This window comes from Ruegeria sp. AL3, assembly GCF_056536065.1.
In genome coordinates this window covers 775,001-999,815 of the sequence record NZ_JBQFJG010000001.1, presented here as the reverse complement: position 1 = coordinate 999,815, position 224,815 = coordinate 775,001, and the positions used below count along the sequence as shown (strand labels likewise).

The 224,815-nt window shown below is 56.9% G+C and carries 220 protein-coding genes, 4 tRNA genes and 1 pseudogene (1 of these 225 only partly in view); 104 read left to right on the top strand and 121 right to left on the bottom strand.

The window, feature by feature from the left end; genetic code table 11:
* Together ACR3E6_RS05035 and ACR3E6_RS05030 are read right to left on the bottom strand one after the other, a co-directional pair.
* Window positions 1–591: the beginning of a winged helix-turn-helix domain-containing protein gene (locus tag ACR3E6_RS05035; RefSeq protein ID WP_480486119.1), read on the bottom strand. It extends 630 nt beyond the left edge of the window; the window shows 591 of its 1,221 coding nt (coding positions 1–591); the start codon lies at window positions 589–591; the stop codon falls past the left edge of the window.
* Complete coding sequence (locus ACR3E6_RS05030) at window positions 588–1,613, bottom strand: LacI family DNA-binding transcriptional regulator (RefSeq protein WP_171635491.1); 1,026 nt, start codon at window positions 1,611–1,613, stop codon at window positions 588–590. The genes ACR3E6_RS05035 and ACR3E6_RS05030 overlap by 4 nt, the downstream gene beginning before the upstream one ends.
* Window positions 1,614–1,728: 115 nt before the next feature.
* Between ACR3E6_RS05030 and ACR3E6_RS05025 the strand changes: the two genes are divergently transcribed.
* The 3 genes and pseudogenes from ACR3E6_RS05025 to ACR3E6_RS05015 all read left to right on the top strand — a co-directional run.
* Window positions 1,729–1,805: transfer RNA gene (locus ACR3E6_RS05025), tRNA-Arg, on the top strand.
* Between the two features lie 308 nt (window positions 1,806–2,113).
* On the top strand, window positions 2,114–3,184 hold the full coding sequence (locus tag ACR3E6_RS05020) for an AAA family ATPase (protein ID WP_480486117.1): 1,071 nt from the start codon (window positions 2,114–2,116) through the stop codon (window positions 3,182–3,184).
* Window positions 3,129–3,639: pseudogene (locus ACR3E6_RS05015) on the top strand (integrase core domain-containing protein); the annotation flags it as partial. The gene ACR3E6_RS05020 and the pseudogene ACR3E6_RS05015, both read left to right, overlap by 56 nt.
* 62 nt (window positions 3,640–3,701) lie before the next feature.
* Here the strand turns inward: ACR3E6_RS05015 and ACR3E6_RS05010 are convergent.
* The 4 genes from ACR3E6_RS05010 to ACR3E6_RS04995 all read right to left on the bottom strand — a co-directional run bounded on the left by ACR3E6_RS05010 (window position 3,702) and on the right by ACR3E6_RS04995 (window position 6,610).
* Complete coding sequence (locus ACR3E6_RS05010) at window positions 3,702–4,076, bottom strand: YidH family protein (protein WP_171635494.1); 375 nt, start codon at window positions 4,074–4,076, stop codon at window positions 3,702–3,704.
* 124 nt (window positions 4,077–4,200) lie between these two features.
* Window positions 4,201–4,701 (bottom strand): Dps family protein, encoded by a 501-nt coding sequence (locus tag ACR3E6_RS05005; RefSeq protein WP_171724066.1) that lies wholly within the window; start codon window positions 4,699–4,701, stop codon window positions 4,201–4,203.
* Window positions 4,702–4,771: 70 nt separating this feature from the next.
* The gene (locus tag ACR3E6_RS05000; RefSeq protein ID WP_480486115.1) at window positions 4,772–6,397 is read right to left on the bottom strand and encodes an acetolactate synthase large subunit; all 1,626 of its coding nucleotides are present in this window, start codon (window positions 6,395–6,397) and stop codon (window positions 4,772–4,774) included.
* A gap of 51 nt (window positions 6,398–6,448) precedes the next feature.
* Window positions 6,449–6,610 carry a DUF1328 domain-containing protein gene (locus ACR3E6_RS04995; RefSeq protein ID WP_093961673.1) on the bottom strand — a complete coding sequence of 54 codons (162 nt, stop codon included), beginning with the start codon at window positions 6,608–6,610 and terminating at the stop codon, window positions 6,449–6,451.
* Between the two features lie 123 nt (window positions 6,611–6,733).
* On the opposite strand from ACR3E6_RS04995, the gene ACR3E6_RS04990 reads away from it, so the two are divergent.
* The gene (locus ACR3E6_RS04990) at window positions 6,734–7,018 is read left to right on the top strand and encodes a hypothetical protein (RefSeq protein WP_171635497.1); all 285 of its coding nucleotides are present in this window, start codon (window positions 6,734–6,736) and stop codon (window positions 7,016–7,018) included.
* A gap of 166 nt (window positions 7,019–7,184) precedes the next feature.
* Here ACR3E6_RS04990 and ACR3E6_RS04985 read toward each other — a convergent pair whose 3' ends face one another.
* Window positions 7,185–8,039, bottom strand: a complete 855-nt coding sequence (locus ACR3E6_RS04985; RefSeq protein ID WP_171724068.1) for a formate/nitrite transporter family protein — start codon at window positions 8,037–8,039, stop codon at window positions 7,185–7,187.
* Window positions 8,040–8,226: 187 nt separating this feature from the next.
* Here ACR3E6_RS04985 and ACR3E6_RS04980 point away from each other — a divergent pair, with 187 nt between their 5' ends.
* Window positions 8,227–8,418 carry a PLDc N-terminal domain-containing protein gene (locus ACR3E6_RS04980; RefSeq protein ID WP_171172676.1) on the top strand — a complete coding sequence of 64 codons (192 nt, stop codon included), beginning with the start codon at window positions 8,227–8,229 and terminating at the stop codon, window positions 8,416–8,418.
* A 93-nt stretch (window positions 8,419–8,511) separates the two neighbouring features.
* Here ACR3E6_RS04980 and ACR3E6_RS04975 read toward each other — a convergent pair whose 3' ends face one another.
* Window positions 8,512–8,910 carry a hypothetical protein gene (locus ACR3E6_RS04975; protein ID WP_171724069.1) on the bottom strand — a complete coding sequence of 133 codons (399 nt, stop codon included), beginning with the start codon at window positions 8,908–8,910 and terminating at the stop codon, window positions 8,512–8,514.
* A 63-nt stretch (window positions 8,911–8,973) separates the two neighbouring features.
* On the opposite strand from ACR3E6_RS04975, the gene ACR3E6_RS04970 reads away from it, so the two are divergent.
* Complete coding sequence (locus ACR3E6_RS04970) at window positions 8,974–9,723, top strand: Crp/Fnr family transcriptional regulator (protein WP_171635504.1); 750 nt, start codon at window positions 8,974–8,976, stop codon at window positions 9,721–9,723.
* Between the two features lie 87 nt (window positions 9,724–9,810).
* On the opposite strand, the gene ACR3E6_RS04965 is transcribed toward ACR3E6_RS04970, so the two are convergent.
* The 3 genes from ACR3E6_RS04965 to ACR3E6_RS04955 form a co-directional block, all read right to left on the bottom strand.
* Entirely contained in the window at window positions 9,811–10,380 is a 570-nt protein-coding gene (locus ACR3E6_RS04965) for a PRC-barrel domain-containing protein (RefSeq protein WP_171635506.1), read from the bottom strand.
* Window positions 10,381–10,535: 155 nt separating this feature from the next.
* Window positions 10,536–11,156 carry a PRC-barrel domain-containing protein gene (locus ACR3E6_RS04960; protein ID WP_480486112.1) on the bottom strand — a complete coding sequence of 207 codons (621 nt, stop codon included), beginning with the start codon at window positions 11,154–11,156 and terminating at the stop codon, window positions 10,536–10,538.
* Between the two features lie 94 nt (window positions 11,157–11,250).
* A complete protein-coding gene (locus ACR3E6_RS04955) occupies window positions 11,251–11,448 on the bottom strand; it encodes a CsbD family protein (protein WP_171116905.1) in 198 nt (65 codons plus the stop codon).
* Between the two features lie 211 nt (window positions 11,449–11,659).
* Here ACR3E6_RS04955 and ACR3E6_RS04950 point away from each other — a divergent pair, with 211 nt between their 5' ends.
* The 4 genes from ACR3E6_RS04950 to ACR3E6_RS04935 are packed head-to-tail and all read left to right on the top strand — an operon-like array spanning window position 11,660 to window position 14,325.
* The gene (locus ACR3E6_RS04950; protein ID WP_480486110.1) at window positions 11,660–12,169 is read left to right on the top strand and encodes a hypothetical protein; all 510 of its coding nucleotides are present in this window, start codon (window positions 11,660–11,662) and stop codon (window positions 12,167–12,169) included.
* Window positions 12,162–12,560 (top strand): phage holin family protein, encoded by a 399-nt coding sequence (locus ACR3E6_RS04945; protein WP_171724072.1) that lies wholly within the window; start codon window positions 12,162–12,164, stop codon window positions 12,558–12,560. Before ACR3E6_RS04950 ends, ACR3E6_RS04945 begins: the two co-directional genes overlap by 8 nt.
* Window positions 12,553–13,314 (top strand): hypothetical protein, encoded by a 762-nt coding sequence (locus ACR3E6_RS04940; RefSeq protein WP_480486108.1) that lies wholly within the window; start codon window positions 12,553–12,555, stop codon window positions 13,312–13,314. Before ACR3E6_RS04945 ends, ACR3E6_RS04940 begins: the two co-directional genes overlap by 8 nt.
* A 9-nt stretch (window positions 13,315–13,323) precedes the next feature.
* Window positions 13,324–14,325 (top strand): AI-2E family transporter, encoded by a 1,002-nt coding sequence (locus tag ACR3E6_RS04935; RefSeq protein ID WP_480486106.1) that lies wholly within the window; start codon window positions 13,324–13,326, stop codon window positions 14,323–14,325.
* On the opposite strand, the gene ACR3E6_RS04930 is transcribed toward ACR3E6_RS04935, so the two are convergent.
* The 4 genes from ACR3E6_RS04930 to ACR3E6_RS04915 are packed head-to-tail and all read right to left on the bottom strand — an operon-like array spanning window position 14,322 to window position 18,325.
* The gene (locus tag ACR3E6_RS04930; RefSeq protein WP_480486104.1) at window positions 14,322–15,818 is read right to left on the bottom strand and encodes a phospholipase D family protein; all 1,497 of its coding nucleotides are present in this window, start codon (window positions 15,816–15,818) and stop codon (window positions 14,322–14,324) included. The two genes, ACR3E6_RS04935 and ACR3E6_RS04930, sit on opposite strands and share 4 nt — an antisense overlap.
* A complete protein-coding gene (locus tag ACR3E6_RS04925) occupies window positions 15,796–17,556 on the bottom strand; it encodes a sensor histidine kinase (protein WP_480486102.1) in 1,761 nt (586 codons plus the stop codon). The genes ACR3E6_RS04930 and ACR3E6_RS04925 overlap by 23 nt, the downstream gene beginning before the upstream one ends.
* A gap of 6 nt (window positions 17,557–17,562) precedes the next feature.
* Window positions 17,563–18,108 carry an RNA polymerase sigma factor gene (locus ACR3E6_RS04920; protein WP_171635524.1) on the bottom strand — a complete coding sequence of 182 codons (546 nt, stop codon included), beginning with the start codon at window positions 18,106–18,108 and terminating at the stop codon, window positions 17,563–17,565.
* On the bottom strand, window positions 18,101–18,325 hold the full coding sequence (locus tag ACR3E6_RS04915; protein WP_245218085.1) for a NepR family anti-sigma factor: 225 nt from the start codon (window positions 18,323–18,325) through the stop codon (window positions 18,101–18,103). Before ACR3E6_RS04915 ends, ACR3E6_RS04920 begins: the two co-directional genes overlap by 8 nt.
* Window positions 18,326–18,382: 57 nt before the next feature.
* Between ACR3E6_RS04915 and ACR3E6_RS04910 the strand changes: the two genes are divergently transcribed.
* Entirely contained in the window at window positions 18,383–19,198 is an 816-nt protein-coding gene (locus tag ACR3E6_RS04910; RefSeq protein ID WP_171635526.1) for a response regulator, read from the top strand.
* A 55-nt stretch (window positions 19,199–19,253) separates the two neighbouring features.
* Window positions 19,254–20,189, top strand: a complete 936-nt coding sequence (locus ACR3E6_RS04905; RefSeq protein ID WP_480486100.1) for a mechanosensitive ion channel family protein — start codon at window positions 19,254–19,256, stop codon at window positions 20,187–20,189.
* Between the two features lie 849 nt (window positions 20,190–21,038).
* On the opposite strand, the gene ACR3E6_RS04900 is transcribed toward ACR3E6_RS04905, so the two are convergent.
* Genes ACR3E6_RS04900 through ACR3E6_RS04880 form a run of 5 tightly spaced genes read right to left on the bottom strand, consistent with a single transcriptional unit; the run spans window position 21,039 to window position 26,802 of the window.
* Entirely contained in the window at window positions 21,039–22,055 is a 1,017-nt protein-coding gene (locus tag ACR3E6_RS04900) for an Ldh family oxidoreductase (RefSeq protein WP_171724076.1), read from the bottom strand.
* An 11-nt stretch (window positions 22,056–22,066) separates the two neighbouring features.
* The gene (locus ACR3E6_RS04895; RefSeq protein WP_210093179.1) at window positions 22,067–22,696 is read right to left on the bottom strand and encodes a DUF3726 domain-containing protein; all 630 of its coding nucleotides are present in this window, start codon (window positions 22,694–22,696) and stop codon (window positions 22,067–22,069) included.
* Complete coding sequence (locus tag ACR3E6_RS04890) at window positions 22,693–24,381, bottom strand: hypothetical protein (RefSeq protein ID WP_171635534.1); 1,689 nt, start codon at window positions 24,379–24,381, stop codon at window positions 22,693–22,695. The genes ACR3E6_RS04895 and ACR3E6_RS04890 overlap by 4 nt, the downstream gene beginning before the upstream one ends.
* Window positions 24,382–24,385: 4 nt before the next feature.
* Window positions 24,386–25,360 (bottom strand): membrane dipeptidase, encoded by a 975-nt coding sequence (locus tag ACR3E6_RS04885; protein ID WP_480486097.1) that lies wholly within the window; start codon window positions 25,358–25,360, stop codon window positions 24,386–24,388.
* Complete coding sequence (locus ACR3E6_RS04880; protein WP_480486095.1) at window positions 25,360–26,802, bottom strand: aldehyde dehydrogenase family protein; 1,443 nt, start codon at window positions 26,800–26,802, stop codon at window positions 25,360–25,362. The genes ACR3E6_RS04885 and ACR3E6_RS04880 overlap by 1 nt, the downstream gene beginning before the upstream one ends.
* A gap of 103 nt (window positions 26,803–26,905) precedes the next feature.
* On the opposite strand from ACR3E6_RS04880, the gene ACR3E6_RS04875 reads away from it, so the two are divergent.
* The 3 genes from ACR3E6_RS04875 (at window position 26,906) to ACR3E6_RS04865 (ending at window position 32,366) form a co-directional block, all read left to right on the top strand.
* Entirely contained in the window at window positions 26,906–27,790 is an 885-nt protein-coding gene (locus tag ACR3E6_RS04875) for a LysR family transcriptional regulator (protein WP_171635540.1), read from the top strand.
* A 116-nt stretch (window positions 27,791–27,906) separates the two neighbouring features.
* Window positions 27,907–31,182: an adenylate/guanylate cyclase domain-containing protein gene (locus ACR3E6_RS04870; protein WP_480486093.1), complete on the top strand. Its 3,276-nt coding sequence runs from the start codon at window positions 27,907–27,909 to the stop codon at window positions 31,180–31,182.
* Between the two features lie 20 nt (window positions 31,183–31,202).
* On the top strand, window positions 31,203–32,366 hold the full coding sequence (locus tag ACR3E6_RS04865) for a hypothetical protein (RefSeq protein WP_480486091.1): 1,164 nt from the start codon (window positions 31,203–31,205) through the stop codon (window positions 32,364–32,366).
* On the opposite strand, the gene ACR3E6_RS04860 is transcribed toward ACR3E6_RS04865, so the two are convergent.
* Both ACR3E6_RS04860 and ACR3E6_RS04855 read right to left on the bottom strand, forming a co-directional pair.
* Window positions 32,363–35,962 carry a flavoprotein gene (locus tag ACR3E6_RS04860; RefSeq protein WP_210093183.1) on the bottom strand — a complete coding sequence of 1,200 codons (3,600 nt, stop codon included), beginning with the start codon at window positions 35,960–35,962 and terminating at the stop codon, window positions 32,363–32,365. The genes ACR3E6_RS04865 and ACR3E6_RS04860 overlap by 4 nt on opposite strands.
* Window positions 35,963–36,293: 331 nt before the next feature.
* On the bottom strand, window positions 36,294–37,871 hold the full coding sequence (locus ACR3E6_RS04855; RefSeq protein WP_171724082.1) for a DUF5928 domain-containing protein: 1,578 nt from the start codon (window positions 37,869–37,871) through the stop codon (window positions 36,294–36,296).
* 143 nt (window positions 37,872–38,014) lie between these two features.
* On the opposite strand from ACR3E6_RS04855, the gene ACR3E6_RS04850 reads away from it, so the two are divergent.
* Entirely contained in the window at window positions 38,015–38,833 is an 819-nt protein-coding gene (locus ACR3E6_RS04850) for a sulfotransferase family protein (RefSeq protein WP_171233692.1), read from the top strand.
* A 193-nt stretch (window positions 38,834–39,026) separates the two neighbouring features.
* Here ACR3E6_RS04850 and ilvD read toward each other — a convergent pair whose 3' ends face one another.
* A complete protein-coding gene (gene ilvD, locus ACR3E6_RS04845; protein ID WP_171635553.1) occupies window positions 39,027–40,859 on the bottom strand; it encodes a dihydroxy-acid dehydratase in 1,833 nt (610 codons plus the stop codon).
* Between the two features lie 107 nt (window positions 40,860–40,966).
* Here ilvD and ACR3E6_RS04840 point away from each other — a divergent pair, with 107 nt between their 5' ends.
* The 4 genes from ACR3E6_RS04840 (at window position 40,967) to ACR3E6_RS04825 (ending at window position 43,906) form a co-directional block, all read left to right on the top strand.
* Window positions 40,967–41,530 (top strand): helix-turn-helix domain-containing protein, encoded by a 564-nt coding sequence (locus tag ACR3E6_RS04840; protein WP_480486088.1) that lies wholly within the window; start codon window positions 40,967–40,969, stop codon window positions 41,528–41,530.
* Window positions 41,527–41,796, top strand: a complete 270-nt coding sequence (locus tag ACR3E6_RS04835) for a CBU_0592 family membrane protein (RefSeq protein WP_152459709.1) — start codon at window positions 41,527–41,529, stop codon at window positions 41,794–41,796. Before ACR3E6_RS04840 ends, ACR3E6_RS04835 begins: the two co-directional genes overlap by 4 nt.
* Before the next feature lie 71 nt (window positions 41,797–41,867).
* Window positions 41,868–42,722, top strand: a complete 855-nt coding sequence (gene sseA, locus ACR3E6_RS04830) for a 3-mercaptopyruvate sulfurtransferase (RefSeq protein ID WP_480486086.1) — start codon at window positions 41,868–41,870, stop codon at window positions 42,720–42,722.
* Window positions 42,722–43,906 carry an amino acid aminotransferase gene (locus tag ACR3E6_RS04825; RefSeq protein ID WP_480486084.1) on the top strand — a complete coding sequence of 395 codons (1,185 nt, stop codon included), beginning with the start codon at window positions 42,722–42,724 and terminating at the stop codon, window positions 43,904–43,906. The genes sseA and ACR3E6_RS04825 overlap by 1 nt, the downstream gene beginning before the upstream one ends.
* A gap of 70 nt (window positions 43,907–43,976) precedes the next feature.
* Here the strand turns inward: ACR3E6_RS04825 and ACR3E6_RS04820 are convergent, their stop codons facing one another.
* Together ACR3E6_RS04820 and ACR3E6_RS04815 are read right to left on the bottom strand one after the other, a co-directional pair.
* Entirely contained in the window at window positions 43,977–45,305 is a 1,329-nt protein-coding gene (locus ACR3E6_RS04820; RefSeq protein ID WP_171635561.1) for an ammonium transporter, read from the bottom strand.
* 34 nt (window positions 45,306–45,339) lie between these two features.
* The gene (locus ACR3E6_RS04815) at window positions 45,340–45,678 is read right to left on the bottom strand and encodes a P-II family nitrogen regulator (protein ID WP_152459713.1); all 339 of its coding nucleotides are present in this window, start codon (window positions 45,676–45,678) and stop codon (window positions 45,340–45,342) included.
* A gap of 258 nt (window positions 45,679–45,936) precedes the next feature.
* Between ACR3E6_RS04815 and ACR3E6_RS04810 the strand changes: the two genes are divergently transcribed.
* On the top strand, window positions 45,937–48,114 hold the full coding sequence (locus tag ACR3E6_RS04810) for a transglycosylase domain-containing protein (protein ID WP_171724088.1): 2,178 nt from the start codon (window positions 45,937–45,939) through the stop codon (window positions 48,112–48,114).
* 59 nt (window positions 48,115–48,173) lie between these two features.
* Here the strand turns inward: ACR3E6_RS04810 and leuB are convergent, their stop codons facing one another.
* Complete coding sequence (leuB, locus tag ACR3E6_RS04805) at window positions 48,174–49,277, bottom strand: 3-isopropylmalate dehydrogenase (RefSeq protein ID WP_480486082.1); 1,104 nt, start codon at window positions 49,275–49,277, stop codon at window positions 48,174–48,176.
* Window positions 49,278–49,368: 91 nt separating this feature from the next.
* Between leuB and ACR3E6_RS04800 the strand changes: the two genes are divergently transcribed.
* Complete coding sequence (locus ACR3E6_RS04800) at window positions 49,369–49,896, top strand: redoxin domain-containing protein (protein WP_480486080.1); 528 nt, start codon at window positions 49,369–49,371, stop codon at window positions 49,894–49,896.
* A 3-nt stretch (window positions 49,897–49,899) separates the two neighbouring features.
* Here the strand turns inward: ACR3E6_RS04800 and ACR3E6_RS04795 are convergent, their stop codons facing one another.
* Entirely contained in the window at window positions 49,900–50,793 is an 894-nt protein-coding gene (locus ACR3E6_RS04795; RefSeq protein WP_480486078.1) for a LysR family transcriptional regulator, read from the bottom strand.
* Between the two features lie 84 nt (window positions 50,794–50,877).
* Between ACR3E6_RS04795 and ACR3E6_RS04790 the strand changes: the two genes are divergently transcribed.
* Complete coding sequence (locus tag ACR3E6_RS04790; protein WP_480486076.1) at window positions 50,878–51,786, top strand: Rossmann-fold NAD(P)-binding domain-containing protein; 909 nt, start codon at window positions 50,878–50,880, stop codon at window positions 51,784–51,786.
* Here the strand turns inward: ACR3E6_RS04790 and ACR3E6_RS04785 are convergent.
* From ACR3E6_RS04785 to ACR3E6_RS04760, 6 genes are all read right to left on the bottom strand, one after another.
* Window positions 51,778–52,806 (bottom strand): endonuclease/exonuclease/phosphatase family protein, encoded by a 1,029-nt coding sequence (locus tag ACR3E6_RS04785; RefSeq protein WP_480486074.1) that lies wholly within the window; start codon window positions 52,804–52,806, stop codon window positions 51,778–51,780. The genes ACR3E6_RS04790 and ACR3E6_RS04785 overlap by 9 nt on opposite strands.
* Window positions 52,803–53,633 carry a hypothetical protein gene (locus ACR3E6_RS04780; RefSeq protein WP_171635576.1) on the bottom strand — a complete coding sequence of 277 codons (831 nt, stop codon included), beginning with the start codon at window positions 53,631–53,633 and terminating at the stop codon, window positions 52,803–52,805. The genes ACR3E6_RS04785 and ACR3E6_RS04780 overlap by 4 nt, the downstream gene beginning before the upstream one ends.
* 331 nt (window positions 53,634–53,964) lie before the next feature.
* Window positions 53,965–54,570 (bottom strand): 3-isopropylmalate dehydratase small subunit, encoded by a 606-nt coding sequence (leuD, locus tag ACR3E6_RS04775; protein ID WP_480486071.1) that lies wholly within the window; start codon window positions 54,568–54,570, stop codon window positions 53,965–53,967.
* Between the two features lie 41 nt (window positions 54,571–54,611).
* Complete coding sequence (locus ACR3E6_RS04770) at window positions 54,612–55,154, bottom strand: HdeD family acid-resistance protein (protein ID WP_171635581.1); 543 nt, start codon at window positions 55,152–55,154, stop codon at window positions 54,612–54,614.
* A 37-nt stretch (window positions 55,155–55,191) separates the two neighbouring features.
* Window positions 55,192–56,595, bottom strand: coding sequence for a 3-isopropylmalate dehydratase large subunit (gene leuC, locus ACR3E6_RS04765; protein ID WP_171724092.1), 1,404 nt, complete (start codon window positions 56,593–56,595; stop codon window positions 55,192–55,194).
* 43 nt (window positions 56,596–56,638) lie between these two features.
* Window positions 56,639–56,746 (bottom strand): hypothetical protein, encoded by a 108-nt coding sequence (locus ACR3E6_RS04760; RefSeq protein WP_010438763.1) that lies wholly within the window; start codon window positions 56,744–56,746, stop codon window positions 56,639–56,641.
* 103 nt (window positions 56,747–56,849) lie between these two features.
* On the opposite strand from ACR3E6_RS04760, the gene ACR3E6_RS04755 reads away from it, so the two are divergent.
* The 4 genes from ACR3E6_RS04755 to ACR3E6_RS04740 all read left to right on the top strand — a co-directional run bounded on the left by ACR3E6_RS04755 (window position 56,850) and on the right by ACR3E6_RS04740 (window position 59,728).
* Window positions 56,850–58,202, top strand: a complete 1,353-nt coding sequence (locus ACR3E6_RS04755) for a mechanosensitive ion channel family protein (RefSeq protein ID WP_209834233.1) — start codon at window positions 56,850–56,852, stop codon at window positions 58,200–58,202.
* Between the two features lie 164 nt (window positions 58,203–58,366).
* Window positions 58,367–58,726 (top strand): ribosome silencing factor, encoded by a 360-nt coding sequence (gene rsfS / locus ACR3E6_RS04750; RefSeq protein WP_171635591.1) that lies wholly within the window; start codon window positions 58,367–58,369, stop codon window positions 58,724–58,726.
* A gap of 44 nt (window positions 58,727–58,770) precedes the next feature.
* Complete coding sequence (gene rlmH, locus ACR3E6_RS04745) at window positions 58,771–59,241, top strand: 23S rRNA (pseudouridine(1915)-N(3))-methyltransferase RlmH (protein WP_480486069.1); 471 nt, start codon at window positions 58,771–58,773, stop codon at window positions 59,239–59,241.
* A gap of 1 nt (window position 59,242) precedes the next feature.
* Window positions 59,243–59,728: a flavodoxin family protein gene (locus ACR3E6_RS04740; RefSeq protein WP_171724095.1), complete on the top strand. Its 486-nt coding sequence runs from the start codon at window positions 59,243–59,245 to the stop codon at window positions 59,726–59,728.
* A 3-nt stretch (window positions 59,729–59,731) separates the two neighbouring features.
* On the opposite strand, the gene ACR3E6_RS04735 is transcribed toward ACR3E6_RS04740, so the two are convergent.
* On the bottom strand, window positions 59,732–60,079 hold the full coding sequence (locus tag ACR3E6_RS04735) for a hypothetical protein (protein ID WP_171230254.1): 348 nt from the start codon (window positions 60,077–60,079) through the stop codon (window positions 59,732–59,734).
* Window positions 60,080–60,114: 35 nt separating this feature from the next.
* Window positions 60,115–60,825, bottom strand: a complete 711-nt coding sequence (locus ACR3E6_RS04730) for a DUF599 domain-containing protein (RefSeq protein WP_171635598.1) — start codon at window positions 60,823–60,825, stop codon at window positions 60,115–60,117.
* An 88-nt stretch (window positions 60,826–60,913) separates the two neighbouring features.
* Here ACR3E6_RS04730 and ACR3E6_RS04725 point away from each other — a divergent pair, with 88 nt between their 5' ends.
* The 7 genes from ACR3E6_RS04725 to ACR3E6_RS04695 all read left to right on the top strand — a co-directional run bounded on the left by ACR3E6_RS04725 (window position 60,914) and on the right by ACR3E6_RS04695 (window position 69,489).
* Window positions 60,914–62,362, top strand: coding sequence for an FAD-linked oxidase C-terminal domain-containing protein (locus ACR3E6_RS04725; RefSeq protein ID WP_480486066.1), 1,449 nt, complete (start codon window positions 60,914–60,916; stop codon window positions 62,360–62,362).
* A 24-nt stretch (window positions 62,363–62,386) separates the two neighbouring features.
* A complete protein-coding gene (locus tag ACR3E6_RS04720) occupies window positions 62,387–63,487 on the top strand; it encodes an FAD-binding protein (protein WP_480486064.1) in 1,101 nt (366 codons plus the stop codon).
* Window positions 63,488–63,491: 4 nt separating this feature from the next.
* The gene (glcF, locus tag ACR3E6_RS04715; RefSeq protein ID WP_480486062.1) at window positions 63,492–64,805 is read left to right on the top strand and encodes a glycolate oxidase subunit GlcF; all 1,314 of its coding nucleotides are present in this window, start codon (window positions 63,492–63,494) and stop codon (window positions 64,803–64,805) included.
* A gap of 119 nt (window positions 64,806–64,924) precedes the next feature.
* A complete protein-coding gene (locus ACR3E6_RS04710; protein ID WP_171635605.1) occupies window positions 64,925–65,716 on the top strand; it encodes a trypsin-like serine peptidase in 792 nt (263 codons plus the stop codon).
* Window positions 65,713–66,528: a trypsin-like serine peptidase gene (locus tag ACR3E6_RS04705; RefSeq protein WP_209834223.1), complete on the top strand. Its 816-nt coding sequence runs from the start codon at window positions 65,713–65,715 to the stop codon at window positions 66,526–66,528. The genes ACR3E6_RS04710 and ACR3E6_RS04705 overlap by 4 nt, the downstream gene beginning before the upstream one ends.
* Before the next feature lie 123 nt (window positions 66,529–66,651).
* On the top strand, window positions 66,652–67,119 hold the full coding sequence (locus tag ACR3E6_RS04700) for an Hsp20 family protein (protein WP_171635607.1): 468 nt from the start codon (window positions 66,652–66,654) through the stop codon (window positions 67,117–67,119).
* A gap of 144 nt (window positions 67,120–67,263) precedes the next feature.
* Complete coding sequence (locus ACR3E6_RS04695; RefSeq protein WP_480486060.1) at window positions 67,264–69,489, top strand: tetratricopeptide repeat protein; 2,226 nt, start codon at window positions 67,264–67,266, stop codon at window positions 69,487–69,489.
* Between the two features lie 109 nt (window positions 69,490–69,598).
* Here the strand turns inward: ACR3E6_RS04695 and ACR3E6_RS04690 are convergent, their stop codons facing one another.
* Entirely contained in the window at window positions 69,599–71,074 is a 1,476-nt protein-coding gene (locus tag ACR3E6_RS04690) for an NAD-dependent succinate-semialdehyde dehydrogenase (RefSeq protein WP_480486058.1), read from the bottom strand.
* Between the two features lie 284 nt (window positions 71,075–71,358).
* On the opposite strand from ACR3E6_RS04690, the gene ACR3E6_RS04685 reads away from it, so the two are divergent.
* The 6 genes from ACR3E6_RS04685 to ACR3E6_RS04660 all read left to right on the top strand — a co-directional run bounded on the left by ACR3E6_RS04685 (window position 71,359) and on the right by ACR3E6_RS04660 (window position 78,414).
* Window positions 71,359–72,438 carry a coiled-coil domain-containing protein gene (locus ACR3E6_RS04685; protein ID WP_171230262.1) on the top strand — a complete coding sequence of 360 codons (1,080 nt, stop codon included), beginning with the start codon at window positions 71,359–71,361 and terminating at the stop codon, window positions 72,436–72,438.
* A 192-nt stretch (window positions 72,439–72,630) separates the two neighbouring features.
* Window positions 72,631–73,749 carry a hypothetical protein gene (locus ACR3E6_RS04680; RefSeq protein WP_480486056.1) on the top strand — a complete coding sequence of 373 codons (1,119 nt, stop codon included), beginning with the start codon at window positions 72,631–72,633 and terminating at the stop codon, window positions 73,747–73,749.
* A gap of 54 nt (window positions 73,750–73,803) precedes the next feature.
* Window positions 73,804–75,738 (top strand): AAA family ATPase, encoded by a 1,935-nt coding sequence (locus tag ACR3E6_RS04675; protein ID WP_480486054.1) that lies wholly within the window; start codon window positions 73,804–73,806, stop codon window positions 75,736–75,738.
* A 415-nt stretch (window positions 75,739–76,153) separates the two neighbouring features.
* The gene (locus ACR3E6_RS04670) at window positions 76,154–77,491 is read left to right on the top strand and encodes a DUF6638 family protein (protein WP_480486052.1); all 1,338 of its coding nucleotides are present in this window, start codon (window positions 76,154–76,156) and stop codon (window positions 77,489–77,491) included.
* 1 nt (window position 77,492) lies between these two features.
* Window positions 77,493–77,759 (top strand): hypothetical protein, encoded by a 267-nt coding sequence (locus tag ACR3E6_RS04665; RefSeq protein ID WP_171120117.1) that lies wholly within the window; start codon window positions 77,493–77,495, stop codon window positions 77,757–77,759.
* Window positions 77,760–77,769: 10 nt separating this feature from the next.
* On the top strand, window positions 77,770–78,414 hold the full coding sequence (locus ACR3E6_RS04660; RefSeq protein WP_171635623.1) for a DUF1523 family protein: 645 nt from the start codon (window positions 77,770–77,772) through the stop codon (window positions 78,412–78,414).
* A 54-nt stretch (window positions 78,415–78,468) separates the two neighbouring features.
* On the opposite strand, the gene ACR3E6_RS04655 is transcribed toward ACR3E6_RS04660, so the two are convergent.
* The 6 genes from ACR3E6_RS04655 to ACR3E6_RS04630 all read right to left on the bottom strand — a co-directional run bounded on the left by ACR3E6_RS04655 (window position 78,469) and on the right by ACR3E6_RS04630 (window position 85,685).
* Window positions 78,469–79,563, bottom strand: a complete 1,095-nt coding sequence (locus ACR3E6_RS04655; protein WP_209834212.1) for a flagellar basal body P-ring protein FlgI — start codon at window positions 79,561–79,563, stop codon at window positions 78,469–78,471.
* Complete coding sequence (locus tag ACR3E6_RS04650; protein ID WP_209834210.1) at window positions 79,560–80,567, bottom strand: flagellin; 1,008 nt, start codon at window positions 80,565–80,567, stop codon at window positions 79,560–79,562. Before ACR3E6_RS04650 ends, ACR3E6_RS04655 begins: the two co-directional genes overlap by 4 nt.
* A gap of 2 nt (window positions 80,568–80,569) precedes the next feature.
* Window positions 80,570–82,021, bottom strand: a complete 1,452-nt coding sequence (flgK, locus tag ACR3E6_RS04645; protein ID WP_480486050.1) for a flagellar hook-associated protein FlgK — start codon at window positions 82,019–82,021, stop codon at window positions 80,570–80,572.
* A gap of 32 nt (window positions 82,022–82,053) precedes the next feature.
* Window positions 82,054–83,349, bottom strand: coding sequence for a flagellar hook protein FlgE (locus ACR3E6_RS04640; RefSeq protein WP_171635632.1), 1,296 nt, complete (start codon window positions 83,347–83,349; stop codon window positions 82,054–82,056).
* A gap of 91 nt (window positions 83,350–83,440) precedes the next feature.
* A complete protein-coding gene (locus ACR3E6_RS04635; RefSeq protein WP_480486047.1) occupies window positions 83,441–84,280 on the bottom strand; it encodes a flagellar motor protein MotB in 840 nt (279 codons plus the stop codon).
* A gap of 85 nt (window positions 84,281–84,365) precedes the next feature.
* Window positions 84,366–85,685, bottom strand: a complete 1,320-nt coding sequence (locus tag ACR3E6_RS04630; protein WP_480488087.1) for a FliI/YscN family ATPase — start codon at window positions 85,683–85,685, stop codon at window positions 84,366–84,368.
* A gap of 105 nt (window positions 85,686–85,790) precedes the next feature.
* Between ACR3E6_RS04630 and ACR3E6_RS04625 the strand changes: the two genes are divergently transcribed.
* Genes ACR3E6_RS04625 through ACR3E6_RS04585 form a run of 9 tightly spaced genes read left to right on the top strand, consistent with a single transcriptional unit; the run spans window position 85,791 to window position 90,335 of the window.
* A complete protein-coding gene (locus ACR3E6_RS04625) occupies window positions 85,791–86,177 on the top strand; it encodes a FlgB family protein (RefSeq protein WP_171724113.1) in 387 nt (128 codons plus the stop codon).
* A gap of 11 nt (window positions 86,178–86,188) precedes the next feature.
* Window positions 86,189–86,575 (top strand): flagellar basal body rod protein FlgC, encoded by a 387-nt coding sequence (gene flgC / locus ACR3E6_RS04620; protein WP_171724114.1) that lies wholly within the window; start codon window positions 86,189–86,191, stop codon window positions 86,573–86,575.
* A 12-nt stretch (window positions 86,576–86,587) separates the two neighbouring features.
* On the top strand, window positions 86,588–86,878 hold the full coding sequence (gene fliE / locus ACR3E6_RS04615) for a flagellar hook-basal body complex protein FliE (protein ID WP_171230273.1): 291 nt from the start codon (window positions 86,588–86,590) through the stop codon (window positions 86,876–86,878).
* Between the two features lie 4 nt (window positions 86,879–86,882).
* Window positions 86,883–87,155 carry a flagellar biosynthetic protein FliQ gene (locus ACR3E6_RS04610; RefSeq protein WP_152459750.1) on the top strand — a complete coding sequence of 91 codons (273 nt, stop codon included), beginning with the start codon at window positions 86,883–86,885 and terminating at the stop codon, window positions 87,153–87,155.
* Window positions 87,155–87,865: a flagellar hook-basal body complex protein gene (locus tag ACR3E6_RS04605; protein ID WP_171635644.1), complete on the top strand. Its 711-nt coding sequence runs from the start codon at window positions 87,155–87,157 to the stop codon at window positions 87,863–87,865. The genes ACR3E6_RS04610 and ACR3E6_RS04605 overlap by 1 nt, the downstream gene beginning before the upstream one ends.
* A 21-nt stretch (window positions 87,866–87,886) precedes the next feature.
* Window positions 87,887–88,672 (top strand): flagellar basal-body rod protein FlgG, encoded by a 786-nt coding sequence (gene flgG, locus ACR3E6_RS04600; RefSeq protein WP_170345694.1) that lies wholly within the window; start codon window positions 87,887–87,889, stop codon window positions 88,670–88,672.
* Entirely contained in the window at window positions 88,672–89,088 is a 417-nt protein-coding gene (gene flgA, locus ACR3E6_RS04595) for a flagellar basal body P-ring formation chaperone FlgA (protein WP_170345693.1), read from the top strand. Before flgG ends, flgA begins: the two co-directional genes overlap by 1 nt.
* On the top strand, window positions 89,088–89,819 hold the full coding sequence (flgH, locus tag ACR3E6_RS04590; protein ID WP_171635648.1) for a flagellar basal body L-ring protein FlgH: 732 nt from the start codon (window positions 89,088–89,090) through the stop codon (window positions 89,817–89,819). The genes flgA and flgH overlap by 1 nt, the downstream gene beginning before the upstream one ends.
* 9 nt (window positions 89,820–89,828) lie before the next feature.
* The gene (locus ACR3E6_RS04585; protein ID WP_480486044.1) at window positions 89,829–90,335 is read left to right on the top strand and encodes a flagellar basal body-associated protein FliL; all 507 of its coding nucleotides are present in this window, start codon (window positions 89,829–89,831) and stop codon (window positions 90,333–90,335) included.
* A 33-nt stretch (window positions 90,336–90,368) separates the two neighbouring features.
* On the opposite strand, the gene ACR3E6_RS04580 is transcribed toward ACR3E6_RS04585, so the two are convergent.
* The 8 genes from ACR3E6_RS04580 to ACR3E6_RS04545 all read right to left on the bottom strand — a co-directional run bounded on the left by ACR3E6_RS04580 (window position 90,369) and on the right by ACR3E6_RS04545 (window position 97,537).
* Complete coding sequence (locus tag ACR3E6_RS04580) at window positions 90,369–90,755, bottom strand: hypothetical protein (RefSeq protein WP_480486042.1); 387 nt, start codon at window positions 90,753–90,755, stop codon at window positions 90,369–90,371.
* Entirely contained in the window at window positions 90,752–91,840 is a 1,089-nt protein-coding gene (gene flhB, locus ACR3E6_RS04575; protein ID WP_480486040.1) for a flagellar type III secretion system protein FlhB, read from the bottom strand. The genes ACR3E6_RS04580 and flhB overlap by 4 nt, the downstream gene beginning before the upstream one ends.
* The gene (locus ACR3E6_RS04570) at window positions 91,837–92,610 is read right to left on the bottom strand and encodes a flagellar biosynthetic protein FliR (protein WP_480486038.1); all 774 of its coding nucleotides are present in this window, start codon (window positions 92,608–92,610) and stop codon (window positions 91,837–91,839) included. Before ACR3E6_RS04570 ends, flhB begins: the two co-directional genes overlap by 4 nt.
* Entirely contained in the window at window positions 92,607–94,634 is a 2,028-nt protein-coding gene (gene flhA, locus ACR3E6_RS04565; RefSeq protein WP_245218094.1) for a flagellar biosynthesis protein FlhA, read from the bottom strand. Before flhA ends, ACR3E6_RS04570 begins: the two co-directional genes overlap by 4 nt.
* Before the next feature lie 69 nt (window positions 94,635–94,703).
* Window positions 94,704–95,402: a transglycosylase SLT domain-containing protein gene (locus tag ACR3E6_RS04560; RefSeq protein ID WP_371732246.1), complete on the bottom strand. Its 699-nt coding sequence runs from the start codon at window positions 95,400–95,402 to the stop codon at window positions 94,704–94,706.
* A 73-nt stretch (window positions 95,403–95,475) separates the two neighbouring features.
* Complete coding sequence (locus ACR3E6_RS04555) at window positions 95,476–95,904, bottom strand: Lrp/AsnC family transcriptional regulator (RefSeq protein ID WP_152459759.1); 429 nt, start codon at window positions 95,902–95,904, stop codon at window positions 95,476–95,478.
* Between the two features lie 52 nt (window positions 95,905–95,956).
* A complete protein-coding gene (locus ACR3E6_RS04550; RefSeq protein ID WP_171724121.1) occupies window positions 95,957–97,276 on the bottom strand; it encodes an MFS transporter in 1,320 nt (439 codons plus the stop codon).
* Window positions 97,277–97,279: 3 nt separating this feature from the next.
* On the bottom strand, window positions 97,280–97,537 hold the full coding sequence (locus ACR3E6_RS04545) for a metal-sensing transcriptional repressor (RefSeq protein WP_171635661.1): 258 nt from the start codon (window positions 97,535–97,537) through the stop codon (window positions 97,280–97,282).
* Between the two features lie 133 nt (window positions 97,538–97,670).
* Here ACR3E6_RS04545 and ACR3E6_RS04540 point away from each other — a divergent pair, with 133 nt between their 5' ends.
* From ACR3E6_RS04540 to ptsN, 7 genes are all read left to right on the top strand, one after another.
* Window positions 97,671–98,285, top strand: a complete 615-nt coding sequence (locus ACR3E6_RS04540; protein WP_171635664.1) for a ribonuclease D — start codon at window positions 97,671–97,673, stop codon at window positions 98,283–98,285.
* Window positions 98,282–99,250, top strand: a complete 969-nt coding sequence (locus ACR3E6_RS04535) for a KpsF/GutQ family sugar-phosphate isomerase (RefSeq protein WP_480486036.1) — start codon at window positions 98,282–98,284, stop codon at window positions 99,248–99,250. Before ACR3E6_RS04540 ends, ACR3E6_RS04535 begins: the two co-directional genes overlap by 4 nt.
* A gap of 29 nt (window positions 99,251–99,279) precedes the next feature.
* On the top strand, window positions 99,280–99,861 hold the full coding sequence (locus ACR3E6_RS04530) for an LPS export ABC transporter periplasmic protein LptC (protein WP_480486034.1): 582 nt from the start codon (window positions 99,280–99,282) through the stop codon (window positions 99,859–99,861).
* Window positions 99,862–99,864: 3 nt separating this feature from the next.
* Window positions 99,865–100,356 carry an LptA/OstA family protein gene (locus tag ACR3E6_RS04525; protein WP_371732247.1) on the top strand — a complete coding sequence of 164 codons (492 nt, stop codon included), beginning with the start codon at window positions 99,865–99,867 and terminating at the stop codon, window positions 100,354–100,356.
* A complete protein-coding gene (gene lptB / locus ACR3E6_RS04520; RefSeq protein ID WP_480486032.1) occupies window positions 100,356–101,114 on the top strand; it encodes an LPS export ABC transporter ATP-binding protein in 759 nt (252 codons plus the stop codon). Before ACR3E6_RS04525 ends, lptB begins: the two co-directional genes overlap by 1 nt.
* Before the next feature lie 252 nt (window positions 101,115–101,366).
* On the top strand, window positions 101,367–101,930 hold the full coding sequence (gene hpf / locus ACR3E6_RS04515) for a ribosome hibernation-promoting factor, HPF/YfiA family (RefSeq protein WP_117870967.1): 564 nt from the start codon (window positions 101,367–101,369) through the stop codon (window positions 101,928–101,930).
* 59 nt (window positions 101,931–101,989) lie between these two features.
* Entirely contained in the window at window positions 101,990–102,454 is a 465-nt protein-coding gene (gene ptsN, locus ACR3E6_RS04510; protein WP_117872900.1) for a PTS IIA-like nitrogen regulatory protein PtsN, read from the top strand.
* Between the two features lie 55 nt (window positions 102,455–102,509).
* Here the strand turns inward: ptsN and dalA are convergent, their stop codons facing one another.
* Entirely contained in the window at window positions 102,510–103,025 is a 516-nt protein-coding gene (gene dalA, locus ACR3E6_RS04505; RefSeq protein ID WP_171120163.1) for a divisome-associated lipoprotein DalA, read from the bottom strand.
* Between the two features lie 169 nt (window positions 103,026–103,194).
* Here dalA and ACR3E6_RS04500 point away from each other — a divergent pair, with 169 nt between their 5' ends.
* Window positions 103,195–103,794 carry a L,D-transpeptidase gene (locus ACR3E6_RS04500; RefSeq protein WP_171635671.1) on the top strand — a complete coding sequence of 200 codons (600 nt, stop codon included), beginning with the start codon at window positions 103,195–103,197 and terminating at the stop codon, window positions 103,792–103,794.
* Window positions 103,795–103,933: 139 nt separating this feature from the next.
* Window positions 103,934–104,116 (top strand): hypothetical protein, encoded by a 183-nt coding sequence (locus tag ACR3E6_RS04495; RefSeq protein ID WP_117870963.1) that lies wholly within the window; start codon window positions 103,934–103,936, stop codon window positions 104,114–104,116.
* A 72-nt stretch (window positions 104,117–104,188) separates the two neighbouring features.
* Here the strand turns inward: ACR3E6_RS04495 and hemH are convergent, their stop codons facing one another.
* Together hemH and ACR3E6_RS04485 are read right to left on the bottom strand one after the other, a co-directional pair.
* Complete coding sequence (gene hemH, locus ACR3E6_RS04490) at window positions 104,189–105,238, bottom strand: ferrochelatase (protein WP_171635674.1); 1,050 nt, start codon at window positions 105,236–105,238, stop codon at window positions 104,189–104,191.
* A 56-nt stretch (window positions 105,239–105,294) separates the two neighbouring features.
* Window positions 105,295–106,125: a methyltransferase domain-containing protein gene (locus tag ACR3E6_RS04485; protein ID WP_480486029.1), complete on the bottom strand. Its 831-nt coding sequence runs from the start codon at window positions 106,123–106,125 to the stop codon at window positions 105,295–105,297.
* Here ACR3E6_RS04485 and ACR3E6_RS04480 point away from each other — a divergent pair.
* The 4 genes from ACR3E6_RS04480 to ACR3E6_RS04465 are packed head-to-tail and all read left to right on the top strand — an operon-like array spanning window position 106,106 to window position 108,449.
* Window positions 106,106–106,870 carry a double zinc ribbon domain-containing protein gene (locus ACR3E6_RS04480; RefSeq protein WP_480486027.1) on the top strand — a complete coding sequence of 255 codons (765 nt, stop codon included), beginning with the start codon at window positions 106,106–106,108 and terminating at the stop codon, window positions 106,868–106,870. The genes ACR3E6_RS04485 and ACR3E6_RS04480 overlap by 20 nt on opposite strands.
* Window positions 106,871–106,908: 38 nt before the next feature.
* Window positions 106,909–107,166 carry a glutaredoxin 3 gene (grxC, locus tag ACR3E6_RS04475; protein ID WP_152459773.1) on the top strand — a complete coding sequence of 86 codons (258 nt, stop codon included), beginning with the start codon at window positions 106,909–106,911 and terminating at the stop codon, window positions 107,164–107,166.
* The gene (locus tag ACR3E6_RS04470; protein ID WP_209834180.1) at window positions 107,166–107,996 is read left to right on the top strand and encodes a carbon-nitrogen hydrolase family protein; all 831 of its coding nucleotides are present in this window, start codon (window positions 107,166–107,168) and stop codon (window positions 107,994–107,996) included. Before grxC ends, ACR3E6_RS04470 begins: the two co-directional genes overlap by 1 nt.
* A gap of 12 nt (window positions 107,997–108,008) precedes the next feature.
* Window positions 108,009–108,449, top strand: a complete 441-nt coding sequence (locus ACR3E6_RS04465) for a MarR family winged helix-turn-helix transcriptional regulator (RefSeq protein WP_171635682.1) — start codon at window positions 108,009–108,011, stop codon at window positions 108,447–108,449.
* A 100-nt stretch (window positions 108,450–108,549) separates the two neighbouring features.
* On the opposite strand, the gene ACR3E6_RS04460 is transcribed toward ACR3E6_RS04465, so the two are convergent.
* Together ACR3E6_RS04460 and ubiG are read right to left on the bottom strand one after the other, a co-directional pair.
* Window positions 108,550–109,131, bottom strand: a complete 582-nt coding sequence (locus tag ACR3E6_RS04460) for a hypothetical protein (protein ID WP_480486024.1) — start codon at window positions 109,129–109,131, stop codon at window positions 108,550–108,552.
* A 10-nt stretch (window positions 109,132–109,141) separates the two neighbouring features.
* Window positions 109,142–109,888 (bottom strand): bifunctional 2-polyprenyl-6-hydroxyphenol methylase/3-demethylubiquinol 3-O-methyltransferase UbiG, encoded by a 747-nt coding sequence (ubiG, locus tag ACR3E6_RS04455; protein WP_210093226.1) that lies wholly within the window; start codon window positions 109,886–109,888, stop codon window positions 109,142–109,144.
* Between the two features lie 48 nt (window positions 109,889–109,936).
* Here ubiG and pip point away from each other — a divergent pair, with 48 nt between their 5' ends.
* From pip to infB, 6 genes are all read left to right on the top strand, one after another.
* A complete protein-coding gene (gene pip / locus ACR3E6_RS04450) occupies window positions 109,937–110,914 on the top strand; it encodes a prolyl aminopeptidase (RefSeq protein ID WP_171120177.1) in 978 nt (325 codons plus the stop codon).
* On the top strand, window positions 110,911–111,732 hold the full coding sequence (locus tag ACR3E6_RS04445) for an ABC transporter substrate-binding protein (RefSeq protein WP_171635686.1): 822 nt from the start codon (window positions 110,911–110,913) through the stop codon (window positions 111,730–111,732). Before pip ends, ACR3E6_RS04445 begins: the two co-directional genes overlap by 4 nt.
* Window positions 111,733–111,892: 160 nt before the next feature.
* Window positions 111,893–112,483, top strand: a complete 591-nt coding sequence (gene rimP, locus ACR3E6_RS04440) for a ribosome maturation factor RimP (protein WP_152459779.1) — start codon at window positions 111,893–111,895, stop codon at window positions 112,481–112,483.
* A complete protein-coding gene (gene nusA, locus ACR3E6_RS04435) occupies window positions 112,483–114,102 on the top strand; it encodes a transcription termination factor NusA (protein ID WP_171120181.1) in 1,620 nt (539 codons plus the stop codon). Before rimP ends, nusA begins: the two co-directional genes overlap by 1 nt.
* 22 nt (window positions 114,103–114,124) lie before the next feature.
* Entirely contained in the window at window positions 114,125–114,748 is a 624-nt protein-coding gene (locus tag ACR3E6_RS04430; protein WP_171635687.1) for an RNA-binding protein, read from the top strand.
* Window positions 114,749–114,756: 8 nt separating this feature from the next.
* Window positions 114,757–117,231 carry a translation initiation factor IF-2 gene (gene infB, locus ACR3E6_RS04425; RefSeq protein ID WP_171724130.1) on the top strand — a complete coding sequence of 825 codons (2,475 nt, stop codon included), beginning with the start codon at window positions 114,757–114,759 and terminating at the stop codon, window positions 117,229–117,231.
* 72 nt (window positions 117,232–117,303) lie between these two features.
* Here the strand turns inward: infB and ACR3E6_RS04420 are convergent, their stop codons facing one another.
* From ACR3E6_RS04420 to ACR3E6_RS04395, 6 genes are all read right to left on the bottom strand, one after another.
* The gene (locus tag ACR3E6_RS04420; RefSeq protein ID WP_480486021.1) at window positions 117,304–118,128 is read right to left on the bottom strand and encodes an alpha/beta hydrolase; all 825 of its coding nucleotides are present in this window, start codon (window positions 118,126–118,128) and stop codon (window positions 117,304–117,306) included.
* A 3-nt stretch (window positions 118,129–118,131) separates the two neighbouring features.
* Window positions 118,132–119,016, bottom strand: coding sequence for a tryptophan 2,3-dioxygenase (locus ACR3E6_RS04415; protein WP_171233639.1), 885 nt, complete (start codon window positions 119,014–119,016; stop codon window positions 118,132–118,134).
* 64 nt (window positions 119,017–119,080) lie between these two features.
* Entirely contained in the window at window positions 119,081–120,109 is a 1,029-nt protein-coding gene (gene tdh / locus ACR3E6_RS04410; protein ID WP_210093255.1) for an L-threonine 3-dehydrogenase, read from the bottom strand.
* Window positions 120,110–120,128: 19 nt separating this feature from the next.
* On the bottom strand, window positions 120,129–121,079 hold the full coding sequence (locus ACR3E6_RS04405) for a PLP-dependent cysteine synthase family protein (RefSeq protein WP_171635690.1): 951 nt from the start codon (window positions 121,077–121,079) through the stop codon (window positions 120,129–120,131).
* The gene (locus tag ACR3E6_RS04400) at window positions 121,076–122,263 is read right to left on the bottom strand and encodes a glycine C-acetyltransferase (RefSeq protein ID WP_480486018.1); all 1,188 of its coding nucleotides are present in this window, start codon (window positions 122,261–122,263) and stop codon (window positions 121,076–121,078) included. Before ACR3E6_RS04400 ends, ACR3E6_RS04405 begins: the two co-directional genes overlap by 4 nt.
* A gap of 110 nt (window positions 122,264–122,373) precedes the next feature.
* Window positions 122,374–122,937, bottom strand: coding sequence for a helix-turn-helix domain-containing protein (locus ACR3E6_RS04395; protein ID WP_480486016.1), 564 nt, complete (start codon window positions 122,935–122,937; stop codon window positions 122,374–122,376).
* Between the two features lie 116 nt (window positions 122,938–123,053).
* Between ACR3E6_RS04395 and ACR3E6_RS04390 the strand changes: the two genes are divergently transcribed.
* Window positions 123,054–124,229, top strand: a complete 1,176-nt coding sequence (locus ACR3E6_RS04390; RefSeq protein ID WP_171635693.1) for an acetyl-CoA C-acyltransferase family protein — start codon at window positions 123,054–123,056, stop codon at window positions 124,227–124,229.
* Between the two features lie 95 nt (window positions 124,230–124,324).
* Here ACR3E6_RS04390 and ubiB read toward each other — a convergent pair whose 3' ends face one another.
* Complete coding sequence (gene ubiB / locus ACR3E6_RS04385; protein ID WP_480486014.1) at window positions 124,325–125,854, bottom strand: 2-polyprenylphenol 6-hydroxylase; 1,530 nt, start codon at window positions 125,852–125,854, stop codon at window positions 124,325–124,327.
* Between the two features lie 3 nt (window positions 125,855–125,857).
* Window positions 125,858–126,610 carry a bifunctional demethylmenaquinone methyltransferase/2-methoxy-6-polyprenyl-1,4-benzoquinol methylase UbiE gene (gene ubiE / locus ACR3E6_RS04380; RefSeq protein ID WP_480486012.1) on the bottom strand — a complete coding sequence of 251 codons (753 nt, stop codon included), beginning with the start codon at window positions 126,608–126,610 and terminating at the stop codon, window positions 125,858–125,860.
* Window positions 126,611–126,696: 86 nt separating this feature from the next.
* On the opposite strand from ubiE, the gene mutM reads away from it, so the two are divergent.
* The 6 genes from mutM to recF all read left to right on the top strand — a co-directional run bounded on the left by mutM (window position 126,697) and on the right by recF (window position 133,322).
* Window positions 126,697–127,548, top strand: coding sequence for a bifunctional DNA-formamidopyrimidine glycosylase/DNA-(apurinic or apyrimidinic site) lyase (gene mutM / locus ACR3E6_RS04375; RefSeq protein WP_480486010.1), 852 nt, complete (start codon window positions 126,697–126,699; stop codon window positions 127,546–127,548).
* A gap of 66 nt (window positions 127,549–127,614) precedes the next feature.
* Window positions 127,615–128,391 carry an enoyl-CoA hydratase gene (locus tag ACR3E6_RS04370; RefSeq protein WP_117870917.1) on the top strand — a complete coding sequence of 259 codons (777 nt, stop codon included), beginning with the start codon at window positions 127,615–127,617 and terminating at the stop codon, window positions 128,389–128,391.
* Between the two features lie 221 nt (window positions 128,392–128,612).
* The gene (rpsT, locus tag ACR3E6_RS04365; RefSeq protein WP_170345656.1) at window positions 128,613–128,876 is read left to right on the top strand and encodes a 30S ribosomal protein S20; all 264 of its coding nucleotides are present in this window, start codon (window positions 128,613–128,615) and stop codon (window positions 128,874–128,876) included.
* 556 nt (window positions 128,877–129,432) lie between these two features.
* Window positions 129,433–130,818, top strand: a complete 1,386-nt coding sequence (dnaA, locus tag ACR3E6_RS04360; protein WP_480447268.1) for a chromosomal replication initiator protein DnaA — start codon at window positions 129,433–129,435, stop codon at window positions 130,816–130,818.
* A gap of 225 nt (window positions 130,819–131,043) precedes the next feature.
* Window positions 131,044–132,165 carry a DNA polymerase III subunit beta gene (gene dnaN, locus ACR3E6_RS04355; RefSeq protein ID WP_171617360.1) on the top strand — a complete coding sequence of 374 codons (1,122 nt, stop codon included), beginning with the start codon at window positions 131,044–131,046 and terminating at the stop codon, window positions 132,163–132,165.
* A gap of 59 nt (window positions 132,166–132,224) precedes the next feature.
* Window positions 132,225–133,322, top strand: a complete 1,098-nt coding sequence (recF, locus tag ACR3E6_RS04350) for a DNA replication/repair protein RecF (protein ID WP_480486006.1) — start codon at window positions 132,225–132,227, stop codon at window positions 133,320–133,322.
* Here recF and ACR3E6_RS04345 read toward each other — a convergent pair.
* Window positions 133,319–133,885, bottom strand: coding sequence for a carboxymuconolactone decarboxylase family protein (locus tag ACR3E6_RS04345; RefSeq protein WP_210093236.1), 567 nt, complete (start codon window positions 133,883–133,885; stop codon window positions 133,319–133,321). The two genes, recF and ACR3E6_RS04345, sit on opposite strands and share 4 nt — an antisense overlap.
* Window positions 133,886–133,985: 100 nt before the next feature.
* Here ACR3E6_RS04345 and ACR3E6_RS04340 point away from each other — a divergent pair, with 100 nt between their 5' ends.
* Both ACR3E6_RS04340 and gyrB read left to right on the top strand, forming a co-directional pair.
* Window positions 133,986–134,558 carry a TetR/AcrR family transcriptional regulator gene (locus tag ACR3E6_RS04340; protein ID WP_480486004.1) on the top strand — a complete coding sequence of 191 codons (573 nt, stop codon included), beginning with the start codon at window positions 133,986–133,988 and terminating at the stop codon, window positions 134,556–134,558.
* 114 nt (window positions 134,559–134,672) lie between these two features.
* On the top strand, window positions 134,673–137,090 hold the full coding sequence (gene gyrB / locus ACR3E6_RS04335; RefSeq protein ID WP_152456615.1) for a DNA topoisomerase (ATP-hydrolyzing) subunit B: 2,418 nt from the start codon (window positions 134,673–134,675) through the stop codon (window positions 137,088–137,090).
* 401 nt (window positions 137,091–137,491) lie between these two features.
* Here gyrB and ACR3E6_RS04330 read toward each other — a convergent pair whose 3' ends face one another.
* Together ACR3E6_RS04330 and ACR3E6_RS04325 are read right to left on the bottom strand one after the other, a co-directional pair.
* Window positions 137,492–138,940: an argonaute/piwi family protein gene (locus tag ACR3E6_RS04330; protein ID WP_171105907.1), complete on the bottom strand. Its 1,449-nt coding sequence runs from the start codon at window positions 138,938–138,940 to the stop codon at window positions 137,492–137,494.
* A gap of 2 nt (window positions 138,941–138,942) precedes the next feature.
* Window positions 138,943–140,793 (bottom strand): SIR2 family protein, encoded by a 1,851-nt coding sequence (locus tag ACR3E6_RS04325; protein ID WP_217351592.1) that lies wholly within the window; start codon window positions 140,791–140,793, stop codon window positions 138,943–138,945.
* A gap of 171 nt (window positions 140,794–140,964) precedes the next feature.
* Here ACR3E6_RS04325 and ACR3E6_RS04320 point away from each other — a divergent pair, with 171 nt between their 5' ends.
* Together ACR3E6_RS04320 and ACR3E6_RS04315 are read left to right on the top strand one after the other, a co-directional pair.
* Complete coding sequence (locus ACR3E6_RS04320) at window positions 140,965–142,572, top strand: AAA family ATPase (RefSeq protein WP_171105905.1); 1,608 nt, start codon at window positions 140,965–140,967, stop codon at window positions 142,570–142,572.
* A complete protein-coding gene (locus ACR3E6_RS04315) occupies window positions 142,569–143,429 on the top strand; it encodes an HNH endonuclease (RefSeq protein WP_480486001.1) in 861 nt (286 codons plus the stop codon). Before ACR3E6_RS04320 ends, ACR3E6_RS04315 begins: the two co-directional genes overlap by 4 nt.
* 100 nt (window positions 143,430–143,529) lie before the next feature.
* Here ACR3E6_RS04315 and ACR3E6_RS04310 read toward each other — a convergent pair whose 3' ends face one another.
* Both ACR3E6_RS04310 and ACR3E6_RS04305 read right to left on the bottom strand, forming a co-directional pair.
* Complete coding sequence (locus ACR3E6_RS04310; RefSeq protein ID WP_171105901.1) at window positions 143,530–144,135, bottom strand: DUF6308 family protein; 606 nt, start codon at window positions 144,133–144,135, stop codon at window positions 143,530–143,532.
* 182 nt (window positions 144,136–144,317) lie between these two features.
* Window positions 144,318–145,145, bottom strand: coding sequence for a hypothetical protein (locus tag ACR3E6_RS04305; RefSeq protein ID WP_171105899.1), 828 nt, complete (start codon window positions 145,143–145,145; stop codon window positions 144,318–144,320).
* 75 nt (window positions 145,146–145,220) lie between these two features.
* Here ACR3E6_RS04305 and ACR3E6_RS04300 point away from each other — a divergent pair, with 75 nt between their 5' ends.
* From ACR3E6_RS04300 to ACR3E6_RS04285, 4 genes are read left to right on the top strand one after another with little or no spacing between them, the layout of a single operon-like run.
* Window positions 145,221–145,928: a hypothetical protein gene (locus ACR3E6_RS04300; protein WP_171105897.1), complete on the top strand. Its 708-nt coding sequence runs from the start codon at window positions 145,221–145,223 to the stop codon at window positions 145,926–145,928.
* Complete coding sequence (locus tag ACR3E6_RS04295) at window positions 145,925–147,880, top strand: Mu transposase C-terminal domain-containing protein (RefSeq protein ID WP_171105895.1); 1,956 nt, start codon at window positions 145,925–145,927, stop codon at window positions 147,878–147,880. The genes ACR3E6_RS04300 and ACR3E6_RS04295 overlap by 4 nt, the downstream gene beginning before the upstream one ends.
* A complete protein-coding gene (locus ACR3E6_RS04290) occupies window positions 147,880–148,869 on the top strand; it encodes an ATP-binding protein (protein WP_170657933.1) in 990 nt (329 codons plus the stop codon). Before ACR3E6_RS04295 ends, ACR3E6_RS04290 begins: the two co-directional genes overlap by 1 nt.
* Entirely contained in the window at window positions 148,866–150,662 is a 1,797-nt protein-coding gene (locus tag ACR3E6_RS04285; RefSeq protein ID WP_171105893.1) for a TniQ family protein, read from the top strand. Before ACR3E6_RS04290 ends, ACR3E6_RS04285 begins: the two co-directional genes overlap by 4 nt.
* Before the next feature lie 88 nt (window positions 150,663–150,750).
* On the opposite strand, the gene ACR3E6_RS04280 is transcribed toward ACR3E6_RS04285, so the two are convergent.
* The 5 genes from ACR3E6_RS04280 to ACR3E6_RS04260 form a co-directional block, all read right to left on the bottom strand.
* A complete protein-coding gene (locus tag ACR3E6_RS04280; RefSeq protein WP_170657931.1) occupies window positions 150,751–150,954 on the bottom strand; it encodes a hypothetical protein in 204 nt (67 codons plus the stop codon).
* 558 nt (window positions 150,955–151,512) lie between these two features.
* Window positions 151,513–151,893 carry a hypothetical protein gene (locus ACR3E6_RS04275; protein ID WP_171105891.1) on the bottom strand — a complete coding sequence of 127 codons (381 nt, stop codon included), beginning with the start codon at window positions 151,891–151,893 and terminating at the stop codon, window positions 151,513–151,515.
* 114 nt (window positions 151,894–152,007) lie between these two features.
* Window positions 152,008–153,186 carry a carbohydrate porin gene (locus ACR3E6_RS04270; RefSeq protein ID WP_171105889.1) on the bottom strand — a complete coding sequence of 393 codons (1,179 nt, stop codon included), beginning with the start codon at window positions 153,184–153,186 and terminating at the stop codon, window positions 152,008–152,010.
* On the bottom strand, window positions 153,183–153,947 hold the full coding sequence (locus ACR3E6_RS04265; protein WP_170337125.1) for a DUF3299 domain-containing protein: 765 nt from the start codon (window positions 153,945–153,947) through the stop codon (window positions 153,183–153,185). The genes ACR3E6_RS04270 and ACR3E6_RS04265 overlap by 4 nt, the downstream gene beginning before the upstream one ends.
* Before the next feature lie 26 nt (window positions 153,948–153,973).
* On the bottom strand, window positions 153,974–155,386 hold the full coding sequence (locus ACR3E6_RS04260) for an amidohydrolase family protein (RefSeq protein WP_480485998.1): 1,413 nt from the start codon (window positions 155,384–155,386) through the stop codon (window positions 153,974–153,976).
* Window positions 155,387–155,503: 117 nt separating this feature from the next.
* Here ACR3E6_RS04260 and ACR3E6_RS04255 point away from each other — a divergent pair, with 117 nt between their 5' ends.
* Entirely contained in the window at window positions 155,504–156,511 is a 1,008-nt protein-coding gene (locus tag ACR3E6_RS04255; protein ID WP_170755644.1) for an AraC family transcriptional regulator, read from the top strand.
* 617 nt (window positions 156,512–157,128) lie between these two features.
* On the opposite strand, the gene ACR3E6_RS04250 is transcribed toward ACR3E6_RS04255, so the two are convergent.
* The 7 genes from ACR3E6_RS04250 to ACR3E6_RS04220 all read right to left on the bottom strand — a co-directional run bounded on the left by ACR3E6_RS04250 (window position 157,129) and on the right by ACR3E6_RS04220 (window position 161,142).
* Window positions 157,129–157,422, bottom strand: a complete 294-nt coding sequence (locus ACR3E6_RS04250; RefSeq protein WP_171105884.1) for a hypothetical protein — start codon at window positions 157,420–157,422, stop codon at window positions 157,129–157,131.
* A gap of 53 nt (window positions 157,423–157,475) precedes the next feature.
* Window positions 157,476–158,765 carry an AAA family ATPase gene (locus tag ACR3E6_RS04245; protein ID WP_171105882.1) on the bottom strand — a complete coding sequence of 430 codons (1,290 nt, stop codon included), beginning with the start codon at window positions 158,763–158,765 and terminating at the stop codon, window positions 157,476–157,478.
* Between the two features lie 4 nt (window positions 158,766–158,769).
* The gene (locus ACR3E6_RS04240; RefSeq protein WP_171105880.1) at window positions 158,770–159,267 is read right to left on the bottom strand and encodes a hypothetical protein; all 498 of its coding nucleotides are present in this window, start codon (window positions 159,265–159,267) and stop codon (window positions 158,770–158,772) included.
* Window positions 159,260–159,682, bottom strand: a complete 423-nt coding sequence (locus tag ACR3E6_RS04235; RefSeq protein ID WP_171105879.1) for a hypothetical protein — start codon at window positions 159,680–159,682, stop codon at window positions 159,260–159,262. Before ACR3E6_RS04235 ends, ACR3E6_RS04240 begins: the two co-directional genes overlap by 8 nt.
* 17 nt (window positions 159,683–159,699) lie before the next feature.
* A tRNA-Ile gene (locus ACR3E6_RS04230) sits at window positions 159,700–159,793 on the bottom strand.
* A 391-nt stretch (window positions 159,794–160,184) separates the two neighbouring features.
* Entirely contained in the window at window positions 160,185–160,700 is a 516-nt protein-coding gene (locus ACR3E6_RS04225) for a hypothetical protein (RefSeq protein WP_171105878.1), read from the bottom strand.
* 211 nt (window positions 160,701–160,911) lie between these two features.
* Complete coding sequence (locus tag ACR3E6_RS04220; RefSeq protein WP_171105877.1) at window positions 160,912–161,142, bottom strand: DUF1192 family protein; 231 nt, start codon at window positions 161,140–161,142, stop codon at window positions 160,912–160,914.
* Between the two features lie 444 nt (window positions 161,143–161,586).
* On the opposite strand from ACR3E6_RS04220, the gene ACR3E6_RS04215 reads away from it, so the two are divergent.
* Window positions 161,587–162,621: an IS110 family RNA-guided transposase gene (locus ACR3E6_RS04215; protein WP_171105875.1), complete on the top strand. Its 1,035-nt coding sequence runs from the start codon at window positions 161,587–161,589 to the stop codon at window positions 162,619–162,621.
* A gap of 505 nt (window positions 162,622–163,126) precedes the next feature.
* Here ACR3E6_RS04215 and ACR3E6_RS04210 read toward each other — a convergent pair.
* Both ACR3E6_RS04210 and ACR3E6_RS04205 read right to left on the bottom strand, forming a co-directional pair.
* Entirely contained in the window at window positions 163,127–163,615 is a 489-nt protein-coding gene (locus ACR3E6_RS04210; RefSeq protein ID WP_170520075.1) for a RidA family protein, read from the bottom strand.
* A 139-nt stretch (window positions 163,616–163,754) separates the two neighbouring features.
* Window positions 163,755–164,171, bottom strand: coding sequence for a MerR family transcriptional regulator (locus ACR3E6_RS04205; RefSeq protein WP_170520077.1), 417 nt, complete (start codon window positions 164,169–164,171; stop codon window positions 163,755–163,757).
* 74 nt (window positions 164,172–164,245) lie between these two features.
* On the opposite strand from ACR3E6_RS04205, the gene ACR3E6_RS04200 reads away from it, so the two are divergent.
* On the top strand, window positions 164,246–164,890 hold the full coding sequence (locus tag ACR3E6_RS04200; RefSeq protein ID WP_170734126.1) for a cation efflux transmembrane domain-containing protein: 645 nt from the start codon (window positions 164,246–164,248) through the stop codon (window positions 164,888–164,890).
* Window positions 164,891–165,127: 237 nt separating this feature from the next.
* Here the strand turns inward: ACR3E6_RS04200 and ACR3E6_RS04195 are convergent, their stop codons facing one another.
* From ACR3E6_RS04195 to ACR3E6_RS04170, 6 genes are all read right to left on the bottom strand, one after another.
* The gene (locus ACR3E6_RS04195; protein WP_480485994.1) at window positions 165,128–165,904 is read right to left on the bottom strand and encodes a 2-keto-4-pentenoate hydratase; all 777 of its coding nucleotides are present in this window, start codon (window positions 165,902–165,904) and stop codon (window positions 165,128–165,130) included.
* 208 nt (window positions 165,905–166,112) lie between these two features.
* A complete protein-coding gene (locus ACR3E6_RS04190) occupies window positions 166,113–166,733 on the bottom strand; it encodes a cysteine hydrolase family protein (RefSeq protein WP_171106045.1) in 621 nt (206 codons plus the stop codon).
* Window positions 166,734–167,009: 276 nt separating this feature from the next.
* A complete protein-coding gene (locus ACR3E6_RS04185; protein WP_170520090.1) occupies window positions 167,010–167,867 on the bottom strand; it encodes a DUF302 domain-containing protein in 858 nt (285 codons plus the stop codon).
* A gap of 16 nt (window positions 167,868–167,883) precedes the next feature.
* Window positions 167,884–168,258: a DUF4345 domain-containing protein gene (locus tag ACR3E6_RS04180; RefSeq protein ID WP_109311468.1), complete on the bottom strand. Its 375-nt coding sequence runs from the start codon at window positions 168,256–168,258 to the stop codon at window positions 167,884–167,886.
* A 1,465-nt stretch (window positions 168,259–169,723) separates the two neighbouring features.
* Window positions 169,724–171,268: a ShlB/FhaC/HecB family hemolysin secretion/activation protein gene (locus ACR3E6_RS04175; protein WP_171644783.1), complete on the bottom strand. Its 1,545-nt coding sequence runs from the start codon at window positions 171,266–171,268 to the stop codon at window positions 169,724–169,726.
* Window positions 171,269–171,487: 219 nt separating this feature from the next.
* Window positions 171,488–172,417 carry an SdiA-regulated domain-containing protein gene (locus tag ACR3E6_RS04170; RefSeq protein ID WP_480485991.1) on the bottom strand — a complete coding sequence of 310 codons (930 nt, stop codon included), beginning with the start codon at window positions 172,415–172,417 and terminating at the stop codon, window positions 171,488–171,490.
* 182 nt (window positions 172,418–172,599) lie between these two features.
* Here ACR3E6_RS04170 and ACR3E6_RS04165 point away from each other — a divergent pair, with 182 nt between their 5' ends.
* Window positions 172,600–173,358, top strand: coding sequence for a DUF4956 domain-containing protein (locus ACR3E6_RS04165; RefSeq protein ID WP_010443773.1), 759 nt, complete (start codon window positions 172,600–172,602; stop codon window positions 173,356–173,358).
* Here the strand turns inward: ACR3E6_RS04165 and ACR3E6_RS04160 are convergent, their stop codons facing one another.
* The 9 genes from ACR3E6_RS04160 to ACR3E6_RS04120 all read right to left on the bottom strand — a co-directional run bounded on the left by ACR3E6_RS04160 (window position 173,359) and on the right by ACR3E6_RS04120 (window position 178,714).
* Complete coding sequence (locus ACR3E6_RS04160) at window positions 173,359–174,300, bottom strand: metallophosphoesterase family protein (RefSeq protein WP_171096455.1); 942 nt, start codon at window positions 174,298–174,300, stop codon at window positions 173,359–173,361.
* Window positions 174,290–175,723: a hypothetical protein gene (locus ACR3E6_RS04155; RefSeq protein WP_480485989.1), complete on the bottom strand. Its 1,434-nt coding sequence runs from the start codon at window positions 175,721–175,723 to the stop codon at window positions 174,290–174,292. Before ACR3E6_RS04155 ends, ACR3E6_RS04160 begins: the two co-directional genes overlap by 11 nt.
* A gap of 19 nt (window positions 175,724–175,742) precedes the next feature.
* Window positions 175,743–176,387, bottom strand: a complete 645-nt coding sequence (locus ACR3E6_RS04150) for a protein-tyrosine phosphatase family protein (protein ID WP_170418739.1) — start codon at window positions 176,385–176,387, stop codon at window positions 175,743–175,745.
* A gap of 120 nt (window positions 176,388–176,507) precedes the next feature.
* Entirely contained in the window at window positions 176,508–176,681 is a 174-nt protein-coding gene (locus tag ACR3E6_RS04145) for a hypothetical protein (RefSeq protein ID WP_170470490.1), read from the bottom strand.
* A gap of 42 nt (window positions 176,682–176,723) precedes the next feature.
* Window positions 176,724–177,029: a hypothetical protein gene (locus ACR3E6_RS04140; RefSeq protein WP_170470487.1), complete on the bottom strand. Its 306-nt coding sequence runs from the start codon at window positions 177,027–177,029 to the stop codon at window positions 176,724–176,726.
* Between the two features lie 52 nt (window positions 177,030–177,081).
* Entirely contained in the window at window positions 177,082–177,696 is a 615-nt protein-coding gene (locus tag ACR3E6_RS04135) for a hypothetical protein (protein WP_171136251.1), read from the bottom strand.
* Between the two features lie 55 nt (window positions 177,697–177,751).
* The gene (locus tag ACR3E6_RS04130; protein ID WP_171096448.1) at window positions 177,752–178,051 is read right to left on the bottom strand and encodes a hypothetical protein; all 300 of its coding nucleotides are present in this window, start codon (window positions 178,049–178,051) and stop codon (window positions 177,752–177,754) included.
* 59 nt (window positions 178,052–178,110) lie between these two features.
* Window positions 178,111–178,464, bottom strand: a complete 354-nt coding sequence (locus ACR3E6_RS04125) for a hypothetical protein (protein ID WP_171096446.1) — start codon at window positions 178,462–178,464, stop codon at window positions 178,111–178,113.
* Window positions 178,415–178,714 (bottom strand): RFA2 family protein, encoded by a 300-nt coding sequence (locus ACR3E6_RS04120; protein WP_171096445.1) that lies wholly within the window; start codon window positions 178,712–178,714, stop codon window positions 178,415–178,417. The genes ACR3E6_RS04125 and ACR3E6_RS04120 overlap by 50 nt, the downstream gene beginning before the upstream one ends.
* Window positions 178,715–179,274: 560 nt before the next feature.
* Here ACR3E6_RS04120 and ACR3E6_RS04115 point away from each other — a divergent pair.
* The 4 genes from ACR3E6_RS04115 (at window position 179,275) to ACR3E6_RS04100 (ending at window position 184,834) form a co-directional block, all read left to right on the top strand.
* A complete protein-coding gene (locus tag ACR3E6_RS04115; RefSeq protein ID WP_171106052.1) occupies window positions 179,275–179,790 on the top strand; it encodes a DUF805 domain-containing protein in 516 nt (171 codons plus the stop codon).
* Between the two features lie 74 nt (window positions 179,791–179,864).
* Window positions 179,865–180,635, top strand: coding sequence for a hypothetical protein (locus ACR3E6_RS04110; RefSeq protein WP_171096441.1), 771 nt, complete (start codon window positions 179,865–179,867; stop codon window positions 180,633–180,635).
* Complete coding sequence (locus ACR3E6_RS04105) at window positions 180,619–181,155, top strand: hypothetical protein (protein ID WP_171096439.1); 537 nt, start codon at window positions 180,619–180,621, stop codon at window positions 181,153–181,155. Before ACR3E6_RS04110 ends, ACR3E6_RS04105 begins: the two co-directional genes overlap by 17 nt.
* Window positions 181,156–182,065: 910 nt before the next feature.
* On the top strand, window positions 182,066–184,834 hold the full coding sequence (locus tag ACR3E6_RS04100) for an AsmA family protein (RefSeq protein WP_480485985.1): 2,769 nt from the start codon (window positions 182,066–182,068) through the stop codon (window positions 184,832–184,834).
* A gap of 11 nt (window positions 184,835–184,845) precedes the next feature.
* On the opposite strand, the gene ACR3E6_RS04095 is transcribed toward ACR3E6_RS04100, so the two are convergent.
* A complete protein-coding gene (locus ACR3E6_RS04095) occupies window positions 184,846–185,346 on the bottom strand; it encodes a hypothetical protein (RefSeq protein ID WP_480485983.1) in 501 nt (166 codons plus the stop codon).
* A 208-nt stretch (window positions 185,347–185,554) separates the two neighbouring features.
* Window positions 185,555–185,920 carry a hypothetical protein gene (locus tag ACR3E6_RS04090; protein ID WP_480485981.1) on the bottom strand — a complete coding sequence of 122 codons (366 nt, stop codon included), beginning with the start codon at window positions 185,918–185,920 and terminating at the stop codon, window positions 185,555–185,557.
* Window positions 185,921–186,290: 370 nt separating this feature from the next.
* On the opposite strand from ACR3E6_RS04090, the gene ACR3E6_RS04085 reads away from it, so the two are divergent.
* Window positions 186,291–186,551, top strand: a complete 261-nt coding sequence (locus ACR3E6_RS04085; RefSeq protein WP_480485979.1) for a hypothetical protein — start codon at window positions 186,291–186,293, stop codon at window positions 186,549–186,551.
* A 153-nt stretch (window positions 186,552–186,704) separates the two neighbouring features.
* On the opposite strand, the gene ACR3E6_RS04080 is transcribed toward ACR3E6_RS04085, so the two are convergent.
* From ACR3E6_RS04080 to ACR3E6_RS04060, 5 genes are all read right to left on the bottom strand, one after another.
* Entirely contained in the window at window positions 186,705–188,204 is a 1,500-nt protein-coding gene (locus ACR3E6_RS04080) for an AMP-binding protein (RefSeq protein ID WP_480485977.1), read from the bottom strand.
* On the bottom strand, window positions 188,201–189,604 hold the full coding sequence (gene sauS / locus ACR3E6_RS04075) for an acylating sulfoacetaldehyde dehydrogenase (protein ID WP_480485975.1): 1,404 nt from the start codon (window positions 189,602–189,604) through the stop codon (window positions 188,201–188,203). Before sauS ends, ACR3E6_RS04080 begins: the two co-directional genes overlap by 4 nt.
* Before the next feature lie 64 nt (window positions 189,605–189,668).
* Window positions 189,669–190,631, bottom strand: coding sequence for a tripartite tricarboxylate transporter substrate binding protein (locus ACR3E6_RS04070; RefSeq protein WP_171635713.1), 963 nt, complete (start codon window positions 190,629–190,631; stop codon window positions 189,669–189,671).
* A 49-nt stretch (window positions 190,632–190,680) separates the two neighbouring features.
* Window positions 190,681–191,151 (bottom strand): tripartite tricarboxylate transporter TctB family protein, encoded by a 471-nt coding sequence (locus tag ACR3E6_RS04065; protein ID WP_480485973.1) that lies wholly within the window; start codon window positions 191,149–191,151, stop codon window positions 190,681–190,683.
* Entirely contained in the window at window positions 191,148–192,659 is a 1,512-nt protein-coding gene (locus tag ACR3E6_RS04060; protein WP_171635718.1) for a tripartite tricarboxylate transporter permease, read from the bottom strand. The genes ACR3E6_RS04065 and ACR3E6_RS04060 overlap by 4 nt, the downstream gene beginning before the upstream one ends.
* A gap of 114 nt (window positions 192,660–192,773) precedes the next feature.
* Between ACR3E6_RS04060 and ACR3E6_RS04055 the strand changes: the two genes are divergently transcribed.
* Entirely contained in the window at window positions 192,774–193,799 is a 1,026-nt protein-coding gene (locus tag ACR3E6_RS04055; RefSeq protein ID WP_171724145.1) for a LacI family DNA-binding transcriptional regulator, read from the top strand.
* A 1,013-nt stretch (window positions 193,800–194,812) separates the two neighbouring features.
* Here the strand turns inward: ACR3E6_RS04055 and ACR3E6_RS04050 are convergent.
* Window positions 194,813–194,888, bottom strand: a tRNA-Thr gene (locus ACR3E6_RS04050).
* Window positions 194,889–195,033: 145 nt separating this feature from the next.
* On the opposite strand from ACR3E6_RS04050, the gene ACR3E6_RS04045 reads away from it, so the two are divergent.
* Window positions 195,034–195,939 carry a hypothetical protein gene (locus tag ACR3E6_RS04045; RefSeq protein WP_480485971.1) on the top strand — a complete coding sequence of 302 codons (906 nt, stop codon included), beginning with the start codon at window positions 195,034–195,036 and terminating at the stop codon, window positions 195,937–195,939.
* A 268-nt stretch (window positions 195,940–196,207) separates the two neighbouring features.
* On the opposite strand, the gene ACR3E6_RS04040 is transcribed toward ACR3E6_RS04045, so the two are convergent.
* The 4 genes from ACR3E6_RS04040 to ACR3E6_RS04025 form a co-directional block, all read right to left on the bottom strand.
* Window positions 196,208–196,927, bottom strand: a complete 720-nt coding sequence (locus ACR3E6_RS04040; protein ID WP_480485969.1) for an alpha/beta fold hydrolase — start codon at window positions 196,925–196,927, stop codon at window positions 196,208–196,210.
* Window positions 196,924–198,465, bottom strand: a complete 1,542-nt coding sequence (locus tag ACR3E6_RS04035) for an ABC transporter permease (protein ID WP_480485967.1) — start codon at window positions 198,463–198,465, stop codon at window positions 196,924–196,926. Before ACR3E6_RS04035 ends, ACR3E6_RS04040 begins: the two co-directional genes overlap by 4 nt.
* The gene (locus tag ACR3E6_RS04030; RefSeq protein ID WP_209834135.1) at window positions 198,462–199,517 is read right to left on the bottom strand and encodes a quaternary amine ABC transporter ATP-binding protein; all 1,056 of its coding nucleotides are present in this window, start codon (window positions 199,515–199,517) and stop codon (window positions 198,462–198,464) included. Before ACR3E6_RS04030 ends, ACR3E6_RS04035 begins: the two co-directional genes overlap by 4 nt.
* A gap of 67 nt (window positions 199,518–199,584) precedes the next feature.
* Complete coding sequence (locus ACR3E6_RS04025; protein WP_480485964.1) at window positions 199,585–200,550, bottom strand: ABC transporter substrate-binding protein; 966 nt, start codon at window positions 200,548–200,550, stop codon at window positions 199,585–199,587.
* Window positions 200,551–200,791: 241 nt separating this feature from the next.
* Between ACR3E6_RS04025 and ACR3E6_RS04020 the strand changes: the two genes are divergently transcribed.
* The gene (locus tag ACR3E6_RS04020; protein ID WP_480485962.1) at window positions 200,792–201,703 is read left to right on the top strand and encodes a LysR family transcriptional regulator; all 912 of its coding nucleotides are present in this window, start codon (window positions 200,792–200,794) and stop codon (window positions 201,701–201,703) included.
* Between the two features lie 53 nt (window positions 201,704–201,756).
* Here the strand turns inward: ACR3E6_RS04020 and cuyB are convergent, their stop codons facing one another.
* Complete coding sequence (cuyB, locus tag ACR3E6_RS04015) at window positions 201,757–202,464, bottom strand: cysteate racemase (RefSeq protein ID WP_480485960.1); 708 nt, start codon at window positions 202,462–202,464, stop codon at window positions 201,757–201,759.
* A 3-nt stretch (window positions 202,465–202,467) separates the two neighbouring features.
* On the bottom strand, window positions 202,468–203,481 hold the full coding sequence (gene cuyA / locus ACR3E6_RS04010) for a D-cysteate sulfo-lyase (protein WP_171724152.1): 1,014 nt from the start codon (window positions 203,479–203,481) through the stop codon (window positions 202,468–202,470).
* Between the two features lie 122 nt (window positions 203,482–203,603).
* Here cuyA and ACR3E6_RS04005 point away from each other — a divergent pair, with 122 nt between their 5' ends.
* The 3 genes from ACR3E6_RS04005 (at window position 203,604) to ACR3E6_RS03995 (ending at window position 208,966) form a co-directional block, all read left to right on the top strand.
* Complete coding sequence (locus ACR3E6_RS04005) at window positions 203,604–204,527, top strand: LysR family transcriptional regulator (RefSeq protein WP_480485958.1); 924 nt, start codon at window positions 203,604–203,606, stop codon at window positions 204,525–204,527.
* Window positions 204,528–204,653: 126 nt separating this feature from the next.
* The gene (locus tag ACR3E6_RS04000) at window positions 204,654–205,991 is read left to right on the top strand and encodes a serine hydrolase domain-containing protein (protein WP_171724154.1); all 1,338 of its coding nucleotides are present in this window, start codon (window positions 204,654–204,656) and stop codon (window positions 205,989–205,991) included.
* Between the two features lie 182 nt (window positions 205,992–206,173).
* Complete coding sequence (locus tag ACR3E6_RS03995) at window positions 206,174–208,966, top strand: bifunctional aconitate hydratase 2/2-methylisocitrate dehydratase (protein WP_480485955.1); 2,793 nt, start codon at window positions 206,174–206,176, stop codon at window positions 208,964–208,966.
* 193 nt (window positions 208,967–209,159) lie between these two features.
* On the opposite strand, the gene ACR3E6_RS03990 is transcribed toward ACR3E6_RS03995, so the two are convergent.
* The 6 genes from ACR3E6_RS03990 to ACR3E6_RS03965 form a co-directional block, all read right to left on the bottom strand.
* On the bottom strand, window positions 209,160–209,681 hold the full coding sequence (locus ACR3E6_RS03990; protein WP_171635747.1) for a GNAT family N-acetyltransferase: 522 nt from the start codon (window positions 209,679–209,681) through the stop codon (window positions 209,160–209,162).
* Window positions 209,678–210,232, bottom strand: a complete 555-nt coding sequence (locus ACR3E6_RS03985) for a helix-turn-helix domain-containing protein (protein WP_480485953.1) — start codon at window positions 210,230–210,232, stop codon at window positions 209,678–209,680. Before ACR3E6_RS03985 ends, ACR3E6_RS03990 begins: the two co-directional genes overlap by 4 nt.
* A gap of 118 nt (window positions 210,233–210,350) precedes the next feature.
* The gene (locus ACR3E6_RS03980) at window positions 210,351–211,367 is read right to left on the bottom strand and encodes a Fe(3+) ABC transporter substrate-binding protein (protein WP_209834124.1); all 1,017 of its coding nucleotides are present in this window, start codon (window positions 211,365–211,367) and stop codon (window positions 210,351–210,353) included.
* Window positions 211,368–211,563: 196 nt separating this feature from the next.
* Window positions 211,564–212,724, bottom strand: a complete 1,161-nt coding sequence (locus ACR3E6_RS03975; protein WP_480485951.1) for a WD40/YVTN/BNR-like repeat-containing protein — start codon at window positions 212,722–212,724, stop codon at window positions 211,564–211,566.
* Window positions 212,725–212,837: 113 nt separating this feature from the next.
* The gene (ykgO, locus tag ACR3E6_RS03970) at window positions 212,838–212,963 is read right to left on the bottom strand and encodes a type B 50S ribosomal protein L36 (protein WP_005648635.1); all 126 of its coding nucleotides are present in this window, start codon (window positions 212,961–212,963) and stop codon (window positions 212,838–212,840) included.
* Window positions 212,964–213,053: 90 nt separating this feature from the next.
* Window positions 213,054–213,128 (bottom strand) — tRNA-Val (locus tag ACR3E6_RS03965).
* Between the two features lie 148 nt (window positions 213,129–213,276).
* Between ACR3E6_RS03965 and ACR3E6_RS03960 the strand changes: the two genes are divergently transcribed.
* On the top strand, window positions 213,277–214,137 hold the full coding sequence (locus ACR3E6_RS03960) for an N-formylglutamate amidohydrolase (RefSeq protein WP_480485949.1): 861 nt from the start codon (window positions 213,277–213,279) through the stop codon (window positions 214,135–214,137).
* Window positions 214,138–214,139: 2 nt separating this feature from the next.
* Here ACR3E6_RS03960 and ACR3E6_RS03955 read toward each other — a convergent pair whose 3' ends face one another.
* Window positions 214,140–215,393 (bottom strand): DNA polymerase IV, encoded by a 1,254-nt coding sequence (locus ACR3E6_RS03955; RefSeq protein ID WP_480485947.1) that lies wholly within the window; start codon window positions 215,391–215,393, stop codon window positions 214,140–214,142.
* 339 nt (window positions 215,394–215,732) lie between these two features.
* Window positions 215,733–216,443: an orotidine-5'-phosphate decarboxylase gene (gene pyrF / locus ACR3E6_RS03950; RefSeq protein WP_171635758.1), complete on the bottom strand. Its 711-nt coding sequence runs from the start codon at window positions 216,441–216,443 to the stop codon at window positions 215,733–215,735.
* Window positions 216,444–216,530: 87 nt separating this feature from the next.
* Here pyrF and ACR3E6_RS03945 point away from each other — a divergent pair, with 87 nt between their 5' ends.
* The 3 genes from ACR3E6_RS03945 (at window position 216,531) to clpB (ending at window position 220,947) form a co-directional block, all read left to right on the top strand.
* Complete coding sequence (locus ACR3E6_RS03945) at window positions 216,531–217,787, top strand: tetratricopeptide repeat protein (protein ID WP_209834114.1); 1,257 nt, start codon at window positions 216,531–216,533, stop codon at window positions 217,785–217,787.
* Between the two features lie 100 nt (window positions 217,788–217,887).
* Complete coding sequence (locus ACR3E6_RS03940) at window positions 217,888–218,202, top strand: hypothetical protein (protein WP_171635763.1); 315 nt, start codon at window positions 217,888–217,890, stop codon at window positions 218,200–218,202.
* 126 nt (window positions 218,203–218,328) lie between these two features.
* On the top strand, window positions 218,329–220,947 hold the full coding sequence (clpB, locus tag ACR3E6_RS03935) for an ATP-dependent chaperone ClpB (protein ID WP_171635765.1): 2,619 nt from the start codon (window positions 218,329–218,331) through the stop codon (window positions 220,945–220,947).
* 45 nt (window positions 220,948–220,992) lie between these two features.
* On the opposite strand, the gene ACR3E6_RS03930 is transcribed toward clpB, so the two are convergent.
* Both ACR3E6_RS03930 and ACR3E6_RS03925 read right to left on the bottom strand, forming a co-directional pair.
* Window positions 220,993–221,580, bottom strand: a complete 588-nt coding sequence (locus tag ACR3E6_RS03930) for a hypothetical protein (protein WP_480485944.1) — start codon at window positions 221,578–221,580, stop codon at window positions 220,993–220,995.
* Between the two features lie 68 nt (window positions 221,581–221,648).
* On the bottom strand, window positions 221,649–222,464 hold the full coding sequence (locus ACR3E6_RS03925; RefSeq protein WP_171635769.1) for a cyclase family protein: 816 nt from the start codon (window positions 222,462–222,464) through the stop codon (window positions 221,649–221,651).
* Between the two features lie 331 nt (window positions 222,465–222,795).
* On the opposite strand from ACR3E6_RS03925, the gene msrP reads away from it, so the two are divergent.
* Entirely contained in the window at window positions 222,796–223,698 is a 903-nt protein-coding gene (gene msrP / locus ACR3E6_RS03920) for a protein-methionine-sulfoxide reductase catalytic subunit MsrP (RefSeq protein ID WP_171635771.1), read from the top strand.
* 4 nt (window positions 223,699–223,702) lie between these two features.
* Window positions 223,703–224,317 (top strand): protein-methionine-sulfoxide reductase heme-binding subunit MsrQ, encoded by a 615-nt coding sequence (msrQ, locus tag ACR3E6_RS03915; protein ID WP_171635774.1) that lies wholly within the window; start codon window positions 223,703–223,705, stop codon window positions 224,315–224,317.
* Window positions 224,318–224,815: the final 498 nt, after the last annotated feature.

Sequence of the window (224,815 nt, the reverse complement as noted above, 5' to 3'; positions counted from 1 at the left end):
GATCACACGTTCAGTCAGATCATACCGTTTCTGAAACCCGTCGCGGCCCACAACGGTCAGGGCCCCGGAACGCCACAGAAACTCCAATGCGGTTTTTGACGGGTGCCAGTCCCACCAACCGCCCGAGCCTTTCTTTTCATCCTTGCCAACGTCTGACGAACACACGGGCCCGTGGTCGCGGATGTGTTGCAAGACAGTCTCGAACTGTTGCTCGAACCCATCCCGCCGCCAGTTCTTCCAGCGTGCCTTCAACAGATCCGCATCACGCTGAAAGCGCAGATGCCAGTGCGGATAGAACGACATGGGGATTACGGCCGCATCATGTGTCCAGTGTTCGAACAGCGCTTTTTCCCTTTCATAGAGCCTTTTCAGGTTGGCGCTGCGATACGCAGGCCGTCGGGAAAACAGGATCATGTCATGAGCGCGGGCAACGGTGTTGATGCTGTCGAGCTGCACGAACCCCAACCGCTGGACAAGGTCAAGAAGCCCGGCGCACTTGGCCGCGCCCGCAGGCTGTTCGGCCAAAGCATGGCGATCCAGGAAAACGGCGCGGGCCGTCCGGTTGTCGAGCCGCTTCAGGGGCGCATTCATCGTCGTTTCAGAGTGTCGCCATAGCTGATCTTGGGGGTCAGCGTGACCCGTGTCTCGATTTCGGCCTCCGGGTCCTTCAGGCGTTCAGCGATGATCTGCGCGGCCTGACGTCCTATGTCCAGACGACAGGCATCCATCGTCGCCAATTTGCGCGGAAGACCCTGCAAAAGTTCCACGTTGTTGAACCCCGCCAGACCGATCTGCCCCGGGATATCCACGCCTTGCTCCAGCAGGTACAACAGACCACCAGCTCCGATCATGTCGTTGGAATAATACAGGAAATCCAGATCGGGTGACCGATCAAGCATGGCCTGTGTCATCTCGCGCCCTTTGGCCAGGGCAGAGCCACCGGAATAGAACTCGCGATCTTCGATCTCGATCCCGTGTTTGCCCAGCACTTCCGTAAACCCTTCAAAGCGTTTTCGGGCGCGGTGATCCAGCGGCATCTTGGTGCCCATAAAGCCGATATGCTGATACCCGGCCTTCAGGATCGCCTGCGCCATTTCGCGCCCGGCGCGGCGATGCGAGATGCCGACCATCGCGTCGACAGGTTTGCCGTCGGTATCCATGATCTCGACCACCGGAATGCCAGCCGAATCCAGCATGGCGCGCGCCGCGTCGGTGTGTTCCAGCCCTGCAATGATCACGCCCGAGGGTCTCCACGAGAGCATCTCGTACAGCACTTTTTCCTCTTTTTCGGGCAGATAATCCGTCACGCCAACCACGGGTTGCAGTTCGGTATCTTCGAGCACCTGATTGATGCCGGTCATCACCTCGGGAAATACCATGTTCGAAAGTGAGGGGATGATCACCGCGACCAGGTTGACCCGGCTGGATGCCAGGGCGCCCGCGATCTTGTTGGGGACATATCCCAGCTCTTTGGCGGCGGCCAGAACGCGGGTGCGGGTGGCGTCGGACACATCCCCCCGGTTACGCAGAACCCGGCTCACCGTCATCTCTGAGACACCGGAAGCCTCGGACACATCACGAAGGGTAAGCGGGCGTTTGGTTTCACTGTTCACGGGAGGCACCTGCGTTGTTGTTTTGTCCGATGCTAGCGTGAACAGGTCGGTGTGTACAACAATTGTGCAAAGGCGATGACAACCCGGAAAATCCCGGTTACAGAAGGCAGGGCGCGGCCCCGTGGCTCAACTGGATAGAGCAGCCCCCTCCTAAGGGGCAGGTTGCAGGTTCGAATCCTGCCGGGGTCGCCAGTTTTCCCAGATTGACGTTTGACATCCAAAGTCCGTTTTTACGACAAAAAACGGTTTTTTTGAATTGCCCTCGAATCTACCTTCCTTTTAGCGCAGTTCTTTCAACAACTTGTGTGTCGTGGATCGGTTCGTTCATTTCGGCCGGGTTCGATGGCGCAACCCAACCAGGATGCGTTGACACGCAGCACGTTAGTTGTTCCCTAATCGTTTCACAGGTTCCGGAACCTTTCACACCCATCAGTCCCGCCCGCCCCGGCGGTGTGGACAACGGCGCGGCAAGCCCCGTCGCGCCTCGAAAGGATTCTGCGATGCCCCGTGCCACCACCACGAATCCATTTCATGCGCTGCGTTTCGAAGACGACCTGCCGACGCTGCACGAGGTCGAACGGCGCCTGAAAACATTCCTGCGCGGCCTCCGCAGGCAACGCCAGGCGGCGCAGACCGGTGACGATGAAGGCGCCCGCGACAAGATGGACCAGTTCTTCGACTATCTGAATGAGGCCGAGCGGCGGAAGATCCGGCGTCGCGCGCACCGCTACGTGCAACGGCTGGACGCCCTGTCTGGTCTGTCTCACCTCAGCGAGGAAAACCGCGCGAAGCTGACGCCCATTCGTGGCGGACTGCCGGTCACCCGCATCACCACCGAACACGAGGCGGACGAGATCGCGACCGCCTTGCATGCTGAGATGCCCTGGATGGCGCCCGCCACCGAAGCCGTCTGGCACGGGTTGCGGGCCTCGACACGCGAGGGCCTGCCGGGTGTCCGCTTCGCCCCGCTGATCCTGAACGGCCCGCCTGGTATCGGCAAGAGCTTCTGGGCCCGGCGACTGGCCCACCATCTGGAGGTCCCTGCGACCAATATTGATGCAACGGGCAAGCCGGCGTCCTTCGCGCTCACCGGATCCCAGCGCGGCTGGGGCAGCGCCCATGCGGGCAAACTGGTCAACACGGTCCTGAACAACCGGCATGGCGGGCCGCTGGTCATCATCGACGAGATCGAAAAGGCCGACGAGGTCCACTCCAACAAAGGCACGCGGCACACGCTGACTGACGCCCTGCTGCCGCTGCGGGAGCGGATGACGGCGGCGACCTGGGAATGCCCGTTCTTCCAGGTCAAGATGGACATGTCCTGGGTCAACTGGGTGATGACGGCGAACAGCCGGCAGGGCCTGCCAGAACCGTTTCAGAGCCGCTGCGTTGTGCTGGACCTGCCGGACCTGACCACGGGGCAGTTAAGGGACTTCGCCATAAACGAAGCCGCGCGGCGGGGACTCTGGCTGAACCCTCTCGGGACATTGCTGCGCAATGCCCTGCCGGGCAGCAGACGGGTCGTGCGTTCGGCTTCGGCCAGAGCGGCCCAACCACGTCTGGTCCTATGATTACGTCCAAGATCGAACCGCCGATGGGCGGGCCTACCGTACCCTGAACATCATCGACGAATACACCAGTGAGGCGCTGATGATCCGCGTTGATCGCAAGCTCAACTCGACCGACGTGCTGGATGCGCTGACGGACCTTTTCATTCTGCGGGGACCGCCGGAACACATCAGGTCCGACAACGGCCCCGAGTTCATTGCGCAGAAGGTGCAGGACTGGATCGCGGCCGTCGGCGCCAAAACGGCCTACATCGAGCCGGGGTCACCTTGGGAAAACGGCTTCTGCGAAAGCTTCATCGCACGGTTCCGCGATGAACTGCTCAACGGCGAGCTATTCTATAGCCTAAAGGAAGCCAGATTCCTGATCGAGCAATGGCGTGTCCACTACAATACCGTCAGGACACAGTGCACTGGGCTACCGTCCGCCCGCGTCAGAATGCATCGCGCCGGTGGACTAGAGGCCGACGATGAACTAACAATCAGACCGGACCACCCGACGGGGGCACGCCAGGTGCCTTACTTAGACAAGCCACAACACAAGGCAACATGCGATTGATCCGAGGGACAGGCTTCCAACAACCAATTGCAAGTGGAAGCGAGATGCCGGTTGGGCGCTGTGCGCTTCCAATCGGGAATACACGCGGCGGGCGTTCATCCACGCTCCCCAATAGATCAGCAGCGAGATCAACCCAAAAAGAGTGGCTGCGGCTTTCGCCAACCACTCGGGCTCGACGGCGGAAAATACGGCCTTGAGGCCAAGGGCGATGGCCACGCATGCCATCCCGGTTCTCATCCAACCCGCAAACGTGCGCTCATTGGCCAAAATGGTGCGGTCTTCGGCCCAGTCGGTCCGCTCTTCGGCCAAGTTTTGGCTTTTCGTGTTTTTATCAGACATTGCCACCCTTTGGACTGGTCACCAGATCAGAATGTGCAGGCTAGCCTATTTTTCGGCAAGCCTGCACAAGACCTTAAGCGCGCGCAGTTGGATCTCGAAATGCCAAACGCGCCCGGACACCGCGTCAGCTTGATTTCGAGATCGCCCGCAGCATCCAAGCTGCCTGCTCGTGAAATGCCGAACGTTCGGTCGCCAGATCTTCAGTCACGACGTCTTTGCGGCTGCCTGCAAGCTCGGTCAGGGCGTGCAGGCGGTGCGCCACCCGCTCGTGATCAGCAGCCAGATATTCGATCATGCCGGCGGCGGTCAGGTCCCCTTCGCGGTCCTTGATGACCGAGAAATCCAGGATGTCGGACATGCGCGAGGGTGCCAGATGACCCAGCGCGCGGATGCGTTCCGCGATCTCATCAGCAGCGGCGAACATGTTTTCGTACTGTTCTTCGGTCAGCTTGTGGATCGAATAGAACAGCGGGCCTTCCACGTTCCAGTGATACGCATGTGTCTTGAAGGTCAGCCGGTAGGTGTCGGCCAGAACATCAGCCAGACCCTTGGCCAAGGGCGCGGTGTCGCGCACGCCAGTGGAAACGGGGTTTTCGTTCGGGACAACGTTCAATGCGTCGGTCATGACAACTCCTTTTTTCTACTGGGGAAGAAACGCCCAAAGCCTGGCGTTGTTCCACTTTCGACGAAAAAAATCAGGTGACAGTGGGCATTCCGCCGTCAGCCGAATAGTCGACCGATACCCGCAGCAAAGTCGGAACGGCGACGTCGGCAGCCGCCTGCAGCGCAGGAGCAAGTTTGTTGTGGCTTTCGATGTCGTGATAGACCCAGCCAAAGGATCGGGCCAGTGACTCCCAATCGGGGTTGCCGAAGGAAAACTCGCGCGCACCTGGTTGTTTTTCGTCGATCAGACCATAGCCGTTGTCTTCCCAGATCAGAACAGTCACGGGCGCGCACAACCGGGCCGCCGTCTCCATCTCCTGAACGTTCATCAGGAAGTCCCCATCACCGCAAACGGCGATTACCCGACCCTCGTCCAACAGGCGGGCAGCCTCGATCGCTCCGGGCAGCGCAAGGCCCATACCGGCCAGGCCGTTCGGAATGATGATTTGCCCCGCCCGGCGCGCTTGAACCTTGCTGGCTACCCAAAGTTTGTGCAGGCCTACGCCGGACAACAGAACGTCGCCTTCGCGAAGCGTTTCGGAAATCGCCTGACAAATGTCCGACGGCGCGACACAGGCGGCATCGGAAGGTGTTGGCCCACCTTCCAGCGAGGCGTCAATCTTTTGCTGGAGACTTTTGAACCAGCTTTGCGCGGGGCGTTCGGCGGTGGCCTTCGCCAGAACGTCAATGCAGTGCGGAAGATCCCCAGTCAGAGCGGCCTTTACCGGCCAGTCCACATCAACCGCCGAGGCCACGTCCGAGATCTCGAGAACCGGCTTCTTACCGCCCATCGAGATGTTCGAGGTTGGATATTCAACCGGGTCAAACCCGATGGCAATGATCAGATCGCACAGGTCGAAGGCTTCAGACACCAATTCTTTGCCCGGTTGACCGACCGAATGCAGCGAGAGCGGGTGCCCCGGCGGCAAAACTCCTTTGGCCATGAATGTCGTGACGACCGGGGCGGAAAGGCTTTCTGAAAGTGCCCGCACGTCGCTTGCCGTGCCGGATCGGATCACCCCGTGTCCTGCAAGAATCAAGGGCTTTTTCGCCTCGGCCAGCAGGCGCGCTGAACGGATGACCGCATCGGCCGCCGGCCGCACCTCGGCTGTCGGCGGCGCCACGAAAGGTTCGGCCAGAATCGGGACCTCGGCCAGATCCTCGGGCAGGGAAAGATGGACGGCACCGGGCTTGTCGAGCTTGCTCAACCGCACGGCCTCGGCAACGACTTGGGGAATTTCATCCGCGACCATCAGCGTTCGGCTCAACTTGGTGACTGGCGCGAAGAGTGCTTCGAGATCGATGATCTGATGGCTTTCGCGGCCCAGCCTGGACCGCGCACCCTGTCCCGTGAGGGCGATCAGCGGCACATGGTCAAGCGTGGCGTCAGCCACACCGGTGACAAGGTTGGTCGCCCCAGGTCCAAGTGTCGAGAGGCATACCGCAGGGTTCCCCGTCAAACGCCCGTGAACCGATGCCATGAACGCCGCCGATTGCTCGTGCCGGCACAGGACGAAGTCGATGCTCGACTTGTCGATTGCGGCGATCAGATCGGTTGTTTCCTCACCCGGAACACCGAATGCACAGGCCACGCCGTTGGCTTCCAGGCAGGCAACCAGCAATTCGGCGGCGGTTTGGGTATGGACGGCATCTTTCATAGAGCTTTGAACCTCGGGGTACTGTTTCAGGGAATGGGGATGCGCGGGGGCTCACCCACGGATCAGCCGCAAGATCAGCGAACCGATGAACAGGACCAGAAAGATCACGAAAAGGATCTGCGCAATACCGGCCGAGGCCGACGCGATGCCGCCAAACCCGAAGATGCCAGCAACGATAGCAAGTGCGAAAAAGATCAGCGCCCAGGACAACATGGGATTTCCTTTCATTTCTGTGGCTACTGACGGGTTAACGCTTGGAACCCCAGATTGGTTCCGGGTCATTTTGGTGGAACCTTTGACGAGCGCCCGCGTTGGGTCGATGAAAGGAGATCTGACATGACACAGAAAACGGCGAAAAAGGCCCCTCAGGACACTCCGCATGTGGAGATGGCGGCGCGGATCGAAGAAGTGGCCAAGGAGGCCAAATCAGCGTTGGAAGATGGCGTAACCGCAACGCGTGACACGTTGAAGACGGCGCGCGACGAGGCGCAAAAGCAGCTGACACTGACATCCGAGAAAAGTGCCGCATTCGTGCGCGAGAACCCGGGTCTGGCTATGGTCGGAGCGTTGGGCGTGGGTGTCCTGCTGGGCCTCGCGTTGCGCAAGGCGGACCGCGGTTAGAACACGCGATACTTCGCGACCGATATGGGCATCGAGTACGTATTGCCGGCCATGCTCGGCTTGGGTTTGGCCGGTCTACTGATCTGGTTCTTCATCAGGAATCGCTGACAGCGCTATTCGTCACTGCCACGCCAACCAACCCGCCATCCCAAAGGCCCAAAGCGCCTCAGCCGCGCTTTGGGTCTTCTTCTATTTCGGGTTTGATCTGGGCGTAGGCCAGCATCGTGAAGACAGCGGTTCCTCCGATGATGTTGCCGGCCAGAACGGGCAGGAAAAAGCTGAAAACGGCTGCGCCTGGTGGCAACTGCCCCTGAAGCATCAGAACCGCCATTTCCACCGATCCGGCAACGACGTGGGTAAAGTCACCGGCCGCAATCATCCAAGTGAAGATTACGATGACCAGCACCTCGTTGTTCTGTGCCGAAGGCAGCATCCAAACGATCGCCGCAATCAGGATCCCCGCCGGTATTCCGCGCAGAAAGCCAACCCAGGCGCCCATGCCGGTGGCGTGGTGGCTCAGGTCGTTGATGACCGCGACGAGTTGGGGCGACAACACCGGCGTATGGATCAGGAAGGCAGATATCGCAAACGCCCCCAGCACATTGGAACCCAGAACGATTGCCCACAGCCTGGCGGTTTTGGTGAAGCACGCGACGGACGGATTTATCATGGCTGGAACGACGGTCGTTATCGTGTTCTCTGTGAACAACTGCATCCGCCCCAAAATGACCAGGACAAAGCCGAGGGAATAGCCCAGGTTCTCGACCAGGAAGCGCCCGCTGGTTTCGGGCAGATGTGCCCGCAAGATCGCTTCACCCAGCACCGAAAAGCTGATCAGCACTCCAGCGGCAATCCCGGACCAGAACAACGCTTTGGTCGGGCGGTCCAGTTCCTCCTCGCCGTTTTGGCGGATGGTCTCGAATATCAGGCGCGGAGACAGGCCGGACGCTTCTTCGACCGCTTCGCGCTCGCTCTCTTTCTCGACAAGATCTTTTCGCGGCGCGTTGTGTGTATTGGACATTTTGACCCCTTGTATCGACCTTCAAACCCAACGTTCTGCCGGTCGTTTTGGTTCCATTAGGCGCAAAAATCGTCAAGCCTCGTGCGAGAGCTGGGATCACACCCAGATCTTTGTCGGGAACTTTTGGCCACCTATCGCGTTGTGACCTTGTAGGAACAACGACAAGTAACTCGAAAGGAACTTCGGTATGGTGGAAGTGTATGGCATTGGCGGTCTGATCGTCCTGGTTTTGTCGATCTGGGCCATTATCTCGATCATCGGCTCGTCTGCGACGACCGGTGCAAAAATCCTGTGGGTCCTTTTCGTTCTGTTGCTTCCGGTCGTCGGCTTCATCTGCTGGCTGATCTTTGGCCCGAAGGCAGCGCGCAGCGCGATCTGATCAGCGCGGAGATTGTCGGTACAAAAAAGCGCGGCATCGGCCGCGCTTTTTTTGGTTCAAGGATCTGGGGGGCACAATGCACCCTTCGCCGTCTCACCCAGGATCAGAACCGATCTTCAAGCCGTTCCCACTAAAATCAATGGCTGCGATCTTGCGGGCAAGATCTGCGGCCGTAAAAGGCCGTATCAGTGCCGCACATTCAAATTGCGCTTGCACCTCGGGGGACGGGTCCAACAGCAACAGCGCACTGCCGCGCTCGGCCAACAGCCGCGCGACGGCGTCAAATGACGTCTCACTTCTGCGATAGCTCAGAACGCTCAAGGCCGGGGCGAATTTGGGCTCCTGCCAGAAATGCCTGCCCGCGTGCAGCTCGCGGATATGGACAATGCGATCGGTTGGAACTCCGGGGATGGCGTCACTGATGTCCGCTGCTTCGATAAAGTTTTCCGTAACAATCAAAACATCTGCTACGCTGCGGGAAGAGGCTTCCATAAATACCATCCTGAAATCTGTTCGATGCCACCCTAGGGCAATCCCACAGCGCCGCAATAAACTATGACACAGCAACGAAAAAATTCTCTAATCGCATGTGCGGACTGTCCGCTGAGGCAGATGGACGTCTTCCTGCCGTTCTCGGAAGACGACCTGCGATTCATGCAGAGGTTCAAAACCGGCGAGATGCAGGCCGAACCCGGAACGCAACTGTTCATCGAGGGTGCGAAATCCGCGCATCTGTTCACGGTTCTGAGCGGGATGGGCGTTCGTTATAAAACGCTGGAAAATGGTCGCAGGCAGGTCATCGGCTTTGTGCTTCCAGGCGATCTCGTCGGGTTGCAGGCTGGGGTCATGGGCGAGATGCGGCACTCCGTCGAAGCGACAACCGCGATGCGGCTGTGCGTGTTCAATCGCTCGCGGCTGTTCGAATTATATCAGAACCAGCCTGATCGCGCCTTTGACCTGACATTCCTGGCCGCCGTCGAAGAGCATTTTCTGGGCGACGCCCTGACAACCGTTGGCCAGCGCGGCGCGATCGAGAAGATCGCGTGGAGCCTGCACCGGTTTTACACACGGTCGCAGGCCGTCGGATTGGCAAAAGGCTTGCGGTGTCCGCTGCCCTACCGGCAGCAGGATCTTGCGGATGCGTTGGGCTTGTCTCTGGTTCACACGAACAAGACCCTGCGCCGACTGAAGGATCTCGGCTTGGCCGAGTGGTCCAACAATGTGCTGCAGATTAACGACCTTGAGGGTCTGGCCGAGCTTGGCTTGGTCGAAATCACCGAAGCCGTTCCGCGCCCGCTGATCTAAACGTGGCGGATGGACAGGAATTGAAAAACCGCCGACCGAAAAATCGGCCGGCGGCTTGATCACGAGTTTTGCGACTGAAGAGCCGGTTTACGACCCTTCGTAGGCCGGCATATCCTTCAGCATCTCCTTGTCGGCATGAACGAAGGCATAGGTGGTGTCACCATCGATTTCACGCATCAGCGACACGCGCGAGAAATCGATCAGAACATCCTTTTCCCCCAAGCCGAGGAACCCGCCGACGCCAATCACGGCCCCATCAACCGATCCGTCCATGTCGACGACAACCTCTTCGATCTCACCGATCCACTCTTGCGAGACGTCATAGACGCGCATGCCGGTCAGATCTTTGGCCGGGATGGTGCCTTGGGCAACGGGGACATAGCCCGTGATGTCGATGGTGGTTGGATCAACTGCATCGGCCATCTGTCCGGCTTTTTCGCTGATGTACTCACCAGTTGCTTCGGCTGCCTGGTCGACGTCTTCCGCCGTGTTCCGGGCGGCGTTCTTGATGTCCTGCGCGGTATTGGACAGCGCATCACCGGCTGCCTCGGCTGCCTCTTCCAGGTTCTTGCCGACTTCTTCGACATTCGAGCTTTCTGCATAGGCCGATGCCGACATCACCAGAACGATCGAAGTTGTGGTCAGAAAACGTTTCATAGCTCACTCCTTTGGTCTGTTCTGACCGCATTTCCCGCGGTCTTGTTGAACAAACGAATGACGCCGCAACTTGTTCCCAGAAAAGTGCAAAAATATCTGTTTTAAAATGAAAAAAACCGCGCAACTGCGCGGTTTGACAAGCCGTGGTCAGACCTTCAGACCGGGTGCAGCGGATCGGAAGATGTGGACAGAACCATGTAGTGTTCGTCGTCGGGAATATTGCGTAACTCAGCGAACGGAAAACTCAGGATATCTGGTCGCCCGTCGATCAAGAGAAACCGCAGAACCTTGGTGTCAGGGTCGAACTCAATATCCTTTAATTTGCCCAACTCACCAGTAGCGTCAAACACGGGGTTGCCCCGCAACTTCGTAAACCATCGGAAGTTGCTACCAGGTGGCGTGGGTTGCGGGCGTTGGCGGAGAGCGTCATTCAGGACCGCCCCCATCACAACCGGCGCAATCGCGTTGCCGAACGGCCCTACGACCAGGGGCGGCAGGCCTTTGATGTCCACTGCAAGGGGATCTTCGTCTTCTTTGCGCTGGCGAAGGTGATGCAATTGCTGATGGGAAAACGCGCACTCTATCACGCTTGCACCAAGTTCGAGCGTATCGGCGGTGAAAGCCACCGGGTCATTCCCTACGGCCACGCTCAAATTGACCAAGACGTACTCCAACTCGGTCTGCCCAGCGCTAATAGCGATATCGGAAACGCGACCAATCGCGTGGTCGGTCCCAGCTGGGACAACGGGCTTATTGATGAGGTCAGACAGTTTCATGGCGGTGGTGATTACCTTTGGGGTCTATCTTGGGAGTGCGTGGGGCGCCACCGATTTGACGCCACCCCACACAATATGGGCATCCACCTTTGGGCTACATGTCCTTGATCAGGCGATCCACGATTTCCCGAACGTCTTCTTTCGAATCTCCGTATTTCTTTTGGATGATGCCTTCCAGTTGCTCGCGATCGCCGCGGGCTTGCTCGATCTCATCATCGGTCAAATCGCCGAAACGCTCGATCAGCTTGCCTTTGAATTCGGTCCAGCGTCCAAGAATTTGGTCCCAGTTCATCGTAAATTCCTTTCGATTGCTTCGTCGCTGCCAGTGAAACGCACCAAACTCGAACTGGTTCCGGGCACCGGCGATATTTCTGCGTTGGCCCGAAAAATGGGGGTTCGGGCAGATACCGAACTGTGTCTTCAGTGGTTTTCGAACTGGTGTTGGGAACAATCTCGCCTTCCATGCGTTGGGGGACCGACACCTCAACACAGGAGATCGAACCATGCCACGTCGAACCGAGACCGCGGAGAAAGCAAAAGCCCATGCCCAGGATCTGGCCGGCAAGGTCAAGGACACCGTGACCGCCGAGGCCTCGGCCCGGGCCGAATCGCTGAAGAACAGCGCAGCGCAGGAGGTTGAGAGCGCCGCTCATGCAGCCGACGCAGCTGCCGATGAATTTCCCGACCAATCGGTGCAGCATCAGGTCTTGTCGAGGATTGCGGACAACATGGAAGCTGTGGCTGGGCAAGTCCGCTCTGCCGACTTGGCCAGTATGAGCCGAAAGGTGTCTGATTTCGCCCGCGAAAACCCGCTGTTGTTCGTCGGATCGGCTGCCTTGGCCGGGTTTGCTGCAGCCCGTTTCCTGAGCGCGCGCAATACGGGCGCGGCCCAGTCCGCATCTTTTGGGGCAGATCCTTGGGATATTGATCCGTCGCTGCTGCATGGGACCTCGGTCGATACGTCGGGCCACACCAGCGCGCTGGCGCGGATGAATGGTGGCCGCGATGCATAACCCCAACGATCTGCGATCTGCACCGGGGCTTGTGGCAAACGCGCTCAAACATCTGTCGGGTTTGCTTCAGGCTGAGGTAAAGCTTGCCAAGGAGGAATTGTCCCGAAACCTGACGCGAGCGGGCTTAGGGCTGGCCTGCATTGGCATTGCTCTGATCCTGTTGATGATCGCGCTGAACCTCATGGCCACAGCCCTGGTCGCGTATGTCGCCGCCAATGGACTGTCGGTGGGTATGGCCTCGTTGCTCGTTGGCGCGGGTTTCGTTCTGGTTGCTGCGTGCCTGGCGCTTTTTGGCCGGTCCCGCCTGTCCGCCACTGCGCTGGTCCCCGAGCAAACCATGAAAAACCTGCAGCGCGACATCGAAGCGATGAAGGAGTCGACCCATGTCTGACCTGACACCTCTTGAAACGCAGATCGCATACGAACGCAGCGCTCTTGCACGCTCGCTGAATGCTCTGTCGGATACGCTGGCACCGCCACGCCTGGCAGACGAGGCGAAATCGACGCTCGAAGCCTATGGCGGGCAGATCGGTGCGCAACTCTGGTCCACGGCTCAAAAAAATCCGGCCGCCTTTGCTCTGCTCGGTGCAGGAGCAGCCCTTTTGGTTGCGGGTCCCGGGTCTGGCGCAAAAATAACTCAATCCCCGCCCCAAGCCGTACCTCCGCAGCAGGCCTTCGACGGGTTTGACCGGCGTGTCGCCGACGCTGACAGCCGCATGAAACAGGAGATGACAGGAATGACTGAAAACAGCCAATCTGCTAGCGTGTTGTCCGCCGCCTTGGAACGTGGTCTGGACAAGCTCTCACCCCAAGCCCGTGCCCGTGTGATCGAAGCGCGCAAGGCCGCAATCGGTGCGCAGCAAGCGGTCGAGAAGCGTGCGCGGAAGGCGGCGAAGGCCTCGCAGACCTTCGTCCATGATCAGCCGCTGGCGGCCGGCGCATTGGCGCTGGGCGTAGGTATTCTGGCTGGCGCTCTGCTGCCCAACACTCGCAAAGAGGACGAGCTGCTGGGCCATCGGCGCGATCAGCTGATGCGTCACGCCCAAAAGGTTTTGAACGAAGAACTGGACAAGCTGCATGCCGCGGCCAATGTACGGCTGGATGACGCGGCAGATCGGGCCTCTGGCGCTTTGCGCAGTCAGTGAAGCGCGCCCATGCCAACTACTTTCAGCTCTCCATCGGCCTTGCGTGCAATGCTGGCGATCCTGACCGGGATCGCCAGCATCACCGCTTTGTACCTGGCCCGGTCCATCGTCGCTCCGATCACATTCGCTTTGGTTTTGGGGGTCGTGGTCGCCCCGCTTGCCGACAAGCTTGAGAAGGTCGGTTGCCCGCGTGTGATATCCGCCTCGGCACTGCTGTTCGTGACCAGCACCGTCATCGTCGCGGCGTTCCTTCTGCTTGAACCGTTGCTGTCCACGCTGGTCGAACAGTTGCCCGCCATCAAACGCGAGTTGCGCTCTTGGGTCGCCGCGATGTCCGAGTTCATTCGGGGCATCGAAACGCTTGGACGCGAGATCGAGGAAACCGTCGGTGCCGATGGGGCAGCGGAAACGGAGTCCGCCCTTCCGTCAGTGATGGATGCCTTGTGGCTGGCGCCCAATTTCGGATCAAAGATCCTGATTTTCATCGGCACGCTGTTCTTTTTCGTTTTGACCCGGCCCGAGCTCTATGCCGCAGCCGGTCCCCTGAAAGAGCGGCTGTATCTGGCTGACCGCGCGGTCTATCGCTATTTCGCTGCCGTGACGTTGGTCAATATCGGCCTTGGGACTGTTACGGCTGTGGCCTTGGGGCTGATCGGCATCAATGACGCCGTAATCTGGGGGGTGGCCGCCGGCCTTCTGAATTTTGTGCTGTATCTCGGCCCGCTGATGATCCTGACCGGCCTTCTGATCGCCGGTTTAACCCAGTTCGGTGGAGCCGCGGCCCTGTTGCCTCCCCTGGTTTTCCTGGCGATCAATCTTTCTGAAGCACAATTCGTAACACCCGCCTTCGTCGGCCAACGTCTGCAGGTGAATCCGCTGGTCGTGTTCATCGCCATCATCTTTGGGCTTTGGCTTTGGGGGCCGGTCGGCGCCATCGTCGCGCTGCCGATCTTGCTGTGGTTCGGCGTGTTGATGAACCCCAAGGTCATGAGCCCGATCACAACCAGCTAGACGATGTTTTCAGTTACCCCGGGCAGCGGTTGCCGCATGTCGCGCGCAACGTCGGCGTCATGCGGGACGAGGAAGCCGCTGCGCGCTTCGGGGCGCCGCACACCGTTGGCCTGAATCTCTCGCCCCCACCACGCGAACATGGCATCGGGCTCGATCTGTTTGCTCAGATCATCCGAGAACCACCAATGGTCCACCAAGGCTTGCCGCAGAACCGCCACACGCTGCCGGTCGGTGACCCGAAGGGCGACTTCTGTGTCCCACCGCAAAGACCGTCCGTTCAGGTTGGCGGACCCGACCAAGGCATGATTGTCATCCACCACCAGAACTTTGTTGTGAACGTGAATTATCGGAGACCCGCTCAGAACCTCGGCGCGGTCATCGGCCCCGCTTGCGGAAATCGGCTGGACCGGGGTCGAAAGCGATACACGGTCTTGGAACCCCTGCTGGATGATCTCCAGGCATTTGGCTTGAAGGTCCAACCCGAATTGCGCGTCCAGTCCGTCATGCCCGCCAAAGGCCACTTCTTCAGGTAAAGCTGGCAGAACAAGCACCAGTTTCAGGTCCTGCTTGTTAAGGCCCGCCTCAGCCAGAGCCTCGGCCAATCGAGTCGATCTGAAATACTGGGTCTCGATGTGCAGAAGTTGCCGCGCGGCTTGAAAGGCGGCTATGTGCTCATCCTCGATCTCATGCGCGATGGTCTTTGGCGACAGCCGCCAGAACGCAAACCGGCGCGGGCTGGACAGGGTGCGGCGCAGGTGGGTTGCCTGAGGGTCCGGTTGTCCGGTTGCGATTTCATGTTCGAACCGGTCGATATGGCGCGCGGCCTCGGCGGCCTCGGGTCCGCGGACAAGCAACTGAACGTCTGACCAGGTGTTTTTGGCCAGACGATCGTGATCCGGTGTGTCAAAGCGCCTTTCGTTCAAGTCCAATCCGCCGAGGTAGCAGATCTCATTGTCGATCACGGCGACTTTCTGATGGTGCGACACGGTGTGAAGCCGGGGTAACGTGTCCGACCCCAGCCGTACTGCCTGCCGTTCGCGTCGTTCGCGGGACAGCTTCTGAATCCGCTGCGCCTTTTTCCGAAGAACCGCCGGCAACAGCGCGGCCCACGGCAATGCGCCAGCCTGCGCCGGGTGCATGGACACGCGAACGGTCAAGCGCGAGGCGATTTCTGGACCCAGGATTTCCGCCAGCGCAACCGCCTGCCGTTTCGTGCGCCAGCTCAGCTCGTGCAACTCGGTCGCGAAGATCGGATCGAAATCGCTGATGACCAAATGAAACGTTACACCCTTGCGAATGACATGCTCGATCAGGTCAAACCAGGTTTCCCCAATCTGGCGCGCCTCGTCGCTGCGCAGCCGTGTCATGAAATCGAATATCCGAAAACTTGCCTTGATCTGGTGCCGGGCCTCAAGAACCGCTTTTTCCAAGGCGGGCCAGGCTTGCTCGGCCGTGATCAGGACCTCAAAGTCATTCTGCTGCGGCACGGGCATCACCGCTTCTCTCATCCGCAATGGACTGTGGTTCGCTATCCGCTTCTACTTCGGAGATTTCGAACGTCACCTCATACACATAAAGCGATGACGTCTCGGTTATGTCTTCGGAACCGTCCAATTGGCGGAGGAAGGCCTGCATCAGCCGCTGACCGATCCCGCCGCTATGGAACATATCCGCACCGTCGTCCGACTGCCCGCGCGTGTTGGAGATTTTCAGGTGCAGGGTGTTCTCCTCGGGTCGGGTCAATTCCACCGAAATTGTCGGCGGTCCGTTCTGCGGAACGCCTACGTATTTGACCGCGTTCGTCAGTGCCTCGGCCACCAGCATCGACAGCGTGACTGCCTGATCCTGCCCCAGTTCGACAGGCGCGATCCGGCAGTCAACCTCGACCACCTGACCCAGAATTGGCGGTCGATGCGCCAGTTCGGCGACCAAATGTCCGATCAGTGCCTCGGTGTTGATCGTCGTCATCTGCGAGTTCTGGTTCAAGCTCTGGTGCACCATGGCCAGGCCGCGAACCCGACGCTGCAACTGTTCCAGCAAGCGCCGGGCCTCGGTGGTTTCGGCCTTGCGCAAATGCATGTTCATGATCGAAGCGATCAGTTGAAGATTGTTTTTGACGCGATGGTGTACCTCGCGCAACAAGATCGTTTTTTCGACAAGGTCGCGTTCGTGCTGCGCCTCAGCCTCGCGGATCAACAAGACCATGCGGTTGAATGCAGTCTGTATTTGCTGAAACTCCTGCGGGGCGCCTGCGAGGCTTTCAATCGGGTCGCGCTCGCCCAACGCGAAACGACGCACGGCCGAACGCAAGCTGTCGAGATGCCGGATCACCAATCGATGCAGGCCCCACAAGGCAACTCCCAGACCGGTCACCCACATCAGGATCGGAAAAGCAATGGTCAGGGCAGTGCTGCCTGCACCGACAGAGGCCAGCGCCGCCTCGCGTGGCCAACTGCCAATCACGGCGACTTCGCCCGGAATGATGCTGGCAACTGCAAAAACCCGATCCTCTCCGTCGGCCGTTTTAGCCGAAAATGTTTTGCCGGAACTGGACAGAACCAACAGGTTTTCTTTCGCGGGCGGTAGGAATGGTTTGACCTCATCCAAGCCCACATTTGATGACAGCACTTCTCCGGTCGCGTCGAACAGGGCGATGACCACGTCACTACCAATGTTGCCAACATCCATGGGCGTGCGCGCCAGCGCATGAGGTATCGAGATGGAGACGAACCCCATAAGCTCGGTCCTGTTCATGACCGGCTGGGTTACGATGATCACTGATTGCCCTGTCGCCGCCCCGGCACGACTGACAGAAAAAGTAAGCTGCGGATTTTCCGAGATCTGCCCGAAACCGGGCGCGTCCGACAAATCGATGTCCTTCTCGACGGTCGAGCAGGCCATAATCCCATTTGGCTGGATGAATCCGGCAAATACGAACTCGGGCTGGCGTTCAACGAACCGGCGCATGAGGTCCGAACAAGCGGCATTGTCCAGGCTTCCCTCCGCAAGCGCGGCTGTAAGTCCCGAACTGGCACCAACAGCTTTCTGCAGAAGCTCCCGTTCGCGGGTGGCAGCTTCGATCGTGCGCGCCAAAACCGAGGCCCGAGATCTTTCGTCGGCCTCGGTAATCACAGCGCGTGTCTGCAATACCGCAATCAGCCCCAAAGGCAAAAGCGCCAGGGTGACTAGCGCGGCAAGATAGACGGTCAGGCTGCGCGGTTTCGCACCCATCGATCGTCAGGCCGCCGGTTGCGTCTGAACGATCGCCGCCGTCACCGCATCAGTCAACTCGATGGGTTCGTCATCTTCCAAACCCATCAGTTCGGCCAGTTGCGCGCGGGCCCGGTTCACCCGGCTTTTGATCGTTCCAAGGGCGACGCCACACATCTCGGCCGCTTCCTCATAGGAAAACCCTTGTGCACCGACCAGCACCAACGCTTCGCGCTGTTCATCCGTCAGTTGGTCAAATGCAACAGCAAAATCCTTCAACGCCAGCCGTCCGTCATGGTCGGGCTTTTGCGACAGGCTCTCGGCCATGGCGCCATCCACATCCTCGACTTCGCGCTTGCGCTTGCGGTGCAACGAAAAATAGGTGTTCCGGACGATGGTGAACAACCACGCCCGCATGTTGGTGCCTTCCTGGAACGAGTCGATATTGCTCCATGCCTTGATCAATGCGTCCTGCACGATGTCATCGGCAGTGGCGCCGTTTCGGCACAGGCTGATCGCAAAGGCACGCATCGCACCAATATGTTCGACAAGCTCTTCTCGCGGATCAACCATCCGAGCCTCCCGTGTCACCGCTTTTGGGAACACTGGTCTGATTGCGAAGTTTTTCAAGAAGATCGACGAATCGATCCGGAACCGGTTCGTTGGCTACCTCATCGAAAGCCCGCTTGAGGTTCTCGTCGATCCTTTGCTCTATTTCTTGCCGATGGCTTCGGCTTGGCTGTGGTTTTGTCATGGCATCATCAAAAATTTTTACTTTTGCTGGAACCATAACGCCCCAGTATGCGTTTGGTTCCCGAGTTTAGAGAAAAAAATGAGGAAAACATAGATGACCGAGCTGACCGGAGTTTCCGTCGCAGATAAAATTGGCCCGCTCTTGCCGTTTCTGCGCCGTTATGCCCGTGCCCTCACCGGCTCACAGGACAGTGGCGACGCCTACGCCGCTGCATCGCTTGAAGCGATCCTTGCAGATCCCGCCCAGTTCGATGCCGATCTCGCGCCGCGGGTCGCGCTGTTTCGTGTTTTTCACGGTATCTGGTCAACGTCGGGAATGCCCGTTGACGCCGATGGCGGCAGTTCTGACATTCAATCGCGCGCTCACGCCCAGTTGGCACGCCTGACGCCCAATACGCGCGAGGCCTTGCTGCTGCGCACGGTCGAAGAGTTCTCGGTCAGCGATATCGCCGCAATCATGCAGATAGAACCCGCCGAGGCTCAGAAGCTGATCGATATCGCCTACGAGGAAATGGCCCGCCACACTTCTGGGCGCATTTTGATCATCGAAGATGAAGCAATCATCGCGATGGATCTTGAAACGATGGTGACCGACCTGGGCCACCGGGTCACAGGGGTCGCACGCACCGAGACGGCCGCCATTGACTTGGCCGAGCGCGAGCCGTTCGACCTGATCCTGTCGGACATTCAACTGGCGGACAAGTCCAGCGGAATCGATGCCGTGAACCGCATCATTGCCCAGCACGGCGATTGCCCCGTCATTTTCATCACCGCGTTCCCCGAGCGCCTACTGACGGGCAAAGGGCCCGAACCGGCCTTTTTGATTTCCAAACCCTACACCGAAGAACAGGTCAAATCGGCCGTCAGCCAGGCCATGTTCTTTGCCTCTAGCGCCGTGATCGAGGTCTGACGCGGCAGGACCGCGCTGCAAGAAAAAACTCAGGCGATGAAACACGAGGAACACCATGGAAAACGAGATTGCACAGACCGCAGAGACCGTGACGAACACCGTTTGGGCCAAACTGTCACAAGTTCTGAATACCGAGCTGTATGACGGGAAATCGCTGAGCGACCTGCTGACGCTCGAGGCCCTTCTTGGCCTCGTCGCGAACGCGATCGCGGCGCTGATTCTATTGGTTCTTGGGATTGTGATTTCAAGATATGTCGGCCGGAAGATCCGGGGCGTCGGTGAAAACTCGGAACGTCTGGACGACACGCTTTTCAACTTTCTTGGCAATCTGGCGCGCTATACGATCCTGGCGTTTACAGGGCTGTTCATTCTGAACACGTTTGGGGTGCAGACGACGTCGATCATCGCGCTGATCGGTGCCGCGGGTTTGGCCATTGGTCTTGCCCTGCAAGGCACATTGTCCAACGTTGCAGCCGGCGTGATGATCATCCTGTTCCGACCGCTCAAGATCGGCGATTTCGTTGACGTGAATGGCGTGCTCGGAACCGTAAAAGATATCACCCTGAACTACACCGAAATTGCGGATATGGGGAACGTCAAGGTTATCGTTCCCAACGCCGAGGTGTGGGGAAACACCATCAAGAACTATTCCGTCTACGAGACCCGTCGTGCCGAGTGGACGTTCGGCGTTGGATACGGCGTCAACTTGGCGGAGGCCGAGCGCGTCATTCGCGAGACGATCATGTCGGACGCCCGTTCGCTGGCTGATCCCGAACCGTTCATCCAGGTGAACAATCTTGGCAGCAGCAGCGTCGATTTTCTTGTCCGCGTGTGGTGCAAGTCTTCGGACTACTTCCTATACCAGGCGGACATGAAGCGCAAAGTCAAAGAGGCGCTGGACGAAGCCGATATCAATATTCCGTTCCCAACCCGCACGCTGCTGATCGAAGACGTCGAGAGACGGCAAGAGAAGGCGATCGCGGCAGAATAACCTTGACTGTTGAACCTGGGGTCTGAAGCCAGAGCTCATCGGACAGATGTAGCGTTTTGAGCAATTGAGATGCGGTCATCGGCTGGGACGCTGCAATGATTGCAGCGACTGAAATAACAAAATGGGATGGCCATGAACTTACTATGTGAGACTGGATGTATCTGGTGAAAAAACTGCTACTTGCGTGATCGACGAGACCAGGGTCGTTGAGAAGGAACTCTCGTCGCAAAGCCTGTCAATGAGCATTCAATACTGACCGGGTTTTGGAGCGCGCCCCTTTTTGCTCCGAAACTGAAACAGGCCGCTACAGTCATATCCGGTTTCCTGGAAAGTTGAGAGGCAGAGCCTGCAGTAGAGCCGCAATGTGGCTTGCTGCAGGCAATCAAACGGGCCGTTTTGCAACTTTTTTGCGCAACGACCGCCAGGTGCCGGATACTCCGCTAAATCGCTGCTTTGGCTGTCCTTGGCAGCATGCGCAGCGAATGGCAGCGAGAATCACAGGTTCTTGGGCCGTGCAGCGAGCGGCGATTTGGGTCTGGCCCAGTTGTGTTTCAACGCCAACACGTCACGACAGCCGATAGAAAGACCGTGAGACATCGGTCTTGTCGGGTTTCAACGCGCTGCCAGTCTTTTGGTCTGCCGAACGTTTTCGCGCGGCACGGATCGCCGCATATCGGATTTCACACGCGACTTGCGCTTTTTGCGGCCCGGGATACTGGCGCATATCCCGTTGCCTATCAACGCGCCTGTAAACCAGAGACAGGCAAATTTTTTGGCCGAATTGTCCAGCGCAATTTTGGGGATTGCCGCCAATTGGTCACTGCACCCAATGGAAGGTGAGGCCGTCGCCTAGCCGGAGCCCAAAATCGCTTCAATCTTTGACAGGGTTGCGGAGTTCACTGCGACACCCGCTTCGCTTGACGAAAGCCGGCTCTTGCGGCGGCCATCACCGGGCAGATGCGCGCCGTCCTGAGATCTGATCGACTCAACCAGAGTTGCCATGGCATTTGAAAACAAACCTGCAGAGGACGCCACGGGATCAATCGCAATGAAGAACTGCCCTGTCTTCGGGGGGCCACCGGCCGTTCCGGAAAAAGGCGATGCGTTCAACCCAAGTGTCGATCCGGTAAGGGCAGCGGCCATGACTTCGGTCAGCAAAGCAACACCCACGCCCTTGTAGCCGCCCGAGGGGGCCATGCTGCCTTTCAAACCAACGTCAGGGTCGGTTGTCGGGTTGCCGTCAGCGTCCAGCGCCCATCCGACAGGAATGGCCTTGCCTTCTCTTGCATGCTTCATCACTTCGCTTTTGGCGATGGTGCTGGCGCTTTGATCTATCAGCAGCGCGGGTTGACCATCCGTACCCGGTGCAGCGATCGAGAACGGATTGGTCCCAACAACAGGTTTCGATCCGCCCGAGGGTGCGATGGATGCTGGCGCATTGGTGAACCCCAATCCGACCAGCCCTGCCTGGGCCAGCCGATACGTGTGATAGCCCAGCACACCGCAATTGTAGCTGTTTGTAATCGCCAATGCGGCGATGCCCTGTTCCCGTGCCGCAGGGATCAGCGCCTCGAAACCCAGATCGATGGCCGAATGTGCAAACCCGGTTTTGGCATCGACGCGGATGAGGCCCGGACGCGGGGTTTCAAGGGCCGGTTTTGCGTGACCGTCCACCTTGCCGCATTGAACATGCTCGCAATAGATCGGGATATACGCCAGCCCATGGCTGGCCACGCCGTCCGCTTCGGTCGCGGCTGTGGCAACAGCCAGAGGGCGCGCGTTTTCTTCGCTTGTGCCGGCGGCAACCAGCGCATTGAATGACAGCTCTTCGATTTCGGCAAGCGAGAGGGTTCTGGTTTCGGTCATCGGGTGGTCCTTCAATCGTTGTCTGACAAGCCTGCACCAGCGCCAAGCAGCCGGGATTCTTCAGTTGCGGGGGCATAGGTGCGATGCGCCACAGTGTTGAGGAATTGCCACGCCCCCGGATCCGGGTCAGCGCGGCTGTGCAAGGAACGGGTGGGTCTGTTGCGGCCGGTTTCGGTTATCCCTACGCGGTTTGCCTTGTCCATTCCGAAATCTTCACAGCTGAGATGGACACCATCAGTGGTCGCGGAAACCCCGTCCAAAGTGATTTCCACAGTCGATTTCCGCTTTTTCGCCATGGTGGCGACAAAGGGCAGCAACAGAAGAGGTGCGGCAACATTGGAAATCAGAACTTTGCCTTGCGACAGGGCGTCCGGGCAATCTGATAGCGCCGATCCGGTCATAAGGGGGCACAGATCCCGGGCGCCGGCCCACATGCCGTCCCGGGCCTCTGGGATGTGATGTTCCAGGTGCGGCGCAAATTCTAGCTCAAGCAACTGGGACAGGATCGCAGGCCCGTCAAACCCCTGGACGCAAAGCCATCGGGTTGCTTTCGCGGCCTCCTCCGCCACACCCCAGGCATATCCAGCCCCACGGGTTGCGCGTTTGGCGGTGGCTTCCACTTCGTTCAACGAGAAGGTCATTGCACAACCTCCGGATAAACCCAAAGATCGGCGTTCGCGGTGTTCAGCTCTTCCGGGTAGGGCGCGCCCGCATACATGCAGATACGCACCCACCGATCCGAACGCGGGTCGAAATGCGTCGCCCCAAAGAAGGACAGTTTGGCGCGCAGCATATCAATGGGCATCACCTGCGCGCTGATCGTGTTGTCTCGAATTTCACCGTAGGGAGCGATACGGCTGATTTGCGCGCGGCGCACGCTGTGGCGGTGTTCCGGATGGCGCAACAGAAACTCTGCTATCGGAGCGTCATCAGGCCAGTTCTGCAACGCTTCGAAAGCCAAGGTTGCATCCCGCGCCGGTGCAAGAGGTTGTTCATAATCCGAGATCGGCTCCTCGAACCGCTCGCCCAGCCGGGGTTCCAGCTTTTCTTCGGATACGTACCAGGCCCGCGCGCAGTTTTCGGCGGCGGCCCAATCAAGGTTCAAAGCCCAGTCAAAACTGTTCCGGATCAAAGCGCGCACCGCTGATACCGGCATGGTCCCATCAATCACCTGTGCAGAGGCGTCGGTGTCTGCCATGCAGCTCGCAAGCCCGTCAACAAGCGCGCCATAAGGTTCAAGGATCAAAGAGGCCAGCAGCTCCTGACCTTCTTCGGTCAGCGCGGCTTCGGACCAAAGGATCAGTCGGTTCCAGGGGTGATCCTGTGTCAGATCATCCTTGGCCAGGTATTTCTCGATTTCTTGCAGATCCGAATTCAGCGCCGCCAGCTTTTCCATCTGCACCGGGTGTTCAGATCGCCACCAGGCGATTGACTGTTTGCAGCGTGCAAAGACATCGCAAAAGACACGTGCTTCATCTTCCGAAGCCGCATCAATGGACCGAACGCGCGAGATCGCCTCCTCGCGCACCATGATCCAGTTGTTGAACAGCACCGGGTGATTGACGATGAACGGCGCCATGCCCAGGCCGGTCGAATTCCCGATGCCCAGCCAGCGCGCGATGTCCGGATCAAGCTCTGCGGTCTGGTCTTGGCCTTTGACCCGCGCCATGTGCTGCACCAGATCGCGCACAAAGGCGCGGGTCAGATAGACCGACAGCATCTCGATCTGGAACGGACCGCTGACTTCGGCCCGGCCGGCTGTCTTTTCGCGGTCCGCCGCGCCGAATTTGCCCGAACCATAAACGGCCGTGGTCCGCATCAGATAGCCGACCTTGTAGATCTGTTCGAGGTCGGGTTGCCGCCCCGCAGCAAGCTGATCCACCACATGAGCCCAAAGCCGCACGGAACGGTTCGCCCGCGACAGGGACAGTTCGGCTTCGCTGACGCGTCCGGCTTCTTGCAACGGAACATTCTGCGACAGACGGTCGATATCCTCTGACGTTGGAATGCCGTCAAACAAGGTAAAGGTGGCATCCCAGGCCTCGGCAATCACCCGGTCCGATCGTTGATCGGGTGGCAGGTCATGGGCAAAAGCGACCAGCGAATAAGCCCGATCGGGGCCTTGCGCAGTATAGACCGCATGGCCCACACCCTTGTTGTCAATTTCGAACGCGGGGCGCGAAAAGCTCCAGTTTTCCTCGGCCATGCGACGCGTCAGCTGCCGCATAAAGCTGAGCCGACATTGGTGCAACGATCCCAAACGTGACAGCCGCATGACCGTGGATGGGTCACGTCTGGCGATCTCTGTCTGCGCGTGTGGTTCCATTTGGTTACCTTTGTGGGACGAAGTTCTCGGCAAAGAACCGATACCAGTTCCCGCCCATGATCCCGGCCACTTCGTCATCGTTCAGGCCGGTCGCGCGTAACCCTTCTTCGATGTTGCCAATGTCTCGGTTGTCCTGAAACCAACCCGGCATCGGTGGGAATCCTGGAGCCGAGGCCGAGCCTTCGCCATAGTCGATCTCTTTTGTCCAACGCCCCACACGCATCCATTCCACGACGCTGTCGGGCTGATCCTGACACAAGTCAGTGCCAATCCCCAGATGTTCGGCCCCGTGTTTGTCAGCAGTGCGTGCGATCATTTCGCAAAAGCTTTCCAGCGTGCAATCGGACTTGTCTTTCAGGTGGTGAGGGTAGACCGAAAAGCCCAGCATCCCACCTTTTTCCGTTACCGCACGGATGACGTCATCCCGCTTGTTGCGCAGGGCCGGGGACCATTCGTGCGGATTGGCGTGTGTAATCGCGATGGGCCGGTCCGAGATTTCAGCCGCCTCGATCGTGGAACGGTCTGCCGAATGGCTCATGTCGACCACAAGGCCCACGCGGTTCATCTCTTTGATGACCTGCTTGCCCATGCGGGTGATGCCGGTGTCTTCGGCCTCGTAGCAACCTGTCGCCAGCAGGGATTGGTTGTTGTAGGTCAGTTGCATGAACCGCGCGCCCAGATCGTGCAGGATTTCGACCAGCCCGATATCGTCTTCAATGGGCGAAGGGTTCTGAAACCCGAAAAACACGGCGGTTCGGTCCGTATTACGGGCCGTGTCGATATCGCTGGCCCACCGGCCTTTCATGATCAGATCCGGGTATTGCTCGAACCAGCGGTTCCATTTCTCGAAATTCAGTACCGTTTCGCGGAAATTCTCATGATACGCGATGGTGACGTGGATCGCATCCACGCCCCCTTCGCGCAACTGGCGAAAGATCTTTTCCGACCAGTTGGCATATTGCAGGCCATCGATCCGCATCAGACGGGGCCTGCGCTGATATAGGCGGTTTTGACGGTCGTGTAGAATTCAGCCGCCGCCTTTCCCTGTTCGCGGGGTCCGTACGAGCTGTCGCCGCGGCCACCGAAAGGCACGTGGTAATCGGTGCCAGCGGTGGGCAGGTTCACCGTCACAACACCGGTGCGCGCGTTGCGGCGGAAATGGGTGGCGCGGGCCAGCGATTTGGTCACGATGCCCGAGGTCAGGCCGAAATTGGTGTCGTTCACAACGCTCAGCGCCTCGTCATAGCTGCCGACCTTGATGACGCTGGTCAGGGGCGCAAACATTTCTTCGCGGTTGATGCGCATGTCGTTGGTGGTGTTCAGGAACACGCCCGGCGACATGTAGAAACCGTCATGGGGCATCTCCAGGCGCTGACCGCCACAGGCTAGCTCGGCCCCTTCGGATTTGCCCAGTTCGACATAGGCGAGGTTTTCATTCAACTGCTGCTGGCTGACGACGGGGCCCATCTGCACGCCCGCTTCCAGCGCGTGACCCACTTTCATTGCCTGCGCACCGGCAACCAGTTTCTCGACAAAGGCATCATGGATGCCCGCGTGAACCACCAGACGCGACGAAGCCGTGCACTTCTGACCGGTGCCGCCGAATGCCCCGCCCAGCGCCAGAGTTACCGCCTGATCCAGATCGGCGTCGTCCATCACGGCCAGCGCGTTTTTGGACCCCATTTCCATCTGCACCTTGGTCAGGTTCTGGATCGCGGCGGCGGCGATGCCTTTGCCCACGGGCACAGACCCGGTGAAGGAAATCGCATTGACCTTGGAGCTTTCCACCAGCCGCTGACCGATGGAACGGCCCGAGCCCATCACCAGGCTGAACAGACCTTTCGGGATGTCCTGCCGTTCGATGATTTCGGTCAGGGCCACGGCCGAGGCAGGGGTGATGTTGGCGGGCTTCCACACAACCGCGTTGCCATAGCACAGCGCCGGGGCAATCTTCCACGAGGCGGTTGCAGTGGGGAAGTTCCACGGGCTGATGATGGCAACCACGCCAACAGCTTCGCGGCGCACGTCCACCTCGATATCGGGGCGCACGGAATCGGCGTTCTCACCGATCTGTCGCAGGCATTCGGCCGCATAGTAAGTGAAGAACTGACCGGCGCGGTAAACCTCGCCCTTGCCCTCGGCCAGCGGCTTGCCTTCTTCACGGCTCAGCAAAGTACCCAGCTCTTCGGCGCGGGCCATCAACTCGTTGCCGATGGCGTTCAGGACGGCCTGTTTGCGCTCGAGCCCGTAGGCGGCCCATTCGGCCTGCGCGACGCGCGCCTGATCCAGGGTCGCCTCAAGCTGGTCGGCGCTGGCTTGTGTGAACATGCCGACCAGATCGCTCAGATCCGATGGGTTGCGGTTTTCGATTTCGCTTTCGCCAGCCAGCCATTCGCCGGCAATCAGATTCAGTTTGGTCACGTCAGGCCCCAAATTCGCAAATTTCAGTTTGCGAAAGAATGGAACTTGCTGACGACATCAGTCAAACTCAAATAACTTTAGAAAACTTCAGAAAGATTGAAGCATGGCCGTGAAAATAGAGATGCTGCGGTGCTTTTGCACCGTGGCCCAAACCGGAAATCTTGCCGAGGCAGCCAGCCGTTTGGGCCGCACGCAATCCGCGGTCTCAATGATGTTGAAACAATTCGAAGAGCATCTTGGCAAGAAACTGTTTGAAGGCGAACGGAAAAACCACCTTACTCCGCTCGGTCAGCAAGTTCTCGACCTTGCGCTCAAACAGGTGCGGGATTTCGATCAGGCTGTTCAGAATATTGAACTGGCCGCACAGGCCGAGCACGGGTTGATCCGGATCGTATCCGTGCCGTCCGTGGGGGCGCTGGTCTTTCCTGCCCTGCTGGGCCATATGACGTCTCGTTTTCCCGGCCTGAAGATCGAGCTGCGAGACGGAGATTCGCAGCAGGTTCTGGATGCGGTCGCCGGGGATACGTCTGATATCGGCATAGCATCCGGCCATTTTCCGCTGAACGGGGTCAGTGCAGAGCCGCTGTTTCAGGACCGTTTCGGCTTGGTTGCAGCGTCCGATCATCCGCTGATGACACGGGCGGAACCGCCAGCCATTTGCGATCTGGTGGCTCAGCCTTTCGTGCGAAACGCCCTGTGTGACTTTATCGAGTCCGCGCCTTTCCGAGAAATTCTGGACAGGGCCGAGGTTACCATCCACAACACGCATTCCCTGATCACGACTGTCAGGGCAGGCCAGTGGATCACGGTCCTGCCGCAAACCGTCGCGCAGTTCATCCCGGACGCAGTCGCCTTTCGTCCGATTTCGGATTTGCCGGACAGGCGCGAGGTGTATCTTTATGTGCGGGAAAGGTCGCGATTCCGAGAAATCTCGGAGGCCTGTCGTTCATTTGTCCTGTCGAGTGGGTTTGGAAATTCAAGCCTGTGAATGCATCAAAAGGGGATTAACCCTGCTCAAAATCACAAATTAATTTGGTTTTTGCAGACTCACGCCCGATGCCATGCTAGGTTCTCGCTTGAAGTGGGGGACTTCAGAGGGGCGATATGTCTCAAGATCTGAGGGGCTGGTTGAGCGCAAATGGATTAAACGAGTACGCGCAGGCCTTCATTGATAATAAGATCGACTTTTCCATTCTGCCTGATTTGACGGCCGAGGATCTGATCGAAATCGGTGTGACCGCTGTCGGCGATCGTCGGCGGCTTTTGCGTGCCATCGAGCAACTTGATTCCGCGCAGATCGCCGCAGAGCCTGAACCCGCAGCGCCGCACGAACCTGCGCGGCGGCAGGTCACGGTGATGTTTGCGGACCTGACCGGGTTCACGAAAATGTCCAGCAAGCTGGATGCCGAGGATCTGCACGCGCTGCTCAACCAGTTCTTCAGCAAAGTGGACAATGTGGTCGAAAAATACGGCGGCCGCATCGACAAGCATATCGGTGATGCGGTCATGGCCGTTTTCGGAGCGCCGATCTCACATACCAATGACACGGAAAGGGCAGCACGGGCGGCAGCTGAAATTCATGCGGTTCTTCCGACGTTATCACCGCCGCTGTCCTGTCATATCGGTATCTCTTCGGGTCAGGTCATCGCCAGTACGACAGGCAGCCAGTCGCATACGGAATATACGGTGACAGGGGATGGGGTGAATCTGGCGTCTCGGCTGACAGATATCTCAGGGGGCGGCGAGACTCTGGTCTCACATGACATTCAACGCGCGCTGGGCCCGTTGTTCGTGGGCGACTCCATCGGGGTCAAGGCGATCAAGGGGTTGAACGAGCCGGTTGAGGTCTGGCGTCTGGACCGGCTGGCCAGGAACATTCGGACGAGACGGCACAAGTTCATCGGGCGCGAGCGTGAGATGTCGATTTTCTCGGCCACATTCGACCGATGCCAACGCCATGGAAAAGGTGAAGTGCACATCGTTCTGGGCGAACCCGGAATTGGAAAAACCCATCTGTCCGAGCAAGTGGCGGAATTGGCGACCAGCCTGTCCTACACGATCCACAACGGCGTTGTGATGGATTTCGGCGCGCGCGAAGGTCATTCAGCCATTCAGACCGTTGCACGCAGCATTCTGGGGCTTGAGGCGTCGGACGGGGCGGAAACCGGGGCGGCCGTTGCAAAAGAGGCCATTACCAAGGGCTGGGTCAGCCCTTCCAACGCTGCGCACCTCAATGCTTTGCTTGAACTCGAGCAGGATCAGGGCCTGGCCGAGGTCTATGCGGTGATGGACAACAAGACCCGTCTGCGGGGGCGGCGTCAGGTGCTGGAGGAGCTGCTTTCCGCCAGCAGTCGGGAATCGCCCCTGCTTATTCAGATTGAAGACATCCACTGGGCGACGCCCGACATCCTGGCGGCGTGTTCTCATATCGCCGCGGTGACGCGGAACACGCCCTGTGTGTTGATGATGACCAGCCGGGCCGAGGGCGATCCGATCGACAGGAACTGGCAGATGGCCACGGATGGCGCGCTGGTGTCAAAACTGGAACTGGCACCGATGGGAGAAGAGCACGTCAGGCAATTGGTCGAAGAGTTCCGGGCCATCGATCGCGACTTGCTGGAAACCTGCGTCCAGCGCGCCGGTGGAAATCCGTTGTTTCTGGAGCAGCTGTTGCGAAACACGGATGTGCTCAAACAGGAAACTGTGCCGGGCAGTATTCAGGGTATCGTTCAGTCGCGATTGGACGCACTGGATCGCGCCAGCCGAACCGCCATTCAGGCCGCATCGGTTCTGGGTCAACGGTTCTCGCCCGAAGTTCTGAATTTCATTCTGGGTGAAGGCCATCTGGATACCAGCAACCTTATCCGCTCGGCGTTGATCCGAGAGGCAGGGCCCGATTTCATGTTTACCCACGCGCTGATCCGGGACGGGTCCTATGCAACACTGGTCAAATCCGAGCGCGCCCGCCTGCACCGGCAGGCGGCTCAGTGGTTCGAAGACAAGGATGCAACCTTGCGCGCCCAGCATCTGGACCGGGCCGGGGCCAATAACGCGGCGCAAGCCTATCTGGAAGCAGCCGACAAATTGATACAAGCCTTCCGATTCGACGATGCCAGCCCGCTGATCGAGCGTGCTTTGGAATTGCCGTCCCCGGCGGGTGTCCGATTTGACCTGCTGTGCGCGCGGGGCGAAACCCATCGGTTGCAGGGGTTGTCAAACGAAGCTTTGGACGAGTTCAAAGACGCCGCCGGTTTGGCTGAAACAGACGAACAAATCGCCCGGGCCCATATCGGGCTTGCGCAGGCGGCGCGGCAAGCAAGCCTGTATCAGGACGCACTGGAAGCGCTCGACACGGCCGAGGCAGCAGCACAGCGCTGCGGGTCCGAGGAAGATGAGGCCCAGATAAGCTATGTGCGCGGCAACGTCTATTTCCCGCTGGGCCGGAACAAAGAAGCGCTGAAGGCCAACGAGCGGGCGCTCTCGCTTGCCCGCAAGCTGGAATCCCCGCGCCTTGAGGTTGGGGCGCTGAGTGGATTTGGCGACGCCAATTTCATGAAAGCCTCGATGAAGACGGCGGCGGGGTTCTATACCCAAGCCGCTGAACGGGCGCGCGAAAAAGGGCTGGTTCGGGACCTTGCGGCCAATCTGCACAATCTCAGCGTGGCGCGCAGCTATACTGGCGATGTCGGGCAGGGCCGAGCAGATGCCAATGAGGCGATTGAAATCTCGCAGACCTATTTCGCCTTCGTTCCGGAATGTGTCGCGCAAACATGCCTTGGTGTGGCCGAGACCTTTCTGGGCAGTCTCGACCGTGCGCTGGAAGCCTTTGGCGTTTCGGCCGAAATCGCAGAGCGCGTGGGCGCAAAACGCCTTGAAGCGCAGGCGTTGGAACATCTGGCCAGAACGCAGGTTTATGCCGGACAGGTCGGGCGCGCACGTGAAACCGGTCTGCGAGCAGTCGAAATCGCGCTTGAACATGGCCGGAACTTTGTTGGACCCAAGGCCCTGTCAGCCCTGGCGATGGCCGAAACGGACCCGGATGAGCAAACGCGCCTTTTGAAACTGGGTTCCGAGATCATCGCCGAGGGATGTGTTGGCCACAGCCATCTGCACTTTTTCCCCGATGCCAGCGCCGTCATGCTGGCGCGTGGTGATTGGGATGCCGCAATGGAGTATGCGGATGACCTTGCCGCGTTCACCAGGAACGAGCCGTTGCCGATGGTGGACCTGTCCATTCGTCAAACACGGCTGTTGGCCGAGAGCGGAAGGAAGAATATTCCACCGTCAGAGCATAGCGGTTTTGCCGGTATGACCGAGCATTTTGCCGCGATGGGCATTACCCAATCCTTGCTGGGCCGCGCGGATTTTCTGACCAGTTAGGCGGCAAGGCAGGAGGCTGAATGAGCGTCGAAAAAAAGGTTTGGCTTATCTCTGGCCTGCTGACCTTTGGGTTGGCCGCCTTGTTGCTCAAGCTTTGGATCGAACTGAACCATTTCGAGGAAGACCTGACGCAGCTGCCCGATCAGGCTTCGGTAGATGCGTATCTGTGCAGATTTGACGTGGCGCCGGACTATCGTTTGAGAACGGGGATTTTCATAAAGTCATTCAGCTTTCTGGGCGCCAGCGATGTGCGGCTTACCGGCTATATCTGGCAGCACTACAAAGCAAAGGAACATGATGCGATCCTTCCTGCCGAAGGTGAGGTTGGGTTTCTTCTGCCCGAAGCGGTCGATACGGCAAACGGCCTTGTTGAAGAGGCATACCGCTTGTCGCAACCCGACGGCGTCTTGATTGGTTGGTATTTTGAACAAACCCTGCGCCAGAGCTTCGACTACACCAGCTATCCCTTCGATCACAAAACGGTTTGGGTGCGGTTCTCGCCCGCTTCTTTCGAGGTCAATATCGCGCTGGTTCCTGACTTCGAGGCTTATCCGGCGACCGGATCGGATGACATTTTCGGGATCGACAACCGGATCGTGATGGGCACGTGGGAGCGAGAAAACACCTATTTCGACTACAAGCTGTCGAAACTGGATACGACGCTGGGCATCCGGCAGAACGCTTACCAGACCAACACGCCCGAGTTGCATTACAACTTCGTCATCAAACGCAATTTTGCAAACGCGTTCATCGTTCACATGATCCCGTTGCTGGTCGTGGTGATGCTGCTGTTCGGTGCGGTCATGACCGTCACGCGCCGCGAGGGGTTGGTCGAGCGGCATGACTTCAGCACGTCCAGCGTGATCGGCACCTGTTCGGTTCTGTTCTTCGTGATCCTGCTGGCCCATGTGCAACTGCGCGAAGGATTCGCCGGATCGCCCGTGATCTATATGGAGTCATTCTTTTTCCTTATGTATTTCATGCTGTTGGCGGTTTCGATCAATACGTACCTGTTCGCCTCAGAGGCGGTGCCGTCGCTGCGGATCATCCATTATCGAGACAACCTGATCCCAAAGGCCAGTTTCTGGCCCTTCGTGCTGCTGTGTATGGTGGCGATCACGGCCTATAACCTCGGCATCAAGGACAGCTCGGAACCGCCACCGATCAGCACGCGGGATTGTTAGGCCACGGGTTCAAACCCGGGTTTGGGTTCGCCCTGCGCCATGTCCAGCGTGTAATCGCTCACCACTTCGGATGTACCCTCGCGCCAGCTTTTCAGGTATTTTTCCGGATCAGCGATCACATAGGCATATGCGGGTTTCATCGCACCCTCGATGACGACGTTGATTTTCTTGCGCACATAGACATTCTCGGGTGAGCCGGGGCCGTAATACCCTTCCAGCCTGTCCAGTTCGCCGAGGCCGGATTCGGTGACACGGTAGACCTCTCCACCCACTTGCTTGCCCATCCCCTGCTGATCCACAAGGGTTGCCATGCGATGCAGATACCCACAGTTGGGATTGTCGCAGAATGGTTCCTTCGGGATGATCAGGGGCATTGGTTGCCGGGTGCGCGCCGTTCCCACGAATTCATTCAGGACCGCGCTGTGTGCGTCATGATTGGGGAACCCCTGCTTCAGTGATCCATAGGTGAAATACAGGTAAGAGGGTTCGTTCACCGCCACGAAGCTTTCGTCACGCCCCTGTTCGGGGTCTGCCATCCTCAGGTTGTGATCTTGCGCCCAGGCGTCCAGCATGGAACGGATTTCCGGTTCGATCTGCATGCTTTGAACGAATTCGATGCACGAGGTCGCATCCATGTCTTCGGCCCGCAGCAGGATTTCCACCATCTTCGGTGCCTTGTTCATCACCGCCACATGCAATGCGCTGAATCCGTGATCGTTGACAATGTTGACGTCGATACCCCTGTCGATCAGGTTCTGGGCGGCCTCATAATCCGGCTTGCCCAGATCATGGCCGCTTTCGCCCAGTTCGCCTTCACCGCCTGCTGCATAGTGCAACAGTGAATCTCCATGGGCCTCGTCCACGATGTTGACCCCGACAACCCCTTCGTCGATGGCGCGGAACACGCGCTTCCATTCGTTGATGTCATCGGCGGCAGCGGCCTCGCGCGCCCATTTGCAGACGCGATACTTCTGGTCGTCCAATTCCTCGAACGCATCCGCCAAAGCTTCCATGATCTGGTCCGGCGTTGCCATCATGCCGATGCCCATCCGGCCGTTCGACAGGCGACCTTCGCGCGGTCCGACGAAATCGACCCCAAGCGTCTTAAGCTTGTCGACGTTGTTCTGCGTGGTGATATTGTTCCACATATTCGTATTGCACGCGGGGCAGAGGATCACGGGTTTCTTCTGGTATTGCCATGCCACGAAGACCGAGGTCAAAAGATTGTCGGCGATGCCATTGGCAACCTTGCCCATCGTGTTGCAGGTGATGGGGGCCACTATGACGCAATCTGCCCAGTCACACAGTGCCAGATGCGAGGCGCGCACCGGCATGTCGAAATTCAAATAGCGGAAATTCCACTCGTCATCGTCGCGGTAATAGTCATTGTGGGTGATCTTGGCGTCGATCCGTTCGGCGCCGAAATCCCGAAAGAATTTCTCGGCCGAAACAGACGGGATCAGTTTCACGTTATGCCCCGCGTCGACAATGCGTTCGACAAGCTCGGGGATCTTGTCCGCCGCCGATGACCCGCAGGCGCAGAGCAATACGTTTCGCTTTCCGGCGTTCACTTGATTCATCACCCCCTTGGGATAGCCGAACGGGTTCTTCTCAAGGCTTGGGGTTTCATTCAGTTCGGATACCGGCAGCCCTTCCCTGCGCATTCTGGCTTGCAATTCACCGGCCTGGATCATGTCTACGATGTCTTCCAGCTTTTCACTTTTGCTGATGCATTTCCCTTTGAAAAACAAATACGGCACGTCCGGTCTTTCGCCCAGCGTCACCAGTTGCCGCCGCATCCTGATCATATTGGGATCACGCCCGCCCACGTCGATCTGCTTGACGGTCGTTGCCCCGATATTCGAAAGAATGCTGCGCAGCATATAGGACCACGGGTCCTCGTCCTCGTAGAACAGAACCATCGTATTGTGCTTAATGATGCTGGCAACATCGCTTGGGTTTTCGGGCGGCTCGACCTCTTCGATCACCAGCAATGCAGGGTCTTCGAGATCCCGCAGACCGCGGAAAATGTTGCCCCGCGGCGCTTGCCAGACCTGCGAGGTTGCCGGACTCATATCGACTATGGTCACAACGTCTTCATCCTCGTCATAGTCTATGCACAGGCACCAGAACTCTTCGAGCAACGCAGTTTCCCGGAACACGTTGTCCGGCGGGCGGATCGCCTCGATCCCGGTGACGCGATTGAAGTCGATGTTAATCATCAGGTGACGGTTGCTGTCGGGGGTCAGGCTTTTCAACTGCGCCTTGAACCAGTCTTCGGGGGTTTGGATTGATTTGTCGTCGCGGGTCTCAAAGCTCTGGAACGAACTGCTCAGATGCAGGTTCTCGGATTGTCTGATATACTTTTCGACCATGTCGTGCATGTCTTTGGCGGTGGCGACCCGGCGGACAGTATCCGTGAAGGACACCTGGGCCGCCCGCAGCAACTCGTCCTCGTCCACCCTGTAGTCGCCGTGAATGGCGAGGCTTTCCACCAAAACGCCGATCGAGTTCATGTTGGGCGTTGCCCGGCGGAACAGGTTGCGGCGTTTCTTGGGATCTTTCGCCAGATAACGTGTGCTGTCGACGTAATTGCACCGCTGCTTGAAGGTCTTCAGGTGCGTCTTGACCGCGGCCCGTGCTGAAAACCGCAAAAGGCCGCGGGACCGCATCGAGGTTCCGTCACGATCCGACATGGCTTGCCACAACCGTTCGACGGTTGTCACCCAAAGCTTGCCGTATTTCTCAGGGTGCACATCCATCATATGCACCAGCCCCGTGCTTGGATTGCACTTGGCGATGACGGCAAAATGGCCGCCGGGCATAGTCTCGTTGCCATGGGCAAGACCGACCTGGAAATTAGCGACCAGAATGTCGTTGTCACCGCCCAGCCGGTTGGATTCGTCGATCGCCTCAAGCAGCAGCGGCACACTGGTTGTGTCTGCGTCCATGAAATAGGCCTGAACCTGAACCCTCTCGCGCAGCCCCTGCGTGTGAATGTAGGTGCAGGCGACGTCAAAAAGCTCGCCCAGCGAGATTCCGTCGTTCACGACAAAGGACGAGGGCAATGCGCATTCGCGGAAGATGTCATTCACTTCGCAGCTGAACCCCAGCGCCGACATGCTGAGAGCGGCCGCCGTGACACTGCAACAATTGATCGGCTGCTGAAAATTCTGCAACTGAACGCTGACCAGATCACCAAACATCGTTGCAAAACAGGGTTGCCGAACGCTCTCTGGTATCTGAAGCCAGTTCTGGCTGGACAGATACGCCAACCGGGTTCCATCCAGCGCAAGCGCTTCTAGGCTGACAGGGATATCCGAGATCTGAAGGTGTTCTTCATAGAAGTAATCGCCGACATCCGCGCTGGCCAATGGATTTCCGTTCTGGCGCAGCTGAACCACGCCACGCAGCACGATATACATGCCGTTCGCTGGCAGAACCGCGTTTCCGGTCACCTCGATACATTCGAATTGTGGGTTGATGACGGCTGGGTCGGCGATCTGAGCCTTACCCGGAAGGACATCATATATCATCTTCCAGTCTGCGTCGCTTGGGGTGTAAGGTCTGGATTTGGAAATTTGATCTATGGTCACAACTGTGTCCCCCCGGAGTTGCGTTGCAATATTTCAATCTTCGGTCCGCCAGCGCCTCTGGTTCTTCGAAGCTCGGACAACGGTCATTCAGAATAAAAGACCTGCCTGTTTTCAGTGTTTGTTTCTGGCAAGGGCCGTGTTTCTGATGGAAAAAGTATGAACAAAATGGCCCAATTGGCTGCACAGTATCCGATAATTGAATAAAAATCACGAGTGCAGTTGCAGCGGCTGCGGCTGCCTTGCATGGCGGAACACTTGCCATCCGCGATTTGGATTGCGCGGGTCACGGGTGCCAGCCTTCGGGCAGACAATCTGTGAAGGGCTTTGGGGATCAGTCGAGGAAAAGGTAATCCAACTGCATGACGGCTTGGGCTTTGTCTTCACCAACCCCAAGAAACTTGGCAATAACCGCTTCATTGTCGGCGCGCGGGGCCGTTTCCCGCAGGCGCAGGTAATTGTCCAGCCGGGCAGCGCGGATCCGTTCGGATTCATAGCCCAGATCGTTGCGAAGGGTCGGCAGCAAGGAAGCAACGGTTTCCGTTGGGCTGTTGTCTCCGGCCAGCCCGACCCGACGCGCGTGGCCGATCAGATAGTCGTCCGAGTATTCGCATTCGATCTCAAGCACGTGGGTTTTGGCCTGGTCGCCACAGAAATCCTCGAGCGCGTCAAGATTGGCCGGGTCAAGGCACAGCACCAGCTGATCCGACCCGAAACTGTCGAACAACAGGCGCAGAACGGCACGCCGGTGACGAGAGCGCTTGGTCAGTGTGGAGTCGATCCCGCCCAGATCCGGCAGCAACGTATTTTCTTCGTTGAACAGGTATTCAACGCAAGGAATATCCGTTTCAGATGCGATCTGATCGACAAGACGTTTGGCGACATGCCATTTCTTGCAGACGATCACGAACAGTTCCCGTTCCGGGCCGAGTACGCTCCCGGCTTCCCAGAAGCGTTGTCCGAACCGGCGGCCGATACGCCCGCGACCAGTGAGAAACGCGTACAGATTGCGCCCCTCGTTCGAGATCGGGAAATCGACGCCCTCACTGGCATAGAGCGAGCCGAGCCGGGCCTTCAACTCATGCGCCTCGGCGCTGATCTTGCGTGCGAACAGATAATCCTGGCCCAGCAACATGTCATAGTGGTCATTGTAGAACGTGACCGGCATTCCATAGTCCGAGAACATCAGGAATGTCGGCGTTCGGTTTTCAATCTCGTTTTTTGGGATCAGGTGACGCACCAGCGTCTGAAAGAAGGTTTCATCAGGAATCCACGTGGTCGAAAAAAAACGGATCACATCCCGGCGCTGATGCAGGAAATCCAGTATCATTTCGACGGTTCTGCGACGCAGGCACCACCATTGGCTGCCGATCATCATCTGAATGTCTTGGGGGATGTCCCGCGTCAGACCGAGGCGCTTTTGCAATTCATAGGCGGCATAGAACAGCTTGGACTGCGTGCGCTCGTTGAAGTAGTGGCGATAGATCAGCCGGTCTTCCTTCATGCCGGTCTTGATCCAGTTGCTTTCAAAGAAATCGTGGCTTTCGATGAAATCCTTGTCGTTATCGTCGAGGTAACGGTGCGTGTATTCAGCGGTTTTGATTGCCATGCAGTCACCCGACAGCATGTAGAAATGTGTGGCGCGGGGGAAATTTTCCACGGCGGCTTCCAGGGCGTTCAGCGTGGCCCGGACCAGCGACCATTCTCCCCAGCCGCATCTGACGCGTTTTTTTGCAAAGGTCACATTGGGGTTCTGATCCAGTGCGGAACGAATGCGCTCATAGGCTTTGGCGCTGGCGCTGGCGTCAAAATGGATGGCCATGCAATCGCCGACAGCGGTCAGTTGTTCGGCCTGTGCAATGATGGCTTCAGGGTCCTTGTGACACAGCAATATATAGGCGACTTTTGCCATTGAGATTACGCAATATCCGTTTCTGCCTGATTTCAACCGTGATACTGAGGATGAGCGATTGAATAAACAGAATAATTTTGGTTCTTTGTTACCAAAAGCTGGCGTATCGCATCGAGACCTGGCCAGCGCAGGAGGCACAGCAGATGGGGTTTCCCGGTACCTGGATGACCGAGAGCGAAAGCATGGTGTACCGCGTGGTGCCCAAATGTGCTTGCTCGACCATTGGTCAGATCATGTATTTCTCGGATCATGGTCAGTTCTTCGACGGTGATATCCATGATGCCAAGGACGGCATGCATAAATGGGCATTTGATCAGAGCCAGGAGCTGATCTCGAACAATGTGCGCAATCACGCGTCCTATTCTTTCACTTGCGTGCGCAATCCCTACACCCGCATCCTCAGCTCATTCTTTGACAAGATCTGCGGCATTCAGCGCAACGGTAAGAGATACCGCGGCAATCTGGTGCCGACGCTGATCTATAACTACGGGATCGAAGTGGGCGGCGACGACGGCAAGGGAGAGTTTGATCAGATCGCCAGCTTCCGCCGGTTTCTGCTGTTTGCGCGTGATACGATCCGGTGGCGGCGCCCGATGGACCCGGACATTCACTGGTCTGCGATGTCAGGCCACGTGTCTACTTTCATCGTGAACGGCGGTCACTATGACCGGATATTCTGGACAGAAGCGTTCAATGACGGGATGCAGGATGTTCTGGACAATGTCGAGCTGAAGCACCCGGTCAAACTGTCCGAGATTCCACGGTTCAATGAATCCGAAGGGCACGGGCCAAAACGTGCGCATCCGGTCGAGGACTACTTTGACGATCTGTCAATGCATCTGGTCTACGAGATCTACAAGCAGGATTTCGAGCTGTTCAAATACGACTTCGAAAACCCGGCGAACAAGATGCCGATCGGTGAAATCGATCTGGATGAAATCCACGCCAAATTGGGCGACTGACGGTGGGGTGCTCCCGCCCGTCGTCGATATTTCTTGCGAAACATCTCCTCCGGTTGGGCCCGGCGCCGCGCGCGCGCCGGGCCCAAGGTCGAACGTGGCATCGGCGAAGCCGATGGTACGGATCGGGCGCGGGAGCTCTTGAGGACGGTTGATTACCCGGCTCGCCGCCTCGGCAAGCCGGTCGCGTATGTGTTTAGACTTGGCGAACAGCCCCTTTTGCTGCGCTGGTCGTCAGCTTGGCATAGGCCTTGAGCGCGGTGGACACTTTACGTTTGCGCGGCGCAGCGGGCTCCCACCCCTTTGCGTTCTGTTCCGTGCGGCGGGCGGCCAGCTCTTCATCCGAAACTGCCAGATGAATGGTGCGGTTTGGGATGTCGATCTCGATCGTGTCGCCATTCTGAACCAGACCGATCTCACCGCCTTCGGCCGCTTCGGGCGAAACATGGCCGATCGACAGGCCTGATGTGCCGCCCGAGAAGCGACCATCGGTCAGCAACGCGCAGGCTTTGCCCAGACCCTTGGACTTCAGATATGACGTCGGATACAGCATTTCCTGCATCCCCGGGCCACCGCGCGGGCCTTCATAGCGGATGACGACCACATCGCCTTCTTTCACCTTGCCGGTGAGAATGTCGTTGACCGCCTGATCCTGACTTTCGCACACGTAGGCCGAGCCGGTGAATTTCAGGATATTGGCGTCCACGCCAGCAGTTTTCACGATACAGCCGTCGCGAGCGATATTGCCGAACAGAACGGCCAGACCACCATCCTGGCTGAACGCGTGTTCTTTCGAGCGGATCACGCCGCCTTCGCGGTCGGTGTCCAGTTCCTTGTACCGGTTGGACTGGCTGAACGCCTGTGTGGTGCGCACACCACCGGGGGCGGCCTTGAACAGCTCCTGCGCCTTTGGATTGTTGGCGACCTTGATGTCCCAGTTGGCGATCGCTTCACCCATTGTGGCCGAATGTACCGTGTTGCATTCCTCGTGCAGCAGGCCTGCGCGGCTGAGCTCTCCGAGGATCGAGAAGATACCTCCGGCGCGGTGGACGTCTTCCATGTGCACATTTTCGGTGTTGGGCGCGACTTTGCACAGGCAGGGAACGCGGCGGCTCAGGCGGTCCATGTCGGACATGGTGAAATCAACGCCACCCTCATGCGCGATGGCCAACAGATGAAGCACCGTATTGGTGGACCCGCCCATGGCGATGTCGAGGCTCATGGCGTTTTCGAATGCTTCGAAGGTGGCAATCTCGCGTGGGAGAAAACCTTTTTCATCCAGATCATAATGGCGCTTGGTGATCTCGACGATGCGGCGGCCTGCCTCAAGGAACAGCTCTTTGCGGTCGGCATGTGTCGCCAGTGTCGAGCCGTTGCCCGGCAGGGCCAGGCCCAATGCTTCGGCCAGGCAGTTCATCGAGTTCGCAGTGAACATGCCAGAACAGGAGCCGCAGGTCGGGCAGGCATTCTCTTCGATGTGTTGAACCTGTTCGTCGGTGAATTTGTCGTCCGCCGCGGCGACCATGGCGTCGACGAGGTCGATTTTCTTGGCCTCCAGATCGGCGATATCGATCTTGCCGGCTTCCATCGGCCCGCCCGAGACAAATATGGCAGGGATGTTCAGGCGCATCGCGGCCATCAGCATGCCGGGGGTGATCTTGTCGCAATTCGAAATGCAGACCATCGCATCGGCGCAATGGGCGTTGACCATGTATTCGACCGAATCTGCGATCACTTCGCGCGAGGGCAGCGAATACAGCATCCCGTCATGGCCCATTGCGATGCCGTCATCCACCGCGATCGTGTTGAATTCTTTGGCCACACCGCCTGCAGCCTCGACCTCGCGCGCAACCATCTGGCCCAGATCCTTCAGATGCACGTGGCCCGGGACGAATTGGGTGAACGAGTTGACGATGGCAATGATCGGTTTGCCAAAATCATCGTCTCCCATGCCGGTGGCGCGCCAAAGGCCGCGTGCGCCAGCCATGTTGCGGCCATGGGTTGAGGTTCTGGATCGGTACAATGGCATGATGCTGTTTCCCTTTTGCCTCGGGTTGCATGTCTTGGGGTTCGTACGTTATAGCGCACGTACCACATGTGCGCTATAACGCACAAGAGGATTCGCGGGACGATGAGATGGACTCTGACGATATAACGCTGAAACTGCGAGACGTGCGTGCGGCATCGGGCCTGAGCCTGTCGAAAGTGGCCGAGATGACTGGCGTGAGCAAAGCCATGCTGGGGCAGATCGAGCGCGGTGAATCCAGCCCAACCATCGCAACGCTGTGGAAAATTGCCAAGGGGTTTCAACTGCCGCTCAGCGCGCTGATCGATACGATGAACGGGGACCCTTCGGTTTTTCAGACCGTAACTTTCCCCGGCACGATCGAGGTCAAGATCGTCTTTCCATTCGATCCCGCTCTGGGGGCCGAGACATTCCACGTCAACCTCAAGCCGAACCAAAGCCACGAGTCGCCCGCCCACGCGACAGGCGTGACCGAGGAGGTCTTTGTTCTGAACGGCACGCTTGAGATCCTGCGCGGAGACGAGTGGGTTTCCTTACAGGCCGGGCAGGGGTTGCGTTTCGCGGCCGATCTTCCGCACGGGTATCGCGCCGGCCCCGAGGGGGCGGCCTTTCTGAACATGCATCATTACGCCCAACACACCGAATTTGTAGAGAACGGCAAGGCCCATTCATGACCGCATTTTTCGACAGCCTGACCATCGTCGACGCCATCGGCTCTTTCGGGGCTCTAATCGTGGTCGCCGCGTATTTCGCAACACAGATGCGGATGATGAACTCGGATGATCTGGCCTTTCCGGTGATCAACCTGCTGGGCTCGGTGCTGATCGTCTATTCCCTGCTCCAGAATTTCAATCTCGCATCAATGTTGATCGAGGGGTTCTGGATTCTGATCAGCCTCATTGGGATTATCCAACATTTCCGCCTGCGCAGCGCCAAGTGAGCGCTATCCAGCCTTGAACCCCTATGCCGCCGGGTATAGGGAAAAATCAAGCGCGCTTAGGGGAGGCTTTGATGCAGGACGATCCAAAAACCCTCGTATCCACCGAATGGCTGGCCGCGCATATGAAGGATCCGGATCTGCGGATTCTGGACGGGTCGTGGTACTTGCCCGCGCAAAATCGTGATGCACGGGCGGAATATGACGCAGGCCACATCCCCGGGGCGCGGTTCTTTGACATAGACGAGATATCAGATCGCCGTTCCGACTTGCCGCATATGGCGCCTCCGGTCGAGAAATTCATGTCGCGCCTGCGCGCGATGGGTGTGGGCGACGGTCATCAGGTCGTGGTTTACGATGGCGCTGGGCTGATGTCGGCTGCGCGCGTCTGGTGGCTGTTCCGTCTTATGGGGCAGGAAAACATCGCGGTTCTGGATGGTGGATTCCCCAAATGGCAGGCGGAAGGACGCGAGGTCGAAGACCTGCCGCCGGTCATCCGTGATCGTCATATGACCGTCCGGGTGCAAAATCAGCTTGTCCGGGACGTCACGCAAGTTTCCGCCGCCGCCAAGCTGGGTGATCATGAGATCATCGACGCCCGCTCTGCCAGCCGGTTTTCCGGGGCCGAGGCCGAACCGCGCGAGGGTCTGCGCTCGGGGCATATTCCGGGTTCACGCAATGTCCCCTTTGGCCAGTTGCTGAACGCCAATGGTACCATGAAGTCGCCGGAAGAGTGCCGCGCCATATTCGAGGCCGCGGGCGTCGATCTGTCGAAACCGGCGATCACCTCGTGCGGGTCTGGCGTGACCGCCGCGATCCTCAGCCTTGCGCTTGAACGCATCGGCAAGAAAGACCACTCGCTTTATGACGGCTCATGGGCTGAATGGGGCGCCTTCCCGACCCTGCCCGTCGCAATCGGAGAGACCTGATGTTCGAGAACCTGAAACCGCAGCCTGCCGACAAGATCCTGGCGCTGATGCAGATGTATCGCGAAGACCCGCGTGATCAGAAGATCGATCTGGGCGTTGGCGTCTACAAGAACGCCGAAGGTGTGACGCCCGTCATGCGCGCTGTCAAAGCCGCCGAGCAGCGCATCTGGGAAGAGCAGCAGAGCAAGGCCTATACCGGGCTGGCCGGTGACCCGGCTTTTGCGGATGCGATGATCGGTCTGATCCTCGGCACCTCGGTTCCGCGCGGCAACATCGCCGCCGTGGCAACGCCGGGCGGCACAGGTGCATGTCGGCAGGCGTTCGAGATGATCCGCATGGCCAACCCCTCGGCCCGTGTGTTCGTGTCGAACCCGACCTGGCCGAACCACCTGTCGATCCTGAACTATCTGGGGATGGAGACGGTGCAGTACCGTTATTTCGACAGCGAGACTCGCGGCGTCGATTTCGATGGTATGATCGCGGACCTGAAATCCGCCGAAGCGGGCGACGTGGTGCTGCTGCACGGTTGCTGCCACAACCCGACCGGTGCCAATCTGAACATGGTGCAATGGCAGGAGGTCGTTGACCTGATCAACGCGCGCGGCCTCGTGGCGATGATCGACATTGCCTATCAAGGCTTTGGCGACGGTCTGGAGGAAGATGCGCAGGGCGCGCGTCTGGTGGCGTCTTCGGTCAAGGAATGCCTGATTGCGGCGTCCTGCTCGAAGAATTTCGGCGTTTATCGTGAACGCACCGGGTTGCTGATGGCGATCAGTGCGGATGCGGGGCAGACGGCCTTGAACCAAGGTACACTGGCGTTCCTGAACCGCCAGAACTATTCCTTCCCGCCCGATCATGGTGCGCGGGTGGTGACCACGATCCTGACCGATGACGCGCTGCGCGCCGACTGGGCCGCCGAGTTGGAAGAGGTCCGCCTGTCCATGCTGGGCTTGCGCCAGCAACTGGCCGACGAGTTGCAACGCCTCAGCGGCTCTGACCGCTTCGGCTTCATCGCCCAGCATCGCGGCATGTTCTCGCGCCTCGGGGCGGCGCCGGAACTGGTCGAGAAACTGCGCAACGATCACGGCATCTACATGGTCGGCGACAGCCGCCTGAACATCGCCGGTCTGAACGCCAACACCGTTCCGATCCTTGCGCAGGCGATTGTCGACGTCGGCGTCTGATTTTCGGGCATTGCCAAACAAGAAACCCGGGCACGAATGCCCGGGTTTTTTTGTTTGGGTGGAAGTGGGATCAGCCTTTCGAGAATTCGGGATAGGCTTCCATGCCCAGTTCGCCCATGTCGAGGCCGTTGATCTCTTCTTCCTCGCCAACCCGCAGGCCGACGGTGGCCTTGAGGATCGAGAACAGGATGAAGCTGACTACGAAGACGAAGATCCCGATAGCCGCGAAACCGATGATCTGGGTCACGAAAGACGCATCACCGTTGGTCCATGCCACGATGAAGGTGCCCCAGAAGCCTGCGATCAGGTGAACCGGGATGGCGCCGACCACGTCATCAATCTTCATCTTGTCCAGCAGCGGCACGGTGTAGACCACGATCACGCCGCCGATGCCGCCGATGATCAGCGCCTGAAACAGCGACGGTGCCAGCGGTTCGGCGGTGATCGAGACCAGCCCGGCCAGCGCGCCGTTCAGAACCATGGTCAGGTCGACCTTGCCATACATCACCTGCGTCAGGATCAGGGCGGCAACGGCGCCGGCGGCGGCGGCCATGTTGGTGTTGGCGAAGATACGGCTGATATCGGCCATGTCACCGATCGTGCCCATGGCCAACTGCGAGCCGCCGTTGAAGCCGAACCAACCCAGCCACAGGATGAACGTCCCCAGGGTTGCCAGCGCCAGGTTCGAGCCGGGGATCGGCACAACTTTACCTTCCTTGTTGTATTTACCGATGCGCGGGCCCAGTACGATGGCACCGGCCAGAGCTGCGAAGCCACCTGCGGCGTGCACCAGGGTCGAGCCGGCGAAGTCGCTGAAGCCCATCTCGGACAACCAGCCGCCGCCCCACTGCCAGGACGCTTCGATCGGGTAGATGATGCCTGTCAGAACGATCACGAAAAAGAAGAAGGGCCACAGTTTGACGCGCTCGGCCATGGTGCCCGATACAATGGACGCGGTGGTGGCGCAGAACATCAGCTGGAAGAAGAAGTCCGAACCGACCGACGCATAGGACAGATCGGTTTCGACGCCATCAAGGCCGACCGGTTCCAGCGAGGTGGGCGAGAAGGCACCCAGAATGCCGGTGATGGTCCAGCCGTCGCCCGGATACATCAGGTTGAAGCCGACCAACCAGTACATGATGGCGGCAAAGGAAAACAGGCCGATGTTCTTGACCAGCTGCATGGCCACGTTCTTGGAGCGCACCAGACCGGCCTCGAGCATGGCAAAGCCCGCGGCCATCCAGAACACCAGAAAGCCGCCCATCAGGAACAGCAGCGAGGTCAGGATGTATTGTGTATGCTGCGCGGTTTCGCCGGTTGCGGCGGCCTCCTGCGCCAGGCCCATCTGCGGCAGTGCGACGATCGCGGCGGCAGGGATGAGGGATTTCATCAGGTTCATGTTCAGTCCTCGAATGATTGTCGGTCGCGGCGCCTTACAGCGCCTCTTCGTTGGTTTCCCCGGTCCGCACGCGCAGGGCCTGCTCGACATCGAGGACGAAAATCTTGCCGTCGCCGATCTTGCCGGTCTTGGCGGTTTTGGTGATGGTCTCGACGATCTGGTCGGTCATAGCGGCAGGCACCACGATTTCCAGCTTGATCTTGGGCACGAAGTTCACCGCATATTCGGCCCCCCGATAGATTTCGGTGTGGCCGGATTGCGAGCCGAAGCCCTTGATCTCGGTTACCATCATGCCGCGCACGCCGGCCTCGGTCAGTGCCTCGCGCACCTCCTCCAGCTTGAACGGCTTGATTGTCGCAATGATCAGTTTCACGTCTTTCCCCTCTGGTTCTCCGGTGGAACCGGTTTGTTTGCACCTGCAGAAAAATGCGCGACGGATCGCGGTATGAAACGGCTCTTGGGGGTCAAAGGGCTGCCAAATGGCAGAAGATTGCACATTTTTTGCACAACTTGGTCGCGTTGATTAAATAATGGGCAGTGTTGTGAGGGGAATTTTAGGAAATTCGGACCTCTACATACTCGGATCACCGGGGTATGGTGGCGCAAAAGAAAACCCGGGCAGAGTTTGAGCATGACTGAGTCCAAGCGACGCAAGCCGAAATTGGTTGCGGACAAAAGGTACCCGTCAAAGGGTCGTAAACCGTCGGCATCCAAGCGCCCGGCGGGCAAGAAGGCGACGGCTCGCAAAACCACCACACGCAAAACTGCGCGCAAAAAGACGCGCAAGAGATCGGGGGGCAAAGGCGGCGGCATCCTGCGTCGTTTTTTCCGCTGGGTCTGGCGCATGGTCTGGGGGCTGACCTGGCGGGTCGGAGCGGTCGTGGCCATCCTGATCGCCCTGGCGGTGGGTGTCGTCTATTCCTCGTTGCCGGACTTGGATGCCTTGTTGGACGGCCGTGCGCGCGGGTCTGTCACGCTGCTGGACCGCGACGGCAAAGTGTTTGCCTGGCGGGGCGACCAGTTTGGCGGGGTGATCACTGCCGATACGGTGTCGCCGCATCTGAAAAACGCCGTCATCGCGACCGAGGACAAACGGTTCTATCGCCATTTCGGGGTGAGCCCGCGCGGTGTGGCAAGCGCCGTTCGCATCAACCTGAGCGAAGGGCGCGGCCCGTTGTCCGGGCATGGCGGGTCAACCATAACGCAGCAAACGGCCAAATTGCTGTGTCTGGGCGTGCCTTATGATCCGACTGAATGGGAATCAGAGGCCGCCTATGAAGCCGATTGCCGACAGGGATCGCTGTTGCGCAAGGCCAAAGAGGCCATTTATGCAATGGCGATGGAGGTGAAATACTCCAAGGATGAGGTTCTGACGATCTACCTGAACCGGGCTTTCCTTGGTGCAGGCGCGCGCGGGTTCGAGGCCGCAAGCCAGCGGTACTTTGGCAAGTCCGCCGCCGAAGTCTCGCCGGCCGAGGCAGCGATGTTGGCCGGGCTGTTGGTTGCGCCCACACGCTATGCGCCGACGAACAATCTGCAACGGTCGCAGGACCGGGCCCGCCTTGTGATCGGTCTGATGGAGGATCAGGGCTATCTGACCGCCGCGCAGGCCAGCGAAGCGCGGGCCCGCCCAGCCCAACTGTCCGAGGCGGCGGCTGCACGGGCCGGGGGATATTTTGCGGATTGGGTCATGGCCAGCGGGCCCGAGTTCTTTACCCGCAACACGACCGAAGATGTGGTGATCCGGACCACCCTGGATCAGCGCATTCAGACCTCTGCGGAAGAGGCGCTGAAATTCATCTTTCAGGAAAAAGTGCGCGAAGGATCAAAGGCGCAGGCGGCCATTGTGGTGATGTCGGCCGACGGTGCGGTGCGCGCGATGGTTGGTGGGCGCAAGACACGCGTGTCTGGCGCGTTCAACCGGGCGACGCAGGCGTTGCGACAGACGGGATCATCGTTCAAGCCATTCGTCTATGCCACCGCGCTGGAACTTGGGTATTCGCCGCTGGATACGGTGATGGATGAACCCTATTGCGTCGATATTCCGGGGTCAGGCCAGTGGTGCCCCAAGAACTACACCAACAAGTATTATGGGCGGGTGACCTTGGCAGATGCGCTGAAAAACTCGCTGAACATACCGGCGGTGAAAGTGGCCGAGATTTCCGGCCTGGACAATGTTCGGACGGTTGCCAGCGGCTTCGGGATTGCCAGCGACCTGGCACAGGGGCCTGCGCTGGCGCTTGGTGCATCGGAAAGCACGTTGATCGAGATGACCGGGGCTTACGCGGGCATCCTGAATGGTGGGTCACAGGTTGAACCTTATGGGCTGACCGAACTGAAGCTGCTGGGCGACGAAACACCCGTCATGGTCACGACGACCGGTATTGGCGAGAGGGTCATCAATGAAAAGGCTGCCAAACAGCTGACCTGGATGATGGAGCGCGTGGTCTCTGAAGGGACCGGCGGGCGGGCCAAATTGCCCGGCTGGCAGGTGGCGGGCAAGACCGGAACGACCCAGGCCGCGCGCGATGCATGGTTCATCGGGTTCACGGCGGATTATGTGACCGGGGTCTGGATGGGGTATGATGACAACACGCCCTTGTCCGGCGTGACCGGTGGTGGCTTGCCGGCCGAAATCTGGAAAGAAACCATGCTGCGCGTGACCGAGGGGATGACGCCCACCCCGTTGCCGATGATGGCGCCGGAACCTCCGGTGCAAACGGCGCAGCCGCAGCAACAACGGCGAAAGAAACAAACCGGGTTGGACCGGGCTATAAACAACCTGTTGAACAATATCTTCGGGAATTGAGCAGGCAAAAAAAGGCGGTGCGTTGGGCACCGCCTTTTGTTTTTTCATTCTTTCGTTTCTTAGACGCTTGCGTCCAACGCTGAAAGGATCGCGTCGCCCATTTCGCTGGTCGAGACGGGCTGAACGCCCTGATCCGCAAGCAGGTCGCCGGTGCGAACGCCGTCGGCCAGAACTTTCTCGATCGCAGCTTCCAGCCGATCCGCTTCCTCGCCCTGATCAAAGCTGTAGCGCAGAGCCATCGCAAAGCTGAGGATGCAGGCGATCGGGTTGGCTTTGCCTTGACCCGCGATATCGGGGGCAGACCCGTGTACGGGCTCGTACATTGCTTTGGGGCGTCCATTGGCCATCGGCGCGCCCAGCGACGCCGACGGCAGCATGCCCAGAGAGCCGGTCAGCATCGCGGCGCAGTCGGACAGGATGTCACCGAACAGGTTGTCGGTCAGGATCACGTCGAACTGTTTCGGCGCGCGCACCAGCTGCATGGCACCGTTGTCGGCGTACATATGGCTCAGCTCAACTTCGGGGTAGTCAGCGGAAACGCGGTTGACCACTTCGCGCCACAGAATGCCCGATTCCATCACGTTGGCTTTTTCCATCGAGCACAGCTTTTTGTTCCGGCGCATCGCCAGTTCAAAGGCCGAACGCGCGGCGCGTTCAATCTCGGATTCGGTGTAACGCTGGGTGTTGATGCCGACGCGTTCATTGCCTTCCTCGAAGATACCGCGTGGTTCACCGAAATAAACGCCCGAGGTCAGTTCGCGCACGATCATGATATCCAGACCCGCAACGATGTCTTTCTTCAGCGACGAGAAATCAGCCAGCGCGTCAAAGCACTGGGCCGGGCGCAGGTTCGAATACAAGTCCATTTCCTTGCGCAGGCGCAGCAGGCCGCGCTCGGGCTTCAGGCTGAAATCCAGATCGTCGTATTTCGGACCGCCAACGGCGCCCAGCAGAACGGCGTCGACCTCCTGCGCCTTGGCCATCGTCCCATCGGACAGAGGCGTGCCGTGGGCATCATAGGCGGCACCGCCGACAAGGTCCTCGCTCACGTCAAATTGAAGACCGCGATTGGCGCCGAACCAATCAATGATTCTGCGCACTTCGGCCATAACTTCCGGGCCAATTCCGTCTCCGGGCAGGATGAGGAGCGAGGGGTTGGACATCGACAGTCTCCTTGCGTTTTGTTGCACAGGGCCTAGCGTCTGCGTTGCATCGGGTCAATGAGACGAACCTGCCAAATCAGAGGGAAATCACATGCTGACACCTGGAATTCCGGTTCCTGCGCTGAAAATCGATACTGTTGCCCATGGCAGCTTCGATCTTGACGTGGACAAGGGCGAAAACGGGACGCTGGTGATTCAATATCGCGGGCTGCATTGCCCGATCTGCATCAGGCAGATGGCCGAGGTCGAAGCGGCGCTGGATGACTTTGCTGCTCTGGGCGTCGAGGTCATCATGATCACCACCGATCCAGCCGAGCGCGCGACGCAAGCCGCCGAAAAAGCCGGAGCGTCGCGCCTGCGTGTGGGTCACAGCCTGCCGCTGTCTGCTGCGCGCGACGATTGGGGACTGAACATCTCGATCAAGCGCGAAGGCAGCGCCGAACCGGACCTGTTCGCAGAGCCCGGGCATTTCTACATCGCACCCGACCGGACGCTGTACTATGCGTGGCAACAGACCACGCCTTTCGGTCGCCCGTCCATGGCGGATATTGCGGGTGGTTTGAAATTCACATTGGGCAACAACTATCCCGCGCGCGGCACTTATACCGGCCCTCTTTGATCGTCAGAGACTGGCTTTGAGCCCTTCGGCCAACAAATCCCAGATCCTGCGAATGCGTGGGGTCTGGCGCATGGCCTGAGGTGCGGCCAGCCACACCGGAAGAATCGGGATGTCCACATCCAGCGGCAGGATTTCCACGTCGGGGTCGGCTTCGGCAACCTGTACCTGACTGAAGCCTATGCCACAGCCCGCCCGGATCAGTTCCCAATAGGCGCTTTGCAGGTCACAGCGGGTGGCAAAGCTGTCGCGGCTGGCGGGCCATCCCTTTTCACGCATGGCCTTGATGATTTCCTGGTTCGCGTCAAACCCCACCAGGTCATGCGTAAACAGTTCTTCCGGCGTCTTGGGGCGCCCCTTCCGGTCCAGATAGGACTTGGCGGCACAAAAACACAGCGGCACATCCCCGAGATAGCGGGAAATGAGATCCACCTGAGCAGGGCGATACATCCGCACGGCGATATCCGCCTCGCGATAGAGCAGATTCTCGGTGGTGTCGGTGGCCACCAGTTCAAGCTGAATCGTGGGTTCCTGCTTGCGGATGGACGCCAGTATCGGTGGCAGCAGGTGATGCGAGGCAAAGACCGATGCGGTGATACGCACCGAGCCTTCAAGCTGTTGCGATTGCCCCGCGGCGGCAAGACTGAACGCGGTCATGGCGCTGTGCATCTGCTGGGCCATCGGCAAAAGCTGTGAACCCGCTTCGCTGAGCTTCAGACCACGCGCGTGGCGATCGAAAAGAGAGACACCCAGCTCGTCCTCGAGGTTTTGGACCTGCCGCCCCAAAGTGGGCTGGCTGCGATTCAGGTGTCGTGCGGCGGCGGACAACGATCCCGTCTCGGCCACGGCCAGAAAGCATTGGATCAGAGACCAATCTGCATGTGTCAGAGCTTTGTCCATTCAGAAATGAATACACGTTCTGCGAATTGCGGCAATTCCTTGCGCGAAGTGAATGGGTAGATTGACCTCAGACAGGAGGCAAACATGGCACAATCTGCACTGGTACTGGGCGCAACAGGTCGTTTTGGACGCAACGCATCCCTGGCGTTCAGGGGCGCGGGCTGGGATGTGACGGAATTTGACCGCAGGTCTGATTCGCTGTCACAGGCGGCGCGCGGCGTGGACGTCATCGTGAACGGATGGAATCCGCCCTATCCCGATTGGGCACGCGATGTGCCGGTACTGACCAAACGGGTGATAGATGCGGCCTCAGATACGGGGGCGACCGTGATCGTACCGGGCAATGTCTACGTATTTGGTGGGAATACGCCGGGCTCATGGTCGGGCGGGACGCCGCATCGAGCCACCAACCCTTTGGGCCGGGTTCGGATCGAGATGGAAGAGGCCTATCGCGCGTCAACCGTGCGCACCATCCTTTTGCGCGCCGGGGATTTCATCGACACCAATGCATCCGGAAACTGGTTCGATCAGGTCATGATCAAGCGTTTGTCGCGCGGTCGGTTCGTTTATCCCGGTGATCCGGAGGCGCCGCACGCTTGGGCCTTTCTGCCTGATCTGGCCCGCGCCGCCGTCGCGCTGGCTGAGATTCGCGAAGGCCTCCCCCGATACTGCGATGTTCCATTTGAAGGGTATACTTTGACCGGGACGCAGATCGCTCAATCGCTTTCGCATGTCACCGGCCGGACGGTTGCAGTGCGGCGCATGAAATGGTGGCCATTGCAATTGGCCCGCCCATTCTGGCGCATGGCCCCTCATTTGATCGAGATGCGGTACCTCTGGCACGTGCCGCATCAATTGGATGGCGGTTATATGAAAGAATTGCTGACCTCGTTTTCTGAAACGAAGCTGGAGGATGCCTTGCGTTCCGCCATTTCGTCCCAACGTGCCGTTTCATCGGCGACGGCCGGGAACAGGGGCGAGGTTCTAGGGTAGGATTATGTCAACCCAGACCAGTCGATGCCTGCTGGCGCGTCGGGCACTGTCGTACAGCGTGCCACCTTCCACGGGCCAGACAATGCCGGTTTCCGAGATTTGCAGATCACTGGACGGCAACACATAGTCAACGCGCATTTCCCCGGTGGCTTTCCATTCGACCGTTGCTGATGAACCCGATGGGTCCTTTGGCATCGGATCCTGCACATGGGGATCGGCCAAAAGCGCGCGAATGGCCTGCTTGTGGCCTTCTCCGCGGGTCGGGTCGAGATTGGCGTCCGCGGCCATCACGAAGGGGCCTTGAGGAACTGGCCCCAGGCCGCCATTCAGCAAAACCGACCACAGGCGAATCTCGTCCCTGTTGCGCAGACCGTTGCGATCCTCGGGTCCGTCAAAAACCGGTGGGGCAGCGTGAAAGGTCATCAGGCTAAATCGCCCCTGCGGGGTTTCGATCGGAAGCACCCAATGCACGGTCGAGGACAGGCGCTGAATGTCGTGCGCAGCTTCAGACGGGAAGGGGAGCCCATCCCTGAATGGCAAATCAGCCCCAGGCAGGTCTTTCCACCGCAGATTGGTGTAATCCTGAACGTCTTCGGTCATGATTTCGAAACGGGACAACACCGCCACCCCTCCGTGGCCGGTGAACTTCCCCCAGCCCTGCGCGTCGCCGGGGCCTTGCGTTTGGCCATCTCCGTCCAGATCCAGCGGCGTTTCCAACCCAGCATTTGGTTGGGCGGAAAAGTGATAGGGGAAATCCAGGCCCGCCTCGCGCAGTTTCTCGGACAGGGCGCTCAGGGCAGCTCCGTCCTGATCCCAGTCGATGCCTTGCAGGGCAATGACATCAGGTCGCGCCGCAGCAATGACCTCGACAACGGCTTCAACCTGCGCATCATCCCGCTGGATGTCGCGCAGCAGCAGGCCGGGGCCGTTTCTGCTGAGTTCAGTGTTGTAGGTGGCGATGCGATAAACCTCTGCCTGTGCCGAGAAAGGCAACAGCAGCAGAGCAAGGGCACGGATCATGCGGCTTGCGTTGTCTCGTTTGTCGAATAGGCGCGGCGCTTTTCCACGATCAGACCCGCGATGCGAAGCGTCGCCATGCCGCGCATGATCATGCTGGCGGGCAGGAAGGCCCAGGCGCACATGGTCCAGATCAATGTTTGCGGATTGCTCAGCGAGATCGGGGCAACGACGCTGCTCATGAGCTTGATGACAGCCGGAATGAGGAAGGGGAGCAGAACGCCAATGCAGATATTCAGGCGACCATCACGTTGCAGGCGGGTGACAACATCGCCGCCCTTGGTGGGATCAAACAACGGCAGATTGGTCCATACGTTGAAGGCGCCATTGCCCGTGGGCCAGCCGCGCACTTTGACCGCATAGGCAAAGCTGGCGACGGTGACCAAGGCGGCAACATAGGCCACACTGGCTGCGATCCGAACCAATTCGATCAACGGCTGACCGGCATCCAAGGGTAGCATCAGCACGATCAACCGAACCGGGGAATAGGGAAAGTCCGCAACATTCGCGACGGCCAGACCTGCGGTGTAGGCGAACGCGGTCAGTTCAGTCGGCTCATAGGTGTTTTTGCAAACCAGTGTCAGAAAGGTGACCATCGACATCAGCCCGACAAACCGCAGACGGTTCACCGGCGGCGCATCGCGAAATTCAATAAAACTGGGAAAAGCAGAATTGTACTCGGCGAATGTCAGGATGAACGCGAGAATCGCGAGAAAGACCAGAATCTCGGTCCCGTTCGTCGATGATACAGGCAGGTACAACGCGGGTGTCAGCACCATCAGTGCCACAAGTATTCCGCGTATCGCCGCCCCTGTTGTGCGCGCAATCACTATCCGAACCCTTTTTCAAACCGGATAAGTCGATCTTCGCCGACTTACATTCCAACTTGTGCCCATCGTCTCGAGTTTTTGACGGATGCCTCTTTAGCGCCAACATGGACGATAAGCGGCATTTCGCTCAAGACAGGGTGCAGAAAACACGTGATTTCGGGCAAAATGATGGCGCAACTGGTGCGGGATTGCATCATTTTCGACGCAAATCCGACGTGTATCTCAATATGAGACCAAGATGTTGTGGTTTTGCGAAAATCAACCCCAAGAATGAGAACGGGGCCGCATTGGCGACCCCGGTAGGTTGAGTGTTCAAAGAATCGCTTGGGCCTTACACCCAGGGGCGGGCCTGGCTGGCGTGTTCCTCAAACTTGTCGATGTGGTGATCTTTCTCCATCGTCAGGCCAATATCGTCCAGACCGTTCAGCAGGCAGTGTTTGCGATGCGGGTCAATATCAAACGCGATCACGACACCATCCGAAGTGGTGATCTGCTGATCTTCCAGATGTACCGTCATGCGGGCATTCTCGCCTTTATGCGCGTCTTCCATCAGGATCGCGTGATGCTCTTCTTCGACCACGATCGGCAGGATGCCGTTCTTGAAGCAGTTGTTGAAGAAGATGTCGGCAAAGCTGGTCGAGATCACAACCTTGATGCCGAAATCCTTGATCGCCCAGGGTGCGTGTTCGCGCGACGAGCCGCAGCCGAAATTGTCTCCGGCGACCAGAATTTCGGCCTCGCGATAGGCGGGTTTGTTCAGGACGAACTCTTCGTTCTCGCGCCCGTCATCATGATAACGCATTTCGTCAAACAGCACGACGCCGAGGCCGGACCGTTTGATGGTTTTCAAATGCACTTTGGGAATGATCATATCGGTGTCGATATTGATCAATGGCATCGGGGCGGCCACCCCGTGGACTTTTTCAAACTTATCCATGTTCACACTCCTGCGGGAGAGGGCCGCGCCCAGGCCCCGCGTTAAGCTTGTTTCGTTTCTTTTGGTGCGTCCTTGACGAAGAACGCCATGAAGACAAGGCCGAGCCCGTTAAAGATCATCTCGATCCCCAGCAGGATGCCCAGCAATTGCAGCAGCACCGAAGGGTCCATTGCGGCAAAGCGCCAGATCAGGATCGCCAGTACAATCGACATGATGCCCGAGACCAGCGTCGCCCAGAAATATTGCGTTCCGCGCATCTGGAACGACAGGATCACGCGGGCAATGCCGCCAGCCATGAACAGGATCAGGCAGACAGTTGCCAGTGTCAGCGTTCCTTGCAGTGGGTGATCCAGAAAGGACCAGCCCAGAAACAGCATCACGACACCCATGATAAGTGACAGTATCTTGTTGCCGGCCCCATCGACGGTGAAGCCGCCAACAACCTGTAACGCGCCTGAAATCAGCAGCAATACACCTGTGACCACCGTCACGGTGATTGATGCCACGACCGGTGCGCCCAGCACAAAGATGCCGAACACTATGGACAGAAGTCCAAGCAATAGCCATTTGACCCAGTCACTCATTTGTTCAATCCCTCAAATATCTAGATATGAGGGCACCTTACAACAATTCACGGACGTCTGTCAGCCGTCCCGTGATTGCCGCTGCGGCAGCCATTGCCGGGCTCAGCAGATGTGTGCGCCCGCCCCGGCCCTGACGGCCTTCGAAGTTGCGGTTCGAGGTTGCGGCACAGCGTTCGCCCGGTTGCAACTGGTCGGGGTTCATCGCCAGGCACATCGAACAGCCTGCCAGACGCCATTCGAACCCGGCCTCTTTGAAGATGTCGGCCAGGCCTTCTTCTTCGGCCTGAGCGCGGACCAGCCCCGAACCCGGCACCACCATGGCGCGCATCCCGTCCTTGATCTTCTTGCCTTTCAGGATCTCGGCCGCGGCACGCAGGTCTTCGATACGTCCGTTGGTGCAGGACCCGATAAAGACGGTGTCAATCTCGACATCGCTCAGCTTCTGACCGGCTTTGAGACCCATATACTCGATTGACCGGCGGGCCGCTTCGACCTTGCCGCCTTCGAAATCCTCGGGGTGCGGCACGGTTGCCGTGATCGGCAGAACATCCTCGGGGCTGGTGCCCCAGGTGACGACAGGCGCGATGTCTTCGCCACGAATCGTGACAACCTTGTCGAAATGCGCGCCTTCGTCGGTGTAGAGTGTTTTCCACCAATTCATCGCGGCTTCCCACTGCGCACCTTTCGGCGCATGCGGACGGCCTTTGACATATTCGAACGTGTTCTCATCCGGTGCAATCAGCCCTGCGCGTGCGCCACCTTCGATGGCCATGTTGCAGACGGTCATGCGGCCTTCCATCGACAGGTTGCGTATGGCTTCACCGCAATACTCGATGACATAGCCGGTGCCGCCGGCGGTGCCGGTTTCGCCGATCACGGCCAAGGTGATGTCCTTGGCGGTCACGCCCGGCTGCAATTTGCCGGTGATTTCCACCTTCATGTTCTTGGATTTCTTCTGGATCAGGGTCTGCGTGGCCAGCACGTGTTCGACCTCGGACGTGCCGATGCCGTGGGCCAATGCGCCGAATGCGCCATGGGTGGCGGTATGGCTGTCGCCGCAGACGACGGTCATGCCCGGCAGGGTCCAGCCTTGTTCGGGGCCGACGATGTGCACGATGCCCTGACGGACGTCATTTACCGGGTAATAGTGAATGCCGAAGTCCCGGGCGTTCTTGTCCAGCGCTTCGACCTGAATGCGCGATTCCGGGTTTTCAATACCGTTCACCCGGTCAGGTGTGGTCGGAACGTTGTGGTCCGGCACGGCAATGGTCTTTTCCGGCGCGCGCACCTTGCGGCCCGCCATGCGCAGGCCTTCGAACGCCTGCGGGCTGGTGACCTCGTGGACCAGATGGCGGTCGATATACAGCAGGCAGGTGCCATCATCGGCTTCGTGCGCGACATGGGCATCCCAGATCTTGTCATAGAGTGTTTTGGGGGACATGTGTCCTCTCCCGTATGTAATGAGAAATAGCTGGCGAGTTGGCTCAGGCGACGGGTAGGCGCGCCAGGACCGTGCGGGCAGCCCCAAAGAACCGTTCGCGCAGACGCGCACGGTCTTCCAGATTCTGTTCTTGGGCCACATTGAGTCTCATGCGGTTCAGATATACCGCGCCTTTGCTGCAATCAAGGTTCAAAACCGGTGTCAGGCTTGCATCGCCTGGCATTGCTGTCCAAGCTGCCGTCCAGGAGGCGCGTATGAACCAAGACCTGATCCCCAGCTCGCTGACAGACCTTTACAACAACATGGTCGCGGGGTTCTCTTCCGAGCTTCAAGAACTGGTCGAGTTGGTGGTTACGCCGGGCTGGCGGCAGTATCAGTTGGTCATCATCCTTTTCCTTTGGGCGCTGGCTTTCCTTCTGAAAGTTCTGACACAGCCACGATGGGATGCCTGGACACGCGCACGCACCGGATGGCCGAAATGGCGGCTTCGCACCATGGTACAGCTGATGCAGCGGCTGACACTGGTCTATTTCGTGCTGCTGTCCTGGCTCTTGTATCAGGTTATGCAGCATGCCACCTGGCCGTCGCGCAGTTATCTCATTGGGATCATTGCAACTCTGGCAACTGCGTGGCTGGCGATTGCACTGGTCGCGAGGCTTGTCCGCAACCGGACGCTGCGACGGATATTCAAGTGGGCAATGTGGGTCTATGCAACGCTTGTTGCTTTGAATCTGACGGATGACGTGGCCAAATTCCTTGATGGGGTCGCGATTTCCGTCGGTGACCTGCATATTTCCTTGCTGGGCATTCTCAAGGCCATCCTGCTGATCGGGGTCCTGTTGACGCTGGCCCGCATCGGCACCCGCGCGGCCGAGCGTGGATTGCAGAGCAATGACGACATCACCCCATCCATGCAGGTGTTGTTGGCCAAGGGAATTCAGGTGCTGCTGTACGGCGCGGTCTTTCTGGCTGCGATCCGCACGCTGGGCTTCGATCTGACCGGCATTGCGCTGCTGTCGGGCGCAATCGGCGTCGGCATCGGGTTTGGCCTGCAAAAAGTGGTGTCAAACCTCATATCGGGGATCATCATCCTGATGGATCGGTCGATCAAGCCAGGCGATGTGATCTCGCTGGGCGATACGTTTGGTTGGATCAATGCGCTGGGCGCACGCTATGTCTCGGTTGTCACGCGGGACGGGCGGGAATACCTGATCCCGAACGAGGACCTGATTACCAACCAGGTGGTGAACTGGTCGCATTCCGACAAATTCGTGCGGTTGGATCTGGATTTCGGCACCAGCTATGAGGATGACCCCCACAAAGTGCGGGCAACGGCGATCCGGGCTGTAAAGGCAGTGACCCGCGTATTGAGTGGCGGAAAACATGAACCGGTATGCCATATCACCGGTTTTGGCGACAGCAGCGTGGATTACGTTCTGCGGTTCTGGATCAGCGATCCGACCAAAGGGCTGACCAATATCAGGGGAAATGTCTATCTTGCGCTGTGGGATGCGTTTCAGGACGAAGGCATCTCGATCCCCTTCCCGCAGCGCGAGGTTCGGCTTTTGTCGGAAAACGCAAACATGCAACAAATCGCAGAAGAGTGATCACCCCTGCGCGGGGCCGGACGCGCTTTCATTGAAATGTTGCATTCCCCTTGCTACCTTATTAGCACCCTGGCGCCGGGGTTTCACGGCGCGCAGCAAAGGAGGACTATGTCCTGTCTCTACATACACAGGCGGGTTTGCCCGCCGAAGACGGGTCCCGTGTAATGGCCCACTCTCAGTCAATCAGCGACAAGCTGCTTGAGCGTATCCTTTCCTCACTTTCCGATGACAAGGCCGAAGACGTCGTGCAGATCAACCTGCAAGGCAAGTCGTCTGTCGCGGATCACATGGTCATTGCTTCGGGTCGGTCGACCCGTCAGGTCTCGGCCATGGCGGAAAAGCTGACGGATCGCATCAAGCAGGAATTCGGTTTCTCCTCGAAGGTCGAAGGCAAGGATGCCGGCGATTGGGTGCTGATCGATACGGGCGACGTGATCGTCCATATCTTCCGCCCCGAAGTGCGCGAATTCTACCAGCTGGAAAAGATGTGGCTGCCTCAGGGCGGCAGCGCCTCGGCGAACTGAGGCGCCATCCCGGCCCGTATTAAAGGGCCGGAGGCGAGAGAGATATGCGTATCAGCATAGTTGCGGTCGGGCGATTGCGCGCCGGACCGGAGAAGTCCCTGCTTGATGATTACCTGACCCGCTTTGACCGGACCGGACGTGCGCTGGGCCTTGGTCCCGCGCGGGTGATCGAGGTCGAGGACAAGAAAAACGCAGGCATGGGGGCCGAAGCCGCGTTGCTGCGCAAGGCGCTGCCCAAGGGCGCGGTGATCTGTACGCTGGACGAACGTGGGCGCGTGATGTCCTCGCCCGATTTTGCCAAGAAACTGGGTAGTTGGCGCGATGCCGGGCGGCAGGATCTGGCGCTGATCATCGGCGGAGCGGACGGAATAGACCCTGCTTTGCGGGCGGAAGCCGACTTTTCCCTCTCGTTCGGGTCGATGGTCTGGCCTCATATGCTGGTCCGTGTGATGCTGGCCGAGCAACTGTATCGGGCCGCGACCATTCTGTCTGGTGGCCCCTATCACCGGGTCTGACATGGCGCAGCTTCTGATCGTTTACCATTCGCGCACAGGTGGTGCCCGGCAGATGGCCGAAGCGGCGGCTGAATCGGCGCGGGCTGAGACCGAGGTTGAACTTGTGCCTGCGGATCAAGCGGGGCCGGAGGATGTGCTGGCCGCCGACGGCTACATTTTCTGCGCGCCAGAGAATCTGGCGGCGATCTCGGGCTTGATGAAGGAGTTCTTCGATCGCTGCTATTATCCGGTTCTGGGACAGATCGAAGGTCGTCCATATGCGCAGATGATTTGCGCCGGATCAGACGGAGAGAATGCAGCCCGCCAGATCGCACGGATCGCCACTGGCTGGCGGTTGAAAAAGGTCCAGTCGCCGCTGATTGTCTGCACGCATGCGCAAACGCCCGAGGCCATTCTGGCCCGGAAAACCATTCCTGAAGATCAGCTGGATCGGTGTCGCGAGATCGGCGCCGCGCTGGGTGCGGGCCTGGCCATGGGGATTTTCTGAAGGTCAGTTCAGTTCGACCAATGTCGTGTCTTCGTTCCAGCCATCCACATTGCACCGGGCCTGAATCTGCACCTGTGACACGTTTTCCGGAATCACCACGCCACCAAGTGAGCGGGTAAAGGGTTGTTCTGTCTCGTGCGGGTGGTGCAGCACCCGCATTCCCAGTTCATTCCCGTCCATGTCCAGAACGCGCCAGCCGTCGGCGTAATGATCCCAGCCTGTATCGGGATGCCGGATCGTCACATCGAACCGCCATGTGTCACCGGTGGCGCTGGCGCGGACCTGTTCGATTGTCGGCGGGTCGGCGAGGGCAGGTGCAGCCAGAAGGGCGCTGAGAATCACATATCGCATGGTTCGAACCTAGGGTTTAATGTCGCGCTTGGGGATCACGTCTCTGTGTTCGACGTTTGGGCCATGAGGATCGCGCGGGAATGCGATGCAAATTCGCGGCGATACAGGACACCGAATGTGATCATTGTGCCCAACACCAATGCCATCGGCCCGAGAAACCACGCCAGCGAAGCAAGGGCGAAATATGTGGCGCGGAGACCGCGGTTGAAGCTTCGGGCAGCGGTCACGCAGATCTCGGCCGCCTGACCGGCCCGAGGATAGGCGTTTGGGTCTTCAGGATCGTTTGGAACCGAGGCCATCAAAACGGCGCAATACCCAAAAAGGCGATGTGCCCAGACGTATTTCAGAAAGGCATTGGCCAGCAGCAGGACAACCACAAGTATCTTGATTTCCCAGACCATCGCCGGTGCGCTGCCGATGGCAAGATCCGTCGCCACCCCGGCCAATCGCTCGGTATTGCCCAACAGGGCCAGACCGCCCCCGATGGCAATCATCGTGGTTGAGGCGAAAAAGGTGCTGCCTTGCCGCATGGCAGCCACGACCTGCGCATCGAACATCCGTGGCTGGCGCGTCACCATCTCGTGCATCCAGTCGCGGCGGTAGCCATCCATCACAAGGGCGACGGACGGCTTCTGTGGTGACGGGTGTTCGATCTTCCATCCGATCCATAGCCACGCACCCAGCAATATCGCCATCGCAGCATAATCCAGAAGGGAAAACAGGGCGGCACGTTCGATCCAGGTCATGGCGCGACAGTAAGACCGGACATCGCAACTTGCCAGAGTGGTAAATTGGTAATATTATTTTACCAAAGGGAGGAAGGGGAGGGATGCCATGGAAATGCCAAAGCCAAGCCCGGACGTACTGAACCGGAAAAGCACGATCGTTTCGCGGCTGTCGCGGGTTCTGCCAGATACGGCAATTATCCATGATCCGGCTGAAACCCGAGCCTATGAGTGCGATGCCCTGACGGCTTACAAATGCCCGCCGATGCTGGCCGTGCTGCCGTCGAGCACGCAGGAAGTCTCGGATGTTTTGCGCATTTGCCATGAAGAAGGCGTGCCGGTCGTGCCGCGTGGGTCCGGTACGTCGCTGGCCGGCGGGGCATTGCCAACGGCTGATTGCGTCATTCTGGGCGTTGCGCGGATGAATGAGGTTCTGGAAACGGACTATGACAACCGTTTCATCAGGGTGCAGACGGGCCGAACCAATCTGAGCGTGACCGACGCGGTCGAGGAAGAAGACTTCTTTTATGCGCCTGATCCTTCCTCGCAACTGGCCTGTGCCATTGCCGGCAATATCGCGATGAATTCAGGTGGCGCCCATTGCCTGAAATATGGCGTGACAACGAACAACCTTCTGGGCGTGACCATGGTGATGATGGATGGCAGTGTCGTCGAGATCGGCGGCGCGCATCTGGATGCACCCGGTCTGGACCTGTTGGGCGTCATTTGCGGCTCGGAAGGTCAGCTGGGCGTGGTGACCGAAGCAACACTGCGCATTCTGCGCAAACCCGAAGGCGCGCGGCCGGTTCTGATGGGGTTCGACGACAACGAAGTCGCGGGTCAGTGTGTTTCTGACATTATCAAATCGGGCATTCTGCCGGTCGCGATCGAGTTCATGGACACGCTGTGCATAAAAGCCTGCGAAAACTTTGCGCACGCTGGATACCCCGATTGCCATGCGCTGTTGATTGTTGAAGTGGAAGGGTCTGAAGCCGAAATTGACCATCAATTGGGGAAAATCATCGAGATCGCCAAACGACACAACCCGGTCGAACTGCGAGAAAGCCAGTCAGCCGAAGAAAGTGCAAAAATATGGCTTGGTCGGAAATCCGCATTCGGCGCCATGGGGCAGTTGAACGACTATATGTGCCTTGACGGTACGATCCCGGTGTCGGCCCTGCCGACGGTGCTGCGCCGTATCGGCGAGTTGAGTGAAGAATTCGGTCTGCCTGTTGGCAACGTATTTCACGCAGGGGATGGGAACATGCATCCGCTGATCCTTTTCGATGCCAACAAACCGGGTGATCTGGAAAAATGCGAGGCATTCGGGGCCGAAATTCTGAAATTATGTGTGGACGAAGGCGGTTGTCTGACCGGTGAGCACGGCGTGGGTATCGAGAAGAGGGATCTCATGTCGCATCAATATGCGCCTGCCGATCTTGAGGCGCAGATGGCGGTCAAGGACGTTTTTGACCCCAAATGGCTGCTGAACCCTGCCAAGGTGTTTCCACTGAACGTTTCGGAAACCCGTCGCCACGCGCAGATTGCTGCCGAGTAACAGGCTCTAATAACGGATTTTGCCATGAAACCTGAATCAGAATCTGAACTGGCCGACATGGTGGCCGGATTGAAAGACCCTGTTTGCATCGTCGGTGGCGGCACGCGCGCGGTCACCGGCCCCGAAGCGAATATCGAAACCGGGGCTCTGCGTGGCATTTCGCTTTACGAACCCGGAGCACTTACTCTTGTGGCCAAGGCCGGGACACCATTGGCAGAGATCAAGGCGGTGCTGGAGGCGGAAGGTCAGCAGCTGGCGTTTGAGCCGATGGATCACCGCAGTTTGCTTGAAACTCAAGGTGAACCAACGATCGGCGGTGTCATCGCGGCCAATATCTCGGGCCCGCGGCGGATTCAGGTCGGTGCCTGCCGGGATTTCCTGCTAGGTGTGCGTTTCGTCGACGGGCGCGGACAGGTGGTCAAGAACGGTGGGCGAGTTATGAAAAACGTCACCGGTTATGATCTCGTTAAATTGATGGGTGGGTCTTGGGGAACACTGGGAATTCTGACCGAAGTGTCGTTGAAGGTGCTGCCCAAGCCGGAAAAAGCGGCGACTTTGTCCGTCGCCGTTCGGGATGCCGGCAGAGCGGTGGAAGTTCTTTCCGCTGCGTTGAAATCACCTTTTGAAGTGACGGGTGCCGCCTATGACCCGGCGGGTGGCAATGCCCTGCTTAGGGTCGAGGGGTTTGCAGAATCGGTGACGTACAGGATCGGTCGTTTGACCGCCTTACTGGCAGATTTTGGTGAGGTGACAGACGAGGGAGACGCCGCAGCGCCTTGGACCGGGATCCGCGACGTTCACCCATTTCAGGGAAAGGACGGGGACGTCTGGCGGCTTTCGGTAAAACCGGGTGACGCGGCAGAGATTTCGGCGCGCGCCGAAGCGGATCAAGCGCTGTTTGACTGGGGCGGCGGTCTTGTCTGGCTGCTGGTCCCGGCTGGCACGGATGTGCGTGCCCGGCTTGGCGCGTTTTCAGGTCATGCCACTTTGGTACGATCTGACCACGACACGATCAGAAAACTGGGGCGATTTCATCCGGAGCCCACATCAATATCGGCACTGACAAAGGGCTTGCGTTCGAAATTTGATCCTCGGGGTTTGTTCAACCCGGGGCTGATGGGATAGGGCGATGCAGACAACATTCACCGATGAGCAATTGCAAGACCCGGCCATCCAGCGCTCGAACGAGATTCTGCGAAACTGCGTCCATTGCGGATTTTGCACGGCCACGTGCCCGACATATCAGGTGCTGGGAGACGAGCTGGACAGTCCGCGTGGGCGCATCTACCTGATCAAGGACATGCTGGAAAACGAGCGCGTGCCCGACGAAAAGACGGTCAAGCACATCGACCGCTGCCTGTCCTGTCTGGCCTGCATGACCACCTGCCCGTCAGGTGTGCATTATATGCATCTGGTCGATCATGCGCGCGAATATATCGAGGCCAACTACAAGCGCCCGCTGACGGATCGCGTGTTGCGCTGGGTTTTGGCGCAGATCCTGCCTTATCCGATGCGGTTCCGTTGGGCCCTGATCGGGGCCAGGCTGGGCCGTCCTTTCTGGTTCCTGATGCCTGATGCCCGGCTGCGCGCGATGTTGGAGATGGCGCCCAAGCATATCCCGTCTGTCAGCCGCAACGATGATCCGCAGAGTTTTGCGCCCGGCGGTGAACGAAAAATGCGGGTGGCGCTGATGACGGGTTGCGCACAAAAGGCGCTGAACACCGATATCAATGACGCCACGATCCGCCTGCTGACACGGTTGGGGTGCGAGGTCGTGATTGCTGACGGTGCCGGGTGTTGCGGAGCTTTGACCCATCACATGGGCAAAGTGCAAGACAGTCATATGGCGGCAACCGCCAATATTAGAGCCTGGAAACGGGAAATGGACGGTGATGGGTTGGACGCCATCGTCATCAACACCTCTGGCTGTGGCACAACCGTGAAAGACTATGGGCATATGTTTCGCAATGACCCGCTTGCCGAAGATGCGGCGCGTGTGTCTGCAATCGCCATGGATGTCAGTGAACTTCTGATCCAGCTAGACCTGTCGGCGGGGGAAAACAAAAACCTGACCGTCGCCTATCATGCAGCCTGTTCATTGCAGCATGGGCAGAAGATCAAATCCTATCCCAAAGACTTGCTGAAACACGCGGGTTTCACGGTTGTCGAACCCGCCGACAGTCATTTGTGCTGCGGCAGCGCGGGAACGTACAACCTGATGCAGCCGGAAATATCAGGCCAGTTGAAACAGCGAAAAGTCAGAACACTTGAGGCGAAACAGCCCGATATCATTGCTGCCGGCAATATCGGGTGCATGATGCAAATCGGTTCTGGTACGCAACTGCCGATCGTTCACACGGTAGAGTTGCTGGACTGGGCGACGGGCGGGCCAAAGCCACCGGCCTTGCAGAGAACAGCGGATCCGGTTCCCGTCTTGCGGTAAATCATGCTGATGCCAGCGCGCATCATTTTCCAGGGAAATACCTTTGGTGCATGACCGCCCTATTTTCGCCCAACGCGGCACGTAGGACAAAGGCTTCAAAGTGAGTCTCGGAGAACCGCGTGCGCAACTGGATCAAGGCGATCGTGCTCTGTGTCTTGCCATTGGCGGCCACGGCGCAGGACACCAGGCTGGAAAGCCTGGATACGTCGGATTCCGGGCGCGAGTGGATGGCTGTCGGGCGGTTGGATATCGCCGGCGCAGGGTTTTGCACCGGAACGCTGGTGTCGCCGACGCTTGTACTGACAGCGGCGCATTGCCTGTTCGACAAAAGATCAGGACAACGGATCAACCCTGCGGATATCGAGTTTCTGGCTGGGTGGCGTTTGGGGCGTGCGTTGGCCTATCGGACCGCGCGCCAGGCTGTGATCCATCCGGATTACCAATATGGCGTCGATTCAACGGCCGACCGGGTAAGCGCGGACGTGGCCTTGATCGAGCTGTGGCAGCCGATCCGTAATACCGCCGTCATTCCATTTGAGTCGGGCGATCAGCCCAAACGTGGCGCTGAAGTGGGCGTTGTGTCTTATGCGCATGACCGGTCAGAAGCTCCGTCGCTGCAACAGGTCTGCTCGGTCATGAACCGGCAGGCCGGGGTTATGGTCATGTCCTGCGATGTTGATTTCGGGTCTTCGGGGGCACCCGTTTTTTCTTTCTCGGGCGCGCGCCCTCAGATCGTATCGGTGGTTGCGGCCAAGGCCAGTATGGACGGCCAAAGTGTCGCAATTGGAACCGCGGTTGAGCATTCGCTGCAATTGCTGCGTGACGAACTTTCTGCGGGGCGGGGATTTGGGCTTTCCTCGTCCGGATCGGGAACAAACAAGAACATAGGCGCAAGGTTCATTCGACCATGATGAGAGTCTTCTGGAGCTTGTTATTGGGCCTGAGCGTCTTGGCAACAGCGCCGCAAGCGCAATCCAACAAGCGCAAGCTGACCGACCGGGATGACCTTTATGGTTGGGAGGCTATCGGTCGACTGGATGTCCGCGATGCCTCGTATTGCACCGGCACGTTGATCGCGCAGGACATGGTACTGACCGCAGCCCATTGTGCGGTGGATCGTCGAACCGGGAAGACATATGTGCCCGAAGACATCACGTTTCGTGCAGGCCTCAGCAACGGCAACGCTTTGGCCGAACGTCAGGTCACGCAAATCGCCCTTCATCCCAGCTATGGGGCGCAGAACCCGCTGTCGCACGAAGGCGTCCAGTTGGACGTGGCCCTGATGCGGCTGAATGAGCCTATTCCGTATTCGGTCGCCGACCCTTTTGCGCTGCACAGCGGCCATGTTCCGGGCAACGAGATCAGCATTGCCTCGTATGGGCGGGGACGGTCCGAGGCGATCACCCGAGAACGGTCGTGCCGTATCATCGACCGCAGGCAGGGTCTGATCACCTTTGATTGCGACATTACTTTCGGGTCTTCCGGGTCTGCAATTCTGGCGAAAAACGGTGCGCGCTGGCAGATCCTGTCCGTGGTATCGGCGGTAGGCACGAACGGCCGTAGAAAGGTGGGGTTTGGCATGGAGCTTGACGGGATCGTCGCCGAGCTCAAGGCCATCATGCGGCGCGACGCACCTCAGCCCAAGGCTTCGATCCGCCGATTGCAGGTCGGGTCCGGTAAGTCAGGATCTGGTGCGAAATTCATCAGTTCTGGCGGGGGTTGAACTCGGCGAAATCGCTACCCATGTGATGTGTATCGGACCGCCACAACGGGGTCCGGTACCTGAAATCGCCCGTCCAGTCGGAGGGCGCTTATCGCAAATCGCTCAAGAATGAGGATATGACACATGCGTACGTTTGATTTTGCACCGCTGCACCGCGCCACCATTGGCTTTGACCAGATTGCCGACATGATGGATCGCGTTCTGACCAATGATGGGGCCCAGCCCAGCTATCCACCCTACAACATCGAAAAAACTGATGTCGACACCTACCGGATTTCGGTGGCCGTTGCCGGTTTTTCGGAAAACGACCTGACCGTGGAAGTGAAAGAGAATTCACTTGTCGTGGCAGGTAAGAAAGCCGCCGAAGACAAAGAGCGCACCTATCTGCACCGTGGCATCGCCACCCGCGCGTTCGAGCGTCGGTTTGCCCTGGCGGATCATGTCCGCGTCACCGGTGCGAGCCACGAAAACGGTATGCTGAACATCGAACTGAAGCGCGAGGTTCCTGAGGCCCTGAAACCGCGCCGGATCGAGATCACCTCGGCCAAAGCCATCGAGAAGGATGTGATGGACGCCAAAGCCGTGAACTGAGGCTTCTGAATATCCCGCGGCAGTTCACTCCTCCCGGACTGCCGCAACACACGCCCCGCGTTCCTCCAGACGCGGGGCGTTGTGTTTTGGGCGTTTGCGAAAACTGGTTCCCAGCAAATTATCCGCCTGATAGTCTTCGGTATTATGGAAAGCCGACCAAAACGTCGACTAGCAGCTATCCTGGCAGCCGACATCGCCGGCTACTCAAGATTGGTTGGTCTGGACGAAGAAGGTACCATCGCAAGGCTTCGCCTGATCCGCAGCGAAGTGATAGAGCCGGCGATCGCCCGGCATTCAGGGCGCATCGCGAACACTGCGGGAGACAGCTTTGTGATCGAATTTCGCAGCGCCGTCGATGCGGTTCACGCTGCCGTGGAAATTCAGGCCGACCTTGCAATGAGAAACGCGGGCACCGATCAAGATAGCGTCTTCACGTTTCGGGTTGGCCTGAATGTCGGCGATGTGGTTTCGAACGGGGATGACATCCTTGGCGACGGGGTGAACGTTGCCGCGCGGCTTGAGGCACTGGCAGATCCCGGTGGTATCATTGTTTCACAATCCATCGTCGATTATGCGCGCAACAAAGTGCCCTATGGTTTTGCCCCGATCGGGCCACAGAACGTCAAGAACATCGCAGACCCGGTTCAGGCCTTCCGCGTAGAAGCGGAAATTTTGCCTTCCCCGCGAAAAAGCCGCACGCAGAGGACATCCCGCTGGCTGCCACTGGCGGCTCTGCTGGTGATGTTGGCAGCTGTTGGGCTTTTTCTGACGAAACCGTGGAAGACGGGCCAATTGCGCGCCTCAGAGGCGCAGATGGTTTACCCTTTACCGGATCTGCCTTCCATCGCCGTGTTGCCGATTGCGAATTACACCGATGACGCATCCAAGGAGATGCTGATCAACGGTATCTCTGAGGATTTGATCACGGACCTGTCCCGAATATCCGGATTGTTCGTCATCGCCGGGAATTCATCCTTCGCATACCGCGACAGAAACATAGATATCGCACGTTTCGCCGAAGAACTTGGGGTTCGCTACGTCGTTGACGGCAGCGTGCGACGTGCGGATGAAGATTTCCGGATCAACATTCGACTGACCGACACATTGAGCGGGCGATTGATCTGGGCGGACAGGTTTGATGGCGCGATTGATGACGTCTTTGAAGTGCAGAAAACCATTGTTCTCGCAATTGCGCAGGAGCTGGATCTTCCGCTCGACCCTCAAAGCCGGCAAGCCATCGAAAGCGTGGAAACCCAGACCATTGCGGCACGCGAAGCCTTCCAACGCGGGTGGGAGTTGTATTCGCAGTTCAACGAACAGGACAACCTTGCGGCAATTCCCCATTTTGAAAAGGCCGTGGAACTGGACCCGGATTATGGGCGTGCCTGGGCGACGCTTGCCCTGGCGCATTTGCGGCCGCACATCTTTCATCATTGGAATGGGTTTGCAGAGTCAGGCGCGCAAATGCATATCGGCCTGTTTTACAGATATTACCGGGATGTGATGGAGCAGGATACCGCCCTGGTGCACGTTATCCGGGCTATTGTCAGTCTCAACCTTCCGGATTGGGACAGTAACCTACGGGTAGGTCGGGGGACGGAAGAAGCCAGACGAGAAGCAGCGAAAGCCATCGCGCTGCAACCCAGCGACCCCGAGGCGCATCTGACGATGGGATGGGCGCTGATTGCAGCCGGTGAGCCCGAGGAAGGATTGGCCTTTGTACAGGCTGCGACCCGGCTGGATCCCAATTATCCCAGCCACTACGCGCTGTTTGAAGCGGCGGCTCTTTACGCATTGAATGACCTGACGGGCGCGGCAGATGTGATCGAGAAAGAGTTGAACAGAAATCCGCAGGCAACCGAGCTGATGCCATTTGCAGCCTCGGTTCTGGCCCTGAATGGAGATCGCCGTGCGGGCAGGGCCATCATCGACCGATGGCAAAAGGGCAAGCATGCCGGTGTCATACAGGACGCTGTTCAGAATTACTTTTTCATCATTCGCTGGGTCGGTGAGAACCAGCATCTGAACGCCCGGCTGAACGACGGGCTGCGTCTGGCGGCGTTGCCTCCGGAAAAAACCATAGCAAGTCTGAGGGCGGATCTGTCACGGGGGGATGCCAAAGATCAGAGGACGGCAGCTCAATCGCTGGCCCTGTTTGGTCCCGAGGCAGAGCCAGCGGTGCCGGAATTGATCGCGCTTCTTGAAAGCCCGTCGGTGTTTGTCCGCAAAGAGGCAGCTATTGCATTGGGGAAAATAGGTGGCGCGGCGTCCTCTGCATTGCCCGCGCTGGAAGCCATGGTGGACGGTTCGTTGCAGGGAAAGTTCGCGACCCGTGCAATCGAACAAATCCGCGACAAATCCGCAGAATAGCCGTGTCAGCGTCGACTGGGCCGCCGCCATGAACAGTCAAAAGACGACGCGATTGCGTTTCCGGACGCGGGGTCTCTGCCCACCGCAATGGGACAGAGACCGTATTGGATCAGACCGACATGCAGACGTATTTCATCTCCAGATAGTCTTCCATGCCGTGATGGCTGCCTTCGCGGCCCAGACCGGATTGCTTGACGCCGCCGAACGGGCCCAGCTCGGTCGAGATGATGCCGGTGTTCACGCCGACGATGCCGTATTCCAGCGCTTCGGCCACCTTGTAGACGCGGCTCAGGTCCTTGGCATAGAAATACGAGGCCAGACCAAAAATCGTGTCATTGGCCATGGCGATCACGTCGTCTTCGTCCTCGAACTTGAACAGCGGGGCCAGCGGGCCGAAGGTTTCGTCCTGCGCCACCAGCATGTCCTGCGTCACGCCGGTCACGATGGTTGGCTGGAAGAACGTGCCGCCCAGATCATGGGGCAGGCCGCCTGTCAGAACCGCGCCGCCCTTGTCGGTCACGTCCTTGATATGTTCTTCGACTTTGGCGACCGCGTCGGCATTGATCAGCGGGCCTGTGGTGGTGCCTTCGGTCAAACCGTCGCCGATTTTCAGCGCTTCCACTGCCGTTTTCAGTTTGGCCGCGAAGGCGTCGTAGACGCCGGCCTGCACATAGATACGGTTCGCACAGACGCAGGTCTGGCCGTTGTTGCGGAACTTGCACAGCATCGCGCCTTCGACTGCGGCATCCAGATCGGCGTCGTCGAACACGATGAACGGCGCGTTGCCGCCCAGCTCCATCGAACATTTCATGACCTGATCGGCCGCCTGGCGCAGCAGGATGCGGCCCACTTCGGTCGATCCGGTAAAGGTCAGCTTGCGCACTCCGGGGTTCTCGCAGAACTCCTTGCCAATCTCACTGGCCTGTGACGAGGGCACCACGTTGAACACGCCCGCGGGTACGCCGGCCTGTTCCGCCAGCAGCGCAAGTACCAGCGCCGACAGGGGCGTTTCAGCGGCCGGACGCGCCACAAAGGCGCAGCCGGCGGCCAAAGCCGGGCCTGCCTTGCGGGTGATCATCGCGTTGGGGAAATTCCAGGGCGTGATCGAGGCCGCAACGCCGATCGGCTGCTTCATCACCATGATCCGCTTGTCGCGCTGATGGCCGGGAATAGTCTCGCCATAGACGCGCTTGGCCTCTTCGCCGAAGAACTCGATGAAAGACGCGCCATAGCCGATCTCGCCGATGGCTTCGGCCAGGGGTTTGCCTTGTTCAGCGGTCAGGATCTTGCCCAGATCCTCGGCGTTTTCCATCATCAGATCGAACCAGCGCCGCAGGATGGCTGCACGTTCCTTGCCGGTCAGCTTGGCCCATTCTTTCTGCGCGGCTTCGGCCTGTGCGATTGCTCCGGCGACCTGAGCGCGGCTGACGTCTGCCACCTCGGCGACCACATCGCCCCGAGCGGGGTTTGTGACTTTGAACGTGCCATTGTCACCGTCCACCCACTGACCGCCGATATAGGCTTTGGTTACAAGCAATTCGGGGTTCTTCAGGATTGACTTCAGATCGGTCGTTGCGTCCAGCATGATAAGCCTCCGGCGTGAATTGGGTTGTGCGCACCCAAACAGGTGATGTCTCAATTGTCTATGGCCACTCTGGATGTGGAATCAATCCAGATTTGATCAAAAAATTACTTAACAAGTTAATTTAATCGAGTCACCCGAAATCTGCGCGTTTCATTGTCCGGTCTCGCCTTTCTTTTTGCCAAGGAGTTTGCCAAAGTCTGGGTGAATTTTGAGACCCAGGGGATGTAAATCAGTGTAACATTTCCTATCTTATTGGGTAATAGAAGAAAAAAGGGATAGAAGCGATGTCGAACCAGCAATTCGAAGCGTTGATAGAAGAGACTCAAGCCAAAGTGCGCGAAAGCCAGTCTCAGATCGAAGGGCTGACCTCGCGCATTGAAGCGGCCCGCGCCAAGATCGGCACTGCCGAGGCCGATATCGACATCGAAAACGCCACGCTCGAAGATGTGCATGCCCATACCGAGGTGATGAATGCCAATATCGCCGAGCTGATCATGGGGCTGGACGACGTCACCAGCGCGTTTTCCAAGGATTTTGACGAGATGCGCTCGAAAACCGGGTGGGAGTCGTTTGTCGGCATCTTCTCGAAAGGTAAATCCGAGTCGATGCGGCAGGAGCGGATGCGCACCGCCAATATCGACGACAAGTTGCAAGACCTGATCGCCAAATCCGACGTGATCGTCAAACTGCTGCAAGGGCAGTTGGCCGTGCTGGAGGAACAACGCGTCAAGGTCGAGGACAACCTGACCGTCACGCTGGACGATCGCGAGGCGACCGTGGCGGAACTCGAGGCGCTGCGCGCCGAGATTCAGGGTATGGATCCGACGATCATCACGCTGGAAAACAAGATCAGCGTCGAACAGGACGCCGCCGCGCGGACCCAGTTAGAGACTGAATTGGCAGAGCTGAACAAGCAATACAACGCCAAGGTTCAGGAAGAGCAGGTCAAGCTGGCCAAATCCCAAACGCTGGAGCGCTATATCGAAAAGGGCAAGACCTGGGTCGATTCACTCCAGAACCAGGCGGCGACGCAGATGGTGCTGATCAACAAGCTGCAGACAGACACACAGCAGCGCGTGGTGCTGTATGACGCCCTGACCAAATCGCTGAAAACCGCGCAGCAGCAGGACGTGGCCCACCGCATCAACGAGATCGGCGTTCAGACCGACCAAGAGGCGCAGACGGCCATGGCCGCCATCGGCACCGCGACCAACCAGAAAATGGCCGACATGCTTGAGGCGCATGAGGACCACATGGTCTTTGCCCGCGACGTGCTGGAGAAAAAGGCCAAGGCGGATGAGCGGTTCGCGCGCCGGTTTGCCTCGATTGTCGAGAAGCATGATAAGAATTTGTATGGGGGTTGAGGTTGGAACTTCTGGAATTGCTTACTTTTCTAGTGGCTCCAGATAACTGGTTTTGGTGCGTCGTTCTCGGCGGTTTCTGGCTCGTGTTCTCAGTGATGTACGCAGTTCTAGGGGGGCCGTTTGGATGGATTGCCATTTGCATTGTAGCCGCTAGCCTGGCTCATTCTGCTCACCGATTGTGGAACGAAACCGTTGACTAACCCCACCCAAGACCATGTCGGCCTGACCGACACCTTCGCCTCGCGCCGCTATTTCCGCAAATTCGAGGTGATCACCGTCCACCTCCTGCGCGTGGCCGCGACGATGGAGGCCGAAGGCGCGATCTCAAAGCAAGAGGTGCGGATCGTGTCGCGCTACCTTTCGGGGCTGCTCTACACCTTCCGCGCGCTGTCCATGAAATACCTGCTGGTCGGGCGCGATACGGGGCGGTTCTTTGGCAGCCTCGCCATGGACAAGCGCGACAGCGGGTTTCCGGTGGCGGCCGAGTTGTTGACCATGGCCAATGACGCGCAGCAGGCGCAGGTTCATCTGGCGAATATGCCCTCGGAAGACGACCTGAAAACCGACATGGTGCGGACAATTATTGGCGACCGGGAGATTCCCACCAAGTTGCAATTCGCGCTGTCCCAAAGGCTCTATTACGAGGAATTGCTGAAAGGTCAGCTGTTCTGGGCCCGCAACGATCCCGAATGTCACTGGATCGGGAATGAGGGCGAGCGGCGCAAGTTCCTGATCCATTGGGCGGTCTATGACAGCCAGATCAACCTGCCGGTCATTTACCTGATGCAGTTGGAGGACAGCGGCAAAACTGCCCTGCCCAAGGACCAACGCCGCTGGCCCGAGGTGCAGGCGCATCTGATGGCGCAAAGCTTAGGCGGTCTGAAACTGGTGACCATTGCCAAAGGCTTCGATCAGGATTTCGACGACCTCCATCCCAAACATTTGCGCCGCATCCATGTGGGCCCGATGTATTCCTCGGCCTATACCGAGCAATCCGGCCCCCTGCGGCAGGTGTTGGAGGACGCACAGGCGCCCGAAGGTCAGGATTGGGCGCTGGCCTGGACCACCGAGGAGCTGGAAAGCGAAGAGGTGATCGAAGAACGCGCCGGTTGGTTTTCAACCGTCGAGCGCGAGGTTTTTGCGCTGGACCCGTTCGGCGGGCAGGGGGCCGAAACCGGGGCTACGCGCACCCAGCGGTCGATCATCCTGCCACAGCGGCCGTTTCAGGTGCTGGCCGAGCGCAACCCGCCAGGCTTTGCCGATGTGCGCAAATTCGTCGTCAGCAAGGCCGGGCAGGTGTTGCGATATTAGTTTCGCCTCCGGCGAGAGTATTTTTGAAAAGATGAAGCAAGAGCGGTTTTTGAGATGAGTTTAACGTCAGATCAGATGGAATTGCGGGAAGACGATATTCGCAAGCATTACCCTGCGGCGACGGCCTTGTTGAACGGGTTCGAACATGCGCCGCGGATTGCGAAACCGGTTGAAGTGGCGGTTGAGCGGTCTCCGGGGATTTCCACGGGGCGACGGTTTCGATCCACGACACCGGGTCTGGTCACGCGGCGCACGGTGCGGGCGGATGGGGTGCATCTGGTTGAACGGATCGAGGCGTCGGACGATGGGGATACGCTGGTGTCTCCGCCTCAGGCTACGACACAGCAAGCCATTCGCCGCGCGATAGCCATCGCTCTGGCTGTGGCCGAGACCTATGCGGAGCAGACATTGTTGGCCGATCTGAAACGTGCCAATTTGGCCGGGGATCTACCTGCCGCGCGCAAGACTGAATTCTCGGAATTGCTGACCGCCGAGGCTTTGATCACGCTCCATACGTTCGGCAATGCGCTGGCCTATCTGTTGTCCTCGCATCTGGGCGAAACCACGGTTGATCTCGGTGAGATCGAAGAGGTCCTGACCGACAATGGCCAGCTTGCCCTGCATGGCGCGCTGTGGGAGCTGGATCAGGTACTGGCCAAACACGCCCCCGACGACGCCCATCTGATCGCGGCAACCAGCGCTTATGCCGAACAACTGATGGAAAAGTCCGCCCTGCGCGCAGGGTCCGCAGGCCATCTGGCCCCGTTCCATAATGCTGCCTGGCATATCGAGGCGGATGATCTGACGATCCGGGGGTTTGAGCCGGCCTCAAAAGCCAAATCCACAACGCTCACCATGACGTTCAAGAAACCGAACGAGGTGGTGGGCAACCATATCGCCAAGTATCAGGCGATGAAGCTGGCCAAGATGGTGATGGCCTATGATTTCGACCGCCGCCTGAACCCGTTCGCGGAACTGGGCGGGTTCATCTTTACCTTCATGGGCGACGGCAAGCCGGGTACCGGCAAGACCACCCTGATCCAGATGATGGCCGGGCTGATCAACGATTATTGCCAGAACGCGGGCTATCCGTTCCGCTATCAGAACCTGAGTACCGACAATATCGACAGCTATCAGGGGAAATCCGGTCAGAACGCCAAGGCCTTTATCAACACGATCATCGACCCCTCGGTCATCGGCTTTGGCACTATCGACGATATCGACCAGCTGGCAGGCAAACGCGGCGACCGGCAATCGTCAGCCGGGCAGCTGGAAATCACCGCCGTGCTGATGGAGAGCTTTGCCGGTGCCAACACCGTCGTGCGCGGCAACTGCACCTTTGGCATGTTCTCGAACTACCCCGAGAATGTGGACGACGCCCTACGCCAGCGGGCGGGCGCGCGGTTCCTGGTAGACGGCCCGCAGACGCGTGAAGACTACATCGACATCCTGCACCTGCTGATGGGCCGCAACCACGACATCCCGCTGGGCGAGCACGACCCCTATGCCGCGCAGGAAATCAAAAAGGCCGTCGCCGCCAGTTTCGAAAGCCACTCGCGCCCGCATGAGGATGCTTTGTTGCAGGTCTATGACCGGGTCTCGGGTGAGATCGGCCAGATGGATACGATCGCCAAGCTGGGCACCTACCTCAAGGCGATCCAACAGGCGGATGAGCGTTTCACCGGTCGCGCGATCAAGAACATCACCGACGCGGTCAAGGTCCGCGCGATGGATTTCGAACTGCCCGACGAGTGGATGGAAAACCCCGACCTGTTCCTGTTTCGCGACTACGACACCAAGAAGGCGATGATCGAGGAGCTGCGCCAGCCGATCACGGTCGAGATGGTGATCCAGGAAATCAACCGCTACGCCGACAGCGAATTCCGCTATGCCGACAAGAGCGACGAGGTCGCCATCGAAAACGCGGTGCGTGAGATGGGCCGGATGGAAGAGGCCAAGCGGCGGTATTTGGAGGGGAAGGGTATTTAAGTAATGATCATAACGATCGCAATAATCGCAAATGTCGGTGCCTCAAGTTTCGCGTTGGGCTGGTATTCGTCTCCTAGACTGGTTCCTTTTGCGGCTTCTGTAGTTTTTGCACCACTCATCGGGGGGCTTATTGCTCCGATGGCTTTGACCGAGGCGTGGGGGATTTTGTCTTCTGGTCAATTTGGTGCAGGCAGCGGATACTTTCTGGTCTATTTAGTCAGTTTGCTTAAATTTCGTTGGCTCCTTCTTTGCACAATACTGCTCACATCCGGGATGTGTCTGTTTGCGTTACATGTGCGCCAATCTCTAGATTCCTCTCCGTCAAGTGGGGATACGACACAGTCTCGAACTAAAGAGCAAAGAACGTACATGAACGAAGCGACGTCAGAACTGGATCACAAGCGGGGATGACACAATGATCCGCCTCATCGAAAAAGGCCTGATGTTCGGCAACCTCGTCCATATCTCCAGCCCGGCTCTGGTCGAGCGGTATAATCGCGCGTTGCAGCATCTGGCGGGCAAGACCACGGCGCTGACGGATTTTCATGTGGATATCTCGGGCTATTCGCCGGAGGTGGGGATTGAGCTGGAGGATGAGCTCTACCTCAATCCCAACGGGGTCAACCGGCAGTTCATCCTGCTGACGACCGAGCAGAAACGCGCGCCGCTGCTGAACGTCAAATTCTCGACCTCGCGCGATATCCTGCGGGAATTCATCGAGATGAACGAAGCGCAGTTGTTTGCCCTGACCGCCACCGATGCGGTGGCCGGAGAATTGGTGAACTCGGTCATCAAACTCAGCACGCCGCGCGATCTTCTGAACCTGCGCAAGATTGAGATTGAGGCTGACACCGCAGGCGGCACCCTGCGCAAGGCCGAACAACTGGCGGGCATGGTCGAGCGGTTCAAAACCGAAGAGGACGCCTGGTTCGACGATGTGCTGATCGCCAAGATGATCGAAACGGCCAGGGAAACCGGTGACGTGACCCGAAACCCCGTCCGCTTGCGCCATACCGCGTTCGAGCAGCGCAACTTCTGGACAGCGCATTTCGGTGGGCTTTATCTGTTCCCGGATCTGGATCACCCGGCCGCAATTTGTATGGAAGACGTACCAGACGATCTTCCGCTGAAACACGTCTTTCAAAAGGCGCAACGTAATCAGATCGCCAAATTCCTTGGGCTGAACAACCTTGTCGAAACGATCATCGAAGCGCGGGGCGTGAACTCGAGCGCGATCCTGCAACAGAAGATGGATTTTCTGACGGTTTCTGCTGCTGCGGATGCGGGCGTGGATATGGCGGGTCTGGATCGCAGCGATATGCGCCGGTTGGCGCGCAACCATGCCGACCGCCTGCCCGAAGCCTATCACGGCCTTGCGCAATTGCTGCGCTGGGCAAAGGATGGCGGACCTTGGCCGCGCATCACCTCGGATCACCCGGCCTACTTCTACACCTTGCGGGCGACCGATACACCGAACCGTGATCTGGTGAACATGCTGTTGTCCGAATTGGCCCCGCTGGACCCGCGCCAGATGTTCATCTGCCACAAAGAATTGTTCTACCGAACATATTCGGGCTGGCCCGAGAGCAAGAAGGCCTATGTGGCCGACTTCCTTGCGCGCGAATATCAGGTGGACAAGCAAGGCGCCCGCGCCGCCCTGTTCGGACATGAGCCGGATATGAGCGGCGACGATCGGGTCAGCGATGACATAATTGCCCGGGTTGGTCCGTGGGGTTCGGTGAGGAAAGGTTGAAATGATTGGATTATTGCGCCTTTTGCTGATCTTGCTGGTGATCCAGACGATTGCCTATGTCGGGCTGTCTTTCTATTCGCGCGGCATACGCCGGCGCAAACTGGAGAACTGGTGGGACGAAAAGGGCAAGACCGGCAACAAAGAAGCCTTTGTCGAACGCGGATTGCATGTGTATGACAACTCGTTTCGGCGTAAACTGATCCTGGGTGTCTATATCGTGCCGTGGGTGGCGATTGGCGCGCTGATCTACATCGTGAATTACATGTGAGGGTATAGGCATGGCCTATGTGAAATGGGCGTTCATTATCATTTTCTGGGGTACGATTGCCGTGATCCTGCAATATTCTCTGCCCCAGCATGACATTGTGCGCATCGTCAACACCTATGAAGAACGGCAGGATCTGAACGACTGGACCCGGATCTTCTGGTCAGAGCCGGAAGATCAATCTACCAGCCTGTCCAACCGGGATGTGCAGTTCATTCAGGCAGTGCGGGCCAACGGAAAACCCATCGTGTACCGAAATGAGGATACCGGCTGGGGATGGCCCCCGTATTTCAAGTTCGACACTGCGAACCTGTACACCGAGGCCAATGATGCGAAATCCACCAAGGAAAACCCGAAATGGGTGGTCGTAACCCATTACGGGTGGCGCAACGAATTCATGTCGATCTTTCCCAACGCCATTTTCATCAAAGACGTTGAAGGGCCGGATGTTCGGATCATTCCCTGGTTCAATATCATCTTCCTGACGATCTTTGCGGCGTTCGTCTGGGCGATGTGGGTGCGTTGGCGCAGGTTCCGGCAAGCACGGATTGATCCGATGATCGAAAACGTGGAAGACGGCCTTTATGCGGCGGGTGACGCCATAGAAGAGCGACACAACAGATTTCGGCGCTGGCTGGACAGCTGGAAATCGAAATAGATACAAGCTTTGGCGGGCGTGCCAGCAGCACGCCCATCCAACTGGCGGTGCCCTTCACCTGACGATGAATTCCGCATGCAGCGCGCCTGCTGCCTTGATCGTTTTCAGAATGTCGATCATGTCCTGAGGCGAGACCCCAAGCGCGTTCAGACCTGCCACAACCTCGGACAGGGTGGTGGCTTCGGGGATTTCGGCGAGGCCGGTTCCCTCTTCTTCCTCGATCCCTGCGATTGTACGTGGCACGACCACTGTTTCACCTCTGGCGAACGGGTTGGGCTGCACCGCAATCGGTGCTTCCTGAACCGTCAGAGTCAGGTTGCCTTGAGACACCGCAACACGCGAAATTCGGACCTCCTGCCCCATGACAATGGTGCCAGAGCGCTGATCAACAACAACGCGCGCTTTCGATTCAGGTTCGACCAGAATGTTTTCGATACGCCCTATGGCGTGGGCTGTAGAAACCGCCTGCGTCGCCGCGACGTTGATCTCAACCGTGCCGGAATCTCGCATGATTGCCACGGTTCTGTTGAACTCGGTGTTTATCGCGGTTTCGATGCGCCCGGCTGTTGTGAAATCGGGCTCTCTGAGTGCAAGGCGCATCTGAGTGAGAGTTGACAAGTCGAAGTCAATTTCACGCTCGACCCTGGCACCGGATGGGATCACGCCCGAAGTTGGCACCCCACGCACGACCGAGGCTGCCTCTCCTTCAGCCGAAACGCCACCTGCAAGGATTGTGCCCTGCGCGACCGCATAAATTTGGCCATCGGCTGCGTTAAGCGGGGTCATGATCAATGTTCCACCCAACAGGTTGCTTGAATCGCCTATGGCTGAAACCGTTACATCGATTTGACCACCCACCCGTGCAAAGGGCGGCAGGCTGGCCGTGACCAATACCGCTGCCACGTTTTTGGGCCGGAAATCCTCACCTGTGACGTTAACGCCAAGGCGTTCGAGGATATTGGACATGATTTCTTCGGTGAAAGGCGCGTTGCGTAACCCATCGCCAGTTCCGTTCAAGCCGACCACCAGGCCGTAACCCACCAGATCGTTGCCCCGTACACCGTCAAAATCCACGAGGTCCTTGAGACGGATTGTCCCTGCCCAAGCCATGCCGGGAAGGAGAAGCAGGAGAAATATCAGCGCCCTCATCTCAGAAAGTTCACCAGCGACAGGTTCGCATTGCGAACGGTTACGGAATACAGGCTTTCCAACTGAAATTGCACCGTTTGCAGTTTCGCTGCCGTCTCATAAGGATCGGCCGCGATCAGTTCGTTCCGGCTGAATTCCAGGCTGGTTCGGGTCGAGGAATTGCGTGTTGCCGCCTCTTCGATGCGGGCTTCGGCCGCCCCGACCTTTGCCCGGAGCTTGACGGTGGCATCCTGTGAGTTGGCCAGATCGACCCCTAACTGCGTGAACAAAGCGGTGCGTTGATCGGGCGAAAGTGCCAATGCGCTGTCGGTGGCCAGCGCCGCAACGGCGACGTCCCTGAGTGCGGCCTTGAACGCCGGATCCGTTGCCGTGATCGGCAGCGTGACGCTTTCGTTTTCCGAAATCTGCATCGGAGAAAGGGTGCCGTTTGACCCCTGATAAATCACGGCGTCGAAACCGGCTGGGTCATTGAACCAGTTTTCTGCCGCCAGCCTGATATCAGCGACCGTCGCAAGCCCCGTCAACTGCGATTTCAGCGCCGTCAAAAGATCGTTCGAAGATTGCAGGGGCGACACATCGGTGGCGGTACCGGAAAACAGGCTGCGCCCTCCTACGCGCGTGTTCAGTGCCGAGATCATCGTGTCCAGCTCATTCTTCGCCTGTTGGGACGCTTGTTCATGATTGACGGGCTGATTGGCGGTTCCGTAAGCCAGCAAAGACGCGGTCATGTCTCCGACCGAATCTCCGAAGGTTTTCAGGCTCAGTTGCATGGTATCGGTGAACAGGGCCGCTTCGGACGTTGCGATGCCAAAGGCGTCGAGTCTGGCGAGGCTGCGGTCGAGATCCAGAATTTGCGAATAATCCCCGCCAAGCCGCCCCGAGACGTCCTGTACCCGCCCGGTGGACATTTCATAAGACAGGGTTTCGATCTGGGTTTTGATATCTGTTGCGCGGGTTCGTAAGGTCATTCCTCGCGCCAAATCGCCGATAGAAGTGATATTCATGGTCACAACCTCAGAAGAGTTTCCATAAGCTCGTCAACAACCGAGATGACACGAGCGTTTGCGGCATAAGTCTGTTCGACCTGCATGAGCCGCTGTAGTTCCTGATCGGTATCCACGCCCTGCGCGGCCTCGATCTGCGCCATTTGCTGTTGGAAGCTGTTTGCAAAAGTCTTGCGTTGATCTGCGGCATGGGCGTGTGCGCCCGCTTTCGACAACAGGGCCTCGGTCAACTCGGCAGCTCGCATGTTTCCCGTGCCGAACAGCCCGCCAGGTACCGGACGTGCGTCGTTCAATATGTGCCCGAACGCGCGCAATTGAGCAGCCTGCCCAGGGTCACCCGGAGTTGCGGCGCCCAGACCCGCGCGCAGTTTCCAACTGACCCCGCCATTGTCAGGGTCCACGGTTGAATTGAGTGAGATCCGTGATGCAAGTCCGACAACAGATGCAGGATCAAATCGGTTGCCATCGTCGGTGAACAGACCGGGATCTGTCACAAGAGCCGACGAATCCAAACCGGGCGTTTCAAATCGTTCAATCAGGTCCCTTGCAACCGTGTCGAGCTGAACCTGCGCCTCGACTGCCAAGTCGTCGCGGATGGTGAACTGCGCCATCAGTGCCCCGCCGCGGATTTGAGCGTTATCTCCGCTTGTCCGTACCGGGTTTCCGTTCATCTCCAGACCGGACAACAGACCATTTGCCACAGTCATATGAGGCTTTGTTTCGCCCGTCGTGGAAAAAGTGAACTCCGAGGCCGTGCCTTCCAACAGGATCAGCCCGCCCTCCGAGTACAGGGATACCTGATCATTGGCGCGAGGCACGACATTGACCGGGATCAGGGTATTGACTTGGTCGATCAGGACGTGCCGCTGATCCAGCAGGGCACCGATGTCACCGCCAGAGTTTTGAATGGCGGGAATCTTGGCGTTCAGGTCTTCGATATCTTTCAGAGTCTGATTCAGGGTATCGATCTGGGCGCCAATTTTTCGATCAGCATCCGAGCGTGCCTGGCGTACGCCTTCGGACGCCGCGTTCAGCTCGTTGGTCAGATCGCGGGCCGAGCGCGCAACCTGATCCAGCCGTTCGATCGAGTCAGGCAGACTGGCCGCCGTGATAAAGGCGTTTTCCAACGAGGACAGACGGGCAGACAGCGAAGGGCCGTCATCAGGAGACCCCACCAGTTGTTCGAACCGCGCGTGAAAATCTGAAACGTCCGACCGAAAGGCGAGTTCGGCATCAGACGAACGTCTGTTGGCGGTCAAAACCGGATCCTGATGCCGGATCACGCCAACGGTGCGTACGCCATTTCCGGATATAGGACTTGTCGCAAGTTCCAGGGACCGGCGCGCATAGCCGGGGGTTAGCGCATTCGCGATGTTCCCGGACACCACAGCGGCACCGCGACTGGCCGCAGTCAGCCCGCCCAATGCGTTATTGAGTGCTGTCGACATGTTCATGAGGCCGCTCCTTTCTTTGGGTCAGAGCTGGATTAACGTTTCAGGTTTGTCGTTTCCTGCAACATCTCGTCCACTGTCTGGATCACCGTGGCGCTGGACGAGTAAGCACGTTGCGTCTGAATCAATGAGGTCAGCTCAGTCGCCACATCCGTGGTGGATTCCTCACGCGCGAAAGAAACAAGATCCCCTGTCGGGCCTTCGCCGGCATTCCAAAGAAAGAACGTACCGCTTTCCCGTGACGGCTCGTAGGTTTGGCTGTCCAGCGCGGTCAGGCCGTTAGGATTGGGAACGTCAGCAAGCGGGATTTGGAACATGCGGCGGTTGACACCTGTATCATAGCGCGCGTAGACATAGCCGTTTTCGTCCACCTGAACGCTGGTCATGGTTCCCACGGCAGAGCCGTCGCGTGTGATTGAAACCGGCGCAAAGGTGTCGGATAGCTGGGTTATGCCGTCGGTATCCCCGATCTGGCCGATATTGATCTCCATCGGTCCACCGGCGACGTTGACCATGACACTGCCCGTTGCTGGATCATAAGCACCACCTGAAATAGGTGTCACGCTTGCGAGGGTTCCCCCGGCCGTTCGGTTGTCGGTGAATGTCAGCCTGTATTCCCCCACGACGGCCCCGCCAGAGGCTGAATCGCGCAATACCATCCGCCATTCATTGCTGCTGCCGGTTGCGGGAACGGTCGGAATCAACTGGATATCGACGCTTTCAGACTTGCCGAGATTGTCGAAATACTTGACCGACAAAGGCTGAATGTCGCCCGGCGCGCCCGCATCTGTTGCCGTGGCCGGAAGGTTCATACGCAGTTTCATTTCCGTGGTTGGAGAACCCGACAGCTGATTCACGCTGAGCTGAATGGGTACAAGCGCGGAGGGTGTGTCGCGCGAAACCGGTGGAATAGTGCCATCAGATGCCGCGGGCCACCCCAGAAGAACGAGGCCGGATTCGGTAACCAAATACCCTTCTTCGTTGGTGCGGAACGACCCGGTGGTTGTCAGCAGCATCTCGTTCGAATTATTCCCGATCTGCGAACTGGGGCGCACAGGCAACATGCCGCGCCCACGAACTGCCAGATCGGTTGAGTTGCTGGTTGTGACCAAGGGCCCGCGTTGATCAATCATGCGCTGGCTTGTCGTCCGCACGCCGCCTGCCGAATAGCTGCCACCCTGGCCCGACGTGACCATTGAATGAAAATCCGTCTCGACCCGTTTATATCCATAGGTTGAAGAGTTCGCGATATTGTCGGAAATCGTCGCCAACCTGTTGGCATTGGCTTTCAGCGCCGCCACACCGGCATTGAGCGAAGAGGAAATGGTCATGGGTGCGCCCTTCTGTTGCGTCCGTCTTTGATGCAACAGGTAACGCGCTGCCCCTTAACAGCGCGCTAACATGTAAAATACGCTCTATCATTTAGGGCTGGCGCAGAAAGATCACTTCGATCCTGTTGTTTCGCGCAGCCATGGGATTGTCGGCGAACAATTCTTGGTCTGCATGGCCCGTAACACGATCCATTCTTTGTGCCGCAACGCCCTTGTCCTGTAGCAACTGACGCAATTTTTGGGCCCTTGCCGTGGACAGTTCCCAGGCTGTGTTGCGCGCCTGCACAACCGGAGACGCGCTGACATGCCCTTCGACAGCGATCGAATTGACGACAAGATCCGAGGCTCGGGCGATGATCAGGGCCAGGGACCGCAGAAAGCTGGTTGGCTTGTCAGAGCCCGATTCGAACAATGCCTGATCGTCGGTGTCAAACAGTTCCACCACCAGTCCTTCATCCGTGACCCGTGTGACGATATGCTTGAGCAGTTTGTCCGAGACCTCGCTTTCACCCGTGCGCCCCAGCAGTTGCGCCTCCAACGTAGAGAAATCTTCCTTGTCTCCTTTGCCGCCGCCCTCGGCATTCACTCCGATCGAGCCACGGGCCTGATGCGATTCAGTCGGGTGAGTGGTCGTGGCACCTTGACCGTCCCGCAGCAGCACTTCTTCAGACAGCATGCTGTCGCCGCCAAACGCCCCGTCCCCGCCGCCGGATTCCGGGCTTAGCGGGATTGTCGGTGCGAAATAATCCGCCAACCCTTTTCGTTGCTGTTCCGTTGTTGCGTTCAGCAGCCACATCAACATGAAGAAGGCCATCATGGCCGTCACAAAGTCGGCATACGCGACTTTCCACGCGCCACCGTGATGGCCATCGCCACCCGATACACGCTTCTTCTTGATGATGATTGGCGCCGCATTGGTTTGCGCACCCATCTCCACCACCTTTTTATCACCCGGCTATCGGGATAGCAGCGTAGGTCTTAAGGCGGCCTTAATACTTAAAACTGTTCCGAGTTCACTAACGCGGCAGGCCGGCCGAGGCACGGCGCAGAATCAGGGACAAGCGGTTGAAGCTGTTTTCAATCCCTTCGGAATCGGGTTTGCCGAAAAACGCGTCCAACTCCTCATGAACGCGCACGGCCTGATCCAAGAGCGGATCTGATCCTTCTGAATACAGCCCGGCCTTTATCATGACTTCGGATTGTTCGTAGCTGCCAACAAGTTTGCGGGTTTCGTTGATCATCTGGTTCTCGGCCTCTGACGCGGCCTCTGGAAGGCTGCGGGATACGGATTTGCTGAGGTCGATGGCCGGGAAGCGCCCGCGTTCGGCAATCTCGCGGCTGAGTACGATATGCCCGTCCAACACACCGCGCAGAATGTCGGCGATGGGTTCATCCATGTCGGACCCCGCAACCAGGACGCTGAACACGGCGGTGATATCACCCTGCTCCTGCGTGCCGGGGCCTGCGCGTTCACACAGGTTGGCAATCAGGGGGGTGACAGAGGGCGGATAGCCTCGGAGTGACGGGGCTTCGCCCATGGCAACGGCGATTTCACGGTGCGCTTCCGCGAAACGGGTTACCGAATCGGCCAGAAACAGGACGTTCAGCCCCAGATCCCGCACGAATTCTGCCGCCGACATGGCCGACCACGCGCACCGTCTGCGCGCCAATGCAGACTGGTCGGACGTCGCGGCGACCACGATCGTGCGCCTCATGGCTTCCGTACCTATGGCGCGGGCAACAAACTCGTTCACTTCACGCCCACGTTCGCCGACAAGAGCCACCACAACCACGTCAGCCTGCATGAAGCGCGCCAGCGTCGACAGCAGCGTCGATTTCCCCACACCTGATCCCGCAAACAACCCAACGCGTTGACCGCGTACAATCGGCAGCATGGTGTTGAGAACGGATAGTCCGGTGGCCATCCGCTTTCCCAATGGCTTGCGCGCCACCGCAGGCGGCGGGGCTTGCATGATGTCGCGATCCTGTGGCCCGTTCAGCAGAGGTTTTCCGTCCAGCGGTTTGCCAAACGGATCAATGACGCGTCCAAGCCAGTGCAATGCGGGCGCGAAACCCGGCGAGGGATCAAGGTACACACGATCCCCGAGGCTGACACCGTCAGGGGCGGAACCCGGTATCATGTGGATATGGTCTGCACCGACATGCAGCACTTCACCGGCCAGATCGGGCCCTGCGCGCCGCCGCAATGTAAGCAAGTCCCCGATTCGCGCATGTTCGTTCAGACCACTGATCTCGATCAACCCTTGCGCGACGCCGCTGACCAGGCCCACGTGGCGGATTGAAGTCATCCGATCGAATTCATGTTTCAGAAGCATCGGGTCGAGATCAGACATCTTGGGTTCTCCAATTGGGTTCTGAAAACGGTTTCTAAAGGAATCGGGGTTAAGCCTTGATTGAAATTGATCGAGGGAGAAGCCCCGATGTTCTATGACTTGAACGTCCTAAAGACCGCGTACGCAATGGCAACCCATGCCGGGCAACGGCAGGCAGTGATTGCGCGCAACATGGCCAATGCGGATACGCCGGGCTACCAGCCGCGCGATATCGAGCCCTTCCATAAAGCACTTGAAACCTCGGGACGCGAAGTGACCATGATGGCCACGCGGCAGGGTCATCTGCACGGCGGTACAGGTGCGCAGCCCTGGGCAGAGCACCAGGCCGCTTCGTCGGGTGATCCAAATGGCAACGGCGTATCGCTTGAAGAAGAAATGCTGAAATCGGTCGATGTCAAACGACAGCACGACCGCGCGTTGGCGATCTACAAATCCTCGATGAACATCCTTCGCACCAGTCTGGGGCGTGGATAAGGAGGCCGGGGATGAGCGATTTTTCCCACTCACTTGCTGCATCCGCCAGCGCCCTGCGTGCGCAGGCAGCCCGTCTGCGTCACGTGTCCGAAAACATATCGAATGCGGATACACCCGGGTACCGGCGCAAGACGGTGCCGTTTGAGACCATGGAAAAAGAGGGTCGGAACGTGGTGAAAGCTGGCCGCGTAAAGCTTGATCGACGCGACTTGACACGAATTTTCGACCCCGGTCACCCGTTGGCAGATGCCAGTGGTCACTATCTGGGATCGAATGTCGATCTGATGATCGAAATAGCCGACGCGCGTGAGGCGCAGCGGAGCTACGAAGCCAACCTCAAGATGTTCGATCAAACACGGCAAATGTCGTCGTCATTGATGGAACTGCTTAGAAAATAAAGGACAGCCAGAATGGACATCCGATCCTTGACCGCCGCGCAGAATTATGCCGGCGCCCGTCCTGCAACCCAGGCCGACCCAGATCACTCGGGCATGGTGCAGGGGCTGAAGGCAAGTTTTCAGGACTTTGCATCCACGTTGAAACACAGCGAGCAGATGTCGCAGACCGCGATGGTAGGGCAGGCCGACCCGCACGCGCTGGTGCAGGCGCTGGCACAGACCGAACTGGCCGTCGAGACAGCTGTGATCGTGCGCAACAAGGTGGTCGAGGCCTATCAGGAAATCCTTCGGATGCCGGTCTGATACCATGCTGAGCGAAGGTCTTTTCTATGACATCGTGCGTCAGGCTCTCTGGATCGCCGTCATTACATCGGTCCCGATTCTGGCAGTTGCTCTGGTGTCAGGCCTGATCGTTGGTCTGTTTCAGGCCCTGACGTCGATACAGGAAATGACACTGACCTTTGTTCCCAAACTGATCGCCATCGTCGTCGTGTTCTGGATCTCGATGGGGTTCATGACTCAGACCCTTGTTACGTTTTTTACCGGTACGCTTGTTCCATTGATCGCAGGAGGTCGCTGATGGACACCGCCTATGTCACCCTGTCCCGCCAGTCCGGGCTGATGAATGAAATGCGCCTGGTGGCGAATAACATCGCAAATGCCAACACGACCGGCTATCGCCAGCAGGGGCTGGTGTTCTCGGAATACATTCGAGATATGCCGAACAGCCCCTCCCTTTCCATGAGCAGGGCCGAGGCGCGAAATTCGTCAACGCAGCAGGGTGTGCTGAAGCAAACCGGCGGGCAATTTGATTTTGCCATCGAGGGCGACGGGTTCTTCATGGTCGAAACCGAGAACGGCAACCGGCTGACGCGGGCTGGTAGTTTTTCTCCCAATGCCGATGGCGATCTGGTTTCAATGGATGGTGCGCGCGTGCTCGATGCCAATGGCGCGCCTGTGTTCATCCCGCCTGATGCCGCGTCAATCGATGTCGGCAGCGACGGAACGCTGAGTGTCGATGGTCAACTTCTGGGTCAGCTGGGCGTTTTCAACGTCGCCGACACGAACGAACTTGTACGCGAAGGAAACACTCGTTTCCGTACCGACGGTGCAATCGAGCCGGTCGACGAGCCGGTGGTTTTGCATCGCTTTCTCGAAGGGTCAAACGTGAACGCGATTCAGCAAGTGACCCGTTTGGTCGAAATCCAGCGCGCCTATGAGCTGGGGCAAAGCTTTCTTGAGAGTGAAGATGAGCGCGTGCGTGGAGCACTCAAGGCGCTGATGCGCTGATTTGGATGAGGAGAGTTAGACATGCGGGCCCTTAAAATTGCCGCCACCGGGATGACAGCGCAACAGATGCGGGTCGAGACGATCTCGAACAACCTCGCGAATATGAACACCACCGGCTACAACGCCCGACGGGCCGAATTCGCCGACCTGCATTATCAGCAGATGGCGCGGGCCGGCACCGTGAACGCGTCGGACGGAACGGTTCTGCCCACGGGTATTCAACTGGGTCTGGGTGTGCGACCGGCAGCGGTAACAGTGCAATTGGAACAAGGCGCCTTGTCAGCCACCGGGAGCGATCTGGATGTTGCAATCGAAGGTCGCGGATATCTGGAGGTGACCTTGCCCAGCGGTCAGGCCGCTTATACGCGCGACGGCAGTTTGAAGCGGTCGGCCGAAGGTCTGATCGTCACCTCTGACGGGTTTGCGGTTTCGCCGGAAATCACCATCCCCGACGATGCGCGTTCTGTTTCGATCAATGCGTCGGGCGAGGTCTATGCATATTTTGACGATTCCCCCGAAGGTCAGTTGCTTGGGGAGTTTACGCTGGCCAGTTTTTCGAACGCAAAGGGCCTGGAAGCCGTCGGAAGCAATCTGTTCAAGGAAACCGAAGCTTCCGGCGCTCCGGTACTGGGTACGCCGGGCGAAGACGGTCTGGGAACTTTGCGGCAGGGTTATCTGGAAGACAGTTCGGTTGACGCCGTTCGCGAAGTTACCGAGCTGATCGAAGCGCAACGCGGCTATGAGATGAATGCCAAAGTCATCACCGCGGTGGACCAGATGATGAGCGCGACAACGCAGGTACGGTGATGCGATATCTGGTTCTTTCTCTGGTGCTGCTGGCGCCAATTGCCGCCCAGGCTGACATCGTGGTGCCGACACGCACGATCCGGGCCAAGGAAGTCATTTCTGCGGCCGATCTCGAGTTGAAGCCAACAGATGTTGCGGATGCAATTTCCGACCCTGACCTTCTGATCGGACAAGAGGCCCGGGTGGCGCTCTACCCCGGTCGGCCAATTCGCGGCTCTGATGTCGGGCCACCTGCCATCGTGGATCGAAACGATCTGGTCGTGCTGGTGTTCAGCAGCCAACCCTTGTCGATCACCACAGAGGGCCGGGCCTTGGGGCGCGGTGCGGCGGGGGATCGCATTCGGGTCATGAACCTTTCATCCCGAACAACCGTAACAGGCCGAATCCGTCCGGACGGTCAAATCGAGGTACAGTGATGCACGGATTGCCAAAAACCCTTATCCTGACGGCTTTTGCCTTGTCCGCATGTGGTCGAATGGATCATTTGGGCAAACCGCCAAGTTTCACACCCAACGAGGATTCCCCGGAACAGGTTGCAATGTTGTGGCCGGGTTTGCCATTGCACACCCAACCCCAGCGAAACGTCGACCGATCCTCTTTGTGGAGCGGCGGGCAGCATTCATTGCTGGGCGACCAGCGGGCGATCAAGAAAGGCGACATCCTGACCGTTGTCATCGAGCTGGACGAGAAGGCAGAAATTTCGAACAACACCAGACGATCCAGATCTGGTTCCGAGAATCTCGAAGTACCCAGCCTCTTCGGCCTGCCTCAGCGCGTGCAAAAGAACCTGCCCCAGGGCGCGTCACTGGATGAAGCCGTTTCGATTGAGGCGGATTCCTCGAGCTCTGGCCGGGGATCCGTCAGGAGAAATGAAAAACTGACTCTGCGTGTTGCCGCAACAGTGCTGGATGTGTTGCCGAACGGAGTTCTTTCAATATCGGGATCCCAGGAGTTGCGAGTCAACTTCGAACTGCGAGAGCTTCTTGTGACGGGATATGTCCGCCCGCAGGACATCTCGCGGCAAAACGAAATAACCTATGACAAAATCGCGTCGGCGCGCGTGTCATATGGCGGCAGAGGGCAGATAACGGATGTCCAGCAACCCCGCTATGGTCAGCAAGTTCTTGATTCCCTTTTGCCGTTCTGAGGTGAGATCGTGGTCGCGAAATTGATTCCCGTGATTCTTTTGATTGTTGGACTCGGCGCGGGTATTGGCGCGGGTCTGGTTCTTGCACCTGAAAAGAAACCTGAAACTGCCGTTGCCGAAAAAGAAGCAGTCAAAGAGGACAAGGCGGCCGGCAAAAAAACAGGGAAATCAAAGGAAAAAGGCGAGGGGGAGAGCCTTGGTTATCTGAAAATGACCAAACAATTTGTCGTCCCCGTTGTAAAAGATGACCAGATCGAAGCCATGGTAACGCTGTCGCTGAGCCTTGAGGCGAACCCGGCCATTACAGAAACCTATTATGCAATCGAACCTAAACTCAGGGATGGCTTTCTTCAGGTTCTTTTTGACCATGCAAACACGGGTGGTTTTGACGGGGCTTTTACAGAATCCGGGAACCTGGATGTATTGCGGAATTCCTTGTTGGAAGTGGCGCGCAAAGAATTTGGCGACGACGTGTCCAAAGTGCTGATCCTGAGTGTAAACCGACAAGATAGCTGACACTAATCGGCCCGATACTCCGGGTCGGTCAAGCTATGGCCCGAAGTGTTTTCTGGTTTTTGCTTTTCGGTTTGCCTGCTGAACTTTCTTCCGCAGTGTTTCCACCGCTTGTTTTCGCCCAAAGGCAGCACGTAAAGCTTCCATTCCGGCCAGTTTCTGCGCGCGCGTTCGTGCCAGTTGCAGGTTCAATTGTCTCCGGGTCGCGGACTCCCAACTATTCCAGAGAACGTCGGTCCCTGAAACCTGATAGCCTTCGACCTTGGTGCTGTCTTGGCGCGCCTGACGGAGTTGACCGTCCAATCTGGCAAGTTGCTGCTTGATCCGTGCCTCGGCCTCCAGGATCGGTCGCAGCGCTTGAAACTGCTTCTGAAACGCTGCGTTGGTCACTTTTTCCAGATCGGACAATTGCGTATGAGTCATCGAACTTGCTCCTTCGCGCGTTTTCGCATCGCTTCGGCAAACCGGATCGCGGCGGCAACAGGACGATAGTGCTCTTCGGCGATCTCCTGACCTATGTCCACGGTCGCGTGAAGGGCGCGAGCTGTGGGAGGGTCTGAATGGATCGGAACGCCTGCTTCTCCTGCGGCGGATCGGATGGTGGCGGCGATTTCGTCCACCCCTTTGGCAACGCAAACCGGGGCGCTGCCGGCAACCCGTGTCCATTTAAGCGCCACAGCATAATGGGTGGGGTTTACGATCACGACATCCGCGCCTGGAACACCTGCCAACATTTGGTTGGTTGCGATTTCCTGTGCACGCTGGCGCCGGTGTTGTTTGACAAGAGGGTCGCCCTCGGCATCCTTGGTTTCATCCATGATCTCCTTGCGCGACATACGGTTCTTGCGCACGTGTTCGGCATATTGCCAAAGGAAATCGACAACCCCGATGGCCAGTGCGATAGTGATCACGATGAACAGAAAGCGAAACAGCAGGTTCATCATCAGCAGAATGGATGACTTTGCCGGCGCCGCGCTGGCAGACAAAATTTCGGTTAGATTGGCTTTCAGAAAAAGCGCAAGGCAGGTGCTGTAGATCAACAGTTTGGTGGTGCTTTTGGCAAACTCGAACAGGCCGCCCCGCCCGAACTTGTTCTTTGCGTTCGAAATCAGAGAGATACGCGAAAGTTTTGGTTTCAATTTGCTTGGGGCAAAGATCAGCGCGCGCTGGGCGATCAAGTTCAGCAGAACAGCCGCGGCAGGAAGGCAGAACAGCAAAGCAACAGGCAGCAGGGCACTTTTCAAAACCCCTGCAACCGGAGCATGCGATGGCCCATCCGTCAGAAGCCGTGCAAAAGCGTCGGACTGATCGATCAGAACCATGAACCCGGTGCCCATATGCTCGACGCTGTATTGACCGACTGTAAGCAGGGCGATCAGAAACCCGGTATATGCCGCCACAACCGACAAGTCGTTGGATTTTGGAACCTCACCTTTCTCGCGCGCCTTCAGCAGCTTTTGCGGTGTCGGCTCGTATGACTTGTCGCTGTCGTCATCACCTGCGCTCATCTTTGCGCTCCCATAGGGTTGGCGAAGAAGGCAACCAGCGCGTCCGCCCACACGGACAGGATCAGCGGTGTGCCTGCGAACAGCAGAAACAGTCCGGCGAAGGTAATTGCAGGAGCACCCACGAAGGCCACCATCAGCTGGGGCATTGCCCGGTTGATGACCCCAAGTGCCAGGTTGTAAATCAGAGAGGCAATGACGAACGGCGTTGCCAGTGCAAAAGCCAGCCCAAAGCTGCTGGCGACCTGATGCAATCCCCAGCGCGACGAATCCGCGGCATCAGGTGCCAGCCCTATTGGGAACAGGCCATAACTCTGGATCAGGAACTGCGCGGCCCGGATGTGCAGGTCCATGATTACGGCAAGTGTCAGCCCTGCCAGGGTCAGCAGGTATCCCATGGCGGGGACCGGATCGGCCGCCGCTCCACCCAACAGTTGCGACAATGACGTGGACTGAGCCGCAATAGACCCCGCGGTTTGCAGCGCGAGAACGAACAGGCGCAGGCCTATCCCCAGGACAAGCCCGATCAGGACTTCGGTGCCGACCAGTTGCACGGTCGCCCAAAGGCTGGGATCAATTCTGACGGGGGGCGCAGCGGGCAGTATGATCAGCGTGAAAGCAACGGAAGCACCAAGCTTTACCCGTGTCGGAATACTGCGCTCACCGAAAGCTGGAAGCAGCGAAACAAGAGCGGAGACGCGCAGAAACACGACAAAGGCGTGCCAGATTGCTTCGGCCAGCTGCGACAGCATTTCTGGCGGCAGGGCAATCACGCTGCAACAGTTCCGACCAAGGCAGGTTTGGCTTCCAGCCCGATTTCTTCGAAGGACAACACCGGGTTGGACACGCCGCGTGCCTGCATGACTGTGCGCAGCAACCGACGGCGCCGGGTCGAGGTCACGACGGCCGGAAACAGACCGTTGTCAGCGGAATTGGCGATGGTGCTCACAACTCCGTCGGCCAGTTTGTTGAACACGTTTGGGGGCAGCGCGACATCCATGCCGGTATTTGGGGCGTCGATCTGGTAAGAGGCGAATGTGTCCTCCCATTCCGGGGCCAACTGTATCAGAGGGATCGAACCATCCTCGCGCTTCATGTCCGCGACCAGCTGAAAGCCAAGACGCTGACGCACAAGTTCACAGATGCCTTCGGGCTGGGTTGTGGTCAGCCGCGCCTCGGCGACACTTTCAAGGATCAGCGCCATGTTGCGGATCGACACACGTTCGTCGAGCAACAGGCGCAGAACAGCGTGCAACGTGTCGATCGGCACTTTGTCGGGGATCAGTTCATCCAGCAGCTTGCGGTTGGCTTCGGCGCGTACCGGGTCGCTCAGGCGGGTCATTTCCGACAGCAGGCGCCGGAGGGATTTCAGTGTCAGCAGGCGCGAGAAGTTCTGTTTGATGATCTCCAGCAGATGGGTGGCAAGAATCTCAGGCGGTGAGACTATGGTGGCGCCGCTCAGCGCGGCGTCCTCCTGATCTTTCGGCAGGATCCAGCGCGCCGGAGCACCATAGACAGGCTCGGTCACGTCATTGCCCTCCGGCAGCAGGTCAAACCCGTCCTGCACGAGCGCCAGGACCAGATCGGGATGCAAGACACCGCGTGCCTGTTCGACGCCCTGAACCTTGATCACATACGTTCCGGTCGGCAGGTCGGCGCGGTCGGTCAGGCGGATCTCGGGCAGAATCAGGCCAAAGGTCGACGCCACATAGGTCCGCATATTGGCAATACGGGCGTCCAGCCCCGTGCCAGGGTTCAGAACCATGCTGACCAGATCCGGGGCGAACTCCAGATGGACATCATCCAGGTCCAGGATGTCGCCGATAGCCTGGGATGACGGCGCTTCGGTTTCGGTCGAGGGCAGGTTTGCCGATGCCGCCGCATCTTGCTGCTTTCGGTGAACATTGTAAGCCGCATATCCCAGAATAGCTGCGCCAAGGATGAACGGCAGAAAAGGGAGACCGGGCACCAGAGCGAACAGGACCATGAGCACCGCGACAGTCGACAATGCTGCGGGGTGGCGGCCAAGTTGAGAAAAGATGGCGTTGTCCGTGGCCCCTTGCGTGCCGCCCCGTGCCAGCAGCAGGGCAGACGCTATGGAAATGATGACGGCGGGAATTTGGGACACCAACCCGTCGCCGACGGTCAGAATCGCATAGGTTTCGAACGCTGAGGCCACGGGCATTCCATGTACGACGACGCCCATGACCAGGCCCATGACGAGGTTCAGCAACGTGATCAGAAGTCCGGCGACGGCGTCACCTTTCACGAATTTCGACGCACCGTCGAGCGAACCGAAGAATGTCGTCTCCTGCTGTTCCAGCTCTCGCCGTTCCTTGGCCTGCTGATGATCGATTGCCCCGGCGGACATGTCGCTGTCGATCGCAAGTTGTTTGCCGGGCATCCCGTCCAACGCAAAGCGCGCGCCGACTTCGGCCATGCGGGCGGCGCCTTTGGTGATGACCATGAAATTCACGATCAGCAGCACGCCGAACACCACCAGGCCAAGAAAAATACTGCCGCCCATGACGAAACTGGCAAAACCTTCGATCACGTCTCCTGCCGCATTCGGGCCGGTGTGCCCCTGCCCGATGATCAGTTTCGTCGACGACACATTCAGCGACAGGCGCAACATCAAAGACGCCAGCAGAATCGTCGGGAAGGACGAAAAGTCCAGCGGGCGTTCAATGAACAGGGTCAGGGTGAAGATCAGGATGGCCAGGGCAAAGGAGGCCGCCAACCCCACGTCCAGAACCCAGGCTGGCATGGGCAGGATCATCATGACGATGACTGTCATCAGCGCAATCGCCAGCAGGACAGTAGGCGAAAACAGCGACTGGATGTTTACCTTGGGCACGCGAAACTCCTAGTTGAAGGCGATAAACGCGGTTGCGGCGCCTGCGGCCGGCACCAGAGACCCAAGCGCGCCGGTGCGGGGCGAGGCCGTCGGAATGGGGATCAAGGGGAGTCCGGCTCCGGTGAACGGATCCCGAGACGTGCCCGCAACCCGGGTTCGGGGGGCCCCTTCAAGCTGTGCCAGCACCTTTTGAAACCGCTCTTTGTAAGCTTCGGCAAGGGGCGTCGTGCGGGAATGATAAGCCCCCGCGGCTGCGGGCCACGATCCAAGCTCGGCATGGAGTTCATTCAGGAACCGGGCGGCGTAGGTCGCGTTCTCATCCGGATCGAACATCGCGTCGATCGAACGGAAGGCTCTGCCGTGCCAGCGATAATTGATCTGAAAACAGCCGACATCAAAGCTGCGGGCGCCCGATTTGAAGATTTTGAACGCATAGGCCTTGGCTTCGACCTCGGACTTGAACCAGTATCCCTGACCGCCGACGTTGATCGTCCAGGGCCAAGGCTGCAACCGGCCGTCCAGCCTGCGCCCGGTTTCAACGCGCGAGATGGCGCGCAGCACGTCCAGGGGCACGCCTTCGGACAAAGCGGCGCGGCGCGCGGCATGATCGCACAGGTCACCGGTTTTGGCATCTGGCATGGCAAACCCTGCCTGCGCCAAAAGCACATGTACCAATATGAGTAACAGCGGGAACTTCTGATTTGGCATTCTGCCGGTCCGGGATTCTGATCTCTCCCGGCCAAGCTAGCCAACGATCGGTTTACAGAGAGTTATCGCCGTTTCAGTTTCGATCTATCCTGCGCCCGAAAACAACGCTGGTATTGGTGCGCAAGACACCGGGAATTTTCGCCAGGTCATCGACCAGAATGTCCAGATCCTCCAGCCTTGGGGCCTCTGCCGACAGCATAAGGTCGAATTCTCCGTTGATCGACAGGCACAGTTTGACTTCGGGGTAGGCTTCGAGCCGCTTGATGATCCGGCTGGTTTCCTTTTGCTGCACTTCGAGCATGACGATGACCTGCACTTTCGGCGTGTCTTCGGTGGACCCGAGGCGCACGGAATATCCTTCGATCAGGCCGCGCTGTTCCATCCGGTTAATTCGCTCGTGCACGGTTGTCCGGGCCACACCCAGCGTGGTCGCAATCTGCGTGGTCGAGGCGCGTGCGTTGGCTTGCAGGGCGGCGATGATGCGACGGTCAAGCTGGTCCATTGGGGCTCTGATTCATGGTCATTCCGGGTTGAGATCAGGTCGAAGCGCCCGCTCAGGGTTCGCGCGGGATGCGCGGGTGCAGATCGTCGATGATGATCGGATGCGCGTGCGGGCCTGACCCGGCCAGATGCGGATGATCGGGCGGCAGGTCGGGGTGATCATGGGTGATCGGTTCCTGGTCGAGGCGCGGCCACAGGCCGATTGCACCGACGACGCCCGCCACGGACAGCGTCGCCATGCTGCTGAGTGTGACGGTCGGGCCGAACACGGTCATCAACCACCCCGCCAGCGGGTAAAGAACCAGCCAGCAACCATGCGACAGGGTAAACTGTGCGGCGAAGACGGCGGGGCGATCCTCGGGGTGGGCCGACCGGGTCAAAAGGCGGCCCGAAGGTGTCAGGGTGGTGGAATATCCGAAACCGGTGAATGCCCACAACGCGGTCAGCAACCCGAGCGACAGAGGAGCAATTGCGGCCAACATCGCAGCGACGGCCATGGAGCCAGTGGCGAATACGGCGCCCGCGACCATGACCCGACGGTCCTCGATCCGATCCAGAAGGCGGGGCAAGGTAAAGGCTGCAAGCATCGACCCGCCCCCGAACCCGGCCAGGGCAATGGCCACCGCGCTTTCCGACAGGCCCAGATTGGCGCGCACGATGACCACGGTGTTCACGATTACCATCGAGCTCAGGGCTGCTGCGCTCCAGCTGAGCGCAAGCAGTCCGCGCAACCTGGGTGTTTTCAGATAGATACGAATGCCGCGCGTGGTGCGGTCATAGATGCCGCGGGGGCGGCTTGGCTTGGGTGACGGAAGCACGACCGAGACAACCAGCATTGCCGATGCGACAAAACCCAACGCGGTACCCCAGAACAGGCTGTTGAAGCTGACCAGCAGCAGCAATGCGGCGGCGAACATGGGACTCAGCAGGCTTTCCATATCGTAGGCCAGGCGTGACAGCGACAAGGCACGCGTGTATTCAGCTTCGTCTGGCAGAACGTCCGGGATCGTGGCCTGAAAGGCGGGCGTAAAGCCCGCCGACGCCGATTGGAGCACGAAGATCAGCACGTAGATTTGCCAGATTTCGGTTACGAAAGGCAGGCACACTGCAACCGCAGCGCGGATCAGGTCCAGCACGACCAACATCTTGCGACGATCCAGACGCTCGGCAAAAGCAGCGGCGAGCGGTGCAACAGTGACGTAAGCCACCATCTTGATCGTCAGTGCCGTGCCTAGGACAAGGCCCGCAGCATTCCCGGCCAGATCAAAGGCGAGCAGCCCAAGGGCGACCGTGGCCAGCCCGGTTCCGGTCAGGGCGACGATCTGGGCGGCGAACAGGTGGCGGTAGGTGCGGTGTTTCAGAATACTCAGCATGGCTCAGAGGTACTTTGTAATCGCTTTGAAGTCTTCGATCCCGCCGCCATCGTCGTCAGCGGACAGGCAGTGTTCGATATGATCATGAATCAATGCGCGTTTGGCATTGGTGACGGCCTTCTCTACTGCAAACAACTGTTGGGCGATGTCGGAACAGGGGGCGTGCTCCTCGAGCATGGCAATGACCTTGGCGAGGTGCCCATGGGCCCGCTTCAGTCGGGCCGTGATCTGTGGATGTGACTGGTGGGCGTTGTCTGACATGACTTATCCATATCCCCCCGATGGGGATATGGTCAAGGATTCGGCATCGAACGGCCCGCGACTTTCGGACGGCGTTGAGTTTGGGGACCAAACCGCCTATCTCGGAGGCGATATCGCACAAAGGAATAGTCGGGTGGCGAACCATTTGTACAAAAACGATCTGCCGGATGGGCTGGATCTGGGCCCGGTTGTGGCCATTGACTGTGAAACCATGGGGCTGAACCCGCATCGCGATCGCCTGTGCGTGATCCAAATGTCAGGCGGCGACGGTAACAGCCATATCATCCAGGTGGACAAGGGCCAGACCGTAGCCCCGAACCTGAGTGCCATGCTGGAAAACCCCGATGTCCTGAAGCTGTTCCATTTCGGGCGGTTCGACATCGCCGCGATGTATCACACCTTTGGTGCCCTGGCCGCGCCGGTTTACTGCACCAAGATCGCCAGCCGGCTGGTGCGCACCTACACCGACCGTCACGGGCTGAAGAACCTGTGCCAGGAACTGATCGGCGTGGATATCTCGAAACAACAGCAGATGAGCGACTGGGGCGCTGAAACCCTGACCGATGCTCAGCTGGACTATGCGGCCTCGGACGTTCTTTATCTGCACCGCCTGCGCGACGAGTTGAACAAGCGGCTGGCGCGCGAGGGCCGGACCGAGATGGCGCAGGCCTGTTTTGATTTCTTGCCGATGCGTGCGAAGCTGGACCTCGCCGGTTGGCCCGAAACGGATATCTTTGCACACTCATGACCGACACCGAAGCATTCCTGAGAACCGCCCGCCAGGTCGTCACTGACGAGGCCCGCGCGCTGGATGTGCTGGCCGACAGCCTTGACGAGCATTTTGCCGAGGCCGTGCATCTGATCCTGAAAGCCACCGGGCGCATCATCATCAGTGGCATCGGAAAATCGGGCCATATCGGCCACAAGATTGCCGCCACTCTGGCCAGTACCGGAACGCCCGCCTATTTCGTGCACCCGGCCGAGGCCAGCCATGGCGATCTGGGCATGGTTTCCAAAGGCGATGTGGTGCTGGCGATTTCGAATTCGGGCGAAGCGCCTGAGCTGGCCAACCTGCTTGCCTTTACGCGCCGCTTTGGCATTCCGCTGATCGGGCTATCCAGCAAGCCAGAAAGCACGTTGATGAAACAGGCTGATGTGCATCTGCTGATACCGTCGATGGGCGAGGCCTGCGGTTTCGGCATGGTGCCTTCAATCTCGACGACGCTGACCCTTGCAATGGGCGATGCGCTGGCCATTGCGCTGATGAAGTATCGCGACTTCCGCCCCGAGGATTTTCGCGCCTTCCACCCCGGCGGAAAGCTGGGTGCGCGGCTGAGTACGGTGCGCGACCTGATGCATACAGGCGACGCCCTGCCTCTGGTCGCGGCGAACACCGCGATGAGCGACGCGCTGATCGAAATTAGCCAAAAGGGTTTCGGCGTGGCCGGTGTAACGGATGCGCAGGGGCATTTGTCGGGCATCATTACGGACGGTGACTTGCGGCGACACATGGACGGTCTGCTGGACAAAACGACCGAGCAGGTCATGACCGGCAATCCGACCACCATAACACCGGACGCATTGGCCGAAGAGGCGGTGGCGATCATGAATGATCGCAAGATCACTTCGCTGTTTGTGGTCGACGAGGTTGCATCCGGGCAGGCGCTGGGTCTTCTGCATATCCACGACTGCTTGCGCGTCGGTCTGGGCTGAGGGAGGTCGAATTGGACAGGTATTCCCGCATGGTACAGTTCCTGAAGGTTCTGTTGCCACTTGCGGCCATTCTGATGCTGTCCACAGTGTTCCTGCTGTCTCGCAGCATCGAAACCAACGTAACGGTGCCATTCGCCGAAAAAGACATTGACGAGCGATTGGCGCAACAGGTGGTCACACAGCCGAAATATCGAGGGACAACCCGCAAAGGCGAAGATGTCCAGATCGAAGCCATCCAGGCCAAGCAGGGCGGCGAAGACGAAACCCCGACCGCATCCGAATTTCGGGGCCGTCTGGGGCTTCTCAGCGGTGGAACGATATTTCTGGATTCCAATTCAGGTTTGATCCGCCCTGATGAGGGCACGGCAACTTTTGTCGGCGACGTCGTGATTACCACTGCCGACGGACTTCAGGTCACGACTGATCTGCTCAACACGTCGCTGGACGAAATCCGGGGCGACACGCCGGGGCGGGTGAACGGAACCGGGCCGATCGGCAATTTTTCCGCCGGACGCATGACCTTTGGCACTGAAAAAAAGGACGGACCGGTCCATATTGTTTTTACAGACGGCGTGAAGCTGGTATACGAGCCTGAAAAAGCAGAAAGATAACCTGTGTTCGATTTTCGTTTTGTTCCTTTGTGCCTTGCTCTGTTTGCAGGTGCCGTAACCGCGACAGCGCAGGAGGCGCAGGTGGCTTTTGGTTCTGCAAATGCCGACCCGAGTCTTCCGGTCGAGGTCACGTCCGAAACGTTGAACGTCAACCAGGAGGACGGTTCTGCCGAATTCCTCGGAAATGTCGTCGTCATTCAGGGCGAAATGCGGCTGACTGCTGAACGGGTTCTCGTGATCTATAACGAGGAACGCTCGGCGATTGAACGGATGGAAGCCACCGAGAATGTTGTTCTGGTCAGCCCGCCCGATGCGGCAGAGGGCGATTGGGCGGAATACACGATCGATTCCGGTGTGATCGTGATGAAAGGCAATGTCCTGCTGACGCAAGGCCCCAGCATCATCAGCGGCGACCAGATGAACGCCAATCTGACAACGGGCACAGCGACCATGACCGGGCGCGTCAAGACGATCCTTCAGCAGGGAAACAACTGATGGCGCGACCCGACCTGTCAGTGGCCGAAGGCAAATCCGGGCTGCGCATCGAGAGGCTGCGGAAATCCTACCGTAAGAAAACGGTGATCCGCGATGTCTCGATGACACTGGACCGGTCCGAAGTCGTTGCCCTGTTGGGACCCAACGGGTCGGGTAAGACCACGACCTTTTATTCCGTGGCGGGGCTTGTTTTCCCAGAGGCCGGCAAAGTCACGATTGACGGCCAGAATGTTACGACTTTGCCGATGTACCGGCGTGCGCGAATGGGCATCGGTTACCTGCCGCAGGAGATGTCGATCTTTCGCGGCATGAGCGTCGAGGACAATATCGCCGCGGTACTGGATATCACGGTTCCTCATGCTCACAGGCGGAAAGAACGGCTGGAAGAGCTGTTGTCGGATTTCTCGATCGAACATCTGCGTCGCGCGCCTGCTCTTGCCCTTTCCGGCGGTGAGCGCCGCCGCGTTGAGATAGCGCGATGTTTGGCCGCAGACCCGAAATATCTTTTGCTGGACGAACCATTTGCGGGTGTTGATCCGATCAGCGTCGGCGATATCCGGCATCTGGTTGCCGACCTTAAAAAACGGGGGATCGGTGTTCTGATCACCGACCATAACGTGCGGGAAACGCTGGAAATTGTCGACCGCGCCTATATCCTGCATGACGGGCAGGTTCTGATGTCCGGCACACCTGACGAAGTCGTCGAGAACGAGAATGTCCGCCGTGTCTATCTTGGCGAAAACTTCCGTATTTCATAGGCTTGTTATGGTCTGCGTCGGATGCATGGCGGAAATCGCGTATATACACACCTGTTTTGATTGACTCTTCCGTCGTCTCTTGCCTCAATTGTCCCATGGCATTTACCCGGTTCCAGTCTGGAGATCGTTGTCCCTTCGTTGAAGGGCTGGAGTTAAGACAACCGCGGAAAGTGTCTCGACCCCCCACCCGATAAAAACAAGTTCGTCGCGTAACGTGACGTCAGAATGGGTGTGAATTGTGAAGGAGATCACATGCGTTACCAAATCAGCGGAAAACAGATCGACATCGGTGCGGCGCTTCAGACTCACGTGCAGACCGAATTGGGCGAGGTTGTGGGCAAATATGCCCAGCGGCCTACCGACGCCAACGTCGTCTTTTCCCGTTCAGCGCATGAATATGTATGCGAAACAACAGTGCACCTGTCCACCGGGCTGACCGCTCAGGCCAAGGCGCATGCAACCGAAATTTATGCGGCGTTCGAGGCATGCTGCGACAAAATGGAAACACAACTGCGGCGCTACAAACGTCGTTTGAAGGACCACCACAAGGATCGGTCCGAGCCGGTTGAACTCTTTGGGGCGTCCTCTTATATCCTCGCCTCTGACGAATCGGACACGGCCGATGAACCCGAATCGCTACAGCCCATGATTGTGGCTGAGATGGAAACTAAAATCCCATCTTTGAGCGTTGGTGAAGCCGTGATGCAAATGGAACTTGCCGGTGCCCCGGTGCTGGTGTTCAGAAATGAGAACAAGGATGGATTGAACGTCGTGTATCGTCGCGAAGACGGTAATATCGGCTGGATTGATCCTTAACAGGCAAGGATACGGGGCGGCACCCGCCGAGGCGGGTGCGGTGCCCATGGAGCGTGATCATGGAGCTTTCGAGCATACTAAAGCCCGAAGCAGTACGTGTACTATCCGCCGCTTCCAGCAAGAAGCGGTTGTTTCAGGAAATAGGCGATGTAGCAGCCGCCAATCTGGGGCTCGACTCGCAGGCCGTCGTCGACTGTCTGCTCGAACGGGAAAGCCTGGGCCCGACCGGCGTGGGGCATGGCGTTGCGCTTCCGCACGCGCGTTTGCCCGAGCTGGATTCGGTTTCGGGCGTATTCGTCATGCTGGAAAAGCCCATCGACTTTGGATCGGTTGATCGTCAACCCGTGGACATCGCCTTTGCACTTTTTGCGCCGGAAGAGGCCGGCGTCGATCATCTTAAGGCGCTGGCCCTTGTGTCACGCACGCTGAGGGACACCTCGGTGTGCACCAAGCTTCGGGCGAACCCTGATCCGGTCAAGCTTTATGCTATCCTGACCGAAGCGCAGTCCATGCAGGCAGCGTAATCACAAAAAAAGCCCCCGGATTTCGGGGGCCTTTTTGTGTGTACGGTGATCGGGGTCAGCCGCCGGTTCCCATTTCCAGCGTCCACCAGATTTTCCCGCCTTTTTCCTGATGCCAGGCGAACCCCATCTGCGTGGCCTTGGGGTCCATGATCACGGCGCGCGGTCCGGGTTCCTGCATCCAGGCGGCAAGGGTTTCGGTTTCGGTTTCGTATGTCTCGGAAATGGCTTCACCGAGGAACGTGCCGAAATATCCGACCCGTGCAGCCCGATCGATCGGCGAGGAACCGTCGGACCCAAAGTGCCAGGGCCGGTTCTGTCTGGCCATGTCCTTGGAATGGGTCGCCGCTGCTGCGTTCAGCTGCGCGTTCAGCTGGACAGGCTGCAATCCCTGGGCCTGGCGCAGGGCATTGACCGAATCAACCATACGGAACTGCAACTTTTCCGGGTTGCCGCGAATTTTGTAGACCGTGGGCAGCGGGCGACCGTCTGCACCAATGGTCGTGGTGCCGGTGTCTGTACATGCCGCCAGCGCGACAAAGCAAATCAAGAGTAAAGAAACGATACGCGTCATGATCGACCTGGTTATTGTGTCTTTACAGGGCATAGCGCGCCTGAAGGCTCTGAGCAAACGCGCAATGGCCCTAACTCGCATGATTCTGCCGGTTTGATTTGCGACTGAAGCATTCTGGCAATAGAATGTCATAGATTTCAGACCTCATCTAAACACAGGACCCGTTGTCATGGTCAAAAAGCGTATTCATTCGCCCACACGCAGGGGATTTCTGGCAGGGGCCACTGCGACGCTGGCAACCCCAGCACTGGCGCAATATATCCCGGGCGACCCGCTGCGCCCTGCACCCGAGACTGAACCGGCGGTTCGCCGCAACGTATCCGGGTTCCGGGCATTGGATTGGCAACCGTATTTCTCGAACACCAGAAATGGCGCCATTCTGGTCGATACCGTCTCAAGAGCGCTGCATTATTGGTCGGATGATCAAGCGGTGTACAAATTGTACCCGTCGTCGGTTCCGCTGACCGAAGAACTCACCCGGCGCGGGCGTACCAGCGTAATCCGCAAGGTCGAAGGGCCCAGCTGGTCTCCGACGCCGTCGATGAAAAAACGAAATCCGGAATGGCCGGACTATATTCCTCCGGGGCCAGATAACCCGCTGGGAACACACGCTTTATACCTGAGCTGGAAGTATTACCGCATTCACGGAACGCACGATACGCGAAAAATCGGACGTCGGTCGTCGAATGGCTGTATCGGTCTGTTCAACGAAGACATTGCCGAGCTGTTCTCGATGGCGAAGGTCGGCACGCAAGTGTTGCTAATTTGACGACATTTTCGTGTGGGAACCCGCTTAGCGGTCAAGTTGCAATTGCATTCCAGCGTCAATGCTGATTAGAAAAAACCACGAGGTAAGTCTTAGATGTGTGGTTCCGGGCATTGGAACTGCGCAAATTCTGGAGGTTAATATGAAGAAACTCGTTCTCGCTGCTGCACTGACTGCTGCCGCTTCGACCGCTTATGCTGGTAACCTGGAAGAGCCGGTTGTTGAAGCACCTGTTGTTGTAGAAGAAACTCAGGGTTCGTCGCAGGGCATCCTGCTGCCGCTGATCCTGCTGGTCGTTGTTGCTGCTGCTGTTGCTGCAAGCTAATCCGACACGGAATTCATGAAAAAGGCGGTGGAGCAATCCACCGCCTTTTTTGTTTTCACAAGGCTGTGCCGGTCAGTCCAGCCAGCCGCGCAAGTTTTCTTCGATCACCGTGCCCAATGCAGCAATGTGCGCCGCATCGTCATTGAGGCATGGAATATAGGTGAAGGTTTCGCCGCCTGCTTCTTCGAAGCTTTCCTTGATCTCTTCGTTGATCTCTTCCAGCGTTTCGATGCAGTCGGCCGAGAATGCCGGTGCGATGACTGCTATGTTCTTTTTGCCCTGCCTGGCCAAATCCGCCACATGATCCACTGTATAGGGTTTCAGCCATTCCTCGGGGCCGAATCGCGACTGGAACGTCGAAACCAGTTGATCGTCAGACCACCCCAGCCGTTCCTTTAGCAGCCGTGTCGTCTTGGCGCACTGGCAATGATAGGGGTCACCCTGTTGCAGATACCGTTCCGGCATCCCGTGATACGAGCAGACCAGAATATCGGGTTTTGTCTCCGCCGCTGCATAGGCACGTTCAACGGATTGCGCCAGGGCGTCGATATAGGCCGGTTGGTCGAAATAGGCCGGTACGGTTCGCGAGGCGGGCTGCCAGGCCTCATCCATCAGTGCACGAAAGAACTGGTCATTGGCGGTGGCTGTGGTTGCGCCCGCGTATTGTGGGTAAAGCGGGAAGAACAGAATACGGTCACAGCCCGCGGCAACCATCTCGCGCACTTTGGACTTTGTTGAGGGGTTGCCGTAGCGCATACAGAAATCGACCATCACCTGATCCCCGTACCGATCCTGCATTGCGCCGCGCAGCTTGGCAGTCTGGTCCTTGGTGATCGTCATCAGCGGGCTTTCGCCCTTCTCGTGATTCCAGATCGATTTGTAGGCTTCACCCGAACTGAATGGCCGTTTGCTGAGGATGATCGCCTGAAGAATCGGTTGCCATTTCCATTTCGGATAGTCGATGACCCGTTGATCCGACAGAAACTCGTTCAGATAGCGACGCATCGGCCAATAGGTGTAATCGTCCGGGGTGCCCAGATTGGCCAGCAAAATGCCAACACGGCCCATCTTGACCTTGGGATGGTCGGCAGGAGCATGAGCGGGACGAGTGGCATCAAACATTTGAGCATTCCTGAGTTTTCGTGTTCCGACCTGAGATAAAGGGATTTGGTTGCGCGTCAATCCGGCAGTTTGCCCTCTTTCGTGCGCAGGGCATCTGCCAGGCGCATTTGGGCTGACCCCGGGCGCAGCGGCTTTGGTTGGCTGTCATCGGGGGACCAGCCGGTCAGGCAAATCAGTTCGAAGGTTGCGGCAAGGCGGCCTGTTTCCGTCGAAAAGTGATCCGAATAGACGCGCTGTGCGGCTTCGAACACTCTGCGTCGGGTTGGGCATTTCAACCGGGCAGCCAAAGCGTTGGTCTCACCCATGTCCCTCAGATCGTGCATCAGGTGCCAGATATCGCGGTATTCTGCCGTCAGCGGTACGGCATCGGCCACTGGCAATGCCAGACCGGCTCGCTGCAACAATCCACCGAGGTCGCGCAGTTCGGCCATGGGGGCGATTCGGGGGCTGAGCCCGCCCGTGACTTTGATTTCGGCCTGACCCAGCGCGGCGCGCAATTCGTGAAGGGTCTCACCCCCAAGGCATAGAACAAGAACCAGTCCATCCGGTTTCAAAGCCCTTTTGCATTGGATCAACTGGCCGACCGGGTCATTGGCGCAATGCAGCGCCATCGCATGAATTACCAGATCATGCGCACCGGGTTGAAGCGACAGCCCATCGTCATCCACGACAATGGCGGCATCCGGAAAAACGTCTGCCCAAAGCTGTGGAAAAGGGGTCACAACCGCAGGTGCCGTAAAGGTTCTGTTAACCATGGAGAGCCGATCCTGAACCTCATCAATGGCGGCGCGGTGCAAGAACAAGGCGTCGTCCTTCGCGCGGGCGCGATGATGCAGAATGGCGTTACGGTCGAAAAGAGAGGGTGCGGTGGGCTCGGGCAGTTTCATAGGTCGCAAGTATCGCATTGCGCAGCGGATTCAAACTGCCCTTGCTCTGATCTACCCGCCGCGTTGCATGGGCTGCGGAGAGCTGACGGAATCCGATTTCGGCCTGTGTGGGGCGTGTTGGCGGGATACGCCGTTCATCGGTGGCACGGTTTGCGAAAGCTGTGGTGTGCCCGTGATCGGAAGCGCAGACAGGTTCCGGACCGAGTGCGACGATTGTCTGAAAACCCCTCCGCCCTGGAACGCGGGCCGCGCTGCTCTGATGTATGATGGGAAGGCGCGGTCACTTGTTCTGGCTTTGAAACATGGTGACCGTACCGAACTGGCCCGCCCCGCTGCGCGTTGGATGGCGCAGGCCGGGCGCGAGCTGTTGCGTCCCGGTATGGTGATTGCTCCGGTGCCGTTGCATTGGTCACGCCTGCTGAAACGGCGATACAATCAGTCTGCGCTGCTGGCACGCAACCTAGGGCGAGAAACCGGGTTGGACTGCATGCCGGATCTGCTGGTGCGCAAACGGCGGACCCCGGCGCTGGACGGAAAGACCGCGCGGGAAAGGGACGAAGCCTTGGCAGGCGCAATTGACATCCACCCAAGGCGGGCACTGCATTTGAAGGGGCGCGATGTCCTGCTGGTGGATGACGTGATGACATCCGGCGCGACGTTGGCGGCGTGCACGCGTGCGTGTCAGGCCGCTGGGGCAAATCATATTTTCGTGTTGGCACTGGCGCGCGTTGCCAAGGATGCCTAATTCGCCCAAGATCGCACGAAACCCAAAGGGACCGGAACATGAAGCCCGTAGAAATCTATACCTCGCCGCTCTGTGGTTTTTGCCACGCGGCCAAACGTCTGCTGAAGCAGAAAGGCGTTGAGTTCAAGGAAGTTGACATTCTGATGCACCCCAAACGCAAGCCCGAGATGATCCAGCGCGCAGGCGGCAAACGCACCGTGCCTCAGATTTTCATCGGGACACAGCATGTGGGCGGCTGCGACGACCTTTACGAGCTGGAGCGGCAAGGCAAGCTTGACCGTCTGCTTGCGGCCTGATGAAGACCGCGCTGCTGCAAATCACCTCGTCGGATGATCCGGTCGAAAACCTGGACATGGTGCGCGCCATGGCGGCCGACGCGGCAGGGCAGGGTGCGCGGTTTATCCTGACACCAGAGGTCACGAATTGCGTATCAAACAGTACGACGCGGCAAAACGAGGTTCTTCAGCACGAAGAAGACGACATCACCTTGGCCGGCCTGCGGGAACAGGCCGCCCGACTGGGCGTGTGGGTGTTGATCGGGTCACTGGGGATAAAAACTCATGACGCTGACGGGCGGTTTGCCAACCGGTCTTTCATGATCGATCCGCAAGGTCAGATCGTGGCGCGTTACGACAAGATTCATATGTTCGACGTGCAAGTCACCGAGACCGAGACGTTTCGCGAATCAAAGAACTACCGCCCCGGCGAAAAGGCGGTCCTAGCCGAAACCGATTTTGGCAAGGTGGGTTTGACCATCTGTTATGACATCCGGTTTCCGTACCTGCATGCGGCTTTGGCGCAGGCAGGCGCGCGAATCCTGACCGTTCCGGCAGCGTTTTCACCTGTTACGGGCGCCGCGCATTGGGAATCGCTGTTGCGGGCCCGGGCGATCGAGACAGGCTGTTGGGTCTTGGCCCCCGCGCAAACGGGGGAACACCCATCAACGCGCGGAAAGACGCGTTTTACCCATGGGCACAGCATGGTTGTCGCTCCTTGGGGAGAGGTGCTGATCGACGCAGGTACCGATCCGGGCATTCACATTTTCGATTTGGATGATAGTTCTGTGTCAGAGGCACGCCGCCGCGTGCCGTCGTTGACACATATCCGGTCTTTCACTGGACCCTGACAGAACTGAACAATGACGGAAGACACCAACGCCCTTGCGGTCACGCTGTTCAGCGAGATCCTGACCGCGGATCAGTTGTTGCGCAACCGGCTCAGCCGGGTGCTGCCCAAGGGTATGGAAATTTCGCATTTCTCTGTGCTGAATCATCTGGTTTTTGTCGGCGACGAGCGTAGCCCGGCGCAACTGGCCAACACATTCCACGTGACCCGAGGAGCGATGACCAACACCTTGGCCAAGCTGGAATGGGCCGGATACATCCACATCCGCCCCGACTGGGACGACGCCCGCCGCAAGATGGTGGCGATCAGCCCCGCAGGCCGACGGGCGCGGGATCAGGCGATTTCCTCGATTGCCCCGCTGATCAATCGTGTGGTCGGAGAGCTGGGGTTGGAGCGCGTGCGCGGCACGCTGCCGGTTCTAAGGGATTTGCGGTTGCAGTTGGAGGGGGAGTAGGGATCAGCGAACCGTTGTCCCAAGGTGGATCCAGGACTGGTGTGGTCGGGCGCTGGCAGGCTTTATGCTCATGCAATGTGCCGCGGACTAAACGGCCACTTCATTCTAAGAGCATTCTATCCAGAAGCTGCCGTAAATCACGGGGATCCAAAGCTGGAAAATCACCCAACCAAATTCCGGCCGAAGCCGCCGCCGCGAAAAGAAGACAAGATTCAATTCCTTCTTTGCCCTCATATTGCCCACCATGAACAAGCCATACCAAATACTCTCCTTTTTCTTCTTCATTCGTGGAGAATATTCTCCCTACATTGCATCCTTCGTCAGAGAGTTCGTGTTTGGAAAATGGTTCTGTCGTCTCCTCCGTCAGTTCTATTTCGACTGGTTTCACAAACTTGCCATCCGAAACTATCTCGGGGTCAATAAAGACAATAAAAGACAACGCCCTTACCAGATCATAGTTGTTCGAGTTCGAACCCAAGTAGCGATCTGCTATTTCCTGAGTCGCCTCAGAAACCTTAGGATCGCTTACATAGCCATACAGCGGAACGCCTTCATGTTCGTACACGAACACGCCCACATTCTCTTCTGCTGTGGCTAGTGTGTTATCGAACAAGGTAGCAGCGGAAATTGCCGCACCAAAAAATACCGCGCGCCACGGCGCGTAACTTAAAGATCGAATCAAAAAACCTACCTCACCCCGGCTTCACACTCGCCGTCACGTAATTCACGCTCAAGTCCCGGTCCGAGATCGACCAGCTCCACAGGATCGGGTTGAACACAAAACCCTTCCGGTCCACCGGTTCCAACCCGGCTTGGCGCAGCAGGTCGAACAGCTCATCGGGGGTGATGAACTTGTTCCATTCATGGGTGCCGCGCGGCAGCCAGCGCATGACGACCTCGGCCCCGAAAATCGCCATCGCATAGGATTTCGGGTTGCGGTTGATGGTGGAGCAGATCAGCAAGCCACCCGGTTTCAGCAAGTCTTGCGATGCGGTCAGAAAGCCAAGGGGATCGGCCACATGTTCGACCACCTCCATGTTCAGCACCACGTCGAATTGTTCGCCTGCTGCAGCCATGTCCTCGGCGGTTGTGTGGCGATAATCGATTTGCAGCCCCGATTGCTCGGCATGGATGCGGGCCACGGGCAGGTTGCCCTCGGCGGCGTCGGCACCCACAACTTCAGCACCGAGCCGCGCCATGGGTTCGCTCAGCAGCCCGCCGCCGCAGCCGATATCCAGCAGGCGCAGGCCTTCGAACGGCACAGGCGACTTTAGGTCGCGATCGAATTCTCCGGCGATCTGCTGCGTTATATAGTCCAGCCGGCACGGGTTAAGCATGTGCAATGGTTTGAATTTCCCGTGCGGGTCCCACCATTCGGCGGCCATCGCCTCGAATTTTGCGATCTCGGACGGGTCCACCGTGTTCGGATGCGCTTGCATTCCTGTCTCCGTGTGCTCTTTTACGCTTAAGGACTATATAGGGCCATAATGGACAAGTACCCGGACCAAAAGCGCGCAGTTCAATATCTGTACCCGCCGATCGACCCTTTCGACCAGCGGATGGTCGATATGGGCGATGGGCACCGTATTTATGTGGAACAATGCGGAAATCCTGACGGCATACCCGTCGTGATCCTGCACGGGGGGCCGGGTGGGGGGTGCAGCCCGGCCATGAGGCGATACTTCGATCCTCAGGCCTACAGGGTGATTCTGTTTGACCAGCGCGGATGTGGCCGGTCGCGCCCCACCGCCTCGGTCGAGGACAACACGACGTGGCATCTGGTGGCCGACATAGAGCGGCTGCGCAAACTCTTCGAGATCGAAGAATGGATCGCTTTTGGCGGAAGCTGGGGGGCGACTCTGGCGTTGATCTATGCCCAGACCCATCCCGATCGCGTCAGTCGACTGGTGTTGCGCGGGGTGTTCCTTGCGACTCAGGCCGAGCTTGACTGGTTTTACGGCGGTGGCGCCGGGCGGTTCTGGCCCGAGCAATGGCAGAAATTCACCTCGCTGCTGCCCGAGGTTGAACTGGACGACACCATTGCCGCCTATAACAAACGTCTGTTTTCGGGCGACCGCGCGACAGAGATCCTGTATGCGCGGGCCTGGTCGCATTGGGAAAACGCGCTGGCCTCGATCCACACCAACGGATCGGTTGGCGAAAGCCCCGGCGAATACGCGCGCACCTTTGCGCGGCTCGAGAATCACTATTTCACCAACAAGGCGTTTCTGGAAACGGACGGGCAGATTCTGGATCAGATGGACCGGATCGCGCATATCCCCGGCCATATCGTGCAGGGGCGCTATGACATGATCTGCCCGCCGCAGGCCGCCTGGTCGCTGGCGGAACGCTGGCCGAATGCCGAACTGAAAATGGTTCGTCAGGCGGGGCACGCCCTGTCCGAGCCGGGCATCAGCGCGGAACTGGTGCGAATCATGGACCGTGTGGCGGAGGGTGTCGCATGACCCGCATCGATCGCCGTGCCCTCTTTGCCTCTGGTGCCGCTGCCGCATTGCTGGCGGCGACAGGAGCATCCCTTGCCGGTACGCCCAAGAAAGGCGGGACATTGCGTCTGGCTGTTCCGCGCGATGACAGCCTCGAGCAAGTGGCGCGTGGGGCCGTTTTCGACACAATGACCGAAATCGCCCCGGATGGTACGTTGCGCGGTGAGCTTGCGACCGGCTGGCAAACCGACGCCGACGCACGGGTCTGGAACTTTGATCTGCGTGATGACGCGGTCTTTCACGATGGCGAACCCTTGCAGATTGCCGATGTCCTGGCCGTTCTGGCCGAAATCGGAAGGCCCGAGGCGCTTGCCCCCAACCGCCTGCGGCTTGAACTTGCCGAGGCAAATCCCGGATTGCCATTCCTGTTGGCCGACAGCCGCTTTGTTGTTGCGCGCGCCGGTGAAACCGTATCCCCGTTGCGCAAAGCCTACGGCACCGGCTGCTATCGTGTCGAACGGGCAGAAGATGGCCGCCATTTTCTGGGCCGCCGTGTCGAGGGGCATTACAAAGATGGTCAGGCCGGATGGGCTGACGCGGTTGAAGTCATTGTAATCCCGGACCCAGCCGTGCGCGCCGAGGCGCTGCGGGACGGGTATGTCGATATCGCGGCGCTTCCGGATCGGGCCGGAATGCGAGGCACGCGCGGTGTCCGGTTCCACCCCTCCGAGGCCGACATGGCCCTTGCCGTATCGGATGCTGTCGGGATGCCGCGGCAGATTGCCGGGAACGGTGCGCTGGACGATGGCCGCATCGCCGAACGGTGGTGGATGGTGTAAATCCGAATGCGAATCCCTCAGGGGGTTGCAGACTCGGGCCATCCTGCGTATATGCAGTTTCAATAGCGGCGCGTTGGACTTCTGGTCCAAGGCTCCACCGGAAAATTCGACGGGCCGCGCGCCCGTTTTTTTGTGCCCGACTGACAGGGTAGAGTACCAGATGACAAACGACCTGATAGCAAAAGCTGCCATTGACCGGCGACTGGCCGAGATCATCACGCCCGTGATCGAAGATCTGGGGTATGAGCTGGTCCGTATCCGCCTGATGAGCGGCAAGCAGACTACGCTTCAGATCATGGCCGACAAGCCCGATGGCGGTATCGAAGTGGATGATTGCGCCGAGATTTCCAACGCGGTCAGCGCCACGCTGGATGTCGAGGACCCAATCCTTGATGCCTATACGCTTGAGGTGTCCAGCCCCGGTATCGACCGCCCTCTGACCCGTCTGAAGGATTTCGAGACCTTCGAAGGCTATGAGGCCAAGATCGAGACCGCCGAACTGATTGACGGCCGCCGACGCTTCAAGGGCGAATTGGCGGGGATCGAAGGGGACGAGGTTCTGATCAACATCCCCGAGGGGGATGAAACCATCACCATCGGTCTGCAATTCGACTGGCTGAGCGACGCCAAGCTGGTCCTGACCGATGACCTGATCAAGGAAATGCTGCGCCAGCGCAAAGACGCCGGTGCCCTGAACGAAAACGCTTTCGACGAGATTGAGACCGAAGGGTCCGAAGAGGAGACGAACTGATGGCAATCACCTCAGCCAACCAGCTGGAGCTGTTGCAGACCGCCGAGGCCGTGGCCCGCGAAAAGATGATCGACCCCGGTCTGGTTGTCGAAGCGATGGAGGAATCGCTCGCCCGCGCCGCCAAGAGCCGCTACGGCGCCGAGATGGACATCCGCGTGTCGATCGACCGCAAGACCGGCAAGGCGACCTTTACCCGCGTCCGTACCGTGGTCGAAGATGAGGAGCTTGAGAACTATCAGGCCGAAATGACCGTCGAGCAGGCCAAGCAGTATATGGAAGCGCCCGAGGTTGGTGACGTCTTCGTCGAAGAGGTCCCGCCGGTTGAGATGGGCCGGATCGCGGCTCAGTCCGCCAAGCAGGTGATTTTGCAGAAGGTGCGCGAAGCCGAGCGTGACCGTCAGTACGAAGAATTCAAGGATCGCGCCGGTACCATCATCAACGGTGCGGTCAAGCGCGAAGAGTTTGGCAATGTCATCGTTGATCTGGGCGGTGCCGAGGCGGTTCTGCGCCGCAACGACAAGATCGGCCGCGAAAGCTATCGCCCGAATGACCGGGTGCGCGCCTATATCAAAGAGGTTCGCCGCGAAGTGCGTGGCCATCAGATCTTCCTGTCGCGCACAGCGCCGGAATTCATGGCCGAGCTGTTCAAGATGGAAGTGCCGGAAATCTATGACGGCATCATCGAGGTCAAGGCCGTGGCCCGTGACCCCGGTTCGCGCGCCAAGATCGCCGTGATTTCCTATGATGGTTCGATCGACCCCGTGGGTGCCTGCGTTGGTATGCGCGGCAGCCGTGTGCAGGCGGTTGTGAACGAGCTTCAGGGTGAAAAGATCGACATCATCCCGTGGAACGAAGACCAGCCTACCTTCCTGGTGAACGCGTTGCAGCCTGCCGAGGTTTCCAAGGTGGTTCTGGACGAAGAAGCCGGCAAGATCGAGGTTGTCGTGCCAGAAGAACAACTGTCGCTGGCCATCGGTCGCCGCGGTCAGAACGTGCGTCTGGCCAGCCAGCTGACCGGCCTGGACATCGACATCATGACCGAGGCCGAAGAATCGGCCCGCCGCCAGAAGGAATTCGAAGCCCGTACCAAACTGTTCATGGACAGCCTGGATCTGGACGAATTCTTTGCTCAGCTGCTGGTCTCGGAAGGCTTCACCAACCTCGAAGAGGTTGCCTATGTCGAGATTGAGGAACTGCTGGTCATCGACGGCGTTGACGAAGGTACAGCGCAGGAACTGCAAACCCGCGCCCGCGAATTCCTGGAAGCACAGGCCAAGGCGGCACTGGATGCGGCGCGTGAATTGGGGGCCGAGGACAGTCTCATTGAATTCGAAGGTCTGACACCCCAGATGGTAGAGGCGCTGGCCAGGGACGACGTGAAGACTCTGGAAGACTTTGCAACTTGCGCCGACTGGGAACTGGCCGGTGGCTGGACGACCGTCGATGGTGAGCGTGTCAAGGATGACGGTGTATTGGAGCCTTTCGGCGTAACGCTGGAAGAGGCGCAAGATATGGTCATGACGGCGCGTATCCTGCTGGGTTGGGTTGATCCGGCCGAGCTGGAACAGGCGGAAGAAGACGTCGACGGCGACGCAGCAGACGAGGAGGTCGAGGCCTGATCTCGGGCTTCGGGTGGCGTGTATGAGTCGCGGTGGCGCCCATAAGGATCGGTCCGACGGACCCGAGCGCAAGTGCATCGCCACAGGCGAGGTGCAGCCCAAAAACGGGCTGATCCGCTTTGTGGCGGGGCCGGACGGTCAGGTTTTTCCGGATGTCGCGGCGAAACTGCCCGGGCGGGGGGTCTATGTGGCGGCGGATCGTGCCGCCCTGGACAAGGCCGTTGGCAAGAAACTGTTTGCGCGGGGGTTCAAGGCGCAGGTGTCTGTGCCCAAGGACCTGGCGGAAAAGGTTGAACAGCAGATCGCGCGCCGCGTTGTCGAGCTGCTCAGCCTGGCGCGCAAGTCCGGCGACGCGGTCGCGGGGTATGAAAAGGTCAAGACGTGGTTGGACCGGGAAGAGGCGCAGGTGCTGATTCAGGCCGCCGATGGATCGGGGCGCGGCAAGTCCAAACTGAGCACGCCGCACTTCGGGAAATACATAGGTTGGCTGACGGCAGACGAATTAGGACAGGCATTTGGGCGCCAAACGGTGATTCATGCGGCCTTGGCCTCTGGCGGACTCGCCAAACGTGTTGTAGAGGAAGCGCAGCGCCTGCGTGGCTTGCGCGAAACGGATGACGGCGGCAGGGGCCGCGCGGAAGGGTAAAGAGCTTTATGAGCGATAATGACGGCAAAAAGACATTGGGTCTTCGTGGCGGGGCACGCCCCGGAAATGTGAAACAGAGTTTCAGCCACGGACGCACCAAGAATGTCGTGGTGGAAACCAAACGCAAACGCGTGGTGGTTCCCAAGCCGGGCGCAGCAAAGCCGGGTGGCGGTGCTGCACCTTCGGGTGATCCGTCGCGTCGTCCTGCGGGCATTTCCGATGCGGAAATGGCGCGCCGCATGAAGGCGTTGCAAGCGGCCAAAGCGCGTGAGGCCGAAGAGGCCGCGGCGCGCGAGGCTGCTGAAAAGGCGCGCGAAGAAGAGCGCGCACGCCGCCGTGCGGAACAGGAAGCCAAAGAACGCGAACAGCGCGAAGCCGAAGAGCGTGCGCGTCAGAAGGCTGAGGAAGAAGAGCGCAAGCGCAAAGAGGCGGAAGAAGCCGCCAAACGCGCCGCTGCCGCGCCCGCACCTGAAGAGCCCAAAGCGGCTCGCGCCCCGGCCAGCAAACCTGCGCCGGCAGCCACGCCGCGCAAACAGGATCGCGAACGTGAGCAGCGTGGTCGTGGCAAAGGACGCGACGACAACCGCCGTTCGGGCAAGCTGACTCTGGGTCAGGCGACCGGTGGCGAAGGCAACCGTCAGCGCTCGATGGCCGCGATGAAGCGCAAGCAGGAGCGTGCGCGTCAGAAAGCCATGGGCGGTGCCGTTGAACGGGAAAAGGTGATCCGCGACGTACAGCTGCCCGAGGCGATCATGGTCTCGGAACTGGCCAACCGTATGGCCGAGCGTGTGGCTGACGTGGTCAAATCGCTGATGCAGATGGGCATGATGGTCACGCAGAACCAGACCATCGACGCAGACACCGCGGAACTGATCATCGAAGAATTTGGCCACAAGGTCACTCGCGTATCCGATTCGGATGTTGAAGACGTCATCAAAGAGGTCGAAGACAGCGAAGACGATCTGCAGCCGCGTCCGCCGGTCATCACCATCATGGGTCACGTCGACCACGGCAAGACCTCGCTGTTGGACGCAATCCGCGACGCGCGCGTTGTGGCGGGTGAGGCCGGTGGCATCACCCAACATATCGGCGCGTATCAGGTGAAAACCGATGGCGGCACCACGCTGACCTTCCTGGATACTCCGGGCCACGCGGCGTTTACGTCGATGCGCTCGCGCGGTGCTCAGGTCACGGATATCGTGGTTCTGGTCGTCGCGGCTGACGACGCGGTGATGCCGCAGACGATCGAAGCGATCAACCACGCAAAAGCGGCCGAAGTACCGATGATCGTGGCGATCAACAAGGTCGACAAGCCGGATGCAAACCCGGACAAGGTCCGCACCGATCTGCTGCAACACGAAGTGATCGTTGAGAAAATGTCGGGTGAGGTTCAGGACGTCGAAGTCTCGGCCATCACGGGTCAGGGTCTGGACGAATTGCTGGAAGCCATCGCGCTTCAGGCCGAGATTCTGGAACTGAAGGCAAACCCGAACCGCGCCGCCCAAGGTGCCGTGATCGAGGCGCAGCTGGACGTGGGTCGTGGCCCGGTCGCCACGGTTCTGGTTCAGAACGGCACACTGCGTCAGGGCGATATCTTCGTTGTGGGTGAGCAGTACGGTAAGGTCCGCGCGCTGATCAACGACAAAGGTGAGCGCGTCAAGGAAGCTGGCCCCTCGGTTCCGGTCGAGGTTCTGGGCCTGAACGGTACGCCCGAAGCGGGCGACGTTCTGAACGTGACCGAGACCGAAGCGCAGGCCCGTGAGATCGCTGCCTATCGTGAGCAGGCCGCCAAGGACAAACGCGCCGCCGCTGGTGCCGCAACCACCCTTGAGCAGCTGATGCAGAAGGCAAAAGAAGACGAGAACGTGGCCGAGTTGCCGATCCTCGTCAAAGCCGATGTGCAGGGTTCTGCCGAAGCCATCGTTCAGGCGATGGAAAAGATCGGCAACGAAGAAGTGCGCGTGCGCGTTCTGCACTCGGGTGTGGGCGCGATCACCGAAACGGATGTCGGTCTGGCGGAGGCTTCCGGCGCGCCGGTCTTTGGCTTCAACGTCCGTGCCAACGCATCGGCGCGGAACACGGCGAACCAAAAGGGTGTCGAGATCCGCTACTACTCGGTGATCTATGACCTGGTCGACGACGTGAAAGCGGCCGCATCCGGCCTGCTGAGCGCCGAGATCCGCGAGAAGTTCATCGGCTATGCCGAGATCCGCGAAGTCTTCAAGGTTACCGGTGTCGGCAAGGTTGCCGGCTGTCTGGTGACCGAAGGTGTTGCCCGCCGTTCCGCAGGCGTTCGCCTGCTGCGCGACAACGTGGTGATCCACGAAGGCACGCTGAAGACCCTGAAGCGCTTCAAAGACGAAGTGGCCGAGGTCCAGTCGGGTCAGGAATGTGGTATGGCGTTCGAGAACTACGACGATATCCGCCAGGGCGACGTGATCGAGATATTCGAGCGCGAAGAAGTTACCCGTACCCTGGATTGATCCCAAGCGGGATGGACACAAAAAAAACAGCGGCACCGGTCGGGCCGCTGTTTTTGTTTGAAAAATGCCTCATTACGTGTCGGGCAGGAATGTTCCGGAATGCAGGATGATGTCGAAATGGTGCATTCCGTGTTTCAAGGCAAAGCTGACCGAGTGCCCGGCCTTGCGCAGCCGTTCCGCATAGTCGCGGCTTTGACGAATGAATTCGCCGGTGTCCCGTTCCCCCACTGAAACATGATAGCGGGGGCCCGGTGGGGGCAGGTTGCGGATCGGGGACAGATCGTTCACTTCGACTGGGGTCAGGTGCAGAGGATCATTCACGGACGTCAAACTGATGGGTTCCAGATCGTAGACGCCGCTGATCAGAAGCACGTCACGCACACGCAGCCCGGCGCGGGCCAATGCGCCGGCCGAGGTCGCCATGACCATGCTTGCCAGATGGGCGCCGGCACTGTGCCCTGACAAGGTGATCCGCGTCGGGTCAAAACCCAGTGCCCCGGCTTGTGACGCAAGCCACAGAAGGGCGTCGCGACATTCGTCGACCATTTGATCCAGCCGCGCATCCGGGGCGAGCGTGTAGTTCAAGGTGGCAAAGGATTGCTCGGCTTCGATCAGCGCCGGGGCCATCATGGCCGATTCGCGCTGGCTGAGATCCTGCCAATACCCACCGTGAATAAAGACATGCAACGGGGCGCCGGCCCCCTTCGCAGGAAAGAAATCCAGCACCTGGACCGGGGTGTCGCCATAGGCCAGGTTGGCCTGAACGGGCAGCTCGGCACGGGCTTGCGCACTCAGCGTTTGATAGCTGGCCAGATAAGGGGTCAGGTCGCCACCGATCATCGAACTGGGAGAGTATTCCCGCTCCAGTTCGGCTTGTGAAAATCCGCGATACAGCATGGCTCAGCCCTGCCCGCTGTACATGAGTTCTGTCCGCACATCATAGAGGTCATGGAAGAACCGCAACTCAAGTGCTTTTCGCAAGAAAGCCACGCCGCTGGAACCTCCGGTACCGGGTTGCATTCCGATCACACGTTCAACCGCCGTGGCGTGGTCAAAGCGCCAGCGTTGAAACAGGCTTTCCACATCCATGAGCTTTTCTGCCAGCGCATACAGATCCCAATATTTGTCCGTGTTGCGGAACACGTCGACCCAGATCTGAACCACGCGCGGATCACCGGAATAGGGTTCGGAGTAGTCCCGCTCGATCAAGTCCTTTGGAACGTCGAACCCCTGTCGGGCCAGCATGTGCAACACTTCGTCATACAGGGACGGTTTGGTCAGGGCGGCGTTCAGCATCTCCATCACCTCGGGGTCATGCTCGTGCACTTTCAGAGTCGAGGCATCCTTATTGCCCAGAATGAACTCGATCTGCCTGTACCCATAGCTTTGAAACCCGGAAGAGTTGCCGAGGGCCTGCCGAAACGTCATATAGTCGGCCGGCGTCATGGTCAGCAGGGTTTCCCAGGCCGCAATCAATTGCCGTTGAATGGCCTTGATACGGTCGAGGTTTTTCATGGCGGGCCCGAATTCGTCTTGTTGCAGGAACCGGCGGACCTCGACCAGTTGGTGATGCATCAGTTTCAGCCACAGCTCACTGACCTGATGAATGATGATGAACAACATCTCGTCAGGTTGTGCGGGGTCCTGAAAGGTTTTTTGCAGGTTCAGCAGCGTCTTCAGTTGCAGGAAGTCGCCATAGCTTTTGCGGTGCGTTTCGGCGAAATCAGTGACCAGGGTGTCTTCGACCCCCCGTTGCAACAGACGATCGTCTTTGTTCTCGCCCATCTCATGCCTCCCTTGTGCAAGTTCTGCACCTGTCTAGGGGCTGAACTTGCAACTTTCCAGCGCGTTAGGTCCAGTCCAGAACAACCTTGCCGGACAGGCCTGATTTCATCGCGGAAAACCCTTTGGCGAAATCATCAACCGCAAAGCGATGCGTGATCACGCGGGACACATCCAGACCGTTTTGCAGCATGGCGATCATCTTGTACCACGTTTCGAACATCTCGCGCCCATAGACCCCCTTGATCGTGATCGCCTTGAACACGATGCGCGACCAGTCGACCGGAGATTTGCCCGGTGGAATCCCCAGCAACGCGATCTTTCCACCCATCACCAAGGCTTCGACCATCTGGTCCAGGGCGGCTTGCGAGCCGGACATTTCAAGCCCGACATCGAACCCTTCCTTCATCCCAAGCTCGGCGATGACGTCCCGCAAGTCCTCGGTGGAGACATCGACGGTCCGCACCGAAGGAACCACATGTTCGGCCAGTTTCAATCGGTCTGCGTTGATGTCGGTGATGACCACGTTGCGTGCACCCGCGTGACGAGCGACGGCAGCGGCCATGATACCGATGGGGCCCGCACCCGTGATCAGAACGTCCTCTCCCAGCAAATCAAAGCTGAGGGCAGTATGCACCGCATTGCCCAGCGGATCGAGGATGGCTCCGATCTCATCCGGTATGTCGTCGGGCAAGGGAACCACGTTGAAGGCAGGCAGTTTCAGGTATTCGGCAAATGCGCCCTGTTCGTTCACTCCAATGCCCCGGGTTCCCGGATCCAGGTGAAACTTTCCGGCGCGGCTCTGGCGGCTGTCGGTGGTGATCAGATGGCCCTCGCCCGAGCATCGCTGGCCGATTTCAAGCCCGGTCACGTTGCGCCCGATCTCGACGATCTCTCCGGCAAACTCATGGCCAGTGATCATCGGAACCGGCACGGTATGAGACGCCCACTCGTCCCAGTTCCAGATATGGATGTCGGTGCCGCAGATACCCGTCTTGTTGATACGGATCAGCACATCATCGGGGCCAATTTCGGGGATCGGGGCCTGCACCATCCACAACCCTTCTTCGGGTTTGGATTTTTCCAGTGCTTTCATTGTGTTGGGTCGCATATGTTTACTCCCACAAATCGGTCGACAGGTATTTCAGGCCGCTGTCACACATGACGATGGCGACACAGCCGCCTTCTTCGGGGCCGCGCAGCAGTTCAATCGCCGCGGCAAGATTCGCGCCTGCCGAATAGCCGGCGAATATGCCCTCGGTCCGGGCCAGAAGTCGGGCGCAATCCCGCGCGGCCTTCCCCGAAACAGCAAGATGTCCGGCCAATCGGCTATCCTTCAAATGCACCAGATCACCCATGGCGTAACCGCCGCCCTGAATGGGATGGTCCGGGGTCGAAACCGGCTCACCGGCCAAAGCGCGCGCGCCCGCAGGTTCCACGACATAGCACCGCACGCCGTGCCGGTTCAGATACTCTGCCGCTCCGGCAAGCGTTCCGCCCGATCCTGCAAAGTCGCAGAATGCCGTGACGGTGCCTTCGGATTGTGCCCAGATCTCGGGCCCGGTCCCGGTTTCGTGGGCCTTGGGGTTTCCCGAATGGCCAAACTGATCCGCACGAAACGCGTTGCGTGCGGCCGTGATGCGTTTCGCCTCGACATCGACCAGTTCAAGATCGGCCCCAGAGACTTCGCCGGGTTTGCTGCCGGGGGCCTGGGGCACGATGACAACTTCGGCCCCCAGGGCTCGCATCATACGCGCGCGTTCGATCGAGTTTCCGGCGCTCATGACAGCCACGAAAGGATGGCCCAGAATACCGCAGACAATGGCCAGCCCGGTGCCCATATTGCCCGAGGTCAGCTCGACCACCGTTTGCCCCGGTGACAAAGTCCCGTCTGCGCGCGCCGTTTCGATGATGGACTTCGCCGCACGGTCCTTTTTCGAAAATCCCGGCAGCAAATAGTCAAGCTTGGCGATGATCCGCCCGTTCAGCTTCTGATGGGCACACACGCGCGACAGTTCGACCATGGGGGTGTCGCCGATCACGTCGATGACCGATGGAAGGATCATTTGATGACCCCCAGCTCTTTGCCGACCTTGCCAAATGCGGACAGGGCGCGGTCCAGTTCATCCCTGGTCAGAGCCGCATTCATCTGCGTTCTGATCCGCGCTTGCCCGCGTGGGACGACCGGGAAGAAGAAGCCCGAAACATAGACGCCTTCGTCGAACAGCCGTGACGCCATGTCCTGTGCCAGCTGAGCCTCACCCAGCATCACCGGGATGATCGGGTGTTCCCCAGGCAGCAGGTCAAAGCCAAGCTTTTCCAGCCCGGCGCGCCAATATTTGGCGTTGCCGAAGAGTTGCGCGCGCAGCATGTCGCCTTCTTCGACCAGGCGGATCGCTTCCAACCCGGCGGCGACGATCGAGGGCGGCAGCGAGTTTGAGAACAGATAGGGCCGCGCCCGCTGCCGCAGCAGGTCGATCACTGGCTGCGGCCCGGCGATATAGCCGCCGATTGCCCCCCCAAGTGCCTTGCCCAAGGTTCCCGTCAGAATATCCACATCGACGCCGAAATGATCGGGTGTGCCGGCCCCGTTCGGCCCCATGAAACCGGTCGCATGGCAATCGTCCACCATGACAATTGCATCGTATTTATCGGCCAGTTCCCGGATTTTTGGCAGGTTGGCCAGATAGCCGTCCATCGAGAACACGCCATCGGTGGCGATCATGATATGCCGCGCCCCGTCTTCGCGCGCCTGTTTCAGCCAGGCTTCGAGGTCATTCATGTCGTTGTTCAGATAGCGATAGCGTTTGGCCTTGCACAGCCGCACGCCGTCGATGATCGAGGCGTGGTTCAGGCTGTCCGAAATGATGGCGTCTTCCGGTCCCAGCAGAGGTTCAAACAGCCCGCCATTAGCGTCGAAACAAGCGGCAAAGAGGATGGAGTCGTCCTTGTTCAGGAAATTGGCAAGACGTTGTTCCAGTTCGCGGTGAATGTCTTGCGTGCCACAGATGAACCGAACCGACGCCATGCCGAATCCTTTGGGCCCCATCGCTTGTGTCGCGGCCTCGATCAGCGCCGGGTGATCCGCCAGACCCAGATAGTTGTTGGCACAGAGGTTGATCACCTGCTTGCCGCCCACAGTGATCTCACCGCCCTGAGGTGAGGTGATCATTCGTTCGCGTTTGTAAAGACCCTCAGATTCGATCTGCGCAAGTGTGTCCGTGATATGGGACAGGAATACATCTGCCATGGCGACCTCCGTTCAACTGAGTCGCACATCTAACATAGCGGATGAAATTCCCAAATAGGGGAAATTCAATATGAAGGAAAAATATCCGTGAAGGCGGAATTTCGCGGATGTCAGGCGTTTTTTACGATCAGGAATACCCGGGCTGGCCCTTGGGCACAGATGGAATGCGCAATGTCGGCGGCATATCGGGCTGTATCCCCCTGGTTCAACTCGGTCACCGCATTGCCTGAAGTGACTTTGACCGCGCCTTCCAGCACGGTGAGCTGTTCACGGGCACCGCGGGCGTGGGATTGGCTGTTCAGGGCCCCGTCCTTGTCAAATTCGATATCATAGACTTCATGACCGCCGGCCTCTTCCGGCGGTGACAGGATGCGAATTCGGCAGTTCTGCCCCATATTGTCGATGCTGGGCACTTCGGAGTTTCTGAGCACCTCGATCTGGTCCGTGGTCTTTGTGCCCTCCAAGAGACCGGCGAAATCCACCTGCAAGGCGCGTGTCAGGTTCCACAAGGTCGAGATCGTCGGGCTGCTTTCGCCGCGTTCGATCTGACTGACCATGGACCGGGACACACCGCTGAGATTGGCGACCGCTTCCAGGGACAGGCCTTTGGCCCGGCGTGCCTCTTTCAGGCGGGCGGGCAGGAGGTTCAGGATATCGTCTGTGTCTTCCGTCATGACGGAATCCATGGGGGCTGCGCAACGCAATGTCAATTCCCGCCGTGACGGGACGTCTGGGGCGACAGTGCCATTCTGCGCATGCATAATGCAGCGAAATTCAGGAGGAGTAGCTCATGAGCGATATCGTTATTCTCGACGGTGCCCGCACCGCAATTGGCACCTTTGGTGGTGCGCTGGCTTCAACCGCGCCGATTGATCTGGCCACTGTCGCGACCGAAGCGGCGCTTGAGCGATCAGGGGTTGAGGGGGCGCAGATCGGGCATGTGGTGTTCGGTCATGTGATCAACACTGAACCGCGTGACATGTATCTGTCGCGCGTCGCCGCCATGCAGGCGGGCATTCCCAATGGTACGCCGGCCATGAACGTGAACCGCCTGTGCGGATCGGGCGCGCAGGCGATCGTGTCAGCCATGCAGTCCCTGATGCTGGGCGATGCTGACTTTGCGGTGGCAGGTGGAGCAGAGAGCATGTCCCGAAGCCCCTATATCGTTCCGCAGGCGCGCTGGGGCGCAAAGATGGGCGACGTCACCGCGCTGGACATGATGCTGGGCGCGTTGAACTGTCCCTTTGGCACCGGACATATGGGGGTGACGGCCGAAAACGTGGCGGATGAGCATCAGATCAGCCGCGAACAGATGGATGCGTTCGCATTGGACAGCCAGACACGTGCGGCGGCGGCGATCGAGGCCGGTTACTTCGACAGCCAGATCACTCCGGTACAGGTCAAGGTCAAGCGGGACATGGTCGATTTCAAAGTCGACGAGCATCCAAAGGCGACGACCGCCGAAGCGTTGGCCGGTCTGCGCCCGGTGTTCAAGAAGGACGGGCGTGTGACAGCCGGGAATGCCTCAGGCATCAATGACGGCGCGGCGGCGATGGTGCTGGCGACAGCGGATGCGGCCGAAAGGGCCGGTTTGAAACCGAAGGCGCGTGTGATTGGTTATGCGCATGCAGGCGTGCGGCCGGAAGTCATGGGCATCGGTCCGGTTCCGGCAGTGCAAAACCTGTTTGCGAAGACGGGTCTGTCAGCGGAAGATTTCGACGTGATCGAAAGCAATGAAGCCTTCGCCGCGCAGGCACTGGCTGTGAATCAGGAGCTTGGATTGGACGCGAGCAAGGTGAACCCCAACGGCGGTGCGATTGCGTTGGGGCATCCTGTGGGGGCCACGGGTGCGATCATCACGCTGAAAGCACTGTACGAGCTGGAACGTACCGGCGGATCCAAAGGGTTGATCACCATGTGCATCGGGGGCGGTCAGGGGATTGCCATCGCCATCGAGCGGCTCTGACCCGGAAGGGGTGCGGGGGGCTGTCTGCCCCCCATCGCGCCAGGGCGCGATTCCCCCCGAGGATATTTGTGGCCAGATGAAGCAGGCGGATTGGTTCAGCTGAGCGCGTTGATCAGCAAGACCAGCGCCGCACCTGCTGTGGCGCCGATCGTGGCGGGCAGAGCAAAGGACCAAAAGGTGGGCGTCTGCGGTTCGTCCTTCTGTGTCTGCGCAATCAGTGCGTTTTCGACCAGGGCCGGCAGACGCGGGCCGAAGCGGGCCAGCACCATTGCGGTTTTCCCAAAATCACGCAGGGCCGCCCGAGGGCCGATGGATTGTTTGATGTAGTCTTCGACCACGGGGCGGGCGACTTCCCAGATGTTCATATGAGGGTCGAGTGAGCGCGCAACGCCTTCGACGACAACCATGGTGCGTTGCAGCAGGATCAGCTCGGTTCGGGTTTCCATCCCGAACCGTTCGGTCACTTCGAACAGATAGCTCAGCAACCGCCCCATGGAAATATGCGTGGCATCCATGCCGAAGATCGGCTCGCCCACGGCACGCAGGGCGCGGGCGAACTCGTCCACGTCCTGGTTGGCGGGAACATAGCCGGCTTCGAAATGCACCTCGGCCACACGTTTGTAGTCGCGGCGGATGAAGCCAAACAGGATTTCGGCATAGACCCGGCGCGTGTATTCATCGATATGCCCCATGATGCCATAGTCATAGGCAATGATGTCTCCGTTCGCGGCGACCTTGAGGTTGCCCTGGTGCATGTCGGCGTGGAAAAAGCCGTCGCGCAGCGCATGGAGGAGGAATAGGCGCAGGACACGTTCGGCCAGATCATTGCGGTTGTGACCTGCGGCATCCAGAGCATCATTGTCACCCAGCGCGATCCCGTCCGCCCAGCTGAGCGTCATGACGCGCCGCGCGGACAGTGACCACACAACGGGCGGCAGCCAGAAGCCGGTGTCGTCCTTGGTGTTGGCGGCATATTCGGAGGCCGCCGCGCTTTCCAGACGCAGATCCAGTTCGCCGCGCACGACACCGTCGAAATGCTCGATCACCTCCACCGGTCGCAGACGGCGCGCGCCGGGGGCGAAGAGCTGGACAATTCCGGCGGCGAAATAGAACGCATCGACATCTTTGCGGAACGCGCGTTCGATCCCCGGGCGCAGGACTTTCACTGCGACATCCTCACCCGTGCTGGTCAGCTTGGCCTTGTGAACCTGCGCAATCGAGGCTGCGGCAATCGGTTCGCTGAATTCGCTGAACATGTCCGAGATCGGCTGACCCAGTTCTTTCTCGACTTCGGCCATCGCGTCGGCTTTGGAGAAAGGGGGCAGCTTGTCTTGCAGAACGCGCAGTTGCTCGGCCAGTTCATTTCCAACGACGTCAGGGCGGGTCGAAAGCACTTGCCCGAATTTGATATAGGCGGGGCCAAGCGCCGTCAGGGCGCGCGTTGCCGGTGGCATACCGGGGTCGCCTTTGTAGCCAAGCCATTGAAAGGGTTTGCCCAATGCGTGGGCCAGGATGCGTACGGCGCGCGGGGCTTCGAACGCATCCAGTACCACGTTCATGGCGCCTGTGCGCTCGAGCGTGGCGCCTGTGCGGATCAGGCGGATGATGTTATGGGGACCACGCATGTGTCAGATCTTCCAGCCGGAATGCAGCGCGGCGATACCCATGCTCAGGTTCCGGTATTTGGCGTTTTCGAAACCTGCTGTGCGAACCATGTTCAGGAACGTTTCCTGATCGGGAAATTTTCGGATCGATTCGACCAGGTACTGATAGCTGTCATAGTCATTGGCGATCAGTTTTCCCATGCGCGGGATGACGTTGAAGCTGTAAAGGTCGTAGAGCTTCTGCAGCCCCTCATTGGGCAGCTGGCTGAATTCCAGCACCATCAGACGGCCGCCGGGTTTCAGCACGCGGTAAGCCTCGTTCAAAGCTTCTTGCGGGCGGGTGACGTTCCGAATGCCGAACGAGATCGTGTAAACATCGAATGTATTGTCTTCGAAGGGCAGGGCCATGGCATCGCCCGCGACCCAGTTCAGGCTGCCCGACATCTGATCTGCCTCGGCACGTTGGCGCCCTTCGATCAGCATCGGCTCGGTCAGGTCCAGGACCGTGGCGTGGCCGTGACCCGCGCGCTTGAGGAACCTGAACGAGATGTCGCCCGTGCCACCGGCCACGTCCAGCAGCCGCTGGCCGGGGCGTGGCGCCAGCCAGTCCATCATCGCGTCCTTCCAGACCCGGTGGATGCCCATCGACATGACGTCGTTCATCACGTCATATTTCGAGGCAACCGAGTTGAACACGCCCTGTACGCGCCCTGCCTTTTCGGCCTCGGGGACGGTTTCGAAACCGAAATGAGTGGTCTTGTCGATGTTGTCGGACATTTGCCTTGCCGTTTGTCGATTTTCGCCTCTGTTATAGGGCCAAGAGAGGCGGGCACAATGCGGCCCTTTGAATTAGGAGCCCTGTAATGCCCGAATTACCTGAGGTCGAGACAGTAAGACGCGGCCTGAGTCCTGCCATGGAAGGGGTCGTGATCGAACGGGCTGATGTGAACCGCCCCGATCTGCGCTGGCCGTTCCCCGAACGTATGGCCGAACGGCTGACCGGGCAGCGGGTGGAGCGGCTGCGGCGGCGGTCGAAATACATTCTGGCGGATCTCAGCAGCGGTGAGACGTTGCTGATCCACCTGGGTATGTCGGGGCGGATGACGGTGTCGGGTGACCCGTTGGGGCAATTCGTCCATGACCATCCCGCCGTGCAAAAACATGACCATGTGGTCTTTCATATGGCCAACGGCGCGCGCATCACCTTCAACGATCCCCGCCGGTTTGGCGCGATGGACCTGATGCAAACGGCCAACGCCGAAGATCACAAGTTGCTGTCGGTTCTGGGGCCTGAACCCTTGGGCAACGATTTTCACGACCAACACCTGATCAAGGCGTTCAAAGGCAAGAACACCCCTGTCAAATCCGCCCTGCTGGATCAGGGAATCGTTGCCGGTCTGGGCAATATCTATGTTTGCGAAGCTCTTTATCGCGGCCGAGTGTCGCCACGTCGCAAAGCCGGACAGATTTCCGCACCCCGCGTGGCGGCGCTTGTTCCGATCATCCGGCAGGTGTTGCAGGACGCCATCGAAGCCGGTGGGTCTTCGCTGCGGGATTTCCGCCAAGCCGATGGAGAACTTGGATATTTTCAGCACAAGTTTGATGTCTATGGCCGCGAGGGCGAGGCCTGCCGGACCGAAGGGTGCGGAGCGCCGATCAAGAGAATCACCCAGTCCGGTCGCTCATCCTTCTATTGTGCGCAATGCCAAAGATAGCTTGATCCAAGTTTTTCGCGTGGTAAGGAATCGTACCTGAACGGAACAACCGGAAGCTTTCTCCTCATGGCTTTTGAGACGATCATCGTCGAAATCGAAGACCACGTCGCACTTATCAAACTCAACCGACCGGATGCGTTGAACGCGTTGAACACCCAGTTGCTGGGTGAGCTCTGCACCGCGCTGGAAGATGCGGACAGCAACGACAAGGTGCGCTGCATCGTGATAACCGGATCGGACAAGGCCTTCGCCGCCGGCGCGGACATCAAGGAAATGTCCGAGATGAGTTTTGTCGACGTCTACAACATCAACCTTTTTGCCGATGCGAATGATCGTGTGACCGCGATTCGCAAGCCGATCATCGCGGCCGTTGCGGGCTATGCGCTGGGCGGTGGCTGTGAACTTGCCATGCTGTGCGATTTCATCATCGCGGCGGACACCGCGAAATTCGGCCAGCCCGAGATCAATCTGGGCGTCATTGCCGGTCTGGGTGGAAGTCAGCGTCTGACGCGGTTCGTGGGTAAATCCAAATCGATGGACATGAACCTGACCGGGCGTTTCATGGATGCCGACGAAGCCGAGCGCGCGGGTCTCGTCAGCCGGGTGGTGCCGGCCAAGAAGCTGATCGAAGAGGCCGTGAGCGCAGCGCAGAAGATTGCCGAGAAATCGCAATTGACTGCAATGGCCGCGAAAGAAGCGGTGAACCGCAGCTACGAGCTTCCGCTGAGTGAAGGTATGTTGTTCGAGCGTCGTGTCTTCCATTCGATGTTCGCTACCGAAGATCAGAAGGAAGGCATGGCCGCGTTCCTGGAAAAGCGCACGGCGCAATTCCGCGACAAGTAAAGCGCGGGACCTCTGAGGCGGGTGTTTCAAGCCCGCCCCATATTCTTGGCCCTTGTTCCAAGAATCAACTTGGCAATCTCTCGAAACTTGGCTAAAGACCCCCGCTATACATGCGCGTGCGGCCCGCTTGGCCCGACTCACACTCGTGATTTCTGATCCGGTGCGGATATGTCCGTGGCGCGCAACCCAAGATTAACGTACCGAACGAAGGTCAGATTCACATGGCAAACTCGCCTCAGGCAAAAAAACGCGCGCGTCAGAACGAAAAGCGCTTTGCAATCAACAAAGCGCGTCGTTCGCGCATCCGCACCTATCTGCGTAAAGTCGAAGAAGCGATCGCATCCGGCGACAAGGACGCGGCGACTGCTGCTCTGCGTGCGGCTCAGCCCGAGCTGATGCGCGGCGTTACCAAGGGTGTTTTCCACAAGAACACCGCTGCCCGCAAAATGTCGCGCCTGTCCGCGCGCGTCAAAGCACTGGGCTAAGCTTTTGGGTGACCCAAGGTCACGTCAGAAAGGCTGAACCATTCTGAAAAGGCGTCGTGCATCACGGCGCCTTTTGTCGTGTTGCCAGAAAACCGCGCCTTCACAAAACCGAGAGATTCTTTCGCCCAAAGACCCGAGTCAATATCAGAGTTTCGTTGCCGCGCCCCTCTCTGAATTGCTACGACTGATGTCAGCGATTCACTCGCTTGGGGGGACAGGCTGTTTTCCCGATCGAACTGACGGGCATCAGAGCGATCTGGGGACAATTGTCGACGACTGGCTTGAGCCAGGCTGCCGATCTGCCATGGAAGCCGGAATAAACCCGGTGATCTTGGCCCTGTCTAAAAATTGAGATTGCGACGTGCAACCCGATATTCGGGACGTTCCGTTATTGCTGAGCGTCAGAACTGGGGGTTGCCGGGCTATTCGGGATGGTCCCGCCAAGCCGACTGGTTTGGCGATTGGATACCTATTGCGTGTGAATACAACACCGGGAAACCGGCTTCGTATGAATAAGGCTGACAGGCCAATAAGAATGGGATGCGTGAGGCGCTTAATGACACAAGAAAAATGGGGACTACTGCGTAACAAGTTGCTGAAGGCCATCGGTCGGAACAATTATACGACCTGGATCGAGCCTTTGGAATTCAAGGAGCTTCAGGACGGCGTGGCGGTTTTCTCGGTGCCGACCAATTTCATGGGCAATTACGTCAGCCAGAATTTTGCCGACCTCATTTTATACGAGCTGAACACCGCAGGTGAAACTGTGCAGCGTCTGGATTTCCGCGTCGCTGCAAACTCGCCTGCACGGCCTAAGCCAGCTGTCGATACGCCACCGTTGGCAAAGCCTGAACCTGTCGCCGCGCCGAGCGAGGACCCGGCGCAGGATACATTGGAATCGCTTCAGGCTGCCCCGTTGGATTCCCGCTTTACCTTTGACAGTTTTGTCGTCGGCAAGCCCAATGAACTGGCCCATGCGGCCGCGCGCCGAGTATCCGAGGGTGGGCCGGTGACCTTCAATCCGCTGGTTCTGTACGGCGGCGTGGGGCTGGGTAAGACCCACTTGATGCACGCCATTGCATGGGAGCTGAAAACCAAACATCCGGAACTCAACGTTCTGTACCTGTCAGCGGAACAGTTCATGTACCGGTTCGTGCAGGCCCTGCGCGAGCGTCGGATGATGGATTTCAAACACCTGTTCCGTTCGGTTGACGTTTTGATGGTTGACGACGTGCAGTTCATCGCCGGCAAGGATTCCACTCAGGAAGAGTTTTTCCACACGTTCAACGCGCTGGTGGATCAGAACAAACAGATCATCATCTCGGCCGACCGCGCCCCGGGTGAGATCAAGGATCTGGAAGACCGGGTGAAATCCCGCCTGCAATGTGGTCTGGTGGTTGATCTGCACCCGACCGATTATGAACTGCGTCTGGGCATTTTGCAGAACAAGGTGCAGCAATACAGCTCATCCTATCCGGACCTGGCGATTGCCGATGGCGTTCTGGAATTCCTGGCGCATCGCATCTCGACCAATGTTCGGGTGCTGGAAGGTGCCCTGACCCGTCTGTTCGCTTTTGCCTCGCTGGTTGGCCGCGAGATCGACATGGAACTGACGCAGGATTGTCTGGCGGATGTGCTGCGCGCCTCGGAACGCAAAATCACCGTTGAAGAGATCCAGCGGAAGGTGTCCGAGTATTACAACATCCGGCTTTCTGACATCATCGGCCCGAAGCGCCTGCGCTCTTACGCGCGTCCGCGTCAGGTGGCGATGTATCTGTGCAAGCAGTTGACCAGCCGGTCGCTGCCCGAGATTGGCCGCCGTTTTGGCGGGCGCGATCACACGACGGTCATGCATGGCGTCAAGCGCATTGAAGAGTTGAAGCTGACCGACGGTCAGATCGCTGAAGACGTCGAAATGCTGCGCCGGTCGCTTGAAGCCTGATCCGCGCCTTTAATGCAGGAAACCGCCCCGGTTCCTTGGGTCCGGGGCGTTTCTTGTGCGCATTAGTCCACGGTTGGATCAGAACTGGTGCCTGTCAGGCACGCTGCCCTTGACGCTGGACGCAATCCAACCCAGAAATCCGTAAAAAATCCTTGTGCCTCAGGGTGGAACCGCTAACGTGCCAGTCCCGCCCATGTCGGTACGCAAGTCAGAGGAATTGAGGGTATGAAGATCAGCATCGAACGCGGCACCCTTCTCAAGGCCGTTTCGCAGGCCCAATCCGTAGTGGAACGCCGCAATACCATTCCCATACTTGCGAATGTCCTGATTGAGGCGGAAGGCGATCAGGCGCTGTTTCGCGCGACCGATCTGGATATCGAAGTGGTCGACAAAGCCCCGGCGCAGGTCGAGAAAGCCGGTGCCACCACCGTGGCCGCGACCACCTTGCACGAGATCGTGCGCAAACTGCCCGACGGAGCGTTGGTCACGCTGACCGCGGACAGCGCGGCAGGGCGTCTGACGGTTGAGGCGGGTCGGTCGAATTTCTCGCTGGCGACGCTGCCGAAAGAGGATTTCCCGGTCATGGCGTCGTCGGAGTATCAATCAAATTTCACGGCTTCGGCTGCCCTGCTGCGACGGTTGTTCGACAAGTCGAAATTCGCAATCTCAACAGAAGAGACCCGGTATTATCTGAACGGTGTCTATATGCATGTGGCCGACGGATCCGATGGCGGCAAGGTGCTGCGCTGCGTGGCCACCGACGGCCACCGGCTTGCTCGGATCGATGCCGATTTGCCGGATGGTGCAGAGGGTATGCCGGGCGTTATCGTCCCGCGTAAAACCGTAGGCGAACTGCGCAAGCTGCTGGACGATGATGAAATGGATATCGCGGTTTCGGTCAGCGAAACCAAGGTGCGTTTCGCCACGCCGGATATCACGCTGACCTCGAAGGTCATCGACGGAACCTTTCCCGACTACACGCGCGTTATCCCGCAAGGAAATACGCGCAAGCTGGAAGTGGATGCTGCCGAGTTCGCACAGGCTGTGGACCGGGTGGCAACGGTGTCTTCCGAGCGTTCGCGTGCGGTGAAGCTGCAACTGGATGGCGACAAGCTGGTCCTGTCGGTGAACGCACCAGACAGTGGCGCGGCCGAGGAAGAACTGGCGGTCGCCTATGGTGATGAGCGTCTGGAGATCGGGTTCAATGCCAAATATCTGCTGGAGATCGCGTCTCAGGTGGATCGAGAGAATGCGGTGTTCATGTTCAATTCAGCTGGCGACCCGACCCTGATGCGCGAAGGCAATGACCAGAGCGCAGTTTACGTCGTCATGCCAATGCGCGTCTGATCGCGCGGACGTGCGATGCCTCCGGCGGGAGTATTTTTGAAAAAATGAAGGGAGGGGTCATGGGATTGGCCCTGACCGAGCTTACGGTCTCGCATTTTCGGTCTCACAAGCTGGCGCGGTTGTCTCTGGACGGGCGGCCGGTGGCTATTCACGGGTCGAACGGGGCGGGCAAGACCAATATTCTGGAAGCGGTATCCTTGTTTTCACCCGGTCGCGGAATGCGGCGGGCAAGCGCGGCCGAGATGACGCGGCGGCCCGAGGCGCTGGGCTGGAAACTGTCGGGACTGTTGCAATCGCAGGGTCAGAATTTCGAAATCGAAACCTGGTCTGAGGGGGGTTCAGCACGGCAGGTGAGGATTGATGGAAAATCCGCCACCCAGATTGATCTGGGTAAACTTGCGCGGGTGGTCTGGCTGGTTCCATCCATGGACCGCCTGTGGATTGAAGGGGCCGAAGGCCGGCGCCGGTTTCTTGATCGCATTGCGCTCAGTTTTGATCCGTCTCATGCAGAGGCCTCGCTGGCTTACGAAAAAGCGATGCGCGAACGGAACCGTTTGCTGAAAGAGCAGGTTCGGGACGCGCATTGGTATGCTGCGCTTGAGGGTCAGTTGGCCGAGATGGGGCATCGTATCCACACAGCGCGATTGGCGGCGTTGAGCCATCTGAGGGTAGCGCAGGATCAGGCGGAAACGGCTTTTCCGTCTGCCGAGTTGGAATTGGTGCAAACCGAAGGCGCGATGCCCGAAACGGCAGAGGATCTGCGCGAGGCTTTGAATGAAAGCCGGTTCAGGGACTTGGCTGCGGGTCGGACTTTGGTTGGGCCGCATCGGTCAGACTTGTATGGCGTCTTTGCTGCCAAGGGTGTTCCCGCCAAGGATTGTTCGACCGGTGAGCAGAAGGCGCTGCTGGTTTCATTGATCCTGTCCAATGCCCGAGCTTTGGCCGCAATGGTGGGTGCGCCACCGATCGTTTTGCTGGATGAGGTGGCCGCTCATCTGGACGCGGGTCGGCGCGCTTCACTTTATGACGAGATTTGTGCGTTGGGTGCTCAGGCCTGGATGACGGGCACCGGGCCTGAACTGTTTGAGGAGTTGAGTGACCGGGCCCAGACGCTGATCGTGACCGAAGGCGATGAGGGGTCGGTCGTGGCGGCTTAGGCCGGTTCGTTGACTTTGCGCTCCCACAGGAAACCGCGCATGACTTCATCGACCGGTGTTTTGGCCATGTGGTTGACGTAGTTTGACATGGTTTTTTGTGCAAGGCCCAGCACCACGTCCAGAACCGCACGATGGGAATAGCCCGCGTCGAAGAACGCCTGAAGCTGTTCCTCGGTCGGGTTGCCACGGGTTTCCATCACTTGCAGGGTGAAGCTGCGCAGCGCTTCGAGTTTGGGCGAAGGCAGCGGGGTTTCATTGCGCAGAGCCTGGGAGATTTCGTCTGATACCTTCATCATCTTTGCGATGCCGGTGTGCGCGGGCACGCAGTAATGGCATTCGTTTTCCACATTGATGGTCTGCCAGACGACGGTTTTCTCATCGTTGTCAAAATCGGTCTGCAAGAACAGGCTGTGCAGAACTTGATAGCCTTCAAGGTGCTGTGGGCTTTCTGCCATCACCTTGTGCAGGCCCGGCAAACGGCCAAAAGCGGCCTGGGACTTTTCCAACAGTGGTTTGGATGCTTCGGGTGCGGATTCTGTGTCATGAGACGGGAAAGTGGCCATGTCGGAACTCCTGTTTCTGGCGCGATGGGTGGTATTTAGGGTTTCTTGAGTGATCACTCAAGTATATATTTGAGCGAACGTTCAAGAATTGGTGATGCCGATGCCCCGCAAACCCGCATATGATCGCGACGCGTTGATCGAGAAGGCCCGTGACATCTTTTGGCGTCAGGGTTGGGCTGGTACGTCGCTGAAGGACCTTGAACGGGAATTGAAGCTGAAACCCGGCAGTTTCTACGCGGCTTTCGGGTCGAAGGACGCGCTCTATGCGTTGACGCTGGAAAGCTACACGCAAGAAGGTGTGGCGCGCCTGAAAGCCCTTGCTGAAAGACTGGGGCCGAAGGAGGCGCTCAAGGCGCAACCACGTCTGGTCATCGAAGCGGTCGAGAACCCGGCAAAGGCCTGCATGCTGGCAAAGACATATGCCGAGTTGCAGGCGAAGGATCATGCGCTTGCGGATCAGGCCGCGCGTCACATGGCGGAAATGAAGGCGTGTTTCGCCGACCTGTTCCGCAGCGCCCAGGCCGTCGGTGAAATCCGGCCTGAACATGACCCGGATCGGCTGGCGGCCCGGTATCAGTCGGACATTCTGGGGCTTCGGTTATCGGCCGAACGCAAGGATGTCGATGCGCTGGAAATCGCGACGGATATCGCTTCTGACATCGACCGGTTATGAGGTGGATTCAGATGGGCAGAAAACGACTTGAGCACACACAAAATATTGGGGGATCGCGTGACAATCCCCACCAGAAAACGTATAAGGTACCAAAATAATATAGGTACTGACTGAATGTCCGAAGACGCACAGGCTCCTCAAGAATACGGCGCAGATTCCATCAAAGTTCTCAAGGGTTTAGAGGCCGTTCGCAAACGCCCCGGGATGTATATCGGGGACACGGATGATGGATCGGGCCTGCACCACATGGTGTATGAGGTTGTCGACAACGGAATTGACGAAGCGCTGGCGGGTCACGCCGACCATGTGACCGTGAAAATTCACGCGGATTCCAGCGTTTCGGTCAGCGACAACGGCCGCGGAATTCCGGTTGATATCCACCCGGAAGAAGGCGTTTCAGCGGCAGAGGTCATCATGACCCAGCTGCACGCGGGCGGCAAGTTCGACAGCAACTCTTACAAGGTGTCGGGCGGCCTGCATGGCGTGGGTGTTTCGGTAGTAAACGCCCTGTCGGACTGGCTGGAGCTGCGCATTTGGCGCGCGGGCAAAGAGCACGTGGCGCGATTTGAGGGCGGTGAAACAGCAGAGCATCTGAAGGTTGTCGGCGAATGCGGCGATCGTACGGGAACCGAAGTGCGGTTTCTGGCGTCGACCGACACGTTCTCGAATCTCGAATACTCGTTCGAGACGTTGGAAAAACGGCTGCGCGAACTGGCATTCCTGAACTCGGGCGTGCGGATCATCCTGATCGACGAACGCCCTGCCGAGCGGCTGGAGACCGAGCTGTTCTACGAAGGCGGCGTAAAGGAGTTCGTCAAATACCTCGACCGATCCAAAACGCCGGCCATGCCCGAGCCGATCTATATCAAGGGTGAGCGCGACGATATCGGTGTCGAGATCGCCATGTGGTGGAATGACAGCTACCACGAAACGGTACTGCCATTCACCAACAACATTCCGCAGCGCGACGGCGGGACCCATGTGGCTGGGTTCCGGGGGGCTTTGACCCGGACGATCAACAACTATGCGCAGTCCAGCGGGATCGCGAAAAAGGAAAAGGTCAGCTTCACCGGCGATGATGCGCGCGAAGGTTTGACCTGCGTATTGTCGGTGAAAGTGCCCGACCCGAAATTCTCGTCCCAGACCAAGGACAAGCTGGTTTCCTCCGAGGTCCGCCCGGCTGTCGAAGGTCTGATGAACGAAAAACTGGCCGAGTGGTTCGAAGAAAACCCCAACGAGGCCAAGAATATCGTCGGCAAGATCATCGAGGCTGCGTTGGCCCGGGAAGCTGCGCGTAAGGCACGCGAGCTGACCCGACGCAAGACGGCGATGGATGTGAACTATCTGGCGGGCAAGCTGAAGGATTGTTCCGAGAAGGATCCATCGAAAACCGAAGTCTTCCTGGTCGAGGGTGACTCGGCTGGTGGTTCCGCCCAGACCGGCCGGGACCGTCTGACGCAGGCGGTTCTGCCCCTGCGGGGGAAAATCCTGAACGTCGAACGCGCCCGGTTCGACCGGATGCTATCGTCTCAGGAAATTGGCAACCTCGTCATGGCGCTGGGTACGGGCATTGGCCGCGATGAGTTCAACATCGAAAAGCTGCGCTACCACAAGATCGTCATCATGACCGATGCGGATGTGGACGGCGCGCATATCCGGACCCTGTTGCTGACCTTCTTCTATCGGCAGATGCCTGAGCTGATCGAGGGCGGGTACCTCTACATCGCGCAACCGCCGCTGTACAAGGTTTCCCGCGGAAAGTCAGAGGTTTACCTGAAGGATCAGGCCGCTCTGGATGACTATCTGATCAATCAGGGCGTCGAAGGCGCTGTTCTGAAACTCGGCTCGGGTGAGGAAATAATCGGTCAGGACCTGACCCGCGTGGTGGATGAGGCGCGTCAGCTGAAACGTGTGCTGGACGCGTTTCCAACGCACTACCCGCGTCATATTCTGGAACAGGCCGCCGTTGCAGGAGCCTTTGTGCCTGGCGCTGTTGATGCTGACCTGCAAGGTGTGGCTGACAAAGTCGCCGCACGGCTGGATCTGATCGCGTTGGAGTACGAACGCGGTTGGCAGGGTCGTATCACACAGGATCACGGGATCCGGCTGGCCCGTATCCTGCGCGGTGTCGAAGAGGTTCGCACGCTGGACGGCCCGATGCTGCGCTCGGGCGAGGCGCGCAAGACCGGCAGCTTTACGCAGAGCCTGCAAGAGATCTACAACTCTCCGGCCACTTTGAACCGTCGTGATCGCAGCCAGATGATCCACGGTCCGCTGGACTTGTTGCGCGCCATTCTGGAAGAGGGTGAAAAGGGCTTGTCCTTGCAGCGCTATAAAGGCTTGGGTGAGATGAACCCTGACCAGCTGTGGGAAACGACACTGGACCCGGATGCGCGGACGCTGCTGCAAGTGCGCGTGGATGACATGGTCGAGGCGGATGATCTGTTCACCAAGTTGATGGGTGACGTCGTGGAACCTCGTCGGGAGTTCATCCAGAAAAACGCCTTGAGTGTTGAGAATCTGGATTTCTGATCATGTGTAGGTTTGCGCATAACACTTCGCGCACCCCATAAGTTTGCGTAGTTCGCCCATAATTTTGCGCTGCGCGAATGTTTGTTCTATCGGCGAATTCAATCAGATTTTGGCGTCATCCATTTGGTTTGGGTTGTTATGGCCATGAATCCACTTGGAACACTTAAAAAAAACGTGCCTGGTCGCTTTGGAAGGTCTGTGATGCGCAGAAACCGACCTTAGCGGAACTAGGCAGTCGGTCCAAAGCCAAAATTGATCCCCGCCTGCAATTACTGCAAGCACGACCGGCATTGTCGACATTCGCGGAGTTCGATTGTGTATTCCCGTCAAGTCTGACAGTTCTATTAATAGGTGACGAGTGTGTCTGAACTGTAGATTTCTGCCTTTTGGTTCAAATCATCCTACATGAACAATCGGTAGGGGTACTCTCTTCCAGGAAGACTTGGAACGTTGGCGATGGTCTTGGCCAAGGTCTGAGAGTACCTAATGGTCACTGGGACAGGGTCATACAGAGCGTCGTTATTCCAATCCATCTTCGTAAGAGCGAGCGCTTCAAGTGCCGTGCATTCTAATGGGCCAGAGCCGGTGTGCCTGACCAACTTCAGCGGTAGAGGGATGCTCTTTTTACCTTGGTAATAGTCTCGTTCCAATGAAGCTTCTGGAGCGTTTCCGGCTACCCAGACAAGAACAGAATACCCGGACTTAAAAAGCGTAGTTCCCCTAGGCACTGGGAACCTATCCGGTTTGCTGGGGCTTCCAGAACCTTTGTTTTCTGTCAACCAAACAGACCGCCAAGCCGACGATTGATTAACCTCTACACACTCCACTTCAGGGACTGCCGAAGTGGCGTCCAAGACGCCTTCAATTTCTGATTGTTTGTAATCAGTCGTCTTGTGGACAACGAGCCTTTGCGGTAGCGCGCCACCATTTCTGGATCTGTAGAGATTGAGACTTCGTGACATAACGGCACGCATATCGCTTCGTGTTAGGTAGGGATTTCTCCGCAATTCAGGAGAATCTTCGTGGGGATCTTTGGCTTCGTATGCGACGAATTGCATACCTCCCCCATCAGCATCGAACACTTGCGAGCAACATGTGACAAACTTGGCGCCCTCGCTGCTGTTCCTAAGTGAGTACGCAAGTCCAATGTAAGCCGTTTGCTTGGGCACACCTGGCAGGGGTCCCAACTTCCACGGCACACCGCCGGCCTTAACATAAAGAGCAATCGACAAACGCCATGCCAGAGAAGCTTTGTAATTAAATACAAAAGTGCGGTCGTTGATCACTTGGGTCGGAATGCCTTTGGCAGCTCCTAGTGCTTTGATTTCATCGTGTGCATCAAAACCTTCGGCTTTGAAAGCGGCTCTCCACATTTCGGGTAAGTGAACTAGAACCACATCGAATTGATCTCTGACCAAGCTTAGGCGGTCTAGTCCTTCCCTCAAGGCCTTTGATAATTGTTTGTGAGGAGGCGCACCTGGTGCAAGGTTGCCCAACTCGTCATCCCACTTAATGTGCGCGTTTCCTGAAGCCGCCACTAAAGGGATGCCAAAAACGTTTTCAAAGCCGCTAAACTTTGGCACATATTCTCGCCTGTCCACCGCAGCGTGGCTCGACCGAAGGGTAGTCACCAAACCCTTTATACGAGGCCATTGGCTAAGTGGTCCCATTGTGGCCAAGCGAATTTCCGGAGTATAGTTTGGGAAAACCTCCCTGGAATAAGCGCCATATCGATCCAAGCCTCTTAGTGGGTTTACATCTTGTTCAGATCCGCTTTCGTTGAAAGCAAGCTTTGGCTCATCCAAGAGTGTGAAAGGTGGAAGTTTGGACTTTGAATAATCTGCGACCATTTCTACGCTCTCTGGAAATAAGGGTGGTTATGAGAAGGACGAGACCAACCGGGTACGGTCGAAATAATGAACCTCGCGTCGACTCCTTGGTGTTCTTCAACGCCAAAGGCCCTCAACGATCCACCATCCCTTCCAGCAATCATCGGTATCCACGCTGCGATAATTTTCGCCCAGACATTGTTATACCTTCTTGCCCATCTTTCGCGCGTCCAATCAGCAATTATTGCGTCGTTGCGCCTACGTTTTTCGAGATCGTCAGTCCGAGGTGGCCTGACAACTGTAGTGGGTTCAAAAACACACCACCAACTGTCTAGAACTCGATCAAGTTTGATGCGCGCACCCTCATTGAAAAGGAACTCTTTGTGCGTCGGTATCGCCCCTGTCAAAGGTGCGCTATATGCTGCCTTTGCTTCAAATTGTTCGGACTTTCGCTTGCGTTGGGACGCTTCGTCTTCGTCGCGTCTGCCGTGGCTAAACACAACAAGGTGACCACTGCGCCTTAAACGAGGCGCGAGAGGTTGAGTCTTGCAGATAGCGCGGACGAGGGCATCATAGACCAGACCTTTCGCCCAACTATCTTCGACAATATCGAGATTGATAGTGCCGGCCAGCTCAGCCCCGTACTCGGAAAAAGCACTCAAAAGATCATCGTCAGCACCAAATGCAGCTAACCAACTACCGGTGCTTGCGACGGCCCCCGCCCTTTTGGACGCCTTAAGCACTTCTTGGGCCTGCCGAGTGTTCAGTTGCGATTTGAGTGTAATTTTTCGAGCGGTAATCGGAAGTTCGAGAATCGGCAGGGCTGAACTTTGAAGAACTGGGAACTTGAGATGATCTTCTGTTGGTAATGACGCGCCGTGATTGACCCTCTCTGACAGCTCCACGAATGCGTGCTTCTCTAATTCACGCGGTAGAGTTATTCCATCCAGCAATTCAGCAATCAATTCGTCGAACGTATGACACTCGAGAACAGAAGTGTTGATCCCAGATGAGTGCGCAGTGTTCAAAAAGTCGACAACTGCTGGCAGCAACTGACTTGCCGATCTGCACATCCATACAATCCCAGACGGGAACGCATTTTGATTTTTTAATGCATCTTTCAATGCATCCATTACGGATTGATCTCTACCGCTGTAGCCAACAACTATGAGTCCAAAACGCCCACAAGCGCCTGTAAGAACGCTTCGCATTTTGAGGTCTTGCGTCGCCAGTTCGCTAGATGTGTTTTTTAAATCGGTAGACTGATAGTCCCCGTGAACCTTGGCTAGTAAAGGCCAGTCAGATTCTCTTAGGCACCGAGAAGCTCTTTCTGCGTTATCAATTCCGGCGACTGTAAGGTTGGCTCGGCTTGATGCTCCCACCAATTGATCCGTAATTGTTGCGGCTGTTTCAACCATCGAGTCAAAGTTTGTAGTGAAAATGCACGGTACTCGTCCGTCTGTTACCAGTGCAGCCAGGCCTCGATGCGCGAATGAAGGAGTGCCTTGTATGACAGCGCGTTCTATGTACGCCCTACGCTCTACCTGAGTTGGGTACACTGCTTCGAACGCTGCTGCATACTCGGTTGGGTCGCCCGAAGGTGGCAAAGCTGATCGGCTAGCCAACAACAACTCGATCCTCTCAATCCAAAGAGGATCATTCGAGTCCACTTGCTTGCGGCTGGTTCCACTTAATTGGCAGAAAAGTTCCTTCTTGAAATCCAATATCATGTCGTAACCAGTAGGAATCCCGGAAGAAGCCGAAGCTCCTGCTCCCAAAAACCAAGCGAAGCCGCTCGGGTTTAAGTTGTAGCTAGATTGGAACTTTGAAGCTGAAACGACCGAAATTTCTTTAGATAAACTCAATTTTTTCACCAGGCACTGTTTTTCAATAAATGAAGTGAAAGCGTTGAACGCACGCTAACAGGCACGCACGAGACGAAGCTATCATTTGATTGCTGAAGCCGCTGGAACTTATCCGAAAACTGACTACAACTAGAGAGTGAGTTAACAAGCACTTCCTCGGCAAAACAAGATAAGCCTACAATGAAATTCACAGTTTTTCCGCCTTCCCGTTCGGAACCCTCTGACTTTTCAGGAGCGGCGTTACAGCAAGACGAATGGAACGATTACAGTTTTCAGACCCAGTATCACCTGTATTTAAAGACAGACGAATTCAGTGGCCTCATTGGTACAGTAAAACTTCTTCGGCGTGGACAGACATCGACTGATCCCTTGCAACTCCAACCAGGGCCGTTGAATCCACTTGATGATGCTTGGGTGTCGCTCGGCCAAGAACTTGACTACTACGAACGATTGGCGCAGCTGTCGGAACCTTTGCGGATTGAGATTTTGGAACACCTGCGCGACGCACTAAGCGTGTCTGATCACGCTGATTCATTTGTTGAGGAAGAAGGTTGGAGAACATCTATACTGCGGTTCATTGATTGGGAGAGCTTCCATAGAGACGCGACTGTTTTGCTAGAGCGCAACTATGATCGAGTTGCCAGAACAGGGCTAACTCTTGAATTTCAAATGGCGGGCTGGCGCGACCCTTTAGTGCTAGACTTTCAAGCTCCGCGACCGGTTGTTCACCAACAAAGTAGCGTGTTGCCTGATCGACTGGCTGTCATTATTGGACGCAATGGGTCGGGCAAAAGCACTCTACTGTCGCGGCTTGCTCGAATACTCCATGCATCTCAGCGTGACCGTACGGGCGAAAGCTTGTCAAAGCTCGGTAAAGTGTCCCCTGAGGGGATTGGTTTTACCCGAGTTGTGAACATTGCCTACAGCGCTTTTGATGCCTTTCAACTACCTGGAATCGACTACCGTGAGCGAAATCAGCTTGTTGAGGACTTGGAGAAGGGCACTGGGCGGTATCACTATTGCGGTTTACGGAACCTTGCTAAGGAAGTGCGAAGAAGTGAGGGTGTTGGCGACGTAGACGGAATGCCAATTCAAGAAATTGGTCTAGATCGTCAAGAAACTGTTTTGTTCAAGACAGGTGAGCAACTTGCTTTAGAGTTTGAGCGCACGGTCAAACGCATTGAAGAGATGGACAGGCAGGAAGTGTTTTCTGAAGTCTGCAACGTTCTTGCGACCGATCCTTCATTCTCCGATCTAGGGGTAAATCCAGCGGCTACGGTTATTGGTAACCCCCTCAGTTGGTTTCAGGTCTGGAGCACAGGCCACAAAATCGTGATGCATGCGAGTGCTTCTCTTGTTGCTTATACAGAGCCGAAATCCATTGTTTTGATTGATGAACCCGAAAGCCATCTTCATCCACCTTTGCTAGCCTCGTTTATGCATGCGGTGCGGCTTATTCTTGAGAAAAATGATGCGTTCGGTGTTGTTGCTACCCACTCCCCGGTTGTGGCGCAGGAAACCCTTCACCGCCACACTTCTGTTGTGCGGCGCAACGGTGGGGAGACAACAATTCGTCGTCCCAAGATCGAGACGTATGGCGAAAGCATAGGTGAGATTTCCAATGAAGTGTTTGGCCTCACATCAGACACAACCGATTTCCATACCGTGCTGTCTTCATTGGTGGAGAGAGGACTTTCGCTGGAACAAATTGAGGAGCTATTTGATCTGGGCCTCAGCCTACAGGCACGAGCTTTTGCTCTAAGCGAGCTAGCACAAAGGGATTTATGATGTGGGTGTTAAGTTGTCAGGATAGTGACGATCCGGACGAAGAGTTGGAGCGCGCTTTGACCTTTGTAAACGGCGAAAAAGTCTACGACCTTAGCACCGCAGAAAGGCAAGCTATTCATACTGTTTATTCACTTTATGAAGACTTGCTTGGGCAACCTCATCCAAACCTAACGCCTACAGAATTGGATAGCGCAAGGTCTGCTCTACATGACGCATATGGACAATTGCAAATTGGCGGTCGTTTGGAATACCTAAGGGAAAGACTGCTCGCTTCGACTGACGAATGCCCATTGTGTGGGTTCGGCGAACCCAGCCAACTAGATCACTACTTGCCCAGAAGTATATTTGGCGAACTATCAATATATGTCAGTAATTTAGTACCCTGTTGTGGTCCCTGCAATAATGCCAAGCGAACCGTTGTACCGGGGCTTGGGCCAGCATGCGGGCCGGGTTTCATACATCCATATTTTCAAGAGCTTCCAGAAAGAGACTTTCTTCTTGCTGATGTAAATCTCGAAGCGAACACTCTCGCAGTGAGCTTTCGGATAAATCAAGCAGAAATAGATGCGAATCTGGCGGCAAAGTTACAATTCCAGTTGGATCGTTTAAAGCTAAACAAGAGATACCGGAAACAAATCAACAAGTTTCTGAATGAACAACGTACTGCTATTCTTTTGCTTGCCGGGTCGGGACCAAACTCTGTTGGTGAGTTCTTGCATGTAAGCGCCAACAACTTGGTGGGAACCTTTCACCGAAACGACTGGCGCGTCTCGCTGTTTCGTTCTTTAGCCGATACGCCGCAGTTCTGTGCAAACCCCGAACGTTACTTGGGAGTCAGGGCTGGTGACACTGTGTAGAGAGATTAAAAAACAAAACTTAACGAAATAGGAGCAAGTTTAGAAATTGACTGATGTTGCTGCGCAGTACTTTTAAACACCTAACGTAAAATCGCCTTAGTCACCTTTGGCGCTCAAACAGCATTAGTTCGACGCAGCGCACTCTGGAAGGGGAATACCCATGCTCGTCCCGAATGCGTCGCGCAACCGCATCTATCCAAATATAGTCTTTATCAATTTCGGCATGTACAAAATCAAAATACTCTAAGTAAGAGTTCTTCCTGTTGATCTGGTAGTGCCATTTGCATCTAAAGTTCTTAGCCACCTTGCTGTCCCATATCGGAAACAACTCTGGGTTCAGAAAGTGCAGAAACTTGCTTGTGCCTACCCATGAACCATTGATGGGAGCTGGATCATTGATGGCCTGTAGAAAAGATTTGGCTGATTGAGGCTCATCTAGCGCTTTTATTGTTTCTACGGGTTTGGGCGAATTGAACCGATCCGGATGGCACTTATCCAAAATTGTAGGCATCCAACCATAAGCGGCGCAGGCGAACCCACGGACGCCATCACTGACCGGATCGTCATCGATTTTCTGTGCGAGTTTTACTAAGGCCCGGTGCGACGAGTAGTACTGAATAGATTTCAGTTTTTCGACGGCTGTTGCATCTGTCAAACTACCGAGAAAAGCGGTAGCGTCTTCTGCATGCCATTTTGGTTGTCTCATTCCTTCACCAAACCTTATATGACATCAAACTAGGTCGTCCGGTTAAATGGCATTTATTGACGCTTTTAGAACGCTCACGTTGAGAATTGGCGGGCCAAGCCTCGAAGCTTATGACTACGCCACAGGTGTTAAACTGTCTCGGAAACCGAAATGCTAGCTCGACTATCCTTTGGTGCTTTTGCTTACTCCTGAAGCACCAAATCTTCGAAACGCTTGGCTCCGGCTTCAGGAAGGGTTGCGAAACGGATTCCATCCAGACCAATTTCATCTCTTAGTTTTGCCAGCTGCTTCAGGTCGTAGCCAGAGTCTTGAGGAACGACCAACAGAGCCTCGGGTACAAGCCTCCTAAGGAGCCACAGGTAGCCAAGCGTGTTTATTGCGAACTGTCTTTCTACTCTTGTCCTGTGCGCGTTTATTTCGACCGCTACTTTGGGCTTCCCGTCAACTTCGATGACGTAGTCAGGATACAATGAACCCAGGCTTCTTCCGTCTTTTAGCTCGGCATTGTCGGACCCGAACATCTTGGGTCCGTATTGCCTGAGGAAAGAGAAAACAGATTGGTCAAAAATCTGCGCGCGTTGAGGAGAGGATAGTTTTGAAAGATTTGCATCCGAGTGTTTTTCCGCTCGCTCCTGTCGGAGCCGGTCGAACTCGGCTTTTAACTGCACTTGTCTCATTTGTCCGCCGAAGACTTGGGGCGCAAGTCTTTCAGCAGTGGTTGGATCCAGTTCTTCTATTTTCATTAAAAACATGACCAGGGTCATACCTAGCCAAGCTGGTCTCTCTTTTTCTACGTCAGGAAATCTCTTTTTTAACCACTTGTATGCTTCGAGAGGGTTCCGCAGGGTATGAGCACGCTTCCCTCTTAGTTCCGCTACCGAATTCAGAACTTCCGAAGATGTGCGAAGGTCATATTTTATTGGGTTTTCGACCGCTTCTGCCAGGGCCTGACCAAAGTCTATCCAATTTTCTCTTTTTGCCACGTCTTCGAGGCCGTTGCTTTTTCGCATCGGTAAATTCACCATTATTGTGCGTCGGCAACAATCAGTTGCAGTGAGTAACGCTGATATTGTAGGGAGTACCCTATGAAAATTGACAGTAGAGCAGAAATTCCCGCGCGCCAAGCTTGGCGAAGAGGGCAAAAAAAGAAGTCCCATTTCTTGTCCGCAAGAAAAGCACGGGGCGTGATCCAGACTGAAAGTGGATTGGAAGCAAGTTTTGCTTTTGGTTGCGACCTGCATCCGAAGGTTAAAGCTATCAGGCCGCAACCCTGCACTTTCGATCTGAAATCAGGTCGTGTTTATCCAACAAAAGCGGAGCTCATCACCAAGTTCAAGGGAACGGGATACAAGCCAAAACCCTACACTCCTGATTTTGAAGTCATTTGTTTTGATGGTCGGAGGCTCTTCGTGGAAGTGCGGCACTCTAGATTGTTGAAGCACAATGAAAGCACATTGCTACTGCCAAATATCTTTAGAAGCCTCGGTTTAGAGCTTTTGATCCTCACCGATCAATTTCTTGCCAGAGATTTGGTGCACAATATCCGATCTCTACATCCCTACATTCAGAGGTCTCCGACTAACGAGTTCCTTCGCAATCTGTCTTCAATTGAACCCGAAACATTCCAGCTGGAATTTCTTCTGAAAGAACTGGGCTGTAGCCAGATCGACGTACTAAGTTCAATCGTATTGGGCCACATCTCAGTTGATCTTAGAGCAGGCATGCTCCGACCCAAATCTGTCGGACGACTAGCCCACGGCCAAAAGTCTCATCTGGAGGTCTTTCCACTGTGACGCAGCAAGGCCCCAGCTATGTCGGATGGAATGTTCTCATCGGAACAGAAGCTTTCGTGGTCAAGGAGGTTGATCATTACCGAGACCACGTTTTGCTTCAGGATGAAGGAGGGACATACAAAGAAATTACCAACGAAGAGTTTAGGACGCTCTATTCTCTCGGTGTGGTAAACAGCCCGCATGTTCACGGTACGACTTCCAAAAGGCTGGGTACACCAGAGGAAAACAACGAAACGTACTTTCGAGAACTGATCCTTGTCAGAGTAACTGAGCTACAAAGGCAAGGATACTCGTGGGCTAAGATTAGAAACAAATTGGCAGGTGAGCTCGCTGCGCATCCGCTTCACGTGAGTCGGAAGAAACCATTTCCGACTGTAAGGACCATTCAGCATTGGCGCACCCAGTACCTTATTTCTGGAAAAGCAGGTCTACGATCCAAAACAAGTAACTCCGGCAACCGTACTCCGAGGCATAATCCGGAGTTCCGGGAGGTCGTTTTGGATCTTTTGGAAGAACATTTTCTTAACAATGACCTAAAGACTATCTCTTGGATTGCTCGGCAAGCCGAGCGGCTGTACCGAAGGCAATGCAAATCCGCAGGCAAAGTGCCCGGCCCATGCGGGAGAAAAAGCGTTGAATCAATCGTTTATAGCCTGCCGCATGCCGGACTCCTAAAACGCCGTCTGGGGGACGAAGAGGCAAATAGGCGCTATCTTATGGCGCTGGAGTACCAAAGAGTATCAACCCCGCTCGAAAGGGTGGAATTGGATTGCACGACGCTCGATGTTTGGTGCGTCGATGATGATGGAAACCCAATTGGGCGTCCCTACATTTGCGTAGCTATCGACTGCGCAACTGGCGTTATTCTTGGGATGCAACTCAGCTGGAGCCGTCCTGACACCGCGTTGGTTTCTCGAACTGTAAAGGAAATCTTGGAGCCCAAAACACCAGCATTTTTCATGATGCACGGTATCGAGAATGATTTTCAGACAATTGGCACTCCTCAGCTGTTGATTACAGACCAGGGCAGTGAAAACAGCGGTGACGTCTTCCATACGATCATCGATTGTTCGAGCCTGGAATGGCGCAAGATGATCCCAGGTCGACCGGATAAAAAACCGTTCATCGAACGTTTCTTCTTGGAGTTGAGCCGGTTTGTCACGCAATTTCCTGGTGCTTCGCAAACGTCTCTCATCGGCCCGAGAGATCGGACTGACAAGGCCCAAAAAGAGGCCTGCCTGACTTTGCAAGATATTGAAACACGCCTGCAAAAATGGCGCTACGATGTGTACTTACGCATGCCCAGGCGGCGCGTACAACACGTGCTCCGAACACGGGATTGTCCGATGCAATCTTGGAAGAGGGCTTCCCAAGAGTGTTTTGTACCAATGCCCCCAGATCCCTACGAACTCAGAGAGATGTTTATGGTTAAGGCCGCGACGAGAACTGTGCAACGGTACGGTATTTCCTACGGCGGAGTGACGTACCATAGCGCTGAACTTGCCAACTACTTGAAAATGGTCGGTGTGCCTGCGTCGGTCGAAATTCGCGTTGACCCGAATGATATTCGAGAAATTGCGGTTCTGGATCGCCTGAATAATGGGCATTTCTTCGTTCCTGCAAAGTATGAAGAGTGCCCGGCTCTATCCTTCGATGAGTTGGCGAGACTGCGAAAGAAAACTTTCACGGCGGAAGACGAAGAGCTTCAAGAAAAGGCGCTGATCTCTGCGATGGCTCTGCACCTTTATGAAGAAGAACCAAAGGCAAAGACAAAGACCGCAAAGTCCAGGGAGAAGGCCGCCAAAGAGGAGCGAAGACAGGAAATCTTCGCCCAATCCAAGAGAGTCATGGATAAGCACGGGCATTCAGAGCCCGCGTACAGGGCGGAAAAACCCAAGTTTGATTTGCCCAGCAAATTGCCAAGTTTTGTCTCCAAAGGAGGGTGTCCGTAATGACAGAGCGAGTGTTTGAAGTCCTCGACCGGACAATTGAACATCCAAGCTATGTGGTTGCAAAAGACCAATTGGTTGAAGCCGTCTCCATTTCTCGCAAGTTGAACGGCGCCGCTATTTTCTTGTCTGGGCCTACACGTTGCGGAAAGACGCAACTCTTGAATGACGTTCAAATTGAACTCGGGCAGTCACCCGATCTCAGCAGTGACCTGCTTGAGTATTCTGGTTTGGGCGGAGCGAGTGATTTTGTCATCGGAAGTATTCCGACCAAACCAAACAGTAAGACACTGCTTACAGCGATGCTGGAAGCCGTCGGCGTTAAAGCGGGACCAAATCAAAGCGCACATGATCTACAGGCCCGTTTGTGTTTCGCAGTGCGTGAAAAAGGTATTCGCACAATCGCGTTGGATGAATGTAGCCACTGCGCCGAACGAGGTGCTCATCTGTCAAAACGTGGCGCCACCGACCATTTCAAATGGCTAATCGATCAAACAGGGGTCACGTTGATCCTCGCCGGGTTGCCTAAGTTTCAGGTGCTCATTGATGAAAACGAGCAATTGAGGGATAGAACGCTGTCGACCATCGAGCTGTTTCCTTATGCTTGGTCGAATGGCGCCGATGCTACAAGCTTTGCCGCAGCGTTCTCTGAAGCTCTATGCAACATGCAAGCCGCCGGTGGCCAGTTTGACTTTGATTTTGAGGAACTGGTGGTCAGATTATACGGCGTAACGGGAGGTCGCGTTGGAATGCTCGTGCGCATCCTCCAAGTGGCTGCTCTCAAGATGAAGTCGAAGACGCTGACATCCAAGATTATCTCGGACAGCGCAATTCAGTTAACGCAACAGAGCCTAAACGCTGATTACTTTTTTGGGGAGGAAGCACCTCAGAAAATCGACCTTGTTCGATCCTACATTCAAGTCATGCAGGACGCTGGCTTGGATGTGACCCCAGAGTCACTCATTGACCTGGAGGCGTTAGAGGCCGCATGACATCGAAACGCTCCGACTTCCTGCGACCAGAAAATTCGGAAAGCTTGTTGGGCTATTTTAGGCGATTAGGGCGAGCAAAAGCACACTACTTTACGTCGGACTTCTTGACAGAACTTGGCAATCGATACGGGCGTCGATTGGTTGATGATATCGCAGCCATTGAAGAGGAGTTGGGAGTTCCACCCGGGACACTTGAACGTCTCGCACCTAGCTCGCCACCGAAAGATTCTAGTCGAGACTGGCAATACGAACGTCTTCACTCTGACCCAGTTTGCCCCCAATGCCTGGCGGAAAAGAAACCGTATCAAGCGCATTGGCGGCACTCCCTGGTAACTGCGTGTCATGAACATCGATTGAGGCTGGTTGATGTTTGTCCAAACTGTTCGGAGAGATTGACACCAAAGGTAGGTGGCTATCGTTTGTGCAGTTGTGGGTTTGCCCTTGATAAACTGCCGCAATACCAAGCTTCAGAACACGAATGCGATATTGCATCCGCAATCTCAGGCACCGGTTCATTGGTCCCCCATGCAAAAACCGGAACTACGCCCCCGAGCAACATTGGTAAGTTCATTCATTTTCTAGCCTCTGGGTTTCAAGCTAGCCGCACAGGCAAGTCCGGAAAAACGAAGATCCCGAAAACTGTTGAAGACGCGGTTCGACTAATGGCGCCGGTCGAACTCCTTTTGGCAAACTGGCCGCACGGTTTCGAAGACTACGTGAAAGAGCTGCTTAATGAAGGCGATCCCGCTGCGACTTCCGCTCCCGAGCGGCTTGGCAACTGGTATCAGCGCCTAATGCGGTTTCGAGAACCTGAATACGATGTGTTTAAGGACGCAGTGGCTCGTGTGATCGAGAAAGAATTCAGTGGCTTCCATCCGGGTCATTTGGCGTCTACTTCATCGAGAGAGTGGTTGCCCGCAACGGAAGCGGCGCGACAACTCGGAATTTCTGCACAGCGTCTCGTTGCGGCAGTCCAGAAAAAAGAGATCGCTGGTAAGATCAGTCAACGCGGATTTGGACATAATCAAACAGTCGTTCCCAGGTTCGAAGTTCTCAACATTGCAGCAGATCGTCGGCGTTTCTGGAGCGCGGCAGAAACATGTGACTATCTGGGAGTTGGACGTACACAATTCCAATTTCTCAAAGAACTTGGTGTGGTCGGCGAAGTCCCAGTTTCAGATCGGCCACCGCTCGTGGATGGCCGGTTCTACTCGAATTCTGTAGAGGATCTTGTCCTCAAGATAAGAGCATCGGCCACCGAAGTGACGGGAGAGGCAGTTTTGTTCAAAGAGCTTACGCTTAATCGAACAACCGACAAGACGGCGCTGAAGAAACTCATTCGTCTCATTTGTGAAGGTTCTGTCGCTGCTGCATTGGAAGATCAGGATGTCCGATTCGGTGATTTCAGGTTCCAGAAATCTGCTGTTGAAGAACTTCTCAGATCAGAACGGCACTCGTTGGACTGGACTGCAAATGATGTCGCGAAGTTAACGGGCTGGAAGGCCCAGGCTGTAACTCACTGGTGCAAGCTGGGCCTGCTCGGTTCTCGCACCGTTCCGCATGGACCAAGCGAGTCTTTCCTGGTCAAACCGCAGCAGCTTGCGATCTTTCAAAGCGAGTACATGCCCGTTGCGACACTGGCTAGGTCGAGAGGAACAACGTCCCGAAAGCTCCTGTCTGATTTTGAGAGCAAAGGGATTGAGACCCATGGTGCGCAAATTGAAGGTAAGACGACGCGAGGGCACTTAGTAAAACTAAGTGACCTGGCTTCGTTGCTGTCTGAGGCCGCCTAGTGGTCGACCGCGCTATCCGAAAAATGACTGAATGCGCTGCCAAATTACGGGTTCGTGGTTGCGTGGCGGCATACCAGGCCCTCTCTGGTCAAGTCGCGGCGCTAGAGACCTCGAAGTGGGTATTCACCACACGCAACAAGTGCTCATAATCGCCCTGGACGGCGTCCTCCAGAAAGGTCTGAATTCTGGCTTGCTCAGCTCCGGCACGTTCGGCTGCGGTCTGGCAGCGTGCCAGCACTTCAAATGCATTGGCGTTTGCTCTGGGCAGGTCGATGGTCGCTAGTTTTTTCATGTCAAATCCTTACTTAGAATACCGGGCAACCATTGCAGGTCGAAATTAATCTCAGGTATAAGAATTCCGGATTTTGCCCCCGATCCAGAGACTGTTCTAGATTTAACATAAGTCGCGATTATGGAGCGTTTTCGCTCTCGTCAGCCAACCACCGCTGCACGAGAAAAACGGCCAGTCGTGAGTACACTTTCAGTGGTTACCTTGAGCCCAAGGTACAAAATGTTTCACCGGACACTAAGGTCAGCTATGCGCAGAAAGCAGACTTTGCAAAGTCCGGTTGACCACATTGTCCACCAAAGGCGACAGTTCTGCTTCGCGACTGGGCTATACATAGCCCTCAAAGCGTATTGTTTGCGGGACTTCAGTTGCACCGTTTTCCTGAGCGAGTAGGGCGCGTGCTGACGAAAAGGTAGCAAGCGCAAAAAGAACAAGAAGGGCCTTTATCATCGTAGCGCCTCGGATCCGGGTTTTGAACTTGGGCCGGGGTTCACAAATGATCGCCCCGGCCAGCGTCAGGGCAAACGAGGTAGTTCTTGCCCTGAAACATCGTACTTTCGCCTAATTTAGAAGATCACCGACGATGCCGACGGCATCGACCACGGTAGACAGGTCATTCGTAACTTCGAGGACTTCGCCATCGACCAGAATGTAGCGGTTTCCTTTGCCCGGCTCCCCAAGCTTCCATTTGGAAAGGTCCCCAATATCCTCGAACTCCAGGTCAGATGGGAGCTTGGCACCGCGCGTGTAGCGCTTGATCTGTCCAGGTGGTACAGCTTCTGGGCCTTTGCCGGGTTTGTCTTCTATCTGAATGCTGACATCACCGTTCTTGCCCCCCTTGTTCGGCTTTTTACCCTTGTTGTCTTTGGCATGGGCATCGCTGCCTCCAAGGATGAAAAACACAACTGCTAAGGCTGCAAGAATTCCGTATGCAATCTTCATAGATTGTTCCTTTGCTTCCCAACTTCATTCGACCGGCGTTGAAAATTCCGGCACGCGCTTGATCTCTCTTAGTTGCCCTTTGGCACACCCCTTAGTGACTGCCTTCACCCCGCATTAGAAAACGATCCGGGTTCTTAGACCGAACAGGGTAATCCGGTCCTGATCGGGATTTAGAAGCGGGTGGGAAATGAATTGTACCGATGGCGTGATCTGCAGTCCGGGTGAGATTGAAAAGCGGTAGAAAGCTTCAAGCGTGAACTGATCGCCATCTATGCCTCTTGCTTCGGCCCAGTTTAGGCCCAGACCGGCCAAATCGGTGTTGCGACCATAGTAACCGAGACCGGCAGAAATCGACCGTTCATAAAGCGCTGCGGTTCCCTTCGAGGCCCCTGCACGGAAGAACGGCATCCATTTATTGTCAACAAACCATGCGGCGGAAAACGCTGCGCCGTAATCTTCTGCTCGACTGCCATCGTCAGCCGCATCCGCATGCCAGAGGGTCAGATGGATATTGTCGAAGTAGATGCGATCAAAGCCGGACGTGTACCCAAGTTCGAGCGACTTGAAGAGATTGCCGTCGCTAAACACATCAAAGTTTGGATCGGACGGGTCGGCGTTTGCGTCTGATACGCTGGCAACGGCGTAGAGGTTCTCGCTCAGCTTTACCCCACCGGCAATACCAAGGCCTTGGTTGGGCGTGTTGATTGTCGGGTTGGTATTGAAAGACAGGTTTTGAAAACCACTGTAGGGGCTTACCAACCCGTAGATATCCACAAAGTCCGTTACATCAATCTGGCCGACTTGCAGCGCCCACGACCCATTCTCAGCCCTTTGGGTCCAGAACAAATTGGTCAGAAGCAAACCGTTGTCATTGAAGGCTGTTCCCGTGATTGAAAGGGCTCCGCCATCCAGCCCGAGAAATTGCGGAGCAACGTCAGTATAACTGTGCCTGTCTTCGATCTTGAATGTCAGAGACCCCCGTTCAGTTGCCTGCCAACTGCCGTAGAACCGCGCAATTCCGCTGGCTGCTTCGCCGGTTCCCAGATCAGCATCCGTGGTTTGGCCCAATGCCAGGTAGTCAATGTTGAACCGAAAACCACCCTCAGCCAGTCGGTCTTTCCACTGAAACCAACCCGGTGCGATGTTGCGTGGAAAATCGGAACGATATTGCGGATCGGTGAGCCCGTCTCCGGGCGCAAGATCGGCTTCGACTGAAGATGGCCCGGATAGTCCCTGAGCCGACGCTGCGCCAGCAAATGCAATGCTCAATGCGGCAACCAGAAGTCTTATCATTTTGACGCCTGTGCCCCACCGGTCTTGCGATTTCCTGCCGCGCGGATGCGATCAGCAGCACGCTGCTTCCATTCCAACCTGTCTGCCTCGGTTTCCAGAGTTTCGACACGTTCCGCCTCTAGCTGGAAAGTCGCATTCATAGGCATGAGGCCATCCACAACCATCATATTATGAACGGAAGGATCGATAGTCAGCGTGCCTGTCAGCCGAACGGGTTCGTGGAAATAGCTAGGCGCCCAGTCCCCGTTCAACCGCACACGGATCATCTGGTTAGGCGGAGGTGGAGGCATGTGGCTGCACATCCCTCTTTCTGGCACCAAATACGCCACAGGCCGGCCGTCCGGATCGCTTGGAGCAGGAATGGCAAAGCCCGCGAGTGTGATTGTTCTGCCGTCGAATTGCGGGTTTCCGCTCGTTCCAGCCTTTCTTCGACGTTCAGTCACAACCTCGCGCTGATCGAGTAACCAGTCGACGTCAATTCCGTCTGACACCAAGGCGTCTTCGGTCTCTGCTAAAAGCAATTGCCATTTCTGCCGTTCTTCGGCGCTGCCAACCTCCTGCTGCAACCTGCCGCGTATACGCACAACGAAAAGAACATCGTCGAACTGTTCGGGGCTGAGTTCACGATAGGGGTCATCAAAGACCTGCGCAGACGGATCTGGCAGATCTGCCCAGTCCAACGCGGTTCCAGGCGTCGCCGCAGCATCATAACCGCACAAAACCAACCCTGCGAATACTGCGGAGCAAAACCAATTTCGCATGAATGCTCTCCGGCTGCTTTATCTGGTCAATCCAGTGTGTTTTTGTAGATCACACCGTCCTTCATGATCAGGCGGATTGTTTCCGGGCTGTCCGGCCTCGGGTCCGCACCGAACCACTGATCGCCTGTTCCAACGACAGAGAAGTCTTCGAGGGGGTTGCCGTCTATCAGCAGGATGTCGGCATAGGCGCCTTCTTCGATCACACCCAGTTTGCCATCCGGATAGGGGTTCATGAAATCACCGCTAAGTGCCGCGATCTCGCCACCTACCGAAGTTAGGGTTACCATCGACGCATAGGGGCCGAAGAAATGGTTATTCAGATGTTTCTCGTAGGCGATCTGGATGTTGCACGCTTCGACCGAGCCGACGCAATCGGTTTGGAAACCGCGCGGCGCCGGGCATTCCTTCATACTTGGAATGTAGGCTTCGAAGGTCGCCGAGGCCGATTTGGCCTTCCTCAAACTGTTGGGGTTGTTTTTCACGGAAGGAACATCAAGTAGGCCTGGATCAAATGCTGTGATGTTCGTCGTGATGTACGCTCCTTTTTCTTTCATCAAAGCAGAAATCTCGCAGTCAAAGTGAAATCCGTGTTCAATGGTTCTGACCCCTGCATTCAGGGCATTGATGATCGCTTCTTTGCGGTAGGAATGTGCCATGACATAGGTGCCGTACTCGTTGGCAACCTGAACAGCGGCCTCGATCTCTTCTTTCGAACCGGCGAGCAACTGCCATGGATCGAATGCCGAAATCACCCCACCTGATTGCATGAACTTCAATTGCGTGGCACCCATGCGCAGGTTGTTGCGGCCATACATGTAAATTTCGTCAACACCGTTGACCTGTTGGGCCATATTCAGAGTCCCAAAGTTGGTCACCCCACCCGGCGGAGATGTGAAGGATGCGAAATCGGCGTGACCACCACGTGTTCCGAGAAATGCCCCGGAAGGATAAAAGCGGGGGCCGACGATCTGGCCGGCGTCAATTGCGCGCCGCAGCCCGCCCCCAGCGCCCCCGGCATCGCGAACGGTCGTGAAGCCCTGCATCAGGTACATTTCGGCCATCCGGGTCCCGTGGATGGCGAAATCCTCCCAGGTCGAGTTGGTTTCCATCTCGGCAATCGATGGCCCCATGAGCATCAGGTGCGCGTGATTCTCTATAAAGCCCGGTGTCAGAGTGCGCCCACCGCCGTCGATAACCGTCGCGCTCGGCGCATCAATGGCATCGGTTGAGACGGACTTGATCAGATTGCCCTCGACCAGAACACTGGCATTTTCAATGCGTTGCTCATTCACACCGTCGAAGACATGCACGTTGGTAAACAGCGTTTGGGGTTCTTCTTGATCCTGAGCCTGCGCGGTCGCCGAAAAAGAAAGAACTGCCGCGACAATTGCCGTCGAGCAAAGAGACATTCGTAAGCCGGACATAAGTACTCCCTTCATATTCATGTTTTGCCAACTATAGTCTGGAATTCATTGGCTCGGTTGCCCCTTTTGAATTAAGATGTACGAATGTGACTGCAAAAATGGCCACTTCTTAAAGCTAATCCAACAAGGGTTATGAGCTTGCCTTTCAACTCCACCTCCCGAGAGCATAGCGAGGGCTTTGTTCGCCTCTCTTTAGCCGCTCCCTTTCTGCAATATCTCACCGAACGTAAGATCAATCCGCAACCAGCATTGGATCAGGTCGGCTTGAAAGCTGAACTGATGACTAACCCATCCGTGTTCGTTCACTCCGAGTTGGTTTACGGCTTGGTAAATGCTTTCTCAGAAGTATCAGGGGATCGATACCTAGGACTGAATGTAGGGGAAGCGTTTGACCTGCAAGAGTGGCCGCCCTTCGCTCAAGCCTTGCAATCTACAAAAACGCTGTTCGAGTTTTTTACCCGCTTTGTTGAGCTCGTGCCGCAGGAGTCCAATTCTGTGCGGCACAGCCTTGTCATTGAAGCAGACAAAGCGACTTATCGTATCGAGAGGCAACAGGAACCAACCGTCCCACCCATTCAGGTGACCGGTTTTGGTGCCGCAATCTATGTACGCCTATTGCAGACCGTCGTCGGAGAGTCCTGGGACTCTTCCCGTGTGCGATGGGAAAGCAGATACATCAATGGGCTGCCTATCGACTACAAAGGGATCGAGGTTGGCCTTGGAACCGATCCCGGAATGCAAATTAGTTTTCCTGTGGAATGGTTGTTTTTGCACCATGTCTCTGACGGCTCTGCCAAGCCGATGGCCTCACCGCGACAAGATGAAGAAGTAACTGTGGTGGCTGCTTTGCGCTCTGTGTTGCGCGGCAAACTGGATGAACCCGATTTGGGGCCGGAGATGGTGGCCGAGTTGCTGGGAATACAGCCGGAACGGTTCCTGAAAGCGCTTCATCAACAAGGCACAACGTTACCGCGCGAAATCAAACGGCTGCGTATCGATGTCGCCAAGGAGCACCTCAAACAAAACCAGATGACAATTGCAGAGATCGGACTGATGCTCGGCTATTCTGACAAGTCCCATTTCACTCGCTTTTTCCGAGGTCAGACCGGAATGACACCGACCAAGTTCCGAAGCAAGTAAATGTGGTCGAGCCAAATGAACGCTTCGAAGATTAGGTCCTCGTGGGATCAGTTCGGAGAAGTTGTAGTGCGACGTTGAACAGGTTAGTCGACGACATGAATGGTTGGTTGCCACCGCCGATACAACCTCTGCAACTGGCCGTTTCGTTGTGTATTTCGGAGTTAGCAAAGCTTGGTTGCGAAGGTCCGCTTCGGGCTGACTGCGGCCTATCGCAAAATTTCAAAAAACCGGCGACACTTACCCTTCCTAGACCTGCTTTGGGGCGAGTTCTCCCCACTCATCAGCGCTCATGCTTTTCCGCGCTAACCCATCCTCTGAGGCGAACTGCGCTGCTTTGAGGAGGAGAAAGGCCACGGTGATGGCGTCTAGCTCGCAGCGGTTCTCGAATTCTTCGGTCGTCTCATTGGGCCCTTTTTCTGACATTCCCATTCCCCTCTGTATCTGACGCTTTCGGGCAATTGGCTAACTTTGCATAATACTTCATCGCCCTCAGAAAGCCAGTTCTCGGGCGTGCGAGCGCTTCTTCAGGAGAGGCTCTAATTCTGCAAACAAGCTCGTCTTCCAGCGCGAGTAGTTTGCGATGGTGCAGAAGGACAGGAGACCGGCTCCGGTACTCTTCATTGCTCGTTTTGCTGGGTGTCATCTGGCGACACATCGTGCTCATTGTCAGACGTTGCTTCAATCTCCTGTACAGCCAACTCGGCAATTTTTTGAACCAGATACCAAACGCTGCTGCGGCGTGTGTGCCCCTTAATCCAGCCGGTCACATCCTGAGCCGGGATGTCGAGATATGGGGCTTCATCTTCGAATACTCGGACCTTGTAGTCAGAAATATCTGCAAGCCCGGACATGTTTCCTGCATGGGCTTCCGCGATTGGAGTATGGTTTACATAAACAACAACTCTAAGCATTTTCGTCCTTCCTATTTTGTGGTGTTTGCACGCTTGGCCCTCGTGGGCCTGCCTTAGTTCCACGAGTGGTTTTTGGTTTTCTGATGCAGAAGGCCCCGCACCAGCCGTCTCAAAATCCGAACTGATCTGTGCCGCCCATAGGTGTCTACCAGAGCTTCGACATCGCCCAGATCCAGCCGAAAGAACTCAGGCCTCAATCCAAACTCAGCAGCGAATTCACTCACCAGGCTTTGAATGATCGCAGGCAGTTGCTCCGGTGTTGGAGGCGGGATTTCATAGATTGTGCAACGGCTGAGAAGAGGGGCGGGTACGCCAGTCAGATCGTTTGCTGTCAGAATCCAACTCACATGCGAGGCATCCAAGTCAGCCGCCAGATATTTCTCTCGATATCTCCTGGCTTCAGAGGGCTCGAGCAACGCAAGAAGTTCGCCGGTGATATCTCCGTTGCGGCTCGCGTGCGTCTTGTCGATTTCGTCGAGGATGATCATTGGGTTAAGGACGCGTGCCGTTGCCACGGCCTCCGTCACGATCCCTGCATGCGCGCTACTCCAACCTACCGAAAGACCAAACAAATGGTTCTCCGATTTGCCGCCGACGTTTGCGCTTTGCACATAAAGGCCGAGAGCTTTACAGGCTGTCTTTGCAAAAGCTGTTTTGCCAATGCCGGGCTCGCCAACCAGTAGGGTGGGTTGGATATGAAGGATGTCAGATCCGATGCTCCATCGGCACTCGATATGGTGGACCATCCCCTCGATGACGAAGTTGCAATGAGGGAACCTTTGTGAAACTGCACGAAGCTCGTTCAGCTCATCAAGTGAGCCCAGTCGGGCGAACTGATTGCTCCAGGTTGTGAGTTGCTTGATATGTTCCGGCATCTCGTTTCGGAGGGTGCGTGGCAGGTACTCAAAGTCCACCTTGTCCAGAAGATATCGGGCAGCAGTGGCTTTCTCACTCTCTGCGCGAGAGGCTTCCATATTCATGTCGGCAGCATGACGTTCGGAGATGAGGCACATGACCTCTTTCCAGCGCTTCAGACTCGTCATCTGTTCCACCATGTCCTGGGCGAAGACGGTGAGAGCAGGATCGATTTCCCTCAAACGGTTAATTTCAGTCTGCCGCCAGTTGTCAGGATCATCGCTAAATCTTGCGGTTTCTTCAGATCGTTTATTGATCACCTTGAGGAGGTCTTCAGAACTGGCCCTTTCCAAAATCCTTTGCTTCACGATTTCCCAGGAGGCAAAGGAGTTGGCTGCGCTCAAAACAGGGCGGAGGATGTCTGCCTCGTCATGGCAAAAGCCAGCCAGCGCAAAAATCTCATCTTCTTCCCAGGTTGTTCCACTCATCGGGTTACCACCCTTTCGCCACGCAGGCGGGACATCGGTGACCCGATGCGCCCCAGGCAATTTGTCCGATATAGCCGCAGCTACGACATTGAAGCGCATCTCGCTTGGCACGAGTATTCAAACGCACCGTGGGAAAGGTCTCCATCCGCTCAGTGGCCGCCTCGTGCGCGTGCCAACAGCACAGGTTGACATGCCAGGCAGCGATGACCTGAGCTGTGGATGCGTTACCGCACCGCTCACAGGACATCTCTGCTTCCTGCATAGCTTGCTGCAACCGCAGTTGAATGAAAGTGTCTTCCTGCGCCCCATCCATATAGATTCGAAGCGAGCCGAATTTCTGCTTGATCAGGCCGACCGAGGGATAGCTTTCTTCACGCCGGTCGCAGTGCTTCTTGATCGCTTCAAAGCACTCGGCGACAATACGAACCCAGCCCAGGTTGATTTTTCCGAGGTGCTTCTCAACGGAGCCGCGGATGTCGTCGTAGTCGAAGATGTCACTCATTCGCCGGATCCCCGGTTCTAGGGGGCTGGGATTCTTGAACTGAAGCGATTTCCTCCAGCACAGCAACAAGACGATGCAGGCCTTTTTCTGTCTCTGCCGCCACCGTCGATTTGAGAGCAGAGAAGTGTTCGTCCGGTAAGTCGAACAGGCATTCAGAGACGTTTTTATGACTGATACTGTCAGGATCGAATTCGTGAAAAGGGAATACCAATCGCAGAATGGCGTCTGGAGGAAGACGGCGTCGGTCTTCTTTCCCATAGTCTGAGTACATGCGACCTGTAGCGCCATGGAACAGAAGCGTTTCTTTCAGCTCACCAGTCTCGATGCGCGTTTTGACTTCCGATAGAAGCTCGTCGTTGGCGTAGAGCTTCAGGCGTCTTTTCAGGTCTTCATTTGTATTGGGGTCCTGTGACATGGAATGCCTCCAAAGGATGGTAGGAGGCGCCGGAATCGAACCGGCTCGTGCACTCTGATCTGGAGCTATTACAGGGGTATAAGCCCCGCCCGCATGCCAATGCTGCCTCCCACGAGTTTCGCGTGGGGTATCGACTTAAGCCGGTATTCGTTGGCAGTGGATGCGTGTGTTGGTCATGGGGCGAAGCTGCATCTGCTCGGGGCATCGTGTCAACATGAAGCGTGCAAAACGTCGTGATTCACCGCGTAGTTCCGGGAACTTTCTATCATGGGCTGTGAGAAACGCTGCCTCCCGACCGTATCAGGCGCGTATATTTTCCCACTCAAGGGGAGATTCGCGAGGTGATTCTGGTTTCTCAAAAAGCGCCCGGAAGTCCGGAGTCTTAGTCGGCGCGAACTGGTTTGCAGGTTCCGTGTTTTCTCTGAGACAGCGGGAGACCAGCTCTTAAGTCACTCCACATGAGGCGATGAGTTTCGTGAGCGGCGTGGAACCCGCCCAGATCTCACCAGCCTTTTTTCACGCAACTGGGGCACCTCCGCCTGTCATCTGAACGGTCGATATGTCCAACATAGCCACAGACCGAACAGACGAGGTGCTCGGGGGCGTCTGTTCGGCGGAAATAGCGGCGTTTGTGCTTATCGAACCGCTTGGCCGCTTCTTCATGCGCGCACCAACAGCATAAGGTCATGATCCAGCTATCTAAATCATGCGGGCGTGCCGCGTTCCCGCATCGCTCGCAACTCTGGTTCGCCCTATCGATAGTAGCTGCGACCCAGCCGCGGATGCGTTCATCCTCGGATGCCTTGCTAAAGTAAATCCGGAGTTCGCCAAACTTCTCCTTGATCTGGAGTACCTTTGGATACTCGACCTCAATCTCGTCACTGCGTGCTTTGATGTGCTCAAAAAGCTCAGTCACGATCCCTGACCAACCGAGTGGAGTTTCGCCCAATTCGCGTTCTACGCTTGATCTAATGTTGTCGTAGTCGACCACATTGATGGTGGCTTCAGCTTCAGACATTACGCGCCCTCCTGGAATTCCGCCGGTGGGGGTCAGGTCCGATGGGGTTCCGTCAGTACTTCGGTGGACAAAATGGTCTTTGCTTGTCGCATCAACTGCAAGTTGTAGTATCTATTACTACAGGAAAGTCGCGTTTCTTTGTGCCGGATTTGCAACTGCTTCGCGTCACCCATGACCACAGGAACTAACGGCCCGGCGGTGAGGTTTTTTCCTAGAGCGCGTGCTTATCCTGCCTTTGCTTTTCCAACCGTTCTATCTCGGCTTTCAACAACGTGATCCTCTGCGATGTCTGATGTTCCGCGATCAGATCGAGGAACATCTTGGTTTTACCGCCATGTTTCATGCCATAACGCTCATAGACTAACGCATTAAACGCATCCAGTTTCGCCTTAGGGATCCTAAACTGGATGTGCTCAAACTGTTCGGTCTCTGTTTTTGTCATCGAATCCACCATTGTTGTCTGATGATAGCAGACCGAAGCTAGTGGTGTTGGCAAAGCTTCAGCCAGGACATTGGCACTCAGAAAAACTCCAGGACGCGCCGTCCATTGCGAGCCTCGCTAACTCTCACCACACAGAACGAACCCGCCATTCAATTGGGGACCTTGAATGGCGGGATCCGGTCTTTCGGTGACGGTTCTGAGTGGACTTCAACCGTGTTGTGAAGTGTCACACCAACGCGGCTGCATGAACTGCGGGATCGCCTTTGTCCTGCCACTCAGTTTCTCGACTGACCCTTCCGTCAACTCCAGCGCCATCGCCGTATTGCCGGGGAAGGTTTTCGGATGGCCGCTTCCAGCCCAAAGCATGCGTAATTGGGCTGACCCATATCTGAGGTCGAGCTCCCGATAGGATCACAGGAGATCTGTGAACAAGGGAGAATGACGATGGAGTACTTTGCAGGCTTGGATGTATCGCTGCGGTCTTGCGCAGTTTGTGTTGTGGATGGCAAAGGTGCTGTTCTGTTTGAGCGAGACCTTCCTTGTGAGATCGAAGAGATTGGAGGGTATCTGACCGCGCTTCCCTTCCCGATTGAGCGCATTGGCTTTGAATCTGGGACTTTGAGCCAGCATCTTTTCTACGGCCTGACCGCGGCAGGGTTCGATGTTGTCTGCATGGAGGCGCGTCAGGTGAGTGCCGCGCTGTCCGCGATGCGCAACAAGACAGATCGCAACGATGCACGTGGTATTGCCCAGATTTTGCGGACGGGTTGGTTCAGCCCCGTTCACATGAAGAGCCGAGAGGCTCATGGTGTTCGAGCTCTTTTGAGAACGCGGAAGGCGTTACTTAGCAAGACCATTGATTTGGCCAACGAAGTACGCGGTCTACTGAAGATATTCGGCATACGGCTGCCAAAGACGGTGAAGCATGGCAGCTTTGACGGCGTTGTCCGGCCGATGATCGAGATGGACGAGGTTCTGGCCCATGCCATGCTGCCGCTGCTCGATGCACGGTTGGTTCTATATCAGCACTTTCTGGAACTGGATCGCCGGGTCAAGCGCGCAGCAAGCCAGGACGAGGTTTGCATGCGCATGATGACAGTCCCTGGTGTTGGACCAATCGCAGCCCTGACGTTCAAGGCCGCTGTCGATGACCCTGCGCGCTTCAAACGATCCCGAACAGTGGCCGCCCACTTTGGGCTGACACCCCGACGGTTCCAATCCGGTGAGCATGACAACCCCGGACGTATATCCAAAGCCGGGGATCGAGATGTCCGTGCAACCCTCTATGCTGCTGCCAATGCCTTGCTCATGCGAACCATGGCCGGATCGCAGATCAAGTCATGGGGTATGCGCCTGATGCGCACTAAAGGGCGTCGACGCGCCGTTGTGGCTGTTGCTCGCAAATTGGCTGTCATGCTTCACCGAATGTGGGCGGATGGAACCGAGTTCCGTTCGGAAAAGATGGAGGGCATGGCATGATCTAAACGCCCTACATCAATCTGAACGGGGTCGTCCTCACCGGACGAGGTTCGTGGATGAAGCCGAAAATGTCTGCTGCGCCAACAAAAGCGCGTCTCAAAGCGAGGCTCTCCACAACCAATCCGACACATGCGTGCAGCGATGCCCCGCGCGGCGTCAATCAGACTGCGAAGAGAAGCGTGACCCGGATGAGCGAAAATGATCCCAAACAACGAAGAAATACGAGCTTGACCCAAACGCCCAATTAGAGAAGCGGACATCGAAATTGCTCAAACTAACGGTCTCTCACCAGTGAACAGCCTGGTCCAATATAGATCACCGAATTCCACATCTCTTCTGTAACTTTGTAGTTGCCGGTTCCTCTTTCTTGGTCGTCTGTTGGGCTGAGTCCTGCTGAGGCGGATCTGGCTCACCCAAATGCCTTCTTCCATACAGTACTTCTGCCCGGCGCAGCGACATTCCTGCTCCTCTTTGACCAGTACGTCGTTCCGGATTCACGTGTATTCTAGGCCGTTGAGACAATAACCTCTGCTTCGATTTCAATTGGGAAGTTGATTGGTAGACCTGCCACCCCGACCGCCGTACGTGAATGGCGGCCAATCTCTTCTCCAAAGACGTCAATGATCAAATCCGTGAAACCGTTGAGAACCGCAGGCGTATCGCTAAAGCCAGATTTGCAATTGATCATCCCATGGACTCGGCACCACCCCGTTATTCGGTTTAGACTGCCAAGTTCGCGCTTTAGACTGCCGAGAATAGAAAGCCCGACTTTGCGTGCTGAGGCGTAGCCCTCTTCAACAGACACGTTTTCCCCGACTGCTCCAAATGGCCCGGCCGGAGTACCGTCTATTTCTTGTGGTCCATGACCAGATACGAACGCTCGGTCGCCCCGAACATTAATCCACGGAAATGGCAACACCATACCAACAGGCAATTTCAGCGGCGCAGGTAAAATGATGTTGTGGTGTATCAATCGCTGTTCGGCGTCGATCATGGTACTCTCCCTCGCAGACATGCAAGGACCTTACCATAAACCATGCCCAAAGTTGGCCTCGACCACCAAACTTTGCAATGTCCGCTTCGTCCGCCAAGCGGCCGTTCAAAATCAGTGAAAAGATGTCTGCTTTTGTGGGTCAGTGATCTCGACCACAAAGGTCATGGTCTGCAAGCGAAGCCAGGACGTAACAGTCTTCTGCCACACCCCGTCCGTCACATCCCTGTGCGATGCGCTTCAATTCATATTCGAGAGCTTTGAGGCGTTTGATCTTTGCGCGTACTTCGGACAACTGACCTTCTGCGATTTCGGTGGCCGCTTCGCACGACCGATCCGGATGGTTCTGTAACTCAATCAAAGAAGAAATTGCTTCGATGGAGAAGCCGAGATCACGCGCGTGCCGTATAAAGCTCAGGCGCTCCAAACCCTCATTTGTGTAGCGCCGCTGGTTGCCTGCCGTCCGTTCCGGTGCGGCCAGTAGACCCATTTCTTCGTAATAGCGGATGGTGGGCACTTTGACCTTCGTCCGCTTCGAAAGCTCGCCAATCGAGAACATGTGAAAACCCTCTTGAACCTCTAGTCACTAGAGACACTACATTGGATCTGACGCGATTCTGAAGAGGTTTTGAGATGGCAGGGTGCTGCGGCAACGAGGTGAAATTCGACGGAATGTCGAACGAATACAAACGTCGGCTTTGGATCGTCATCGCGTTGAATGCGACGATGTTCGTGGTCGAGATGACCGCGGGACACTACGCGAAGTCTCAGGCACTTCAGGCCGACGCGCTCGACTTCCTTGGTGACGCACTGACCTACGGCATTTCCCTCGCTGTGATCGGCGCGTCTATCCGCGCTCGAACGAATGCCGCCTTGGCAAAGGGGATCAGCCTCTTTTTTATGGGTGCGTGGGTGTTTGGGTCTACCGTCTACCGTGTTTTTTACGTGGGCGTTCCAGAGGCCGAAATTATGGGCATCATCGGCGCGTTGGCTCTCGCAACAAACCTTGCGAGCGTATTCTTGCTTGTTAGCTACAAGGATGGAGACGCCAACGTGCGATCAGTCTGGCTATGCTCGCGGAACGACGCCATCGGTAACGTAGCTGTGATGATTGCCGCGTTAGGCGTCTGGGGCACGGCAACAGGTTGGCCTGACCTAATAGTTGCTGCGATCATGGCAAGCCTCTTCTTGTCATCTTCGTACCAGATCATTCGTCAGGCTCTTGAGGAACGGCACGAGGAAGCAGCGCATGAGCATAGAACAGCTCGGACAAGCTAACATTCGCTGCGGAGGGCAAACTACACAGGTATGGGCTCCACGCGGTCATTCGCAATATCGCGATGCATGTCCGCTTTCCGGACATTCGCCGCGACTGAGCGAACGACGACACCGAGCCTAAACCGGACCTGGTTAAATTGCGTCCCAGATTTGATGAAACCAGTGGAAGACCATCATGGTCAGCTATTGAGAGCAACTTTTCTTTGGTGCAGTAGGCGTCACCAATCTACCAAAGCCTCATGTAAATCGTACCGATAGCTCGGTGTCCATCACGCCACCAAAACCAGCTGACCATTCTTCACCCGGAGACACTGGCCATGCGTCTGTCAAAGTACCGGTTGTAACCAGCTCGCCTCCCTGAAGCTGGTCGGCTTCGGAGAGCAGAGACACAAGATGAGCCAAGACTTCAATTGGGCCGCCGAGCGCGTTTTCACCCTTGCCGGACTCGATAGCCTCGGTGCCCTTGAACAATGCTAGTGGCACTTCGGCCAAGCCGGTTAAGACATCATGCGTCGCCTCGATTTTGTCGCCAAGAACAAGGCAGCCGTGCAATCCTTGTGCTGCGATTGAGTCTTCGACCGAGAATTTCCAGTTGGGATAAATCGATTGAACAATTTCAAATCCCGGGGCAACCCAATCCACGCAACCTGCCAACTGCTCATTGTTCATTTCAGCCGTCGGCGCATCGCCGAGGCCAAGTACGATTTCTGGCTCGATTCTCGGTTCTGAATACCTTGCCAAGTTTACCGGCTGATCAGTCGAAAACAGCCCATCTGAGTGAACCTCTCCCCAAATGGGTTGATCTACACCATAAACAGGCCAAATCGCGCGGTTCGTGAAGCCGACTTTTCTACCAACTCTCTTTTTGCCCTGAAGCTTTCGGACGCGTCTTGCAATCGAATAAGCGTCATCCAGCGTCAGCTGTTCTGCCTCTGAAGACAGTTTAGATATCTGCTGGGCAGAGGTCAGGGCATCAGCGATTTTCTGAGCGTTTGCTTCAACATCTCTTGTCATATTCGCATTATACGGACCAAGGGCTGGATTACGATGCAATCCAGATTTTGAAGGTCTATAATCGAAAACTCAAAGGTTAGCACTGAAAGTGTCGATACCTTCTGCATCAAATGGGCAAGTCCAAGGCGTTCTGGCGACAAAAAACTCCACCCGTTGCTGCACCCTAAAAATTATGCACCCCAACTGGTACTAACAGTTCAATTGCAACTTAGAGCGACGAGATGGAATTGATCACTGCTTCTCTGCTCTGAACAGCGCCGGTTTGTAGATACTCCATAGCTTTGAGAGCAGCTTCATGGGCTTGGAAAGATGACCCGCCAACGCAATCTTCTACAACGCGGCAGAAGTAGTCTGATTGGTGGCCATCGACGAATGTGTAGTGCACACAAACATCTGTCAGCCCGCCGCACAACAAAAGTGTGTCCACCTTTAAACCGCGCAGCAGGATTTCGAAATCGGTTCCAAAAAACGCAGAATACCGTCGCTTCGAGACGATGTAGTCACCTTTGCGATATCCCATCTCATCTTTTGCAACTTCCGTACGTGGATCACCTTCGAGACAGTGTATGTCTTCGTCACCATCCAGTTCCCTGCCGAAGTCGATCTGATCGGGACGATGGACTTCCTGAACGAAGATGACGGGCACATTGTTGTCATGCGCAGCGTCAACCAAATCGCGCGCAGCGATCATGCGCTCTTTGTAGCCCGGCATGTTATCGATGGAGCGTACTTCGCTGTCATCAATAAACGTGCTCTTTTGAATGTCGATTACGATCAGGGCAGGTCTACCTTCGATCAGTTTCCTGGCTTGTTTGGTTTTAGTTGTCATGTTCGACCTCTAATTTGCCAGGTCGTCCTGAAAAAACGCCCTTGCTTGGCCGGGCCGTCCCAGCGGGCAGATCAATTTTGACTAAATGTGCAACTAAGTATGGTCAAGGCTGTGCTGCGTTGTTTTGGAATGAAAACTGTATACTCGCGCCCAGGGCAACATTGCCCGCAAATTGCCGTTAGGGTTTAAGTGTAGAGATGGTCTGTACCCAGCCCAGAATGGGCAGCTAAATACGGAATATAGCAATTCAGAAAAATTGTGACTTCCAACCAGCGGCTACTCAATTGCAGTGCGAAATGTTGAGGTAAGCCGTTTGTTCAAACCGTAATGAGGTTCGGCTGAAGAACCGTAGTGCAATTCCGCCAAGGCAGCGATGTCATTGAAAATCACTACGGAGCCGCCTTCTTCATTCGCGTAAACTAGTAGTTTTTGGCAAAAGGCATCCAAACCAATTGCCGGAAAGCCCGCCATAGCTACGCCACCGGGTGCTGGTCCGCCGAACAGTAAAAGTACCGCCTCCGGCAGGTCCACCCCCAGTTGGGACGCTTCGGTCGCAAAATCGATTTCCCCAAACCACACAGTATCGTCCTGCCCCATCACAGCTGTCCTGAGACGTTCTACTGCCTCTGGTACGCTGAGCAGAGTTTGCAGTTCGATGACCCCATAGTCGGCAAACAATCCGCTGGTTGGCGCTGGTGTTGCATCCAAGTCGTTTAGAACTTCGAGCATCTTGCTCTCAAATGCATTTAACGCTTGGGTGTCATTCAGACCATGCCGCACTTTGAGAAATTGAGAGTCTGTGTAAGCGATCTGTGGGTTACCATCCTGATCGAAGGAAAGTACGCGAAAAGGAAGGTCCAGACCTGCTCGCACGGTCTCTTCCAGAATTGGCGTGTTTATCTCAGGATCAGAAAAAATGAGTACACGAGACGCTGGCATTTCTACGCCTTCGGCTTTGGCCAGTCGCGCGTGATCTATCGATGCGATTGGAGTATCTCCCGCTTTGGCAACGACAGTCTCAACCGCTAAGAAGTTTTCGTCCACCGCAGTCTGGATGGTTGACGATTGTGCCAGAGCGGATGTCGACACAGATGAAGTCGCAACCATCGAGAGAACGAAGAAAAACCTCAGCATTTTACCACTTCCTGTTTCATCGTACTTTTTTCAGCGAAACCGCCGCCAGAGCTGCAAAAGCTATCTCGGCCGCAAGATAAAATAGAAGTATCCCGTTCGGAACTCCATCGATAAGAATGCTTAGTATGCGTCCAACGGCCAGTCCCGACATAAACAAAAATAGAACCCACAGCGCGGGGCGTTGTAATTCTGGTTTCGAAGCGGCCGCCAACCAGAACAATGCGTTTGCCAGGTAAAGACCCATAATCGCTCGGAACACGTGGGTTTGGTTCGTCCCTTCCACCGGAAATCCCAGCAAAACTGGGATCGAACTGCCGGGCATCAGACCGTATGACAACGCAATTGGCACGAGGCCAACGGCAGCAAGCAGAAGGACCAATCTAGCACTCATGGAGGACTCCTTCTCGTAGAGGTTTCGCTTTTTTGCGAAATTCCTAGTCGGTTTTTTGGGGCATCCGATGATCCGAGCCGGATGCCCAAACAGCACTCAGAAAGGCATATTTTATGCCTCATTAACCTTCTGAGCGATGACACCTTCGGTTGATGTCTATTCTTCAGCTTAACCTTGGTCGGAAACCAGCTTCCCACTCGGAAGAATTCCTCTAAGGTTTCAAGATGTGCCTTTACCAGACTGGCGCTACTGCTGCTTTCGTTTGACCGAAATAATGCAGCCAGAGTGTTTTGGATGTCGTGCCGGTACATCGCGTGCCATTGCGTCCACGTTTCCGAGGTGCCGCAACGCTCCGTTGTTCAGCAACACGCCTCGCCCAGCATCATACCGGCGCTGTCCAAATCCGCTGGCAACGCATTCCCAGTCTTCCTTGGCCGCCGCGTTGCGGAACCTCGGTAGGTCGTGCGGGTCATGTCGTCCAGGTGTTGCTGCGACGTGATCGTGTTTCTTCGCATTACTTTGGTGGGTTAAATGGTGGGTCACTTGTGTTGTGCCAGGTTGTTGGACAGTACCGGTTGTCGGCCTCGGCTTTGGGCGCATGATTGTCACGACGCCTTGTGGTTTCGGATGTCCTGGGACGGCCACGTGAGTTGCCGTCGGTTTTGGTGTCAACTGTGGAACCTGGCCAGGAACCGCCGTTGGAACCTGATTGGGGGTTGCGGTTGGGACAAGCGGTGGTGTCGCCGTAGTACCGCTGGGTTGCGGAACACGGCCGGGCACTGCGACCGGAATCTGGTTTGGTGTTGCAGTCGGGACGAGCGGTGGCACAGCAGTTTGTCCAGTGGGCTGAGGTGGGACCTGACCAGGAACTGCGACTGGTATTTGGTTTGGTGTTGCGGTGGGCACAAGTGGCGGCACCGCTGTTGGGCCGGTGGGTTGAGGCGGAACCTGGCCAGGGGTAGCGACCGGAACTTGATTGGGAGTTGCAGTCGGAACTTGCGGGGGCACCGCGGTGGGACCAGTAGCCAATGGCGGAACCTGATTTGGAACAGCTGTCGGAACCCGGTTTGGTGTCGCGTTTGGTGCCAGAGGCGGAGTTAGGGTCGGCGCTACTACCGGCGTGGGAACCTGACCAGGAACCGCTATCGGTGTCGCAATAGGAACCTGACCGGGAATTGCGTTCGGGACCGCGCCCGGCGCAAGGACTGGAACAGTAACGGACGTGGGCGTTTGCTGCGTTCCCTTAGGCGGCAATTGATTTGCCACCGGCTGAGTTGGACCAGTAACTTGATTACCTGCCCCTTGCCCGCCAGCCTGCCCGCACCCTTGGCTCGACTGGTGTGGGTTCCCTACGCCTCGGCACCACCCGTAGTGATTTCCGCGGGCAAAGACCTGAGTAGCGGCCAGTTCTGCAATTAGACAAGTTGCGGTAAGTACAGCAATTCGGTTCAGTTTCATAACATCCTCACCAACTTGTTGTCAGAGCAAGATACGCGCCAGGATCGCCAGAGTCGGTCAAAGGGCCGTCTCTCAAAGGGACACCGACATATCCGGACAGGAATAGATTTTGCTTAAACTCAATGTCCAAACCCAGACCTGTCGACGCCAGTGTAGCATTATCAACTTCGAAACTCGCAGGGTCATTGTTCGAGATGTAACCCACGTCGAAAAAGGCAAAGGGCGTTAAGCGATGTATGCTCTGGGAACTGGGGAAGTAGGAATGAGACACTTCGAAAATCGCGGAAATCCCGGAATCACCATCCACTTCGTCAAAACGATATCCGCGCAAAGCGTAGCGATCACCAAGGAAGTACTCTTCGACAGAGGGCAGCCGGTCTGTTGTGTACTGCCCCCAGATCTCGGTGCGCCAAGCTGTGTTGGGCGACAAGCCCGTTAGTGGGCTTTCGTATCCGATGCCGCCTCGTAGATGCCAGAACGAAGAGTCCCCGTCGTCAAAATTCGCATCTGTCGTTTCATTGTCATTATCGCCAAAAGATAAGGTTAGCCCCGCTTCCAGAGCTTGTCCCTTTGGATAGTTTTGCCCGTAAAGATAAGTAAGGCCAACGACACTCGCGTCACTGGATAATGGAACGCCGCCACTGACTGAGTCCGCTTTTGAAAGGCGATAATCCAGCAGAAAGTATCCATATCGGGCTACATCTCGGATTACGGGGTAACCCATCGCGACGGTGAAGTTCTCGCCGTCAATATCTGTTCTCGCAAAATTTCCTGAGAGGTCACGTTTTGCGTTTATGTTCCCGTAGAAGATCTCACCGTACAGACCATTACTGTTCAGCGGGGTGCGATAGGTAAGAGCGCCCCATAAAGAGTGTTCATCGTCTTTGTCCCAATTGTAATTGCCTGAACCCTCAAATCGCAGCAGATCCCCAACGGTCAGTGTCGAATAAAACTCTTGTACGACATAGAAACTGAGCGCTTCCCCAAGCTCACGCGGAGGGTTGTCTAGTGTCGCACTACCGGCTTGTTTGCGCAGAGGTTCTCCCAATACTCTCAGCCGAGCACCAGCCTGATCCGGGTAATCAAGTTCGGTCGACACGTCCAAATCGGGTATGTCCTCGGCTAGCATAACCGCCCGCTCAAATCGTTTGAGAGTTATTGGATATGCGGTGGTGAGGGGCTGAAAAATCTTCTCTAGTGTTTGGAACGTGCGAGTATCTACGCCTTCAATTTCGATGGTTTGAATGCGCCCTTCATCAACAATTATGCTCTGCCCATCGGGACCGGGCCAGGCCTCAGCCAAGAAGTAACCGTCTTCTCGGTAGATCTGAGTAATCGTTGATGCGACCTCCACCGCTGTGATGCGCCCAGACCGATTGAAGGCCAATTGACCGGCAAAAGTTAACAGCTCATCCGCATCATACACCGTTACGCCGCTGACCGAGTGCTGGGACGCGATGTCCCAGGTTTGGGCAATGCTGCTTCTTGGAACTGATGCAGTGGCCACAAGAGTGCAAATGATCGCAAAAACAACTGAGCTGAATATGCGCATTTTTGACAACCTTAAAGTGACTGAGCATGTTGAAGTCCAATGTTATTATGTGGTTCGCATGTGTGAACCTGACGCTACTCGAATGTATTGATGGGTGATGTTTTTAAGAAACACAGTGAACAGAACGCGGATTTACTTAATATGCCGCACATACGACGGCGCTCAATTACACAACCCGGCTTTTCAACAAGTTAGAGTAGAGAACTAGTAGAACAGTCCTCACAATTCCGGTTGCTCAAAAACATAAAGCCGCGATTTCTTGGCATCGTCTGTCAGGATATAGAGAAGCCCTCTGGTCTCATCGAGGGCGATCCCTTCGGGATGTTTAACTTCTTTTTGTTTTCCATCTTCTGTGAACGTCAAACTGATAGACTTTACGGACTTGGACTCTGGATTGTAGACGAAGATCTGACGGCTTTTGTCACTCACAATCCAAAGTGAACGCGAGGACCGAGACCATGCCAGGCCACTCAAATCCAGTTCATTATCATCTACACGTTCGGAGATAAAACCTGCATCGCGGGCTAAAGGAATAATCTCAACAATTTCGTCTAGTTCTGGCGATAACACCATTAACAACCTTGGTTGTCCCTCAATGCCAACAAAGACCAGCCCGGATTCCGGGTCAACGGCGATGCCTTCGGGTCCCTTGTTCAAAGGGTTGCCGACGAGAAATTCAGAGGCGTCCGAGTAGCCTTTGAGAGATGTGAGAGGGATTGTAGTTAGTTGAATGGGGTCTGTCGGGTGAACGACTAGAATTGATCGATCAGTTTCCTGAAGTACTAAAACAGACCCATCTTTTCGTGATGCGACGCCCTCCAGATCTGATCCCGCCAATGAAGGCAGCTTGAATGAGTTTCCTAATGCCCCGTCGATTCCAAGTAGGTGCAGTTTAGGTTCAGCGTCGCTTACTGACCATAAGAAGCCTTCCGCGTTGGACAGAGACAATCCGGAAGGCTCCGAGAAGCCTTCCGATTTATCCGCCACCTTGAATGAGTCGATGAGAGTCAAACCGGGACTCTCGGCGTGGGCGAGCTCGATCCATGCCAGAAATGCAACAGTAGCGCTTGCAAAAGAAGCTAGTGTTCCAAGCTTGGGGAAGCACCGTGAAAACCCAAGTTTCGACCGAAGCAGCTTGTGTTCTGACATTGGGTTTTCTCGCGCTTGGACCATATCCTTGTATCAGCGTTCGTATCACAGTCCGGACGCGATGTCCGAAGAATGCACGGTAATCTCTTTACCTGATCCCGCCTGTTGCGATTGAATTGAATAGGGCACGATGTGCCTTTGGTGAAGCGTAAGCCTTTGGCGTGAGCAGGAAGGAAGACAAGTTGAATACGACCCTCACATTTGTGACCGTGTTGTTGATGCTGCTGTTGCCAGGTGCTGCGGTGTCACAAGTCGACCCTGCGACGATGCTGGCCGGGGCTTCGGGGTCGGAAATCGTTATCGAACGCCGGTGGACGCAGTTTCGTGGCAAACAGGAACTGTATTTCTTCACGCTCGATGTGATCGTCACGATCATTCTGGCTGGCTTGATCGTCTATCATCCGGTGAGACGTAAAGCCCGTAGAAGCGTCCGCGACATAGTTATGCCAAGGCTTTTCTTCCTGTATGCGCTTATCGGTATGGCGGTTGGTTTTCTGGTGGTTCAGCACGGTTCAATGATCGGTTTCGTTATCTTTGGCATCGGCGCGTTGCTCAGGTTCCGCTCCAATCTCGATGATCCGGTGGACACTGTCGAAATGATAATCGTGACCGTTCTTGGTCTTGCGGTCGGTTTGGGCTTGCCGCTGATGGCCACACTGGTGGCGGTTGTATGTTGGTGTTTCATTTGGCTTGGTGGAAGAAACAAGGGTGTAGAGATTTCCCTCAAGGCCTCAGACGAAGAGCACTCGTTGAATGTCAGCGGCGCCATTGAAGCTATGGCCGCAGACGCTGGATGGAAGCTGGTCAGAAAACACCACGTCCCCGGAAAATCTCGCGTTTCATTGCTGTTCATCACCTCGGGTGGACTTTCAGAAGCTCGGATAGAAGAGATGATAAACGATCTGGTTCCTGAAAAAGTCGAACTGAAACTCAACCTTTAGTCATTTAACAAGGTCTAAGCGTTTCAACACCGCATTCGGGGATCTGATCTCTTTCGGGAGCGACTTGAAATTTACCGACCTTTCGAAATCAGGTCCTCGATATACTGCTATCCCAAATTCTCCGTTTGGCTGGAATGTAACATGAGTGAAGCTATGAGGTGATCTGGCGTTATCGCCAATAAGCCGCCGCGGGCCACCGCCCAAGCAAGCCTGGGAGACATAAGCCACGCCGTCTTTCCAACCTGGATAGAAGGCATGATGGTGGCCTGAAAGGTGCAGAACGACACCGCTTTCCAGGTAGATCTTTTCAAGTGTTGGGTCACCGATGATTTCGCGTTCGCGCTGAATCGCGAAGGGCCAGAGTGGGAGGTGACTGAAAGTGACAATCGGGTCTCCATTTGCGCCCAGTTCCTCAAGCCTGTCCTGCTGGTCGCCGGATAGAGGTCCCAAGGTCGTAGCGTCCAAAGACGCAAACGTTACGCCCTGCATCTCAAAAGCGTAGAAGAACGGGTAGTCATCCGAAACCAGAAAATCGACGTCTGGTTTTCTCGGTGTCCATTCCTCTGCGTATATTTTTCTTTCACGCTCGAACCCACGGTAGGCGGAGGCATCATGGTTTCCTGGCGTGACCGCAAATGGAATGCCGGCAGCCTCTAAAGGATCTGATACGGCCTCGTGAAACGCCTTCCACATCTCCCTGACCTGTTTGTCGGATAAGTTGGGGATGCGCTGTCCCGCAACCATATCTCCGGTCGAAATAACCAGATCTGGATCAATCTCGACTATCCGCTCAATCGCTTTGTCGACGCGGGCATCGTATCTTACCGAACCGTAGCTTCCGTTCAAATCCGATATGACGATGACATCCAATGCCGCCCCTTTGCTGGCGAGCAGATTGGTCCAAATGATCACCGCAACAAGGGCAGAACGCTTAAGGGTCATTACAATCCACAACCTCTACCTCGGTGTCGTTTCTCAAAAAGAATGCGACAGGATCCAAGTCGAACATCAAATCACCACTAGAACAATTGCTCTGGAGGATGGACGTTGCCAGCGCAGTGTTTTTGACAACTTGTGCAATCTGACTGCCTGACAACCCTAAGCTTTGCGATAGCCAGTCATAAACCGGGCCTTGCGTTTGCAGGTCACTATTCAATGTAACCAAGCGCCGGTACGTGCTTGGAGAAAAGTGGCGCATTTTCTCCAGCATTTGAGTAGATTTCGCGAAGTTGGCATACTCGACCCGCCCCCCAGCATCGTTGTCGTTTAGATTGCTTCGACGGATCAATAACGCGTCGGCGGGAACGTCTCCATCGTTTGGCTCATGGTGCTTGGCTTTCTTATGCTTCAGCTTTCCGTCTTCGACCCAATACCAATAGGGTGTGAAGTCTATGTTTCCTACGCGGTCCTGTTGGCTAAAGATGAAATCGAGGAGTACAATCTCGGAAAGTTCTTGCATCCAAAATGCCATCTGTTGGTCGCTGACATCGGGACCGAGATCCTTGTTGATCATCCGGTCTCTTCGACCTTCTCCGACGCCCACTACAATGGCCTCTGGCAAGGGTTTTGAAGAACGCAAAGCCAAGAAAGCAGGAGTTTCCTGAAAATCGCGGTTCTGACCTTTTCCCCAACCAGATTTACGGGTGCCGTTGATTTCCGAGCCGTATCGATGCCCAGGGCTATCAAGCAGCACACCGAATATTTGCGTTCGATCTGCGGTGAACAGATCGTCGGTTGGCTGGTATGAGTTCGGGTCAGCATCAGCAGCTGCGAAGACCCGCCAGCCTTCGTGGTTCATGCGCCCGCCATGAGAGCCACCAGAAATCGCAAGGCCAGGCTCGGCGACCTCGGAAAAATGCGCCTGGGCGTCCATGCTACGCCAAACGGCGACTGGAACTTTTACAGTCGCGTCGAAATATCTGGAGAAATGATAGTAAAGCAGTGAAGACGTGGAAAAGGTTCCACTGGTGCCTTTTTGGTTCATGGTGGACTTGAATTTAGCCACCCTGTCCTTAGCCAGATCTTTTGCCGCCTTCCCCTCTTTGCAAGCGTTTCTCTCGAATTCAGAACGGTTCCCCACGTAAGGTCCTTCCGAAATATCGTAGACTGCCATTCCTGGGCTGGTGCTCCAGGTTTTTGGGCAAATAGCAATTTCGGAGGCATAGAAATCGATCTCGCAATAGGCCGTTTCTTCCTCAAGATCGCTTTTCTTATACTCGCCCGATGGAACTTTTTCGATCCGAATACAGCGTTCAGTAACGCCGTTGGGACTATCAAATGTCGTGGCTTCACCGAGAACATCGTCGTTCGCCCACAAGACAGTGGGTGCAATTAAAGCAAGTGACCCCAGAAGATTGAACTTCATTTGGATAGTCCTCCCAATATCATTTGGGGCAAATCGCTGCCTGTTGCTCGTTGGAGATCTTCAATTTTGGGTCGACACTGAAGTTGGAAAATTTTGAGTCAATCCACTGGTCGCACCCGCCTGAACAAGGGGCTCCGTTTCGGGCATCATTCCAATATTCCTTGGCCCTTTCTTCTGTCCAACCGCAAAACTGAACGAGCGCCATCGCCGACAATGCACCTGAGGAATGAACGCCCCACATGCAGTGCACCAGAACAGGGCCCTTTCCAGGGTTTTTAATCACCTCGTGTATGGACGCCATGACAGCATCGGGTCGAGAGGATCTGGCGCTCTGATAGTCAAAGGATCCGTTTCCGCAGCTGGTGCGACCGTATTCAGTGTTTTTGCCGAAGTCGGCATAAAACCCGGTTGAAAACCCTTCGCCGCACAGAGTTTCGCGTTGACCTTCACTCAGGCCAGTTCGATCCTTGTCGCCGCCCTTGAAACCGGATCGATACAACACTCCGCTTAAGACTGGGCGAAAGAAAGCGACACCATCAATGCCTCCGTCACCACCCTTTGAAAGCATTTGACTGTTGCTTGGACCGCCATTTCGACTGGTCACGTCAGAATTCGCAGCGGTTGCGAGAACACCAATGAATATGAGGGACGCCAAAAACCGCATGCCAAATCCTTTCTATTCTTGAACCTTTAATGCTCAAACTCTTGCGACCTGATAGTCTCTCGGAAAGGCTAGTTCATGACAACCATATCAAGTGGGCAAATAGCTTTCCGCTGTGAAACTTTAGATGGGCCACACGAGATTGATGATAACGACGACTACGAAGTAGGCTAGAACAACTTTCCAGTTCCATTGGTGCTTGTTTTCTTCGTTGATCACGCCAGCCGATTTCAATACCAGGTTAGTGATGATTAAGGCGACAACGATGACCGCCGCGTGTGCCAGGTCGAATTGCAAGTTTGGGCTCCTTCTCTTGGATTTGGGATTGATGGAAATTTGTCAGCAGTCACCTGATGGCAGCATAGCTACATCTGAGTACCTTCCCTCAGACGTCGTGATCTGAGCACATGCACCTGTATCCTTGTTAAACCAGTACGAGGTCAGCCCTTCGCTTCGGATGAGTTCAAATCCGAGACTTTGGATGCCCATTTCAGCTTGGCCCGCTCTTGCCCCTTCAAATGGCGAAAGATCGCTAGAGCTGCCCACAGTTGGTGCACTTGAATCCACCGATCCGCCACTCTCTTCGCATGCTGCAAGTGCAGAAATACATACCGCGCCGATCACCATTAGGACATTGGTTCTCATGTGTTTTTCCTGGCTGTTTTGGGAACGTGTTCAAGGGCTTCTCGTCGATCACCTATTCAATTCCGAAAATTACGTTGTAGCCGACGGAAGAGTTGCTGCGATTGATAACCTCCACAACATGATCACCAGATTGCCAAAGCTGCCCTCGATACTCCTTGTCCGCCGACATTAATCCCAACAGTTCAGAACCATCGGGGTTACGAATAACGTAGTCTAAGGAGCCATTTCGCGGAGCAACGCGGACGTAAAGAAACTGTTCGTTTTTTGCCCCGAGAACATATTGCTGTGACGCTCCGGGCGCGAGTTCACCAACGAGTTCGGCGCCGGTGGAACCAGCATCGAATTTGACACGTTGGCTACCAGTAGACCCGGCGGCGCCTGCCATGGCTCCACCACCATCATCCATTGCTTCGACAACCGACATCTCGCCGATGCTACCATCCTTGTACGCGATGCAGCGCCAAAGTGTTCCGCCTGCGTCTCGTAGCATGACGAGCGTGCCCGCTTCTGAGAACTCTGAGCTTTCAATCGTACCGGATTGACCGTCTGGTCCACCAACCTGCCGCAAATGATCGATACACGCGTCGTCTGCTTCAGACATTGCAAAAGAAGCCGTGCCTGAGATTGCGATCATCGGTGCGAGGAATTTGAGTACAGCGAATTTCATCAGATGGTCCCTTGCTGGCTGATCCTTAGAGTTTTGTTCCGTACAAAGCGGAACCTCACTTCGCGTCTCGTAACTTTGACAGAAATTCATCGCATGCCTGCGCGCTGCCGACGATCTCGTCCGTCGTTTCAATTCCTTGCAGTGACGCCATTTCGGAATTTACGCGGTTGAGGATCTGATCCGCTTGCTCGGCGGTGATAAGGTTCTCAGCTTGTGCTCCTTTCAATGTGGTGCAGACACCGGCGGACAAGCCTGTCGCAACGCCGACACCCACCGCGGCCCCGCCACCCAAGGTCATCGCCCCAACCACGCCGAAGACGAGCCCGATCACAATTCCCAAGATTACTTTTCCCATGTTTTCCTCCCTTTTGGTGAGAAAGAGTTCAGCCACCACTACTGGCGCAATCTGCGTGCCTATCTGCAAATCAAAACCAGCGCTAACAGGTTGAGCGCCGGAGCAATCGCCGCGAACCACGGCTTGGCGGAATCCGAAAATAAGTCCGCCACAAGTATCCAAGGTAGTCCCAACGGCAGCAGGAACACTCCGGACAAAGGGTCTCGTTCCTGTCCCAACCAGCCAAATGTGCCCGTCAAGAATGCAACCAACGCCAACAGGTACATGACCGCGAATACGATGATGGTGGTTCTACAAACCAAGTCGAGCCTCAGCAGATCAAGCCAGTGCTGCGCAGCCGTATTCAGCTGCGCACCAAACTGGTCACAATGCGCCTTCGTCGCCCAGGAACTCGATACCAGCTGTTGCGCCATCACTGTAAGCAATGCAATTCCAAGGAGCACGATCCTCGCCTACGCCGACTGTGACCTGTGTTCCCGCCTCGCTAAACGCGGATGAGAGCACCACGACTTGCGAATTGTTCGTCGTGTCGGCTACATCTCGCAAACACGCCTGCTGAGCCGGCGTGAGTTCGGCGGACGCACTTGATGTACTCGTATCGTCGCAGGCCGCAAGCAGTGCGAAACATGTCGCGCCCGCAATCATCACCATCTTGTTGGTCATCTTCTTCTCCCTCTGGTTCCCTTGAAATTAGTGAAATTGGATGCGCTTGTTTGAAGCTCTCGCGTCTGTGCAGCCAATTGAACATACCTTGATCCTGTGACTACCTTTCCCAAAACTTGCCGCGGTGGGCTTGGTCGGCGGGACGATATTTCGTTGACTATCGGGGCCGACATTAACGTGTGAAGGCCGAATGAAGTCGCTAGCAAATGCTAGAGCAAACTCTGGAAAGAGAGCGAGTACGTTAAGTCTGAGCATCGCGTCCTCCCAGCGCTCAATCATTGTAAAGTGCCTTCCGACCGCTAGCACTCACTCCAGCAGTCGAAAGGGCTCGGCACAGCGAGCAGCAACGACAACAACGGAGGTAAAATAAAGTTGTGTCGAATTCGCATGTTTGAATCTAATTTTTAATAAATCAATATTTTTTCCGCGCGTAAATTTCTCTACGCTCTCGTACGATAGGCCTCTGCGTTCAAACAAAAAAGTAAGTGGGAGCTAAGAGTGTGTTCCCCTGAGCGGCGAAGCGGTTTGAGGCCGCACAAAAACAATGAAGGGATTGAAAGATGGGATTTGGTGAAGCCGTTAAGACGTGTTTCTCGAAATACTTCCAGTTCTCCGGTCGGGCTATACGCTCAGAATACTGGTGGTTCTTCTTGTTTGTGGTTGTCGTGAGTGCTGCCTTAGCTGTGCTGGATACGATTATATTCGGGACCAACCCCGAAACAGGCCAGGGATCTCGGGTCCTGTCCTCTGTTTTCCAGCTGGCTGTTCTCATACCTATGCTGGCCGCCGGTTGGCGAAGGCTGCATGATACAGGACGACCTGGCTGGTATTTGCTGCTGCCGATGGCGCTCAGCATTACAACGCTATTTGTTATGCTGGGTGGGGTAGCGTTCTTTTCGGTATTGGAGCAGGGGACCGAAAACCCCGATGCATTACGGGGACCCGCGGCAGTACTGGGCGTGACCGGTATTGTTGTTGTCTCAATTCTTCAATTGGTTCTGTCCATCCTGATGATCTGGTGGTTGACGCGACCTTCCCAAGAAGGCGCAAATGAATACGGCGCACCTGTTTCCTGACCTGGTTGTCCGGGCAACGGGCCGGAAACTCTGGCTGAATGACAGTTCGAACCACAACACCATGGAGAGAGAAAATGAGTTTCAAAACGATTTCCATTGGAACGCTGATGATGACAATGGCGACCACAGCGTCAGCGGAGTGGTCGTTCAGTTCCGGGCCCAACCCCAATGCTTTTATTCAGACCGGTAACATGACGCTGGAACTTCAGTGTAATCGTATCCGCTTTGCTCCGGTTGGGTATGAGGATAGCCAGGATATCGTGGAAAAGCAGGGGCTCTCCATTCGATTTTTGAAGAACGGCACCACCGAAGTTGGCGCATTTCAGGTTGGCGCAGAAAACGCTGCTGTGCAGATCGTCGACAATTATCCTGTCGAAGTCAGTTTCAATAGCCAGCAGGATTATGGTTTTGTACTGGACCAGCTTGCGGCCAATGCATCCGTTAATCTGTCTATGATTGATCAAGATGTCAGCTACGGAATCTTTGACTTGAAGGGTTCCAGCGCGGCAATTCGGTCCCTTCGTTCCGCCTGCGATTCAGGTGCTAACCAAGGGGCCTCCTACGAAGCACCCGAAGGCATTGTCTATTGTGGTGGCGGAGCGATAAAACGCCAAATCGAATATGTAATTCTGGACAATCCAGAGGGGGAGTGGGACGCGCGAGTAACAGTCAACGGTGAGTCAATCAGAGCCATGACGGCCTACAGTTACTTCGGAAACTCTGAGCCGCCGGCCGGATTTGTCGTTGCCCTGCTTGGGGAGGACAGGTCCGAGTTTCTGATTTTTAGCGAAGGCTCGGCAAACTGGCTGGAATATGGGGACTACAGGTATGATCAGTGCAATTGATACCTCCTTCCAACCAGCTTCCCAAATAGCGCGTCAGATGAAATGTTTGCTCGCCGGGGTTATGCTTGCTTCGGGCCTTGTCTGGACCTCACCAGCTGTCGCGGCTGATGTATCGCAACTTCCGCCCGGTTTGCAGGCGAAGGTTGGTCTGGCGGCACGAGCCTGTGCGGAGTTCAACGACGGTCAATTTGACTTAGATTGGGGTGCGGTTGAAAGGGTCGATCTCGACGGAGATCTACAACGCGACTGGGTTTTGAATGAGGCTGGTTTTGCGTGTTCGAGCGCCGCATCTCTTTACTGCGGAACTGGCGGATGCATGTCGCACTTTTGGGTAAGCGAAGAGGTGCACTCCTTGCTCAACCAAGGCTGGACAGTCGTTGATTTTGGGCGTCAACGCGTTGTTGTTGCGGATATTCATGGATCCAATTGCGACGGAATAAACCCAACGCCTTGCGTCACGGCCAGTGTTTGGGATGCGGACGCTAAAACGTGGCGCTCGTCTGCTGGCGATTGGGAGTAAACTGCATTTGAGAATTGCAGGTAAGCCATAGGAGCTGGTTTGTTCGATGGGTTCTCTGTGGCACGCAAACTTATGGGCAAATCGTGCAAAGTTATGCGCAAATACCGCGCAGAGTTATGGGCAAGCTTCCAAGATTTTCTTCAATGAAATCAATGTTGGGAATGCAGCGTTATGAGCGCACCTACATCATGTGTAGGGAGCCCCATAGCACTGCGGATACCCCATAAGTTTGCATAGTTTGCCCATAGTTTTGCGCTGCGCGATTGTCTGCCTTAGCGATGAATTCAATCAGTTTTTGGCTTAGTCGTTGCGGTTATGGTCCTTTGCGTTGCTCGATCACGCAAAGGGCCTTCCTAAGGAACCTTGGGTTCCATGCGGCCTTTTTGCTTGGATTCTCGCGAACGTCTGCGACGCGCAGAAAGCAGACTTTGCAAAGTTTCGCGGACGGCCCTTTTCAAGTTTTATGAAGTCTACTTTGATGCCGCACTGGGGCGATTCGAAGCTGCCGTTCGTTGCATGCGCAAATACTAGTGCCTGAATTTTCTGCCTCCACGGCACTATGCACTATAAGTCTATCTCCATCTGTCAGGACGACTGAACGCCAGCAACGAAAAAACACCGCACTGCGCAATCGGGAACAAAGTCGCGGCAGAGCTGATGAAATTGCCAGACGCGTTCAGCCCGTCTCTGTGATCAAAGGGCGGAAAATCTAGGCGCGAGTGTGGACACTCCCGAAAGCACAGCACAAACCCATGGACTTTCTTTGTGAACGAGCTGACCTGGGCGAGAGGCCACCAAAACTCAGAAAATAGGATGCAATCCTACGGACGCAACCAACGCGACATAGCAATCACTATATCCTTAGTTGTTAGAAAGATTGGAGATTTCCGATTTGCGGTTAAACTGAATTATGAAAGCGATCACAGGGAAGCAAATGAGAACTTGGCTGTTTAGGATAATTGGACTCGTTGCGCTACTCGCTTTTGCAGCAATCGCTTTTGTTTGGTTGCTACTTGCTGCGCCGTTGTTCTCAGATATGCGACGCAACCTTGTGGAAAAGGCTCTTTCGGAACAAATTGGGCAGCCGCTTCTGGTCAACGACGATGTGAGCGTCGCACTAGGTCGCATTACCCACATCTATGTCGGCGGCGTGGTCATCCCGAGCGAGACACTGCCAGAGACCTCTCTTGCAGAATTGAAACTGCTTGAACTGGAACTGGACGTTGCCGCCTTGGCCAACGGACGTCTGCACTTTGACAACCTTTTGGTGGACGGTCTTCAGGCTAACTTTCTTACAGCCACGGATGGGACAACAAGCTGGCGAAAAAGCCGACCAATGCCAACGCCTCAAACCAACGGGTCGCTTGCAGAGGACAATCAGGATGCTGAGGCCGAACTCGAAACGTCCGAAGTTGGTGGCAAAGAAAACAGTGGGATTCTTACTTTTCTCAGCGACAAGAACGTCAATTTCACATCAATCGGGTTAAACATCGACGACAAGGTCTCGGGCTTCTCATTTGTGTTTGACCTTCAGTCGCTTGCGCTTGAACAAGTAGATAACGGAAAAAGAACAAAGGTCTCTGGTTCCGGCTCGGTCAACGGTCAAGGTTTTGAAATCAAGGGCGACTATCCCCATGACGCGCCGTTTACGACGAGAGCCAACTTTGGAGAAATGACTGTCCGCTACGATGGCGAGCCATTCGCGGAAGACGAAGGTGGCGGTTATCGGGCTGTCCTGGAGATGGATACTGGCGAATTCGGTGACTTTCTCGATGTCATGGGATTGGAACGCGTTCTGGAAGGTAATGGCCAGTTGCAAGCTGAGCTTGTGTCTCAGGACGCCCTAAAGATCGAAGCATTTACTACAACCGTAAGCCTTGAAGATGGGCAAAAACTCGAAGCTGAAGGTTCGATAGATGACCTCTATACAGCTAAAGGCGTCGATCTGCTTTTCAATGCGCGCCTTCACCCAGAGGGGCAGCCGCCTCAAGCAGCAAAGAGTATCCAAGATCTGAAGTTCACTGGCTTTGAAATGCATATGGTTGGATCCCTCGCCTCCTTCGAATTCGAGAAATTACTGTTCGAAACCAACGCCTTTGACCAAGGGTTGGACGTGATCGGCCCAGCCTCTATCGAGAGCATTCGCCGCATGCCGGATGGCCGCCTCGCGATGTTGGGCATTACCTTGCAAGCCGGCCCAATTGAGGAGCCGTTTCTGAAAGCTGAAGGCGAAGTACTCGACCTGCTTCAGCTTCAGGACGTGAGCTTCGATGGCATGCTGAATGGGCCTGCCAAGTTGATTTTGCCCAATCTCGACGAAGGTTTTGTCGACCAGTTTGGCGGTATTAAGGCGGACTTCAGCATATCCAATGCGGGAGGCCCGGTATCACTAAATAGGTTCAACGCGACCAGCTATGACACCGATCTTTGGGCGCTCGACCTTGCGTTGTCGGTCAATGAGCTCAAAGGGCTGGCCGGGCTTGATTTCGACGTGAACCTGGATGTGGGCGATGGTGCTCAATTTCTGAACGCGCTCAACCTGCAACCTATCGAAATTGGCGCACTCGGCATTGATGCTGAAACCTCAAAGCAGGGCGAGGACTTTAATGCTGCAATCGAGTTCGAAGCTGGCTCCTCGCAGCTTCTAGCGGCTTTCGATGCAAAATTTCCGGATGGCTCTTCTGTTGTTCGCGGCAACGTTACCAGCGAGAGGCTCGATCTCAACGACCTGAAGAACCTGACTGCCGTGCTGGACCAATTCAAAAGCCTGGTAGGGGAAACCCCAAAAGAACCTGAAGCCGAAGTTCAGCCTTTGGTTTTGTCGAAGGAGACAAACGTCCAGCCCTTGGTGTTGCCAAAGGAAAAAGGGAAGCCTGCCGATCTTCTGGATGTGCAACGCGTGCTGCGAGAAGCTGACGTCGAGGTACAGATCGAATTCAAAGAGATTGTAGGCCAGCAAGGCGTAACATCTGTTTCCAGCCAATTGTCTGCAAAAGACGGAACCGTGGATTTCGGACCTCTTCAGATGGCTTATGGCGGCGGAACCTTCAGCCTGCGGGCGGTCATGGATCTGATTGACTCACCTGATTGGCTTTCATTGTCGGGGTCGACCTCAGGGTGGGAGTTCGGTGAGATCCTTGATGAGTTAGGGATTGGAATTGATGCCTACGGGCGTTTGAGTGGTGAATTCAACGTTTCGGGTAGTACCGCCTCGGGCAAGGCCTTCATCAACTCCATGCGCGGCAAAGCGTCTTTGTCGATGTCGCAAGGTTACATTAGTACCAGTCTCCTTGAGTTGGCCGGGCTAGGTATTTTCCCTTGGCTGTTTTCAGAAGAGTTCAGACAAGGCTACACCGACATCACTTGCGTGGTTGCTCCGGTTGATATTCAGGCCGGGCGGGTCAGTTCAAACTCCATCGTCATTGAAACAGCATCTGTTCAGTTGGTGGCCAGGGGACAAGTGGACTGGCTGAACGATACGATTGCAATACGAGCGGAGCCACGGCGCGTGGGCAAACCCCTTTCCCGCAGCGCTTGGCCGTTTGATGTGACAGGTAAGCTTTCATCACCGAAGTTCAAGCTGGATGTGGGCGGGTCTAGGAACAAGGCTCCAGAGGGCGCTGATGCAATGCCAGTAAACAGGCAACCTTGCGTGCCAGACATCAACCAATTGCAGTAATCGGTCGCGACCTAATTCTTCAGCGGATCTGGCTGCTCCGCCTGACACGCCAGAACGGCCTCAATGGCTTTTGCGGATCCGCTTAAATCGAGTTCGACTTCGGCTCCGCTTTCGCCAATGATCGTAACGCTTTGGCGTTTTCCAAACTCGGTTACAAATGCCGGATTGTCGAAAAAGGCGTAGCCACCGGGCACGCCATTCTTGTAGACACCTACGGCCTCACCTTCGAACTGCGCATCACCAAAATCAAATCTTACTATGCCTGTCGCACCGTCCTCGACTTGAACCCAGGCCGGATTGTAGGCGGCAAAAAAGCCGCCAGCCTGGTTTGGTGCAGCGCCAATTTCTACTGTCATATCGTCTTCAAAGGCTCTCCATGCGAGACAACCGTTGCCTTTTTCTGGATCGATGAGAATTGCCCAGTCGCCGGACTCACCCCACTGTTCCATCCCGGCTGCGTGAACAAACCCAGGCAGAAGCACTGCAGTTGCGGAAAGTACCCACTTGATCATCCGGAGCCTCGCTGAGTTCTGAAGATTTCTTGTTTGATTCTAATCATTGCTCAATATCAATCAATCCAATCCGACGACGGCGGTGTTGCGTTTTTGAAGTTTCATAGATGACCCTGACGAGTTGTTAGTCAGATATGTGAGCAAGCTCACACTCAATCAGCTGAAGGTATTTTGGGTTCCGGTGGGTCAGCGATGTAAGACGGAGTCATTATTTGAGTTTCGTTTTCATTAAAAACATCGACAATGTTCTCGCGAAGATCCGACAAAATTTTGGTAAACTCGATCCACGAGAAGTGTACGCGTTGATTTCATAGTTGATCGCGTAATCTGCCAACTGGGTCCAAAGCACATATGGCTCTGGGCTCTTTCTCAACCCTTGCGTTCGGTGTGCCGCCTCAATCAGCATCGCTTTGATTTTCTTGGGAGGCTCCTCGTAGCCAATCCTCACCGTCGTGTGCACCAATAGCCCCCGACCATCCACTTTTCGTGAGTAGTTCACAACTTCGGAATTGAGCAGCTGGGCATTTGGAATACATATCATCTCGTTTTTGATCGATTTGATGAGTGTTTCCATCAGTTTGATCTCTGTTACGTCGCCGATCTTGTCACCGACCTTAAGCCACAGGAGCTGGTTTGTTCGATGGGTTCTCTGTGGCACGCAAACTTATGGGCAAATCGTGCAAAGTTATGCATAAACAAAGCGCAGAGTTATGGGCAATCTTCCAAGATTTTCTTCAATGAAATAAATGTTGGGAATGCAGCGTAATAAGCGGATTTACACATGCGTAGGTGCGCGCATAGCACTGCGGATACCCCATAGTTTTGCGGTATCCGCCCATAGTTCTGCGGGTTAGTTGGTTGGTTTTGAACGGGTGGCTCGGCGTTGGCGTGTCTTCATCGAATCGGCCATACTGTCATGCAGGCGGGCCTGCTCAAATCGAAAAGTGGCTACAGGGAAGCCACCCGATATCTACCTGATGGTACATCGCCCGCCGTTCTTCATGGGAAGCAAGCTCGGTGTGAAGCTGGAATGGCGCTTGAGGAAAACAAAGAACTCGCCCAAGGGCGAGGCACTGGCCAGGCATCTTCTGGCAGAGTGGGATCTGGAACTTGGTCGGTTGATCGTCTTGATGAAAGCCGGGTTCCATTGGATCGTGGGCTCTACTTCTCCTGCCGCCCCGGCGATCAAGACAGGGTCACGGTGAGAATTTTCATGAAATGGCTCAAATCGTTTTAAGCTCTGGTTCCGGCCCAAGCCTCGGGAATGCCGTTATTGGTCAATGCCTTGCGAAGGCCCGTCTGGTTTGCATATCGGAAATTGCAAGCCTGCTTGCGGGGCCTCTATGGGCTGCAATCGGTCACTGTGTCAAAACAGGCAGCTTAATCCTTTGGATCTTTCCAGATGGACCCTTTGGCAAGTCTTGCAACAAGTGCACCTTATCAGGTGATTTGAAGGCACCCAGCCGTTGGACGCATATCGCGATGAGTTGGTCGGATGAAACGCTTGACCCGGTTCGCAATTTGACGGCGGCCTCAACGCGTTCACCGTAGGTTTTGCAAGGGCGTGCAAATGCGGCAGCCTCGATCACGTCAGGGTGCGAATATAGAGCTTCGTCGATTTCACGAGGGGCGATGTTTTCTCCGCCCTTTATGATCAGCTCTTTCAAACGGCCGGTCACGAAGAAGTACCCGTCTTCGTCCATATGCCCTAGGTCTCCGGTGCGCAGCCAGCCATCGGGCGTGAATGTCGCGCGCGTGGCATCCGGGTTCTTCAGATATTCTCTCATCAAATTGGGGCCGCGTACGGCGATTTCGCCCTTGGTGTTTGGCGGCAGGGGGGTCAGATCTGCCGACAGGATACATGCCTCGTTGCCGTAAGCTTTGCCCGGCGACCCAATCTTGCGGACGCCCGGCGGCAGCGGGTTGGACAAGATCTGTGCGGCTGTTTCCGTCAGGCCCATTGTTTCGACGATGGGGACTTCAAAACGGGTTTCGAACGCGGTTTGTACATCTGGTGCAAGCGGCGAGGATGCCGAGCGGCCGAAACGAAGGCGTGCTCTGGTTTCCTGCGCGGGTGTCAATTCGGAATGCAGCAAGTGCGAAATGATGGTCGGCACCACCGAAAACCACGTGGTTTTGGCGCTCTGGCACTGGTCCCAGAATTTGCGCGTTGAAAACTTTTCGGCCACGGCCAGGGAACCGCCGGAAACAAGCGCGCTCAGCACGGTCACGCAGAGCCCGTTGATGTGATAGATCGGAAGCACGCAAAGACCACGATCCGCCGGTGTCAGCTTGTGCGCAACGGTAGGGGTCCATCCGCCTGCCAGCAGGCTGAAGTGACTGTGCACGACCCCCTTCGGGCGACCGGTTGTCCCTGAGGTATACATGAGCAGCGCGTCGTCATCGGGACCAAGCGCATGGAGATCAGGGGCCCTATCGAAACGAGAGGCTGAATACCGCGTCATCTCTTTGGGGCGAACTCTGTCGAACAGATCGGCCTGCGCGTCGCCGACAAACGCAATTCGTGCGTCGCAATGGCCCAGCGCATATCCAATGGCCTCGTCCCCGGCGACAAGGTTTATGACCGTTGCGCGGAACCCGCCATAGAGCACGCCGTAAAGGCATTCGATCGCCTCGCGCCCATTTGGTTGAAGGATGGCAACGCTGGCCCCCTTGTCCAATCCCTGCGCGGTCAGATTTTCGGCCAGTTTTCGTGCCCGATCCCTCAAGGATGACCAGGTTAGCGCAGCTTCTCCGTCGAAAAACAGATAAGCATCACGATCACCGATGGTGCTTGCGCGTTCGTCCAGCCAGCTGCGGATTGTCCCTCCTGGGGGCGTCTGATCGTCCATACTCATGTCCCCGCATCAGCCCAATAATCCGCGAAGATATCTTCGACGGAAGGTTCGATTGCCGGGATTTCACGGATGACTTTGGTGCTTTGGACAAAGTGTTTCCAATGCAGGTTCTCATCAATCGCATTGCCACCCCAGCTGCCACACCCCATCGAAAGCGAGAAAGGCATGCCGTTGTTGAATGACCCTCCGGTCGCAAAGGTGTGAGCCTGATTGACGATTACGCGGCAGGTGGGCATCGAGGCACCCAACGCCACCGCACGGGCATCATCGGCGGTGTGTATCCCGATGGAATGCCCCGCGCCCTGATACCGCAAGATTTGAGCGGCAATGGCTTGGGCGTCCTCGAAATCGTTTGCACGATAGAGCGCAGCCACGCGGCTTAGTTTCTCACCCGAAAGCGGATGATCCGGACCGATCCCCTTGGTTTCAACTGCAAGGAACCTTGTGTTTTCAGGCACCTGACCAACCATGCCCAGTGCCTTGATCATCTTGTCGGCGTCCTGTGCGATCACTTCGCGGCTCAGATGCCCATCCGGCCAAAGCTTTGAGACGATCTGGTTTTCGTCCTTCACCAATGCGCCTCCTTCATCGGCAAGGGCTGCGACGAAATCATCATAGATTGCGTCGACGGCGATGAATGCGTTCTCGGACGAACAGGAGGTCGCATTGTCGAAAGTCTTGGAGGCCGTGATCTTCCGGGCAGCGGCCTTCAGGTCAGCTGTCTCATCGACGATCACGGTGACATTGCCCGCACCGACGGCCACCGCAGGGGTGCCGCATGTCTGTGCGCGGTGCACATTGTTTTGACTGCCGGTGCAGATCACCCGGTCGCAGAGCTCCATCATCGCCTGAGTCTTGGCCTTGGAACCCGGCGGGGGAATCATCTGGACCAGATCGTGATCCAGCCCCAGTTTGTCGAACTCGGCATGAATGTAACGCAAAAGCAGCTCGCAGCTTGCAACGCCTTTGGGTGACGGGGCGACAACAACCGAGTTGCCGCATTTCAACGCGTTGATGATGTTGTTGGCGGGTGTGGCTGCCGGGTTCGTCGACGGCACCACGGCGCCAATCACCCCGATTGGGCGCGCAATCTCGGTGATGCCGGTACTTGCATCCTCATGGATGATCCCATGGGTTCTGACGTCTTTTATGTCGCGCATCAGGCCAAGGGTCTTGCGATGGTTCTTGATCACCTTGTCCGGCACGTTGCCCAGTCCTGTCGTCTTGACCGCAAGTTCGGCCAAAGCCCTGTTGCGTGAAGGCTCCATGATCGCCCAGGCGGCGGCAGCTGCTGCGCGGTCATAGCGCGTCTGGCTGGCGCCGGTTTCGTATTCTTTCTGAGCGGTGCGCGCACGGGTCATGATCAAACTGACTTGGGCGATGTCATCATGTGCATTCATCATTGAATTCCTATTGGTGGGGACAGGGCGGAAACCGCCCCATCCTGTGCCACTGCTCAAATCGTTACAGACCGGCCAGAAGCTCTTGCAGGGTTTCCTGACGTGCGGCCCACATCTGTTGAACCTCTTCGCGGGTCATGACGTGCATGGGTGATCCACCGGCTTTCATTTTTCCTGCTACCCGCGCGTTTTTGAACATTTCCGGGACTGTAGCGGCCAGTTTGTCGATGACCTCTGGCGGGGTGCCCTTGGGGACCATGACGCCGCGGAAATTCACGCTGGCATTGTCGATGTCAAAGCCTTGCTCTTTCAGTGTGGGGACGTCCGGCAGGAACGCGCTGCGTTCCAGATCGAACACGCCAAGGATTTTGACATTTCCGGCTTCCTGTGCGCGGAACGCATCGGACAGGTTGTTCACGCCGCCCATGACGTCGCCTGCAATCACGGCTTTCATGGCCGCCGCACCGCCGCCCTTGGTCGGGATGTACGCCATTTTGACCCCGGCTTCCTTCTCAAGCTGCAAAGCGGCGATGTGGTGCCCGACGAACAGGCCCGCACCCGAAAAGGTCAGCTTCCCCGGGTTTTCCTTGGCATAGTTCACCACCTCCTGCATGGAATTGAAGGGGCTGTCCTTGGCCACGACGAATACCGCAGGATCCGCCCCCCAGTTGGCGATGGGCTCAAAGCTGTCTGCCGAGTATTCAACGCCGCCCTTGATCGACTGGGCGATGAAATGCGGGATGTTGTAAGCCGCCAGCGTATAGCCATCAGCCTCGGCCTGTGTCGCAAACCAGTTCCAGCCGACACGGCCACCGGCCCCCGGCTTGTTGATGATCGCGATGGGCATTCCAAGCGCGTCTTCATTTCCTGCAGTCATGGTGACGATGCGCGCCTGAAAGTCGGTGGCGCCACCCGCACCGTAACTGACCATCATCATGATCGGGCGTTCGGGGTAGTCCTGCGCGACGGCCGCGCCACCGGTCAGGGACATCAGCGCCAGTGCAGCGCCTGCCAGTAGATGTTTCATTTCAGATCCTCCCTTGGATTTGCGTAAGCCGCTTTTCGCGCAGTCTTTTTCAGAAAAATACTTCTCGTGGCGTGTAAACTTTGAGGAGCATGGCGAAGAGCCCATACATTACGGCCAAATACCCGATCGTGATGATCACACGCCTGGTCCAGGTTTTGATTTCGCCATGCGGTGCAGGGTCATAGAAGCTGAGCAGCAAGAAGAATGTGATCGTTCCGGCGGTGTAAAACCCAAGCGCCTTGGCGGCCCAAAAGATGTAGATGAGCGCGATAATCAGTCCTGGCAGAAGCCAAATGAAATCCTTGCGCGAGACGCCGTTGCCCACCTTGGTCCAGCCCAGAAGCGCCTTGGCAAGCGTCCACAGGGCCAGAACGACAAACACAGTCGAAATCAGGCGTGGGAACAAGAAAGCTTCGGCCGGTTGCTGGGTATAGCTGACCCATGCCACCCAGATCCCGACGGCAGCAATGACGCCGGACGCCACAATATGTTGCGCGCGTGGAAGACTGACGGAACTCATGCCATGATCTCCTCTTTTGATGTGTAGCGACGATTGCGAAGCTCCATCCAGACCGAATAGGCGATCGAAGCGATGACGATTGCGATCAGAACGATATTCAGCGTTCCGGTCAGGAAATAGCTGGCCATCCCTTCGCTGGCCCCTGCAATCATCGAACCTTGAATGAAGTTCGCCTCGGCAATCGGGCCAAGGATCAGGCCAAGCACCAGTGGCGCAGCTGAAAAGCCAAAACGCTCAAGAAAGTACATCATGACGCCAAGTGCCGCCATGACATAGACGTCGCCCATGCTGGACTGTACCGAATAGCTTCCGAAGACAGCCAGGCCCAGAACAACTGCGGCCATGACGCTCTGCGGTACCTGCGCCACCCGGGCGGCAAGGCCCGCGACATAAAGACCGAAGATGCACATCAACACCTGCCCGATCAGCATCGAATTTATGAAGGTCCAGGCAACATCCGGGTGGTTGTCGAAAAGGTCCGTGCCGGGAAAAATCCCGTGGATCAACAGGCCGCCCAGCAGCACCGCCGCAGTCGGCGACCCCGGGATCGAGAGCGTCAAAAGCGGAACAAGGCTGGGGCCGACCATGGCGTTGTTCGCGCTTTCCGCTGCGATCACGCCTTCGCTGTGGCCCTTTCCGAATTTCTCGCGCTCGGGACTGAACTTCTTGGTCTGGTCATAGGCGACCAAACCCGCGATCTGTCCACCGACGCCCGGGATCAGCCCGATGACCGAGCCGGTAATGGTGCCGATGCTCAGCGCCCTCGGGCGGCGCAGAAGCTCACGCACCGCATCCATGATCGAGTGCTTTTCGACTTCGATCACTTCGGCATTTGCCGTGTTGCGGCCCTTGGCGAACATGGTCAGGACCTGAGGAATTGCAAAAAGCCCGATGAGCGCGGCGATGATGTTGATGCCGCCACCAAGCGCCGGGTGGAAGATGAACCGTTGCGCGCCCATGATGTCATCGAACCCAATGGTCGCAAGCCAAAGACCGATGCATCCCGACAGCAACCCTTTGACAACGGATGCACTATCCAGCGATCCAATGACGGTTACGCCCAGGATGGCGAGCCAGAACAGGTGGCTTGGTCCAAAGGCCAACGCCCATTGCGCAAGAACCGGTGTCAGGAAGATGAGCAGAAGCACTCCGATCACCCCCCCAACGGCAGACGCCAGAAAGCTCAGCTGCAACGCCTGTGCGCCCTTGCCCTGCTTGGCCATCGTATGCCCATCCAACGTCGTGGCGATGTTTGCGGGCGCTCCGGGAATTTTCAGAAGGATGGCGCTGACCGCGCCGCCGGCGACCGTCGAGGTATAGGCCGCGCCAAGAAGGATCAGCCCCTGAACGGGTGCCAGATGAAACGTGAATGGGATCAGCAGGGCCACGGCCATGGTGGGTGACAGTCCGGGGGTTGCCCCCAAAATCAGCCCGCCAATCGTTCCCAGGAGCAACAGCCCGAACGAGACCGGTGTGAAGACATCTCCGAAGTAATACAGAAATTCCACGTTGCATCCCTGTGTTTGTTTGCGCGTTGACATTTTAGGCTAAGAGATGAAAATAGTTTTGCAAATGTTTTCATAAATAGCCTCGATCGAATGAAAGTTGTGAATAAAAAACATATGGATAAGCCGGATATTGTCGCTGTCGCAAAGGCTGCCGGTGTTTCCATCTCGACGGTTTCGAGAAGCTTCAATCACCCGGAATTGCTCAAGCCGGCGACTCGGAAAAAGATTGACCGGGCGGTGCAGAAGCTTGGTTATATTCGCAACCGAGCCGCGCAAGTCATGCACGGCCGACGCAGCGGAACTGTCGGGCTGGTGGTTCCGACAATCGACAACGCCATCTTCGCCGAACTGATCCAATCCTTTTCGGATGGGCTGGACCAGCATGGTTTCACGATGTTGATTGCTTCGCACGGGTTCGATTTGGAGCGCGAATACAAGATGCTGCGCAAACTGATGGAGCATCGCGTTGACGGGCTTGCGCTTATCGGGCTTGAACACTCGGAATCGACGTATCAATTGATCGAACAACAGGGTGTTCCGACGATTGCAATCTGGAACTATGACGATGAAGCGCGATTGTCTTGCGTGGGTGTTCAGAATTCTGAAGCTGGCCGTTTGTCCGCACGCCACTTGCTGGATTTGGGACACCGCGACATAGGTTTGATCTTTCCCGACCCTGCCGGGAATGATCGCGCATATGACCGGTTGCACGGCGCCTTGGAAGAATTGGGATTGGAACGGATCGAGGTTCCCGAACAATGGCGCCTGGAAGCCCCCTATAGCATTTTGGAAGCCAAACGCGCCTGCATAAGCTTGTTGGATCATTCACCACGTCCTACCGCTATTTTATGCGGCAATGACATTATCGCTCAGGGCGTGCTGTACGCAGCAAAACACTGCGGTGTGCGTGTTCCTGAAGACCTGTCCGTCATGGGAATCGGAGATTTCAAAGGCTCAAGCGAAATCGAACCGTCCCTCTCGACCATTCGCATCCCAGCCAAGCGCATTGGCGCCCTGTCCGCAGAATTGATCACAAGCATTGTCGCAGAGCATTCCGAAAAGATCACGACGACCAAGTGCGACCTGAAAGTGCTGACCAGGGCATCGACGTCCACCCCATCAGGAGCGCCGTCCAGATAAATCTCGGGACTTCCTTAACCGAAACAAGTTCCGAGACCTGTATTTTGGACCGGGCGGTGTCGAAACATCAGCGCCGAAAGTCTGTTCTTCTGGTTTGTTGCCAATCAAATACCGATTTTGAGAAGGTCGGTATTCCGCGTCGACCGTGTTTTGCGCTTGTCGAAATACGCTCAAAGAAGTCCCTTGACCGAACATCTGGATCGCAGCATCGCCCATGACTCTTGAACGTTCGGCGCGGGGCTGTTCCGAGGCCACTTGATCTCTCTGAAGCGGCCAATCCATCAATCTTCGATCAGTGAAGAATCGTCGCCGTCGTTCGATGTTCTTTCGCGGCTTCCTGCCTTTCTGGATCGCCGTGGGCTCTTGGGAACATGGTCGTCGTTCAACGCTTTTTCGACCAGCCAAGTCGCGTGGTGATCCGGGAAACCATATGGGTTTCAATGCGCCCTTTCTGGATATGAAAAACCGTTGGCCGTCGTCCCACTTCTGACAAAAGTCTTCTTGGTCGTTGATCAGATATGATGGGGCTGACCCAAAGGCTGACAAAGCTCGGATTACTTTGGCGTCGAACTTGAGATCAAGAAGAGTTTCGGCCGAAATCTCATAGTCGACAATCAAACTGTTGGTGACGACAAGCAGCTTACCGTTGATCAGATGAACCCATTCCTCGACGGGATTCCCTTTTCGCTTCACAAAAAGGGAGCAAGAAGCTGAGGCCCTTGATCAAATCCGACGGCAAGGGAAACCTCTCTTCTCCCAGTCAAATCGACTGGACAGGCTGAGAGTACGGAATCGTGTTTTCCCACCTACTGAGCAAAGATGCCCCCTGTACGGCGGAACGCTAAAGCCCTGATGTAGCGGGATTTTGGCGCACCCTGGAAATTTTTCACTGAGTCGCCGGCACGTTTAAACGACGGGGCAACGAAACCGCGAACGTTAGAAAAACGTTTGAAAATTCGAAACGCACATCGCCAGCGATGCGAAATTATTTGTTCATTTTCAATGATTTCAAGTGGTGCCCCCACACGGACTCGAACCGCGGACCTACTGATTACAAATCAGTTGCTCTACCAGCTGAGCTATAGGGGCACTGGCTGTCGATTACTTCCTCTGGCAGTGGACTGCAAGCCTGAATTTTAGCCCAAACTTAGACATTGCCCGATTTCCTGAGAACGTGCAAAAAACGCTGAATTCATCCGTTGCAAATATCTCGCGTGTGGTAACGGACGCGGCTATGCAGAAAAGCCAAGGGGTAAAGGAAAAAATGCAGGTTGCCATCCACGCCGGTGTTGCCTTTTCGGATGAAGGGCTGGTGATGTCCTCGCTTGGTGCGAACAGGAGCGTACTGGCCAAGTACCGAACTGCGGTTCTGGGGCCGCGTCGGTCCCGGCTATTCGTCAAAGTGATGTCTGAATCGATTCTGCAGGATGTATCTGATGCAGACGCACGGAACAGATTGTCCGAGCTTGTTGCCGGAAACCAGAATCTGGACCGCGTGGTTGTGTCGAGCGACAAGTTCTTTGGCCCCAGGCGCACCGCGCTGCAAGACGGCCAGATCTATCCGTTTGCGGGGAATAGAACGGCCCATGCGGACACTCTGCTGGGCGGCGTGCAGGTTCAAGTGTTTGCAGGGCTGGTGAACCCCGGGGTTTTTATTCCAAAGATTCTGGCCTCGATCCATGAGGACCATCGGCGGGACATTCTGGCCAGCACCGATTTAAGCTGCCTCAGCTGGCTTGGCATGATCGAAGACCTGCGGGATCTTGCGCCTCAGGTTCAGCTCACCTTGTGGGAACACGAGAATTCGCCGCTTATCTGGGGCGATATCGTCCGCGCCATAGCGGGATTGCCTGATGAGGCTGTGCTTCATGAAGAGTTTGCATTCCTGTCCTCCCTTTTGACAGAAGCCGGACAACGTCATGTATTGGACATCGTGAGAAAAGGGGACGCCATCGATCCCGGCCGCCGACGTGAAGAGATGGCAAATATTCTGGACGAATACGCCCGACCGGAGCAGATCGAAGAAGAGCTCGACTTGCCGGGCTGGAATTCCGATATAGTTGAAGCGTTCACAGAGCTTTACGAGCAAGATCTGGCCACGATCCGGTCCATGCCGGACGTTCGTTTTTTGCAAATCTGATCGATTTGCGCAGTGCCGTTGGATTGGGTGCACAACTGCGCGAAGGAAACTTTTTCGACGATTCAAGCGTGAGGGCAGGAACGCATGCCAATTTGGGGCCCTGCCGAATATCAGGCCAGGAACTGGTGGTCTTGCGGCGACGCGTTGATATGTAAAATCCGGCCGATCAACGGATTAATCTGACGGACCATGGCGTTCGACCAAATCGATCATCCGGTTTGCCGCGGAATGGCAACATCTGACCGGTTCAATTGTTTGGCGCAATTCATCAGGCAGCAAAGTAGTCTCGCAATATCCCGTTGAACAGCTCGGCTTTTTCCAGATGCGTCGCATGTGCAGAGTTTGGTATCACCGCGAGGTTTGCATTCGGGATGGATTGCCACAACTGTTCCGTCTGACTCCATGGGTAGGTGCGATCACGATCCCCCCAGATAATCAGCGTCTTGGTCTTGATTGCCGGCAGGTTTTCAGCGCCGCTCCAGGAGTGCATCGCATCCAATCCAGCGAGCATGGCCTTCAGGTTGCTTTTCTGGGCTATCGTGGCGCAAAGTTCATATTCCAAAGCATTTTCGCGTTCGAGAAACCAGGTTGCCGCAATCCGCCGCGCCGTCACTTTCGGCCCGTCTGCACAGGCACGGGTTTTCGAGGTGTCGATGGTCTCAAACCGCCCGGGCAGCACACCGACGGAGCCGGTGCCATAAAGAACCAAACGGTCAACACGCTCGGGCGCGCGCGCAACCATTTCCTGCGCGACCATTCCACCCATCGAGTGACCAACCAGGTGGAATGTCTCGATGTCGCGCGCCTTCAGCTCATTCAGCGCCCAGTCCGCGAATCCCGAGATGCTGCAAAACGCGTCACGTTGCGCATTTTCGCCAAAACCCGGCAGATCCAGCGTGATGACATCGTAACCTTTCAGGGCCTCGACCTGCCGCTGCCATTGCCGACTGCCGCCCAGGAACCCATGAACAAACACGATGGGTGTCATTTCCGGCCGCCCTGTACAATCCGATCGAGGATCATGGCACAGAACAGGATTGAGAACCCCGCAAGAATACCCTGGCCCACATTCGCGTATTGCAACGCTTCAAGAACATCCTCGCCCAGCCCTTTGGCACCGATCAGAGACGCAACAACAACCATTGCCAGTGACAACATGATTGTCTGATTGATCCCCGCCCGGATCGACGGGCTTGCCAGCGGCAAGTCGACTTTGGTGAGCAGGTACCATTTGTTGGCGCCGAAACTGATCGCCGCCTCGCGCACGCTTTCGGGCACGCCACGCAAGCCGAGAACGGTCAGGCGCACCACGGGCGTACCACCGAAAATCATCGTGACCACAACCGCCGCCGGCTTGCCGACACCAAAAAACGCGATCACGGGGACCATGAAAACAAAGGCGGGCATGGTTTGCATGAAATCCATGATCGGCTGGATGAAAGCGTAGAACCGAGGGCGACGCGCCGCGAACATGCCCAGTGGAATTCCGATGACAATCGACAGGCATGCCGCTGTCCCCAACAAGGCCAGCGTGGTCATTGCGCCCTCCCAAAAGCCCAACAGCCCCATATAGGCCAGAAACGCGCCCGAATAGATTGCCGTGCTGACACCCGCAGTCAGCCATGTCAGCAGAATGATGAGACTGGCGATCACGATCCAAGGCGTCTGCACCAAGATGACCTCAAGCGCGTCCAGCAGGGTACGGATGCCGAATGTCAGCCCGTCAAAGAACGCTTCGCTGTTGCGCACGCACCAGGCGATGAAATCTTCCACCCAGGTGATGCTGGTCAGGCGGATATTGGGGTCTGTCGGGAAATGGCTGAGCAACGAGAAACGCCCCGGAAAGCTGTAATGCATCATCGCCGCAGCAACGATCAGCGCCATGAAGATCGCGCTGAACACGATCTGCGATACCGGCATTGCAGATCGGATTGAACGATCTGACAGCCATTCCGAGAAACGCGACTCGAGCGCCCAATTTGCCACCTGAGACTGAACAAGCTTGACGATGATCAGAATGAACAGGCCGGTCAGAACGATGTAAGGCCCTTCAGCGGCCATTGCTTCGGCTTCGGCGCGGATGCCGCCAATGTTTTCCTCGAGCGAGTCCACCGTCCGCTGGTAGACGTCGATCTTGTCCGAGTTGTTTTCGATGGCAGCGGCCAACTGCTGACGGCGCAGCTCAAGCGTCCCTTCAATTGACGCGATGCGTTCCATTGCCTCGGCCGTCAGGTCGCCGAACAACCCGCGCGCGATCTGCACATAGGCTATTGTTTCCAGGATCAGAAATGGCAACGCCCATGACCACAAGCCCCGCGCACCGAACCAGACCGGGCCAAACAACCCGGCCATCAGATTGAAAGTCGGCGTAAATCGGGACGACGCGCCGATCTTGTCGAAGTTGCGGATGTAATAGTCGGGGCTGGTGCGAACAAAGGCCCGGATGTTTTCGCGCCGCTCTTCGGCATATGCCTGGGCTGCTTCGCTCTCGGTATCTTCCAGCGGGTTCACATCTGAAGACCTCATGACACTTCGGTTCCTTCGATCACGGTGCGCAACAGATCGGCACGGGTTATGACGCCAACATCCTCGCCGCCGTCCTCCACAAGGATCGCGCTGTCGGTGTCGATTGCCAGATTGATCAGCGTGCTCAGGTTTTCGCCTTCATTCACACGCGGGGCATCCGAGGGCAGCGGACCGTGGGTCGCGACATGTTCCGGTATGGGCCGCATGACGGCGTGGGCACGCACCACCTTGAGCCTTGAGATACCCGCCACGAAATCGGCGACATAGTCGTCGGCGGGGTTCATGACGATGTCTTCGGCCGTCCCGATCTGCACCACCTTGCCGTCGCGCATGATTGCGATCCGGTTCCCGATGCGGACGGCTTCATCCAAATCATGGGTGATGAAGATCGTCGTCTTTTTCAGGATTTTGCTCAGTCGAATGAACTCATCCTGCAATTGCCGCCGGATCAACGGGTCCAACGCCGAGAACGGTTCGTCCATCAACAACACATCCGGGTTCGCTGCCAGTGCCCGGGCAAGGCCCACACGTTGCTGCATACCCCCGGACAGCTCGTGTGCGAATTTCGATCCCCAGGCTCCGAGTTCGACGATATCCAGAATAGCCGCGGCCTGACGCATGCGTTCATTTTTGCTGACCTGCCGGATCTCCAGCGGCATTGCGACATTGTCCAGCACAGACCGATGCGGCATCAGCGCAAAGTTCTGAAACACCATGCCAATCTTGTTGTTGCGAAACTGCTGAAGCTCTTTCGGGCCCAGGGCCATCACGTCAGTGCCTTCGATTTCGATCTTGCCTGCGGTGGGTTCCAACAGCCGGTTGAAATGGCGAACCAGAGTGGACTTCCCGCTGCCTGACAGGCCCATGATGCAGAATATCTCGCCCCGGTTGACCGAAAGACTGACATCCGCGACGCCGACAACGCAGTTGTATTCCGCCAGCACCTGGGCCTTGTCCAATCCACGGTCGCGGATTGCCTGCAACGCCACCTCGGGCCTGCCCCCGAAAATCTTCCAGACATTTGAGATTTCAATAACGGTGTCGTCGCTCATAAGTCCCCCAGAGGTGCGCATTTGGGTGGCGCCGTCCATTGCCGCCACCCTGTTTTGGGACGAAAGATCAGAGACCCAGCCAGGCGTCGACACGATCCGGGTTTGCTTCGACCCATTCACGGGCAACGTCCGCCGGGTCGCGGCCCTTGCCGCTGATCTCATAGGCGAACCCGCTGACATCATCCGCCGTCAATGCGAAATTCGCCAAGAAATCGGCAATCGCCGGAGAACGCTCTGGCAGCGTGTTGGACCACGCAATCTGCACGTTCTTGAGCGCGTCCTTGGTCGCAACATTGGATTTGTTGTACCAGTCCGGGTCATCAGACGGTTGGACCATCACGTATTTTGCCGGGTCGAATTGTGGCTCGGTCAACATCTGGACGTCGAACATGTACCAGACGGCATGCGGCTTGTAGCAATAAAAGGCGTAGCCTTCGCCCTTGGCGATGCTGTCCTTGATCCGCGCGGTTTTCACGCTTTCCTCGGCGCGTATCGGCTCAATGAAATCAAGCAGGCCGTAATCGCGGGTTTTGACTTCGTTCACGTTGGCCGAAGCCCAACCTGGCGCGCCAATCCACATTTCACCTTTGCCATTGCCGTCACTGTCCATCAATGCGGCCACATCCGGGCGGCCCAGATCGGCGATGTCGGTGATGTTGTTGGCTTCACCAAAGTCTTTGCTGACGCAGAAACCCTGATTACCCTCGTAGGGGTTCGATGACAGAGTGACGGTGCCCGCTTCGTCCACATATTTCTTGGTGAAGCTTTCCTGGTTGGGCAGCCAAACGTCGGGATGAACGTCGATATCGCCCTTGCCCTGATCCATCGCCTGAAAGATCGTGGCGTTGTTGCCGGGCACATATTCCACTTTGCCCCCGATGCGCATTTCCACGACCGCGCCCAGCACATGGGCAATCGCTTGTGCACCGGTCCAGGATGGCACGCCGATTTTCACCTCTTCGGCTGCGAATGCCGGTACAGCGCAGACGCTGATCACAGCAGCCATCCCCAGCTTTTTCAGATTGGTTCTCATGGTCTTCTCCTCTGTTGAAATGCGCCGTGGTTCGGCGTCGTTCTTTCCGTCGTTCGATTTTCCCGTCGCGCAATAGGGGCGCGCCAACATGTCTTTGGCGACACATTCGGACGGAAGGCTGAAACAAGACCAACCGCCAGACCCTGCCCGGAAGTCTAGAACAGGAGCTTTTCCGAGAGCCAATTCGAACATTTCATCAAACTATTCTTTTTCTGCATAATTTTCTGTATCCTTGCTGAAGATGCTCTTTCACAAGCGGGGATACGCATTGGATCTGAATTGGTTACGCGATTTTGAATGCCTCGCCCGGACCTTGAACTTCACCCGTGCGTCTGATGAACGTAACATCACGCAATCCGCATTCAGTCGCAGAATCAAAGCGTTGGAAAGCTGGGTGGGGCTGCCTTTGGTCAATCGGGCAACCTATCCGGTGCAATTGACCGAGGCCGGCAAACAATTCCTGCCTGTTGCGCAGGCGGCAATTTCACAGCTGTCTGAATCCCGCCAATCCCTGCGGGACGCCGACCGGGGCGACAGTCGGTTCATCCGGTTTTCGGTTCTGCACACCATTGCGGTTAATTTTTTGGCGACCCGCATAGAAGAGTTGCAGAAGCAGATCCCGGAATTGCGCACGCGCGTCCTGTCCGATTCTCTAAGCACCTGCTGTGATCTTTTGGTCGAAGGCGCGGTGGATATCCTGCTGTGCTACTATCACCATACTGTCTCGCCCATGATCGACGAAACCGCGTTCGAGCGTAAGGATCTGTTGAAGGACCGTCTGATACCGGTGGCTGCCGCACAGCCGGTTCGGACACTGGGTTGGGATTTGTCCCGGCAGGATGGCCCGCCGATCCCTTATCTGGCCTATGACCGATCGTCCTTCTTGGGCATGGTCGTTGAAAACACCGTTGACCGGAAACCCCAGAATACCGAAACGATATATGTCGATAGCCTCGTCGAAACGATCAAGCGAAGATTGATGACTGGCAGCGGATTTGCCTGGATGCCCGAAACGTCGATCTCGGCGGAGCTGGATCAGGGGTTGCTGGTGCCGATCGGTGACGATGCATGGTGTGCAACGTTGACGATTTCAGCCTTTTCCAATCCGGCCAGCTTGGATCAGATCGCGCACCAGCTTTGGCAGCGTTTGTGACCGGACGGATTCGTTTTGGCGCACCGACCGGCCGTTGAACGGAAAATGCGCCTTTACCTCGTATGCCGGCCCGTCTGAGAAAAATTGACGATCGCGCGGACCAGCAGATCGATCGTATCCACTGCATTGGCGTCATCCGCGACGCTGTCGGCAATGAGGGAGAATTCAGAGCAAGCGACAAACTGCAAGCCCGCCCCCGCCTTGACCAAGGCTCTTGAGGATGCTTGCAGCGTTTCGCGCGCCTTGTCGTTTTGGCCGTTGACCTTGATCGCGCGGATCGCCGCCAACATCGCGTTGTCATCCGTTGGCCAAACGGTTGACAGCCCGCGCGCGTGCAGGGCTGTTTCGAAAAGACAAGTACGGCGCACCGCCGGAGAAGCGAGCACACCAACGCGCCCACCCTTCCCGAGTGTCCCGACGGCGTGATCCGCGGCCAGTTCAACCATGTTCAACAGCGGAACGGTCACGGCTTCGGTGATCGCCTTGGCATAGTGATGCGCCGTGTTGCAGGGCATTGCCAGCGCCACGGCGCCGGCATCCTGAAGACGTCGCGCCATCGCCGCCAGTGTCGGCCCCGGATCTTCGCCCGCCCCTTCGATCAAATGCGCGATCCGTGACGGGACCTGAGTGTTCATGTCGATCAAAAGCGGAATGTGGTCCCGGTCGTCGCTCACCGGCACAGCCTCGACCAGCTTGCGCTGGAGGAGGATCGTTGCCTCAGGGCCCATGCCGCCAAGAATGCCGATGGGGCGCAGTGTCATTGCTCAGATATTCACCCAGCGGTATTTGTGATCGAAGGCAAAGTCATACCCCGCCAAGGCCGCCGCGCCACCCGTGTGAAGGAAAACGACCCGCTGGTCTTTGAATTCGCCTTTGCGCGCCAGATCGATCAGGCCCGCCGCACCCTTGGCCGAGTAGCAGGGATCCAGAAGGATTCCTTCCAATTCGGCAAACATCTGGATCGCTTCGATGCCGCTTTCAGTGGGCAGGCCATAGCCTTCGCCGACATAGTCGGTATTGGCCATGACATCTTCACGCTTTACCACGCCCGCGCACCCCAGCTTTTCGGCGGTCTTGCAGGCGAGGTCGTACACCATCTGTTCCTGCTTTGGCCGAGGTGCCCTTGTCCCGATGCCAAGCACCGGCACCTGCGCATTCATGGCGCACATTCCCGTCACCAAACCTGCCTGCGTACCGGACGACCCGGTTGCATGTACCAGCCGGTCAATCCGCAATCCGCTGTCATTGGCCTGACCCAACAGTTCAAAGGCCGCGTTTACATAGCCCAGCGCCCCGGTCGGGTTCGAGCCGCCGCCAGGAATGACATAGACATTGCGGCCTTTTGCCCGTTTCTTCGCGGCAGCCTTTTCCATTTCGCCCGGCATATCGTGACCCCCGGGAAACTTCTGGGTGGTCGCGCCGTGCAAGTGGTCCAGCAGGACATTGCCATTTGTATTGTAGTTGCCATCTTGATAGCCGGTGCGATCTTCCAGAAGAATATGGCAATCAAGGCCCAGCTTGGCGGCAAACGCTGCGGTTTGTCGACCGTGGTTGGTTTGAGTGGCACCTTGCGTCATCACCATGTCGGCGCCCTGCGCTTCCGCTTCGGCCATCAGAAATTCCAGCTTGCGGGTCTTGTTGCCGCCGGTTGACATGCCGGTGCAATCGTCGCGCTTGATCCAGATTTCCACCCCCAGTTCTTTGGAAAGCCGCTTCATCGGTTCAAGCGGTGTCGGAAGATGGGCGAGGTGAAGGCGGGGAAAGCGCGCAAGATGCATGTCACAATTCCTAATATTGATTTTCGTCAATTTACGCTGTGTGTTGCCGCTCTTCTAATTCGAAATTCAGTGAGTATGTTGCAAAAATTGCATATTAGTAAGGTCTGGGCTATCTGATTCACATGCGTTTGGAATGGATCGATGACATATTGGCCGTGCTGGACAGCGGATCGCTGACGCGCGCCGCGGAAAAACGGCTGCTGACCCAATCTGCCTTTACCCGTCGGGTGCGGCTCATCGAAGGCAGTATCGGAGCGACCCTGTTTGATCGTCGCCGCAAACCCGTATCCTTAATGCCGGGCGTTCAGGCGTTGGAACCTGAACTGCGCGAGCTGAGCGCGCGTCTGCACAAACTGCGTCACAGTTTGAAAACAGAAAGCGATCAGGCCAGCCAGTCTTTGTCGCTCGTGTGCCAGCATGCGTTGACGACAACCGTCTCGCCGAAAGTGGTCCGGATGTTGACCGAAAACAGCGATATCTCGGTTCAGGTGCGATCGGGGAACCAGGACGAATGCCTGTTGCAACTGATCTCGAAAGAAGTCGATTTCGCGATCATGTACGCGGCATCGGACGGTGGGGTGCAGAACCTCGAAAGTGCGTTCGAGGCGAGGACGCTTGGTGCCGACACATTGATCCCGGTATGCGCACCGGCAATGCGCGGGGAATTGGATGGCAAGACCATTCCTGCGATTGTCTACCCGCCTGATGTTTTTCTTGGGCAAGTGTTTTCCCGATTGATTGCACCGCGTTTGCCCGACGAAACCAGACTCGTGGCCAAGGCCGAGACGGCCCTGACGCTGGCGATGCTGCAATATGCCGTGAATGAAATCGGCGTTGCATGGCTACCCCACTCTTTGGTCGCCACGCTGCTTGCTCAGGGGCAGCTTGTAAGCGTTGAAGAGGCCCTGCCTGCACAGGCGCTGACAATAAGAATGGTTCGTTTGGCCGAAGCGAAGCCAGAGTTCAGTGAACAGATTTGGCAACGTCTTGCCGGGCAATCGCAAAGCTTTTGGTTGTCGTCGGATCAAAGCGACGAGGCGACTTGAGCAGTTCACCGAGAAAGGCGCCGAGTTTGCGATCAGCATCGGAAGAATACGCAACGGAATAGTGGCAAAACCGAGCTGGATGTATCTAACCTGTGCTGAAAAGACAGCAAAAGGGCAGGTCAGCGGATGTTCAGTAAGGTATTGAAAACGGGTCTAGGTGTCGTGGTTCTGGGCATCGTGGGGCTGCTTGGTTATCTGCTGATCGCCCCGCCCGATTTGTTGAAAGTGGGCACGAATTACTCGGCCAAGATTGTCTGTTCAAACGTTTTCATTGCCGGACGTGATCCGGAAGAGGTCCTCGCGGTGGATGTGCAGGCCCCGGGGCATCCGCTGCTCAAACATGTTTCGATTGAGGTCGATCGAGAGGCGCAGACTGTTCATGCGCGACTCTTTCGGTTCTTCGCGCCCGCCAGGTCGCAGTTCCGGCAAGGGCTTGGCTGCACCAACGTGCATGCTACATCCCTGAGTGCGCAAGGGCTTGAGGCCGCCAAGCCCGCGCCGACAGGGCTTTGGCCAAGCGGAAACGACGTTGCGCAGTCTCATGATTCCAAATTTCAGGCCGTCTTGTCGGATGATACGCTGCTTGGCGAAGGATACCGCGCCGTAGTGGTGGTTCAAGGCGGGCGTATCGTGGCCGAACGCTATGCGGAAGGGTTTGACGCCGACACACCGTTGCTGGGCTGGTCCATGACCAAGACGGTGACGGCCGGGCTGATCGGAACGTTGATCAAAGCGGGTCAGATGAATGTATCGGACACCCTCGTCGACAGTTTTCCCGAATGGGCAGAAGACGCAAGGCGAGACATTACTGTTGCGGACATGCTGGCAATGACAAGCGGTCTGCAATGGAATGAAGAATACGGAGACGTGTCAGACGTGACCAGGATGCTGTATCTCAGCGATGACATGGCCGGTTTCGCTGCCGACCGTGCACTGGAAGCCGGCATTGGAACCGACTTCAACTATTCCTCCGGCACGTCCACCGTGTTGTCCCGGGTGTGGCAGGACAAGCTGCCCGATGGCGGTTTGAGCTATCCTCGGGATGCGCTTTTTGAACCGCTTGGCATGGCTTCGGCGATCATCGAGACAGATGTCGCCGATACATTCATCGGATCCAGCTATATGTACGCCACGGCCCGAGACTGGGCGAGGTATGGCCAGTTTCTGCTGCAAAAAGGGGTTTGGGACGGCGCACAGATTTTGCCCACAGGTTTTGTGGACTGGATGTTCGGACCCGTTGCGGCGTCTGGCGGTGAATATGCCAAGGGTCATCTCTGGTTGAAATCGCCGGGCGACCTGCCACCGTTTGAAGACGCGGTTTGGTTGCAAGGGCATGACGGTCAGTCCATCGGAATTTTCCCGTCGCGTGACATGGTCGTCGTGCGGATGGGGCTTACACCTTCACGGGTGGGCTATTCTTCTTTGCCCTTGGCGAAAGCGCTTATTGCGGCTTTCGGGGGGTAGGGGATCGAACATTCCCATCGACTCACCGCCCGACATTGCGGCGGGCATCGCCCGTAGGGCAGGACACTGGGTCGCAGATCGGCATCTTGCACGTCGGTACGCTTTGGTATACCGCCGCATACAAATTCAAGGTGCCGGGCTTTCACATGGCCCGGTGCATCAGCTAAATGGTCGGAACCGTCATGAGCCTTTACACAGAATACCTGAACGAAATCGAGACGCGCAAAGAACAGGGTCTGCACCCCAAACCCATCGAAGACGGTGCTCTTTTGCAGGAAATCATCGGGCAGATCAAAGATACGGGTCACGCTCATCGTGCCGATTCACTGAACTACTTCATCTACAACACGCTTCCGGGCACAACCAGCGCCGCAGGTGAAAAGGCGCGCTTTCTGAAAGAGATCATCCTGGGTGAAGCGACGGTCGAAGAAATCTCGCAGGATTTCGCGTTTGAATTGCTGTCGCATATGAAGGGCGGCCCATCGGTAGAGGTTCTGCTTGATCTGGCGCTGGGCGATGACGCAGAGATTGCGCAGAAAGCGGCGGCAGTTCTGAAAACCCAGGTGTTCCTGTACGACGCAGATACCAACCGTCTGAAAACAGCCTTTGAGGCCGGGAACGCCGTTGCCAGGGACATTCTGGAAAGCTATGCCAAGGCCGAGTTCTTTACCCGGCTTCCCGACATCGAAGAAGAAATCAAGGTTGTGACCTATGTGGCGGCCGAAGGGGATATTTCGACCGATCTTCTGTCGCCCGGCAATCAGGCGCATTCGCGGTCGGACCGTGAATTGCACGGCAAGTGCATGATCTCACCCGAAGCACAGGCCGAGATTCAGGACTTGCAAAAACAGCACCCGGACAAGCGCGTCATGCTGGTTGCTGAAAAAGGCACGATGGGAGTTGGATCGTCGCGCATGTCCGGTGTCAACAACGTTGCATTGTGGACAGGAAAGCAAGCCAGCCCCTATGTTCCATTCGTGAACATCGCGCCGGTTGTTGCCGGTACAAACGGGATTTCACCGATCTTTCTGACCACCGTCGGCGTCACCGGCGGGATCGGCATCGATCTCAAGAACTGGGTCAAGAAAGTGGATGCCGACGGCAATCCTATCCTGAACAATGACGGCAATCCTATCCTCGAGCAGAAATATTCCGTCGAGACCGGAACGGTACTGACTATCAACACCAAGGACAAAAAGCTGTACAATGACGCAGGCGACAAAGAGCTGGTCGATCTGTCATCATCCTTCACGCCGCAAAAGACCGAGTTCATAAAGGCCGGAGGATCTTATGCCATTGTCTTTGGCAAAAAGCTTCAGACATTCGCGGCCGAGACGCTCGGTCTCGAGGTGAAATCCGCTTTCGCGCCGTCCAAGGAGATTTCGCATGAAGGGCAGGGCCTGACGGCGGTTGAAAAGATATTCAACAAAAACGCGGTTGGCGTGGCCGAAAGCAAAGTTCTGCATGCGGGCTCGGACGTTCGGGTGAAGGTCAACATCGTCGGTTCGCAGGACACCACCGGCCTGATGACGGCGCAGGAACTGGAAGCCATGGCGGCGACAGTGATATCGCCCACCGTTGACGGTGCCTATCAGTCTGGCTGTCATACTGCTTCGGTTTGGGATTCCAAGGCGCAGGCAAATATCCCAAAACTGATGAAATTCATGAACAACTTTGGCCTGATCACCGCGCGTGACCCCAAAGGTGTTTATCACTCGATGACAGACGTCATCCACAAGGTTCTGAACGACATCACCGTGGATGACTGGGCGATCATCATCGGTGGCGACTCGCATACACGTATGTCCAAAGGCGTCGCGTTTGGTGCAGACTCGGGTACTGTTGCACTGGCGCTGGCCACTGGCGAAGCTACCATGCCGATCCCGGAATCCGTCAAGGTGACGTTCAAGGGCCAGATGGCGGATCACATGGATTTCCGCGATGTGGTTCACGCCACCCAGGCGCAGATGCTGAAGAAATTCGGCGACAACGTGTTCCAGGGGCGGATCATCGAAGTTCACATCGGCACATTGCTGGCGGATCAGGCATTCACCTTTACTGACTGGACGGCCGAGATGAAGGCCAAGGCGTCGATCTGCATCTCAGCGGATGACACGTTGATCGAATCTCTGGAAATCGCGAAAAGCCGTATTCAGATCATGATCGACAAGGGAATGGATAACGAAGCCCGGACACTGCAAGGTCTGATCGACAAGGCCAACGCTCGGATCGCGGAAATCAAGTCGGGTGAAAAGCCGGCCCTGAAACCGGATGAAAACGCCAAGTATTTTGCCGAGTTGGTGGTTGACCTGGATGAAATCAGCGAACCCATGATCGCCGACCCGGATGTCAATAACGCCGATGTATCAAAACGTTACACCCACGATACGATCCGGCCGGTTTCCCACTACAAAGGGGAAAAGAAGGTCGATCTGGGATTTGTTGGATCGTGCATGGTGCACAAGGGCGATCTGGTCATCGTCTCGCAGATGCTGAAAAACATCGAGCAGGAGAAGGGCACAGTAGAATTCAAGGCCCCGCTGGTCGTTGCTGCGCCCACCTACAACATCATCGATGAGCTGAAAGAAGAAGGCGAGTGGAGCATTCTTCAGAAGTATTCAGGCTTTGAATTCGACGATCTGTTCCCAAAAAGCAAAGCGCGGACGGAATACGAGAACATCCTGTATCTAGAGCGTCCGGGATGTAACCTCTGCATGGGCAACCAGGAGAAAGCGGCAAAGGGTGACACTGTGCTGGCCACGTCCACACGACTGTTCCAAGGCCGTGTTGTTGAGGACGCGGCGGACAAGAAAGGCGAATCCCTGCTGGCATCGACCCCGGTGGTCGTGCTGTCGGCTGTTTTGGGCCGAATGCCGACCGCCGAGGAATACAAATCGGCCGTGAAAGGTATCGACCTGACCAAATTTGCGCCTCCGATGGAAAAGCCCGCAGGCACGAAGTCAGCGCATTTCTAAACGCAAGGCACAAAGTTGATTGCCCGGGCATCCCTTCAGGTGGCCGGGCGATTGAGTTCCGCTGTGTTCAGGCCTGGTTGCAGCGCACGCCGCGAAAAAGCGCGGCATGGGAATGCCCCGGACCTTTCGCACGACTTCGCGTGGACTGCTGGGGAAAATCCATGATCCACGGTCATGCGGTCGCTGTTTGGCGTCAGGCTGACAGCTCTTTATACATGTAAGTCGTGGGTTCCAGTCTGGTTTCGAACGGGTTCCGGCAATAGTTCGGAATTTCCCCGGCGATCTGAAACCCCAGGTCCAGATAAAGCAATCGAGAAGGATCGGTGCTGCGGGTATCAAGAACCAGCATCGTGCGCTCCAACTCTGTCGCTCGTTGAAAGAGGGCTTCCATCAAGGCGCGGCCAAAACCGCGCCGTCTGGCGTTCGGGTGCACCAGAAGTTTCGCAACATCAGCGCGGTGCGGTTGATTGGGCATGGTCGCGGGGATCAGTTGCACCGTGCCCTGAATGCGCCCGTTGTCGTGGAGGGCAAACAGCTCCAACGCACCGGATTTCAGCCCAGGACGAACATTTTGCAGCCAGTAATTTCGTGCGTCACTCTCGGTAAACGGAAGGACAAAGCCGATGCTGGCCCCGTCATGCACACAGGCGTGGAGGATTTCCGCCAGATCATCCACTGCCGCGCTGAAATCGAGATCGGTCAGACGCGAGATCATATCAGCACCAAGAGATAACGCGCACCGCGAGATTCCCCGGTTTCGAACCGGGTTGGGCCCGACAGGTGATAGCGCAGGCAATCTCCGGCGCTCAGCGCATGGGGGGTTCCGTCAACTGTCAGTGTCAGGGCGCCGTCGATCAGGATCAGATGGTGTTCCTGCCCGGATTTGGGCGGCGCCTCGTAAGTGATGACCGTATCGCGCGGCAGGTGGCATTCCACGACCTCGGCGTTCAGGCCGTTTGCAGGCGGTGAAACTGCACGGCGGGTAAAGCCGGTTTCGGGATCACGCCATTCGGTCTGGCGTTCAAACGCCACCTTGGGGTCAAAGCTGTCTTCGACCATCATCAAAAGCCGGGACATCGGAAGGTCATAAGCGGCACAGAGGCGGCCAAGATTCTCAGCGGTGGGGCTGACCTCTCCTTTCTCCATGCGGGACAGCGTGGCGCGGCTGATTCCGCTGTGGGCGGCCAGTTGATCCAGGGACCACCCGCGCCCGCGGCGGAGTTCGTTCAAACGGACGGCAAGGCGGCTTGAGAGGTTGTCGAGCATGGACCACAAACGAGAGGAGTTTTCATTTGTGGGAAAATTACATAAAAATTATGTGTGTGTAAATGAAAAAAGGCGCAGAAACTCTGCGCCTTTCGCAAGCTTTTGACGAGGTGGTGGATTATTTCCAACCAACTTCGTTAAAGATTTTCTGTGCTTCCGGGATGTTCTTTGCGACCTCCGACAGGTTCACGTCGTCAGCTTTGAACTCACCCAGGGCCTTTACCGATTCCGCCAGCTCGACACTCTGTACTGCCGGGAATTCGTCATTGCCCGCCGAGAAGTACTTCTGCGCCTGATCGCTTGCCAGATACTCGAGGAACAGGATTGCGTTTTCCTTGTTCGGCGCGTGTGCCGCGACGCCACCGCCCGACAGGTTCATATGCGCACCATAGCTGTCCTGATTGGGGAAGACCCAGCCGATCTTGTCGAGGTCAGAGGACAGGCCTTTGACGTCTTTGCGGATAGCCCGTGCATAGTAGTAGGTGTTCGATACAGCGATGTCGCATTCACCCGAAACGATGCCACGCAGCTGGTCGGTGTCACCTCCCTGCGGGTCTCGGGCCATGTTGGCGACAACGCCTTCCGCCCAGGATTTTGCAGCTTCGGTACCTTCATGTGTGATGATCGAGGCGAGCAGGGTCTGGTTGTAGGTGTTGGTCGAGGATCGGATGCAGATCAGGCCCTTGTATTCCGGCTTGGCGAGGTCTGCGTAAGTGGCCGGCGGATTGGCAACGTTTTCTTTGTTGTAAAAGATGATCCGACCGCGCTGTGAGAAGCCGAACCACTGGTTGTCTTCGTCCTGAAGGTTGGCGGGGATGCGCTCCTCCAGGGTTTCGCTGTCGATGGCTTGCAGAATGCCCGCATCTTTGGCACGCGCCAGGCGAGACGTGTCGACCGTCAGCATGACATCTGCCGGAGAGTTCGCGCCTTCGGCTTCCATGCGCGCAATCAATTCATCCGCCTTGCCTTCGATCCGGTTGATCTTGATGCCGGTCGCTTCTTCGAAGTCCGTGTAAAGACGTTCGTCAGTGTCATAGTGGCGCGAGGAATAAAGGTTCAGCTCGCCTTCAGCTGCGGCTGATGTTGCGATCAATGCCGACAGAGCGGCGGCCAGGCAGGTTGTGGATTTCAGCATAGTTTGCCCCAACAATTGAATTTCGCGTCGGTTGATAACCCGACTGATTTGCTCAATTATACGATTCTCAGCGAGATGCAAGAAAATCCGACAGATTTACTTGGTCAAATGAGCGCAGGCACCCTTGCGAGGCTTGTTGGGGGCGGGCGCGAGTTGTGCTGAACGGAAAGATCCGCGTCACACGGCAGTGTCTGGATCACTCACGATCAAGCACCTCAACTGCAAGGATCGTGGGTAAATGGCGCGCGACTTCCGTCCATGTGTCCCCTTCATCAACACTGGCAAAAACCGAGCCGCTGTTGGTCCCGAAATAGATACCGGCGGGGTCTCGGCGGTCTCCGGCCATGGCCTGTCGCAGAACAGTGAAAAAACAGCTTTCTTGCGGCAAGCCACGTCGCTGGTCTTGCCATGTTGCGCCTCCGTTTGTGGATTTCCAAACTGCCGCGGCGGCATCCGGTGGATAGCGCCCGATGCTGTCTCCGTTCAAAGGCAATGTCCAGATCGTGTCCGGATCACGTGGGTGCACATGAATCGGAAATCCAAAGGTAGATGGCAGGCCTTCGGTGATGTCATCCCAACTGCGCCCTCCGTCGGCCGAGCGCCAGACGCCGTGATGGTTTTGCTGGTACAGCAAATCCGCGGTACCCGGAGCTTGAACCATGTTGTGGACGCAATGACCGGTTTCACCATCCCTGGGGGCAGCGGGATGATCATGATGCGTGCAAGATTCGGCGTTGGACAATCTGTTGCGCCGCTCCCAGCTTGCGCCGCCATCCTCAGTTGCAAACACACCTGCAGCGGAAATGCCGACCCAGAGCTTTTTCGAATCATTTGGGTCAGTCACGATTGTATGCAGGACCAGCCCCGCACCGCCGGGATTCCAATCGGGTGCCGAGGGGTGGTTTGTCAGGCCCTCAAGCGTGTCCCATGTCCGACCATTATCGTGGCTGGCTAGCAGGCGGGCCGGTTTTGTGCCTGCGTACAACGTTCCATGTTGATAACGCAAAGACCAGACCTGCGAAAACTCAGCGGCGAATGGTGCGGGTTCTCCGGTCCAGCCGATCATCTGGGCAAAATCCTGGTCGTTGGCGGCCCACTCGTCCATTTGACCCTTGGTGAGTTTTGCGACCTGCCAAGTCACACCGCCGTCTTCGGAACACCAGACTCCGGCGCCATGCCAGTCACCACCGCCCCCGGCCCAAAGCGTGCCCGTTTCCTTGTCGCCGATGACGTGGTTGATCGGCCATCCTTCGCAATGCGGGCCCGTCACTTTCCAATCTGACCTGTTCTGATCACCAGAGATAATGAACGTTCCCTTGGTCGTTCCCACCAGTACGTCGATGCCGTGTTCGCGCATGGGTTTCACACTCCGTAATGTCGAAGCAAGGGTAGCACGTCAGGCCCACAGGTGCAGAACACAAAAAAACCGCGCTCAAGAGCGCGGTTTTCTAATACGGTGTTTTGCCGTTCTCAGCCCTGGCGAGCTTTGAACTTGCGCTGCGTCTTGTTGATAACGTAGACGCGGCCTTTGCGACGCACAACACGGCAGTCGCGGTGCCGATTCTTGAGCGAGCGGAGCGAGTTCTTGACCTTCATGGTCTGTCTCCAATCTGCGGCGCCTTCATCAAGGACGTGGCCAGCGCCTGGGTTACTCGGGTGTCCCGGATCTCCGGAACAGTGAAATCATGGTGGGCGGTACAAGGATCGAACTTGTGACCCCTTCGATGTCAACGAAGTGCTCTACCGCTGAGCTAACCGCCCACTTTCCCTTTGCGTGCCCAGCCCCATAACGAAATGGGGCGCGGAACCCCGCGCCGGTAGCGGGGTCTATAAAAGGAGTCGCAAAGGGGTTCAAGGGGTTTGGTAGAACTATTTTCCGGTCTATGTTGATTGCGAACATGGAGGGATCATGCAGAACGCAGCCTTTGTATTGGATATGCCGGAAAACCGCAGTTCATGCGTGGTTTTTTCATCTCCTCATAGCGGGCGGAATTATCCCGAAGCGTTTTTGAAGCGGTCCGTTCTGAATCAAAGCGTGATTCGATCCTCGGAAGACGCCTTCGTGGATCAATTGTTTGCTGCCGCGGCCGAGAATGGCGCGCCTTTGATCAAAGCGACCATGCCACGCGCCTATCTGGACCTGAATCGCAGTCTGGACGAACTGGACCCGGCGCTGATCAGCGGTGCCCGCAGGCATGGGCACAACCCCAGGGTCGCATCAGGGTTGGGTGTGGTTCCCCGCGTTGTGGCCAATGGACGGGCAATCTACAGCGGCAAGCTGACCATGGACGAGGCGCGGCTGCGCATCGACACCTATTGGCGCCCCTATCATGCACGTTTGAAATCCCTGCTGGCCGAATCACACGAGAAATTCGGCCAGGCCATACTGGTGGATTGCCACTCCATGCCGCATGAGGCGGTGGCCATGGCCGGTACAACCCGAAACAATCGGCCCGAGATCGTGCTGGGTGATCGGTTCGGTGCGTCGGCCTCGTCCGAAATCGTGGACCTCATCGAATCGGCGTTTGCTGCGGCAGGTCTGAATGTGGTGCGCAACGCCCCGTTTGCCGGGGCCTATGTGACACAGACTTACGGCCGCCCCACCCGCCAGCAACACGCGATCCAGATTGAAATCGACCGGGCCTTGTATATGGACGAAGAAAAGATTGCGCCGAACGCCAATTTCATGACGTTTTCGAAACTCCTTCGGCAGGTGGTGCGCGACATATCCAGAATCGGTTCAAAACCTCTCCGTCTGGCGGCGGAATGAAACTAGCGCAAAGCGCGGCCCTTCACGATTGCTTCCGGGCCGAATCTCTGGCGGATCTGGTCGGTGGCCCGCTCGGCCTGTGATCTGCGGACGGCGCCGGGATCAAGCAGGTCGCCGGAGATGTCAGCCTGATCCGCCGGGCACAGGTCAGACAGGCCACACCCCAACAGGCGGTATGGCCCCTGATCCCCCACCTGATCGAAAAGCCCTTTTGCGGTGCGATAGATTTTGTCCGCGATCTGCGTTGCGTCCCGCAATGACACGCGCCGTGTCAGAATCTTGTGATTGGCTTTCTTCAGCTTCAGCGTAACGACCCGGCCAGCCAGATCCTTGGCCTTGGCCCGGTCCGAGACCTTCAGGGCCATGCGCCACAAATGTCCGTCCAGAATATCAATATTGGCGGTGTCCTCGAAAAACGTGGTCTCATTGCTGATGGATTTCATCGGTTCATGGGCTGAAACGCGTCGTTTGTCCTGACCCCGTGCCAAATGCCACAGGCGATACCCCATCGAGCCGAAACGCACAGTCAAAGCCTCCTGATCCCAACGCAGTAGGTCGTTGAAGGTTCGAATCCCTGCCCGGTCCAGTGATTCCTGCGCAGCGGGGCCAATACCCCAGATCAACCTTACGGGTTTGTCATTCAGAAACTCAGCCGTCTCGGCCTTGCCGATCACCGAAAACCCACGGGGCTTGTCGAGGTCCGAGGCAACCTTGGCCAGAAACTTGTTGTGACTCAGCCCGATGGATCCTGTCACACCCAGTTCATCCTTCATGCGTTTGACCAGGCGCGCCAGCATGACGGCCGGGGGGGCTCCGTGCAGGCGTTCGGTGCCGGACAGGTCCATGAAAGCTTCGTCCAGGGACAGGGGTTCGACCACTGGTGTCAGTTCGTCCATCATGGCGCGGATGTCCCGTGACACCTGGGCATACACGGACATGCGTGGTTTGATCACGACGGCATCGGGGCACAGTTGCAGCGCTTTGAACATGGGCATGGCGGATCGCACACCGCGAATTCGGGCCACGTAGCATGCCGTGGATACAACACCGCGTTTGCCGCCGCCGATGATGACAGGCTTGTCTGCCAGTTCCGGATTGTCCCGCTTTTCCACCGAAGCATAGAAGGCATCGCAATCCATATGTGCGATGGACAGATCAAACAGTTCGGGATGAGACTTTACCCTGGGACTGCCGCAGGCCGTGCAGCGCCGTTCGTTCGTAAAAGGGGTCAGGCAATCTCGGCAAAGACCGGGCATCTGCGTCCTCGTGTGTTCCGCAGTTGTCTTGGGGGTCCTTTATATCATCCAGTGATATCGATCAAAGATCATTCGGAGAAAAGAACCCCCCGCGCTTCGCGGGGGGGAAGTAACGAACCTCAGGAAGAGTAGGTTCGTTGGGGAGTAAATCCCCTTGAGAATCGCTAAGATTTTCCGGTTGAGATAGGGTTTGGCGCGCTTTTCAGAAACTCGCTTTTTGAATGTGTGTTTTCTGGCACAGGGACGATTTGGCGCGGATTCGCGAAAAACTGACGTAAGGTCAACCTGTTGCGGCGGTTTTTTCAGCGTGAATCCCTGTTGAAACGATGATTCTGCTCATCACGTTTTCAGAGAATTTAACTCGGTCAAAACGGCCGCGGCCGCGGATTTTGGATCTTCGGCCTGATAAATGGGGCGGCCAACTACGATATGATCCGCCCCGTCCTGGATGGCGCTGGCAGGTGTGGCCACACGTTTTTGATCGCCCAGTGCCGCGCCTGCCGGACGCACGCCGGGGGTTACGATCAGCCGGCCCTTCGCCTGGGGCAGGGCGCGGATCAGGGCGGCCTCCTGCGGGCTGGCGATCACGCCGTCGGCCCCGGCCTCGAAGGCGTGGGCGGCGCGTTCCACCACCATGTCCTGAACGTCACCGGCCTTCATCATGCCGGCATCCAAGTCGTCGCGGTTCAGCGAGGTCAGGATGGTCACCGCCAGGATTTTCAGATCCTTGCCCGCCGCCCCTTCCTTGGCGGCGCGCACCACATGCGGGTCGCCATGCACGGTCAGGAAATCCAGATCGAACTGCGCCAGCCCCCGCACCGCGTTTTCCACCGTGTTGCCGATGTCGAACAGCTTCATGTCCAGGAAGATGCGCTTGCCGTGTTCCTGCTTGAGCTCATTGGCCAGTGCCAGCCCGCCGCCTGTCAGCATGCCCAGGCCGATTTTGTAGAACGAAACGGCGTCGCCCAGCGTCTCGGCCAGCTTCAGCCCTTCCAGCGCGTTGGGGACGTCGAGGGCGACGATCAGGCGGTCATCGGCGGTTTGGAGCATTGTATCGACCTTTCAAGCTTGACGGGATCGGCGCTTCTGTAGAGCGTGTGGCGCATTGAGACAAGAAAAGACGCAGGAAAATACGGGATGATACGGTTGGGTGTGGTGGCCTCGGCGGCTGTTCTGGTCGGGGCGGGCGCGGTCTGGGCCGATGAAACGGATTGCGGCGAGGCCCGACTGGTCTGGGCGGACGTCAAGGACAGCGGGTCGGCGACGGCGATCGAGAGTTTTTCACGGATCTACGCCGATTGCCCGATCTATTCGCAGCTGGCGCGCGATCTGCTGGTCGGGCTGACCGGCGAGGCCTCTGCGCCGGCAAAGGCCGACGACCCCAAGGAACCGCAACGGCGCCTGCGGGTTTCCGACCTGCGCCCCCGGCCGGAACCCAACCCCGACGATCCACCGCAGGACCCCGACTATTCGGACGGAGAGTATGACTGCCTGATGGCCGCTGCCGCTCCGGGGCAGTCGCCCTATTTCGACGGGGTGAAATGGGCCGACATGGACGCCGAGAATGCGATGGCGATCTGCGCCGATCTGCTGTTGAAAGATCAGGATGTCGATGCCGAGGTCGTGGCCGCCTTTGGCCGGGCGCTCATGAAGGGCGGCAAGCTGGAAATGGCGCTCGAGTTTTCGGAACTGGCCGCGATGGAGGGCAGCGGGCTGGCGATGAACACGCTCGCTTCGCTCTATAGTGATGGCGAGATCGTTCCCGAGGACCACGAGACCGCGTTTGCCTGGTACATGGCGGCTGCCGAAAGCGCTCTGCCGATGGGCATGCACAACGTCGCGTATGGCTTCGAGAACGGGAAAGGTGTTGCGCCCGACATCGACAAGGCGCTGTACTATTATGAAAGGGCTGCGTTCTTCGGATATGAGCCGTCTCAGCTGCACCTCGGCGTAATCTATCGCGAAGGAACGCATGTCCCGCGCGATATGCAGCGCGCGGTCGACTATCTGAAGATGGCGGCCCGAAACGGCAGCGCCGATGCCGCGGCGCGATTGGGCTACATCTACGAGATCGGCGAGAACGGCTACTCCAAAGACATCGAACAGGCGCTGGATTATTATTTCCAGGCCGCCAAGCAGGACAATGTCGTGGCGCTGCACAATCTCGGGTCTTTGACCTATCACGGGCGGGACGGTGTGCCTCAGGACACGGAAGCGACCCTGTTGTTCTGGGGCAGGGCCGCAAAGCTTGGCGATGTGAAATCGCAGCGCAAATTCGGCCGGTTGCTCTATGAAATCGGCGATGTCGAAGAGGCGCTGAGGTTTCTTCGCCTCGCGGCCGAGCAGGGCGATGACGAGGCGCAAAAGCTGATCCGGCAGATCGAAGGCGGTTGACGCCCACAGCTGACAAAGGAGCCAGCGGTGTCCTCGCTTTGTCCCAACTGTGCTATGGTGCTGCCACTCTAAAACGAAAATTGCATCAAAGGGACAGACCATGAAGCACCTAGTTCCGCTGGCCGTCGTCGCCACGCTGGCCGCCTGCGACGACACGCCGCCACAGACCGAAACCGGCGCCGCGCCGCCCCCGACCAATGATGATTTGTATCTTGTTCGGGGCTATCGGTCCGAAGATGACTGGTGCCAGTTGACCGGAGAAACCACCTTTACCGGCAATTTCCTCGACCACACCGCCGATCTTGTATCCTGCCCCACGGGCAGCGCCGCCGCGCAGTCGCTGGTCGAGACGAACGATGCCCAGCAGGTGGCCGAAACCGGGGGCTACACTGTCTATACGATTCCGCGTGGTTGAGGCGTTTTTTCACTCTCTAGCCTCTTGAACCGGCAAAGGTATTTCCCAGATTGAATGTGAGGCTTCGACCGACGCGTGCCGCCAGGCGGGCGCATCAAAACGGGGCGCTTGGAAAAGGAGAGTATCATGGACTTGAACAAGTTCACTGAACGGGCACGGGGGTTCGTGCAGGCGGCGCAGACCATTGCGCTGCGCGAGGGGCACCAGAGGCTGGAGCCCACACATATACTCAAAGCATTGATGGATGACGATCAGGGGCTGGCAAGCAATCTGATCACACGCGCGGGCGGCGCGCCGAACCGCGTGGTCGAGGCGCTTGACGCTGCCATGGGCAAGATCCCGAAAGTCAGCGGTGATGCCGGCCAGATTTACATGGACGGTCAGACGGCCAAGGTTCTGGACGAGGCCGAAAAGATCGCCACCAAGGCGGGCGACAGCTTTGTGCCCGTTGAACGCGTTTTGATGGCGCTGTGCATGGTGAAATCCAAAGCCAAGGAGGCTTTGGAGGCCGGTGCGGTATCTGCCCAGAAGCTGAATGAAGCGATCAATGACATCCGCAAGGGTCGCACTGCTGACACAGCGTCGGCGGAAGAGGGCTATGACGCGCTCAAGAAATATGCGCGCGATCTGACTGAAGCTGCGGCTGAAGGCAAGATTGACCCGATCATTGGGCGGGATGAGGAAATCCGCCGCTCAATGCAGGTTCTGTCGCGCCGCACCAAGAACAACCCGGTTCTGATAGGGGAACCTGGCGTCGGTAAAACCGCGATTGCCGAGGGCATGGCGTTGCGCATCGTCAACGGCGACGTACCGGAATCGCTGAGGGACAAGAAGCTGCTTGCGCTCGACATGGGTGCGCTGATTGCCGGTGCGAAATACCGTGGTGAATTCGAAGAACGCCTCAAGGCCGTTCTGACCGAGGTGACCGAGGCCGCGGGTGAGATCATCCTGTTCATCGACGAGATGCACACGCTGGTTGGCGCGGGCAAATCGGATGGTGCGATGGATGCCGCCAACCTGATCAAGCCCGCGCTCGCCCGGGGTGAGCTGCATTGTATCGGTGCGACCACACTGGACGAGTATCGCAAATACGTCGAAAAAGACGCGGCCCTTGCGCGCCGGTTCCAGCCGGTGATGGTTCAGGAACCGACGGTCGAAGACACGATCAGCATTCTGCGCGGCATCAAGGAAAAGTACGAGCTGCACCACGGCGTGCGCATCTCGGATTCGGCGTTGGTGTCGGCGGCGACCCTGTCGCATCGCTATATCACCGACCGGTTCCTGCCCGACAAAGCCATCGACTTGGTCGATGAAGCCGCGTCGCGGTTGCGGATGGAGGTGGATTCCAAGCCTGAGGAACTCGATCAGCTGGATCGCCAGATTCTGCAAATGCAGATCGAGGAAGAGGCGCTGAAGCTGGAAGACGATGCGGCATCGAAGGATCGCCTGGAAACCTTGCAGAAGGATCTAGCAGAACTTCAGGAAAAATCCGCCGAGATGACTGCGCAGTGGCAGGCCGAACGCGACAAGCTGGCTGGCGCGCGGGATTTGAAGGAACAGCTCGACAAGGCGCGGGCCGATCTGGAAATCGCCAAGCGCGAAGGCAACCTCGCCAAGGCGGGTGAGCTGTCCTATGGCATCATCCCCGAGCTTGAGAAAAAGCTGTCCGAGGCCGAGAATGCCGAAAGCAACGCCATGATGGCCGAGGAAACGGTGCGTCCGGAACAGATAGCCAGCGTTGTCGAACGCTGGACGGGCATCCCGACCGCCAAAATGCTGGAAGGCGAACGCGAGAAACTGCTGCGGATGGAAGAAGAACTGCATTCCCGCGTGATCGGGCAGGATGCGGCGGTCACCGCCGTGGCCAATGCCGTACGCCGCGCGCGCGCGGGCCTGAACGACGAAGGCCGCCCGCTGGGCTCGTTCCTGTTCCTCGGGCCCACCGGTGTGGGTAAGACCGAACTGACCAAGGCCGTGGCGAACTTCCTGTTTGACGACGACAACGCGATGGTACGCATCGATATGTCCGAGTTCATGGAGAAACACGCGGTCGCCCGTCTGATCGGTGCCCCTCCGGGCTATGTCGGTTATGACGAAGGCGGTGTGCTGACCGAAGCCGTGCGGCGCAGGCCCTATCAGGTCGTGCTGTTCGACGAGGTCGAAAAGGCGCACCCGGATGTTTTCAACGTGCTGTTGCAGGTTCTGGACGATGGCGTTCTGACCGATGGTCAGGGCCGCACCGTGGACTTCAAACAGACGCTGATCATCCTGACGTCGAACCTTGGGTCTCAGGCGCTCAGCCAGCTGCCCGAAGGTGCGGACAGTTCACAGGCCAAGCGCGACGTGATGGATGCGGTCCGGGCACATTTCCGGCCCGAATTCCTGAACCGTCTGGACGAAACGATCATCTTTGACCGCCTCAAGCGGGCCGATATGGATGGCATCGTCGATATTCAGATGGCACGTCTGCAAAAACGTCTGGCCGCCCGCAAGATCGAGCTGGCCCTGGATGACAGCGCCAAGGAGTGGCTGGCCAATGAAGGCTATGACCCGGTCTTCGGTGCCCGCCCGCTGAAACGCGTCATCCAGCGCGCCTTGCAGAACCCGTTGGCCGAAGCTCTGCTGGCCGGGGAAATCAAGGATGGTGACGTCGTTCCGGTCACCGCCGGGCAAGATGGTTTGATCATCGGTGATCGTTTGGGAACTTCCGAGCGACCGCGCCCGGACGATGCCGTGGTGCATTGATCTGACACCGTGAACTGAAAGGCCCGCTTTTTTGGCGGGCCTTTTTCATGTCGGTTTTCCATAGCCTTTGTTCAGATAATCACTGAGGACCTTCATCCAGACCTGCGCTTTCTCCATTGGAAACTGGGCCGTGAACCTCAGCTTCACAATACAATTGTCCACGACGCCGACTGCCAGAAGTTCGGACAGGCCATCTGATGCTTTGGCCTCGGCCCGATACGGCAACACCTGCGACGGATCACGCAACTGATAGGCGTTGATTTCACCAAGCTCGGCACCGCGCCGCGCAGCTATTGCAGCGATATCGCGTGCAGCTTGTTTAAAGCTTTCAAGGGCCATTTCAGATGAGACGTCCCTTTGTTGATGGTCATAGAAGAAAACCGTGATCTTGGAAGATGGGTCTGCAAAAGTGGCGGAATAGCCGAGGCCCGGATGGCTGTCTTCATAAACTTCAGACCCGATCTGATTCAGATCGCTCAGGACCTGCGGCGCGCGCTCAAACAGCTTTTTGCACGATTGCACATCAGCTAATGCCGATCCGCACAGCAAAGACAAAAAAACAACAAGGAGTCTAAGCAACATGAAGGCAGGTGTCCCGAACAGATCAAGAATGCACGACGTCTTGGTCTGCAACTGTGGCAGAAGTTTGGCCCTACCGGAAAGATGGCCGGGCGGGCGCTGGTCGGCCGCCCGGGCATTTGTCAGATCAATGCAAAGATCCGCGCCGGCCCGCCGGTGCCGCCTTGGTGCTTGGGTGCGCCGATCACCAGCGTTGCACCCGACGCAGGCACGCGATCCAGCCCAGCCAGACATTCGATCCCGAACCGGCCTGACGGCAACCACGCGTAATGTGTCGCGAAATCTGCGGACATGCCGTGATCCAAGGACAGGGTATCAACGGCAATTGATCGTGCTCCGGTCTCCTCCATCAGCATCTCCGCGGCTTCAACGTGGAAGCCCGGGTAATGCTGCGCTTCGCCGTCGAAATTGCGGAACTCATCCGTGGCGGTTTTGCCTGCCCATCCGGAATGCATCGCCACGCAGGCACCATCAGGAATATCACCATTGGCCGCAATCCAGGCTTTCAGATCGTCCGGGGTGACGCGCGTGTCAGCGTCCTCGGCCGCTCGGGCGGCGATGTCCACGACGCATAAGGGGGCGACCAGATCCGTGACGGGGATTTCATCAACCGACGTCCCATCCGCCGAAAAGTGAAGCGGCGCATCGATATGCGTGCCCGTATGTTCGTTGATTGACAGGTTGAACAGATTAAAGCCGTGATCAGCAAAGTTGAAAGCCTGCTCGGCCGAAATGCCGGGTTCGCCGCCCCATGTCGGGAAATCCGGGCTCAGCGTGTGGGTCATATCTTCGACACCGCCATGCCCGGCCGCCAGTGCTGCCGGCGCGACGGCTCCGGTTGCGGCTGCTGCAACACCCGAAGCTGCGGCAGCTTTGAAGAACCCGCGACGAGACAGCATCTTGTCTTTGACGGCATTCATTACGCAGATATCACACATTTTTCTTCCTCCCATTGCGGCCAAAAGGCTGCAGTTGCAGCCTTGCCTCGCGTTCGGCTTGGCGTGGCACCCATCTGACAGAGTGCAGCCTTGCGCCCGCAGTTGTAAAGTTTTGTGCCCGAGTTCTGACGGTAATCCACGAAAACCGCGGTTTTCCGCCGGGCTCCAAAAGTTCTCGAGTCTATGGTTTTCGGTGCTGAAAACGTTCCCCTAAGGCCCTGTTACAATGGAACGTTACAATCACTTCGCTCAATCGTTACGCCTGTTTCCATGGCTCTGTGCTATCAGCACACTACGTCAATAGAGACCACTGAAGATGACGGAGACCCATATGGCGCATCGCTGGACCAATACTTTGACACATGCAGACGTCACCCCCCGGGCGGCGTTCCTCAACCGGCGGCAGGTTATGGCCGGGCTGGCTGGTGTCGGCCTGACTGCGATGGCCAAACCGGCGGCAGCACAGGATGGGTTGGAGCCGAACACGTGGGAAGAGATCACCACCTACAACAACTACTATGAGTTCGGGACCGGAAAAGATGACCCGGCGAAATATGCTCATACGCTGGTGACCGAACCCTGGAGCGTCACGATTGATGGTCTGGTCGACCACCCCGGCGACTATGATTTTCAGGCCATCCTGTCCGAGATGACGATAGAGGAGCGGATCTACCGCTTTCGCTGTGTGGAAGCCTGGTCGATGGTAATTCCGTGGAACGGATTTGAGCTGGCCGACCTTCTCAATATGGCGGGCGTGCAAGACGGCGCGAAATATGTGGCTTTTGAGACGGCCTATCGCCCGGATGAAATGCCGGGAACGCGGTTTCCCGTTCTCGATTGGCCGTACCGAGAGGGATTGCGCCTGGATGAGGCGATGCACCCCCTGACAATCATGGCAACCGGAATTTACGACCGCCCGATTCCCAACCAGAACGGTGCGCCCTTGCGTCTGGTCGTTCCTTGGAAATACGGCTTCAAATCGATCAAGTCGATTGTTCGGATCACGCTCACAAAGGATGAACCGCCCACCAGCTGGAACATGTCCAATCCACGCGAATACGGGTTCTACAGTAATGTGAACCCCAACGTGGACCATCCACGCTGGTCTCAGGCTTCAGAGCGCGAGATCGGGGGCGGGCTTTTCGCGTCACGTAAGCCGACCCTGATGTTCAACGGCTATGAACAAGAGGTCGCCAGCCTTTATGAAGGCATGGATCTGGCCAAGAATTATTAAAACCATGTCGGCGATGAACCAGACACTCCGCCGTATTCCGGTATGGGTCGTTTATCTGCTGGGGGCGTTGCCCGCCCCCTGGCTGTTTTATCTTGGCCTGACCGGTGGTTTGGGGGTCGAACCGATTGAGGCGTTGGAGCACAGATATGGGGAACTGGCCCTTCAGTTGCTGATTGCCGGTCTGGCGGTCACACCCCTGCGCCGGCATGTCGGCCTCAACCTGATGAAGTTTCGGCGCGCGATCGGGGTGCTCACGTTTGTATACGTCGCGTTGCATCTTCTTGTGTGGCTGGTTCTGGATGTGCAGCTTCCCAGCCAGATCTGGGCGGATATCCTCAAACGCCCGTACGTAACAGTCGGCATGGCGGGGTTTCTTCTTCTGCTTCCGCTGGCGTTGACCTCCAACGACTGGTCTGTGCGCCGACTGGGACCGCGCTGGCGCAAGCTGCACCACCTCGTTTACGCGGCCGCATTGTTGGGGGCGATGCATTACCTCTTGCTGGCAAAAGGATTTCAGATCGAGCCGCTTGCTTACCTGGCTGCCATTATCGCCCTGCTTGTCCTGCGCCTGCCGATTCCCAACCTGTCTTTCCGGTCCAACAGGGCCGATTCCGCCTGACTCGGACGTGAGGCTGTGGGTAATCATGTGCATAACGCGCTGAACCGGGAATTCTGACCTGCCTTTACATAGTTATCGGCGGCAGTGTGCTTGGTTGATCTGAATTAACTATCTGTAATTCTTGGATAAATTAACTTTTCAAGAATTTCTTCTGTTTTTGTGTATTTTCCGCTTGCGGGATTTGTTTGTTATACTTAGAACCCCCTTCACCGGCGCTGCTGAGGCGCTGGGACGCGGCGGAAGCGGCGGTTACGCTCGGGAGAGACCGGGGGCATCTGAGGTTAGGATTTAGGCGGGCGCGCTGAGGGATTGGCGCAACGGTCTGGTTTTTGGCTCTGGGTGTATTGCTCTTTGACATTGATGGATAACTGAAGAGATATGTGGGCGGTTTGGTTCGTTTCGACGGATTGAATGTCTGTATATCGCGCTCTTAGGGTTTCGGCCCGATTATAGAGTGTCAGCTTCACTGTTTGAGTGGTTCACTGATTTCTTAGGAAA

Coding starts and splice junctions, on each gene's coding strand:
- ACR3E6_RS04255 (WP_170755644.1), top strand. CDS start 155,504: ATGAGCTTGCCTTTCAACTCCACCTCCCGAGAGCATAGCGAGGGCTTT.
- ACR3E6_RS04345 (WP_210093236.1), bottom strand. CDS start 133,885: ATGGCCACTTTCCCGTCTCATGACACAGAATCCGCACCCGAAGCATCC.
- ACR3E6_RS04800 (WP_480486080.1), top strand. CDS start 49,369: ATGCTGACACCTGGAATTCCGGTTCCTGCGCTGAAAATCGATACTGTT.
- ACR3E6_RS04640 (WP_171635632.1), bottom strand. CDS start 83,349: ATGACCATTTCCTCTTCGCTCAATGCCGGTGTGGCGGCGCTGAAAGCC.
- ACR3E6_RS04740 (WP_171724095.1), top strand. CDS start 59,243: ATGGCGCAGCTTCTGATCGTTTACCATTCGCGCACAGGTGGTGCCCGG.
- rimP (WP_152459779.1), top strand. CDS start 111,893: ATGACAAACGACCTGATAGCAAAAGCTGCCATTGACCGGCGACTGGCC.
- ACR3E6_RS04340 (WP_480486004.1), top strand. CDS start 133,986: ATGCCCCGCAAACCCGCATATGATCGCGACGCGTTGATCGAGAAGGCC.
- ACR3E6_RS04405 (WP_171635690.1), bottom strand. CDS start 121,079: ATGATCCTTCCATCGGTCATCGACGTGATCGGCGACACCCCCATGGTC.
- flgK (WP_480486050.1), bottom strand. CDS start 82,021: ATGAACATGTCGACAGCACTCAATAACGCATTGGGCGGGCTGACTGCG.
- ACR3E6_RS04090 (WP_480485981.1), bottom strand. CDS start 185,920: ATGGAAACACTCATCAAATCGATCAAAAACGAGATGATATGTATTCCA.
- flhA (WP_245218094.1), bottom strand. CDS start 94,634: ATGACAGTCATCGTCATGATGATCCTGCCCATGCCAGCCTGGGTTCTG.
- ACR3E6_RS03990 (WP_171635747.1), bottom strand. CDS start 209,681: ATGATCTCGCGTCTGACCGATCTCGATTTCAGCGCGGCAGTGGATGAT.
- ACR3E6_RS04135 (WP_171136251.1), bottom strand. CDS start 177,696: ATGAAATTCGCTGTACTCAAATTCCTCGCACCGATGATCGCAATCTCA.
- sseA (WP_480486086.1), top strand. CDS start 41,868: ATGCAGGACGATCCAAAAACCCTCGTATCCACCGAATGGCTGGCCGCG.
- ACR3E6_RS04260 (WP_480485998.1), bottom strand. CDS start 155,386: ATGAAGGGAGTACTTATGTCCGGCTTACGAATGTCTCTTTGCTCGACG.
- ACR3E6_RS04925 (WP_480486102.1), bottom strand. CDS start 17,556: ATGGGTGCGAAACCGCGCAGCCTGACCGTCTATCTTGCCGCGCTAGTC.
- ACR3E6_RS04995 (WP_093961673.1), bottom strand. CDS start 6,610: ATGTTGTCCTGGGCGCTGATCTTTTTCGCACTTGCTATCGTTGCTGGC.
- ykgO (WP_005648635.1), bottom strand. CDS start 212,963: ATGAAGGTCAAGAACTCGCTCCGCTCGCTCAAGAATCGGCACCGCGAC.
- ACR3E6_RS04960 (WP_480486112.1), bottom strand. CDS start 11,156: ATGAAACTGTCTGACCTCATCAATAAGCCCGTTGTCCCAGCTGGGACC.
- flhB (WP_480486040.1), bottom strand. CDS start 91,840: ATGAGCGCAGGTGATGACGACAGCGACAAGTCATACGAGCCGACACCG.
- ACR3E6_RS04150 (WP_170418739.1), bottom strand. CDS start 176,387: ATGCGGTTTTTGGCGTCCCTCATATTCATTGGTGTTCTCGCAACCGCT.
- nusA (WP_171120181.1), top strand. CDS start 112,483: ATGGCAATCACCTCAGCCAACCAGCTGGAGCTGTTGCAGACCGCCGAG.
- ACR3E6_RS04240 (WP_171105880.1), bottom strand. CDS start 159,267: ATGAGTGACATCTTCGACTACGACGACATCCGCGGCTCCGTTGAGAAG.
- ACR3E6_RS04285 (WP_171105893.1), top strand. CDS start 148,866: ATGACATCGAAACGCTCCGACTTCCTGCGACCAGAAAATTCGGAAAGC.
- ACR3E6_RS03945 (WP_209834114.1), top strand. CDS start 216,531: ATGATACGGTTGGGTGTGGTGGCCTCGGCGGCTGTTCTGGTCGGGGCG.
- ACR3E6_RS05020 (WP_480486117.1), top strand. CDS start 2,114: ATGCCCCGTGCCACCACCACGAATCCATTTCATGCGCTGCGTTTCGAA.
- ACR3E6_RS04720 (WP_480486064.1), top strand. CDS start 62,387: ATGAAACCTGAATCAGAATCTGAACTGGCCGACATGGTGGCCGGATTG.
- flgC (WP_171724114.1), top strand. CDS start 86,189: ATGAGCGATTTTTCCCACTCACTTGCTGCATCCGCCAGCGCCCTGCGT.
- leuC (WP_171724092.1), bottom strand. CDS start 56,595: ATGTCCCCCAAAACACTCTATGACAAGATCTGGGATGCCCATGTCGCG.
- ACR3E6_RS04105 (WP_171096439.1), top strand. CDS start 180,619: ATGATCAGTGCAATTGATACCTCCTTCCAACCAGCTTCCCAAATAGCG.
- ACR3E6_RS04095 (WP_480485983.1), bottom strand. CDS start 185,346: ATGATCAAGTGGGTACTTTCCGCAACTGCAGTGCTTCTGCCTGGGTTT.
- ACR3E6_RS04500 (WP_171635671.1), top strand. CDS start 103,195: ATGGTCAAAAAGCGTATTCATTCGCCCACACGCAGGGGATTTCTGGCA.
- ACR3E6_RS04265 (WP_170337125.1), bottom strand. CDS start 153,947: ATGCGAAATTGGTTTTGCTCCGCAGTATTCGCAGGGTTGGTTTTGTGC.
- ACR3E6_RS03995 (WP_480485955.1), top strand. CDS start 206,174: ATGAGCCTTTACACAGAATACCTGAACGAAATCGAGACGCGCAAAGAA.
- ACR3E6_RS04685 (WP_171230262.1), top strand. CDS start 71,359: ATGTCGAACCAGCAATTCGAAGCGTTGATAGAAGAGACTCAAGCCAAA.
- ACR3E6_RS04545 (WP_171635661.1), bottom strand. CDS start 97,537: ATGTCAGACAACGCCCACCAGTCACATCCACAGATCACGGCCCGACTG.
- clpB (WP_171635765.1), top strand. CDS start 218,329: ATGGACTTGAACAAGTTCACTGAACGGGCACGGGGGTTCGTGCAGGCG.
- recF (WP_480486006.1), top strand. CDS start 132,225: ATGGGATTGGCCCTGACCGAGCTTACGGTCTCGCATTTTCGGTCTCAC.
- ACR3E6_RS03960 (WP_480485949.1), top strand. CDS start 213,277: ATGCAGAACGCAGCCTTTGTATTGGATATGCCGGAAAACCGCAGTTCA.
- flgH (WP_171635648.1), top strand. CDS start 89,088: ATGCACGGATTGCCAAAAACCCTTATCCTGACGGCTTTTGCCTTGTCC.
- flgA (WP_170345693.1), top strand. CDS start 88,672: ATGCGATATCTGGTTCTTTCTCTGGTGCTGCTGGCGCCAATTGCCGCC.
- ACR3E6_RS04180 (WP_109311468.1), bottom strand. CDS start 168,258: ATGAGTGCTAGATTGGTCCTTCTGCTTGCTGCCGTTGGCCTCGTGCCA.
- ACR3E6_RS04195 (WP_480485994.1), bottom strand. CDS start 165,904: ATGACAAGAGATGTTGAAGCAAACGCTCAGAAAATCGCTGATGCCCTG.
- ACR3E6_RS04215 (WP_171105875.1), top strand. CDS start 161,587: ATGGAGTACTTTGCAGGCTTGGATGTATCGCTGCGGTCTTGCGCAGTT.
- ACR3E6_RS04955 (WP_171116905.1), bottom strand. CDS start 11,448: ATGAACTGGGACCAAATTCTTGGACGCTGGACCGAATTCAAAGGCAAG.
- ubiE (WP_480486012.1), bottom strand. CDS start 126,610: ATGTCCGACAACATCGACAAGACCACTCATTTCGGTTTCGAAACCGTC.
- ACR3E6_RS04190 (WP_171106045.1), bottom strand. CDS start 166,733: ATGACAACTAAAACCAAACAAGCCAGGAAACTGATCGAAGGTAGACCT.
- ACR3E6_RS04310 (WP_171105901.1), bottom strand. CDS start 144,135: ATGAGACAACCAAAATGGCATGCAGAAGACGCTACCGCTTTTCTCGGT.
- ACR3E6_RS04125 (WP_171096446.1), bottom strand. CDS start 178,464: ATGGCGCAACAGCTGGTATCGAGTTCCTGGGCGACGAAGGCGCATTGT.
- ACR3E6_RS04160 (WP_171096455.1), bottom strand. CDS start 174,300: ATGACCCTTAAGCGTTCTGCCCTTGTTGCGGTGATCATTTGGACCAAT.
- ACR3E6_RS04980 (WP_171172676.1), top strand. CDS start 8,227: ATGGTGGAAGTGTATGGCATTGGCGGTCTGATCGTCCTGGTTTTGTCG.
- ACR3E6_RS04200 (WP_170734126.1), top strand. CDS start 164,246: ATGGCAGGGTGCTGCGGCAACGAGGTGAAATTCGACGGAATGTCGAAC.
- ACR3E6_RS04725 (WP_480486066.1), top strand. CDS start 60,914: ATGGAAATGCCAAAGCCAAGCCCGGACGTACTGAACCGGAAAAGCACG.
- msrQ (WP_171635774.1), top strand. CDS start 223,703: ATGTCGGCGATGAACCAGACACTCCGCCGTATTCCGGTATGGGTCGTT.
- ACR3E6_RS04990 (WP_171635497.1), top strand. CDS start 6,734: ATGACACAGAAAACGGCGAAAAAGGCCCCTCAGGACACTCCGCATGTG.
- ACR3E6_RS04700 (WP_171635607.1), top strand. CDS start 66,652: ATGCGTACGTTTGATTTTGCACCGCTGCACCGCGCCACCATTGGCTTT.
- cuyA (WP_171724152.1), bottom strand. CDS start 203,481: ATGCATCTTGCGCGCTTTCCCCGCCTTCACCTCGCCCATCTTCCGACA.
- ACR3E6_RS04330 (WP_171105907.1), bottom strand. CDS start 138,940: ATGGTCGCAGATTATTCAAAGTCCAAACTTCCACCTTTCACACTCTTG.
- sauS (WP_480485975.1), bottom strand. CDS start 189,604: ATGAATGCACATGATGACATCGCCCAAGTCAGTTTGATCATGACCCGT.
- ACR3E6_RS04390 (WP_171635693.1), top strand. CDS start 123,054: ATGAGCGATATCGTTATTCTCGACGGTGCCCGCACCGCAATTGGCACC.
- ACR3E6_RS04020 (WP_480485962.1), top strand. CDS start 200,792: ATGCTCTTTCACAAGCGGGGATACGCATTGGATCTGAATTGGTTACGC.
- ACR3E6_RS04635 (WP_480486047.1), bottom strand. CDS start 84,280: ATGGGTGCGCAAACCAATGCGGCGCCAATCATCATCAAGAAGAAGCGT.
- ACR3E6_RS04185 (WP_170520090.1), bottom strand. CDS start 167,867: ATGCTGAGGTTTTTCTTCGTTCTCTCGATGGTTGCGACTTCATCTGTG.
- ACR3E6_RS04030 (WP_209834135.1), bottom strand. CDS start 199,517: ATGAGCGACGACACCGTTATTGAAATCTCAAATGTCTGGAAGATTTTC.
- ACR3E6_RS03975 (WP_480485951.1), bottom strand. CDS start 212,724: ATGCGCGAACACGGCATCGACGTACTGGTGGGAACGACCAAGGGAACG.
- ACR3E6_RS04465 (WP_171635682.1), top strand. CDS start 108,009: ATGACGGAAGACACCAACGCCCTTGCGGTCACGCTGTTCAGCGAGATC.
- ACR3E6_RS04120 (WP_171096445.1), bottom strand. CDS start 178,714: ATGACCAACAAGATGGTGATGATTGCGGGCGCGACATGTTTCGCACTG.
- ACR3E6_RS04865 (WP_480486091.1), top strand. CDS start 31,203: ATGAGCGTCGAAAAAAAGGTTTGGCTTATCTCTGGCCTGCTGACCTTT.
- ACR3E6_RS04290 (WP_170657933.1), top strand. CDS start 147,880: ATGACAGAGCGAGTGTTTGAAGTCCTCGACCGGACAATTGAACATCCA.
- ACR3E6_RS04605 (WP_171635644.1), top strand. CDS start 87,155: ATGGACACCGCCTATGTCACCCTGTCCCGCCAGTCCGGGCTGATGAAT.
- ACR3E6_RS04005 (WP_480485958.1), top strand. CDS start 203,604: ATGCGTTTGGAATGGATCGATGACATATTGGCCGTGCTGGACAGCGGA.
- leuB (WP_480486082.1), bottom strand. CDS start 49,277: ATGTCCAACCCCTCGCTCCTCATCCTGCCCGGAGACGGAATTGGCCCG.
- gyrB (WP_152456615.1), top strand. CDS start 134,673: ATGTCCGAAGACGCACAGGCTCCTCAAGAATACGGCGCAGATTCCATC.
- ACR3E6_RS04885 (WP_480486097.1), bottom strand. CDS start 25,360: ATGCGGATCGATGGCCTGCAATATGCCAACTGGTCGGAAAAGATCTTT.
- ACR3E6_RS04315 (WP_480486001.1), top strand. CDS start 142,569: ATGATGTGGGTGTTAAGTTGTCAGGATAGTGACGATCCGGACGAAGAG.
- lptB (WP_480486032.1), top strand. CDS start 100,356: ATGGCGCGACCCGACCTGTCAGTGGCCGAAGGCAAATCCGGGCTGCGC.
- leuD (WP_480486071.1), bottom strand. CDS start 54,570: ATGGATAAGTTTGAAAAAGTCCACGGGGTGGCCGCCCCGATGCCATTG.
- ACR3E6_RS04660 (WP_171635623.1), top strand. CDS start 77,770: ATGGCCTATGTGAAATGGGCGTTCATTATCATTTTCTGGGGTACGATT.
- pyrF (WP_171635758.1), bottom strand. CDS start 216,443: ATGCTCCAAACCGCCGATGACCGCCTGATCGTCGCCCTCGACGTCCCC.
- ACR3E6_RS04705 (WP_209834223.1), top strand. CDS start 65,713: ATGATGAGAGTCTTCTGGAGCTTGTTATTGGGCCTGAGCGTCTTGGCA.
- glcF (WP_480486062.1), top strand. CDS start 63,492: ATGCAGACAACATTCACCGATGAGCAATTGCAAGACCCGGCCATCCAG.
- infB (WP_171724130.1), top strand. CDS start 114,757: ATGAGCGATAATGACGGCAAAAAGACATTGGGTCTTCGTGGCGGGGCA.
- ACR3E6_RS04420 (WP_480486021.1), bottom strand. CDS start 118,128: ATGCTGTATCGCGGATTTTCACAAGCCGAACTGGAGCGGGAATACTCT.
- ACR3E6_RS04935 (WP_480486106.1), top strand. CDS start 13,324: ATGCCAACTACTTTCAGCTCTCCATCGGCCTTGCGTGCAATGCTGGCG.
- ACR3E6_RS04035 (WP_480485967.1), bottom strand. CDS start 198,465: ATGAGGTCTTCAGATGTGAACCCGCTGGAAGATACCGAGAGCGAAGCA.
- tdh (WP_210093255.1), bottom strand. CDS start 120,109: ATGAAAGCACTGGAAAAATCCAAACCCGAAGAAGGGTTGTGGATGGTG.
- ACR3E6_RS04445 (WP_171635686.1), top strand. CDS start 110,911: ATGACCCGCATCGATCGCCGTGCCCTCTTTGCCTCTGGTGCCGCTGCC.
- ACR3E6_RS04070 (WP_171635713.1), bottom strand. CDS start 190,631: ATGAAACATCTACTGGCAGGCGCTGCACTGGCGCTGATGTCCCTGACC.
- ACR3E6_RS04755 (WP_209834233.1), top strand. CDS start 56,850: ATGAACCAAGACCTGATCCCCAGCTCGCTGACAGACCTTTACAACAAC.
- ACR3E6_RS04140 (WP_170470487.1), bottom strand. CDS start 177,029: ATGAGAACCAATGTCCTAATGGTGATCGGCGCGGTATGTATTTCTGCA.
- ACR3E6_RS04115 (WP_171106052.1), top strand. CDS start 179,275: ATGGGATTTGGTGAAGCCGTTAAGACGTGTTTCTCGAAATACTTCCAG.
- ACR3E6_RS04930 (WP_480486104.1), bottom strand. CDS start 15,818: ATGCCCGTGCCGCAGCAGAATGACTTTGAGGTCCTGATCACGGCCGAG.
- ACR3E6_RS03925 (WP_171635769.1), bottom strand. CDS start 222,464: ATGTGTGATATCTGCGTAATGAATGCCGTCAAAGACAAGATGCTGTCT.
- ACR3E6_RS04760 (WP_010438763.1), bottom strand. CDS start 56,746: ATGAGACTCAATGTGGCCCAAGAACAGAATCTGGAAGACCGTGCGCGT.
- ACR3E6_RS04535 (WP_480486036.1), top strand. CDS start 98,282: ATGACCGACACCGAAGCATTCCTGAGAACCGCCCGCCAGGTCGTCACT.
- ubiG (WP_210093226.1), bottom strand. CDS start 109,888: ATGCAAGCGCATCCGAACACGGTGGACCCGTCCGAGATCGCAAAATTC.
- ACR3E6_RS04560 (WP_371732246.1), bottom strand. CDS start 95,402: ATGCCAAATCAGAAGTTCCCGCTGTTACTCATATTGGTACATGTGCTT.
- ACR3E6_RS05000 (WP_480486115.1), bottom strand. CDS start 6,397: ATGAAAGATGCCGTCCATACCCAAACCGCCGCCGAATTGCTGGTTGCC.
- ACR3E6_RS04855 (WP_171724082.1), bottom strand. CDS start 37,871: ATGGCAAAAGTCGCCTATATATTGCTGTGTCACAAGGACCCTGAAGCC.
- ACR3E6_RS04975 (WP_171724069.1), bottom strand. CDS start 8,910: ATGGAAGCCTCTTCCCGCAGCGTAGCAGATGTTTTGATTGTTACGGAA.
- ACR3E6_RS04305 (WP_171105899.1), bottom strand. CDS start 145,145: ATGCGAAAAAGCAACGGCCTCGAAGACGTGGCAAAAAGAGAAAATTGG.
- ACR3E6_RS04825 (WP_480486084.1), top strand. CDS start 42,722: ATGTTCGAGAACCTGAAACCGCAGCCTGCCGACAAGATCCTGGCGCTG.
- ACR3E6_RS04210 (WP_170520075.1), bottom strand. CDS start 163,615: ATGATCGACGCCGAACAGCGATTGATACACCACAACATCATTTTACCT.
- ACR3E6_RS04835 (WP_152459709.1), top strand. CDS start 41,527: ATGACCGCATTTTTCGACAGCCTGACCATCGTCGACGCCATCGGCTCT.
- ACR3E6_RS04400 (WP_480486018.1), bottom strand. CDS start 122,263: ATGGCAGATGTATTCCTGTCCCATATCACGGACACACTTGCGCAGATC.
- msrP (WP_171635771.1), top strand. CDS start 222,796: ATGGCGCATCGCTGGACCAATACTTTGACACATGCAGACGTCACCCCC.
- ACR3E6_RS04900 (WP_171724076.1), bottom strand. CDS start 22,055: ATGACCGAAACCAGAACCCTCTCGCTTGCCGAAATCGAAGAGCTGTCA.
- ACR3E6_RS04670 (WP_480486052.1), top strand. CDS start 76,154: ATGATCCGCCTCATCGAAAAAGGCCTGATGTTCGGCAACCTCGTCCAT.
- ACR3E6_RS04225 (WP_171105878.1), bottom strand. CDS start 160,700: ATGTCTGAAGCTGAAGCCACCATCAATGTGGTCGACTACGACAACATT.
- ACR3E6_RS04000 (WP_171724154.1), top strand. CDS start 204,654: ATGTTCAGTAAGGTATTGAAAACGGGTCTAGGTGTCGTGGTTCTGGGC.
- ACR3E6_RS04245 (WP_171105882.1), bottom strand. CDS start 158,765: ATGAGTGGAACAACCTGGGAAGAAGATGAGATTTTTGCGCTGGCTGGC.
- pip (WP_171120177.1), top strand. CDS start 109,937: ATGGACAAGTACCCGGACCAAAAGCGCGCAGTTCAATATCTGTACCCG.
- ACR3E6_RS04205 (WP_170520077.1), bottom strand. CDS start 164,171: ATGTTCTCGATTGGCGAGCTTTCGAAGCGGACGAAGGTCAAAGTGCCC.
- ACR3E6_RS04915 (WP_245218085.1), bottom strand. CDS start 18,325: ATGGTTCCAGCAAAAGTAAAAATTTTTGATGATGCCATGACAAAACCA.
- ACR3E6_RS03985 (WP_480485953.1), bottom strand. CDS start 210,232: ATGCTCGACAACCTCTCAAGCCGCCTTGCCGTCCGTTTGAACGAACTC.
- ACR3E6_RS04625 (WP_171724113.1), top strand. CDS start 85,791: ATGTTCTATGACTTGAACGTCCTAAAGACCGCGTACGCAATGGCAACC.
- ptsN (WP_117872900.1), top strand. CDS start 101,990: ATGGAGCTTTCGAGCATACTAAAGCCCGAAGCAGTACGTGTACTATCC.
- rlmH (WP_480486069.1), top strand. CDS start 58,771: ATGCGTATCAGCATAGTTGCGGTCGGGCGATTGCGCGCCGGACCGGAG.
- fliE (WP_171230273.1), top strand. CDS start 86,588: ATGGACATCCGATCCTTGACCGCCGCGCAGAATTATGCCGGCGCCCGT.
- ACR3E6_RS04300 (WP_171105897.1), top strand. CDS start 145,221: ATGAAAATTGACAGTAGAGCAGAAATTCCCGCGCGCCAAGCTTGGCGA.
- ACR3E6_RS04080 (WP_480485977.1), bottom strand. CDS start 188,204: ATGAGTATGGACGATCAGACGCCCCCAGGAGGGACAATCCGCAGCTGG.
- ACR3E6_RS04110 (WP_171096441.1), top strand. CDS start 179,865: ATGAGTTTCAAAACGATTTCCATTGGAACGCTGATGATGACAATGGCG.
- ACR3E6_RS03955 (WP_480485947.1), bottom strand. CDS start 215,393: ATGCCCGGTCTTTGCCGAGATTGCCTGACCCCTTTTACGAACGAACGG.
- ACR3E6_RS04690 (WP_480486058.1), bottom strand. CDS start 71,074: ATGCTGGACGCAACGACCGATCTGAAGTCAATCCTGAAGAACCCCGAA.
- ACR3E6_RS04430 (WP_171635687.1), top strand. CDS start 114,125: ATGAGTCGCGGTGGCGCCCATAAGGATCGGTCCGACGGACCCGAGCGC.
- ACR3E6_RS04555 (WP_152459759.1), bottom strand. CDS start 95,904: ATGGACCAGCTTGACCGTCGCATCATCGCCGCCCTGCAAGCCAACGCA.
- rsfS (WP_171635591.1), top strand. CDS start 58,367: ATGGCCCACTCTCAGTCAATCAGCGACAAGCTGCTTGAGCGTATCCTT.
- ACR3E6_RS04045 (WP_480485971.1), top strand. CDS start 195,034: ATGCAGAAAAGCCAAGGGGTAAAGGAAAAAATGCAGGTTGCCATCCAC.
- ACR3E6_RS04850 (WP_171233692.1), top strand. CDS start 38,015: ATGGGGTTTCCCGGTACCTGGATGACCGAGAGCGAAAGCATGGTGTAC.
- ACR3E6_RS04785 (WP_480486074.1), bottom strand. CDS start 52,806: ATGATCCGTGCCCTTGCTCTGCTGCTGTTGCCTTTCTCGGCACAGGCA.
- ACR3E6_RS04945 (WP_171724072.1), top strand. CDS start 12,162: ATGCATAACCCCAACGATCTGCGATCTGCACCGGGGCTTGTGGCAAAC.
- ACR3E6_RS04485 (WP_480486029.1), bottom strand. CDS start 106,125: ATGAAACTGCCCGAGCCCACCGCACCCTCTCTTTTCGACCGTAACGCC.
- ACR3E6_RS04320 (WP_171105905.1), top strand. CDS start 140,965: ATGAAATTCACAGTTTTTCCGCCTTCCCGTTCGGAACCCTCTGACTTT.
- ACR3E6_RS04875 (WP_171635540.1), top strand. CDS start 26,906: ATGGCCGTGAAAATAGAGATGCTGCGGTGCTTTTGCACCGTGGCCCAA.
- ACR3E6_RS04675 (WP_480486054.1), top strand. CDS start 73,804: ATGAGTTTAACGTCAGATCAGATGGAATTGCGGGAAGACGATATTCGC.
- ACR3E6_RS04370 (WP_117870917.1), top strand. CDS start 127,615: ATGGCTTTTGAGACGATCATCGTCGAAATCGAAGACCACGTCGCACTT.
- ACR3E6_RS04270 (WP_171105889.1), bottom strand. CDS start 153,186: ATGATAAGACTTCTGGTTGCCGCATTGAGCATTGCATTTGCTGGCGCA.
- ACR3E6_RS04275 (WP_171105891.1), bottom strand. CDS start 151,893: ATGAAGATTGCATACGGAATTCTTGCAGCCTTAGCAGTTGTGTTTTTC.
- ACR3E6_RS04650 (WP_209834210.1), bottom strand. CDS start 80,567: ATGAATATCACTTCTATCGGCGATTTGGCGCGAGGAATGACCTTACGA.
- ACR3E6_RS04950 (WP_480486110.1), top strand. CDS start 11,660: ATGCCACGTCGAACCGAGACCGCGGAGAAAGCAAAAGCCCATGCCCAG.
- ACR3E6_RS04155 (WP_480485989.1), bottom strand. CDS start 175,723: ATGAAGTTCAATCTTCTGGGGTCACTTGCTTTAATTGCACCCACTGTC.
- ACR3E6_RS04940 (WP_480486108.1), top strand. CDS start 12,553: ATGTCTGACCTGACACCTCTTGAAACGCAGATCGCATACGAACGCAGC.
- ACR3E6_RS04040 (WP_480485969.1), bottom strand. CDS start 196,927: ATGACACCCATCGTGTTTGTTCATGGGTTCCTGGGCGGCAGTCGGCAA.
- ACR3E6_RS04630 (WP_480488087.1), bottom strand. CDS start 85,685: ATGCTTCTGAAACATGAATTCGATCGGATGACTTCAATCCGCCACGTG.
- ACR3E6_RS04985 (WP_171724068.1), bottom strand. CDS start 8,039: ATGTCCAATACACACAACGCGCCGCGAAAAGATCTTGTCGAGAAAGAG.
- ACR3E6_RS05010 (WP_171635494.1), bottom strand. CDS start 4,076: ATGTCTGATAAAAACACGAAAAGCCAAAACTTGGCCGAAGAGCGGACC.
- ACR3E6_RS04890 (WP_171635534.1), bottom strand. CDS start 24,381: ATGGAACCACACGCGCAGACAGAGATCGCCAGACGTGACCCATCCACG.
- ACR3E6_RS04870 (WP_480486093.1), top strand. CDS start 27,907: ATGTCTCAAGATCTGAGGGGCTGGTTGAGCGCAAATGGATTAAACGAG.
- ACR3E6_RS03980 (WP_209834124.1), bottom strand. CDS start 211,367: ATGCTGAAATCCACAACCTGCCTGGCCGCCGCTCTGTCGGCATTGATC.
- grxC (WP_152459773.1), top strand. CDS start 106,909: ATGAAGCCCGTAGAAATCTATACCTCGCCGCTCTGTGGTTTTTGCCAC.
- ACR3E6_RS04610 (WP_152459750.1), top strand. CDS start 86,883: ATGCTGAGCGAAGGTCTTTTCTATGACATCGTGCGTCAGGCTCTCTGG.
- ACR3E6_RS04170 (WP_480485991.1), bottom strand. CDS start 172,417: ATGTCAGAACACAAGCTGCTTCGGTCGAAACTTGGGTTTTCACGGTGC.
- ACR3E6_RS04530 (WP_480486034.1), top strand. CDS start 99,280: ATGGTACAGTTCCTGAAGGTTCTGTTGCCACTTGCGGCCATTCTGATG.
- ACR3E6_RS04895 (WP_210093179.1), bottom strand. CDS start 22,696: ATGACCTTCTCGTTGAACGAAGTGGAAGCCACCGCCAAACGCGCAACC.
- ACR3E6_RS04970 (WP_171635504.1), top strand. CDS start 8,974: ATGACACAGCAACGAAAAAATTCTCTAATCGCATGTGCGGACTGTCCG.
- ACR3E6_RS04250 (WP_171105884.1), bottom strand. CDS start 157,422: ATGCTTAGAGTTGTTGTTTATGTAAACCATACTCCAATCGCGGAAGCC.
- dalA (WP_171120163.1), bottom strand. CDS start 103,025: ATGACGCGTATCGTTTCTTTACTCTTGATTTGCTTTGTCGCGCTGGCG.
- ACR3E6_RS04065 (WP_480485973.1), bottom strand. CDS start 191,151: ATGAGTTCCGTCAGTCTTCCACGCGCGCAACATATTGTGGCGTCCGGC.
- ACR3E6_RS04810 (WP_171724088.1), top strand. CDS start 45,937: ATGACTGAGTCCAAGCGACGCAAGCCGAAATTGGTTGCGGACAAAAGG.
- ACR3E6_RS04395 (WP_480486016.1), bottom strand. CDS start 122,937: ATGACGGAAGACACAGACGATATCCTGAACCTCCTGCCCGCCCGCCTG.
- dnaN (WP_171617360.1), top strand. CDS start 131,044: ATGAAGATCAGCATCGAACGCGGCACCCTTCTCAAGGCCGTTTCGCAG.
- ACR3E6_RS04695 (WP_480486060.1), top strand. CDS start 67,264: ATGGAAAGCCGACCAAAACGTCGACTAGCAGCTATCCTGGCAGCCGAC.
- hpf (WP_117870967.1), top strand. CDS start 101,367: ATGCGTTACCAAATCAGCGGAAAACAGATCGACATCGGTGCGGCGCTT.
- ACR3E6_RS04235 (WP_171105879.1), bottom strand. CDS start 159,682: ATGTCACAGGACCCCAATACAAATGAAGACCTGAAAAGACGCCTGAAG.
- flgG (WP_170345694.1), top strand. CDS start 87,887: ATGCGGGCCCTTAAAATTGCCGCCACCGGGATGACAGCGCAACAGATG.
- ACR3E6_RS04415 (WP_171233639.1), bottom strand. CDS start 119,016: ATGGGCGAGAACAAAGACGATCGTCTGTTGCAACGGGGGGTCGAAGAC.
- ACR3E6_RS03940 (WP_171635763.1), top strand. CDS start 217,888: ATGAAGCACCTAGTTCCGCTGGCCGTCGTCGCCACGCTGGCCGCCTGC.
- ACR3E6_RS04580 (WP_480486042.1), bottom strand. CDS start 90,755: ATGACTCATACGCAATTGTCCGATCTGGAAAAAGTGACCAACGCAGCG.
- ACR3E6_RS04840 (WP_480486088.1), top strand. CDS start 40,967: ATGGACTCTGACGATATAACGCTGAAACTGCGAGACGTGCGTGCGGCA.
- ACR3E6_RS04130 (WP_171096448.1), bottom strand. CDS start 178,051: ATGGGAAAAGTAATCTTGGGAATTGTGATCGGGCTCGTCTTCGGCGTG.
- ACR3E6_RS04655 (WP_209834212.1), bottom strand. CDS start 79,563: ATGAGGGCGCTGATATTTCTCCTGCTTCTCCTTCCCGGCATGGCTTGG.
- ACR3E6_RS04055 (WP_171724145.1), top strand. CDS start 192,774: ATGGATAAGCCGGATATTGTCGCTGTCGCAAAGGCTGCCGGTGTTTCC.
- hemH (WP_171635674.1), bottom strand. CDS start 105,238: ATGTTTGATGCCACTCGTCCCGCTCATGCTCCTGCCGACCATCCCAAG.
- ACR3E6_RS04550 (WP_171724121.1), bottom strand. CDS start 97,276: ATGCTGAGTATTCTGAAACACCGCACCTACCGCCACCTGTTCGCCGCC.
- ACR3E6_RS04795 (WP_480486078.1), bottom strand. CDS start 50,793: ATGGACAAAGCTCTGACACATGCAGATTGGTCTCTGATCCAATGCTTT.
- ACR3E6_RS04920 (WP_171635524.1), bottom strand. CDS start 18,108: ATGGTTGATCCGCGAGAAGAGCTTGTCGAACATATTGGTGCGATGCGT.
- ACR3E6_RS04730 (WP_171635598.1), bottom strand. CDS start 60,825: ATGACCTGGATCGAACGTGCCGCCCTGTTTTCCCTTCTGGATTATGCT.
- ACR3E6_RS04665 (WP_171120117.1), top strand. CDS start 77,493: ATGATTGGATTATTGCGCCTTTTGCTGATCTTGCTGGTGATCCAGACG.
- ilvD (WP_171635553.1), bottom strand. CDS start 40,859: ATGCCATTGTACCGATCCAGAACCTCAACCCATGGCCGCAACATGGCT.
- ACR3E6_RS04495 (WP_117870963.1), top strand. CDS start 103,934: ATGAAGAAACTCGTTCTCGCTGCTGCACTGACTGCTGCCGCTTCGACC.
- ACR3E6_RS04470 (WP_209834180.1), top strand. CDS start 107,166: ATGAAGACCGCGCTGCTGCAAATCACCTCGTCGGATGATCCGGTCGAA.
- ACR3E6_RS04280 (WP_170657931.1), bottom strand. CDS start 150,954: ATGAAAAAACTAGCGACCATCGACCTGCCCAGAGCAAACGCCAATGCA.
- cuyB (WP_480485960.1), bottom strand. CDS start 202,464: ATGACACTGCGCCCCATCGGCATTCTTGGCGGCATGGGCCCTGAGGCA.
- rpsT (WP_170345656.1), top strand. CDS start 128,613: ATGGCAAACTCGCCTCAGGCAAAAAAACGCGCGCGTCAGAACGAAAAG.
- ACR3E6_RS04965 (WP_171635506.1), bottom strand. CDS start 10,380: ATGAAACGTTTTCTGACCACAACTTCGATCGTTCTGGTGATGTCGGCA.
- ACR3E6_RS04820 (WP_171635561.1), bottom strand. CDS start 45,305: ATGAACCTGATGAAATCCCTCATCCCTGCCGCCGCGATCGTCGCACTG.
- dnaA (WP_480447268.1), top strand. CDS start 129,433: ATGACACAAGAAAAATGGGGACTACTGCGTAACAAGTTGCTGAAGGCC.
- ACR3E6_RS04100 (WP_480485985.1), top strand. CDS start 182,066: ATGAAAGCGATCACAGGGAAGCAAATGAGAACTTGGCTGTTTAGGATA.
- ACR3E6_RS04735 (WP_171230254.1), bottom strand. CDS start 60,079: ATGCGATATGTGATTCTCAGCGCCCTTCTGGCTGCACCTGCCCTCGCC.
- ACR3E6_RS05005 (WP_171724066.1), bottom strand. CDS start 4,701: ATGACCGACGCATTGAACGTTGTCCCGAACGAAAACCCCGTTTCCACT.
- ACR3E6_RS04025 (WP_480485964.1), bottom strand. CDS start 200,550: ATGAGAACCAATCTGAAAAAGCTGGGGATGGCTGCTGTGATCAGCGTC.
- ACR3E6_RS04790 (WP_480486076.1), top strand. CDS start 50,878: ATGGCACAATCTGCACTGGTACTGGGCGCAACAGGTCGTTTTGGACGC.
- mutM (WP_480486010.1), top strand. CDS start 126,697: ATGCCCGAATTACCTGAGGTCGAGACAGTAAGACGCGGCCTGAGTCCT.
- ubiB (WP_480486014.1), bottom strand. CDS start 125,854: ATGCGTGGTCCCCATAACATCATCCGCCTGATCCGCACAGGCGCCACG.
- ACR3E6_RS04905 (WP_480486100.1), top strand. CDS start 19,254: ATGGAAAACGAGATTGCACAGACCGCAGAGACCGTGACGAACACCGTT.
- ACR3E6_RS04770 (WP_171635581.1), bottom strand. CDS start 55,154: ATGAGTGACTGGGTCAAATGGCTATTGCTTGGACTTCTGTCCATAGTG.
- ACR3E6_RS04220 (WP_171105877.1), bottom strand. CDS start 161,142: ATGACAAAAACAGAGACCGAACAGTTTGAGCACATCCAGTTTAGGATC.
- ACR3E6_RS04910 (WP_171635526.1), top strand. CDS start 18,383: ATGACCGAGCTGACCGGAGTTTCCGTCGCAGATAAAATTGGCCCGCTC.
- ACR3E6_RS04175 (WP_171644783.1), bottom strand. CDS start 171,268: ATGCGCATATTCAGCTCAGTTGTTTTTGCGATCATTTGCACTCTTGTG.